The sequence below is a fragment of the Longitalea luteola genome, assembly GCF_017356035.1.
GTDB lineage: Bacteria > Bacteroidota > Bacteroidia > Chitinophagales > Chitinophagaceae > Niastella > Niastella luteola.
In genome coordinates, this window is the sequence record NZ_JAFIQX010000007.1 from 173,015 (window position 1) to 376,745 (window position 203,731).

136 protein-coding genes and 1 riboswitch (1 of these 137 only partly in view) are annotated in these 203,731 nt (G+C 46.1%); of the genes, 75 read left to right on the forward strand and 61 right to left on the reverse strand.

Going from position 1 to position 203,731, the window contains the following annotated elements; genetic code table 11:
* Positions 1-172, reverse strand: the beginning of a protein-coding gene (locus JUB15_RS18035) for a polysaccharide lyase family 20 protein (RefSeq protein ID WP_207513896.1). The gene continues 1,070 nt to the left of window position 1, outside the view; 172 of the gene's 1,242 nt are visible here — the first part of the coding sequence; the start codon lies at positions 170-172; the stop codon falls past the left edge of the window.
* Positions 173-774: 602 nt separating this feature from the next.
* On the opposite strand from JUB15_RS18035, the gene JUB15_RS18040 reads away from it, so the two are divergent.
* Positions 775-1,536 carry an SDR family NAD(P)-dependent oxidoreductase gene (locus JUB15_RS18040; protein WP_207513897.1) on the forward strand — a complete coding sequence of 254 codons (762 nt, stop codon included), beginning with the start codon at positions 775-777 and terminating at the stop codon, positions 1,534-1,536.
* Between the two features lie 189 nt (positions 1,537-1,725).
* Here the strand turns inward: JUB15_RS18040 and ligD are convergent, their stop codons facing one another.
* Positions 1,726-3,801 carry a DNA ligase D gene (gene ligD / locus JUB15_RS18045; RefSeq protein ID WP_207513898.1) on the reverse strand — a complete coding sequence of 692 codons (2,076 nt, stop codon included), beginning with the start codon at positions 3,799-3,801 and terminating at the stop codon, positions 1,726-1,728.
* Between the two features lie 129 nt (positions 3,802-3,930).
* Here ligD and JUB15_RS18050 point away from each other — a divergent pair, with 129 nt between their 5' ends.
* The gene (locus JUB15_RS18050) at positions 3,931-4,749 is read left to right on the forward strand and encodes an ion transporter (protein ID WP_207513899.1); all 819 of its coding nucleotides are present in this window, start codon (positions 3,931-3,933) and stop codon (positions 4,747-4,749) included.
* Between the two features lie 20 nt (positions 4,750-4,769).
* Here JUB15_RS18050 and JUB15_RS18055 read toward each other — a convergent pair whose 3' ends face one another.
* Both JUB15_RS18055 and JUB15_RS18060 read right to left on the reverse strand, forming a co-directional pair.
* Positions 4,770-5,591 carry a universal stress protein gene (locus JUB15_RS18055; protein ID WP_207513900.1) on the reverse strand — a complete coding sequence of 274 codons (822 nt, stop codon included), beginning with the start codon at positions 5,589-5,591 and terminating at the stop codon, positions 4,770-4,772.
* A 226-nt stretch (positions 5,592-5,817) separates the two neighbouring features.
* Positions 5,818-6,051, reverse strand: a complete 234-nt coding sequence (locus JUB15_RS18060) for a hypothetical protein (protein WP_207513901.1) — start codon at positions 6,049-6,051, stop codon at positions 5,818-5,820.
* 151 nt (positions 6,052-6,202) lie between these two features.
* Between JUB15_RS18060 and nhaA the strand changes: the two genes are divergently transcribed.
* The 6 genes from nhaA to JUB15_RS18090 all read left to right on the forward strand — a co-directional run bounded on the left by nhaA (position 6,203) and on the right by JUB15_RS18090 (position 13,287).
* Positions 6,203-7,384, forward strand: a complete 1,182-nt coding sequence (nhaA, locus tag JUB15_RS18065) for a Na+/H+ antiporter NhaA (protein ID WP_242696406.1) — start codon at positions 6,203-6,205, stop codon at positions 7,382-7,384.
* 112 nt (positions 7,385-7,496) lie between these two features.
* Positions 7,497-9,167 carry a pectate lyase family protein gene (locus JUB15_RS18070; RefSeq protein WP_242696407.1) on the forward strand — a complete coding sequence of 557 codons (1,671 nt, stop codon included), beginning with the start codon at positions 7,497-7,499 and terminating at the stop codon, positions 9,165-9,167.
* A gap of 292 nt (positions 9,168-9,459) precedes the next feature.
* A complete protein-coding gene (locus JUB15_RS18075) occupies positions 9,460-10,137 on the forward strand; it encodes a response regulator transcription factor (RefSeq protein ID WP_207513903.1) in 678 nt (225 codons plus the stop codon).
* Entirely contained in the window at positions 10,134-11,414 is a 1,281-nt protein-coding gene (locus JUB15_RS18080; protein ID WP_207513904.1) for a sensor histidine kinase, read from the forward strand. The genes JUB15_RS18075 and JUB15_RS18080 overlap by 4 nt, the downstream gene beginning before the upstream one ends.
* Before the next feature lie 38 nt (positions 11,415-11,452).
* A complete protein-coding gene (locus JUB15_RS18085) occupies positions 11,453-11,902 on the forward strand; it encodes a PepSY-like domain-containing protein (protein WP_207513905.1) in 450 nt (149 codons plus the stop codon).
* 89 nt (positions 11,903-11,991) lie between these two features.
* Positions 11,992-13,287 carry a nucleoside hydrolase-like domain-containing protein gene (locus tag JUB15_RS18090; protein WP_369411555.1) on the forward strand — a complete coding sequence of 432 codons (1,296 nt, stop codon included), beginning with the start codon at positions 11,992-11,994 and terminating at the stop codon, positions 13,285-13,287.
* A gap of 108 nt (positions 13,288-13,395) precedes the next feature.
* Here JUB15_RS18090 and JUB15_RS18095 read toward each other — a convergent pair whose 3' ends face one another.
* The gene (locus JUB15_RS18095; protein WP_207513906.1) at positions 13,396-14,019 is read right to left on the reverse strand and encodes a hypothetical protein; all 624 of its coding nucleotides are present in this window, start codon (positions 14,017-14,019) and stop codon (positions 13,396-13,398) included.
* Positions 14,020-14,404: 385 nt separating this feature from the next.
* Here JUB15_RS18095 and JUB15_RS18100 point away from each other — a divergent pair, with 385 nt between their 5' ends.
* The 9 genes from JUB15_RS18100 (at position 14,405) to JUB15_RS18140 (ending at position 29,694) form a co-directional block, all read left to right on the forward strand.
* Positions 14,405-15,103 (forward strand): response regulator transcription factor, encoded by a 699-nt coding sequence (locus JUB15_RS18100; RefSeq protein WP_207513907.1) that lies wholly within the window; start codon positions 14,405-14,407, stop codon positions 15,101-15,103.
* 71 nt (positions 15,104-15,174) lie between these two features.
* On the forward strand, positions 15,175-16,533 hold the full coding sequence (locus JUB15_RS18105) for a HAMP domain-containing sensor histidine kinase (RefSeq protein ID WP_207513908.1): 1,359 nt from the start codon (positions 15,175-15,177) through the stop codon (positions 16,531-16,533).
* A 197-nt stretch (positions 16,534-16,730) separates the two neighbouring features.
* Positions 16,731-17,324, forward strand: a complete 594-nt coding sequence (locus JUB15_RS18110) for an RNA polymerase sigma factor (RefSeq protein ID WP_207513909.1) — start codon at positions 16,731-16,733, stop codon at positions 17,322-17,324.
* 102 nt (positions 17,325-17,426) lie between these two features.
* Positions 17,427-18,593 (forward strand): FecR domain-containing protein, encoded by a 1,167-nt coding sequence (locus JUB15_RS18115; RefSeq protein ID WP_207513910.1) that lies wholly within the window; start codon positions 17,427-17,429, stop codon positions 18,591-18,593.
* 198 nt (positions 18,594-18,791) lie between these two features.
* Positions 18,792-22,031, forward strand: coding sequence for a TonB-dependent receptor (locus JUB15_RS18120; RefSeq protein ID WP_207513911.1), 3,240 nt, complete (start codon positions 18,792-18,794; stop codon positions 22,029-22,031).
* A 20-nt stretch (positions 22,032-22,051) separates the two neighbouring features.
* On the forward strand, positions 22,052-23,719 hold the full coding sequence (locus JUB15_RS18125; protein WP_207513912.1) for a RagB/SusD family nutrient uptake outer membrane protein: 1,668 nt from the start codon (positions 22,052-22,054) through the stop codon (positions 23,717-23,719).
* 4 nt (positions 23,720-23,723) lie between these two features.
* Positions 23,724-25,430 (forward strand): FAD-dependent oxidoreductase, encoded by a 1,707-nt coding sequence (locus tag JUB15_RS18130; RefSeq protein WP_207513913.1) that lies wholly within the window; start codon positions 23,724-23,726, stop codon positions 25,428-25,430.
* 174 nt (positions 25,431-25,604) lie between these two features.
* Positions 25,605-27,242, forward strand: coding sequence for a beta-N-acetylhexosaminidase (locus JUB15_RS18135; RefSeq protein ID WP_207513914.1), 1,638 nt, complete (start codon positions 25,605-25,607; stop codon positions 27,240-27,242).
* A gap of 610 nt (positions 27,243-27,852) precedes the next feature.
* Positions 27,853-29,694 carry a carbon starvation CstA family protein gene (locus tag JUB15_RS18140; protein ID WP_207513915.1) on the forward strand — a complete coding sequence of 614 codons (1,842 nt, stop codon included), beginning with the start codon at positions 27,853-27,855 and terminating at the stop codon, positions 29,692-29,694.
* Positions 29,695-29,782: 88 nt separating this feature from the next.
* On the opposite strand, the gene JUB15_RS18145 is transcribed toward JUB15_RS18140, so the two are convergent.
* On the reverse strand, positions 29,783-32,740 hold the full coding sequence (locus JUB15_RS18145) for an SBBP repeat-containing protein (RefSeq protein ID WP_207513916.1): 2,958 nt from the start codon (positions 32,738-32,740) through the stop codon (positions 29,783-29,785).
* Positions 32,741-33,177: 437 nt separating this feature from the next.
* Between JUB15_RS18145 and JUB15_RS18150 the strand changes: the two genes are divergently transcribed.
* Positions 33,178-34,536, forward strand: coding sequence for a rhamnogalacturonidase (locus JUB15_RS18150; protein ID WP_207513917.1), 1,359 nt, complete (start codon positions 33,178-33,180; stop codon positions 34,534-34,536).
* Here the strand turns inward: JUB15_RS18150 and JUB15_RS18155 are convergent.
* From JUB15_RS18155 to JUB15_RS18165, 3 genes are all read right to left on the reverse strand, one after another.
* Positions 34,533-35,594, reverse strand: coding sequence for an SO2930 family diheme c-type cytochrome (locus JUB15_RS18155; protein WP_207513918.1), 1,062 nt, complete (start codon positions 35,592-35,594; stop codon positions 34,533-34,535). The two genes, JUB15_RS18150 and JUB15_RS18155, sit on opposite strands and share 4 nt — an antisense overlap.
* Before the next feature lie 23 nt (positions 35,595-35,617).
* Positions 35,618-36,811 carry a parallel beta-helix domain-containing protein gene (locus tag JUB15_RS18160; RefSeq protein ID WP_207513919.1) on the reverse strand — a complete coding sequence of 398 codons (1,194 nt, stop codon included), beginning with the start codon at positions 36,809-36,811 and terminating at the stop codon, positions 35,618-35,620.
* A gap of 195 nt (positions 36,812-37,006) precedes the next feature.
* Positions 37,007-37,537 (reverse strand): YciE/YciF ferroxidase family protein, encoded by a 531-nt coding sequence (locus JUB15_RS18165; RefSeq protein WP_207513920.1) that lies wholly within the window; start codon positions 37,535-37,537, stop codon positions 37,007-37,009.
* Positions 37,538-37,712: 175 nt separating this feature from the next.
* Between JUB15_RS18165 and JUB15_RS18170 the strand changes: the two genes are divergently transcribed.
* A complete protein-coding gene (locus JUB15_RS18170; protein ID WP_242696408.1) occupies positions 37,713-37,970 on the forward strand; it encodes a hypothetical protein in 258 nt (85 codons plus the stop codon).
* Between the two features lie 96 nt (positions 37,971-38,066).
* Here JUB15_RS18170 and glgX read toward each other — a convergent pair whose 3' ends face one another.
* Positions 38,067-40,253, reverse strand: a complete 2,187-nt coding sequence (gene glgX / locus JUB15_RS18175; RefSeq protein ID WP_207513921.1) for a glycogen debranching protein GlgX — start codon at positions 40,251-40,253, stop codon at positions 38,067-38,069.
* Positions 40,254-40,632: 379 nt separating this feature from the next.
* Here glgX and JUB15_RS18180 point away from each other — a divergent pair, with 379 nt between their 5' ends.
* Complete coding sequence (locus tag JUB15_RS18180; RefSeq protein WP_207513922.1) at positions 40,633-41,436, forward strand: OBAP family protein; 804 nt, start codon at positions 40,633-40,635, stop codon at positions 41,434-41,436.
* Positions 41,437-41,523: 87 nt separating this feature from the next.
* Here the strand turns inward: JUB15_RS18180 and JUB15_RS18185 are convergent, their stop codons facing one another.
* Positions 41,524-42,114 carry a YciE/YciF ferroxidase family protein gene (locus JUB15_RS18185; protein ID WP_207513923.1) on the reverse strand — a complete coding sequence of 197 codons (591 nt, stop codon included), beginning with the start codon at positions 42,112-42,114 and terminating at the stop codon, positions 41,524-41,526.
* A gap of 161 nt (positions 42,115-42,275) precedes the next feature.
* Here JUB15_RS18185 and JUB15_RS18190 point away from each other — a divergent pair, with 161 nt between their 5' ends.
* The 6 genes from JUB15_RS18190 (at position 42,276) to JUB15_RS18215 (ending at position 46,578) form a co-directional block, all read left to right on the forward strand.
* On the forward strand, positions 42,276-43,010 hold the full coding sequence (locus tag JUB15_RS18190; protein WP_207513924.1) for a DUF421 domain-containing protein: 735 nt from the start codon (positions 42,276-42,278) through the stop codon (positions 43,008-43,010).
* Between the two features lie 16 nt (positions 43,011-43,026).
* Positions 43,027-43,722, forward strand: coding sequence for a DUF421 domain-containing protein (locus JUB15_RS18195; RefSeq protein ID WP_207513925.1), 696 nt, complete (start codon positions 43,027-43,029; stop codon positions 43,720-43,722).
* Positions 43,723-43,833: 111 nt separating this feature from the next.
* The gene (locus tag JUB15_RS18200) at positions 43,834-44,355 is read left to right on the forward strand and encodes a DUF4142 domain-containing protein (protein ID WP_207513926.1); all 522 of its coding nucleotides are present in this window, start codon (positions 43,834-43,836) and stop codon (positions 44,353-44,355) included.
* A 261-nt stretch (positions 44,356-44,616) separates the two neighbouring features.
* A complete protein-coding gene (locus tag JUB15_RS18205; protein ID WP_207513927.1) occupies positions 44,617-45,591 on the forward strand; it encodes a manganese catalase family protein in 975 nt (324 codons plus the stop codon).
* Positions 45,592-45,595: 4 nt separating this feature from the next.
* Complete coding sequence (locus JUB15_RS18210) at positions 45,596-46,291, forward strand: DsbA family oxidoreductase (RefSeq protein ID WP_207513928.1); 696 nt, start codon at positions 45,596-45,598, stop codon at positions 46,289-46,291.
* A 5-nt stretch (positions 46,292-46,296) separates the two neighbouring features.
* Entirely contained in the window at positions 46,297-46,578 is a 282-nt protein-coding gene (locus tag JUB15_RS18215; protein WP_207513929.1) for a hypothetical protein, read from the forward strand.
* Between the two features lie 107 nt (positions 46,579-46,685).
* Here the strand turns inward: JUB15_RS18215 and otsB are convergent, their stop codons facing one another.
* Entirely contained in the window at positions 46,686-47,459 is a 774-nt protein-coding gene (gene otsB, locus JUB15_RS18220) for a trehalose-phosphatase (RefSeq protein ID WP_207513930.1), read from the reverse strand.
* Between the two features lie 266 nt (positions 47,460-47,725).
* Here otsB and JUB15_RS18225 point away from each other — a divergent pair, with 266 nt between their 5' ends.
* Positions 47,726-49,954, forward strand: a complete 2,229-nt coding sequence (locus tag JUB15_RS18225; RefSeq protein ID WP_207513931.1) for an alpha,alpha-trehalose-phosphate synthase (UDP-forming) — start codon at positions 47,726-47,728, stop codon at positions 49,952-49,954.
* A 103-nt stretch (positions 49,955-50,057) separates the two neighbouring features.
* On the opposite strand, the gene JUB15_RS18230 is transcribed toward JUB15_RS18225, so the two are convergent.
* The 10 genes from JUB15_RS18230 to JUB15_RS18275 all read right to left on the reverse strand — a co-directional run bounded on the left by JUB15_RS18230 (position 50,058) and on the right by JUB15_RS18275 (position 62,295).
* Entirely contained in the window at positions 50,058-51,068 is a 1,011-nt protein-coding gene (locus tag JUB15_RS18230; RefSeq protein WP_207513932.1) for a T9SS type A sorting domain-containing protein, read from the reverse strand.
* Between the two features lie 484 nt (positions 51,069-51,552).
* Entirely contained in the window at positions 51,553-52,143 is a 591-nt protein-coding gene (locus JUB15_RS18235; protein WP_207513933.1) for a cob(I)yrinic acid a,c-diamide adenosyltransferase, read from the reverse strand.
* A gap of 3 nt (positions 52,144-52,146) precedes the next feature.
* Entirely contained in the window at positions 52,147-54,312 is a 2,166-nt protein-coding gene (locus tag JUB15_RS18240; RefSeq protein ID WP_207513934.1) for a TonB-dependent receptor, read from the reverse strand.
* Between the two features lie 117 nt (positions 54,313-54,429).
* Positions 54,430-55,431 (reverse strand): ABC transporter ATP-binding protein, encoded by a 1,002-nt coding sequence (locus JUB15_RS18245; protein WP_207513935.1) that lies wholly within the window; start codon positions 55,429-55,431, stop codon positions 54,430-54,432.
* Positions 55,431-56,507, reverse strand: a complete 1,077-nt coding sequence (locus JUB15_RS18250; protein ID WP_242696409.1) for an iron chelate uptake ABC transporter family permease subunit — start codon at positions 56,505-56,507, stop codon at positions 55,431-55,433. Before JUB15_RS18250 ends, JUB15_RS18245 begins: the two co-directional genes overlap by 1 nt.
* Positions 56,507-57,727, reverse strand: coding sequence for an ABC transporter substrate-binding protein (locus JUB15_RS18255; protein WP_207513936.1), 1,221 nt, complete (start codon positions 57,725-57,727; stop codon positions 56,507-56,509). The genes JUB15_RS18250 and JUB15_RS18255 overlap by 1 nt, the downstream gene beginning before the upstream one ends.
* A gap of 36 nt (positions 57,728-57,763) precedes the next feature.
* A riboswitch (cobalamin riboswitch) is annotated at positions 57,764-58,017 on the reverse strand.
* A gap of 21 nt (positions 58,018-58,038) precedes the next feature.
* Positions 58,039-58,623 carry an AAA family ATPase gene (locus JUB15_RS18260; protein WP_207513937.1) on the reverse strand — a complete coding sequence of 195 codons (585 nt, stop codon included), beginning with the start codon at positions 58,621-58,623 and terminating at the stop codon, positions 58,039-58,041.
* Positions 58,620-59,552, reverse strand: a complete 933-nt coding sequence (cbiB, locus tag JUB15_RS18265) for an adenosylcobinamide-phosphate synthase CbiB (protein ID WP_242696410.1) — start codon at positions 59,550-59,552, stop codon at positions 58,620-58,622. Before cbiB ends, JUB15_RS18260 begins: the two co-directional genes overlap by 4 nt.
* The gene (locus JUB15_RS18270; RefSeq protein WP_207513939.1) at positions 59,543-60,562 is read right to left on the reverse strand and encodes a pyridoxal phosphate-dependent aminotransferase; all 1,020 of its coding nucleotides are present in this window, start codon (positions 60,560-60,562) and stop codon (positions 59,543-59,545) included. The genes cbiB and JUB15_RS18270 overlap by 10 nt, the downstream gene beginning before the upstream one ends.
* Before the next feature lie 248 nt (positions 60,563-60,810).
* The gene (locus JUB15_RS18275) at positions 60,811-62,295 is read right to left on the reverse strand and encodes a cobyric acid synthase (RefSeq protein WP_242696411.1); all 1,485 of its coding nucleotides are present in this window, start codon (positions 62,293-62,295) and stop codon (positions 60,811-60,813) included.
* A 141-nt stretch (positions 62,296-62,436) separates the two neighbouring features.
* Between JUB15_RS18275 and JUB15_RS18280 the strand changes: the two genes are divergently transcribed.
* Positions 62,437-62,823, forward strand: a complete 387-nt coding sequence (locus JUB15_RS18280; RefSeq protein WP_207513940.1) for a winged helix-turn-helix transcriptional regulator — start codon at positions 62,437-62,439, stop codon at positions 62,821-62,823.
* A gap of 41 nt (positions 62,824-62,864) precedes the next feature.
* Here JUB15_RS18280 and JUB15_RS18285 read toward each other — a convergent pair whose 3' ends face one another.
* A complete protein-coding gene (locus JUB15_RS18285; RefSeq protein ID WP_207513941.1) occupies positions 62,865-63,755 on the reverse strand; it encodes an NAD(P)-dependent oxidoreductase in 891 nt (296 codons plus the stop codon).
* 193 nt (positions 63,756-63,948) lie between these two features.
* Here JUB15_RS18285 and JUB15_RS18290 point away from each other — a divergent pair, with 193 nt between their 5' ends.
* Together JUB15_RS18290 and JUB15_RS18295 are read left to right on the forward strand one after the other, a co-directional pair.
* Positions 63,949-64,767, forward strand: coding sequence for a helix-turn-helix domain-containing protein (locus JUB15_RS18290; protein WP_207513942.1), 819 nt, complete (start codon positions 63,949-63,951; stop codon positions 64,765-64,767).
* A 75-nt stretch (positions 64,768-64,842) separates the two neighbouring features.
* A complete protein-coding gene (locus tag JUB15_RS18295; protein ID WP_207513943.1) occupies positions 64,843-65,712 on the forward strand; it encodes an SDR family oxidoreductase in 870 nt (289 codons plus the stop codon).
* Between the two features lie 50 nt (positions 65,713-65,762).
* Here the strand turns inward: JUB15_RS18295 and JUB15_RS18300 are convergent, their stop codons facing one another.
* The 3 genes from JUB15_RS18300 to JUB15_RS18310 form a co-directional block, all read right to left on the reverse strand.
* Positions 65,763-67,484 (reverse strand): IlvD/Edd family dehydratase, encoded by a 1,722-nt coding sequence (locus JUB15_RS18300; RefSeq protein WP_207513944.1) that lies wholly within the window; start codon positions 67,482-67,484, stop codon positions 65,763-65,765.
* Positions 67,485-67,710: 226 nt separating this feature from the next.
* A complete protein-coding gene (locus tag JUB15_RS18305; RefSeq protein ID WP_207513945.1) occupies positions 67,711-69,252 on the reverse strand; it encodes a SusD/RagB family nutrient-binding outer membrane lipoprotein in 1,542 nt (513 codons plus the stop codon).
* 11 nt (positions 69,253-69,263) lie between these two features.
* Positions 69,264-72,440 carry a SusC/RagA family TonB-linked outer membrane protein gene (locus JUB15_RS18310; RefSeq protein WP_207513946.1) on the reverse strand — a complete coding sequence of 1,059 codons (3,177 nt, stop codon included), beginning with the start codon at positions 72,438-72,440 and terminating at the stop codon, positions 69,264-69,266.
* 178 nt (positions 72,441-72,618) lie between these two features.
* Here JUB15_RS18310 and JUB15_RS18315 point away from each other — a divergent pair, with 178 nt between their 5' ends.
* From JUB15_RS18315 to JUB15_RS18375, 13 genes are all read left to right on the forward strand, one after another.
* Positions 72,619-73,506 (forward strand): helix-turn-helix transcriptional regulator, encoded by an 888-nt coding sequence (locus tag JUB15_RS18315; protein WP_207513947.1) that lies wholly within the window; start codon positions 72,619-72,621, stop codon positions 73,504-73,506.
* Between the two features lie 11 nt (positions 73,507-73,517).
* On the forward strand, positions 73,518-75,050 hold the full coding sequence (locus tag JUB15_RS18320; RefSeq protein ID WP_207513948.1) for a gluconokinase: 1,533 nt from the start codon (positions 73,518-73,520) through the stop codon (positions 75,048-75,050).
* A gap of 199 nt (positions 75,051-75,249) precedes the next feature.
* Entirely contained in the window at positions 75,250-76,173 is a 924-nt protein-coding gene (locus tag JUB15_RS18325; protein WP_207513949.1) for an RraA family protein, read from the forward strand.
* Positions 76,174-76,288: 115 nt separating this feature from the next.
* Entirely contained in the window at positions 76,289-77,764 is a 1,476-nt protein-coding gene (locus JUB15_RS18330) for a mandelate racemase/muconate lactonizing enzyme family protein (RefSeq protein WP_207513950.1), read from the forward strand.
* 43 nt (positions 77,765-77,807) lie between these two features.
* Positions 77,808-78,887, forward strand: coding sequence for a bile acid:sodium symporter family protein (locus JUB15_RS18335; RefSeq protein WP_242696412.1), 1,080 nt, complete (start codon positions 77,808-77,810; stop codon positions 78,885-78,887).
* Positions 78,888-79,013: 126 nt separating this feature from the next.
* Positions 79,014-79,952 carry an RraA family protein gene (locus tag JUB15_RS18340; protein ID WP_207513951.1) on the forward strand — a complete coding sequence of 313 codons (939 nt, stop codon included), beginning with the start codon at positions 79,014-79,016 and terminating at the stop codon, positions 79,950-79,952.
* 173 nt (positions 79,953-80,125) lie between these two features.
* Positions 80,126-81,406: a mandelate racemase/muconate lactonizing enzyme family protein gene (locus JUB15_RS18345; RefSeq protein WP_207513952.1), complete on the forward strand. Its 1,281-nt coding sequence runs from the start codon at positions 80,126-80,128 to the stop codon at positions 81,404-81,406.
* A 117-nt stretch (positions 81,407-81,523) separates the two neighbouring features.
* Complete coding sequence (locus JUB15_RS18350; RefSeq protein WP_207513953.1) at positions 81,524-82,414, forward strand: hypothetical protein; 891 nt, start codon at positions 81,524-81,526, stop codon at positions 82,412-82,414.
* A 206-nt stretch (positions 82,415-82,620) separates the two neighbouring features.
* Positions 82,621-83,196, forward strand: a complete 576-nt coding sequence (locus JUB15_RS18355) for an RNA polymerase sigma factor (protein ID WP_207513954.1) — start codon at positions 82,621-82,623, stop codon at positions 83,194-83,196.
* Positions 83,197-83,260: 64 nt separating this feature from the next.
* Entirely contained in the window at positions 83,261-84,481 is a 1,221-nt protein-coding gene (locus tag JUB15_RS18360; protein ID WP_207513955.1) for a FecR family protein, read from the forward strand.
* Between the two features lie 144 nt (positions 84,482-84,625).
* Complete coding sequence (locus JUB15_RS18365; RefSeq protein WP_207513956.1) at positions 84,626-88,159, forward strand: SusC/RagA family TonB-linked outer membrane protein; 3,534 nt, start codon at positions 84,626-84,628, stop codon at positions 88,157-88,159.
* Positions 88,160-88,214: 55 nt separating this feature from the next.
* The gene (locus JUB15_RS18370; RefSeq protein ID WP_207513957.1) at positions 88,215-90,365 is read left to right on the forward strand and encodes a RagB/SusD family nutrient uptake outer membrane protein; all 2,151 of its coding nucleotides are present in this window, start codon (positions 88,215-88,217) and stop codon (positions 90,363-90,365) included.
* Between the two features lie 121 nt (positions 90,366-90,486).
* Complete coding sequence (locus JUB15_RS18375; protein WP_207513958.1) at positions 90,487-92,583, forward strand: rhamnogalacturonan lyase family protein; 2,097 nt, start codon at positions 90,487-90,489, stop codon at positions 92,581-92,583.
* Positions 92,584-92,740: 157 nt separating this feature from the next.
* Here the strand turns inward: JUB15_RS18375 and JUB15_RS18380 are convergent, their stop codons facing one another.
* The 3 genes from JUB15_RS18380 to JUB15_RS18390 all read right to left on the reverse strand — a co-directional run bounded on the left by JUB15_RS18380 (position 92,741) and on the right by JUB15_RS18390 (position 96,363).
* Positions 92,741-93,754: a pectate lyase family protein gene (locus JUB15_RS18380; protein ID WP_207513959.1), complete on the reverse strand. Its 1,014-nt coding sequence runs from the start codon at positions 93,752-93,754 to the stop codon at positions 92,741-92,743.
* 306 nt (positions 93,755-94,060) lie between these two features.
* The gene (locus JUB15_RS18385; RefSeq protein WP_207513960.1) at positions 94,061-95,044 is read right to left on the reverse strand and encodes a GlxA family transcriptional regulator; all 984 of its coding nucleotides are present in this window, start codon (positions 95,042-95,044) and stop codon (positions 94,061-94,063) included.
* Positions 95,045-95,280: 236 nt separating this feature from the next.
* Entirely contained in the window at positions 95,281-96,363 is a 1,083-nt protein-coding gene (locus JUB15_RS18390; protein WP_207513961.1) for a glycoside hydrolase family 43 protein, read from the reverse strand.
* 1,708 nt (positions 96,364-98,071) lie between these two features.
* Between JUB15_RS18390 and JUB15_RS18395 the strand changes: the two genes are divergently transcribed.
* Both JUB15_RS18395 and JUB15_RS18400 read left to right on the forward strand, forming a co-directional pair.
* The gene (locus JUB15_RS18395; protein ID WP_207513962.1) at positions 98,072-99,541 is read left to right on the forward strand and encodes an RICIN domain-containing protein; all 1,470 of its coding nucleotides are present in this window, start codon (positions 98,072-98,074) and stop codon (positions 99,539-99,541) included.
* 110 nt (positions 99,542-99,651) lie between these two features.
* A complete protein-coding gene (locus tag JUB15_RS18400) occupies positions 99,652-100,338 on the forward strand; it encodes a hypothetical protein (RefSeq protein WP_207513963.1) in 687 nt (228 codons plus the stop codon).
* 87 nt (positions 100,339-100,425) lie between these two features.
* Here the strand turns inward: JUB15_RS18400 and bla are convergent, their stop codons facing one another.
* From bla to JUB15_RS18425, 5 genes are all read right to left on the reverse strand, one after another.
* Entirely contained in the window at positions 100,426-101,292 is an 867-nt protein-coding gene (bla, locus tag JUB15_RS18405; RefSeq protein ID WP_439651007.1) for a subclass B3 metallo-beta-lactamase, read from the reverse strand.
* 149 nt (positions 101,293-101,441) lie between these two features.
* A complete protein-coding gene (locus tag JUB15_RS18410) occupies positions 101,442-103,865 on the reverse strand; it encodes a glycoside hydrolase family 2 TIM barrel-domain containing protein (protein WP_207513965.1) in 2,424 nt (807 codons plus the stop codon).
* Positions 103,866-103,880: 15 nt separating this feature from the next.
* The gene (locus JUB15_RS18415; RefSeq protein WP_207513966.1) at positions 103,881-105,575 is read right to left on the reverse strand and encodes a RagB/SusD family nutrient uptake outer membrane protein; all 1,695 of its coding nucleotides are present in this window, start codon (positions 105,573-105,575) and stop codon (positions 103,881-103,883) included.
* A 91-nt stretch (positions 105,576-105,666) separates the two neighbouring features.
* Positions 105,667-108,774: a SusC/RagA family TonB-linked outer membrane protein gene (locus JUB15_RS18420; RefSeq protein WP_207513967.1), complete on the reverse strand. Its 3,108-nt coding sequence runs from the start codon at positions 108,772-108,774 to the stop codon at positions 105,667-105,669.
* A gap of 316 nt (positions 108,775-109,090) precedes the next feature.
* On the reverse strand, positions 109,091-113,164 hold the full coding sequence (locus JUB15_RS18425) for a hybrid sensor histidine kinase/response regulator transcription factor (RefSeq protein WP_207513968.1): 4,074 nt from the start codon (positions 113,162-113,164) through the stop codon (positions 109,091-109,093).
* 121 nt (positions 113,165-113,285) lie between these two features.
* Here JUB15_RS18425 and JUB15_RS28625 point away from each other — a divergent pair, with 121 nt between their 5' ends.
* The 6 genes from JUB15_RS28625 (at position 113,286) to JUB15_RS18450 (ending at position 123,222) form a co-directional block, all read left to right on the forward strand.
* Positions 113,286-113,408, forward strand: a complete 123-nt coding sequence (locus JUB15_RS28625) for a hypothetical protein (protein WP_255539650.1) — start codon at positions 113,286-113,288, stop codon at positions 113,406-113,408.
* Positions 113,409-114,543: 1,135 nt separating this feature from the next.
* Entirely contained in the window at positions 114,544-115,236 is a 693-nt protein-coding gene (locus JUB15_RS18430; protein WP_207513969.1) for a hypothetical protein, read from the forward strand.
* Between the two features lie 321 nt (positions 115,237-115,557).
* Positions 115,558-116,115, forward strand: a complete 558-nt coding sequence (locus JUB15_RS18435; RefSeq protein ID WP_207513970.1) for a hypothetical protein — start codon at positions 115,558-115,560, stop codon at positions 116,113-116,115.
* 392 nt (positions 116,116-116,507) lie between these two features.
* Positions 116,508-119,633, forward strand: a complete 3,126-nt coding sequence (locus JUB15_RS18440; protein ID WP_207513971.1) for a SusC/RagA family TonB-linked outer membrane protein — start codon at positions 116,508-116,510, stop codon at positions 119,631-119,633.
* A gap of 51 nt (positions 119,634-119,684) precedes the next feature.
* A complete protein-coding gene (locus tag JUB15_RS18445) occupies positions 119,685-121,508 on the forward strand; it encodes a RagB/SusD family nutrient uptake outer membrane protein (RefSeq protein WP_207513972.1) in 1,824 nt (607 codons plus the stop codon).
* An 85-nt stretch (positions 121,509-121,593) separates the two neighbouring features.
* Entirely contained in the window at positions 121,594-123,222 is a 1,629-nt protein-coding gene (locus tag JUB15_RS18450; RefSeq protein WP_242696413.1) for a sialidase family protein, read from the forward strand.
* A 52-nt stretch (positions 123,223-123,274) separates the two neighbouring features.
* On the opposite strand, the gene JUB15_RS18455 is transcribed toward JUB15_RS18450, so the two are convergent.
* From JUB15_RS18455 to JUB15_RS18515, 13 genes are all read right to left on the reverse strand, one after another.
* On the reverse strand, positions 123,275-124,618 hold the full coding sequence (locus JUB15_RS18455) for an alkaline phosphatase family protein (protein ID WP_207513974.1): 1,344 nt from the start codon (positions 124,616-124,618) through the stop codon (positions 123,275-123,277).
* A 167-nt stretch (positions 124,619-124,785) separates the two neighbouring features.
* The gene (locus tag JUB15_RS18460; RefSeq protein ID WP_207513975.1) at positions 124,786-125,157 is read right to left on the reverse strand and encodes a DUF4870 domain-containing protein; all 372 of its coding nucleotides are present in this window, start codon (positions 125,155-125,157) and stop codon (positions 124,786-124,788) included.
* Positions 125,158-125,266: 109 nt separating this feature from the next.
* The gene (locus tag JUB15_RS18465) at positions 125,267-126,586 is read right to left on the reverse strand and encodes a RagB/SusD family nutrient uptake outer membrane protein (protein WP_207513976.1); all 1,320 of its coding nucleotides are present in this window, start codon (positions 126,584-126,586) and stop codon (positions 125,267-125,269) included.
* A gap of 24 nt (positions 126,587-126,610) precedes the next feature.
* Positions 126,611-129,562, reverse strand: a complete 2,952-nt coding sequence (locus JUB15_RS18470; protein ID WP_207513977.1) for a SusC/RagA family TonB-linked outer membrane protein — start codon at positions 129,560-129,562, stop codon at positions 126,611-126,613.
* A 500-nt stretch (positions 129,563-130,062) separates the two neighbouring features.
* Positions 130,063-131,430 (reverse strand): AMP-binding protein, encoded by a 1,368-nt coding sequence (locus tag JUB15_RS18475; RefSeq protein ID WP_207513978.1) that lies wholly within the window; start codon positions 131,428-131,430, stop codon positions 130,063-130,065.
* 76 nt (positions 131,431-131,506) lie between these two features.
* Positions 131,507-131,752 carry an acyl carrier protein gene (locus tag JUB15_RS18480; protein ID WP_207513979.1) on the reverse strand — a complete coding sequence of 82 codons (246 nt, stop codon included), beginning with the start codon at positions 131,750-131,752 and terminating at the stop codon, positions 131,507-131,509.
* Between the two features lie 90 nt (positions 131,753-131,842).
* The gene (locus JUB15_RS18485; RefSeq protein ID WP_207513980.1) at positions 131,843-133,270 is read right to left on the reverse strand and encodes an MATE family efflux transporter; all 1,428 of its coding nucleotides are present in this window, start codon (positions 133,268-133,270) and stop codon (positions 131,843-131,845) included.
* Positions 133,257-135,098, reverse strand: coding sequence for an IucA/IucC family protein (locus JUB15_RS18490; protein WP_207513982.1), 1,842 nt, complete (start codon positions 135,096-135,098; stop codon positions 133,257-133,259). The genes JUB15_RS18485 and JUB15_RS18490 overlap by 14 nt, the downstream gene beginning before the upstream one ends.
* A gap of 17 nt (positions 135,099-135,115) precedes the next feature.
* The gene (locus JUB15_RS18495) at positions 135,116-136,435 is read right to left on the reverse strand and encodes a lysine N(6)-hydroxylase/L-ornithine N(5)-oxygenase family protein (protein WP_207513983.1); all 1,320 of its coding nucleotides are present in this window, start codon (positions 136,433-136,435) and stop codon (positions 135,116-135,118) included.
* Positions 136,436-136,506: 71 nt separating this feature from the next.
* A complete protein-coding gene (locus JUB15_RS18500; RefSeq protein WP_207513984.1) occupies positions 136,507-138,930 on the reverse strand; it encodes a GNAT family N-acetyltransferase in 2,424 nt (807 codons plus the stop codon).
* On the reverse strand, positions 138,884-140,434 hold the full coding sequence (locus JUB15_RS18505) for a pyridoxal phosphate-dependent decarboxylase family protein (protein WP_207513985.1): 1,551 nt from the start codon (positions 140,432-140,434) through the stop codon (positions 138,884-138,886). Before JUB15_RS18505 ends, JUB15_RS18500 begins: the two co-directional genes overlap by 47 nt.
* 11 nt (positions 140,435-140,445) lie before the next feature.
* The gene (locus JUB15_RS18510) at positions 140,446-141,603 is read right to left on the reverse strand and encodes a Fe(II)-2OG oxygenase family protein (protein ID WP_242696414.1); all 1,158 of its coding nucleotides are present in this window, start codon (positions 141,601-141,603) and stop codon (positions 140,446-140,448) included.
* A 579-nt stretch (positions 141,604-142,182) separates the two neighbouring features.
* On the reverse strand, positions 142,183-144,624 hold the full coding sequence (locus JUB15_RS18515; RefSeq protein ID WP_242696415.1) for a TonB-dependent receptor: 2,442 nt from the start codon (positions 144,622-144,624) through the stop codon (positions 142,183-142,185).
* 801 nt (positions 144,625-145,425) lie between these two features.
* On the opposite strand from JUB15_RS18515, the gene JUB15_RS18520 reads away from it, so the two are divergent.
* On the forward strand, positions 145,426-146,331 hold the full coding sequence (locus tag JUB15_RS18520) for an NAD(P)/FAD-dependent oxidoreductase (protein ID WP_207513986.1): 906 nt from the start codon (positions 145,426-145,428) through the stop codon (positions 146,329-146,331).
* 71 nt (positions 146,332-146,402) lie between these two features.
* Here JUB15_RS18520 and JUB15_RS18525 read toward each other — a convergent pair whose 3' ends face one another.
* The 5 genes from JUB15_RS18525 to JUB15_RS18545 are packed head-to-tail and all read right to left on the reverse strand — an operon-like array spanning position 146,403 to position 153,179.
* On the reverse strand, positions 146,403-147,002 hold the full coding sequence (locus JUB15_RS18525; protein ID WP_207513987.1) for a chemotaxis protein CheB: 600 nt from the start codon (positions 147,000-147,002) through the stop codon (positions 146,403-146,405).
* A complete protein-coding gene (locus tag JUB15_RS18530) occupies positions 146,984-147,796 on the reverse strand; it encodes a CheR family methyltransferase (RefSeq protein WP_207513988.1) in 813 nt (270 codons plus the stop codon). Before JUB15_RS18530 ends, JUB15_RS18525 begins: the two co-directional genes overlap by 19 nt.
* Positions 147,797-147,836: 40 nt before the next feature.
* Positions 147,837-151,421 carry a response regulator gene (locus JUB15_RS18535; RefSeq protein ID WP_207513989.1) on the reverse strand — a complete coding sequence of 1,195 codons (3,585 nt, stop codon included), beginning with the start codon at positions 151,419-151,421 and terminating at the stop codon, positions 147,837-147,839.
* Between the two features lie 30 nt (positions 151,422-151,451).
* Complete coding sequence (locus tag JUB15_RS18540; protein WP_207513990.1) at positions 151,452-152,699, reverse strand: sensor histidine kinase; 1,248 nt, start codon at positions 152,697-152,699, stop codon at positions 151,452-151,454.
* A gap of 24 nt (positions 152,700-152,723) precedes the next feature.
* Positions 152,724-153,179 (reverse strand): response regulator, encoded by a 456-nt coding sequence (locus JUB15_RS18545; RefSeq protein WP_207513991.1) that lies wholly within the window; start codon positions 153,177-153,179, stop codon positions 152,724-152,726.
* A 310-nt stretch (positions 153,180-153,489) separates the two neighbouring features.
* Here JUB15_RS18545 and JUB15_RS18550 point away from each other — a divergent pair, with 310 nt between their 5' ends.
* The 3 genes from JUB15_RS18550 (at position 153,490) to JUB15_RS18560 (ending at position 161,268) form a co-directional block, all read left to right on the forward strand.
* Positions 153,490-154,140, forward strand: coding sequence for a SanA/YdcF family protein (locus JUB15_RS18550; RefSeq protein ID WP_207513992.1), 651 nt, complete (start codon positions 153,490-153,492; stop codon positions 154,138-154,140).
* Positions 154,141-154,254: 114 nt separating this feature from the next.
* The gene (locus tag JUB15_RS18555) at positions 154,255-158,382 is read left to right on the forward strand and encodes a hybrid sensor histidine kinase/response regulator transcription factor (RefSeq protein ID WP_207513993.1); all 4,128 of its coding nucleotides are present in this window, start codon (positions 154,255-154,257) and stop codon (positions 158,380-158,382) included.
* Between the two features lie 477 nt (positions 158,383-158,859).
* Positions 158,860-161,268, forward strand: coding sequence for a glycoside hydrolase family 95 protein (locus JUB15_RS18560; RefSeq protein WP_207513994.1), 2,409 nt, complete (start codon positions 158,860-158,862; stop codon positions 161,266-161,268).
* 72 nt (positions 161,269-161,340) lie between these two features.
* Here JUB15_RS18560 and JUB15_RS18565 read toward each other — a convergent pair whose 3' ends face one another.
* Complete coding sequence (locus JUB15_RS18565; RefSeq protein WP_207513995.1) at positions 161,341-162,870, reverse strand: RagB/SusD family nutrient uptake outer membrane protein; 1,530 nt, start codon at positions 162,868-162,870, stop codon at positions 161,341-161,343.
* 34 nt (positions 162,871-162,904) lie between these two features.
* The gene (locus JUB15_RS18570) at positions 162,905-165,967 is read right to left on the reverse strand and encodes a SusC/RagA family TonB-linked outer membrane protein (protein ID WP_207513996.1); all 3,063 of its coding nucleotides are present in this window, start codon (positions 165,965-165,967) and stop codon (positions 162,905-162,907) included.
* A 464-nt stretch (positions 165,968-166,431) separates the two neighbouring features.
* Between JUB15_RS18570 and JUB15_RS18575 the strand changes: the two genes are divergently transcribed.
* Genes JUB15_RS18575 through JUB15_RS18600 form a run of 6 tightly spaced genes read left to right on the forward strand, consistent with a single transcriptional unit; the run spans position 166,432 to position 175,321 of the window.
* Positions 166,432-170,475: a response regulator gene (locus JUB15_RS18575; RefSeq protein ID WP_207513997.1), complete on the forward strand. Its 4,044-nt coding sequence runs from the start codon at positions 166,432-166,434 to the stop codon at positions 170,473-170,475.
* Between the two features lie 6 nt (positions 170,476-170,481).
* The gene (locus tag JUB15_RS18580) at positions 170,482-171,294 is read left to right on the forward strand and encodes a CheR family methyltransferase (protein WP_207513998.1); all 813 of its coding nucleotides are present in this window, start codon (positions 170,482-170,484) and stop codon (positions 171,292-171,294) included.
* 15 nt (positions 171,295-171,309) lie between these two features.
* On the forward strand, positions 171,310-171,888 hold the full coding sequence (locus tag JUB15_RS18585) for a chemotaxis protein CheB (protein ID WP_207513999.1): 579 nt from the start codon (positions 171,310-171,312) through the stop codon (positions 171,886-171,888).
* Between the two features lie 2 nt (positions 171,889-171,890).
* Complete coding sequence (locus JUB15_RS18590; protein WP_207514000.1) at positions 171,891-173,390, forward strand: hybrid sensor histidine kinase/response regulator; 1,500 nt, start codon at positions 171,891-171,893, stop codon at positions 173,388-173,390.
* Entirely contained in the window at positions 173,387-173,842 is a 456-nt protein-coding gene (locus tag JUB15_RS18595) for a response regulator (protein ID WP_207514001.1), read from the forward strand. The genes JUB15_RS18590 and JUB15_RS18595 overlap by 4 nt, the downstream gene beginning before the upstream one ends.
* A 3-nt stretch (positions 173,843-173,845) precedes the next feature.
* Positions 173,846-175,321, forward strand: a complete 1,476-nt coding sequence (locus JUB15_RS18600) for a hybrid sensor histidine kinase/response regulator (protein WP_207514002.1) — start codon at positions 173,846-173,848, stop codon at positions 175,319-175,321.
* A 99-nt stretch (positions 175,322-175,420) separates the two neighbouring features.
* On the opposite strand, the gene JUB15_RS18605 is transcribed toward JUB15_RS18600, so the two are convergent.
* On the reverse strand, positions 175,421-176,116 hold the full coding sequence (locus JUB15_RS18605; RefSeq protein ID WP_207514003.1) for an alpha/beta fold hydrolase: 696 nt from the start codon (positions 176,114-176,116) through the stop codon (positions 175,421-175,423).
* Between the two features lie 537 nt (positions 176,117-176,653).
* Here JUB15_RS18605 and JUB15_RS18610 point away from each other — a divergent pair.
* Entirely contained in the window at positions 176,654-176,986 is a 333-nt protein-coding gene (locus JUB15_RS18610; protein WP_207514004.1) for a hypothetical protein, read from the forward strand.
* Positions 176,987-176,996: 10 nt separating this feature from the next.
* On the opposite strand, the gene JUB15_RS18615 is transcribed toward JUB15_RS18610, so the two are convergent.
* From JUB15_RS18615 to JUB15_RS18630, 4 genes are all read right to left on the reverse strand, one after another.
* A complete protein-coding gene (locus JUB15_RS18615; protein WP_207514005.1) occupies positions 176,997-178,430 on the reverse strand; it encodes a RagB/SusD family nutrient uptake outer membrane protein in 1,434 nt (477 codons plus the stop codon).
* Positions 178,431-178,440: 10 nt separating this feature from the next.
* Positions 178,441-181,692 (reverse strand): SusC/RagA family TonB-linked outer membrane protein, encoded by a 3,252-nt coding sequence (locus JUB15_RS18620; protein WP_207514006.1) that lies wholly within the window; start codon positions 181,690-181,692, stop codon positions 178,441-178,443.
* A 523-nt stretch (positions 181,693-182,215) separates the two neighbouring features.
* Positions 182,216-183,454, reverse strand: a complete 1,239-nt coding sequence (locus JUB15_RS18625; protein WP_207514007.1) for a FecR family protein — start codon at positions 183,452-183,454, stop codon at positions 182,216-182,218.
* 142 nt (positions 183,455-183,596) lie between these two features.
* Positions 183,597-184,199, reverse strand: coding sequence for an RNA polymerase sigma factor (locus tag JUB15_RS18630; protein ID WP_207514008.1), 603 nt, complete (start codon positions 184,197-184,199; stop codon positions 183,597-183,599).
* A gap of 297 nt (positions 184,200-184,496) precedes the next feature.
* Here JUB15_RS18630 and JUB15_RS18635 point away from each other — a divergent pair, with 297 nt between their 5' ends.
* Both JUB15_RS18635 and JUB15_RS18640 read left to right on the forward strand, forming a co-directional pair.
* Complete coding sequence (locus JUB15_RS18635) at positions 184,497-185,102, forward strand: GDSL-type esterase/lipase family protein (RefSeq protein ID WP_207514009.1); 606 nt, start codon at positions 184,497-184,499, stop codon at positions 185,100-185,102.
* Between the two features lie 95 nt (positions 185,103-185,197).
* Entirely contained in the window at positions 185,198-185,875 is a 678-nt protein-coding gene (locus JUB15_RS18640; RefSeq protein ID WP_242696416.1) for an esterase family protein, read from the forward strand.
* On the opposite strand, the gene JUB15_RS18645 is transcribed toward JUB15_RS18640, so the two are convergent.
* Together JUB15_RS18645 and JUB15_RS18650 are read right to left on the reverse strand one after the other, a co-directional pair.
* Positions 185,842-187,578, reverse strand: a complete 1,737-nt coding sequence (locus JUB15_RS18645; RefSeq protein ID WP_207514011.1) for an ArnT family glycosyltransferase — start codon at positions 187,576-187,578, stop codon at positions 185,842-185,844. The genes JUB15_RS18640 and JUB15_RS18645 overlap by 34 nt on opposite strands.
* A 15-nt stretch (positions 187,579-187,593) precedes the next feature.
* Entirely contained in the window at positions 187,594-188,205 is a 612-nt protein-coding gene (locus JUB15_RS18650; RefSeq protein ID WP_207514012.1) for a phosphatase PAP2 family protein, read from the reverse strand.
* A gap of 165 nt (positions 188,206-188,370) precedes the next feature.
* On the opposite strand from JUB15_RS18650, the gene JUB15_RS18655 reads away from it, so the two are divergent.
* The 11 genes from JUB15_RS18655 to JUB15_RS18705 all read left to right on the forward strand — a co-directional run bounded on the left by JUB15_RS18655 (position 188,371) and on the right by JUB15_RS18705 (position 203,518).
* Positions 188,371-189,207 carry an endonuclease/exonuclease/phosphatase family protein gene (locus JUB15_RS18655; protein ID WP_207514013.1) on the forward strand — a complete coding sequence of 279 codons (837 nt, stop codon included), beginning with the start codon at positions 188,371-188,373 and terminating at the stop codon, positions 189,205-189,207.
* 151 nt (positions 189,208-189,358) lie between these two features.
* A complete protein-coding gene (locus JUB15_RS18660) occupies positions 189,359-189,820 on the forward strand; it encodes a hypothetical protein (protein WP_207514014.1) in 462 nt (153 codons plus the stop codon).
* A 499-nt stretch (positions 189,821-190,319) separates the two neighbouring features.
* Positions 190,320-190,904, forward strand: coding sequence for an RNA polymerase sigma-70 factor (locus JUB15_RS18665; protein ID WP_207514015.1), 585 nt, complete (start codon positions 190,320-190,322; stop codon positions 190,902-190,904).
* 502 nt (positions 190,905-191,406) lie between these two features.
* Positions 191,407-192,633 carry a FecR family protein gene (locus JUB15_RS18670; protein ID WP_207514016.1) on the forward strand — a complete coding sequence of 409 codons (1,227 nt, stop codon included), beginning with the start codon at positions 191,407-191,409 and terminating at the stop codon, positions 192,631-192,633.
* A 117-nt stretch (positions 192,634-192,750) separates the two neighbouring features.
* Positions 192,751-196,182, forward strand: coding sequence for a TonB-dependent receptor (locus JUB15_RS18675; protein ID WP_207514017.1), 3,432 nt, complete (start codon positions 192,751-192,753; stop codon positions 196,180-196,182).
* Positions 196,183-196,223: 41 nt separating this feature from the next.
* The gene (locus JUB15_RS18680) at positions 196,224-197,654 is read left to right on the forward strand and encodes a RagB/SusD family nutrient uptake outer membrane protein (protein ID WP_207514018.1); all 1,431 of its coding nucleotides are present in this window, start codon (positions 196,224-196,226) and stop codon (positions 197,652-197,654) included.
* Between the two features lie 63 nt (positions 197,655-197,717).
* Entirely contained in the window at positions 197,718-200,243 is a 2,526-nt protein-coding gene (locus JUB15_RS18685) for a metallophosphoesterase (RefSeq protein WP_207514019.1), read from the forward strand.
* Positions 200,244-200,431: 188 nt separating this feature from the next.
* On the forward strand, positions 200,432-200,713 hold the full coding sequence (locus JUB15_RS18690; RefSeq protein ID WP_207514020.1) for a hypothetical protein: 282 nt from the start codon (positions 200,432-200,434) through the stop codon (positions 200,711-200,713).
* A 132-nt stretch (positions 200,714-200,845) separates the two neighbouring features.
* Complete coding sequence (locus JUB15_RS18695) at positions 200,846-202,003, forward strand: DUF4221 family protein (protein ID WP_207514021.1); 1,158 nt, start codon at positions 200,846-200,848, stop codon at positions 202,001-202,003.
* Positions 202,000-202,560 carry a hypothetical protein gene (locus tag JUB15_RS18700; RefSeq protein WP_207514022.1) on the forward strand — a complete coding sequence of 187 codons (561 nt, stop codon included), beginning with the start codon at positions 202,000-202,002 and terminating at the stop codon, positions 202,558-202,560. Before JUB15_RS18695 ends, JUB15_RS18700 begins: the two co-directional genes overlap by 4 nt.
* A gap of 43 nt (positions 202,561-202,603) precedes the next feature.
* Positions 202,604-203,518 (forward strand): metallophosphoesterase, encoded by a 915-nt coding sequence (locus JUB15_RS18705; protein ID WP_207514023.1) that lies wholly within the window; start codon positions 202,604-202,606, stop codon positions 203,516-203,518.
* Positions 203,519-203,731 lie beyond the last annotated feature (213 nt).

Here is a 203,731-nt window from a genome sequence, read left to right on the forward strand (position 1 = left end):
CCCAAAGTAGATTGCTCAGTGATTCAATGGAAGCGGTACGATTCAAGATGTCAGACTGAGGCTCATCGGTCGCATCCGATATTTCTTTGTTGCAGGATACGATAAATGCCATAAACAAGGAGGCGGCCACTAACCCGGTAGTGTTACGGGAGAAATTGTTTTTTTTGTTCATCAGTTTTTCATTTGAGGTTAATAATGGTAAATCTTTCCCTCATCGCATTACAGGAACACTTGTCTGTAATACGTCAGAGTATTTTTGTAAAATGTAAACACTGCACAACACCCCAGGATGCAAACAGATCATGGCAAGACCTGCTTTGCCCGGGCATTATGTAATGGTTTTGCCGAACCGTGGGAAACTCATTAATGATCTCCGGAAAAAGAAATCGAATTGACCGTTTAGCCGTTCATAACTGTTATAGTGAAAATAAAGTCTGTTGGGAGCTGTCGAATAGACGTCCCTTTTACTTTTTCTTACGGTAGCGTGGAGGGGTGGTTGTAGGTTAGTTTGGATTAACTTCCTTTAGCTTAAGTAAAGAATGCGGAAAAGGTAGTATTAAATATAAAAAGGACCAAAAGAAAAGGATGAAAAAGCTTATTCGGGCAAGAAAAGGTCCGTTATGAGGAAACCCACCCTGCCGTTTAACCGGTGCGTTTCAGTGCCGGCGGCGCATCTAAAATCTTAAGCAGTCACCATTTTTACTTATATACTCACCATGACGCCCCAGTCAATTCACGTGATCTTTGCCTTGTAAATCAAAGCAATCGAAACGTATGAACAATACAAACAAAATCGCACTGATCACCGGCGGCAGCCGCGGATTGGGAAAGAACGAAGCAATGACCCTGGCCAGACATGGGCATGATGTAATTATTACATATAATAACCGTAAGGAAGATGCGGATAAAGTGGTAGCCGACATCAATGGACTGGGCCGTAAAGCGGCAGCGCTGCAGTTAAATACCGCAGAAGCGAAAACATTTAACGCATTTAAGGACCAGCTTACCGGTCTGTTACAGGAAAAATGGAATACCAGCCGGTTTCATTTTTTGATCAACAACGCTGGCATCGACTGGGCTGCTCCGTTTGGGCAAAGCACAGAAGAACAGCTGGATACACTTTATAATATTCACTTTAAAGGGGTGTATCTCCTGAGCCAGACCCTGGTGCCTATGATGAATGATGGCGGCCGTATCGTGAACACCTCAACGGGTTTGGCAAGATTTACCACGCCCGGGTATGCGGCCTATGCATCCATGAAAGGCGCTATTGAAACGCTCACCAGGTACATGGCCAAGGAATTGGGCCAGCGCAGGATCAACGTCAATATGGTGGCGCCCGGCATCATAGAGACGGACTTTACGGCTGCTGCCCGGCAACATGAAGGGCTGGTGGAATTTATTTCCAGTCAGACGGCACTGGGCCGTATCGGTCAGCCCGACGATATAGGTGGCGTAGTAGCCTTCCTGTGCTCCGAGGAAGCCCGTTGGGTAACCGCGCAACGCATAGAAGCATCGGGCGGAATGTTCCTGTAAATCGACCATTCACAGATCTGACGGTATGTATAATTTTCAATATTATAAACAGACTATTGTTGATATTATACCGTAGAAGATGTTCCATGGCTTATAAAACTGAAAAGGCTTTCTGATGTTTCGGGGAGCCTTTTTATAGTAGCTAAGAATTACTAACGCCGGGTAACATGCCTGTTGTTGCATTCTTCCTTAGATCTTTTCAAGCCCCTTATTATTCGCAGCAATAATTTTCGCATCCCCGAGCTTCAACCACAGATCGCCTTTTTTTCGCAGTCTTGCCCGGATGGTTTCCATGGTAAAGGAATACCGGTCAAGACCCTTCCTTACCTCTTTCCATTCAAGCGGCGTACTAACCAAAGGTTGATGATAGGGGCGAATGGAGTAGGGGGCCGCTAACGTATCTGCGTAGTCGTTCTGTCCGGCGTCAATATATACTTTATCATCGCGGTTATTGATGGATTCCTGCCGCGTGCTGATGCCAGGCACGAGTGAATGGATCTCATCCGCCAGCCTGTATGCCAGCGCACGCGCCTGCTTAAAGTTGAAATGGCTGCAGGGAATATAAACATGCATTCCGGTTTTGCCGCTGGTCTTTACAAAACCGGTCAGCCGGCGTTTGTCAAGCAGTTCTTTCGTTGCCATGGCTACCTCGATGGTTTGTGCAAATCCCTTTGCTTCTGCTTTCGCCAGTTGTTCGTTTTTTAGATCTTTGTCAATCGTAGGGTCAAGGTCAAGCCATAAATAATCAGGCTCTTCAATATGAGCGGTGCGTGATGCCCATATATTCACATCCACACAGCCCAGGTCAACCAGGTAGATCAGCGTCTCGAGGTTATTACATACCAGGTAATCTATCTGTGTTCGCTTGCCGGCTTTTTTAACCCGGCGTTTGTCGGTAAATACCGCAGCGCAACCCGGCTGCCGGTGCTCCATATCCTTGATGAATGTTCTTGGGCCGCCGGCATGGGTTAGTTTGAGGTTGAGCGACTGCGGACGGTCTTTCAGGTAAGGCAGGATGTAGCCTGATATTTCACTGTAATAGATCAACAGCTTGCCCTTGGGCACGCCTTCCCATAATTCCCGTTCCAGGTTATGTACGGGAATGGTGCAATTCGGCATTTCAAACGGCTGCCAGTGGGCGGCTTCCTGCTCTTTATCTACTTTTTCCCAGCCACTGTCTTCATTGAGATAAATTGGCTTCTTCTTAGCCGGGCTTTTTGTTTTGACAGGCTCTTTCTTTTTTCGCGGTTTGCTTTTGGCGGGTACTGTGTCAGCCATTTTTTCAGCCGCGGTTTCGTTGATGTTTTTGATCAGCGGAATGATCACGTCTTTCGGATCTTTATCTTCCCGGAATCCCTTCCAGGTAGCCGGCTTTCTGATCCTGCCCGATTCGGTCATTTCGGCGTATTCAAAATGGGCTACCAACTCGGGTTTCACCCAGTGAATGACCGCGCCTTTCGTGTCGAGCACCTTGTTCATGAACGGCGTTTTACTGATCTCGCGTGCTTTTAGCTGCTTCAGGATACCGGGCATTTCCTTTTCTTTAAAGCCGCCGCCGCTGCGGCCAAGCCAGATAAGTTTTCCTTTATCATAAGCGCCGAACAGGATCGATCGAAAATGCCTGGCTTTATCGCTTTCTGCCCAGCCGCCGATCACAAATTCATCTATCTGCTTTACCGGAAATTTTAACCAGTTGTAGCTGCGGTCGTCTTGTATATATTCACTTTCCTTTCTTTTCGCAATAACGCCTTCCCATCTTTTTTCTTTCATCAGGTGGAACAGCGCTTCCCCATCATCAAAGGAGTCGCTGAAACGGATGATGTCGTTCCCTGCCGTGAGTTCCTGTAGTATGCTTTTGCGGGTAGTTAAGGGCAGTCTGGTGAGATCATAACCATCGAGATATAGTATGTCGAACACATAATAACTGATGGGTGTATCCTGTCCATTGTACAATTGAACCAGGTTGAATCGCGGATGGCCTGCGGCATCAAAGACCACCACTTCGCCATCAAGTATCATATTCCGGTTCAGGGCCCTGAGGGCGTCTGTTATCAGTGGATACCTGTTCGTGTAGTTCAATCCACCCCGGGAGTCGAGGCGCAGTTTTTTCTTGTTGACAAAGGCGATGATCCGGTAGCCGTCCCACTTAACTTCGTAGAGGTATTGCTCATTATTTGTAATGCCTTCAGAAAGAGTAGCCAGCATAGGCCGCACAGCATCGGGCATGGCCGATCTTTTGCCTTGTTTGTACACTGCAGGTCCCATACCGTATTACCTGCTAAAAACACGCCAGGCAGCAGCTGTTGTTTTGGCGGAATTCTTGCGGCTACATCAAAAAAATGGAGCTATGCCATCAATTTACGAACTTGTCGGTTGTTTTAAACTTTATTATTCATGGAAAAAGCCAACCCTATAACCTGGCGAAACAGGCTTCATAACACAATTTATGAATCGAACACGATGGCAGGTAAGGCCTTCGACGTGGCCCTGCTGGCATTGATAATGTCAAGCATTGTGGTGGTCATGCTCGACAGCATTGATGAGTATCATGACCGGTACGGGCGGGTGTTTTATATCATGGAATGGGCCTTTACAGGTTTGTTTACCCTGGAATACCTGTTGCGTTTAATAAGTATTCAAAGACCCTGGCGATATGTATTTTCTTTTTTTGGCCTTATAGATCTGCTGGCCATCATACCCTCTTACCTGAGCATCTTCCTGGTAGGGGCGCAATCATTGCTGGTGCTTCGCGCCTTGCGGTTATTGCGGGTATTTCGGATTTTCAAGCTGACCCATTTTTTAACGGAAATGGAGTTCCTGAAAATATCCATTGCCACCAGTTTAAAGAAGATCACCATCTTCATGCTGGTCGTGCTGAGCCTGGTCATTATTCTGGGTTCCGTCATGTACCTGGTAGAAAACGGGCAGAACGGATTTACCAGCATTCCCGCCAGCATTTACTGGGCAATTGTTACCATTACTACCGTCGGTTATGGCGATATCACACCCGTGACGACCGTGGGTAAGTTCGTTGCGTCTTTAATGATGTTCATTGGTTATGGCATCATTGCAGTTCCTACCGGCATTATTACCACGGAAATGGCCTTTGCCGCCCGCCGCAGAAAACATGGTCATGAGACCTGTCCGGGCTGCGGGAGAGAAGGGCACGACAATGATGCGGTGTTCTGCAAGTTCTGTGGCACTTTGTTGTGATATGAATGGAATGTGCCACCTTAGTTTTCGCTGATCCTTATTATACTAAGAATGGGAATTTTTGCCTGGTTGATGATGTTTTGCGAAGATGGTCCAATAAAGAATGGCCTTGCCGGCATATCGATGCCCGGCGAAATAACGATAAGGTCAGCGTTCGATTCTTCCGCTCCGGCCAGTACACTGTTGGAGATATTTATGTTATTGCTATAACTCAAAGATATTTCTATATTGTTGTTGCCGTTGTTATTCGTGATCTCCCTGATCTTGGAAGGCAGGGGAAACAGCGTTGTTTCAAACCTGCTCGTGGTTATGCCTAATATTTGAACTTTATAAGGCGTTTCGGTTTCGACCGCTATATTTTCAATGATGCGATACAGCTTATAGGTGAATTTAGAGGGCCTTACCGGGAATAAAATGTTTTTAAAGTCGATGCGTAAGGGTCCTTCGGGGATCAGCATAACGGGGCAGGTGCATCTTTTAACCACGTAGTAGGCGTTGGATCCGATTGCTGGCCCGCCCTGGCCCGGCAATCCATGTGAACCCATAATTACAAGGTCGATCTTGTTTTCTGCCACCGTATTCACAATGGTATGCCCTACAATTCCGTCGGCAAAAATGATTGTCGTTTGAATGCCGTGTTCTATTGACAGTTTTCCCGCCATGGCATCGAAAACTTCTTTTGCCTTTTTCTTTGATTCAAAGATGACTGCCTCGGGTATTACATCTTTTACATGAAGTATGTACAGTGTTGCATTATTACCTGCAGCAATCTTTATGGCTGTTTTCAGTGCATTCAGCGATGCCTCACTATAATCGGTTGGAACCAATATACTCTTTATCATTAAAACGGCTTTATGCAGAATCGGCTGCTCACTTTATAATAATGATATCCACCACTGCAAGTTGGGCAACTTTTAATAGCCAGCACTTAATACGTTATTAGAATGTTGTTAGAATTGACCTTAAAACGCATGTGCGCCTGGGATCACCTGCCATTTTTTGCCTGGAAAGAATAGCTAATGCGTTGGTTAGTAGTACGGTGAGATGGGATTAAGGGAACTGCGGCGTTTATTTTCCAATGCTGTTTTTACCGGAGGGGCGGGAGCTTACATGCGCCCGTTTTTCGTAATTTTCGATTTGATGGTTTAATTCAATGATCACACTTTTGAGCGAATCATTCTGCAGGATCAGTTTCCGGTTGGCCGACCTGTAATCGATCGTTTGCTTTACAAAAAAGCTGCTTCCGACAATTAAGGAAACTGGAATGATAAAATAAAGAATATATACGCGTTTTGCTTTCATGTCAACGATCGCCTATGCAATTTGATCTTTATTTATTGTTTGGTTATTAGATTGAGGTTAAAAAAATATTAGAAGAAACGTTGCACAAGGTATAATATTTTTGCACCTATTTATTAATCAGGGCTTATAAACGCGCTTACAAATGACATCCATGATCACTAAAATGTTTACTGAATTTGTTAACAGCGAAAGATCCGGCGGATTTGTATTACTGATCTGTACAATCTTGTCCCTGATCCTGGCGAATAGTGCTATTGGTGAAGGTTACCTGCATTTCTGGCACCAGGAGATGGGGTTTGAAACATCGGCTATCCGGCTTCGATATTCTATTGAACACTGGGTCAATGATGGCTTGATGGCCATATTCTTTTTACTGGTAGGCCTGGAGATCGAGCGGGAGTTGTACATAGGTGAATTGTCGACGGTAAAGAACGCGCTGCTTCCCGTTTTTGCAGCTATTGGCGGTATGCTCGTGCCGGCTGCCATACATTTCTTACTTAATAAAGATACAGCTACCCAGTCGGGATTTGGCATACCCATGGCTACCGACATTGCGTTCGCCCTCGGCATTTTGTCACTACTGGGCAACAGGGTTCCGGTTAGTTTGAAAATTTTCCTCACAGCATTTGCCATCATCGATGACCTGGGCGCCATCCTGGTTATTGCTATTTTTTACACCAAAGCTTTTTCCTTCTTTTATTTTGGTTTGGCGATGGCCATTTTGGGTTTACTGTTCATTATGAACAGGCTGAAAATTCATAAGATCTATCTGTACATCATTCCGGGAATAGCCATGTGGTATTGCATGATGCAATCCGGCGTTCATGCTACCATCAGTGGCATCCTGCTGGCCTTTGCTTTACCCTTTGGCAATGGTGATGAAACCACCAGCTCATACCGTATGCAACATATTCTACACAAACCGGTTGCATTTATTGTGCTGCCTGTCTTTGCGCTGGCAAACACCGGCGTCAGCATTCATGCCAACTGGTATGAACAGCTCTTTTCACCGAACAGCCTTGGGATACTGCTGGGCCTGATTGTTGGCAAGCCCCTGGGCGTCTTTCTTTTTTCTTATAGTGCTGTAAAGTTCGGAATAGGCAACCTGCCTGCAGATATTAACTGGCGGCACATCATGGGAGTAGCTATTTTGGGCGGTATAGGTTTTACCATGTCTATTTTTATCACTTTGCTTGCTTTTGACAACGGCGATACAACCATCGAATCGAAGATCGCCATATTTCTCTCTTCCTGTATTGCTGGTCTATTAGGGTATTTATACCTGTACTTTCTGGCCAGAAAGATCACGGCCGGGGTCCCCTCTTCCCGGTAGCTGTCTTTTCCCAAATCCTTCCCGATTTGGGTTTTTAATTTGTACCGGATAATCAGACCGCTGTTCCGGCGATACACTGAAAAGAGAAACCATCTTAATTAACAATACAATAATGAAACATTTGATGAACTGGAAAGGTCCCATTGTTCGTAGACCGGGAATATACGGAATAACGCTGGCGGCTGCAGCCGTATTCAGTATAGGATCAGCCAAGGCGCAATACCCGAAAGTACCCCAGGAAATAGGCAGGGCAAGCAATGAAATGATGCAGGCCGCACTGCGGCATTCTGATTCCATGTGGCAGAAAGCATGGCCCGTAATCCAGGAAGATGCCAAAAAAGGAAAACCCTTTATTCCCTGGGCTGCCCGGCCTACTGATCTGCCGCAGGCTGATATCGCTGCATTTCCAGGCGCTGAAGGCGGCGGAAAATACAGTTTTGGCGGCCGCGGCGGTAAGGTGTATGTTGTAACCAATGTCAATGATGATGGCCCTGGAAGTTTACGGTGGGCTTGTGAGCAGGGCGGCGCCCGCATAGTGGTATTCAATGTGGCGGGCATTATCAGGCTGAAAACGCCGCTGATCATCCGGGCGCCTTATATAACCATTGCCGGACAAACCGCTCCCGGCGACGGGGTATGCGTGGCCGGCGAATCTGTATGGATCAATACGCACGACGTGATCATCCGGTTCATGCGTTTCCGGCGCGGTGAGACCAATGTAGGGCGCAGGGACGACGCTATTGGCGGCAATCCCATCGGCAACATCATGATCGATCACGTGTCTGCCAGCTGGGGCCTGGATGAAAATATGTCGATGTACCGGCACATGTACGATGATAGCACCGGATCGCAGGAACAAAAGCTGGGCACGGTGAATATCACTATCCAGAACTCTATTTTTGCCGAATCGCTGGATACCTGGAACCATGCTTTCGGCAGCACGCTGGGCGGTGAAAATGCTACGTTCATGCGCAACCTGTGGGCCAACAATGCCGGCCGTAACCCATCTATCGGCTGGAATGGTATCTTCAATTTTGTCAACAACGTCGTTCACAACTGGGTGCACCGTTCGGTAGACGGCGGTGACTATCGCGCCTCGTATAATATTATCAACAACTATTTCAAACCAGGGCCTGCAACGCCGAAAGATGCGCCTGTAGGCCATCGCATCCTGAATCCGGAATCTGGTCGCAGTAAACTCAAATACAAGGTATTTGGCCGCGCTTATGTAAATGGAAATATCATGGAAGGGTATCCGGAGATAACCCGCGACAACTGGGCCGGCGGCGTACAGGTAGAAGATATGAATGACCGGGATCTGCCAGATGCTGGTCCGTACAAGGAATTCATGAAATGGAACAAGCCATTCCCTATGGCGCCACTGACCATCATGTCAGCTGAGAAGGCTTTTGATTATGTATTGCAGCATGCGGGCGCTACGCTTCCCAAAAGAGATGCGGTTGACCAGCGGATCACCCGGCAGGTGCGCACCGGCAAGGTGAATCCATTGCCCAACGTAAAACTGCCTGAAACGCAGTTCGAGCACCGCAGGCTGCCGATCGATTCCTATAAGATGGGGATCATCACCGATATCAGCCAGGTAGGCGGTTATCCTGAATACAAGGGCACTCCTTATAAAGATGCCGATAGCGATGGTATGCCTGATGAATGGGAAAAGAAGAACGGGTTGAATCCCAACAATGCCGCCGACGCCTCCCAGGACCGCAATAAAGATGGCTATACGAACATTGAGGAATACCTCAATAGCGTAGTGAAAAGCTAAACGCAAAACGCTGAACGCAAAACGCAAAACGCTGAACGCAGAACGCAAAACGCAAAACGCAAAACGCTGAACGCTGAACGCAGAACGCAAAACGCAAAACGCTGAAGGCTGAACGCAGAACGCGGAACGCTTGCTCGCATGTATCTGTCCGCGCCTTCCGTGCGGCACCCTCGCGAAAGTTCGGAAAGCAGGGCTGTAAGCGATTCGAAACCTGGCATTGCGCCTTAAGCCTTTAGCCTTTAGCTTTGAGCCTTGCGCCTTGAACGTTCAGCGTATTCCATATTTTTGCCTTATGAAGATTCTGGTAATTGAAGATGAACCGGCAATGCTTGAAGTGATCCGGCAATCCCTGCAAAAAGAGAACTTTCTTGTAGAGGTTGCCGGAGATTTCAGCAGCGCGCTGCGCAAGATCATTGCCTACAACTATGATTGCATTCTCCTCGATCTCACCTTACCCGATGGCAACGGTTTCGAGCTCCTGCAGGAACTTAAAAAGATGAATAAAACGGATGGTGTTATCATCATTTCTGCAAAAGATTCTGTCGATGACAAGATCCGCGGTCTGAACCTCGGCGCCGATGATTACCTCACCAAACCCTTTCATATCGCAGAGCTCAATGCCCGGATAAAATCAGTGCTACGGCGAAAAGTATTTGATGGAAAGAATACCCTTGAGTTGGGCAATATAATGATCGACCTAAACGACAGAACGGTGACGGTAAAAGCGGAACAGATGACACTGAACCGCAAAGAATTCGACATTCTTACCTATTTTATGGCTAACAAAGGCCGGCTGGTGATAAAGGATGCCCTGGCGGAATATATCTGGGGCGATTACGCCGATCAGGCCAATGACTATGAATTCATCTATTCCCAGATCAGGAACCTTCGTAAGAAACTGAAGGAGCACGATAGCGGCATAGAAATTCGGGCCGTCTATGGAATAGGTTACAAGCTGGTTGTACTATGAAACTGCTTAATCACACCCTGCTGTATCTTTCCGTTTCCTTACTGGCGGTATTGGGATTATGGGCCCTTATTTTCTATTTCAATATGCTGGAAGAAGTGAAGGATAGCATCGACGACGGACTGGCCAATTATAAAATGCTTATTATTTACAAGGCCCAGAAAGATACATCCATGCTCAGCAGTGCCGCCTTCGGCGCCGAAAATTATACCATCAGGGAAATTGCTCCCTCGTATGCCATCCAGGTGAGGGATTCGTATAAAGACAGTTTGCTTTACTCTGAGCGTTTGAACAGTTATGAACCGGTTCGGCTGCTAACAACGGCTTTTGCTGCAGAGGACGGGCGTTTCTACGAACTGAAGATCATTTCAGCGGCAGTAAATAAAGCAGAACTGATCAGGAAACTGCTGCTCTCCTTAACGGTGCTGTATATGCTCATGCTGGCCAGCATTATTGCGATCAACAATTTTGTGCTGAAGCGCATCTGGCGGCCTTTTTACTACCTGCTTAACCAGTTGAAAAAGTTCAGGCTTGCCAATGCCACTTTATTCAGGCCGGCTACAACCACTGTCACAGAGTTCAGGGAACTGAACGATACATTATTGTCTTTGCTGGGCCGTAACCTCGATACCTTTATCAGCCAGAAGCAGTTTATCGAGAATGCATCGCATGAATTACAAACGCCGGTCGCAATCAGCATTAACAAGCTGGAACTGCTGGCGGAGCGCAATACATTGTCGGAAGAGGATGTTCAAACGGTTGCAGCTGTCATTCAAACACTGGAAAGCCTCAAACGAATGAACAGGTCGCTGCTCCTGCTGTCAAAAATAGAGAACCAGCAGTTCGCGGCCGAGGAAAAGGTGAACTTAAATGAGGTGATCAAAAAAATGGTCAGTGATTTTTCGGATCTGTCAGAGTTCAAAGAAGTGCAGCTATTGCTATTGGAAGATGGTCAATTTGACCATGTAATGAATAAAGACCTGGCGGAGATGCTGGTGATGAACCTGCTGAAAAATGCCATCGTTCATAACCGGCCCAACGGTACGGTTACCATCTCCATCTCTCATTCATCCTTTACTATTGAAAATACCGGCGAAGCCGCCCCGCTTGACCCGGTGAAAATGTTTGACAGGTTCTATAAGAAGACCGCCGATAGAACATCCACCGGGCTCGGACTAGCCATCGTAAAAGCGATCACCCATTTCTATGGCTTTTCCATTGAATATCATTTTTCCGGAAATCATGTATTCCGGGTTGGGGTAACAGGGCAGGGTAGTTAAGACAATTAAAAGACATGTTCTTATTTTGTACAATTAAAATGAAACTGTTGAAAAGGGGTTTACTATTGCTGGCATTGCTTTTTTTTGTAATCACCGGTGCTGATGCACAGGCGGTGAAACAAAAGAATGTGCCCTCTATTATCCTGAATGCATTTCAATTGAAATTTCCCAAAGCAGCCGATGTAAAATGGGAACTCGAAAATGGAATGTATAAAGCGGAATTTGAATTGGATAATATCGACCATGAAGTGTGGCTGGATCATAGCGGCAGGTGGAAAAAACATAAACAGGATTTTGAGGAAAAGGATCTGCCCAAAGCGGTGAAAGCGGCTATTCAGGCAACATATAAAGACTTTGAAGTGCATAATGTTGAGCTGATTGAAGAAGGCAGGCGAAAGTTTTACAAAATGAAGCTGGAAAGATCAACTGTAAACCGGAAAGTGATCTTCGATGAGCATGGTAAAATAATTTTTGATAAAGAGAATTAAGAATTGCATGAGGGCTGACTCAACCTTCGTTTAATGGTGGTTTAAACAGGTATTTATTATCTTAGAACAACATTAAAAAATACCTGGACGTGAATAAACTGTTTAGTGTCTCCCTGTTGTTATGCTGGTCGCTTGTCCTCTCAGCACAAAAGCCCGTACCAGTGAAGCCCCGCATTTTGATCAGTACCGACATTGGCGGCACAGATCCCGACGATAATCAGTCGATGATCCATTTCCTGATGTACAGCAACCGTTTCAATACCGAAGGCCTTATCTCTTCACCATCCTATGGCCATGGTACGAAGCAGCACCTGCTCGATATGATCGCGCTGTACGAAAAGGACCTGCCTGCACTTGAAAAGTTTGACAAGGGTTTTCCATCCCCCGATGCGTTACGCGCCATCTGCAAACAGGGCCGGCAGGGAGCAGCTCCTTTCGCAGGTTATACAAAAGCCACTGAAGGTTCCAACTGGATCGTGACATGTGCCCGCCGGAAAAGCCGCCAACCCTTGTGGGTATTGGTGTGGGGTGGCCTCGATGATCTGGCCCAGGCCTTACACGATGCGCCCGATATCCGAAAAAACATTAAAGTGTACTGGATAGGCGGGCCGAACAAAAAATGGAGCACTAACAGCTATGCCTACATTGTGCAGCATTTTCCCGACCTGTGGTTCATTGAAGTGAATTCCTCTTACTACGGTTTCTTTTCCAATAAGGGTATGCCCGACAGCGTAAGCACCACCAATTATTATGATCGCTACATGGCTGGCGCAGGCCACATGGGAAAAGACTTTAAGAATTACTATGGCGGAAATGTAAAAATGGGCGATACGCCATCCCTGTTGTATATGATGGACGGCGACCCCAATGATCCGCAGAGAGAAAGCTGGGGCGGCAGTTTCGAAAAATTCGATCACAGCGCCCGGAATATTTTCAACCGTAATACAACGCTGACCGATACGGTAACTGTCTGTTCCATACTGGAATTTCATATAAAGGGACCACAGCTACCTATTCCGCCCGATTCAGCCTGTTTTACCATGAGCGTTAAGGCCGGTATTGGTGAACAAAAATGGGCCGGCTATTACCGCGGCGAAGGAAACTATGTGGTGCGGTATGCCCCCAAGCAGGCCGAAATAATTTCTTATACAATCACGGCTGATATTCCCGGTTTCCAGGCGCAGTCGGGCCAGTTTGTCGTAGACAATCTATGGCCGGGTAAACGCAGGGAAACAGACTACCCATTAGGAAAAGATTGGTATACCGACCGCAGCGATCCCAGGTTGTATGACGGCCAGATCCAGGGCGGCATTACGGTAAAGAAATGGCGCTACGATGTGCTGATGGATTGGGCAAAGCGCTGGCAATGGTTAAAAACAAAATAAAGACAGTGGAAACAGTGGCCAACCCCGCGTTGCCTGTTTGTAAACAGGCAACGGTACTAATGTCAATGACGGTGGCCGCCATGAACCGGAGTAAGCTAAACTACCGGATCACTGTAACTGTACCTGCTTGGGCGATTGCTTCCTGGTTTTAATGGGCAGGTGGTCGATCTCCGGCAGATTGTCAATCGTGCATACGGCGGTATCGTTGCCAAAAAGTTTTTTCAGGAGCTTAACTTCCTGTTCGTTGGCGGCATGAAAGCTGATGTTCGACTGCAAGCGGAAACGGGCGAATAAGAAAGCAAAATATCGCCTCTTAATGACGTTGAAGCCAACACCATTGTTAAAAAGCGATCCCCTGGCGGCTATGATAATTTTCCCTTTAAATCCGGTCTTGTTCAATACGTAAAACGGCATTAGCGAAAAACGCCATGATAGCATGGTGTTGATATAAACCGCATGAGGGTTTATTTTCCTGATGATCTGCTTTAACGCAGCGGCTGTCATATTTTTTGGAGGAACGTACCTGACCACACTTTTATTGGTGAGGGGGCTCCACTCATTGGTGACAATGCCTTTAAGTGGTGATTTATCGCCCCGGTCCTTGTTGGAGGTCAACACATAAAAGCAATTTTGCGGCGATAATTCATTGACGAGATTACTACAGGGAGTGATGAACTCGTCGGCTTTATGGGCCGGAAAATACCATTGTGTTAATACGAGAATTCGTTTCATAATGTCGGGAAGTGGTGGGGGGTTAACTAATTAAGTTGTACAATCACAGCAATTTTCTTTGTGCTGCCCCGGGTCTTATTCAACCAGGTATGTAATCAAATTACTGCAACACTCCTTAAAAAGGGCTTAAAGAAAAAAAATAAAAGCATTAACTGGGGAAAATGACTTACGCCGCTGCAAGGTTACATGTATGCTTATGTCAAATCCTGATCTTGATCATTTTTTTTAGTGGCTGCCGTTACGTAGTTTGTATACGCAGAACGCCTGCCCGTCCGTCTAGAAATTAATGGAGACCAGTAGGCGCGCAGCGCCTTACGAAAGCAAGCCTTCAGCCTTAAGCGTTGAGCGTTAAGCGTTCGGCGTTAAGCATTAACCGTTGCAAAAGATGGATAATAAGAAATGCATCATTGTCATTGAAGATGAAGCTGCCGTTCAACAGAACCTGGTGGAAAGCCTTATTCGAAATGGCTTTGATGTGTTTGCTTACAAGAACGCAGAGCAGGCGATAGAGTCAGATGTTCTGCAAATTGCCGATGCCGTTATTATAGATATCCGGCTGCCGGGTATAAACGGCTGGCAGGCTACATCTATCATTAAAAAGAACCATTCAGGGTTACCTGTGCTCATGGTAACTGCCTATAGCGATGTGAACTACCGGTTGCAGGGATTTGAAACGGGGGCTGATGATTATATCATCAAGCCTTTTTTTATGGAAGAACTGATCGCCCGGCTTAGAACCATTTTAAAACGTTATGAAATGGCGCCGGGAGGCAAACGATCTTACCAGGTGGGCGATTTGAATATCGACTTGAAAGCAAAGGAAGTTTTCCGCGGCGGTGAAATGATCCGGTTAAGTCAAACGGAATTCAATCTGCTGGCGCTGCTGGCGGAAGGCAACGGGTTGCCCGTATCGAAAGAAGAGATCCTCAAAAAGGTATGGAAAGGCAAGTACAGTGTCGGCGACAATACGATTGAAGTGTATATAAATTTATTGCGCAATAAGATCGATAAGTCATTTCCCCAGAAGTTGATCCACACAAAGCCGGGATTTGGCTATTTTCTTTCTATCAAAGACGATTTCTGATTTCTGATTTCTGAAGTCAAAAAATCTCGAAATCTCAAAATCTCGAAATCTCGAAATCAAAATCTCCGTTTATGAAAAGTTTACGGGTACGGTTCGCCATTGGCTTTTCCCTGCTTTTTACCGTTTTTCTGGCGATAGCGCTGATGATCGTTTATTTTTCATTTGCAGATTTCCGTAAAGATGAATTTTACAGACGATTGAAAGATCGGGCGCTCACGACTTTCCGGTTCCTGATAGAAGTGGAGCAGATTGATAACGACATTTTAAAGGCGATCGATAGAAACACCCTGAACAGCTTATATAACGAAAAGGTGATCATCTTCGAAGACTCCCTGGTAATTTACACAAGCATCGACGATATCAAACTGCAGTATGATGCGGAATTGCTGGCGCAGGCAAAACAACATGGCGAGATCTTTACCACCAAAGGCGTCGACGAGTTTGTAGCCATGTACATTGTACAAAACAATAAAAAATACACCATTTTAGCCGAAGCATTTGATAAGTACGGCCGCAGAAAGATGACATTCCTGAAATGGGTCATGTTCATTGTTTATTTTTCCGGACTGATCATTGGATGGACGGCTACCTATTTCTTTGTTAAACAGCTGATCTCACCGCTTGAATCATTGAAAAGCAACCTGCAGAATATCAACTCAGCCAATCTGGGCATACGTTTACAGGAGCAGGGGCAGGGGGAAGAAGTGAACAGCCTTGCCGCCAATTTCAATCAGATGCTGGAACGGCTGCAACAATCATTCAGTATTCAAAAAGATTTTGTTCATTACGCTTCCCATGAACTTAGAACGCCGCTCACCGCCATGATCGGGATAACCGAAAACGCGCTGGGCCAGTATTTGCAACCCAAACAATATCGCCAGGCCCTGGAGCAGCTCTATTCCCAGCAACAGAATTTAACCGGTATTACCAATTCCCTGTTGTTGTTGTCTGATTATAAAATTCTAACGGAGCGCGATTATCCCAGCCTCAGGCTCGATGAATTATTGTTCAGGTCTGTAGAGATTATCCAGGCATTGTATCCCGACGCATTGATAGAAGTGAACCTGGAAGGTTCCACCGCATCGGAAGAACTGTTAATGGTGAATGCGAATGAGCCATTATTATCCATGGCATTTAATAATCTTTTAAAAAATGCCTTACAATACTCGGTCGATAAACGGGCAATGGTAGTGGTGCGGTTTACAGAGAACGAAAAAGCGGTGATCTTCAGGAATGCCGGTGAACCATTATCACCGGAAGAAGTACGACTCATCTTTACCCCGTTTTTCAGGGCGTCAAATGCATCGATGATCAAAGGAAGCGGCCTCGGCTTACCCCTGGTAAAGCAAATTGCGGAATTGCATAAAGCCACCATCAGCTATGAGTGGGACAATGGCTACTCTGTTTTCCGGTTCTCCTTTTTCGGATGAGCGCATTTAAGATTTCCAAAATATTAAATTTTGTTGAAAATACTTTAATTTACCTTAAAATATGTAAAATTGAGGTAGAATCCTCCTGTGAAAACAGCCAAAGCCTTTTCCGCTGTTTAACGAATTAAACAGAAAACAGAAATTACTACGCGGTGGCCCTGGCAGCCGCACTGCTTGGAACCAGAAAACAGGCGAACATGCACAACTACGATTATGCAGCCTTTACCGATCAGGATCTGCTGCAGCTGCTTAAGAGAGATGATGAAGTAGCGTTCACCCAGGTGTATAAACGGTACTGGAAATTGCTTTATACCACTGCTTTCAATATCATCCGCGAAGAGTCTGTCGTCGAGGATATCGTACAGGAAGTATTTATCAGGATCTGGCATGGCAGACATGAGCTTGACATTCATTCATTAAAGGCTTATCTGCAGCAGTCGGCCCGCTTTGGCGTCTTAAAAATGATACGCGCACAAAAGCATGACAAGGCCTTTTACGATCGACTGGCTGCCGTAAGTATGGATATTCTCGCAGATGATCTGCTGGTATATAAAGAACAAAAGGAACTGTTCGATAAATTATTAAGCGGTCTTCCCGACGCTTGCAAAGAAGCCTTCTGTCTGAGCCGGGAAGAAAACCTCACTTACAAGCAAATTGCGGCCAGACTGAACATCTCCGAAAAGGCAGTCGAAAAGCGAATCTCAAAATCCTTACAATATTTCCGCGATCATCTTAATTATGATCTGTGCATCGCTATCCTGTTAGCAGCAGGATCTGCGAAATGCATTTAACGCACCTGCAAAACTTTTCTTTCCTTTTATTTTCTGCCCTCAAAAAAATCTTCGATTAATGGTAGGGTGGGCGCCCGATTCCGGTTCTTATAAAATGAACACATGGATAGAAATAATTTTCTCGAATTATTGGATAAATACCTCAGGGGTACTGCAAGTCCTGTTGAACAACAGCTGGTAGAGGATTATTATAAACGCCTTAGTGAAAAGGACGAGATACCGTTGCCTGCTGATAAGGAAAGTGCACTTGAAGCCAGGATGTTGCAAAATATCCGGCAGGGCATGCAGCGCGTGCCGGTTTCACCCGCCAGATCGCATGGCATGTTCCGGTGGATGTATGCCGCTGCCGCTTCGGTATTGATTGTATTGGCCGCAAGCCTGTACTTCGCCAAAAAGGATGTGCAGCGACCGGAGCCGGTGGTGAAACAGAACAAGGCACCAGACATTGCGCCCGGCCGGAACGTGGCTTCTCTTACATTAGCTGATGGCTCCCGTATTATTCTGGACCAGGCTGATAATGGCATATTGGCCAATGAAGGCGCTGCAACCGTTTCAAAAGCAAAAGATGGCCAGTTGGTTTACCATGCCGGCAGCGCGGCCGGAAGTGCTGCCGCTACAGCACCAGGATATAATACGATCGCCACACCTTACGGTGGTCAGTACCAGGTGATCTTACCGGATGGCACAAAAGTGTGGCTGAATGCAGGTTCTGCATTGACCTTTCCTACCGTTTTTACAGGCAGTACGCGATCCGTGCAATTAAAAGGGGAAGCATATTTTGAAGTTGCGCATAATGCATCGCTGCCGTTTACTGTAGAAGGCGGCGGCTCCACCGTTCAGGTGTTAGGCACAAAGTTCAATATCATGGCCTACGAAGATGAAAAAAAGGTAAATACGACACTGCTGGAAGGTTCGGTAAAGATCATTAAAGGAAATAAGAGCCGCCTGCTGAGACCCGGCGAACAATCGACGATCAAAGGAGAAGAAATAGCCATCAGCGACGCTGATGTAGACGCGGCTTTGGCATGGAAAGATGGTTACTTCGTGTTTAAGAACGAAGACCTGGCCAGTATCATGCGTAAGATCGCCCGGTGGTACAATGTAACCATCCAATACGAGGGGCATTTCGGTAATAAAACTTTTGGCGGAAGGATCTCCCGTTCCCGGAACGTTTCAGAAGTACTCAAAATGCTCGAATTAACCGGTTCTATACGATTTAAGATGCTGGATATCGAAACAGAAAATGCAAAAAAGATAGTTGTTTATTAATGGTCCTCTTGATTGGAACACCTCCTTCGCCGGCTGACGAAGAGGCCGGGAGGGGACTGCATGATAAAAAATAACCAGGTGCGTTCGCTCCGCCCCTGGTTGTAATCAAAAAAACTAAAACTGACCAAAATTATGAATTTTCCCTTGATCAGGAAATACAGGGGCCAGCCCGCTATTTCTTACAAAATGCTTATGGTTATGAAGCTTGCCATTATTTTTTTAACCGCCTGTTTCCTGCAGGCCAGCGCTGCAGGTTATGCTCAAAAGATCACCCTGTCAAAGAAAAATGCCACCCTCGATCAGATCTTCTGGGAGATCAGCAGACAGAGTAAGTATGAGTTCGTTTATGATGCCGGCATGCTCAGGGAAGCAAAAACGGTTGATATCCAGGTGGTCAATGCGCCTTTGGATAAGGTGTTGAACGAATGTTTTGCCGGTCAGCCATTGACGTATACGGTGCTGCAGAACATGATCATCGTGAAAAGGAAACCCGTACAAACAACCGTTGCACCTCCGCCGCCTCCCATAACAGGCAAAGTGACCAATGAAAAAGGAGAACCCCTGGCAGGAGCTACCGTTCGGGTAAAAGGCACCGATAAGATGATAGTGGCGGATGTTAACGGTCAGTTCAGTTTTGCAGATCTTCCTGAGAATACGGTATTGATCATTTCCTATACGGGATATATACAAAATGAAATAGCGGTGAAAGGGCAAAATTCATTGCATGTCGTGTTGAAGGAAACTGCCGCAGATCTGAATTCCGTTGTGGTGGTAGGTTATGGGACCCAGAAAAAGGTAAACCTCACCGGTTCTGTTGCTACCATAAAAAATGAAGATCTGAAAGTAAGGCCCGTTGGTCAAACCTCTGCCGCTTTGCAGGGATTGGCGCCGGGGGTTACCGTAACGCAACGTTCGGGTCAGCCAGGGGGCGATGCAGGCAATATTCGCATCCGCGGGATTGGTACGCTGGGCGATTCAGATCCCATGGTGCTCATCGATGGAATCGAGGGAACCATGAACAACGTTGATCCCAACACTATAGAATCAATATCGATCCTGAAAGATGCTGCCTCCTCCGCTATTTATGGTTCCAGAGCCGCCAATGGCGTGATTCTGATAACCACTAAAAGAGCGAAAGGCAATCAGCTATCAGTAAATTATGATGCTTACGGCGGCTGGCAAAGGCCCACTAATTTGCCTAAGATGGTAAATGCCATCGATCACATGCTGCTTACCAACGAAGCCTATGTAAATGTAGGCAGGGCGCCCTTGTATTCCGATGACCTCATCGATAAATATCGTACAGAAGGACCCGCCAACCGCGATCTGTACCCCGAAACCGACTGGCAAAAAGAAGTGCTCACCGGTTCTGGTTTTCAGCAAAACCATTTTGTCAGCGTAAACGGCGGCACAGACAAAATAAAGTCTTTCGCTTCTTTCGGTTATTTCAACCAGAAAGGTGTTATTGAAACGACCGATTTCACCCGGTACATGTTCCGCAATAACACCGACTTCAAATTTTCCGATAAGCTGGGCGCCAGATTTGATCTGCAATTTATCAATGCTGTTCAGATGGAGCCTGGCAGGGGCGCCGAAAATGTCTTTCACTGGATGAACCGTATACCTGCGAATCAGGCAGGTTATAATACCGACGGCTCCTGGGGTGAAGGATGGAACGGTGATAACCCGATTGCTTTTTCGCGGGTAGGCGGAACGGCTAAGAACAGTCAGCGCTCGGGGACCCTCAATTTCAGCCTGAACTATCAGCCCTTCAAATGGCTTAGATCCGAATTAACGGTTGCACCTGTAATTGGGGAAACGATCACCAAGACATTCAACCGGGTGGTTCAAACCTATAAACCCGATGGAACGGTTAGTAATTTTCTGTCGCCTGCCAGAAGCGCACTGACAGAAACCAGCAACAAGTCGCTTCGAAATAATGTGCGCGCCACAATTACATTCGAAAAAGATCTTCAATTGCATGAACTGAAATTGTTAGCCGGATTTTCAAGAGAAGATTTTCGCAACGATTATATCTCCGCCTACCGCGATGGATTTATTTTGCCCGATTATCCGGTGCTGGCTGCGGGGGATGCGGTGAATCAAAAATCAAATGGTAACTCAGCGGAATGGGCGCTGCAATCGCTGTTTACGCGGCTCAACTATAATTACAAAGAAAAATACCTGTTCGAGGCAAACCTCCGGTACGACGGATCTTCCAGATTCGCCCCTGGCAACAAATATGGTCTTTTTCCTTCAATGTCTGCAGGCTGGCGGATATCACAGGAGAATTTTATGGAACCGTTGGCGCACATTATAACTGATATGAAGATCAGGGCGTCCTGGGGACAACTGGGCAATCAGAATATCGGAAACTATCCTTTTGCCAGCCAGATCGAATTCGGAGCTTCAACATTGGGCAAACAGATCGTAAATACAGCAGCGTTGAACACAGCGGCCAACGTAGACATTTCCTGGGAGACCACTGAGATGGCAAATATTGCCCTGGACCTTGCCTTATTTTCCAATCTCTCGATAACAGCCGAATACTACGATAAAAAATCAAGAGACATATTATATGTGCTGGATATTCCCCTGATCATGGGATTGAGCGCTCCGCCGCAAAACGTAGGCGTTGTAAGCAATAAGGGCTGGGAATTAGGTGTCAACTACAATGGCGCCATCAGGGATTTTAAATACCATGTTAATGTAAATGTTTCAGATGTAAGGAACAAAGTGATGGATCTGCGTGGCATCAACAGAACAGGCCTTACCGTTAGCCGCGAGGGATATCCCATAGCTTCAATTTATGGGCTCGAGGCCATAGGATATTTTGTCGATGACAAGGATGTGGCCGACCATGCGCAGCAGTTTGGTATCGTAAAGCCGGGCGATCTGAAATATAAGGATCAGAATAATGACAGGATCATCAATGACCTCGACAATGTGGTGATCGGAAGCACTATTCCCCGCTACACCTACGGAATAAACCTGGGCGCCTCTTACAAAGGATTTAACCTGAGCGCCATGATCCAGGGCGTAGGCAAAGCCGACGGCTACCTGTACAGGCAGGGCATTATGCCTTTCTATGAAGGCGGAACGGTGCAGGAACAGCACAAAGACCATTGGACGCCCGATAATCCCCATGCTGCCTTTCCACGACTGGCCTTCAGTGAAGTGAACAATGAAAAGAACTCCAGTTTCTGGATGAAGAATGCAGCGTATATGCGCCTGAAGAATATCCAGATCGGCTACACCTTCCCCGGCGCATGGAGCCGTAAACTGGGCATGAGGAACCTGCGTTTGTATGTAAACGGTTCCAATGTGTTCACCCTTGATAAGTTCTGGAATGGCTATGATGTAGAAAGCCCGGTGGGTATCGGCAACAGCTATCCGCAAGTAAAAGTGTTCAGTTTTGGTTTGAACGCTAATTTTTAAGCTCTTCTAATTTGACTACAATGCGTAAATATATTATTCTGTTTGTTTTATTTTCGACTTTTGCTGCCTGCAAAAAGAATTACCTTGACAAATATCCATTGGATGGTCCTTCCTCCTCTTCATTTATCACCAATGAAAAGGAATTGATCTTGGCCATCAATGGATGTTATGCCTCCCTCACATTTCATCCAAGTGCGCACAACTGTCCCATGCCCGTGATCCTGGATCATGTTACCGATCTGGGGTTCGACCGCAATAACGGAACGTTGCAGGAAGTGGGCAAAGGCAGTCATGATAGTAATAATGGACTTTTTGTGAACATCTGGAGCAGCTCTTATAGTGCCATTGCACGCTGTAATTTTTTATTGGAGAACATAGATAAAGTAAAAGACGTGGTAAACACCCAGTTATTCAACCGGGTTAAAGCAGAAGCCCGTTTTTTAAGGGCCTATAATTACCATTACCTGGTTGAAATGTTTGGCGGCGTGCCATTGGTGACCACCACCCTGAAAATGACCGAAGCGCAGGTGCCCCGCAGCAGCAAGGAAGAGCTGGTGAACTTTATGATGACCGAGCTCGAAGAAGCAGCCACTGATCTTCCCACCAGTTATGCGGCCACGGAAAGCGGCAGGGCAACAAAAGGCGCTGCACTTGCCATCAAGGCAAGGATCGCCTTATACAATGAAAAATGGGAGCTAGCGGCGGATGCAGCAAAAAGAGTAATGGACCTGAACGCTTATGAATTACATGCCGATTTCGGCGAGTTGTTCACCTATAAAGGACAAACATCCAAAGAGATCATCTTTGCGCTGCAATATTTAAAAGGGACCAAAACGCATAACATACCTTCGCAATTCTTCTCCAGGATGGCCTCCGGCTTCAGCGGCCTGGTGCCCGGACAGTCATTGGTTGATTCCTATGAATGTACAGATGGCAGGTCAATAGACGTTTCGCCGCTTTTTGACCCCGCAAAGCCATTTGCGAACCGCGATCCCCGCCTCGGCTATACCATGGCATTGCCGGGAAGTGTTTTCCTGAATTTTTTATTTGAGACGCACAAAGACAGTGTGAGAACCTGGGACTATAATACCACGCCGGCAAGAAGGGTGAATAATACAGATGCTACCAATGCATTTGCCACTTTTACCGGGTATTGCTGGCGTAAATACACCGATCTTACTGACAGGATAGAACGCACCACTTCAGAATTGAACGTGATCAGCGTACGGTATGCAGAAGTTCTGCTCATTTATGCAGAAGCAAAAATAGAAGCCAACCAGATCGACAATACGGTTTACAGCGCTATCAATACGGTAAGACAACGACCCGGCGTGAACATGCCGGCGATCGCCAATGGAAAAACCCGGGAACAGCTACGTTCTATTGTACGCAAGGAACGTAAATATGAATTGGCAGGCGAAGGATTCAGGTTGTTCGACATCCGCCGCTGGAAAATTGCTGATCAGTTGATGAACGGAATTTTCTATGGCCGTATTCCCAAGGGATTGCTGGCAACTGCACCTAAAATAGACGACAACGGAACGCCTGATTACAGTGTAGTTCCGAACCGCGGCGAGATGCGGGTCGTTGAAACGAGGATATTCAAAGCTAACCGCGACTATTTATGGCCTATACCTAATATCGAAATTCTTACCAACACCAGCCTTGAGCAAAATCCAAATTATTAATGTCATGAAGACAACGTTCAAACGTGTATTGTACCTTTTATTTATTTTGATCGTTGGGCAAAGGCCGTCTTTTGCCCATCAGCACCCGCCAGTAGAAGCCGACGTGATCGTTTATGGAGGCACCTCTGCCGGCATAACAGCCGCCATCCAACTTTCGCGGGCAGGTAAATCCGTTATCCTCATCGAACCTTCCAAACGGATCGGGGGATTGACGACAGGCGGATTAGGCGCCACTGATATCGGTAATAAAGCTGCCATTGGCGGCATAGCCAGGGAGTTTTACCGCAACATCCGCAAATACTATGACAACCCCGCCCATTGGAAATGGCAAACCCGCGCCGAATATTTCAAAAAAGAAAAAGAGGAAGACGCCATGTGGACCTTTGAGCCTTCAGCGGCGCTCAAAGTGTACCACGAGATGCTCGCTCCCGAAAAAGTAAAGCTCATATATGGTGAGCGGCTGAACAGGGCTGCCGGCGTGGTAAAGAAGAACCAGGCCATTGTAAGCATTCAAATGGAAAACGGCACTGTGTACAAGGGAAAAATGTTCATCGATGCTACCTATGAAGGCGATCTGATGGCGGCTGCAGGTGTGAGTTATACCTATGGCCGTGAATCGAATCAGCAATATAAGGAAACGCTGAATGGCGTACAGGCAAACAGGTTCAATATAACCCTGAAAGAGCATATCTCGAGAAATGCCCATTATCACAATTTTGTGAACGGCGTGGATCCCTATATTGTTAAAGGCGATAGGTCGAGTGGACTGTTAACTGGCATCAATGCCGGCGGGCCTGGTATTGAAGGCGCTGCAGATAAGAAGATCCAGGCTTACTGCTTCCGGATGACACTCACCGATCATCCCGATAACAGGATCCCTTTCGCCAAACCCGACAATTACAACGAACGCAACTATGAGCTGCTGTTCAGGAACTATGAGGCTGCACCCAATGGCGTTATTGAAGACATGTACAATTACGGCGACAAACTGGTGCCATGGATCAATAGCAAGATGCCGAACCGCAAAACGGATATCAACAACCAGAAAGGATTTTCTACTAATTTCATCGGGCAGAATTATAATTACCCCGAGGGCTCCTACGAGGAAAGGGAAAAGATCATCCAGGCCCATCGACAATACCAGAAAGGTTTGATGTGGACCCTGGCCAATCATCCCCGTATTCCCGAAAAAGTAAGAAAAGTGGTATCCCAATGGGGAACCTGTAAAGATGAGTATGATAATAAAGATGGCTGGCAGGATCAGCTTTATATCCGGGAAGCCAGGCGAATGGTCAGTGATTATGTTATGACGCAATACCATTGCGAAGGCTTAACAGTAGCAGAAGATGCGGTAGGACTGGCTGCCTATACCATGGATTCGCACAATGTGCAGCGATACGTTGATGCCAACGGCTATGTGCAAAATGAGGGCAATGTGGCGGCTCCTGTAGTTGCTCCTTTTCCGATCAGTTACCGGTCGATCATTCCTAAAAAAAATGAATGCAGTAATCTGCTGGTGCCGGTGTGTTTGAGCGCGAGCCATATTGCTTTTGGCAGTATAAGAATGGAGCCTGTGTTTATGGTTTTAGGTCAGTCTGCCGCAATAGCCGCTTCACTGGCTATTGATTATAAGCTAGGTCTTCACGAACTGCCATATGAGCATTTACACAAACTCTTAATAGAAAACCAACAGCGCCTCGGCGAAGAATGATCTCTCGATTTTCGATTTCGAGATTTTGAGATTGCGGGATTTCTCGATTTCGAGATTTTGAGATTTCGAGATTTCTAGATTTCGAGATTTCGAGATTTCTCGGGAAGTTCGATATTGAAGAAATCAGAAATCATAAATCCTAAAATCAGCAATTGTATTAAACGTGTTTTAAATATGAAGAGAAACATTGTTTTATTTTTCCTTGCAATCACCTCACGAATAGGAGTGGCTCAGGACATCAATATCATTCCGCAGCCATCTTCGGTTCAGCAAAAACAGGGACGTTTTATTATCAAAAGAACTACACCCATTGTTGCAAAAAGCCCCGAAGAAATCAGATCGGGTAAATACTTAAATGCCTATCTGAATAAGTATTTTGGTTTTTCACTTCCCATAAAAACATCCGGATCAGCAGGTATTATTATAAAGGCAAACAAAGACGCCGCTGACAGTTATGTCCTGGAGGTAGACCCGAAAAGCATAAAAGTACTGGGCGGTAATGCGACAGGCGCTTTTTATGGTATTCAAACAGTTTTACAGTTGCTGCCGCTTGAAAAGAACGGTGAATTGTCAATCCCGGCTGTATCAATAACCGATACACCGGTTAATAAATATAGGGGATTGATGCTGGACGTTGGCCGTCACTTCTTCCCTGTAGCAGACGTAAAAAGGTATATTGACTTACTTGCCCTGCATAAAATGAATTATTTCCATTGGCACCTTACTGAAGACCAGGGATGGCGCATCGAAATTAAAAAGTATCCGAAATTAACTTCAGTAGGCGCATGGAGGAACGGAACGATCATTGGTAATAATCCAGGCACCGGAAACACGAATACGCGCTACGGCGGATATTATACCCAGGAAGAGGTGAAGGACGTTGTTAAATATGCCGCGGACCGGTATATCACTGTTATTCCCGAGATTGAAATGCCCGGACACAGCAGCGCTGCTATTGCATCTTATCCTTACCTGAGCTGTTTTCCCGACAAACCGACGATTGACTATGTGCATAAAAAAAGCGTTTGGTCGGGCGACAGTACCGGCAAACAGGTCATTCAGGCATGGGGGATCTATAAAGACGTTTTTTGCGCCGGAAAAGAAACGACATTTCAATTTTTGACGGATGTTTTAGACGAGGTGATGTCGCTGTTCCCTGCGAAGATCATCCATATCGGCGGAGATGAATGTCCGAAATCGAATTGGGAGGCTTGTCCCAACTGCCAGAAAAGGATCGCTGAGCTGGGTTTTAAAACCGATAGCAGCCATAAAGCAGAGCACTACCTGCAAAGTTATTTTGTTAAACGCATAGAACAGTATCTGAATGGTAAGGGAAGAAAACTGCTGGGCTGGGACGAGATCCTGGAGGGCGGTCTGGCGCCCAATGCATGGGTAATGAGCTGGCGTGGTGAGAAAGGCGGCATTGAAGCAGCGCGGTCGGCCCATAATGTTGTAATGACACCTAATACCTATGCTTATTTTGATCATCAGCAGGCAGAGAAGGAAGATTCGGTTACAATAACCAAGAACCGCAAGCATTTACCGATCGAAAAAGTGTATGGTTGGAATGTATATCCGGATTCCCTGCAGCAGGAATACAGGAAATATGTGCAGGGTGGACAGGCCAATCTTTGGACTGAGTATGTCACTAATCCCGGCAAAGCCGAATACATGTTATTACCGCGGCTGGCCGCCTTGTGCGAATCGTTATGGACAGCCCCGGCCAAGAAACAGTGGAGTGACTTTAACACAAGATTGCAGGTGCAAAAGAAGCGCTACAGCTTGTGGGGGTATAACTATTATGGGAAATAATAAATTCCAGGAACCAAATCTCAAGAACCAAATAATAAATACCAAAAATCAAACTTTGACATTTGAGTTTTGCAAATTATTTGGTTGTTTTGAGATTTGAGATTTTATTTGGTTCTTGTGATTTGCGATTTGAGATTTATTTGGTTCTTGGATCTTGTGATTTGAGATTTTTATTTGGTTCTTGTGATTTACGATTTGAGATTTATTTGGTTCTTGGATCTTGTAATTTGAGATTTTTATTTGGTTCTTGTGATTTGCGATTTGAGATTTATTTGGTTCTTGGATCTTGTGATTTGAGATTTTTATTTGGTTCTTGTGATTTGCGATTTGAGATTTATTTGGTTCTTGGATCTTGCGATTTGAGATTTATTTGGTTCTTGGATCTTGTAATTTGAGATTTTTATTTGGTTCTTGTGATTTGCGATTTGAGATTTATTTGGTTCTTGGATCTTGCGATTTGAGATTTATTTGGTTCTTGAATCTTGTGATTTGAGATTTTTATTTGGTTCTTGGATCTTGTAATTTGAGATTTTTATTTGGTTCTTGGATCTTGTGATTTGAGATTTTTATTTGGTTCTTGTGATTTGCGATTTTTTGAAAATACATACAAATGGATTTTTTGAACGGAGCCAACGCCCTGACGTTGGTATTTGGTGCCCTGTTGATCTTTGCGATTGCATACCGGTTCTACGGCATCTTTATGGCCAATAAGGTGCTGCGGCTGAATAACAAAAATGTAACCCCCGCCGTAGAATTTGCCGATGGTAAAGACTATGTAGCTACTAACAAAAATGTACTCTTCGGCCATCACTTTGCTGCGATTGCCGCTGCGGGCCCGCTGGTTGGGCCTGTATTAGCCGCACAGTTTGGTTATCTGCCCGGCACATTGTGGATCCTGATCGGCTGCGTGCTGGCCGGCGGCGTTCACGACATGGTGGTCCTTTTTGCCTCTGTACGTCACAAAGGCCAGAGCCTGGCAACTATTGCCGGTAAGGAAATAGGAAAAGGTACAGGCGTGATCGCCGGTTTTGCCGTGCTCTTCATTTTGATCCTTACCCTGGCCGGTCTGTCATTGGCATGCATCAGCGCTATGCATGAAGCCTCCTGGTCGTTGTTTACGGTAATTGCAACGATGCCCATTGCAATTATAATGGGGTTGCTCATGCGTTACCGGAAGAACAGTGTAACATTTGCCAGCATCCTGGGTGGTATCCTGCTTATTGCAAGTATCATCGGAGGTCATGAACTGATGCAGATCAAAGAGATCAATAATATCTTTCACTGGAAAGTTGAGACCATTTCAATTGCCATTACTGCCTACGGATTTTTAGCTTCTATATTACCTGTGTGGTTACTCCTGGTGCCGAGGGACTATTTATCTACCTATCTGAAAATAGGAACGATCATAATGCTGGCCGTTGGCGTAATATTCGTTCATCCGACTATTCAAATGCCTGCCGTTACCAGCTTTGTAAGTGGCGGCGGACCCGTGATAGGAGGTCCTGTATTACCTTTTATCTTTATTGTTATAGCCTGTGGTGCCATCTCCGGCTTTCATGCAGTGATAGCAACAGGTACCACCCCCAAAATGCTGTCGAACGAAAGAGAAATACTTTTTGTAGGTTATGGCGCCATGCTGGTGGAAGGTTTTGTTGCTTTAATGGCTCTGATAGCTGCCTGCACACTGGTTCCCGGCGACTATTTTGCCATCAACACGCCTAAAGAAATGCAGGCTGCTTTCCTAAGCCAGCATCCGGGTTTGCATGCGGTGGACCTGGATTATTTCAGCGAGAAAATAGGCGTAGACCTCAGGGGCAGGACAGGAGGAGCCGTTTCGCTGGCGGTGGGTATGGCGCATATCTTTAATAAAATACCATTTATGAAAGATGTTATGGCCTACTGGTACAATTTTGCCATCATGTTCGAAGCTGTATTCATACTTACGGCAATAGACGCCGGCACCAGGGTGGGCAGATTTTTTTTACAGGAAATGCTGGGCAACGTGATCCCAAAATTCAATGATAAGAACTGGATGCCGGGTATCGTGATCAGCAGTTTGCTGTTTACATTCTCCTGGGGCTACCTGGTATATACCGGCAATGTAAGTAGCATCTGGCCCCTGTTTGGCATCAGCAACCAGCTGCTGGCGGCCTGCGGGCTTATAGTTTGCACCACGATGCTCATCAGGATGAACAGGAAAAAATATGCGTTATATGCGGCAATACCCGGCGTTTTTATGGCCCTGATCACTTTCTGGGCAGGTTATGAACAGATCAGGAATGTATATCTGCCAAAGCAGCAATACCTGCTGGCTACGCTTGCACTGCTGGCGATGCTGCTTATGTTGATCGTATTCATCAATACATTTAAAAGATGGCACCGGTTATTGCATATGAAGGCTGATCAGCTCGACTATTATGGTGATAAAGTAAAAGAGCTGGTGCCCAGGTAACTAATGCTTCATAGCTAATGTAAAAAGGCAAACAAAAAAGGATTGCACACCGCAATCCTTTTTTGTTTGCTTCATCCTGTGAAAATTCCTATCGCCTGATGAGTTTGATCATGAATTTTTCCTTTCCCTGTACAATTTCTGCGTAATAAAGACCCGGCCTGAAATGATGCCCGGTTTGCAGGGTGCCACTGCTGCCGAGGCCCGTTCTCTTTTCTATCAGTCTGCCCATGGCATCTGTGATGGTAATAGTTACCGGCTGACCGCTGCCATGCCATTGCAGGTTAACGAATTCAGTGAACGAGTTCGGGAATGCTTTTGCATGAAGTGTAACAGCACCTCGTTCCGCTACAACCGGTGTTTGCGGTTCAGGACCGGTCGACGATCTGGCTACGACAGTTGTTTGTTTGTATTTGATGGTGGCATAATCGAAATCGGTTCCGTTACCCACGCTGCGTCCTGTTATATACACATTGGCGTTATCGTCCACCGCAATTGCAGTTGCTATATCACGGTCATTACCGGGGCCATTATACCTGATCACCCATTGCTGTACGCCTGTTGCATCGTATTTAACGGTGGCGTAGTCTGCCGAAGTTCCGATGCCTTCGCTTTGCCCGGTAACATAAACATTCCCGGCAGTATCCAGTGTCAGGGCATTGGCTGCATCAATATCGTTAGCCGGGCCGTTGTACCTGGCCGCCCACTGTTGTACGCCGGCTGTATTGTATTTGATCGTGGCATAGTCTGCACCTGTTCCGCTGCCCGCGCTTTGCCCGGTAACATATACGTTGCCCAGGGAATCAACTGCCAGGTCATTGGCAATATCCTCGCCATTGCCCGGGCCATTGTACAGGGCTACCCATTGTTGCAAACCTGCTGTATTGTATTTAATGGTCGTATAATCGTTTGATCCGAAGGCAAAGCTGAAACCGGTAACGTATACATTGCCCAAAGCATCCAGCGCCAGGGCATGGGCTGCATCTATGGAATTACCCGGGCCGTTGAACCTGGCCACCCAAAGTTCGTTCCCATTGGCGTCATACTTAATCGTGATATAGTCACTGTTGCTTCCGGTGCTGTCACTTGCGCCCGTTACATATACATTGCCCAGCTTGTCTACGGCAATGTCAACTGCGATATCATTTCTGTTATTGGGGTTGTTATATCTTGCCACCCACAACATATTTCCATCACAGTCGTACTTGATGGTGGCATAGTCAGAATTGGTTCCCACGCCTATTGATTCGCCAGTTACATATACATTACCTTTTTCATCTACGGCAATTGCCATTGCTCCGTCGTGGCTGTTGGCCGGTCCGTTATACCTTCTCACCCATTGTGTGTTTCCATCCTCATCGTATTTAATCGTGGTGTAGTCGCCAAAACCGTTGCTGGCGGCGCTGGCGCCAGTTATATATACATTGCCTTTGCGGTCCAGTACCAGATCTTCAGCCTGATCGACATCAATATTAAAGATGGTGCGTGGACCAGGACCCGTGAATGTTTTCTTCCAGATCCGGTCACCGAACTTATCGTACTTATAAGTGGTATAATCTATACCGAATCTGATCTTGGTCATGCCGCCTGTTACGTGCACATTACCATCGTCATCCACTGCAATAGCGGTTGGCATATCCGGACCTCCGCCGCCAGGGCCATTATACCGTTGTACCCATTGTTGCACCCCATTGGCATTGTATTTAAGCGTGATGAAGTCTGATCTGAACCTGCTGCTACCTGTAATATACACATTGCCATTTTTATCTACGCCTATGGCTGCCGTAGTGGCAAAAGGCGTTGCCACTTCAGCGCCGTTGTAGAATGCCATCCATTGCTGGATGCCATTCGTATTGTACTTGATGGTGATATAGTTCCTTGCATTGTTGACCATCATTAATCCGGTTATGTACACATTGCCAGCTTTGTCCAATGCGAGGTCGTTGATCTCTACTTCGCCATTGACCTGCGGACTGCTACCGGTTATGGCCCACTGCTGCAAACCTGCTGCATTGTATTTAATGGTAACAAACTCCCAGAAGAAGGTTTCATCCGGAGCACCGCCCTCGCCGGTTACAAATACATTGCCTGAGGAATCCACCGCGATTGCCCTTGCCTGATCAAAAGATTCGCCGTTATAAATGGCTGCCCATTGCTGCACACCAGCTGTGTTGTATTTGATGGTCGCAATGTCGGCCGGGTTACCATCTTCATCTATTACAACAGAAATAAAACCCGTGACATACACATTGCTCGACGCATCTACTGCCAGCGCACTGGCCCTGTCTCTATCATTCACAGGCCCGTTATATCTTTGCACCCACTCTTCATTACCATCGTCGTCGTATTTGATAGTGGTATAATCGTTGTCGGTGCCGCTCCCGGTGCTCCAGCCCGTTACATATACATTGCAATCGTCATCAAGACCAATGGCCGTTGCCTGGTCCACGCCATTACCGGGACCGTTATACCTTCTTATCCATTCAACATCACCGTCATCGTCGTATTTAATAGTGGTATAGTCACGGTTTGTTCCGCTGCCGGTGCTCCATCCGGTTACATATACATTGCCCTTTCGGTCTACGGCAATGGCGGTAGCCTCGTCTGTGCCGTTCCCCGGGCCATTATACCTTTTGACCCATTTTTTATCGCCGTCATCATTGTATTTAACGGTTACAAAATCCCTTCCGGTTCCACTACCAGTGCTCCATCCTGTTACATAAACATTGCATTTGTCATCCACAGTTATGGCAACTGCTGCATCTAAGCTGTTGCCGGGCCCGTTATACCGCCTTTCCCATTTTAAATCGCCATCATCGTTATACTTGACCGTAGTGAAGTCAGCGTTGGTTCCTTTGCCATCGCTTCTTCCTGTTACATACACATTACCCTTCTGATCTACAGCCAGGTCGTTAGGCACATCATCGGCATTAGGTTCTCCATTTTGCCGCTGAACCCATTTTTCGGTAACCTGGGCAAAACAGATCGCCGACATTAAAAGAAGAGAAAGCAACAACAAGAACTTTCCGGAAAGTAGCATGTTCCTCATAATTAATTTTTTAAGATTTAACAATAATGGTAAACATCATGAGCACCGGTTAATTCCGTTTTCATGGGGAACATGTTGAACTACATTACGATTGAGCGGTAACAACTACGGTTCGCTGCGAAACTATAAGCGGATATTGGAAGCAGGGGGAAGCTGTTTTGACAGAAAATGATGACAGCGCAAGAGAAATACAAAATTCGGCTTTTGGCGGAATCAAATTCGATGAGTGTTATCAGCTTTTCAACCATCGCCACTGCGTCTTGTTTACGCAGCTAAAGCCGGCCATAACCGATGTTCGGTATCGGCAATATGCCGCGGGTTTAAATAAAATTAATATAGATGGACACGGTAAGTTCAGGATGCCGTTTCGGTAAACAATCAGTTAATTTGAGCATTATTGGTTAAAAATACATCTAACGATAACATAAAAAGGCTATATGATCCTGCAAAAACTGAAGTTGGTCCTGTTGCTCGCCGTTGCCATTTTGCCATATACGATCGCATTCGCCCAGGAAGAATTTCCTGACGGAACACCCATACCAGACTGGTTCAGGCAAAACAACCCTGTGGATCTGAATAAACTGGGTAAACGTTACCTGATAACAGCTTTTAGCGTGAAAAATGACAGTACAGTCATTCAAACAGAAAAAATTCAGGCGGTCATTAACAAAGCCCATGAGAACGGCGGCGGAGTGATCGTCATCCCCAAAGGCACTTTCCTGAGTGGTTCGCTTTTTTTCAAACAGGGCACCCATTTGTATTTGGAAGACGGCGCCAGGCTCAAAGGCAGCGACGATATCAGCCATTTTCCTATTGTGATGACCCGCATGGAAGGACAAACCCTTAAATATTTTGCAGCTTTGGTGAATGCCGATGGCCTCGATGGGTTTACCATCTCCGGTAAAGGCACCCTGGACGGTAACGGACTTCGTTACTGGAAAGCTTTTTGGCTGCGGCGGGAATTCAATCCGAAATGCACCAATATGGATGAAATGCGGCCCAGACTGGTATATGTTTCCAGAAGTAAGAACGTTCAGCTCTCCGGTTTAACCTGCATGAACTCGCCTTTCTGGACCACCCACTTTTATAAATGTGAGAACGTAAAGCTGCTCAACCTTCACATCTATTCACCAAAAGCGCCCGTTAAAGCACCCAGTACCGATGCCGTTGATATTGACGGCTGCAGGAACTTCCTTATCAAGAACTGTTACATGTCTGTAAACGACGATGCCGTAGCGCTGAAAGGCGGCAAAGGCCCGCTTGCCGACAAAGACGAAAATAACGGAAGCAATCAGAATGTCATTATCGAGGACTGTACTTACGGTTTCTGCCATGGCGTATTGACGCTGGGTAGCGAGTCTATCCATAACCGGAATATCATCCTGCGCCGCATCAAGGTACAAAACGCCGAACGGCTGCTTTGGCTTAAAATGCGCCCCGATACGCCCCAGGATTACGAATACGTATTGGTCGACGGCGTGGAAGGCAGCAACATTGGAAATTTTTTGTACATCCGCCCGTGGACACAGTTCTTCGATCTGAAAGGGGAGAAGGCGTCGAGGAATTCTTATGGCCGCAACATTACCATGCGCAATATTAAACTGGACTGTGATAACTTTTTTAACGTAGGCGTCTCAGAAGATCGCGGCAACGTAAATGCTTTCACCTATAAGTTATCCAACTTCAGTTTTGAGAACCTGCAGATAACAGCGAAGAAAAATCTCACCATCGACACATCGGTGATAGCCAATTTTACGCTGCGGAATGTAACGGTTAACGGAGAAAAGCGCTTTTAACGGTCAGGCGTTTTCATTTTCCTGATCCATTCATTGATGAGTTGCACGCCTTCCCGGTGTATTTGCTCTCTTCCCAATTCAGGCATGGCAATACCGGGATCATTGGTTTGCATGCGGAAGGCAAGAATAGATTTATGTGGTTTGCCGGGAACAATATCAAATCTATTCCTCCCGGCGCCGCGCCCGGCAGCCACCGGGCTTTTCATTATACCCAGTTCAATGGAGGCATCCTGGCCATAATGCAGGAACAAACCGGATGTATTGGCAGGACCCTGCGGATGATGGCAGGTGCCGCAATTTACATCCAGGTAAGCTCTCGCCCTCACCTCCAAAGATTGTGACTGGTCATTCATCGATGGAAATCTATCGATTGTCTGTACATCAGGTAAACCCGTTAACAGTCCTTGTTGTTGCCAATAGCTCAACTGGTTTTGTTTTCCGGTTGTATAGATATAATCGCGGTTGAGCTGCCTGGCGGTAGGGCCGATGGGCTGCATGGTGCCGCCGCGGATATGGCATCCTTTACACTGGTTTTTATTGGGAATGATATAATCGATCCTGATCCGTTTACCGGAACCATTTATATAGGAGACCTTTTTTACGTCGCCTGCTACATCGTAAAACGCTTCTGTTTGTTCATCGTTCCATACATAAGGGTAGGCAGTCCAGCCTTCCGCTTCGTTTACCAGCAACCTGGTTTCTATGACCTTTCTACCCTGCCCGGGCTTGCGAAAATCATTTTCATAATAGAAATTTTTGATGATGACGGTTCCCTGCGGAAAGTGCAGGGCTCCTTTCGCTGTATATCGGGCTTTGCTGCCATTGGGCAGTTTGATAAAACGCATTTTTTGTGCATAATTGGAAAACAGTTCCGAATTGATTTCATAGGGAATAACAGCAGGCGCCGGTTGCAGATCAGCCAGTTTGCCGGTAAAGAAATTATATTCAGACAGCTTTTGTTTCCGCTCAAAAACAGGGCGGCTAACTGTCGGCGTTACGGCAAGGTTAATAACCACCGTACTAATTAAAAGCCATGTTATGATCAGTTTCCTTGGCATTGGCAGGTTATAGCTGTGGTTACTTAATTTTTCTTCGTGACATGTAACTCCACTTCCTTTTGTTTTATCCCTTCGCACGCGAAGGCATTCATGTCTCTCGAAATACCCTTGAACTTATTGGCCGCTTTGATGTTGCCAATACTTTGGTTTTCATTGTTGCGGATACAAATGGCAGGATTTTTTACTTTATCATCAACAATGCCGTCGTAGATTATATGCGGCACGTCTTTTCCAAATCTTACTTTCAACCTGAACATCAGGCCCATTCTTCCTTTCATCGTGGTCCTTTGGTGTTTTCTGGTATAGGTGTTATCGTGTATATAGATGTGATCCGGATATGGATAATAGGAACTATCCTTAATGGGTATTTCTGCAATATAATAGCTGGCGATCGCGGTACCCGCTGTACGGTTGTTAATGATGCGGTTATTGTAGATCTCTACATTGTTGGTGGCCAGTATCATCAACCCTGTTCCTAAAGGCACTTTGCCTACGATGTTTCCCCGGGGCGCAAAATTGGGATAATTGTTGTGATGCACGTGGTTGTTGAATACGCGTACATAGCCACCCTTTTTTTGCACCAGGTTGGGCAGGTCAAAGATCAGGATCCCGCCGGTGTTCTCCGTAGCTTCGTTATTATATACATCAGCATATAAGGTGTTTTCTATTTCAATACCCGCTACATTGTGATAGGCTTTGCTGTTTCGTACAATAACATGTTGCGATTGTCCAACATAAATACCTGCATCAGATGCCCCAATGGCCACACAACTGTCTATCAAAACATTTTTGCATTGCACCGGATACAGGCCATAGGCGCCATTTTTTTTGGATGGCTTACCTGTCCACTCAGCTTTTACATTTTTTACTGTAAGGCCGTCTACCAATTGGGCTTTGATCAGATCGCCTTTTGAATCCTGCACAGTAAGATCCCGTATAGTGATATGAGTGGAATTGGTGATCCTGATCCCTTCGGCGCCGGCAATTTGACCTTTAAACGAGAGAATGGTTTTATTGATCCCTTTGCCGGCGAGGGTGATATTGTTTTTTCCATCCATCCATAAGGCCATATTGAGTTGAAAACGGCCCTCGGGGATCTCGATGACCACGCCATCGGGGGATTCGATGAATTGTGCCTGCAGGCGGCGGCGCAGATCCTGCGATAGAACAGTCAGTGTGCAGCATAAGGTTATGGTCAACAGGCAAAGCGCTTTCATAAAAAGCATTTACCTAATTTACAAAATTAGCCGCAGTCCGGGGCAGGAAATGACCGGCCAATACCGGCTGACCGGTGCCTTTTTTTCTACACTGGTATAAAATAAAGACAGGCAGGTGGCCCGGAGGCTCAACTACCTGTCTTTATTGATCTTTGTCAGGTATAATGTACATCATTCAGGGATGCCTGCCTTTATTTAAAGCTGCGGTACAGGCTCCTTGCTGGCTTCGGTATTGATACCCGATTTTGCAATCGAACTTAAAATGGCATCCGTTTCTTTTTCTTCCTTAAGTATTGGTTCCAGTAACTGAACGATCTCTTTATGCCCTAAGGTGTTTGCGAGCGTCATTAGACTGCCATAAGTAGCTATCTCATAATGTTCCACTTTTTGAGCCGCAATGATCAGGGCAACGTCCCGCTGGGCGCTGCCTTTTGCCGATTCATCAATCACCTGCCAGCCTTCATCGAACAGTCCCTGCAGGCCAACGCATGGTTCCGCCTGTGGGGGAATGCCCAGCAGGGTAAACACTTCCTCCAGGATCTTTGCATGCCTTTCAGTTTGCTCTACGTGCACTTCAAATGCCTTCTTTAATTTAACGGTAGTTGCCTCTTCTGTCATTGTAGCCAATGTATTGCGCATATTGACTTCCGACCAGTACATTTCCTGCAGAGAGGTTACAAAAAATTCCTGCAGGGCTGAGTTCAAAGTGGTTGCATCGGTTTGCATAGTGGATGATTTATTAACAATAATTGAAGTGATACCAACGATCATATCACAGAAAAAACTATTCCACGCTGGCGGCCGGTGTTAATGTTTTGCCGCTGAAACTCAGGCGGATTGCGGTTTGCAGTGGCATGGATTTTACAGCGATTGCTGTATTAAGAACTTTAAAAAACATTATATGGAAACGATGTTTAAAACTCAGGACAAGAGAGAAGGCAAAGTTGCCAAGGCTATTGAAGAACAAACATCTAAATTGCCAAGCGACGTGTTTCTGTGGGCATCGATCGGCGCTATGACAGCCGCTGCGATATTACAGATCGCCCGTCAGAAACACATGAGTTTATTTATCGGCCAGTGGGCAGCTCCTTTCCTGTTATTTGGCCTTTATAATAAGCTGGTTAAACAACGCGGGCACGACAGTATGGATAAAGAGTAGCAATGGTATTGTGAAAACCTGGGCTCGCATCACAAAGCCGGGATCGCTTCATGGCGGTCCTTTTTTATTTTAATGGGAGAAACGCCGTGAGGCTGCTCACGGCGCTGATGGTGCCGGCAATGTATTCGGCTGGTTATTATCAATAAGGTTATGTTCTCCCATTAACAGTATTATACTTCTACCTGTCATCCTGATCTTATCTGCCGGGCCGTAAATGTCTTTGGACTCTGCCAGCAACCCGTCATCTGTTGCGGTATCAAGGATCTTAAACCATTTATTACCAAATTTCGCGGGCGGTAAGCTGAATTCCAGTTCCTCATCATGGGCATTAAAGAGGATGTAAAAATCCTTATCGGTCAACTTTTGCCCCTTTTCATCGAGACAACGTAATCCCATGCCATTCAGGTATACGCCTAACGACTTGGTATAGCCTTCGTTCCATTGCTCGTCCTTCATTTCATTGCCATCCGGCGAAAACCAGGCGATATCCTCCAGGCCGGTGCCTCGTATGGGTTGTTCCTGGAACCAGCGCCGGCGGCTGAAGGCCGGATGCGCTTTACGGAACGCGATAAGTTGTTTCACAAAATCGATTAATTGCCCATCTTTTTCATGCCATTTTAACCACGAGATCTCATTGTCCTGGCAATAGGCATTATTATTCCCGAATTGCGAGTTGCCCATTTCGTCGCCGCTGAACAGCATAGGTACACCCTGTGATAATAACAGGGTGGTAAGGAAATTTTTTTTCTGCCGCTTTCTTATTTCAATGATTTCCGGGTTCCTGGTGGGGCCTTCCTCGCCATAATTGCAGGAGTGATTCGTTGTATCGCCATCATTATTGTTCTCACCATTGGCCTCGTTGTGTTTTTCGTTAAAGCTTACCAGGTCTTCAAGGGTAAAGCCGTCATGCGCGGTAATAAAATTGATGCTGGCGCCCGGTGTGCGGTAATCATTTTTATACAGATCGGCGCTGCCGGTGATGCGCTGGGCAAATTCTGCCAGTCTTCTTTCCGTGCCCCGCCAGTAATCCCGGATGCAATCGCGGTACATACCATTCCATTCTGCCCAACCGCCCGGGAACTTACCTACCTGGTAGCCGCCTTCGCCGATATCCCAGGGTTCTGCTATTAATTTCACCCTTGAAATGATCGGGTCCTGGTGAATGATATCAAAGAATGCTCCCAGTTTGTTCACTTCATGTAACTCACGGGCGAGGGTAGCTGCCAGGTCGAAGCGGAACCCGTCTACATGCATCTCGGTTATCCAGTAACGGAGGCTGTCCATGATAAGCTGCAACACATAAGGCATGCGGGTGTTCAGCGTGTTGCCGGTACCGGTATAATCCATATAATAGCGTTTGTCTTCCGTTAACCGGTAATAAGAAGCATTGTCAATGCCCCGGAAACACAGGGTAGGACCGAGGTGATTTCCCTCCGCCGTATGGTTGTATACCACATCGATGATGACCTCAATGCCTGCTTTATGCAATGCTTTCACCATTGACTTGAATTCGTTCACCTGCTGGCCCAGGAAGCCGCTTGCCGCATAACGCGGGTCGGGGGCAAAAAAACCGATGGTATTGTAGCCCCAGTAATTGGTAAGGCCGTTTTCCTTCAGATGCCTGTCTTCAATAAAGTGATGAATGGGCATCAGTTCAATGGCGGTTATGCCGAGTTCTTTCAGGTAATCGATCATTACGGGGTGCGCCAAAGCGGAATAAGTTCCCCTGATCTCTTCGGGTATGCCAGGATGTAAATAGGTAAGGCCCTTTACATGTGCTTCGTAAATAATACTTTCATGATAAGGGATGTTCAGTTGTTGATCACCTTCCCAGTCGAATTGATCGTTTACGACAACAGATTTAGGCATGTAAGGGGCGCTGTCTGTCGTGTTAAAGCTGAGGTCTTCATCTTTATGGCCTATTTCATACCCGAACAGGGCATCGTGCCAGTGCAGGGTGCCCGAGATCGCTTTTGCGTATGGATCGAGTAATAATTTGTAGGCATTGAACCGGTGGCCTTCTAAAGGTTTATAGGGCCCCGATACCCGGTAGCCGTATAACTGACCAGGTTGTATATCGGGCAGATAAATATGCCAGATATGATGGGTGCGTTCTTTAAGGCGCACTTTAATCGTTTCTCCATCATCCTCTATTGAATTGAATAAACAGAGATCAACTCCCTCTGCATTTTCAGCATAGATCGCAAAGTTCACTCCATTCCCATCCCAGGTCGCTCCTAAAGGATAGGGCTTCCCCATGTAAAACTCTTGTGTCTTCTTCATATTAAAACAGGTCTTTCAGCAACGCATTATCCCCAATGGTTTTGCTGTTTAAAAATTTTCACAATAAACTGTACATATTATTTTCAGCGCTTAGGTCGTAGTGGCAATAAAACTGGAGCAAATAATAACAGAAGTAAAATGCGGAAGATGTATAAACAAACGGTCAGTGGAATTACCGTTAGTGTCGTGAAGTTAATACAACATGCTGAAGTAAAAAAATATTTATGCGCTATCAGTCCCTGTCAGCGAGCATGTTTTGTATTAATTACATTTATTAATAGCAGTGTAGAGCTTTCTCCCCATGAGCGGCATGCTTTTTCCTGTTGTGATAGCAATCATTTCTTTCCTGCCCTCAATACATATCACTAATCGTTCTGTTATGAAGTTTGATAAATACCTGGATCACGCGGCTATTGTAATTTTTTATCTGGTTGCTATAGCAGGCATGTTTTCCTGTGGCGGAAAAAATACATCTTCCAACGTGGAGTCGCCGGGAGGCGACAAGACCGCCAAGGACAGGACACTGGAGGCTGGCGCCGATCTCCTGCAGAATAAATCGCCTTTATCGAAAATAAATGTATACCTCGACGGCTTTCATTTCTACAATGGTAATATTAATGCGCAAATGGAAGCGCATCACTATGTGTCGCAAATTAATGAGGATCTGTACCAGGCGATCATGTACGATGGCAACGGGCCCGATGCCAAGATCATGGGTGTAGAATATATTGTTACTGAAAAGCTGTTTAAAACATTGCCTGAGGAGGAAAAGAAACTATGGCATTCACACCACCATGAGGTAAAATCGGGTACACTGATCGCTCCGGGTATACCCTTGGTGGCAGAACATGAATTGATGGAGAAACTGGTGTCTACCTACGGTAAAATAATTCATACCTGGCATACAGATCAGAACAGAACACTGCCGGTGGGTTCGCCCATGATCATGATGGGATTTACCAGGGATGGTCAACTGAAACAGGAATTGTTGGCCGACAGGGACAAGCGGTTTAATATCTCAACCGCCGAAAAGAAAAAGAACAGGGCCGATATTCCCGTACCGGCAATAGACCCTATGGCCAATGCCTGGGAAAAAGGCGATGTGCGGCAGTTGGTGATCACCGCGAATGCCGATAGTGCGCTTCACAAGCACCAGGGCGTAATGCAAAAAGAACCGCAATAAGGCGAATTGTATGCGGGGCCTTAAAGAGAATAAAAATAAAAAAGGATAGCGCCGCTATCCTTTTTTCTACCATCTATAATTGATACACTATTCTTCTTCTTCTTCCTCTTCGGTTTCCTGTTCTGCTTCCCAGTTGATATTACTTTCAGCAACGCCGGTCAGGATCTGGTCTGTTTCCTTTTCTTCCTGCAGGGTTTGCTCCAGTATGCTGGCTGCATCTTCATAGCCCAGGGTATTGGCAAACTCTACCAGGCTGCCATAGCTGGCGATTTCATAATGTTCTACCTTTTGGCACGACATAATAATTGCCGCGTCGCGGGTCATGCTGCCATCCTCTGTTTCTTCAACGGCAGATTCAGCTTCCCTGATAAGTCCTTCCATCGCTTCGCATTTTTTGCCCTGGGCCCTTTGTCCGACTATTTCAAATACTTCTTCCAGGCGGGAGATCTGTTCTTCCGTTTGGCCTATATGTTCTTCAATAGCTGATCTGAGCTCTTCTGTTGTAGATTTCTTCATCAGTTTAGGCAGCGCCTTCATAAGTGCTTTTTCTGCCCAATAAATATCTTTCAGGGAATGATAGAAAAACTTTTCGAGCTGACTGTTCCCTGCACCGGCTCCTTTTGATGGTGCTGCTTTTTTCTTGGCGCTTCTTGCAGGTTTAGATTTTGTTGTTGGCATGATATCGTTTTTTATTTGATTAAATAGTTATGTAATCCCCGATACAAAGCGCATGCCATGGGTGCTGTGCTTTAAAACGCTGCGGGGCGGTACCATGTATAGCCATATGCATTTAGCATAAAACGGCGCCTGCCTTCAAAGGAATAAATTTTGCATGTCTGATGATCACTTATGCACTGCGAACTCATATTATGGATAAAGAGGATATTCAATTAGACGATATTTACCGTATTTTATTTGGTAACGCTCCTGTATTGTTTTTGGTAGAGATCGTGATCAGGTCGATAATTACATACATTATACTGCTGGCGGTTATTAGGGGACTAGGTAAACGAATGAGTGGGCAACTCAGTTTTACCGAAATGGCGGTCATGCTGATGTTGGGCGCCATTGTATCATCGTCTATGCAAATACCCGAGCGCGGTATTCTTGAAGGTTGCTTCGTTCTTGCCCTGGTGCTGATAATACAACGGCTTATTACCTTGTACATGTTTAAAAACGACAGGCTGGAAGATAAAGTACTGGGACAAATGTACCTGTTGGTAAAGGACGGCATGCTGCAACCCCGGGAGCTGGCGCGCGAATATGTTTCCCGGAACCAGATCTTCGGCATTTTACGGTCAAAAAATGTTACCAACCTGGGCATGGTAAAAAGGTTATACCTTGAAACCAGTGGGGACTTTACCATGTACCTGTATGAGGATGAAAGGCCCGGGCTGTCGTTATTGCCAAGAGAAGACGAAGAACTGTTCAATGCCCAGCAGCTGGTGAATGACCAGAAGGTATGTAATATCTGTGGACAGATCTATGAGATCCGGCAGGTGCCCGATCAGTGTGAGAATTGCCAGAGCCGGGAGTTTGTTCAACCGGTTCAGGGAGATAGTTTAAACAAATAACGCAAGTTTCAGGACCATGGAAAAAGATCAGATCCATCTGGATGACTTTTACCGGATCTTCATAGGACAGGTGCCGCCCGAATTTTATATTGAACTGATCATAAGAACGATTTGTGTATACGCCATCATCATGTTCGGTATGAAGTATATGGGTAAACGCATTGCCGGCGAATTAAGCAGAAGTGAGCTGGCTGCCCTCTCAACACTGGCTGCAGCAACCGGCCTGGTGTTGCTTTCTCCCGAACGGGGGCTCATCTCGCCATTGATCGTGCTGGGTGTAATATACGTCATACGCTTATTGGTGATCAAAAAGAACTATTCCAGTAAACGTTTTGAAGAAGCCACGGAAGGGAAAAGAAGTACCCTCATAATGGATGGAGAAATGCAGTGGCAGGAAATGAAAAAAGCACGCATCAGCAAAGAACAGCTGATGGCGCAGTTACGTGCATTGGGTGTTGTGCACCTGGGTACAGTAAAGCGGTTTTGTATGGAAGCCAACGGCGGCTTTACCTTGACCAAAGAACCGAATCCGCGGCCCGGCCTGGCGGCCATACCCGACTGGGACATCGATTTTTTAAATGAGCTGACTTATGCAAAGGACGCGAAAGTATGCACCGGTTGCGGGCATCGGCAGCGTCAGGAAGAAGCTTATTGCCCGGTTTGCAAGAGTGTGTTATGGACGTGTCCCGTAACTGATAACAACAACGAATAATAACTTCCCCTTCGCTCACCATCGATATACAAACACTGAAAGCAAGCACATATTTTGCTGCAATTTGATAATTCTATCTTTTAATTTATTCATCATTAAAAATCGAGGAGTATGAAAAAGAGTTTTATCGGCAAACTGTGTGTGCTTGTTCTTGTGTTCTTTGCGGCTTGTGACAAAGATGATGATAAGGACAACAACCTGTCGAAGATTGACAGGAACTTTATTACCCAGGCATCTTACGCTAACAATGCGGAGATAGCGGCAGGGGCTGTGGCTGCCGCCAAAGGCAGTGATTCAGCAGTGCGGTCCTATGGGGCCCACATGGTAACGGAGCACACTACTGCTCAGGACGAGCTCAGAAACCTGGCCAGCAAATGGGGCATAGAAACACCGCTTACCCCTGATTCCATGCACATTGCCCTGGTGCAACGGATCAGTACCTTACAGGGGCTTGCATTCGATACCGCATATATGAAAAGCCAGGTGATGGACCACATAGTGGCCATTGAGCTCTTTCAACAGGAAGCAACTAATGGTGAGAACAGAAAGTTAAGAGCATATGCTAACAAATACCTGCCGCATGTGAGAATGCATAAGGTAAGGGCCGACAGTATTCTTGCCAGGCTTCAGTAAAACAAAAGCAACAATAAGGGAAGCGGTTGTTGCAATTGCTTCTCAATTTTGATTTTCAATCCGCGAAAGTTGCAGGCATGATTTTTTCATATTGTGACCATACTTGCTTCTCTCAGTTTTTTTAGCAGTCATACATAGAGGAAAAACAATATTTGGAAACCACCCGTGAAAGCCGGTTTCCAAACGGGTTATGTACAACGCCCAGGACTGCTTTCTTATACATTTATTTTTTTCCATAAAAAATATTAAAACGAATCATGTATGTTCTATCATGTAAAAGAATTACAATTCAATGCGCGGGTGTCTAAACCTGATCCGGCATTTGCTTCCCTGTTACTGGAGCAATTCGGTGGTGCGAATGGTGAGCTGGCAGCAGCTCTCCGCTATTTTGGCCAGGCATTTGGCGCCAGGAAACCTTTTCCTGACAAGTATGATGTATTGATGGATATCGCCACTGAAGAATTCAGTCACCTGGAGATCGTAGGCGCTACTATTCAAATGCTGCTTACCGGTATAAACGGTGATCTGAAAAACGCAGCAGAAAGAGCGGAGATCATGCGTTTGCTGGATGGCAAAGGCGCCAAGGAACAAATGATCCATGAAAGTATGGTGGCGCCACAATTCCTCGTAGGCAGCGCCGGCACACCTGCTTTCACCAATTCACAAGGTGTTCCATGGACAGCAGCCTATATCAATGGCGATTGCACGGGCGACCTTACAGCCGACCTGCGCAGTGATATTGCAGCGGAATCGCGCGCCAAAATGGTGTACGAGTACCTGTTGCAATTCACTGATGATCCTTACGTAAAAGAAACACTCAATTTCTTAATGACCCGGGAAGTCGCGCACTTCCAGATGTTTGAAGCTGCGTTGGAAAGCATTAAACCGAATTTCCCGCCGGGTGTGTTACAGAGCGACCCACGCTACAGCAACCTGTATTTTAATATGTCTACGGGTAATGATTTTTCAGGCCCGTGGAATAGCGGTGAAACAAGTGAGATGCGGGAAACTTATCAATACATTGAAGACCCGATAAGATATGTAATGGAATCACATGGCCTCAGCGGACAGATGCCACAAGGTACACACCGCACCATGGAAACCGTGGAGCAGCTCGATCGTGACATGAGCCAGTTGCGCAGCAGGGAGATCAACATGGCAGCACCGGTAGACCAGGAACAGGAATGGAATACACCTGCAGGTGGAATGACAAGTACAGAAAGAGATACTATATAATACTATGAGAAGTTGTAGCCAGGAAAATACCACTCCGGAAATACAAAGCGGGTCTGTTATAGACATCGTTTACTATACCGATCCGCTTTGTTGCTGGAGCTGGGCATTGGAACCCCAGTTAGAACGATTGGAAAAAGATTGGCCCGGCACCATAAACTGGCGCTATTGTATGGGCGGATTATTGCCGGGATGGCAGCATTATTTTGACCAACAGAACAGCATTCAACGGCCTGCACAAATGGGGCCGCTGTGGATGCATGCGAGTGAAGTGATGGAGGTGCCTATAGCGCACCGTATTTGGGTGGATGACCCGCCGGCATCCTCCTATCCTGCGTGCATAGCCGTTAAATGTGCCGCATTGCAATCAGCAGAAGCAGGCAGGTTGTACCTGTATCATGTACGGAAAGCCGTTATGTTCCATTCATTGAATATTGCACGGCCCGAAGTATTACTGCAGGTGGCCCGCTGTATAGCCGTTATGAATAAACAATTTTCTTTTGAACAATTTGAAGAGGATATGAAAACTGACCGCGGCCTGGAAGCCTTTCGGAAGGATCTTCAGGAGGTAAAATACCGCGGCATCAATCGCTTTCCCACTTTGCTCATTAAACGGCCTGCAGCACCTGGCGGTTTACTCGTGACTGGTTTCAGACCAGCCGAGACGTTGCTACACATTGTCAACGAAGCAAATGGAAAATAATATGTATGGAACAGATAATATCTATTGAATTCAACTTTAAAGAAAAGACCTATTTCGCGCTTGTGCGCATTAAAGAAAAAAACGCTCATAACGAATACCATATCACCATTATGAACGGGGCGCTGGAACAAAAGTTATACGGCAATCATATTTTCATTGAGGAAGGAGGCAGGTTTATCATAGACCCTGTTCCTGAGAAGGAGTGCGGCCGCTTGCGGCTGGCGGTTGGATTGGCCTTGTGTAAACATTTTAATAAACCGTATTATTCAACCGGTAAGATGGTATAAATCGGAACATTTCAGAGAAGGTCGATGGTTTCATGTTATCTGCCGCAATCAATTGGTGAGGGCGGCAGATTTTTATTTGTAACAGGCCGTTCCGCCCGCCAGCGGCGTCAGGGGATATAACTGATCGCCTCCAATAAAGATACTACCATTTGGGGCGTGTACACATTGAACCTGGCGACAGAACTATCGATGCCTACTTTGATCGTATAGGTATTGGCCACGCCTGAAAGCGCCCTGAACATGTCTTCATCTGTGTAATCATCGCCAATGCCCAGGATAAAATCGTAATCGTCTTTATTGAACAATTTAACGATGGCGTTGCCTTTATCGATGCCTTTATGCTTTATTTCAACTATTTTATTGCCCCTGAAGACCTGTAAATTCTTGGTAAGCGCAAAATGGCTCAGGTGCTCATACAGTTTTTCAGCCTGCTGTTTAACCTGTTCACTGGTGGCCTGGCGGTAATGCCATACCATGGAATATTCCTTTTCTTCAATAAAGGTAAACTCAGTGGTAAGCACAAACAGCTGCATAATTTCTTTGGCGCCTTCCTTCCAGCTGCTGTCTGCCTGCGATTCTTTCTTCCATGCCTGCTGCCGTAATTTATAGCAGGCCCCGTGTTCGGCAATAATATTAATATCCAACGCTGCAAACCAGTTCTCGAACCATTGATAATTCCTGCCGCTTACGAGGCAGATATCGTTTTTTGTTGTATTAAGCCGGTTCAGCGTTTCAATTAAATTGTGTCCCGGCGTAGCTTCTGACGGATTTGGGAAAAATGGCACCAGGGTACCATCGTAATCAAGCAGGATCAACCTTCTGTTAGCTGCACTATATTTCTTCAGGAGGTCAAATTTTATATTATAATCAAGAAATTCCACGTACGCCTTTTGGGTAAAAGTAAAATGTTAATGCATGCGAACAATTAAAACTGCATTAGAAATCAATTAAGTGTTTTATATTAGTAGATAATTGTCCGAACTTATTAATCCTGACGCACTTGTATTAGAAGGCCATTAGAAATGGCCCGTGCCCGCTTCCCTTGGTTATTTCAGGTAACTTTGATCTGTTGACTCATCACTGCTTATTGTTGAACATAGTTGGGCCTGGTGACTATGTCATGTATTGTTCAGTCATAAAATAGTGTATGAAAATTAATTTAGCTTTAATTGCCTCGATCATCATCGGTATTGGTTTGGTTGCTTTTATTTTCACTGCCTTTCAAATTTCAAGCGACCGCGAGCAACTGAAAAATGACCTTGAGAACAAAACGGCTCAGGTTGCCGATGACTTCTATAAAACGTATTTTATTGACCTGGATAGCGGCTTTGGCCTGGATACTACAAAAATTACAGACAGCATCCTCGAACAGTACCGGTTTACCGGCATCAAAATTTATTTCAACCGGGATAGTATTATTTCTATCAGGGATTCGGCCGGTCCGTTGCCGGAATCCTCGCTCGATTTCATTGCCCGCGCCATATCTGCGGATTCATCGATGGGCCGGCTCGTAAAAATAAATGGGCACAGGACCTACGAATTCGTCAGGTTGATCAGGAGGATCGATCTGCCTGCCGCCGCAGTAGTTTATTATACAGATGCAGAATACATCGAAAACATCCTGAACAGTATCTGGTTCCGTAATTTCTGGCGCTGGTTCTTCCAGGCGCTGGTCATCTCTGTGGTGACCCTTTTAATTGTACGTTGGGGCATATTATCCCCCATCAACAAGGTTATTGAGTGGGCAAGGGCTGCCCGTTCCGGCAACCTGGAAATGCTGCAGAAACGCCCTGCCGTGCCTTTTCTGGAACCCTTGTATAGAGAGATCACCGGCATTGCAAAAGCCATGCAGGAAGCCAAGGCGGTGGCGCAGGAAGAGGCCAGGCTGCGCACAACGGCCGAATCGGTATGGACACCCGAAAGACTGAATGAAGAAATGAAGGTGTTGTTGCAGAACAAAATGATGGTGGTGGTATCTAACCGGGAGCCATATATGCACATCAGGGTTGGTAAAGAGATCCAATGTATAGTGCCGGCGAGTGGAATGGTTACTGCCATGGAGCCCATTTTAAAAGCCTGTGGTGGTTTATGGATCGCTTCCGGCAGCGGAGATGCCGACCGCGAAACTGTTGATAAATATGATAAGGTGTCTGTTCCGCCTTATGAAAATAAATATACCTTAAGACGGGTATGGTTGACCAAAGAGCAGGAAGACCATTTTTATTATGGTTTTTCCAACGAAGGATTATGGCCGCTTTGCCATATTGCGCATACCCGGCCTGTATTCCGTAAGGTTGACTGGGATTATTATACCGAGGTAAATCAACTGTATGCAAAGGCAGTGCTCGAAGAAATAAAGAACGAAGAAGAACCTTTTATCCTGGTGCAGGATTATCATTTTGCCCTTTTGCCTGCGTTCATAAAAAAAGAGCGGCCCGATGCGAAAGTGGCCATCTTCTGGCATATTCCGTGGCCTAATCCAGAATCATTTGGCATCTGCCCGTGGCAAAAAGAGTTGTTGAATGGAATGCTGGGCGCCGACCTCATCGGTTTCCATACCCAGTATCATTGTAACAATTTCCTGGAAACGGTTAATAATGCGCTTGAATCACGGGTGATCTGGGAAAGTTTTTCTGTTAAGATGGCCAATCATTTCACGATGGTTAAGCCATTTCCCATCAGCATTGCCTTTACCCTGAAAGATTATGAAACAAGATCCACCACGCGACTGACACCTGCAGAGATCCTGAAGCAACATGGTATTAATGGCGAATTCATGTGTATCGGCGTGGAAAGGATCGACTATACAAAGGGCCTGATCGAAAAGTTCCTGGCCATTGAACGATTCCTGGATAAATATCCCCATTACCAGGGAAAATTTACGCTGGTGCAGATAGGGGCGGTGAGCCGTTCGTTGTTAAAGACCTATGCCGATACGGTAAGTGCGGTTGAGAATGAAGTGAACCGGATCAACTGGAAATTCAAGACCAAGAACTGGCAACCCATATTATTCCTGAAACGGCACCACAGCCATGAGGAAATAATGCCGTATTATAAGTCGGCCAATCTTTGTATGGTAACCTCGCTGCACGACGGTATGAACCTGGTGGCCAAGGAATTCATTGCTTCCCGCGATCAAAACGACGGCGTGCTGATCCTGAGCCGGTTTGCAGGCGCTTCCCATGAATTACCCGGGGCATTTATCGTTAATCCGTACGATACAGAACAAACCGCCGATTCCATTAAGCTGGCACTGGAAATGCCTAAAGAGCAGCAGTTGCAAAAAATGAAGCAGATGCGCAGGATGATCATGAATCATAACGTATATGCATGGGCTTCGGGGATCTTAAGAACGATGGCTTCTATTCAGAATTAGCGAGCGGCAAGTGGCTAGTAGCTAGTGGGAAATATACGGGAATAGTAACAATGATAAATCAGACTGTTAGTGATTTGTTGTGAGGTAATGAATCGAAACCCTGCTAGCTTCGTTTCAATATTGGCTGCATATATTTTACTGTATCCTGGCTGATCATGGCTATATACTGACCGGCGGAAATGTGCGCCCAGTTATTGATGGCGATCTGGTTCCTGCCTTCCTGTACATACACCGGTTGCTGCTTTACCAGCCGGCCCGTGTAATCTGCTAATTGTAACAGGGCCATACCGCTGCGGGCTGCATTAAAATGTATGTTTATAGTGTTGTGAAAGATCGATGGGAATACTTTAAAGGCGGGTTGGTTATTCGAATTGTTATTCGTTCTGCCGGAAGGTATTACCCGTGTGCCCAGCACGGAATTGGGGTACGTGAACTTTTTAAAATAGATACTGCGTAACCGTTGATCTGAGGTGCTGTTGTCTTTGTTATCAGCGCCAACGCGTACTACGATGGAGCTGACGCCGGCATTTACTACAGAGAACATACAGTCTTTGGCGATCGTATCAACCCCGTTGTAGGTAACGCCGCCTATATTAGTGCCCACCACCCGGTTGGCGGCGGGAAACGTAAGCGCAATGGCCGAACCCGTCATATTATAATCTACATAGCTGCTGCCGGACAGAAAAATTTCATCAAACTCATAAATATCTCCTGCGATACCGTCGATATCGATCGGTGTAATGGGCACTTCTGTTTGAACCATCGGGATAGTCGTACCGGCCGTAACGAACTGAATATTGAACTCGGCATACCCCCTGGATCTTGCCGGTAAGGTAATGATGGGTTGAAATGCTTCATCGAAACCGGAAGAACTGCCATCGAGGGCATTCAGGATGAGGCCGCCTGTAATGGCTGTGATGGTAACGAGGGCATCCGTGCCGGTTTGAACAGTGGGAAAACGGTACTGCGCGCCTACCTGCCGGTCGGTTCCTGAGATCTTTGATGCATTGCGGAACCTGTACCTGGCTTGTGCGTTAACACTGATGGAAAAAAAGAGGAAAAGCAACTGTAAAAATACAGTGAGCATAATAATGTGGGTACCATTCGTTTTCATAGTTTATGGTTAGGGTTACATAATTAGGTTACGAATGGCGTTCGGGTACTTGATATAATGGTGCATAACAGGAATATTGGAGGTTCTGGGTCTTTCAACCTTGAAAATAGTAACAGCAGTGCAGGGGTAAAAATGAAGTGATCTTAAAGAATGTGTTTTATAAGGAACTACTTATTGTAAGGGGTTAGTTCCATTAACAGATGATTGACTGCCGCCGGCGCAGCTGAATGATTGACGTGGATCAACAGATGAGTAAGCGGTCAAATTTTTTTTGCAGAAAGGATGAATTGTATTAATTTAACATTAATAGGATAAGGTTTAATGGTTAATGGTATTTGATTAGTGGACCTCCCCCCGCGGGGAGGTTTTTTTATGATCAACGCCGAACGCGCAACGCAAAGCGCTCAACGCGCAACGCTTAACGCTTAACGCTTAACGCGAAGCATCCACATCGGATTTGTATTTAGCGTTCGGCGTTTTGCGTTCAGCGTTCAGCGTCTCCCGGTTTTTTAAATCGTTTGTATAAGAACAGCTGCCATTTTTCTTCGGCCACACCAGCTTTATCCATTTCTGCTCTTGCCAGCGTGAAGAACAGGTCAGACAGGCGATTGATATAAGCCGGAATAGCTTCGTGTACTGTATCTTCTTTCAGCAAGCTTACCAGCGTTCTTTCGCCGCGGCGAATTTGCGTGCGCACCACATGGCACAAAGCCGAGATCTCGTTGCCGCCCGGTAATAAAAAATAATCAGAAGGAGAGGTCATCGCATTTTCCAGCGCATCGATCCATGCTTCGCAAAAAGCAGCGCCGTCTTCCGGCATGGGATTCGTGTTGATCTTTTTGGTATCGGAAGGCCGGGCCAGGTGCGACATCATATCCATCATGTCTTTTTGAATTTTGTGCAGGTTGGCCTGCCATTCATGCTCATTGCCGAGTTTCGCCCGCAGCAGTCCGATCGTTGAATTGGCCTCATCCAACGTGCCGATGCATTCTACGCGAATGTCATCTTTATATACCCGTTTACCGCCGAATAAGCCGGTGGTGCCTTTGTCGCCTTTTTTGGTGTAGATCTTCATAAGCTAAAATGTGATGGTGTAACGAATGTTGATATTGCGTCCGGGTAAATTGAACCCGCGTTTTTCATAATAGTTCTCGTCGGTAATGTTATTGACAAACAAGCCAAGCGTATGTTTGTAATTGTAGGTGTAGCCGGCATAAAAGTCAACTACCATGAATTCCGGATAAATAATTTCCGGCGTGCGCGGATCGTTGAAGTCGGTATCCTTGCGGTGGCCGGCATAACGTCCGTTCAATCGCAGGTCGAAGCCTTTGCGGTTGTTATATTCCATGCCGTAGCTGGCTGTAAAGCCGGCAATATTGTAAATGTCTTTTTTCGTTTCTGTGCCATCGGCGGCAATGGTTATTTCTTTCGCCGTAAATGTTTTGGTGGCATTGATGAACGCCCGTAATGCATAGCGGTTGTTTTGCAGGGCGCCAAGATCATAAGAGAGTTCAGCTTCCAGTCCGTTTATTTCCCCTTTGTTGGCATTGATGTAGGTAGTGCGGGTGCTGATGGCATAACCGCTGGCCGTTGTGTCGGGTGTTGCAGGTGTTGTTCTTAACGTAGTAATGCGATCTTTTACGCGGGTGCTGAAATAAGTGAGATCAACCATAAAGCCTGAACCGCTTTGCTGAAAACGGATGCCGGCGTCCCAACTGGTGCTGTTCTCGTTCTTCAGGTTGGGGTTGCCCTGGGTTACACTGGCCTTGTTGCCGTTGATATTTTCTGAGTAGCCCGCCACATTATACGCATCGGGCGTTACATAGGCCCGCCCAATGGTGGCATGCACGGTGAGCGGTTTCAGCAGCGCGTACTGTGCGGCAATGCTTGGACTGAAAAAAGGATTGCTTTCCTTACCCGGTGCGTAGGTATCGAGATAAGGCGTTTTCTTTACATCATACGTGATGATGTCGTAACGAACGCCTGGATTAACGATCAGTTTATCATGCAGGAAATGTAATTGTCCCTGTACGTAAGCGCCCGTAAATACCAGGTCGTAATTGGGCGAAAAAGGCGCTTTTTCCGTACGGTTGGGGTTGTAAGACCTGGAAGTGGTCGCCGACCGGTTATGATCTATACCTACGATCACCGTATGGCTGTTCAGTTTGATCACGTCTTTTAATTGAAGCCCCAGCCAGTCTGCCTGGCTTTCAAAAGAGAGATAGGGGACTATGAGGTTGCCGCCCGACAGCAGCGTGTTGTTGTAGTTGTTTTCACTGGCGGCATATCCTTTGGCGCTCACTTCGTGTTTGTCCAAATTGCCGCTAATGCTGAATTCTCCATTGTACCGTTCCAGGTCTTTCGTGCTGGGTTGTGCATTGCCGAAGAAGAGATCGCTGGGCGATTCTACATTTTTCGCTATAAAGCGGTCGGCTTTTGCATTCAATTTCCAGTTTTTGGTGAGTTGGTAACCTGCGCGAATGCTGCCGGTATTATAGTTCAACCGGGTGTATTCACGGCGTAAACCATCTGAACGTTTATCATCATTCTCTATGGGCCCGTCGGTATAATTAGCAGTGTAGGTGTCTGCATCCAGCAGCTTTCTGAACACATTCCCATCGCCCAGTTTCATATTTTTATTACGATCGAAGGTGGTAAAGGAGAGGTCGTAATCCAGCTTTTTAGTAATGTTACCGCCCGATGTAATGGTGCCTCTGAAAGTTTCGTAAGAGCCGTATTCAGCAGAAACGGAACTGCGGATAGCGCCGGCCGATTGACGGGTGATCACATTTACCACACCGCCCATGGCCTGTGAGCCATATAATGCAGAAGCAGGGCCTTTCAGCACTTCAATACGTTCAATATCTGAAGGGTTGATAGTGGCTATGCTGGTAGTGCCGGCAGGCCGGCCATCGATGAGGATAAGCGCCCGCTGATTCAATCCATTCGATTGCGGGCGGAACCCGCGAATGCCGACACCTGCCAGTAAGCCGGGGTATTGTACAATGTTTACGCTGGCATGTTTTTTCAACAGGTCGGTAAATTCCTGTCCGCTCGTGCGCTCGATATCCTTGCGCCCAATAACGGTAACGCTTTGCGGTGTTTTATTGCGTTGAACTTCGGTGCGGGTGGCTGTTACCACCACCTGACCCAGCGTTTGTTGTTTAGCCGTGTCGGCTGGCGCTTCCTGCGCCATGGCAGTAGCGGCAGCCAGCGTGGTGCTGACCAGTAAAATGTGCTTCATGTTCAATTTGCTTATATCATGTAGTTAGTGAATGCGTGTGCCGCACTTTCCTGAAACGATGTTGACGCAGGTGTGCCGCACTTTTCTATGCTGATGTTGACGTAAGTGTGGCGCACCTTAATAACGGTTGCGCAACGAAGTGAGCAAGCCGGCTATAGTGGTGTAGGATTCATTTCTGTAAAGCCACTGCACCGTATGACCGTTCTCGACGATCTGTACGGCTTCTGCTGCATTGTCGGTTATCGTGAATCCTTCCCGCATCAGGGCTCTTTTGGTCCAGAACAGGGCGGCGCCTTCGCCCGTTAACCGGATCGTTTTTCCATTATTGTGATGAATGGTAAATGTGCCGCTGTTTTTGTCGAATACAAAACCTTCGCGGTGAAACGCCGCTTCAAAGGCGCCATTCAACACAATGTCTTCAGGGGCACCCTGCGTGAATACACCATCATTCCGCAGCAGCCATACCTGGTCGGCCGATTGCAGGGCAAGGTCAAGATCATGGGTAGAAAGCAAAATGCCTTTGCCCGTTGTTTTGGCCAGCTGGTGCAGCAGGTGCATCAGCGATACCCGGTTGGGCAGGTCGAGGTGCGCGGTTGGTTCATCCAGGATGATGAGCGGTGTGTCCTGGGCGAGTGCCCTTGCCAGCATAACTTTCTGCGATTCGCCATCACTCAGCTCGCTTAACTTTCTATTGGCAAATACAGTAGTGCCGGTCATATCCATGGCCCATGCTACTATTTTACGGTCATCGGGTTGCATGGTGCCCAGCCAGTTCGTGTAAGGAAAGCGGCCCAATGAAATAATGGAATACACATTCAGGTTACCCGTGCGCACTTTTTCGGTAAGCACCATACTCAGGCGTTTGGCTCTTTCCAGCGGCTTCAGCCTGTTGATATTTTTTCCGCCGGTATCTACAGTGCCTGATATGGCAGGTTGTAAACCGGCCAGGGTGCGGATGAGCGTTGATTTGCCGGCGCCGTTAGGGCCCAGCAAACAAATGAGCTGACCGGCAAATATTTCCAGGTCAAGCGGTCCGGCAAGGGTTTTTTCTTCTTTGGTTCCCTTGCTATAGCCAATGCATAACCGGCCCGCTTTTAATAAAGGTGCTGTTTTATGCATCAGAAAGAATTTTTTAAATTATTCCGGCTCATAATGATCCAGATGACGACTGGTGACCCCACCAGCGCGGTAATGACATTGATCGGTAAAACGGCATTGCTGCCCGGCAGCTGTGCAATGATATCGCAGAGCAGCATCAACGATGTGCCCATCAAACAACAGGCGGGGATCAGCATGCGATGATCCGAGGTATTGAACAGCGTGCGTGCCAGGTGTGGTACCGCAATGCCTATAAAGGCTATGGGACCGCAAAAGGCGGTAATGCTGCCTGCCAGTAAACTGGTGCTGCCAATGATGAGCAGGCGCGCCCGGTTTACCGTTAAGCCCATGGTGCTGGCATAATGCTCCCCGAGCAATAAGGTATCCAGCATTTTTGACGAAGCAAATGCGATGAGCAGGCCTATTGCTACTACTATGCCCAGCAGGTAGAGCTGACTGCCCGAAACACCGCCCAGCGAACCGAATGTCCATAATAAATAATCCTTCACCTGTTCGGGCGCGCTGAAGTATTGCCAGATGCTGACAACAGCGAGGGTAATATTGCCGATCATAACCCCAACGATGAGCATAACGACATTATCTCTTATGCGGGCCGAAATGGCTATGATGAGGAACATGATGAGCGCGGCGCCCAGCGAGGCTGCCAGCAGAATGAGGGAACTTCCCGAGAAACCCAGTTCCTTAATGGCATACAGGGTGGTAATGCTGCCTGCCGATAACATTACCAGCGCCACACCCAGACTGGCGCCTGCTGTAATGCCGAGGATGGAAGGGCCTGCGAGGGGATTGCGGAAAAGCGTTTGCATTTGTAAACCGCTTACCGGTAATCCGCAACCTACGATCACCGCTGTAACGGCCTTGGGTATCCTGATGTTTTCGATTATATAGATCCAGGCATCATTCTCCGCCTTGCCTGAAAGAACAATATCCAGCACGGCAGGCAGTGGTATCGATACAGAACCAAATGCGATGTCGGTGATAAATGCGATCAGCAGCAACAAGAACAACAGGCTCAGCTTCATGATGGAAGCCGTCCATGAAAATTGCCGGGTAGCAGTATCCATTGCTACGTTCATTATGGTAATTGTTGATAATAATAAAGTTGGTGGTCGGGCAGTATTTCCGGGTGAAAGATCTTCACCAGGTCGGCCAGGATGCGTGCCGGATTTACCGCGCCGGACTCCCAGTAGTCATTGGCGCCAATGTCGTTGGTGCGCTTGTTGTTGTTATACATGGTCCCTTTCTGGTACGCATTGAACTTTGTATAACGGGGGTCAGCGGCGGCGATCTCTGACCTGGAACGGGCAGTGCTCATATTGATCCAGAAATCGGCTTTCAATGCTACCGGCGCTACCGTTTCAAAATTAAGCGCCAGGCTGCCGGTACTTATCACATCTGCCCAATGGTATTGGGCGCCGGCGTCCTTTATGAACTGCGTCATGTAGCTGTCGCCATCCGGAACATGCCAGGTTCCTTTAAAGGGCATGCCCACGACAACGGAAGGATGCTGGCTGGCTTTTGCGCCGAGCGCTTTGAGGCGCTGGTATTCATTTTCCATCGCTTCAAATTTCCGGTTCACTTCTTCTTCTTTATTCAACAGGGCTGCCATGAGCTTTACCCATTCCGAACGGCCGAGCGGATCTTTTTCCAGCCATTCTGCATTCACCATTACCGGAATGCCTGCGCTGGTGAGGGGCTGGTAACGGCTGATAGGCGCTACCGCACTGCCCATGGTCATTACGAGGTCGGGCTGCATGGCAATGATCAGCTCATGGTTCATTTCGCTGCCATTACCTACTTCGGCCACTTTCCCGTTGGCCAGGTTCTTACGCACGGTGGGTGAAGTAACATATTTGGGTTCTGCGAGTCCGGCAATTACATCCGCCGCACCCATGAAATCAGCCATGCCTACGTGCATGGAAGAAGTGACCACTATTTTTTGAACAGGGATCTGTATTACCTGTGCATTTGGGTAACCGGCAGGAGCAGGTTTGCCTCTTTGCACCAGTACATATTGTAATGTGTCGCTTTTGTCGGAGAACCGGTTTATGATCTTCACGAGCTTGAAGTCGTCGAAATAATCTATCGTAAATCCTTTGGAGTGTACCAGTTTGGTTTTAGCAACGGCTGCCGGTTGATCCTTGCCTGCGGGCGAAGGGGATGTAGCCGCCTGTTTACAGGAGCTGCCCGTTAATAACAATAAACCGATACTAAAAATGCCCAGTGAACGTGATCGGGTAATGGGTTGCAGAAAAAATGGTTTTCTGCTCTGAAGAAGGAGCCTGCTATGTTTCATTCTTGCTCTTTGCCTTTCTGCCGAAAGCGGTGAGTAAATATTGATTATTAAAAGGCAGGTCTTCTGACTTGTTCTATGTTAATGCCTTCCCATCCCGGTCAGGCCGGGGCAGTGGCTTATGTGTTTAACAACCGCAAGCCGACAATCGACAGTCAACAATCGGCAGTATGCGATTGTCGATTCATGATTGACGATTCACGAAGAACTTACAGCAGCGGAGACTGTTCCGGACTTACACCGGATTCCCTATTAAAGCAGCAAGTGCTGCTACCTTCGGCGGCGAAAGTAGTGATTATTTTTGATTTATGCATTCAGAGCTGTGCCAGACCTCCAGGGTGTGGTTTATTTGCGTGTTGCTGGTTGATGGTCTCCCTGATAAAGTTCACTCTGTTATGTATGTTTGCGGGTGGTACTTCTACCAGCGTAAAGCCCAGGGCTTTGTAAGTTTCCCTGATGTTTATATACAAATGAACGGCTTCATCAAAGGTTTGCCATCGCTCGGCGTCGTTTACATAAATGGCCTGCCACGGCGGCAATATAAAAACCAGTGGCTGATAGGGGTGATGCTGTAGTGCCGTGTAATAACGGTCGTGAACGGGCAGGGCAGCTGCTTTCAGGTAGGCGATAATATCGGGAATGCCGCGGTCGAAAAAAGTGGTGCCTGTATAAGCCGTGGTTTGTTTGTATGAATCTATCATGCGGTCCAGGACTTTTTCCGCAAAACCCGAAAGGTTGATCCAGGGTAGGCAGTCGGAACCAGTGGCCACCAGTTCTGCGATCAGCCGGCGTGAAGCTTCTTGCGAACAAAAATAACCGGCATCTGCCAGTGCGTGCAGCAGGCTTGTTTTGCCGGCGCCGGGTCCGCCGGTGATGATATACCTTTCAGTGGTGTTCAATGGACGCTTATTAAGTAAAAGATCAAAGATATTATCAGAACGGCACAGCCCGTTACTTTTTGATTGATCCCCGTCGCCGTTTTTATTTCACCGGGTTGTACCATTCTGTCGTTACAACCGATAAAAGGCTTTTCCACCAGTTTACCATGATAGATGTTAGGTCCGCCAAAACGAACATTCATGATACCGGCAAGGGCTGCTTCCGGATAACCGGAATTAGGACTCTTATGCTTATGACCGTACCGGAAAATGAATTGTAAACTGCGCCGGCTGCCACTTACCAGCACCATTAAAAGGGCAGTGATGCGGGCTGGAATAAAATTCGCTGCATCATCGAGACGGGCGGCAAATTTTCCAAACAGTTCATAGCGTTCATTGCGGTAACCGATCATTGAATCAAGGGTATTGATCATTTTATAGGTCATCATACCGGGTACGCCGGCAATGGCATAATAGAAGAGAGGGGCAATTACGCCATCGCTTAGATTTTCTGACAGGGTTTCCAGCACGGCTATGCGGATCTGTTGGGGCGTTAATGCTGAAGTATCGCGGCCTACAATGCGGCTGAGTTGTTTGCGGCCTGCTTCAAGGCCTTCTTCATGCAAAACGAGAAAGACTTTTTTCCCTTCTTTAATCAGGGTTTTATTGGCCAGTCCATAAAATACAAAGATGGTACTAACCACCCCGAATAACGCCGGGTGCAGGCTTAGCAGCCATTGTAATGAATAGCGAAAGCAACAAAATACGGCAATGCATAAAACGACTGACAGCAAGGCTCCTTTTAAAAGCCGGTTAAACCCCTTGTTCAATGCTTTTTCTCCCTTATAAATAAGGTTGCCAAACAAGCGGATAGGATGGGGGAGCCATTCGGGATCACCCAGCAGCAGGTCGAGTAGATAACCTGCCAGCAGCGGCAATATCAGGAGCATTGCTGGATCCATTTTTTAATGGCTTCTATTATTAGTTGGTTCTTTTCATTCGACAGGGTCGCCAGCCGGATATGTTGGTTCGTCAGGCCCCTGAAGTTGGATGCATCCCGGATCAGGATACCGTGTTCGTCGACCAGGTAGGTTTTCAATAGCGGCGCTGTGCCGACAGGCATTTTTGCCAGAAAGAAATGGGTGTGGCTGTGGCCGATCGTGAAGGACAGTTGTTGTAATTGCCCGGTCAATTGTTCTTTGTCGCTGAAGAGCTGCGCCAAAGGAAGCTGGCTCGTCGTGTAATGATCAAAGATAAAATGACCGGCTTCAATGGCCAATGCATTTACCGACCAGGGCATTTTATACCGCATTAATTGCTCTATTACGCTTGCAGCTGCCATGATATAACCCAGGCGCAAACCGGGGATGGCAAAAGCTTTGGTCATCGAACGCAGGATAATGATATTATCACAGGTGTGGATCAGGTTGAGAAGCGAGGGAACGTTTATCGTAAATTCGATGAACGCCTCATCAATTACAAACAGGGTTTGCGGATTGGCTTTCACCAATTCATGGAGCCCGTCAAACACATGACCGGTAGGATTGTTGGGATTGCAAATGAAAAACAATCCTTCCGGTGTTCGAAGGCCGCTATGTATGTTTACCTGTCGCAGGAATGCCAGCTGGTGATTGTACATACGGCAGGCATCTTCATATTCCGAAAAAGCGGGTATGGTAATAGTGGTTTTACTGGTACCGTATGCCTGCGCAATGAGGTAAATACTTTCAGTAGTGCCATTCGTGATGAGCACCTGAGAAGCCGGCAAATGATGATGGCGGCCTATTTTGCGGGCAAGGCTTTCAGCTACGACTTCGGGGTACCTGTTCAGTACCGGCCAACGGTCAACGATATGTTGTTTCAACCCGGCCGGTTCGCCTCCATACCATACATTGGTGCTGAAATCGGCGATTATCGGCCGCTTATAGCGGTATGCGTCATCTCCATGTCCTTGCAGCATAGGTGTAATGTGGGTTGTAGCAAATTCCAAGAACCAAATAAATTGCAAAATACAAAGTTCCAAGATCCTTAAAGTTTTGATAGTGGTTTGTGATTTGAGATTTGTGTTTTATTATTTGGTTCTTGTGATTTGAGATTTGGATTTTGTTATTTGGTTCTTGTGATTTGAGATTTGGATTTATTATTTGGATCTTGTGATTTGAGATTTGGGTTTTGTTATTTGGATCTTGTGATTTGGTTCTTGTGATTTTATATTTTCATGTGTTCGTAAACCAGGTTCATGTCTACATGGGCGCGAATAAGGTTGGCCAGCTTGTCATACTGTTCTTCCTTGTATTGCCGGTAATCGAAAGACGTTGCTGTCGTTTGGGTTTTTGTAGACAGCAGGTCGTTCACCACGACGTCATTATCCAGGATGCCGTGCACATAAGTACCCCAGCAGGTCTTGGAAAGATAACAGCCATCGGTACTGCCATCAGAAAAGGTGAGCACTGGTTCGGGTCCGGAACGGGTAAGGGATGTTTGTCCCATATGGATCTCATAACCGGTACATGCTGCTGCAGATTGGCGATAGGTGAAGCTGCGCTGCAGGGTTGTTTTTTCTTTTCCTATGGTGGTATGCACCGGCAGCAGACCGAGCCCGGCCACCTGGCCCTTGTTGCTTTCGACGGCAAAAGGGTCTTCAATGGTTTCGCCCATCATCTGGTAGCCGCCACAAATGCCAATGACCGTTTTGCCTTTTTTATGGGCTTCGATAATGGCAGCAGCAACCCCGTTATTTTTGAGAACGATCAGGTCTTCAATAGTGTTTTTACTGCCCGGTAAAATGATGATCTCGCTTTTGGCGATCTCTTCCGGATCGATGGTATAAAACAAATTGACAGCAGGGTCTTTATCGAGCCGGTCGAAATCGGTGAAATTGGAGAGGCGGTTGAGCAGGATGACCGCTACATTGATCTTGTTGGTTTCGGTTGCACGTTTTTTTAACCTGAGCTGAACGGAATCTTCTTCTTCAATGAAGATATCCCTGAAATAAGGCAGCACGCCAATGACGGGTACACCACACAACTCCTCGATCATCTTCCGGCCGTCCTCGAACAGGCGGCTGTCGCCCCGGAATTTATTAATGATAATGCCTTTGATGCAGGCTTTCTCTTGGGGTGTAAGCAGGGCTATCGTGCCATAGAGGCTGGCAAAAATACCACCACGGTCTATATCACCGATCAGGTAGGTGGCCGCATTGGCATGTTGAGCCACGCGCATATTGGTAATGTCGCGGTGTTTTAAATTCAGTTCGGAGATGCTGCCGGCGCCTTCTATAACGACCGGTGCATACCGGGCCGCCAGCCTGTCATATGCTTTCAATACTTCTGAGAACAGTTCCTGGCGGTCATTACCCATGAAATACTCCCAGGCCGATTGGGTGCCAATGGGTTTACCGTTCAGGATCACCTGGGCGCTTTTGTCGTTGGTAGGTTTTAGAAGCACCGGGTTCATATCGGTATGACAGGGAATACCGGCCGCTTCGGCTTGAACCGCCTGTGCGCGGCCGATCTCGAATCCTTCCGGCGTGGCATAACTGTTCAGCGACATGTTCTGTCCTTTGAACGGGGCCGGGTGATAACCATCCTGCCTGAATATTCTGCAGAACCCTGCTGTAATGATGCTTTTGCCTACATCCGAGGCCGTGCCCACAAACATTAACGAACGAAGCGGTGTATTCGATAGTGCCATCGGGCGCAAATATAGCGTTCACAGTTTACAGTTTGCTGTTCAGGGTTATCGCTTTCATCAAGCCATAGGGAAAAAATTTTCCCTGCCTGCAGCGATTTGCTTTCATGCGCATTATGATTACATTTGAGCTAAACATTTTTTATGTACGAAAGAAAGATCCCCGAATTGCTGGATTGTGGTCTGGCTGTGTCGATAAAAGTGATTGGCGGTAAATGGAAGGCCTGGATCATCGATTGCATCCGTCGAGGAGTGAGGAGGCCGAGCGCCATACATAAGGAAATGCATGAAGTGGCGCCCCGCATCATCAACATGCACCTGAAAGAGTTGGAAGAATACGGTCTTATCTATAAAAAAGTGTATGCTGAAATACCTGCACGGGTTGAATACTGTTTCACTGAAGTTGGCTACAGCGTTTTGCCGGTGGTAGATATCCTGGAGAAATGGGGCAATGAACACAAGGAATATATTTACCAGCATAAAGAAGGGTACCAGGCGGATAGTTGTCCGTTCGAACGGAAAACGGCTTAAACAAAGGCCGGTGTTGATGCCAGCACCGGCCTTTGTTAATATTAACCATTTCTTCTCAGCACTTTGATAACTGCCGCATGTTCCTCCTGTGCATAACCGGCATCTATAGCCCGTTTGAACAGGTCGGCAGCAAACACGGGCAGTTCACTGTTGATGCCAGCTTCTTTTGCCTGCTGCACCAGCAATTGCAGATCTTCGCCGGTGGTTTTAACGGTGCTTTCCGGATCGCTGAAACGGCCCTGTTGGATCACCTGGCCCATATGCCGCAACTCACCGCCTAAAATACCGGAGATCTGTTCGAGCAGGACGCCCAGGTCTTCCGGGCGAAGTCCTTCATTTTCGCAGATCAGGGCGCCATGGCAGAAGCCTATCCAGCTACCGGCCAGGTAAGCAAGTACGGCATGAAAGAGCGCTCCTGATGCTCCAGGTTCGCTGCCCATATATTGCACATTGCCGGCCAGGGCACGTAACAAACCATCCTGTTGTTTAAAAGTTGATTCGGCGCCTGAAACCGCAATGGTAGCTGCATCGGTGCCCATCTGCCTGGGCCATGCCATAATATCTCCGTTCAGGCAATAAGCGCCCTGTTGTATAACCCATGCATCCAGGTCACGGGCGTCTTTGGGGGTACCCGTGCTCAGCTGGATCAGCGTTTTGCCGCGCAGCGAAGCTGCTACGCCGTTAGTCTCCAGTATACTTCGGCTGGCTTTGTAATCTGATACACAAATGACGATCACATTACTGGCGTTAATGGCCGATGTTATGTCCGGCGCAGCTGATGCGCCCATCTCTACCAGCGGCTGCATTTTTGACTGGTTCCTGTTCCAAACCGTTACGCTGAATTTTTTTTCGATAAATGCACGTGTCAGTGCCGCACCCATTGATCCTGCTCCGATCACAGTGACATTGCGCTCATTTGTTGTTGTTGTCATCTTTTTCGTTTTTAAATAGGCCGGCAAATTAGCGCTGATAAAGGCCGTTGACAATACGGGAAAAAAGATTCCCCTGGGGGAAAATTTATTGAGCGAGCCGCATCGTTCGCTTTAGGTAACAGCAGTTGTTACACAGGGCATTTATTTTTAGTAAGTTTGTTTCAAAGATGTCTCAAGTAAATTATTGGTGTGTATGGGCCAACAGGAAATTAACGGGGGTTACAGAATTCCGGCGCCACCGGCTTTCGAAGAAGTATTTACACATTTTTATGTGGCTGGGAATACGTCGGCAGCCGTTATCAAAAAAACGTTGCTGCCGTCATTTCAGACGATCCTGGTTTTCAGTTTTGGCCAGCCTGTTACCATGATCACGCGGCAGAACAATGAAGTGGAAATAGACAAGTGTATTGTTGTTGGTCCCATCAAACAGGCATTTGATTACAGTTTATCGCCCGGTGCCGAAATACTGGTTGCCAATTTTAAAGAAGACGCTTTTTTCCGGTTCTTCGGGCAGGCGGCTATTGCGGATAAATTTCCGGTACATCCTGACGATCTGGTGAATGAGAATTGTTTTACGGTTTTATGGGAAGCGCTCAGGAAAATAAACGGCACAAGTGAAAAGGTAAACTATATACTTGATTTTTGCCGGCCTTATTTACAACAACGTGATCCCATTGCCCGGCAGATCGTCGATTTTCATGGCGACAACCTGAGCTCTATAAAGGCAATATCAGAAAAGAATGAACTGTCGGAAAGAGCAGTGCAGCTGTACCATAAAAAACACCTGGGTTTTTCAGCAAAAGAGTTGAACCGGTACCAGCGTTTTCTTAAAGCCGTTCAATTGATACAAGACATTGCCGCTAAGCATACTGCTATTGACTGGTTCGAGATCATCAGTGAATGCGGCTATTACGACCAGAGTCAGTTGATACACGACTTTACTCATTTTCTTAATATTAGTCCAACCAAATACCTCCGCTTTCAACAGGATATCTGTTATGCCAGATCCTGAGTTTCGTTTTCTTACAATTTCAGGCGATTGATACCAGCCATCTTTGTGTCATCAAATAACAACAAAAAAAATTGTATGACACAGGCAAAAATCCTGCTTACAGGCGCAACCGGATCAGTAGGTTCCCAACTGGTAAAAAGACTCGCTGCATTACATGTTCCTTTCAAAGCACTGGTACGTCCGGGTAACAAAAGCGACTTTCTGAAAAGCATTCCGCAGGCTACCATTATAACCGGAGACCTGGCAGATCCATCCGGTTTAGATCAGGCATTGCAGGGTATTGAGAAGGTGTTTTTACTTACCGATTCATCAGCACAGGCCGAAGAATTACAATTGAACCTTGTAAACGCAGCGCACCGCGCCGGGGTTTTACACATTGTGAAATTGTCGCAATTTGCGGCTGAAGCTGATTCACCTGTACGCTTCCTGCGGTACCACGCCCATGTAGAAAACCGGATCAAAAACTTGGGCATGGCGTACACTTTTCTTAGGCCTAATTTATTTATGCAGGGACTGATCGCGTTGAAGGACTATATAAAACACGAGGCAAAATTTTATGCAGCCGTGGGGAATGCGGCCATCAGTCTGGTTGATGTGCGGGATATTGCTGTTGTGGCTGCAGTAGTGCTTACCGAACCTGGTCACGAAAACAAAACTTACAATATTACAGGTGGTGAATCCCTTACGCATTATGAAATGGCGGCTATTTTCTCAGCGGAATTGGGTAGAAACATTTCATTTATTGATGTAAGTTCCCAACAAATGGAAGGCGCCTTGCGGGCAGCGGGATTTCCGGAATGGCAGTTGATGGGGTTGATCGAAGACTATGCGCATTATGCGAGAGGTGAGGCTGCAGCGGTGTATGACACAGTGAAGGCCGTTACCGGCAGCCAGCCTGTTTCCTTCCGGCAGTTTGTGCATGATCATCAGGCATTATTCTCATAAATAAATCAACCCCCGCGGTGCCGCCGGGAGTTGTTTCTTATGTCGTTGATTCAATGCAGATCCCTCGTTACCTCGGCGCCAGAACCGCCGCGTAACACATCGAGGTCGGCGCCAAGATGGGCCTGTTGCACATGATCGATATAGAACTTTACATAACCGCGTGTTGCCATTGGAGCAGGCGCCTGCCAGTTAGCTTTACGGGCAGCCAGTTCTTCCGCAGAGATCTCCAAATGCAGTTTCCTGGCGGCTACATCCAGTTCAATGATGTCACCGTTTTGCACAAGGGCCAGCGTGCCGCCGATGGATGATTCAGGCGACACATGTAATACCACCGTTCCGCCGGCCGTACCGCTCATACGGCCATCCGAAATGCGCACCATATCTTTAATGCCTTTTTGCAACAGCTTCATCGGCAGGTCAACATTACCTACTTCAGGCATACCTGGATAACCTACGGGGCCAACCCCTTTTAATACGATCACACAATGTTCATCGATGTCCAATGAGGGATCATCTATACGTGCATGATAATCTTCGATACTTTCAAACACCACGGCGCGGCCCCGGTGTTTTAACAAATGCGGTGAAGCGGCTGAGGGTTTTATGATAGCGCCCTGTTCGGCCAGATTGCCTTTTAGAACGGCCATGCCGGCTTCTTTTTTCAGGGGCTGCTGGAGGGGAGCAATCACATCGGTATTATAGCAGGTAGCCAACGCGCTGTTGGCACTGATGCTTTTTCCGTTCACGGTTATTGCGTTATTATGCAGCCAGGACTCCATTTCCTTGATGATCACCGGTAGGCCGCCGGCATAGTAAAAATCTTCCATCAGGTATTTGCCGGATGGTTTCAGGTTCAATAACAGGGGCACTTTGCTGCCGATGTTATCGAAATCCTGCAGTGTCAGCGGTACGCCTATCCGGCCTGCGATGGCCAGTAAATGTATGATGAAGTTGGATGAACCGCCAATGGCCGAATTAATGACGATGGCGTTCTCAAATGCTTCGCGGGTGAGGATACGGGATAGTTTCAGGTCTTCCTTAACCATGTCTACAATCCGCCGGCCGCTCATTTGGGCCAGTTGTTTTTTGCGGGCGTCAACAGCGGGAATGGCGGCTGCACCGGGCAGGGTGAGGCCAAGGGCTTCCGCCATGCAGGCCATGGAACTGGCAGTGCCCATGGTCATGCAATGGCCCTGGCTGCGGGCAACACCCGTTTCCACCTCGTAAATATCCTGTTCGGTGTAATTGTCTACACCCTGTTTTTCTTTGATCAGCCAGTTAAAGGTGCCGCTGCCGATACACTCACCACGAAAACGTCCGTTCAGCATGGGACCGCCGGGAACTACGATGGTAGGCAGGTCAACGCTGCAGGCGCCCATGATAGTGGAGGGGGTGGTCTTGTCGCAGCCGGTGAGCAGCACTACGCCATCGATGGGATTGGCGCGAATGGTCTCTTCTACATCCATACTGGCCAGATTGCGGAACAGCATGGTCGTGGGCCGCATCACCGTTTCACCGAGTGAGGTAACGGGGAACTCCAATGGAAAACCGCCGGCTTCAATGACGCCGCGTTTAACCACCTCCGCCAGATCGCGCAGGTGATTGTTGCAGGGCGTTAGCTCGCTCCAGGTATTGCAAATGCCGATCACGGGTCTGTTCACAAAATAGTCATCGGGGTAACCCTGGGTACGGAACCATGAGCGGTGCACAAATCCCATCTTGTCTGATCTGCCGAACCAGTCGGCGCTGCGTAGTTTTTTATTGGTAGCCATTCTTATCTAGTTATGTTTTCTTACAGGTAATGCCCGGTGTATTTAGCAAGCGTTACAAGTTGCAGGTTACAGGGAAGTCAAACACAGTTACCTGTCGCCGGTTCCCGGTTACCAGGGGCGCGGCCTCCAAATCAGTCAGGCCCGGCAACTGGTACCTTGCAACGTGTAACCTGTAACAGCCCTTTTTATAACGTGATCATCACATTGGCCATACAACATTGTTACGTTAAGGTTTATCCCACCACACCCTCGTACTCAACCTATCAGGCCCCTGCCGGGAAATGGCCTCATTCACATTCTCGGTATTCACACTTAGTTCTGAAGTAGGATAAGTGAGCCGCCTGATAAATGTTCCATTAGGCACATCCGGATTGTTCGGTTGTCCATAAGGATTCGGCGTGAGCTCCGGATAACCGCTTCTCCTAAAATTAGCAAAAGCTTCGGGGCCATTCAAAAAAGAAGCGATCCAGTACTGGGTATTGATCTGTTTCAGTTCATTGCCGGCAGTGACGGGATTCGCCGTTATATACGCATCGCGGTCTGTGGCGCTAACGGCGGAATTTACGTCATAGAAGGCCATCTGGTCCATATGCGCTTTGATGCCATCTGAAAAGTATTGTGCGACTGTGCCGGTGTTGATCCATCCGCGGAACCGGGCTTCTGCCAGCAGCAGGTTGGTTTGCGCGGCGGTTACCAGGAAAACGGGTGAAGAGATCTTTACCATCCGGCGGCGGTCGAGCTGACTGTAATCATAAAAACTGGCCAGTCCATCGGCGGTAGCGGCAGCGCCAATGGTACCATTGTCTTTTCCTATAGGCATACCGATCTGTTTGGCAGGATCGGTAGAGCCGGCAGCTGCTGTTTGTCCGGCCCCGCTGGTAGCGCCCACATACCTCACGGCAATGGATTGCAGGCGTGGATCATTCGTGCTTTTTAAGTGATCAACGAACGGTTTGGTGAGGTAGAAATTGGCGGCCTCACTGCCGTTGAGGGTGCCGCCGATAGGCTGCGTGAAATTGTCGTCATGGCGGATGTAGGCATTGTCGGTATTGTCGGTGATGACGCCCCCGGCCACCGCTGCCTGCACCGTGCTTTGTGCTTTGGCCGGATCTATCTTGCTTAACCGCATTCCGGCGCGCAGCAGAAGAGAGTAGGCAAATTTTTTCCATTTAGCTACATTGCCTGCGTACAACACGTCGCCACTCTCGATGGTGGCGGTGGGGGTAAGCGCTGCTGCCGCTTCCGTCAGTTCCTGAATGATCTTCGGATAAATATCCTGCTGGCGGTCGTAGGCGGGAAACATGATACGTTCCGCTAATCCTGCTCCGCCCTGGGTATAAGGGATGTCGCCATATTCGTCGGTAAGAATCATAAACACGTACGACTGGTAAATGCGTGCCATATTATACATGTTACTGCGCAGGGGGTTGTCTTTGGCACGGGTCAATGCGTCGTAGGTATTCTTGATCACGCTTTGATAGTATGCCGTCCATAAGGGCTGCGTGGTTACATCCCGGCTGTCCTGGTTGAAATTGGCGCCTGCTAGTACACCACCGTTGGGCGTTACCATTTGTTGAACGATACCCACATCAAATACCAGTGACTTTACGGGAAAGGATGTATTGATGATGGCCTGGTTCAATAATAAAGCCGGATCCAGCGAAGTAGGATTTGTTTCGTTCACATTGAGGTCAGACAGTCCTTTTTCGCAGGAAGCTGTCATAACCAGCAGTACGAACAGGTATAGCTTGTTTACGATCTTTTTCATGATGGAAAGTGTTAGAATTTTATATTCAGGTTCAATCCAAAGCTGCGGGTGGTTGGCAGGCCGGGCGATTCCAGTCCAACCTGGTTATCGGAACCAAAGCCAAATGTTTCCGGGTCAATATTCTCTACCCACTTCTTTAACATCAATACGTTGTTGGCTACCAGGTCGAGCTTCAGACCTTTGACCGGCCATTTTGCCGGGATGTATTTGGTGAGATCGTAACCCAGCGATATCTGGCGCAGTTTCCAGTACCCGCCATTATAAATTACGGGTTCCACGATCTGCTGTGACCGAAGATGTTCCCAATAAGTTTGCACCGGTGCTACGGCGTTATTAGGATTGCCGCTGGCATCAACGCCGTTTCCTTTAACACCGCCTTCGCGGCCTTGCAGCGTCATTTTATGCAAACCATGCCGTACTGCATTGAAGTTAGTGCCCGACAGCATTTTATTACCCAGTTTGTAATCGATGAAAACGGTAAGATTAATCCCTTTATAATTGACGGTATTCAGGAAGCCGCCCACCCATTTAGGTAAAGCACTGCCAAACAACACGAAATCGGCTGTGCGTTGGGGTAAACCGTTCGACTGGAAGATCATTTGTCCTTTTGCATCCTTTGCATAGCCGTAGCCGGCGATCTGTCCCATTTCCTGGCCTACCACATGCCGGGTTTCGCCGTTGAAGACGTGCGTGCCGGTTGTAATGCGTTCACCCGGTTTGTCTGAAATAATGCTGAGTACTTTGGTAATATTATACGACGTATTGGCTGTGAACTCCCAGGTCAGATCCGCCGTTCTTACCGGGGTAAGGTTCAGCATGGCTTCAAAGCCATAGTTGCGGCTTTTGCCGCTGTTGATAGGTGTATTGAGATAACCCGATGCATCGGAGATCTGTACCAGTACGATCTGGTCGCTGGTAATTTTGCGATAGGCCGCCAGGTCAACGATCACGCGATTATTGAACATGCGTAATTCGAGTCCTGCTTCCGTTTCGGCTACCCGGCTGGGTTTCAGGTCGGGATTAGGCAGTGTAGTGCCGGTAACATTATTGCTGATATTGCTGGTGCCAACCGGTACCGGCCGGCCATTGGGGTTATTGATGAAATTGGCATTGGCCGTGTAGAACAATTGATCGGAATAAGGCGGTACATCGCCATCGCTGCCTACTTCGGCATAACCCAGCCGCACCTTGCCGAAATTCAACCAGCTGATGTTTGGTAAATGTTCCGAGAAAACATAACTGCCGGAAACAGATGGATACAGAATACTTCTATTGGCCGGCGCCAGCGTAGAGAACCAGTCATTACGTAAAGTACCGGTAACATAGAATGTCTGCCTCCAGTTCAGTTCGGCTGATCCATACAGGGAGTTCACGCCCTGTTCAATGCGGGTATAAACCGGATCCTTGGCTCTTCCGTTCTGCACGGTATAAATGCCACGCGTGATAAAATCAGTAACTACCACGTTGTTGATGTCAGACCGTTTACGCATGCGGTTGCCACCGGCATTGATATTTATTTCCAGCTCGCTGAACTTTCTATTGGCATTTAACAGGAAATCGAGGTTTGTTTCCCGAAAGCGGCGCGACTCCTGCGTATACACGCCATTTACGAAACCGGGCGGCGCCGCAGTACGCGAGGCCTGGCCGGTAGGGAAATTGTTCACCTCCATATCACGCGACCAGTAGTCCTGCCCAAAACGGCCCTGCAGGCTCAACCAGGAAAGCAGGTTGTATTTCAACGCCACATTGCCGAATATGCGGTCCCGTTTTATATTATTGAATTGTTCTGCGAGCACCCAATAAGGATTGGTGCGGTTGGTAAATCTTGACCAATTGTACTCATTACCGGCTGCATTGTATTTATTCTCATCCAGTACCTGCAGCGGCATGGAGGTAGACAGGGCCATAAGGGTAGTGGGAATGGAGTTGTCCTGGTTGGTTATGTTCGGCGGGTTCTTGTTGATCTCGCGCGAATAGTTCATGTTGCCCGAGATCAGGAACTGCTCTGATAAATTATAGCTGAAACCAAGGTTCATCGATTTCCGGTTAAAGGAATTATTGGGCATGATGCCTTTATTGTCGGTGTTGTTCAATGATAACCGGAGGCCGCCTTTGTCGTTGCTGCTTTCAAAAGCCACGGTATTCGAAAAATTCTGCCCATTGCGGTAGAATTCCTTAATGCGGCTGCCCTGTGCTTCATAGGGAACCGTAAGGTTGTTGAAAAGGATATGTGTCATGCCGGGCGCAAACTTTTCGCCGAAGGACCATTGTCCCGAAGTAGGATTAGGCGTGGTTGGACGAACACCGTTCTCTCCCTGGCCGTATTCCTGCTGATAATCGGTAAAATCGAGTGGCCTGTCGGTCGTATAGTTCATATTATAAGTGACTCCGATGCCCTTTGTTTTACCTTTCGTTTTTGTCGTTATCATGATAACGCCGTCCTTGGCCCGCGAGCCGTACAGCGCCGACGCGGGTGCGCCTTTTAATATGGTCATACTTTCAATATCATCCGGGTTGATGCTCGATAGACCATCACCGCCGTCGGCAAACACCCCGCCGCCTTTTACGGTTATTGTGTTGTCGTTAAAGTTGGTATTGTCTACGGGCACGCCGTTGATAACGATCAGCGGATTGTTCTGTCCGGAAATAGACGACTGGCCGCGGATGCGGATCTTGGAAGTGCCGCCCGGGCCTGTACCCAAAGACGAAATGTTCACGCCCGCTACCTTGCCCTGCAGCGCATTCATCACGTTGCTCGTGCGGTTCACGCTCAGTTCCTCGGGCTTTACATTGGTTGCCGAATACCCTAAACCCCGGGCCTGTTTTTTTATACCCAGCGCTGTTACGATCACTTCCCCCATTTGCTGGTTATCAGCCGGGAGCGAAACGGTCAGCGTGCTGCGGCCATCAATGGCAACTTCAGTACTTTTAAATCCTACGGAAGTAAAGACAAGGGTGGCATTAGCCGGAGCTGCAAGGCTGAATTTGCCATCGTAGTCGGTAGTGGTTCCCTGCGAAGTACCTTTTACGATGACCGACACCCGGGAAAGCTTCTGGCCTTTTTCATCTGAAACAGTGCCAGATACAGTCACAGTTTGTGCGTGGGTAACGGACAGGAATAAATGAAATAAGAGGAGCAGCCATATCACCGCAAAGCGGGCTGGCCTGCCGAGAGCATGCTTTTTCATACCGGCAAGTTGTTTTGGTGAGAAATCGTTGGATGGACAAATTATCCGGTATTAGGGGTAAAAACTTCCAAAATAAAACAGTGTTGAATTTTGTACATACAGGCGGAATAAATTTCCTTATTTTATATAACCGTCCGGAAAGGGTGAGATTGGGTTTTCCATAAGTACATAAAGCCATATGAATCAATTTGTGCTACAACACGGTAAATCGGCCGAACTGCTGCTGTTCCCGCATATCCTGGAAGTGGGCATAAAAAAGAATGGCGCCATCCAGCTCAATGCCTTTCCTGCTACCGTTACACAAAGTTTACGGATCTATTATATAATAGATGGCCGGTTTGAATGGCGCATCGATCGTTTGCCTTATATCATTTATCCCGGCGATGTAGTACTGATCCTGCCCGGTAGCTCCTTTGGCAGCGATAACGGGGTGTTGGAGATCGGCTCTTTTACCTGGATCCATTTAAACATTCAAAAGCTCGATAACGGCCATTTGCAACCTGGAAGCTGGAGTGGTTTGTCGGAAAGTGAAAGCGCAGCCATCGGCAAAATATTATCATTGAATGGCTCGCCGGTAATCTCGAAATGCAGTGAGGTTGGAAAGATCCTCAGGTGTATACATACAGAATTATTTGGTAATGAAGTAGGCTACCAGGCAAGCATCAATCACCAGCTGGATGAACTGCTGATCCAGATCGGCCGTAAAATGACGCGGCAAAGTCATTCCGCCCGTGACTTCCCAAAGTCTTTTATGCATTTGGAGGCGGTATTGCGCCAGGACCTGGCGCATCAATGGACGGTAGAAGAAATGGCCGCCCTGGTTGGGATGGGCACTACCTTGTTCACCGAGCGGGTAAAAAGTTATTCAGGTTTTTCACCCATCAACTACCTGATCAATATCAGGATATCAGAAGCCATCAAACTATTAAAACGGCCGGAGATTTCTGTTACTGACATTGCGCTGGATACAGGCTTTTATTCGTCGCAACATTTTTCAACCACATTTAAAAAGCTAACCGGTTACCGGCCCAGTGAATTCAGAAAAAATCATTTGCGTAATTCATAATGAGAGTAAACATGAAATGCATCATTACAATTGAGTTAGGAACAAATGGGGTAAGGGTCTTTGCCTTCGACCTCAATGGCCGCGTCATCGGTTCGATGAAAGGCTATTTTCCTACATTTCATACCGAGCCCGATCACAGTGAGCAGGACCCTGAGCAGATCTTTATTACCACCCTGTATGTACTGAAGAATTTACTCAACGAATATATACATCCCCGGAAACACCAGGTGGTTTCTATTTGTTTCAGCGCCTCCATGCATAGCGTGCTGCCCGTCGATAAGAGCGGTAACCCGCTGGGCAACGCCATCACCTGGGCCGATAACCGGGCGAAGAAAGAAGCTCAGGAATTGCGCAGCGCAGCCCTTGGCAAAAAATTGTATGCCGCTACCGGCACACCGATCCATCCTATGTCGCCATTGCTGAAAATAACATGGATGAAACACCGCGATACCGAACGTTTCCGGCTGGCCAGTAAATTCCTGTCCATTAAAAGTTATATCATTCACCAGTTGACAGGTGAACTCCTGATGGATTACAGTATTGCTTCCGCCACCGGATTGATGAATATTCATACGCTGCATTGGGAAGCCGATGCATTGAAATATGCCGGCATCACCACTTCGCGGCTGCCGGAACTCGCGCCGGTATTTACGGCTGCAGGTAAACTCAAAAAAGCCTACCTGCAATCGCTGCGGCTGCCGCCGGAAACAAAAGTTCTCATTGGCTCCAGCGATGGCTGCCTGGCTACGCTGGGCGATGGGGTGAAGGGAGAAGGCAAAGCCACGATCACCATTGAAGACAGCGGCGCCGTACGCGTAATGGGCCCAACGGTCCTGAAAGATGAGCAAATGCGCTTTTTCAATTACCTGCTCACGGATAATTGCTACGTTTCCGGCGGACCCACCAATAACGGCGGAAATATCTTTGAATGGTTCAGCCGGCAGTTCGGCGATTTTACCAATCCCTTCGATCTGGAGAGCAGCATGCAGCAGCTGATGGAAGAAGCGTCAAAAGTGCCGCTGGGGTCAGAAGGCCTGTTGTTCCTTCCTTATTTGTTAGGCGAACGGGCGCCCATCTGGAATGCGCATGCACGCGGCGCTTATTTTGGGCTGAACATCAAACATGAAAGAAAACATTTTATCAGGGCCACGATTGAAGGCATCCTGTATGAGATATACAGCATCGGCAAAACGTTGGGCGAACAGCGTGCTATCAAAAGTTTGTCGGTAAACGGCAGTTTCGGTACCATTCCTTTCTGTACGCAGATCATTGCTGATATGTTCAACAAGCCTGTAAAGCTGCGGCCGCAACTGCACAGTGTAAGTTTTGGGGCGTATCTGTTAAGCGCTACTGAAATGGGCATCTACAAATCGCTCGATGAAGCAGCGCAAACGGTGGAGCTGCCAGGCGTGTATAAACCCAGGAAACAGCATCATGCGGTGTATGCTGATTACTATAACATATTTGAAAAACTGAGTGTGAAATTATATGATGAGTTTGAAGCTATAGGTTCACTGCAATCGAAGTATTCACAAACTTCATAGTTCATAATTCACAGTTCAAAGTTCACAGTTTAAAGTTCAAAGTTCATAGTTATTATGTTGAGTTATTCAGTTATTCAGTTATTCAGTTATAAGTTATTAGGTAATCGGAAGTGAGTTTTGAAGTTGAGCGTTTGCCGTTTCACGTTTCACGTTTGCCGTTTAATGTTTGCCGTTTCACGATTAAAACATGCTTTCATATATGAAAAGGACTTATTTAATACTGGCACTTTCATTCCTGTGCATGAAAATGCATTCCCAGCAGGTAACGCTCACCCCGGAACAAATAAAAGCCATTACTTCAGAATGGAAAGGCGAACGGTCTGCAGATGGCCGTCCGCATGTGTCCGATAAATTACTCACGCGGCTGAAAGCGATCCGCCTGGAAGAAGCCTGGGGGGTATTGCGCAACAAAGGATATCTGAACCAGTTTGAAGGCGACTGGATGGTATTGCATCCCGATTCAGCCATGACCGGTCGCGTCGTAACTGCGCAGTACTGGCCCATGCGCCCTGATGTTGACAAACTCATCAAAGATAAAGGCAAGGCCGAAGGCCGGATCGGCGCGCCGAATTCGTGGCCCATCGATGTGCTGCAAAAAGGCGACATCTACATTGCCGATAGTTATGGCAAAGTAGTAGATGGCACGCTGATCGGCGATAACCTGGGAAACGCCATTTACGCCAGATCTGCCCGTGGTGTGATCTTCTATGGTGCCGTTCGTGATATTGAAGGCCTCGGAGAAATTAAGGGATTCAATGCCTGGATAAAAGGATACGATCCTTCTTTCATTCAACAGATGATGCTGGGTGGCATTAATGTGCCTATCCGCATCGGCCGCGCCACTGTATTACCCGGTGATGCCGTGCTGGCAAAAAAAGGCGGTGTGGTGTTCATTCCTGCGCATTTACTCGAAGAAGTGGTATTGAATTCGGAATTCATTGCCTTGCGTGACGCCTTTGGTCATCAACGGTTGCGGGAAGGAAAGTATACGCCCGGACAAATAGACACGCAATGGACAGACGAGATCAAAAAAGATTTTTTGAAATGGCTGGATGCCAATCCGGCTAAGTTACCGATGTCTCGCCAGGAGCTCGATCAGTTTATGAAGGACAGAACGTGGTAATGTGATAATGTGATGATGTGATGATGTGATAATGAAATACAGGTAGTAGACGATTGCCGATTGTCTATTAACGGCGAACCATATACAGGATATTAAAAATATAAACTAAATAACCATGACTCCATCACAACGATTCCTAACAAAATTGGGCTTAAAGGACCCGGTTCCTGAACAGGAAAACAATGTGCACCCCAATACCGATCGCAACAGCCGCCGGTCTTTTTTGAAAAGGACCACGCTCGGCGGGATTGCACTCGGCACTGCCAGTGCTTTGTGGCCGGTGGAAGACCTGATCGCTCAAACCACGCAAAAGGTCAGCCGCTATTCCAACCCATCTGATCTGCGGATCACCGATATGCGGTATTGTATCATCCAGAACGTAGGCCGCACGCCCATCATTCGCATCGATACCAACCAGGGAATTTATGGATTGGGCGAAGTGCGCGATGGCGCCGATGAGCGGTATGCCCTTATGTTAAAAAGCCGCATCCTTAACCAGAATCCCTGCAATGTGGAAATGCTTTTCAAAACGGTGCGGCAATTTGGCGGTCATGCCCGGCAGGGTGGGGGTGTAAGCGCGGTTGAAATGGCTTTGTGGGATCTATGCGGCAAGGCATACAACGTGCCTGTATGGCAACTGCTGGGTGGCCGTTACCGTGATAAAGTGCGGATCTATGCCGACACACCCGAGGCACGCACCTTTGATGAATTCAAGGCAAAAATAAAACACCGCCTCGAAGACCAGGGAATGACCTGGCTGAAGCTGGATATTTCCATTGGCGAAGTGAAGGATATGGAAGGCGCGCTGGTGAACAGCAAATTCTGGGGCAGCAACCTGGCGCAGTGGCGGGGTGGTTATATGGATTATGCGAATATCAAACATCCTTTTACAGCTATCCAGATCACGGAAAAAGGGCTAGATGGTATGGCCCGCATCGTAAGCGATGTACGTTCTGTTGTTGGTTACGAGATCCCTATTTCAAGCGATCATTATGGGCATTTTGATATGAACAACGCTATTCGCTGGGGCAAAAAAGTGGAACCCTTCCGCCTGGCCTGGCTGGAAGATATGGTGCCCTGGGAGTTCACCGATCAATATAAAAAGATGTCCGACGTACTGGAAACACCTGTATTGACCGGCGAAGATATTTACCTGTTGAATGGATTCAAACCACTGATCGATGCGGGCGCAGTGGATATCGTACATCCCGATCTGGCCACCGCCGGCGGCATCCTGGAAACGAAACGCATCGGCGATTATGCAGAAGAAAAAGGGGTAGCCATGGCAATGCATTTTGCGGGCAGTCCGGTTTCATTTATGGCCAATGTGCATTGTGCGGCAGCCACGCAGAATTTCCTGGCGCTGGAACATCACTCGCTTGATAATGCCTGGTGGGAAACGCTGGTGAAAACACTGGATGGAAAAAAGCTGTTCGAGAAAGGCTTTGCCAATGTGCCCAATACGCCCGGACTGGGCATTGAACTGGTGGAAGAAGAGATCAAAAAACATTTGCTGCCGACGAATAAAACGTATTTCGCGCCTACGCCTGAATGGAATGACATACGCTCGCACGACCGGTTATGGAGTTGATGAAAAATAATTAAATACTGCTACAGTGAAAAGCTTTACTATTATGAAGCGATCGACCATTTTTTACGGGGCATCGGTTATCTTTTTGATCCTGTATGGCATCATGGCAATGCAGGCACAACATGCCTGGGGCGGCTGGTTATTGCTGTTGTTCTTTATAAGCCTTGCCCTTGCCTTCAGGCAGCATGTGCGCTTGAAAGGCCTCTCTTTTACTTTAGTGATCATGGCGGTAGTGAGCCTGGCCATGTATCATCCGCAATATTTCAGGTCCATTGGTGATTTCAAGCTCTCTGCCATGATCATCCCATTGTTGCAGATCATTATGTTTGGCATGGGTACTGAATTAAGTTTGAAAGATTTTGCCAATGTGATCCGCATGCCCAAAGGCATTATTGTAGGAGTGGTTTGTCATTACGTGATCATGCCGCTGGTAGGTTTTGCGCTGGCCAGCCTGTTTAACTTTCCCGCAGAGATCGCTGCCGGTATCATTTTGGTAGGTTGCTGTCCGAGCGGACTGGCCTCCAACGTCATGTGTTACCTGGCCAAAGCCAACCTGGCCCTGTCGGTGTCCGTTACTACGATCTCTACCATGCTGGCGCCATTTTTAACACCACTGCTGATGCGATTGCTGGGTGGCAGTTTTGTCGCTATTGACTTCTGGAGTATGGTGTGGGATATCACCAAGATCGTGATCATTCCTGTTATGGCGGGACTTGCTTTTCATTACCTCGTTCACGGCAAATTCAAATGGCTCGATAAAGCCATGCCTTTAGTGTCTATGGCGGGCATTGCGTTGATCATCATTGTTATTACAGCTGCAGGCAGGGACAACCTGTTAAAGGTGGGGGCCCTGCTGCTGGTGGCAACGATCCTTCATAATGTATTGGGCTATTTTTTCGGGTACTGGTCGGCCCGGCTGTTGCGCTTTCATGAACGGGATTGCCGCACGATCGCATTGGAAGTAGGTATGCAGAATGCCGGCCTCGCATCCGGACTGGCGATGGCGATGGGCAAACTGGCCACTGCCGGACTGGCGCCGGCCATTTTCGGACCTGTTATGAATATTACCGGTTCCACACTGGCAAGCTGGTGGCATAATCATCCGCCTGATAAAAGTTCATAGTTTATAGTTTATGGTTTATGGTTATTCAGTTATTCAGTTATCCTATAGCATCTTAATAACGTATGACCTCTATAACTTATGAACTTACGAACTGAATAACTAATAACTGTTTTTAAAAGCTTTAACATGAAAACGAATTGCTTGTTGCTCGTATTAGCATGCCTGTGTTTCCTAACACAGGCCCAACAGATCACCCGCGATCAACTGCTGGCGCTGACGCCCGACTGGAAAGGCGAACGCTTTGCAGATGGAAGGCCTAAAGTGCCCGACAGCCTCCTCGACCGTATGAAGCTGGTCACGCTGGAAGAAGCATGGGCCGTGCTTAGAAACGAAAATTTTAAACATCAGTTCGATGGCGACTGGAAAACCATTAATCCCGACAGTGTACTGGTAGGCCGGGCAGTGACCGCCATCTTCATGCCCGGCCGTCCTGATATCCACCGCGTGATCGATAAATTTGGTGTGCGCGACAAACGGGTGAAATCACAGAACTCCTGGCCCATCGATCTGCTGGTGAAACGCGATGTTTATGTGGTAGACCAGTTTGATGCGTATGAGGACGGACCCACCATCGGCGATAATCTTGGTAATTCCATTTATGCCAAAACCGGCAATGGTATTGTGTACGATGGCGCCATTCGCGATATTAAAGGGTTAAAAGAGATCGGATCATTTACCTCTTTCTTTCGCAGCTATCATCCTTCCCATCATCTCAATAATCCCGATGGCGATCTGAATACCACACTTGTTGGCATCAACCAGCCCACGCGTATCGGCAAGGCTACGGTCATGCCTGGTGATGTAGTGCTGGGCCGCGATGGCGGTGTGATCTTTATTCCGCCCCATTTAGCCGAGAAAGTAGTGAAAACTTCGGAGATCGTGCGGCTGCGGGATATGTTCGGACATCAGCGCTTACGCGAAGGCAAATACACACCCGGACAAATCGATTCGCGCTGGAGCGAAGAAATAGAGAAGGATTTTTCCAAATGGCTGAACGATCATATCAATGAGCTACCCGTTTCAAAGAGTCAGATCCAGGAGTTCCTGAAAGGCAGGACCTGGTAAATACAGTTCAAAGTTCAAAGTTTACAGTTCAAAGTTTACAGTTATTAAGTTATTCAGTTATTGAGTTATTCAGTTGTTAAGTTATAAAGGTTGTAGTGAGTTGTGAAGTAAGGATCCCACTAGCCACTAGCTACTAGCTACTTGCTACCAGCTGACATTAAACCAACAAAAAAATGAAAAACGATAATTCAAGAAGATCTTTTTTGACAAAGGCTGCGATCGCCGCCGCCATGAGCCCGATTGCCTCGCTCGCTTCGTTCGGGCAAACCTACGAACATGCAATTAACCGGACGCCAAAAGCGTCACCGCCGTCGAACCTGAAGATAACCGATGTGAAATGCGGTTATATCAGGGGCAGCCTGTTCGTAAAGATATATACCAATCAGGATCTCTGGGGATGCGGCGAAGGCGTGGATGCAATACCCGGTACCTATCACCTCGTTAAGAATTTTGGTGAGCGCATAAAAGGCAAAAGTCCGCTGAACGTGCATCGCCTGTTTGAAGATATCCGGCGGTCGGGTTTTTTCCAGGGCGCACAGTCAGGCATGTATGTGGCGGTTTTGTCGGCGATAGAAACGGCTTTGTGGGACCTGGCCGGTAAAGCCCTCCAGCTTCCGGTGTACCAGTTGCTGGGTGGTAAGTTCCGCGACAAAATACGGGTCTATTGCGATACGGCTTTGTACCAGCAGAATTTACCGAAGCCTGCTGACTTTGCCGAAGCGGCCAGAAAGTCGAAGCAGATGGGCTTTAATGCCATTAAGTTTGACCTTGACCAGGCGAATGATCCAAATAAATATGACCGGTACAACTGGACAGCCAGTCCGGCCGAACTGCAGCGAATGTACGATCAGCTGGCAGCGGCCCGGGAAGCCGTAGGACCTAACATCGATATCTGTGCCGATATGCATGGCCGATATGATGCAGTCACGGCGCAGACCATTGCGAAAAGGGTGGAATCATTGAACCTGATGTGGCTGGAGGAACCGATCCCGGCCGAGAACGTGGAAGCGTACAAGCTGATCACCGAATCTACCAGTACGCCTATTTGTGCGGGTGAGAACCATTACCTGGCTCATGGGTTCAGGCGATTGCTCGAGATAGGCGCCGTGGATATTGTAATGCCTGACCTGCAAAAATGTGGTGGACTCGGGGAGGGGCAACGCATCGCCAACCTGGCGAATTTATATTACGTACCCTTCGCGCCGCATATGGTGGCCTCTTTCCTGGGCGCTATGGCCTCAGCGCATGTTTGTGCTTCTGTGCCCAACTTTATGATCCTGGAATGGCAGTCCTATTTTCATACCCAGCCGATGTTTAAGGAAATCATTAACTACGAGGGTGAATGGGTGAATAACAGTTTCATAACTGTTTCGGAAAAACCAGGTATCGGGGTAGAGATCAATGAAGCAGGTATGAAAAAGTATGCGATACCAGGTGTGCCGTTCTTTGAGTGAATGATGACGTCAGGCAACGCTATGAAATATATTAAAAAGGCCTCATGTTAATTTATAGGTTTTATATACCAGCTGATAATAGTTACATTTAAGCATAAAAGCATAAAACCTTACAGTATGACCATCACGGTTACGTTACATGGGCCCGTCACGTTGCACTTATTCCTGGTATTATTGTGTTGCCCGTTCATTGGTACTTCCCAGGTAAGAAAATACAAGCCAGGGGACACCTACAAATACAAACTTACCACCGATGTTTACCGGAATGATAAATATGCGGGCAAAACCATATCAGTATCCGAACATCGCGTGGTGCAGGAGGGGGACGTGCCGGGCGAAGAAATTAAATGGCTGAGTAAAATGACTATCAACGGTAAAGACACGATCCGGCTTGACAGTATTGCACAAACCGTAGCCCCTTACCGCATATCTTTATTGCCTGAAGGAAAAGTGCTATTGCCTAAACTGACTATCCCCCAGATGGTAGGAGAAGTAACCGACCTCAATACCTTTTTTGTAGCCATTGCCCCTGCGCTCAATGCTGATAAACTCACTTCAAAAAATCCGGTCATTACAAATGCCGAATGGCGGCAGGGTAATTTTGCTGATAGTATCTTTATACTATATGGTACCGACTGCATCGAGGTAAAACAACGCCTGGTATCAGCCACCAGACAGTACAATCACATTCAAACGCTTTTTTCTCCGCCCGATTCTTTTTGTTTAACCCCATTAATTGATACAGTTGCGCGCAAAACCTATGACTTTCCCAACAATTTTCAGATGATACAAAAAGGTGAGGGCGATAAGGTAAACGTTTTCTGGGGCGTTGAAACATTTGTCATCAATACGAAGATCGATAATCGCAACGGCGCTATTCTTCATGCCACCATGGATAATGTATTGAACCTTCGCATGCGCTACAATTCGACTCCTGACTTAAAATCCTATGCGGTTGAGATGCCTGTTACCATCAAACGGAGTTTGCGGCTTGAGTTATTACGATGAATGGACAATTGATCCGCATGCAATGAATAAAGATCTGGTAACAGGGTAACACAAGCCTTTAAGGGCAGGGGGAATTAAGCTATATATTCCCATTTATTCAATCTCATATTCCATTCATAATAGTACAGGACAGCTCATTTTTCGCGATTGTTTAATTTGGATTTTTTCTATCCCAGCTGTAGCAGGTTGTTATAAATGAGCGATTTTTGTCTTTTGAACTGCCATATGAAGAAAAGGAACTGCTGTCCCTGATTGCCCGGAGTGATGAAAAAGCGTTCCATACCATTTACCAGCAATATTTTGGTAAGGTATATGCCATGGCGTTGAGCTACCTGCCCAATGCACTGATGGCACAGGATATGGTGCAGGAAGTGTTTGTGCGCATCTGGCAGAACCGGGCCGAACTACATACTATCCGTCATTTTGAATCCTGGCTGATCGCCATTACCAGGAACCTGCTCATCAATGAACTTCGAAAGATCTATCCGCCCGGCTGGGAACCGCAGCAAATGACTGCTACCGATCTTCATGAAACATTGAACTACCGCGAACTCGAAAGACTGCTGGCGGCAGCCGTTGAAAAGCTTAGCACCCGGCAGCAACAGGTATACCGCTTAAGCAGGATCGAAGGCTACTCTCACCGCGAAATTGCATTACAATTAGGCATTTCTGTAGATGTGAGCCGTGAGCACCTCAGCAAGGCGCTCCGGAACATCAGGTCATTTCTTATTAATAACTACGGCGTTATGGGCGTTTCTGCCTGCGTTCTCTTCCTGAAATAATTTTTTTCCTGCACACCCCACATCTTCACAGGAACTGGGTCTACTATTCAATACATACGTTGCCATGGACCTGAAACAATTACTGGAAGATTACCGGAACGGTAGATTAACTGCTGAGCAAAAGCAGGCATTTGAGCAGCTGCTGCATAATAAGGAGTCGGAGGAGCTGTTGCAGCAGTTGTTGGATGAGTCCCTCGAAAGAACGGTTGCAGTGGAAGCGGAAGAAACCCAAAAGTTCATTTACCAGCGGATCCGCGATCAGCATATAAAAGAAGATAACCGTAAGAGCGGTTCATTGGTGTCGATATTATCTAAAACCTGGCTGCGTTATGCAGCCGCGATCATCCTCATGCTGGGTGCGGGCGCTTATTTTTTGTTGAATAAAAAGAACGACAAAACCGCCGTAGCAGTTAAAGAACAGCAACCCTCAGAAGATATTGCCCCCGGACATGAGGGCGCTGTACTCACCCTTGCCGATGGCACTATGGTAGACCTTGATACTTTACACAATGGAATTATCGCGCGGCAGAACGGCGCGCAGGTGGTGTTAAAGGACGGACTGGTTACGTATGATCCAGCGGGTTTGTCGAACAGGGAGACCACTTATAATACCATCAGTACGCCCAAGGGAAGGCAGTTCCGGATCGTGTTGCCCGATGGTTCGGGCGTGTGGCTGAATGCTGCCAGCTCTATAAAATATCCTACTGTTTTTACGGGTGATGAGCGCCGGGTAGAGATCGATGGAGAAGCTTATTTCGAGGTAAAAAAGGTAAAACTGCCTTCAGGCAAAAAAATGCCATTCCGCGTGAAAATTGATGATGCCACCGAAGTGGAGGTGTTAGGCACCAGCTTTAACATCAACTCCTATGATGATGAAGGTAGCATCAAAACTACACTGCTGGAAGGTTCAGTTAGGATCGTCCATCGGCAATCGGCAGTCGACAATGTAAATCAACTGATTTTAAAACCTGGTCAACAAGCAATAGCCCATTCACCACTCACCATTGACCATTCACCATTGACCATTCACCACTCACCGGATGTTGATCAGGTAATGGCCTGGAAAAATGGATTGTTCAATTTCAATGGATATGACCTGAAAACGGTGATGCGTGAATTAGGCCGATGGTACGATCTGGATATCGTATATGAAGGCGAACCGGAACCCGTGGAAGTAATGGGCGAGATCCAACGCAATCTTAGCCTGTCGCAGGTAATGAAGATCCTTCAACGAATACATATCAACTACCGGGTAGAAGGTAGAAAATTAATTATTATGAAATAAATCCTTCCATCAAGTAACAATTAAAGGCCACATCGCCAGGTATAACTTATGAAAATTATTGCTTGCAAACGCCTGCCTATCGATACCGTAGCACCCCATGGTAACCGATTTAGACAACGGCGTATGAACCAAACGGTCTTGGTTATGAAATTAACTTTGATTTTACTAACTGCTGCCTTTTGCACTGCTGCCGCAAATGGCGTTTCACAAACAGTTACTTTATCAACCAGTAATGCCACTGTACAGGAGATCATGGCTGCTGTACGAAAGCAAACGGGGTATGTATTTTTCTACCAGAAGAATACCCTCAATGGCGCCAAAAAAGTAACAGTCACTGCCCGGCAACTGCCTGTCAATGATTTTCTCAATGTGGCTTTCAAAGAACAGCCATTCAGCTGGTCAATTGAAAACCAGACGATCATTCTTGAAAGCAAACCCAATGTGCCACCGAAACTATCCAACGAGGAACAGGCCGGCAATCCCTTAACACCTGTTAAAATACAGGTGCTCGATGAAAATGGCAAACTCCTGGCAGAGGCTTCCGTTTCGGTTGATAAGACCAGTAAGATGGCGCTCACCAACAAAGACGGTATTGCCATCCTGGATGTGGCTGTTGGAGACATCGTAACGATTTCCTATGTGGGTTATGAGAACCGGCAGGTGAAGATCACCAACGAAACGATCAATGGTAATCTATTAACGGTAACCCTGAAACTGAAGCAGTCGACCCTCGATGATATCGTAGTGATCGGTTATGGCACGCAGCGCAAAAGCGATGTAACGGGAGCCCTCACCCGGGTCACCGAACAGACTATTAAAGAGCGGCCCGTAATGAATGTGGCCCAGGCGCTGCAAGGTAAGGCTTCGGGGTTGAACGTTGCAACCAATATCAAACCCGGTGAAATGCCGGCTATCCGCATCCGCGGTACCCGTTCTGCCAATGCTTCGAACGATCCATTATATGTGGTCGATGGTATCCCTATCGTATCGCAGTTGGGTGTTTCTTCCTTTTCGGTGAATGACCTGAACCCGAATGATATTGCCTCCGTGGAAATATTGAAAGATGCTTCCGCCACCGCTATCTATGGTTCACGCGGCGCCAATGGCGTGATCCTGATCACTACGAAAAAAGGCGCCAAAGGCAAGGTGACACTTGGTTTCAATTCGAATGTAACGCTCGATAGTTATAAAGACCTGGCCGACCGCCTCTCTGGTGGTGAGTACATCGACCGGTTGCGCTATGCGCTGATGAATGGACGCAGATACCAGGCCGGCAACCCCGGTGACCTGAATGTAGCGCCGGTGCTCTGGTATCCTGATCCGCGGCTGGATAGTGCCAATTTCGCAGCTTCACAGATCACCAACAACTACTCGGAACTGTTAGCCGCCACAATGAAAGGGTATGCGTGGAATCCGGATGGCAGCGTAGCCATGCGGCCGACGACGGACGACGAACGCGCCATGGGCTGGCCTGCTATGGTGCCTGATTATAATGCAGGCCGCATTCCTACGTATGACTGGATCGGCTCCGCCACCCGCACTGGCGTTACCCACAACCACCAATTGTCTATTTCCGCCGGAAATGAGATATCGAAGCTGTATATCTCACTCGGTTATAATAAGCAGTTAGGCGTGCAACGGGACCAGGACTTTACCCGGTTTAACCTGAACCTGAATGGCGAGGTGACCGCCACTAAATGGTTCACGCTTGGTTTGTCAATGCTTGCTTCGCTGGCAAAACAAAACTTTGGTATGAACGAAAACCTGAGCAATACAGGAGCGAAAGACCTGTTTGGCAGGGCTGCCAGTATGTTTCCCTGGGCTTTTCCCACCGACAGTTCCGGCGCTTATATAAGAAACCCGGGTGGTAACCTTAGCAGCTGGAACCCGCTGATCGATATAGGCCAGTCGATCAATGAACGGCGTGCAGCTTCCGCTTTCTCGAACCTGCATGCAGAAATAAAATTTTTTCCCTGGTTGAAATACCGGGTAAATTTCGGCGCCCAGATCCGGAATACCCGCAATGGATCCTGGACGGGTCCTGATGTAACTTCCCATTTGAGCGCAAGGGCCAATACGGCCGGTTATGAAAGGCAGGAGCATTTTTCCTGGATCGTAGAGAACCTGCTGTATTTTGACAAGACATTTGCGAAGGCCCATAAACTGGGTATCACCTTACTGCAATCATCGCAGCATTCGCGCAGCGAAAACACCGGCATCAGTGTTAACGGAACGGTGATCCCATTGAGCAGGTGGTATGATCTGGGCTCCAACACAGCAGGCAATCCGGCGATTGGTACCGGTTTCACCGAGAACAAGCTCAGCTCGTTTATGGGCAGGGTAAACTATGCTTTGCTGGACAAATACCTGCTTACTGCGTCGGGCCGGTTCGACGGTTCGTCGGTTTTGGCGCCTGGCCATAAATGGGCCTTCTTCCCTTCATTTGCCCTGGCGTGGAAAATGCAGGAAGAAGCCTTCCTGCAAAAGATCACCTGGTTGAATGAATTGAAACCGCGGTTAGGGTATGGCGTAACGGGCAATTCTTCCGTTAATCCTTATACCACTTCCGGCCCCTTAGGCCGTAACAACTATGCATTCGGTGCTGTACCTGCCATTGGTTTTCTGCCTGAATCGGTTAAAAATCCAGACCTGGGCTGGGAACAGACGGCACAAACCAATATAGGCATTGATTTTACAATATTGAATAGCCGTATCTCCGGTTCTGTTGAATACTATACGCAACAAACGTCAGACCTCATTTTCGAGCGAAGCCTGCCTGCTGTTTCCGGTTATGTGACCAAGTTCATGAATATCGGTAAATCAAGAAACCGTGGCATTGAAGTAACGCTGAATACAGTGAATATAAAGAAAGGCGATTTTACCTGGAGCACTGAAATGAACTGGAGCCGTAACCGGGAAGAGATCGTTGAGTTGATCAATGGCAAACAGGATATGCTGGCAGCACGGCAGTTTATCGGCCAGCCCTGGCAGGTATTCTATCAGCTGCAAAGTGATGGCATCTGGGGTAGTACCTCCAAAGACCTCGCAGAAATGGCGCAGTTCAAAGCTATAGGCGGTCTTGATTTCAGACCCGGTACAGTGAAAGTAGTAGATCAGAACGGCGACTATAAAATAGCGGCTGAAGATTATGTCATCAGGGGCACACCCCGGCCTAAATGGTATGGCGGCATTACAAACACCTTCAGGTATAAAGGTTTTACGCTGAGTTCGTTTATCTATGCCCGGGTAGGACAAACCTATTTTGGCGGTTACCAGGGTGTGTTCGGCCAGGATTTCGGCAATATGTGGAGCTGGAATAACCAGCGTGGAAAATGGCCGTTGCCGGTATTGGGCGCCAGTGCTATTACCAATATTTCATCTGCAGTACAATACCAGGATGGTTCCTTTGCTATTGTGCGCAATATCTCTTTGATCTACGACGTGCCCGCCAAAATACTGAACCTCGCAAAAATGAAAAGCCTGCAGTTGAATGTGCAGGTATTGAACCCATTCATTATAGGCGGTAAACTGGTAAAGCTGGGCATTAACCCCGATGATGAAACGGAATGGACAGATGAATCTTCGCCCAACTCATTTACTACATCGCCCAATGGTGGTATGAACAACAATAGTATTCTGCCCCGCAGCATTGTATTTGGTTTAAGAGCATCTTTCTAAATAGGTGGGGCACGCCATGAGGTATGCCGCACTTCATAAATAGCGAATAGCATATATGAAAAAATTATTCATCATATCAATTATAGCGATAGCTGCATTATCAGGTTCCTGCAAAAAATTTCTCGATGAAAAGCAGGTATCCAATCTCACGCAGGACTATTACAATACCGAAGAAGGCCTGAACTCACTTATCAATGGCCTGTACATATACGCCCGCATAAAACATGAATGGGATGGCAGCGGCGTTCGCCTCACGCAGGCAGAAACGGATGCGTACATGACAGCCAACAATACGTTTGCCACAATGACAGCCGCACGCTATGGCTCAAATATCAGCACCATAGCCGGCAATACCAATAGTTACATCGGCGCATCCAATAGCACATTTGCGCCCATGGGTGCTTACCCGCATATCAACAATTGTAATATTGCATTGGAAGTGATCGATAATTTAAAACCCGGCAAGTTTGCTTCGGACGAAAACTACAGGAGAACCAGACGGGCGGAGATCCTTTTTTTAAGGGCCTGGGCTTATTATCTAATTTCAAATCAGCTCGGCGATGTGCCCATGTCGCTTACTGCCAAACGGGAGGACAACGGTATTTACCACTATCCGAAGGTGAAGCTGGAAGAGATCTATAAACAGATCATCGCTGATATGCGTGAAGCGTATGCAACGCTGCCCGTCAATGTGCAGGACAGGGGACGGGTTTCGAAGCTCGCTGCAGGGCATTTTCTGGCCAAATTATATTTGAACAGGGCACAGGCCGCGAACTTCAATAACAGCGGTGAGCAACATCTGAAAATGCTGTACAAAGGAAACGTATCTACTGACCTCGACTCCTGTATCATCATTGCTACAGAAGTGATCGATGCAGCCGGTGGGGTGGCAGGCCTGGCGCCTGATTACTGGACGCTGTTCGATCCCAAAGTAGCCGAAACAACGCCGCACAAGGAAGTATTATGGGCTGCGCAATTCGATGTGAATACCTCGTTGCATGCGCGCTTCGGCAATCGCTCTGTGAACTATCATATCGGCAACTATACCGATGCTACCGGCGTAGCCCGTTCCATGGCCTATGGCCGTCCGTTCGGGACTTTCAAAGCAACGGATTTCGGGTATGACATCTTCGCCGATAAAGTAAATGATTCGCGCTATTACAAAACGTTCCAGTACGAATACATTGGTAATGCAAATACGTCGTTTACCTGGAGCCCCGCCGCAGCTGCCTGGTGGAACGCCAATAAACCGGCGGGCGAACCTGCGGTTACTGCAGGCAGCCGCCGCGTAGTTCCCGGCAGGAGAGCGATGATCTACCTGGAGAATCAAATGACCGAAGCGCTGGATTCAACCATGGTTATGAGCCAGCCTTATCAGTTCGTGGTGCGATGGATCCGGTCAGCCGCTACCGGCAGGTTGTATTACCGACTTAATTACAATCAAAACTCTTTGGGGTTGAATACCGGCGCACCCGCGCCTTACCTGTCGGTTAAAAAGTACATAGACCCTTTACGTGGCGGCAGTGCCGAAGAAAGTAATTTTGATAGTGAACAGGGCACCAGAGACGCCATTCTGATGCGATTGGGTGAAACCTATCTGATCCGTGCAGAAGCGTATGGCCGTAAAGGTATGTATGCCGATGCATTGGCTGATATCAATGTGCTTCGCCAACGCGCTGCTTACAAGAATGGAGAGAACCGCCCTTCTGTATTGGTAGAGTGGGAGCCCAAAGCGAATACACTGGCGGCTGCTGAACGGGTGGCGCCTTATCCGGCAGCTGGTACTTCTTACAATGCCATCAGGGCAACAGACAATCATTTTACGCCGGGCACTCCCCAGGCGCTGGCCGAACATTATATCCCCACCGTTAGCAGCAAACAGGACATGTTCATTCATTTTATTTACAATGAAAAGACCCGGGAAATGCTGGCCGAAGGAACTTTATGGGAAGACCTGCACAATGCCGGCATTTTATATGAACGGACTATTTACCTGAACCAGATGGCATCGCCATTGACCGGCCTTTGGCCTGTTGCTTATAATACCGTTAATGGGAATGGTCAGAATGGCAATGGCAAGGGGCAGATGCGAAAAGAGTTCACCTTCCGTCCATGGCCAAGCGATTACCTGCAATTGCTTACAGATGAGGCGGGCAACCCGCTGGATGCAGATGCCATGCAGGCGTACCAGAACCCGGGGTACTAACGCTCCGTGAAGGCCTTATTAGTCACCGGCTTTGCGGCCGTTGTAACAACTTATTTAGATAGCCAAAATAAAGATCTATGTAATCACTATCAATGTCATTCACCATTTAAACGATTGTCATATGAGAAAAACAACATCCCTGATAACAGCCTGCCTGTTATTACTGGCAACGCATGCCGTTGCCCAACGGGTCATGGAACGACTCAATCGCGGCGTGGTAGCGGTAAGAACGGGTAATAGTGTTTTTATCAGCTGGCGTTTATTGGGTTTAGACCCGCAGAACATTGGCTTTAATCTTTATCGCTCCGCCAATGGCGCCACGGCCGTGAAACTCAACACAACGGTATTGACCGGTGGAACGAACTTTACCGACAATTCCGCCAATTTAACCCAGCGCAATGCCTATTATGTGCGGCCGGTTGTGAACGGAACTGAACAGGCACCCAGCCTTTCTTACACCCTTATTGCGAATGCAGCAGACAAACCCTGTTTTACTGTACCGCTGCGTGCCGGCAGCCTCATTCATTTCGTATGGGTGGGCGACCTGGATGGCGACGGCGAATATGATTATGTGGTAGACCGCCTCGACTGGAATGGCGGTGGCTGTAAAATTGAGGCCTACAAACGCGATGGTACTTTCCTGTGGGATGTTGACTATGGTCCCAACAGTGTGAATATGGATAATATTTCACCTGGCTCCGCCGCCATCGATGTAGGCAACTGGGACGGTGTAACCGTATACGACCTTGACCTCGATGGAAAAGCAGAAGTGATCACCAAGATCGCCAATGGCGTACGGTTCGGCGATGGAGGCACCTGGAGCAACAGCAGCAATACCAGGCAATGGCTTGGCATCCTCGACGGACAAACAGGCGCCCTGAAAAGTTACGTGACCATTCCGCAGGACTACAGCAGCGTTGGTTCACTGGCTGCAAGTTTTGGCATTGGTTACCTGGATGGCGTTACACCCAGTGTCATCGGCAAGTTCAAGAACAGGAATGCTGATGGTTCATTTAATCTCATGGTATGTGCTTTCAAATACGCAGGCAACAATACCACGGTACAGTGGAAATGGTTAAGAGGTTCATCAAATGCAGCAGATGGCCATCAGATAAGGATAATAGATGTTGACGGAAACGGCACTGATGAGATCTGTGATATCGGGTATACGCTCAATAGCAATGGCACACTACGGTATTCACTTGGCGGGCAGGGCATAGTTCATGGCGACAGAATGCATATCGGTAAGCTCGATCGCAACCGGGCAGGTATGCAGGGATACGGTGTTCAGCAGAATAATCCCAGCGGATTGCTGGAGTACTATTATGATGCGAATACCGGTTCAGTGCTGTGGAAACATATGGGTGCGGTGAGTGATGTAGGCCGCGGTGCAGCAGGCGATATTGATCCCCGTTATAATGGGTTTGAAGTTTGGTCATTCTCGGGCGTATACAATGCGCCGGGCAATACAAAGTTAACCGATGAACCGGCAAGGCCGTATCCCAACTTCCGGTTATGGTGGGATGCAGATGTGCTCAGCGAAAACCTCAATGATGAAAAGATCGAAAAATGGAATTATACAGCATCCAGTGTTTCCCGCCTGGTTACCATGTGGAACTTTGATGGAGCCGGGGGCAGTGATCGTGGCGCACCCATGTTCTACGGTGATATCCTGGGCGACTGGCGCGAGGAAGTGATCCTGGTTACTGATAATTATTCAAAGCTGGTAGTATTTACCACAAATGTGCCCACCAGTACCAGGTTGTATACGCTGGCGCATAACCCGGCCTACCGCAATTGCATGACGATAAAAGGATATATGCAGTCGCACCACACCGATTATTATTTAGGCAATGGCATGAGTACGCCGCCAACGCCCAATATCAGTTATGCAGGAACAGCCGCCGCCGCTGCACGCATCGCCAGTATGGCTGTAGCAGAGAATGCTTCTGTAGCAAAAGGTTTTGACATCAGTCCGAACCCCGTGCGGGAAGCGCTGTTAAATATACAGTTTCATGTAACCGAAAAAGCGGATTATGTATTTACCATTACCAACGAGCGCGGACAGTTGTTATTTGAAAAGAAACTGGGAGTGATTTCGGCTGGCGATGTGAACACCCGCATCAATATCAGCACAGCGAAACTGCCCCCGGGCAATTATATCGGCAGTATCCGGTCTGCGGCCGGCATTCAGTCAAAGCTATTTGTAAAGCTTTAGGATGAATAAGTGCTGTGATACGTTGCTGTTAGCTTTTAATTGGATTGTGATGTAGGAGCTACGAGGTAAGAAGTATGAAGTAAGAAGTAGGAGGTTTAAAGAATCAGGCTTTTCTTACTTCTTATTTCTTACTTCTTACTTCTTCCGTCAGAGGTGTTTATCGGTTACCTGCTCCGCCGCTTACGGTGCTGGGTACCGTGCTTCCTGTATTCATAGAGTAGGAGTAGGGTGGTGTAAATACACTTGAATTAGGTGCCCACGTAGGGATGCTGGTGCCGGAAAATACGTTGCCGCTGTTCCAGTTTATTCTGCCCTGTGCACTGCTGGAACTGTAATTCGCCCAGGCCCTTGCCTGGTTTTGGAAATAGCAATTCTCTACTTTGATCTGGCTTTCGTTGCCAACGCCAATGCAGTAATTGCTGCCCGATGCGGCATAGTAATTATTGTAACAGTGTACCTGGCCGAAACGTACACGCGGCATTCTTTCCACGCAGCCGGCATCGTACCAGTTGTGGTGCATGGTCACGTGGAGCTTACCGCGGTCGCCGGTGGCATCATCTCCGTTGCCAATGAGATTCACATATTTATGCGAGCTCTGGCTGGCATACCGGAATCGGCACCACGATACGGTAACATTGTCTGAGGCGCGAACAATATCACATTCTCCATCTGAACAATCGGTAAACGTACACTTATGTACGAATACCCGGGTGCTTCCCGAGATCTCGATGCCGTCGCCCGTTCCCGCGCCGGATGGATTGGTGATATTAAGGTTTTGAATAATCACATTACTTACGCCCGAAAGCCGCAAACAACCGATAATGCCTGAGCTGGAATTGGCGCCGATAATGGTTTTATTCGACTTTACATTGACCTGGCTCGATCCAAGGTTCAAATTACCGGAGACTGTAATGAGTTGACTGGTGCTTGACTCAGCGGCCGTTCTGAAAGCGGCTGCTGTAGTAACGGTAATGGGCGTTGTACCACCGGTAGTGCCGGCGGCGAAACCATTCGCAGTGGCCACGGTAAATTCTGATGATGGAGCCCGTTCACCGGCCGAACCTTCATCAGGATTGCTTACTGTATCAGTTTTGTTACAGCCTGCAATTATCAAGCAGGAAAGGGCGGCGCCGGCAATAAGGGCGCCGATTGGCAGCATTGTTTTTTTCATGATGGCAATGGTGTTTTAAAGATGAATGTAACTGGTTATAATAGAGCGCTCTAAGCAATAAGGATCCTTCTGCCCGGTTAGGGGCAGCGATATTCATAAAATAAAAATGAATCGGTTTTTTAAACTTGTTCTGGGGAATGTGAGCAGCTATAGGTGAAAGTTCATCAGGCTTTTTGCGTGTACCCGGCTACGTGTTAATTGTTTTCTGCTGCCTTTCTGTATCTTAAAGTTAACGGCGTTTTTTTCGTTTACGTGATGGTGGTAGTGATTTTATTTACGCAATCGTTCCCGGCTCCGGTGTAACGCCTACACCAGCTTTCCCTCTTTACTGAATTTGGCCTTGTAATCCAACGGCGATAGCCCCGTTATTCGCTTAAACACTTCTCTGAATGCTTTGTCGTCTGAATACCCCACTTCGCTCATGACCTCAAATACCGTTTTGCGGCCGTTTTCCAGTTCGCGTTTGGCGACTTCTACTTTAACGCGCTGCAAATATTCCACCGGTGTATTACCGGTAGCTTTAATAAAGCGCCGGTCAAAATTCCTTCGGCTCACGGCCAGTCTGCTGGCCAGCGCCTCAAAAGAGATCCGCTCGGTCATATTCTCCTCAATAAAGGTCTGTGCCTGCGTCACTACATCGTCGCCATGATTTTTTTGGATCTGAAAAATTAGGAACGGCGATTGGGAAGTTCTTTCTATATCTATCTGAAAGATCTTTGAGCAAAAGATAGCGGTTTGCCGGTTGAAATATTTCTCTACGAGGAAAAGTACCAGGTTCAAAAAAGAGAAGGCGCCACCGTTGGAATAGATACCCGGCTCTTCTGCAATGAGTTTGTCAATGTGCAGATCAATATTGGGGAACAACCTTCTGAAATCGGATGCAACATTCCAGTGTGTTGAGCAGGTCTTGCCATCGAGCAGGCCGGTAGCGGCCAGTAGAAATGCACCGGAACAGATACTAGCTATTTCGGCACCGTTCTTATACTGATCCCTGATCCAGTTGATCATTGCTTTATTATCGGCCAGCAGATTGTCGAAGTTTTCATTGGCTATCGATGGAATGATCACCAGGTCGGCTTTTTTGATTTGCTGCAACGGCGCCGGATGTATTGAAAACAATCCATGCTCCAGTTGTAATTCGGGTTCAAAACCGGCTACCTGAACATTCATCATCGATTTGTTGCCTAACCGCTGCCAATAGGCGTTTGCCCGGGTAAGGATCTCGTAACAACCCGCTACGCTGCTTAAATTCACATACGTACTCGGCACAAGAATGATGACCTGTTTCATGGTATAAGTTTGTTGTAAAGGTACTGGATTACTTTGTCCAATTCAACCCGGCAACTTGTCTATTTTACACCTCTTCAAAGTTCTAAGTTTTGATTTTCTCAATCGAGGGCTATACAGGCAAAGGCATTCATAAAAAAGAGGTGACTAAAAGCCACCCCTCTATTACTTATAACTATGAACTGTAAACCTTGAACTTTTAAACTATAAACTTTGAACTATAAACTTTGAACTGTAAACTATTTTTGCGAATGAACAGTTTGTATGCTTCCATCCGCATTATAAGTAAGCGGCGCCACTTTTACATTGCGTAAATGCGTTTTGCCCGAAAGCTGCACGTCGTGATAGAACAAATACCATTTGCCATCTTTCTCAATGATGCTGTGGTGATTCGTCCAGCCTTCTACCGGTGCGAGTAACACGCCGCGGTAAGTGAATGGGCCGTATGGACTATCGCCGGTTGCATAACAAATGTTATGGGTATCACCGGTGGAATAGGAGAAATAATATTTCCCATTGTATTTGTGCATCCAGGCTGCTTCAAAAAAGCGTTTGTCGTTGTTCTTTTCTTTAAACAGGTTGCCGGCGCTGTCGAGGATCTTTATTTCTTTCACGGGTTCGGCAAAACTTTTCATATCTGCACCCAGTTTGGCTACTCTTGGTAATATGGCCAGTTCATCGCCTTGTTTTAATTTGGCGGCGCTGTCGTATTTGTTCTTATTCCAGCGTTGTAATTGTCCACCCCAGATCCCGCCAAAATACATATAGAACGAACCATCGTCGTCTTTAAACACACAGGGGTCTATGCTGTAGCTGCCTTTGATCGGCTCTTTTTCAGGCGTAAAAGGTCCTTCGGGCGTTTTGGCAGTAGCTACCCCGATCTTAAACACATCTTTTTTATCTTTCAATGGAAAATAGAGGTAGTAAGTGCCGTTGGCAAAAGCGGCATCGGGCGCCCATAACTGGCGGCCGGCCCAGGGAATGTCCTTCACATGCAGGGCAACTCCATGATCGGTCACTTTTCCACCCACTGAATCCATGGAAAGGATATGGTAATCCATCATGTTAAAATGGTCGCCATTGTCGTTTTCCGGCGTGCCGGTGGCGGTATCGTGCGAGGGATAAATGTAAATGCGCCCGTTAAAAACATGCGCCGAAGGGTCGGCCGTATAAATATGCGTTACCAGCGGCTGCGATACATATTTACTGTTTCCGGCTGCAGTGTTGGTTGAATCGGTTGTTGGCGCCTGTGTGTTTTCTGCATCATTACAACTGCAGAAGACTGCCAGTGCGGATGCGAATAAAAAGACGGTTCTTGTCATATGTTTTTAATGTTTGTACTGTTTATATGGTTTTACATATTACCCGGTCCATAAAACGAAAATACAGGGCTGACATCAACTGCATGAATAAATATTTCATAGTAAAATCCAAACCTCAAATCGCAAGATCCAAATAATAAAATCCAAATCACAAATCGCAAGATCCAAATAATAAAACCCAAATCACAAATCGCAAGATCCAAATAATAAAACCCAAACCACAAATCGCAAGATCCAAATAATAAAATCCAAATCACAAATCGAAAGATCCAAATAATAAAATCCAAATCACAAATCGCAAGATCCAAATAATAAAATCCAAATCACAAATTGCAAGTTCCAAATAATAAAACCCAAATCACAAATCGCAAGATCCAAATAATAAAATCCAAATCACAAATTGCAAGTTCCAAATAATAAAACCTAAATCACAAATCGCAAGATCCAAATAATAAAACCCAAATCACAAATTGCAAGTTCCAAATAATAAAACCCAAATCACAAATTGCAAGTTCCAAATAATAAACCCCAAACCTCAAATCGCAAGATCCAAATAATAAAACCCAAATCACAAATCGCAAGTTCCAAATAATAAAACCCAAACCTCAAATCGCAAGATCCCAATGATAAAATCCAAATCACAAATTGCAAGATCCAAATAATAAAACCCAGGTTACAAGTTACAAGAACCAAATAAGGAAACGCAGATCGGGTATGACCACTATCATTTTATGGCGTTGCAAAAAAAATTACCGGTTCAATGGTAACGGAAGAACACAACCGGAGGGTATGGCAATTGACCAGGGCACGCTTATGTTGGGGGCAGCAGGTACAGGAATATAAACTGGCGAAAATGGCTTGGAAAAAGGCCAACGTATTGCTTTTATAATGAAAAAAATAGCAGCAGGTTTCATACAGCAGTTAACTTGATAAGTTTTCAATCGTAGTAATCATAAATGGTTTCAGAGAACGAATGTAGCGCTTTTTTGCAGAAATGTAACCGATTACAATCTACAATTCGTTTATTTCAAAAACAGCAACAGGGAAGGTGCTTTAAAAGTTGTTCATGAACAGTCCTTAAAAAGTTAGATTCGATCAACCGCGTCTTTTGAGCTGGCATGCACTGCGAGCGCACAGGCATTACATTTCGGTGTTTAATAAATTAACTTCCGGCGATTGTTATTAAGACTTCCAGAAAGAAACTAACTCCATATTTATCAGATGTTTGCATAGGAACAATTTGGGTTTTGGCGGATGCCATGCAGAACTGCCGGTTGCCGGTTAAGAATGAAGATGAGATGATACTATTTTCACCAAAATTTATAATAGATTAATCAAAAAGCGGTGTTGGAACTGAAGCAGCAGCTAGTTAACTGTCGCCTGGAATTAAAATGTAACCGATTGCAATGAATGATTTCTATTTGTCAATAGCCAACAGGCAGGGTGAACCCGGTTATTGGTGGATCAACAAGAACGCTGGGTAATCAGTATTTGGAATAAATAACCTGGAGGTACATGCCATAATTCAAACGCCAGGATTACAGGGATCCGCCGTTAGTATATGTTTCATTATCCCATTTGCACATTAGCAAATCAGCACATTTGATTTCCCCCCCTTCTTATAAGATTTTCTCCCCCCTGCACGGTTTCCTTCGGGGTTAATTTTAAGCATCAATCAATTAAACCTTCATCTAAAAAAACGATTGCAATGAAAAAACTTGTGACCTCATTCGGCCTCGTGCTGGCCATGGCCTGCACAAAAATGCAAACTTCCACGTTGAACGAAACGCAGGAAGCGCCGCAAAACGACCGGCACCTGGTGACCGTTAATGCTACCAACAATTTCAAAGGGGTGAACTGGGCCGACCCTGCTGATAATTTCAAGGACGGACTGGTAGTTGTCAGTGGATTGGTTTCAACCGATAACTATGCTGCCGTACAATCAAAATCTGCCAACATTTTAACGGCTTTTCAGCAACTGGGCGCCAATACCGTGCGGTTGCCGGTAAATCCGCCTACTGTTTCCCAATCATGGTGGAACGCCTATACCGGCGCAATTGACCTCGCTGTGAGCCGGGGGATGAATGTTATACTGGCTTATTGGGAAGGCAGCAGTTCCCGCGATGGCGTGATTGACAATACCACACAGTTCTGGAATATGTGGCAAACGATCGTAAATAAGTATGGCGCCAACAGCCGCGTTTATTTTGAACCATTTAACGAACCGCATGGGTACAGTGCAACAGACCTTAACAACCTGTATGCAACCTGGTTAAATAACTATCCGTCGGTTCCGCGTGGCCGCATTGTACTTGACGGCCAGGGATACGCGCAAAATGTAAATGTGGTAGGGGCCGACAGCCGTTTGAGCAGCTGCCTGTTGTCGTACCATAACTATACGTGGTTCGATAATAACAAAACTACCACCGGCGACTGGGTGGCTGCGATCCAATCCATTGCCTACCCTGACCGAACCATTGTAACCGAATTTGGTATTCCCATGACCAACGGAAAGAACTATCTCGGGGCTGCAGGCAGCGATCGCGAGATCGCTTATTTCCAGGGAATGACGCAGGGGATCCTCGCGCGCTCCATGGGCTGTATATACTGGCCGGGCCTGCGCAATGGCGATACATACAGTTTACTTACCTTAAATGGCACCACCTTAACCACTAATAATGCATCGGGATTATCCCGTTTGCAATATGCCTGGGGCAATACATCAATTGCTTTTCCCAATGGCAGTTTTAACATTTCGGCCTGGTACCGCATCGTATGCCGGCAAAGCAACAAGGCGCTGGACGTAAACGCATCTTCCACCGCCAATGGCGGCACTATTGTGCAATGGGATTACTGGGGCGGAAACAACCAGCAATGGAAGATCACCTCTTTGGGAAATGGCTATTTCAGTATCATTAACCGAAACAGCAATAAAGCCCTGGACGTAAATGGCGCTTCTACCACTGCCGGTACCGGCATCATCCAATGGGATTATACCGGCGGCAACAATCAGCAATGGCGTATTGTACATATGGGATTTGGCTATTATGAGATCATCAACCGGAATAGTAACCAGTCACTCGATATAAATGGCGCCTCTACCGCCAATGGTGCATCGGCTATTCAATGGCATTACAATGGCGGCCGCAACCAGCAATGGCAGATCGTACAATTATAATTAATGCGTGCCCGATGGCCGAAGGATTGAAATGCGACAGCCGGAAAAAATAGTTATAGAACAATAAACCAATATGACGAAGAGTACGTTTCTAAGGAAAGTTTAAGCCAATGACCCTGGAACAGATAGTTAGCGACATTAACCGGGAATTGCGGGCTCAGTTGGAAAAATATCATTGTGTGCGCGGGCAGCTTCGTTATCAGGCGCCCTCAATGGTATCGTTGAATGGCACAAGAGGCGATGGTAAACCTGTTTTGATCTGGCAAAACGCCCCCAGGTTGCCATACCTCTTGTCCCTGTATGTAGATCAACTGTCCGGTTGCGGCGGCGTTACCGTTGAGGTAGATCTCTCCACTGACCGGTTTGAATACAAACCATTGTCAATAGCTGTTATCAAACAGGAAGCTAAAGAGCAGGAGGAGCAGGAGAGCGCTGATGAAAAGCGTCGTCAACAGGCATACCGGAGATCGCTTGAACAGCAAACCGAAACATATGGAATGGCACTGGCGTCAGCCGTAGCCGATGCGTTGCTGCATAATTCAATTGGTTATGGCCACCGCGACTATTGCGGCACGGGACTCGAATACCGGGATGGCGTCTATTATTACGGCGAACTGATGGACGGTTTTATGTGGGAGCCGTTTCTACAATGGGCATCGAAGCAGGATTTTATTCAGTGGCTGGCCCGGCAATCTGATGCTTCGCTTGCCAGATTGGAAGCGAAGGAACCATTCTATTGGGGCAATCAAACGATCACCCGCAATCGGCTTACAGAATTGCTGAATGCTAAACGCTAAACGCAAAACGCGCTGAACACCGTACCATCTGTCAATGAGCTGATTCGACAATATGATGATGCGATAGTGCCCAGGTCAACGCTTCCGTTATGGCTGATCCTTTATTTTACTATAATCCGCTTCCCGGGCTGCAATGCTTTTATCATAGGCTTCACGGTCGGCAAATATTTCCGGTTTATAGCCATCGCCTTTTTTTCGCTTTTTATGCAGATCAAACTGGCTGGCGTGGGAAGCTACCCACAGATCAAATTGAACTTTTTTCATGGCATCGAAAGTGTACGCAAAATCCTTGCTGATATCGGGGTAACCGGGCATGCCAGTCATTTTGGTGCCGGGCAGGATCGTTGGTATATTGGCAATTAACACGCGATAACTTTTCTTTTCATCATTCACTGTAACAAGGTAACTGCACGAACCCTGCGTATGGCCGGGATGATGTAACAACTCAAGTTTCGTTCCGCCCAAACTGATGGTATCATGATCCTTCAATAATTTATCTGCTTTTACGGGCAGAAATAACATTCCTTTGCCGCCCATATAATAATCGGAATTACCGCCATCTGCCAGCACTTTCGCGTCTTTTTCATCTACCCACATTTTGGCTTTAATTTGTTTCTTAATGTCGGCCATGCCAGCCACATGATCAAAATGCGCCTGCGTGGTAAGTAGTATTTTTATATCTGAAAATGAAAACCCTAATTGTTCTATGCTTTTCCTGATCAGGGGTACCGACTCTGCCAGCCCGGTATTGATGAGGATATGTCCTTTTGGTGTAGCGATGAGGTAACAGGCCAGGTCATAGGTGCCAACATAATACAGGTTCCCTGCGATGCGGAATGGCTCCGTTGGTTTGTTCCAGGTGGTATCATTGATAGGTAATGGCCTTAATTTTTGTGCAAGGATCGATGAATGGATGATCATTAATACGAACAGAGATATTACAACTTTTCTTATCATTTGATTAGCGTTTAACAGCTTGTAAAGTTGCGACATTTCAAACAAAATTCAGACCATAAACCAAAGCAGGTGTGGCACACTTTGCAGTATACCACACCTGCTTCAGGCAGTGAGCCGTCCATCCACCTTTTTTACGTGCCGTCTTCTTATTTAAATCGGAGCACTACCGGTTCCAATCCCGGCGATTCCAGTTTCACCTCGTACATGCCGCCTTTTGCAGGCGGCTGAACATACACGATCATTTGACCATGTCTTACTTTCCTGGTGCTGGATTTATAGTCACCCACATCATTAGCGTCACTGTTCTCCAACCCCAGCAAGGTCGCTTTGCCGGTAACACTTACGGAAATGGCGTTATCTGCGTCGAACACTTTTTGTCCCTTTTCATCTGTAACAAAAACTTCTAATTGTTGTAAGCCGCTCCGTTCATCGATCAAGGGATCTTTATAGATCTCTGCCTTTATACTTTTAGCAGGACCGGTTGTATGCAGGGCATACTGTGTCACTTCTTTGCCATTTTTATATCCTTTTACGATCAACTCACCCGGACGATATACCGTGTTCCAGAACAGGATGCGGTTTTTTGCGTCGGCCATGGTCTTTTTACCCAATGACTCACCATTCAAAAACAACTCCGCTTCTTCGCAGTTGGTAAAACAGTTTACGCGAATGGAATCGCCATCAGTGCCGTTCCACTTTGGCGCTGCCTGCCGGTGGCTCCAGATGCCATTGTCTTCCGACTTTGGAATGTGCGAAGTGCCCATATAGATCATCGGCTTTTTCGTCCAGATGCTTTGGCGGAAAAAGTATTCAGGCTTGGCAAACCCGCCGAGGTCTAACAGGCCGGCCTGGTTGCTGCGGTTAGGCCAGGCGCCTGCTTCCCCGAGATAATCAACACCCGTCCATAAATACTGACCAGCTACATAACTGTTGTTTTCAACTGCATTCCAGGCACTCAGCCGCATGCCATTCTCGCTGTCGTAAATGACGCGATCAGGATAATTTTTATGGTCTTCAGCAAAACGGTATTCCTGGTAGTTATAGCCTACAATATCCAGGTTGCCCGGATAGCTGGTCGTGTTCGACATCACAACGCCTGCAAGTGCGGCCGTAATGGGCCGGGTGGTATCATATTGTTTCGCTACATGTACCAGGTGTTGCGAGATCTCGCCCAGCCGGGCAGCTGGTGGATGCGTGGGGTCATAGCCTCTGCCATAGATCTGCGGATTGTTTCCGGAGTTTAATATTTCATGCGTGTACGGATCATTGGGATAATCTATCTCATTACCGATGCTCCACATAATGATCGACGGACGGTTGCGGTTGCGCAAGATCATATCGCGCAGGTCCTGGTCGGCCCATTGGGCAAAATCAGCATGGTAGCCGTCCTTGCCGGGTACTCCTTTGTTCCAGCCCTGGATCCATTTGTTCTTGCCCACTTCCCATTCGTCGAATGCTTCATCCATCACCACAAAACCCATTTCATCGCAGAGCCGGTATATATAATCCGCATGCGGATTATGGCTCAGCCTGATCGAATTGCAGCCGGCGGCTTTGAGCGTCCGCAATCTTCTGATCCATACTTCCTGCGGCACCGCCACGCCCAGCACGCCGGCATCATCATGGATGCATACACCCAGTAATTTAGTATTGACCTCATTCAGAAAAAAACCATTGTTGGCATCGTATCGAATAGCTCGAATACCTACTTTGTCTGTCCATTCATCGGTTTTTTGTCCGTTCGTTGAAAGGGTCACTTTTAACGTGTATAAATAAGGGTTCTCAATTGACCATAATACCGGACGGGGTATGGAAAATGCACAATCTGCCGCTGTTGTCGCATTATTGCCAGCCGTTATTTGCTGTTGCGCAGTGGCAACGGGTTTGCCGTTTTTGTCGCTCAGGGTACATAACACCGTCACCGCTTTGCTGGCATTTGTGTTGTTGGTGACTGCCACGATTACCTTTGCATTCGCTTTTGCTGCTGAAACAAGCGGTGTGCTGAATGCCACACCCCATTGGTCAATGTGCACCGGGTTGGTTGCAATGAGATAAACATTGCGATAGATACCCGAGCCGGTATACCATCTAGAATCGGCAAACCTGCTGTGATCTACTTTTACCGCTATAGTGTTTTTTGCCCCGGGTTGAATATACTTTGTAAGTGAATATTGAAAAGGAATAAAGCCGTTCGGCCGTTTACCCAGGTAATGCCCGTTGATCCATACCTCGCTGTTCTTGTATACGCCATCGAAATAAATGTAAAGCTGTTTACCGGTCATTTGCGGCGGTACTGTAAAGGTTTTTCGGTACCAGCCAATACCACCGGGTAAATAACCGGTGCCGCTGGCCCATTCCCTGCTAAATGGCCCTTCAATACTCCAGTCGTGCGGCAACTGCACTGGTCTCCATCCCGCATCATTAAACGCCGATTTTTCAGCCCCGGTTACATCGCCTTTTTGAAATTTCCAGTCTGTGTTGAATAATACCTGCTGTCTGACGCCCTGAGCCGGTAATAATACCGGCATCAGGAGCATCAACAACAAAAAAGAATTATAATTGCATTTCATATCGTCGAATTTTGATTAGTATCCGCTGTTTTGTTGGATCTTATTATTGCTGGCCTGGATCTCTGCGCGGGGTATTGGCAGCCAGTAATGTTTGGTTTCGAATTTACGGCCATCCAGGGCCACTTTGGTCGCATACGTTAATGTGTTGCCATTTTTCGTGATCGTAATCCCGTTGGCCGGTTTGTTCTCTGTAAGCTCAGCAATCTTCCATCTTCTGACGTCATAGAATCGGTGTTCTTCAAAGGCCAGTTCCACCCGCCGTTCATAACGGACAGCCTCACGCATTTGCGCTTGCGACATCCCGGTTGGTAAAGCCGGCATATCGATGCCTGTTCTTTGCCGCACGAGGTTAACAGCCGTGCGGGCCGACAGGGTGGAACCGGAAGGTACTACATCAGCGCCGTATGCTTCATTGGCGGCTTCGGCAAAATTCAATAATACTTCTGCATAGCGGATATAATACCAGGGTTGAAAACCGGCATTACCCCAGGGATTTTGTAATGGGTAAGCATCGTTCATGTACTTCTTCAGGTAATAGCCCGTTTTGGAAGTGTTCCAGTTATCAGGACCATCCTTACTGTCTTTACCACCGGGCAGGAAAGTTTCAATGGTGCTGCCTCGATAGCTGGCGCCATTGTACAATACGGTTGCATAAAAACGTTTGTCGCGGCCAAGATAGGGATTGTTGGGATCGTAGCCGGACGTGGGATCAGTGATCGCTTTGCCATTGTCCATCTGGTAATCGTCGACCAGGTTTTGCAAGGGCAGGTTACCGCCCCAGCCGCCATAACTGTTCGGGCCATTTGCTATCTCCAAATGGGTGTGGCCGGCATTTTTGGTGTACAGGCGCACGAAGATAGATTCGTTATTGTCGCCATTAAGGAACAGGTTGCCATATCCGCCGTCATAAATACTGTATTTGTTCAAACCGATAACAGCCTGCGCGGCTGCAGCGGCTGCCTGCCAGGTGCCGGCAGCGTATAAGGGACTGGCTGCATATAATAACAATCTTGATTTTAACGCAAGGGCAGCGCCTTTGGTAGCCCGGCCCAGGAGCCAGTTGCCGTCGTTGTTCAATGGCAGTAATGCTGCAGCTTCATCGAGTTGCGCTACGGCGTAGTCGATGGATTCTTTCAGCGAAGCCCTTGTGAACAGCGATTCATCCTGCAAATTATCACTCAGGTTGTATACATTGTCGCCCATTAAAATTACACCCCCATAATTCCTGATAAGGTCATGGTAGCGGAATGCCCTGATGAATTTCAATTCGCCCAGGAGCCTGTCCTTATGCGGACTGCTCATCGTCACTTTTTCAATATTATTTATGGCGAAGTTGCAATCACGGATGCCGCGATAGCTGCGTCCCCAGATGGTGCCGGCGATGCCGGTGTTCTCGGGCGCCAGCAAGCCTTTTTGCACCAGCCAGGTGTTGTCATCATTATTGTAGATGGATTCGTCGGTGAGCGAGCTCCACATGGCGTATTCAAAGCCACGGCCAAAACCGGGATTGGTGCCGTCGCCTTCTTTATCCTGCAGGCGGATGCCCACATAGCGGGCATATACGTAATCTTCAAACAATGCAGAATCCGCCAGGATCGCATCTTCCGAAACGCGGTCTGTTGGCTGAACATCCAGGAAATTCTTTTTGCACGAGGTGATCCCTGTTGCCAGCACAACGGTATATAGAATAGTTTTGAATATAGTTTTCATCTGAAATTATTTATTGTTTTTGAGCCAGCCGTCCGGCTGATGATCATGCCGAAAATTTTCCCGGAGGTGCCTCCAACTGGCGATAGAAATTTTAAAATCTCAATCCGAGTCCTATGTTTACGATCCGTTGCTGGGGATAGAACTGGCCGCTGTAATTGTCGCCTTCAGGATCATAGTCTTTCACTTTGGTTATGGTGAATAAATTGAAAGCGCTTACATATAAGCGGAGTGACTGCAGCTTCATTTTTGTCAACAGGGAACTGTTTACATTGTAACCCAACTGGATGTTTTTCAGGCGAAGGAACGCCGCGTTGTTCAGCCAGAACGTGCTTGGATAGCGGCCGCCATTCACCGAGGCGGAAGTTCTGGTATCAACGCGGGGATAGGAACCATTCGGATTATTGGGGCTCCAGCGGTTATCGGCCCAGCTGCTGTAAAAATTGCCAACGGTACCAGCCTCAGGTAATACAAACTGGCTTACATGGGCCTGTCCGGCAAAAACGACAGAAATATCAAAGGCTTTGTAATCGGCAAACAACACGGCGCCATAAGTGATCTCGGGAATATTGCCGTATTTGGTCCTTACCTGGTCATCGGCGGTGATGTGTCCATCATTGTTATAATCCTGCAGTATAAGATCGCCGGGCTGTGCGCCGCTCAGGTGCGGATATTTGGCGATCTCTTCGGTGGTACGGAAGATGCCAAGCGAATTATACAGGAGTTGTGTGCCTAAAGGACGTCCTGTTTGTTTTTGATGACCCAACACGGCTGCCGCTTCATCCATGAACACGATCTTGCTTTTGGCAAAAGTGATATTACCACTGGCGCCGTAATGGAACTTTCCTTTACGATTGTAATAACCAAGGGTCGCTTCCATTCCGTTGCTGTTTACCTTACCAATATTTTCTGAAGGCACTAATGGGTCGGAACCAAACGCATTTACGATGCCCGTCACCGCAGGAATAGAGGCATTGCGGGTAGTAAGAATGTTACTTCGTTGCTGGCGGAACCAGATGAACTCAAAAAAGACATCGTTGAAGAGCACAGCTTCGAGCCCGACGTCTGTTTTACGCGCTACTTCCCAATGAACCTGCCTGTTGGCCAGTTTGGTAAGGTCTATGCCGGGCACAATCGACGAACCCAATACCACCTGGCTGTTGAACGAATAATTATTAAAATACTGGAACGGATTTATATTATCATTTCCGAGGGTACCATAGGAGGCCCGCAGTTTCAGATCGTTTATAAAAGAAACGTCCTGCAGGAACGATTCCCTCGACAGGCGCCAGCCTGCAGAAAAAGAGGGAAAGTAGCCGAATCGTTTATCTGGCGGAAATATCGTTGACCCGTCAATACGCATTTGCACATCGAACAGGTATTTTTCATCGTAGTTGTAAGAGATCTTTCCCAAATAACTTTTACGGGTAAAATGATAGCTGCTGCCAGAGTTATCGCGGTCGGTGGCAGCTGTTCCTCCCTGTGATAATTCCGGTGTTTGCGTAGTTGGAAAGTTTAAACGGGTAGCCCCAAAGGTCTCCCGCCGCAATTCACTTTGTTCATAAGCCACAAATGAGTTCAGGTTGTGTTTGCCAAAGCTCCTCACGTAATTCAACCTAAGGTGCGAGGTGAGCTGGGTATAATTTTCCTGGCCTTCGGTCAGGGAGGCCGCGTTGTTTGAACCGCCTACGATCCTGGAATTGTAGGTATTGGCGTTTTTGTCGTAAGAATACAACAGGTAGGGTGTGGAGAATGTCTTTGAGAAATACCATGATTTGTCTACCGCCAGGAACCCTTCCACGGACACGCCTTTCAGCCCAGCAATATTGTAATTGCCTTTCAGGATCCCATTGAATACCGAGCCTGGATTTTTGTTCAATCCACCAATGCCTGTTGCCATCATAGCGGGGTTATTTCCCTCGATACCACTCGAAGGCAAACCATTGGGATAGAAAGCGGGACTGGTGGGATACGCCCGGTAGATAGAGCGGAAAATATTGCCGGCCGTAGAAGTGGGAAACTGGCGGTCTTCCTGGCGTCCCGATAAATACAGGCTCACTTTAAAGTCTTTTGAAATGGTAGCATCGAGGTTGGAGCGAAAACTGTATTGATGGTATTTGGTAGCGCCGTTCTTATACAAACCATCCTGGCTCAGCAGGCCGGCGCCCACATAATAACGCACCGTTTCTGAACCTCCGGCCAGGGATAGGTTCAGGTTATCCTGGCCTGTTGTCCTTTTCAACGTGGTCTTTGCCCAGTCGGTATTGGGATAATTCAACGGATCTAAACCATCGGCAAATTTTTGAATGTCTGCAGCTGAATATTGTTGGTTCAAGCCACCTGCCGGGTTATTATAATAGGCGATCTCGTTGGCGATGGCTGCATAGGTTGGCGCATCAGCCATTTTCGGCAGCCGCGTAGGGGAGGAGAAGCCATGATCGTAGGTTACCGCAAGCGAAGTTTTTCCTGCCTTGCCACGTTTCGTAGTAACGAGGATAACCCCGTTGGCAGCACGGCTTCCATAGATAGCGGCCGAAGCATCTTTCAATACGGAAATATTATCAATATCCATCGGGTTCAATCTTTCGAGTCCGCCGATCTGTCCGGGTACCCCATCCACGACGATCAATACATCATTGTTACCCATAGTGGCCAGGCCGCGGATCCTTATAGAAGACCCATCGTAACCCGGTTCACCACTGCGGTTATTTAACATGACGCCCGAAAAACGTCCGGCCAGTGAATTGGACACATTCACCTGCGGACTTTTCGTGAGATCGCTGCCTTTTACAACCGAAACCGAACCGGTCAGGGTGGCTTTTTTCTGCGTGTTATACCCTACCACTACTACTTCCGACATATCGATCTGTGAGGTCACCAATGCGATATTCATGTTACCGCTTTTGGCCGCCATTTCCTGGGTAGCATAATTGACATGGGTAAAAACAAGAGTGGCTTTTGCCGGCGCCTGCATTGAGAACCTGCCATCCTCGTCTGTGATCGTACTCGTTTGCGTGCCTTTAATTGTTACGGTTACACCAGGTACTGGCGCATCGCCGGCAGTGACCCGGCCCTGAACCGTTGTTTGCGCAAAAAGCGCATTTCCTGTTAATAATAGAAAAGCAAGAAGGAGAAGCTGGCGGGTGGCCCTGTAGTAAAGCATAGCGGCCGCCCCCATTCTCAAGTGCAGAAATTGTCTCATACAACAAGCTCGTTTGGTTAAAAAATCGAAATACGCAGAAAGCAGGCTTATGCTGAAAGCGCGAGGCAGAACGTTATCGCCTGATCATGTATCGTTCAATAGCGCCGGGTGTTCGGATTGCGCGTTCCGCTTTTTGCGTTTTAGCGTTTGGCCTTTGCCTTTTGCTGTTCTTTCTGCAAAGTAGGCCCCGGGTGAGGGTTGGAGAGGGGGTAAATCGCTAAAATGAGGGGGGTAAATCCAATATGGTAATTTGCTAATGTGCTAATTAGCAACTGGTATACACTTATTTAGGGAACTGAGGTTTGATGGGAAACTTTTATTCAGATGCTTTAATAACGTTGTGGTCCCTATTAAAAGAGTGTCGATACTTTTTAATATACTCGGACGGCGTCATATGGAATAGCTTCACGAACTGTTCCCGGAAATAGCGTACATCGTTGATGCCGACCTGGAAGGCGGCCTGCCTGATGTTCATATTTTCGGTTAATAACAATACCGCTGCCCGTCGTAAGCGGATGGATCTGATAAAAGCGTTCAACGACTGCCCGGAAATACTTTTGACCTTATTATATAGGGCGGAATGGCTCATCCCCATGGCCTTCGAGAATTTTTTAATGGTAAAATCCTCTGTGTCGACATTTTCTTCAATCACGGCTATACATTTCCGCAGGAAGTCCTGGTACTCGGCAGGAACCCTGGCCGTAGTTTCCCGCAAAGTGATGCTGTCAAAAAAGAACCGCTGAAGCAGATTCCGGTTGCGCAAAATAGTTTCCACCTTTGCCTGAAGCAGGGTTTGATCGAAAGGTTTGGTGATGTAATCATCGGCTCCGCCTTCAATTCCTTTCAATTTTATATCAGTGGCGGTAGCCGCCGTTAACAGGATAACAGGGATATGGCCCAGGATGTCGCTCTGCTTAAGTTTTGCACAAAGCTCCAGTCCATCCATACCCTGCATATTGATGTCACTGATGACGAGATCGGGAATGTGCTGCAAGGCCAGTTTGTAGCCGTCTTCGCCATTGTCGGCAGCATACACCAGGTATTGGTTGCCGAAGATCTGTTGCAGGTATTGGGTGATCTCGCGGTTGTCGTCGATCAACAGGATCGACTTCTTTCCCGTAACTACTTCCTCGGCCTGTTTGCCCTCCTGTTTGGCAGGAGGTGCTTCCGGTATTTCTTCGGGTTGCTGGTCTGCTCCCGCGGCCAGTTCCTGCAGTAGTTCGTTTTGTTCATGGCGGTCAGCGGTAACATATTCGTAGTTGGCCGGAAGGTGGGCTGCACCTTTGAATAAGGTAATGGTAAAAGTGGTGCCTTCGTTCAACACGCTCTGGCAGATAACGGTTCCTTTGTGCGATTCAATGTATTGTTTAACGAGGAACAGGCCGATGCCAAAACCTGACTGGCGTTTGCCATGGCCTGCCTGCTGGAATTTATCGAAAATGCGCTGACTGTCGGCCGTCGAAATGCCGCAGCCTGTGTCCCGGACAGACAAAAGCACCGTATTATTTGTTTCTTGTACACTAAAAAGGATGGACCCGTATTCGGGCGTGAACTTAAAGGCATTGGAAAGCAGGTTGAAGAGGGCGATCTCGATTTTTTCGTAATCGGCGTGGATTGTCAGCGACGGCGTAGTGGTCGTAAACCGGTAATCGATGTTCCTGGTTTTGGCCTGGTGCACAAAACACTGGTACACTTCATCGCACAATTGAATGATGTCGATGGAAGAGATAGTGCAGGTATCTGACCCGTTATCGGCTTTGCGGAATAACAATAATTGGTCAACCAGGCTCAACAGGCGGCGGGCATTGCGGTAAGCGATCTTCAGCTCATTGCGTGGTTGAGCATGTAAAGCTTCCCTGACCGGGTTTATAATCAAGGAAAGTGGTGTTCTGAATTCGTGGGAAATATTGGTGAAAAACGTCAACTTTTTTTCCATCAGCTCTTTGTCCTTTTCATTTTCCATGTGGGCAAGCCTGATCTCATATTTTAACCGTTCCTGTGTTCTGGTATAGCGGATATAAATATAAATAGCGCCCGCAAAACAAACACCATATAATATATATGCCCATAGAGTGCGGTACCAGGGCGGCAAGACTATGATCTGGAGCAATTGCCTTTCCTGGCCCCAGCTGCCGTCGGATCTCTTGACCTTCACTTTGAACCCGTATTTTCCTTCCTGCAGCCGGGAATAGTTGGCCGTTCTGATGTGGTTCACATAATTCCAGTCTTTATCCCAGCCCTGTAAGAAATAAGCGTAATTGGTCTTGTCGGCCCCGGCGTAATTCAGCGCCAGGTAATCAAGCGACAAAACCGCCCGGTCATAAGGAATGGTGATCTGGTCAATATTGTCGCCGGTCCTTGCTGTCACGTATCGGTCATTCCCTTCGGTAATGGTATTGTTTATTTTAAGGCCGGTTAAGAAAATGGCAGCTTCTTCTCTTTCCTCCTGCACACTGTCGGGGTAGAAAACATTGAACCCTTTGATGCCGCCAAACAGGAATTCACCCGATGATAATGCCAGTGCCGCATTAAAGCTGAACTGATTGCTTTGTAAACCGTCGGACTGCGAAAAATTACGGCTGGTCTTCGTTACCGGATTGAACCGGCATAAACCATTGTAGGTGCTAAGCCATAAGTTGCCTGTTTTGTCTTCCAGTATGCGGAGGATGGTATTTCCTGGTAATCCATCAGTGGTGGTAAACCGTTTGAACCGGCCGGTCTTACGGTCGAACAACAAGAGGCCGCCTTCCTGGGTGCCAATCCAGAAATTATGGTGGCGATCTTCCAGCAAGCAGCGCAGCGTGTAACCGATGTTGAATGGCTGGTGTTTTTTATGGTCGCGGTCTATGTAATACAGGGTGGCGTAATTGCCGCCCCAGAAACCGCCCTGCCGGTCTTCGGCCAGGCATTGAAGGTTTTTGATATTATTGTCAAACAATTCAAACCGGTCGCTTTCCCTGTTAAACAGGTATAAACTGCCTTCATTGGTAGCGCTGGCCCATAACCTGTTTTGCGCATCCTGGTACAGCAGCCATACATTGTTCTCCTTTTCGCGGGTGAACGGGTTGTAACAATCGTAGCGGGTGAATGAACCGGTAAAGCGGTTGAAGCGGTTGATGGCTCCCAGCCAGGTAGATATCCAGATTTCATTGTGATGATCCTTTACAATGCTGGTGATAAAATTGCTGCTGATGGCATTTTTGTTATTGGCGTTACTGGTGTATTGGGTGAACCGGTTCTTCTTTCTGTCCCAGTAACGTAGCCCCGCGCCATCCGTTCCGATCCACACATTGTTCTTTTCATCTTCACAGAACGACAATATGAAGTTGTTGACGAGATTGTCGTTGCCCGGCGGATTATACGTGATATGCTGAAAAGAGCTGGTCCTGGGTTCAATTACATTGACGCCACCGCGCAGTGTGCCTATCCATTTGCGGCCGTCGGCATCTTCATAGATCGAATACACGGCATTGCTGTTGACCAGGGACTTTCCTGCTGCCGATGTAATGGGCGCAGCAGCAGCGGCGCCGGGAGGTAACTGCAGTAAGCCATTGCCATCGGAGCCGATCCATAATACGTCCTGTTTATCGAAGTACAGGTGTACGATCTTGCTCGGGGAGGGGAGATAACTTTTGGAATACTGCCGCATCACCGGGTCATACTTATACAAACCATTCTCATTGCCCAACCAGCAATTTCCCAGTTTATCAGCCTTTAAACAATTCGCCTGTTTAATGGAGTTGTTCACGAGGCGCAGTTGCTGTTTGCCAGCATCATACTGGCAGAGGCCAACCTGTTGAATAAACACCCATACCGTATTGTTATAAGTATCGGGTTCTATGGCCGTCACGTCATAATTGGCATCAGTTGAGTTGTTGTGCTGCAACGGAATTTGCGTGCCCGGCGACTGTTTATTGTGAAATACCAGTAAGCCGTTTTGCTGGGTGCCAATGAGCATGAGGCCATTGGCGGCTGCCTTGATCGTATGGATGTTATCCTGCAAATATTGCCGGCGGGTAAAATTCCAGCGGGTGTATTGCAAGCGGGAGAAACGGGAAGATACCGGATCAAACACGCAGGCGCCTTTCAATCCGCCCACCCAGATATTGTTTTCGTTATCCCCCTCAATCGTATAGATCGTATTGTTGTTAAGGGAACTGCTGTCGCCAATGACGTTCCGGAAGATCCTGAACCCATAGCCATCATAGCGGTTAAGGCCATCATAGGTGCCAAACCACATAAAACCTTTATAATCCTGATAAATGGTGATAACGACATTATTACTGAGGCCCTGTTCAATGCCCAGGTATTTGACCGGGTAGTTTTCGGCAAGCGAATGTATGGCCAGCAGGAGCAATAGTGTAAATATGCCAATGGCTTTGTGACCCATTTAGATCCCCCCTTTGTGAAATCGTTAGGTCTTAAAAGTAGGGAAAAACATTGATCAGCATCGTTTTCAGCTATGGCGTGGCATAGTTTTTTTACCTATAATTGAACTAAAACGTTAAATTATGGATAATCCTAACAAGAAGAAAGCTGATAGTAAACGTATCAGTAAGCAGTCGCATGAACAGGCTTATCAAAAACGTAAAAAGACAGCTAAAAAATCAAACAGTAAAGCGAAAAGCAAATAATTGTTATTTTAACTGTTAACAGGCCTCCCGGTACCTCGGGAGGCTTTTGTTTTTAATTTGTACACCAAATACCAGGGGCCTGGAAGCAATTGAACAAATTTTGAACGTAAAAGACCAAAATCCTGACCTCCGACCCGCTGGGAGATAATAGGTTTGCAATAATTGCCAGAGCGGCATTTTCTGCCGGACAGGTTCCAGCGGTAAAAATTGAGAGTCCGACAACAACTTCTCTACTTAACCATAACGATTGCTTTATGAATGAGCCAACCACTTTCTTACATCAAATCATTCCTCCCCTGATCAGTAAGATCATTTTCCATCATTTGAAGTGACCGGTCCCAGTCCGGGGGGGATGGATAACGCTGCCCTAATCTCTCATGAATGATCGGGAGATAACAGACGAACGTTAGCCTGTAGCAAAGAGTCAATGCATTAATAGCACAAATATTTAATGTGATCCTGAAAATCGACAATAGCTCTTTTTTTCCGTGCCATTCCGGACGATGTCCCGGAATGGCACTATTTAAAAGTTGCATTTTATTTCGTACAATGATAATCGTTCAGCTGTGAATCTCTATTCCCGGTACAAACGGATTATCTCGAACTCGGGTATTTCCATGCCGGAGTTTTGTATTGTGTTGATCGAATTTAATGTAGTGGCGGCGCTGGTTTCAGTCATTTAAAGCGATTACATTTCGCAGGTAACAATGCCAGTTACATGCAGCGTCTCTGCGTTAAATCTGATCTTATGATAAAAATATTTCGCTTAGGTATTGTTTATATTGATCGATTAGTGTAATTTTGACAATTATAAATACTTGCCATCCCTGATAATCATAATCCCTCCGATTGCAGGAAATAAATCCAGATTGCCACTAGAAATTTAATCTACATCTGCAAAACGCTTGTCATTTCTGTTGCAGGAACGATGAGATGCCTTTTTACTAACACAATGAATGCTTGTTAGTCTAACTGCCGAGAAAAGAAGGCATACAGCCTTTATTAATTACAATTAGCGAAGCTTTAGCCCGGAAGAAAAATGGGAATGGACGCATCCTATGCGGCTGTACAGGCCGGTGTGTGCGCGCCAAACGATAAAACCATGTATTCTGTAAAAACTATAATAAAAAACGCGATGAAGTACAAAATCCTGCTCCCTTTGTTAGTATCTGGTTTATTTCTTTATGCATGTTCTAAAGACGATACAGATACAACCAATAAACCGGGAGAAACTATCCTTGAAACTTATTACCCTGGTTCGTCCATGGAAATTAAAGAACTGTCGATCCGTACCAGTGAAGGAACCATTACTGATCCGGCTTTTATCCAGGATTTCATCAACAGAAATGTTAGTGCAGAGGTAAAAGACAAATTTATTGTTGGCGCAAGTTCGGTACCGGTTAATGGATCAAACCAGATCCTTTACTTCCTCGAAAACAGCCGGGTGAATGTGGGTGGTGTAAACATGCAGATCACTGGATATGGAGACTCAACCATGACCGTAACCGAGTATACATCTACTCCGTTCCCATCAATAAATACGTATTGCGATTCATTATTGAGCAGTGTTCCTGATCAGAACCCATTGTTGGCCTGCCCCGCCGGCGGTTGCACCAGTTATCGCAAATCTTACACCCTGATCACCTCTGGCCCTAACTACTATGCTCCTTTGTTAACTTATGCCGTTGTAACCAAAAACTGCGTAAGAACAGCGTCAGGTACTCCTGTTATTAGCGTTATCAGTCGCGATCTGAACAGCTTGCTGACATTTGGTGACTCCGTGTTGGTTCAATATGCTAAATTGCCATTAGTTAAAGAATCGAAATAATGTTTGAAATAAAATCGAATAAAAGGGCTGCCCGCAAATGGATACCTGCGGCAGCCCTTTCTGTTTATGAACAATTGTAAAGTACCTTCGTATTTTTTGACATGTCATTCGTACATTTACTTGCGCATTACAACGTATTAAGCCTTACGCTTTATAAAAAAGATTGAAACCTACAAGCTGCTTATGTAGTTTTTTTACCTGCTATAATCGTTCTTCCGCATACAAAAACACGACATTCACCCCTTTTACTATAACATACATACTAATTTGGATATATTTGTGCGTTTATTACTAACCACAATTTAACCCAAAATCAGTATCATGAAAATTTTGATCAGGTCTCTTGGTTTAGTAGCCGTTTTAGCCATGAGTACCCTTTTACCCTCTTGTGACAAAGTCAAGGATGCCATTACCATTAACATTGGTACACAAACCGTAACTGCCGACTTTTATATCACCCCTCAGGAGACAGGAACAAAGGAGTTGGCCATTTTTCAATATGGGATCAATATTGATTCGCTAATAAAAATTGAAAGCCCTGACCTGGGCATAGGCAACATCAAGAAAGCAAAGATCCAAAGCGTTAACCTTACTTTCACCAATGCAACTCAGAATGATCATTTCGGCGCTTTCTCTGCCTGCGAATTGGGACTGGCTTCCAGCTCCAAACCGGAGTATACTGTAGTTGCAGCATTGACCTCAAATCCTGAGACCTACAGTACCTCGTTGGATATACCGGTAAATGCTAATGTTGATCTGAAAGATTATTTCAGATCATCTGTTTATTATTTCAAATTCTCTGGTACCACCCGCCGCGCTACCACCACTACGCTGCAGGGTAAAGCTACCATTAAGTTCGACGTTGAAGCCGGCCTGTAATCGCCTGCCTTGTAATTCGAAATTTTAGTTGTTTATAGACAAAGCACCCCGTTCGGGCATGGCCAGAACGGGGTGCTTTTGTTTCATACCTGCCTCATCTTCGTTCTTGCTAAAATAAGACCTACATAATCTTCCCGCCGATGACTGTCGGTTTTGGCGTTTTTACTTTCAAAATGAACACCTTGTGAGTGATATTTAAAGATCAGGCACAATTTTTTTGGAATATCAGAATTTATTTACATTTTTGTTATGTAGAACATAATAGATCGCTAACACTAAAAACGCTTGTCATGAAAACGACCCCCAAACCTGGGTGGAATCCCTTCCATCATTCCTGCAACCATTCATCTTTTTCAACATTCCGATAATTATCAGTACCAAAAACTAACGCTATGACCCTGAAAAAATCGCCATTGCGTGCCCGCACATGGTGTTTGCTTTTGCCATTGCTAACGTTACTGTTCCTGGCCGCCAGTACCGCAGCCCAGGATCGCATTTTAACGGTTACCGGAAAGGTGACTGATGAACTTGATAAACCCCTGACTGGCGTATCCATCAGGATCATGCAAACCACCATTGGAACGGCCACCAACAAGGATGGCATGTACAAGATCAATGTAAACCCGGCGGATTCTCTTGATTTTTCGTACACCGGCTACCGCGTCGAACGTTTAGCGGTAAAAAACCAGGTTGACCTGAATGTAAAATTGACGCCCATTGCAGGCAGTATGAATGAAGTAACCGTGATCGGTTATGGCCAGCAAAAGAAAGTGAGCGTTGTAGGATCACAGGCTACCGTAACGCCTGAAGATCTTAAACTACCGGCCAGGGATATCGCCGGTATGCTGGCCGGACGAATTTCCGGTATAATTACGACTTCACGTGGCGGTGGCCCGGGCGCCGATAATGCCAGTGTGCTCGTGCGCGGCGTATCTACTTTTGGTACCGGTTCGAGAGCACCACTCATCATCATCGATGGTGTGCCCGACAGAACTTTTAATGATATTGATCCGGAAGACATTCAAACGTTCACGGTATTGAAAGACGCAACGTCAACGGCGGTTTATGGTACGAGAGGCGCTAATGGCGTAATTCTCATTAATACCAAACGCGGGGTGGCCGGTAAACCGCAGATCAATGTAGAATTGAACCAGGGCGTCACCCAGTTTGTTCAGCTGCCCAAACTACTCGATGCGCCTACCTGGATGGAATTGTACAATGAAGCCCTGGAAACAAGGGGCCGCGATCCATTTTATTCAGAAGAAAGAATTGCGCTGCACCGCGATGGTGTTGATCCCGACCTGTACCCAAATACAAATTGGTACAAAGAATTGTTTCGGGATCATGGCCTAACCCAACGCGCCAATTTTAATGTGAGCGGCGGGGCCGATAAAGCCAATTACTATATTTCTGGCGGTTACTACAATGAGACCGGTCTGATAAAACCTTACGCCGATGAAAGCTACGATACAAAATCTTATTATCGCCGTTATAATTTTACCGCCAACATAGGCGTGAATATGACCGGAACCACAAAGCTCGATCTGGGTATTGCAGCTATTGTCGATAAACGCAATGGACCTTATGATCCGGTGGTTACCAATGTAGCGAACAACCTGTTTGAACAGGCGCTGCGTGTACCACAACATATAATTCCCGCGAAATATTCCAATGGACAATGGGCCGGTACACCGGATGGCCGAAGCAGTCCCGCCCGCTTCGCCTTTGGTTTTGGTTCTGGTTATACGTATTCTGCGACCATTCGGCCGAACATACGGGTTAAACAGGATCTGGGCATGTTTATAAAAGGGTTATCAATCTCCGGACTGTTTTCTTTCGATGTAAATACAGATGCTACCGTGGCGACGATGCGTGCTGCCCGTATGTATTATGCGGAAGGACGCGATGCTTCTGGCAAGCTCATTACCCGGCAGCTAAATACCACCAACGATCAGCTTTCTTATGCTTCGGCCCGGTCAACCGAACGCCGGATGTATTCAGAAGCATCGTTGAATTACCAGGCCAATTTTGGCAGGAAACATGAAGTAGGGGCATTGCTGTTGTTCAACCAGTCTGAGTTTGTCGATGGTAATGCGACCACCTTTACCACTGCTACGCCCACACGTAACCGTGGTTTGACCGGCCGTGCCACCTATGGCTTTAATAGCCGGTATTTTGTAGAAGGAAACTTTGGTTACACGGGATCTGAGAACTTCAGTCCGGCAAACCGCTATGGGTTTTTCCCTTCTTTTGGTGTAGGCTGGATCGTGTCCAGCGAGCCGTTCTTCAAGCCAATGACCGATGTGCTGTCTTATTTTAAATTGCGCTACAGTTATGGTCTCACGGGGAACGCAGGTTACAATAACAACCGCTTTTTGTACCTCGATATGCTGACCAAAACTTCCTCCGGGGTTTACCAGTTTGGTACGCCTTCGTCCCTTTCGCCAAACTACGGGGGGTATACGCTGTCGCAAATAGCCACTGATGCCAGTTGGGAAACCTCGTACCGGCATAACCTGGGCGTGGAAATGAATTTTCTCAATAATGATCTTAAGTTGATCGCAGAAGTATTCCGGGAGAGAAGAGAAGACATTTTGCGGACCGATCAGACCATACCTGCCATCTCGGGTTTTGACGAAATAAATCCGATTCGCAATATTGGTGTTGTGCTGAACAAAGGCGTTGATATAACGCTTTCCTATAACAGATCATTTGCAAAATCTACCTGGCTTACTTTCACGGGAACCTTTACTTATAACAAGAACACCAACCTGCAGGATGGACTGGCGCCACAACCTTATCCCTGGATGGAATGGAAAGGGAAAGAAGTGGATGCAAAAACATTATACCATGCCGTTGGTCTGTTCGAAAGCCAGGAGGAAATTGATAAATGGGCAAAACAGCCCGGTAATCCAAGAGTGGGTGACATCAAGTATGAAGATATGAACGGTGATGGCGCTATCAACAATTTTGATATTGCCCGCGTGAATGTTTCGGGTACCCCGAAAATGATGTATGGCCTTAATATCGCCTTTGGTTATAAAGGGTTCGATATCGGCGCTTTCATTCAGGGAACCGGCAAGGTGTCCCTGTTGTATGGCAGCGGTGATGGTACATTGCCTTTCAACAATGGCGCAAATAGTCCAAACCTCTATGCAGCAGTTATCGACCGGTGGACGCCCGATAATACCAATCCGCATCCATTTTATCCTCGGTTGAGCACTAACCAGGATCCTACTTCAAATTTTCTGGTGAGCGACTGGTGGTTGCATCCGGCTGATTTTATCCGGTTGAAAAGTGCCGAGTTAGGTTACACTTTACCTGCTGGCATCTTACGCAAACACAAGGTTAAGAACATCCGGTTCTTTTTAAACGGCACCAACCTGATCACCCTTTCCAAGTGGAAATATTGGGATCCTGAATTGAATGATACAGGAACCAGTTCTACCACTGTTACACGGGGCGGATTTTATCCGAATATCAAGGCTTATAATTTTGGTGCAAGGGTTACTTTTTAGGAACTGCCCATTCACGATTCACCATCATCGTTCACAATTGAATCACAAAAAATGAAACATAAACCTATATTGATATTGCTTGTAGCATTGGTAGCTTTCACGGGTTGCAAAAAAGGTTATTTCGATAGCATTCCGCAGGACCTGGTGTCTACCGACGATATTTTTAAAGACAAGATCGAAACCGAGAACTGGCTGGCTTCGGTATACAGCTTTTTGCCCGATCCCTGGTCAACGGCAACCGGTTCCGGCCGTTACTGGGCCGGCTTTACTGAAGAGCTCGAACTGAATACGGCCACGTTGCAGGCAAGCGGGCTGCTCAGTCCGGCCAATACTATTAATATCTGGAATAATAATTACCAGGGCATTCGCATGGCCAACGTATTCATGCAGAATGTTGATAATAGTGAGACGAATCTTTTGAACGAGCCCAATGGCAGGGAACTGATCATGCAATACAAAGGGGAAGCGCGTTTCCTGCGCGCCTATTATTACTGGACCCTGATGAAAGTATATGGCCCTGTAATTTTGCTGGGTGATGAACCGGGCAAGTATAATGATGATTACCAGATCCCACGTAATAGCTGGAGTGAATGTATTGATTATGTGCTCGCAGAAATGGATTCTGCCCAGCAGATGGTGCCTGATAAACATGTCACCTCAACCGGCGCAGAAGATGCCACGCAAACAGGCCGCATAAACAAACTGGTGATCAGTGCCGTTAAGTCACAGATCCTGTTGTTCGATGCAAGTCCATTGTACAATGGCAATCCGGATTATGCCAACTACAAGAACCCGGATGGCAAACAGTTAATGAATACCAATTACGATGCCGGTAAATGGGCCAAAGCGGCTGCGGCAGCTAAAGCCGCCATTGACCATGCGAAAGCCAATGGTAAGAACATTTTTAGAATGAGTAATGCCGATCCATTTTTGGCAGCTTTTAATTCTTATCGCGATCTGTTCCTGACCGGCTGGAGCACAGAGGGTATCTGGACCCGCGCCGTTACAGCTTATTCAAGCTGGGAAAATGATGCGGCGCCAAGGGCGGCTAATGGTAATTCATTCAATGCATCCTTAGCGGTGACACAGGAAATGGTTGATAAATTCAGAATGATCAACGGTAAATCTATCAATGAAGCAGGCAGCAATTACAAAGACACGGGTTTTGTTGCCACTGCGAAATCTGGATTCTATGTGGCCAAAACATCAAACATGTATATAAATCGAGAGCCCCGGTTCTATAATACGGTCACCTTTAATGGCGCTACTGTTCCTTTCGTTGCCAAGTCGGGACAAACCCATGTGCAATTCTGGCCAACCGGTAATTCGGGTAATGCAAACGGCAGTGAACCAAAATTTCCAAAAACAGGTTACCTGGTGCGTAAACATACCAATCCATCGCGTAACTTATCAAATAACGCCGGTAATGTAGTGCGTCCTGCAATGTACATTCGCCTGGCTGAATTGTATTTGAATTATGCGGAAGCTTTGAATGAATCCGATCCGGGACATCCTGATATTCTTGAATATTTGAATGCCATCCGCACGCGGGGCGGTATACCGCCATTGTCTGCACCCTTAAGCCAGGCGGAAATGCGCAAGCAGATCCAGCTGGAAAGATGTATCGAGATGGCTTATGAAGGCTGCCGTTTTTTTGATGTTCGCCGCTGGAAAACTGCGAATACCCCCGAGGACAGACAGGGCGGTGAATTCACTGGCATGAATGTGTATGCCGGCAATGCGTTAACGGATGTGACGTTTTATGCAAGAACGAGGATCTCTACGAGGACCTGGGACAACAAGTATTATATTTTTCCTATACCCCAAAGTGAATTAAACAAGAATTTTGCCATGGTGCAGGCGCCGGGGTATTAAACCCCGGCCCCCTTCAAGGGGATGTCTTAAACATTAAAGATCAGAGATGCGAATTTTACATCTATTCAATTACCTGCTTTGCTTGATGCCAATGTTTGTTCAGGGCAACATACCGCCAGAACAGGAAATTGTCATTTCACAGCAACACTACCACGTACCTGTATTGATAAAAAAGAAAGACAACCCCGTTGTGCGTATCCATGTGCACATAAATGCGGCGAAAGAAAAGATATCCCTTACCGAACTGGCATTCAGTACGGCGGGAAGTACCAACCGGTCGGATATCAAACAGGTGAGGTTATTTTATTCAGGCGCCGATTCCGGCAGGCGAAACCTTGCCAATGTAGACAAGTTAACACTGGTAGGAGCTACCAGCAGCAATGCGGAGAAAGGAGTGATCAAAGGCGGTCTGTCACTATCACCGGGCGATCATTATTTCTGGATGTCCGTCGAGCTGCATGACAACGCGTCGTTGTTGCACCGGATAACCGTAAACGCCGTGAGCGCCGTTTTGAATGGTAAAAGAACCAGCATTGCCGGTGCATCAAAAACGTCACAACGGACTGGTATGGCTTTACGGCAGCATAACCAGGACAATGTGCATACCTATCGCATTCCAGGCCTGGCAACAGCCAACGATGGTTCCTTACTGGCCGTGTACGATGCCCGGCGGGAGAGTGCCCGCGATCTGCAGGGAAATATCGACATTGGTGTAAGCCGCAGCACCGACGGGGGCAATACCTGGCTCCCGATGCAGATCGCCATCGATATGGGACAATGGGGTGGTTTGCCGGAAAAATTCAACGGCGTTTCTGACGCCAATATTCTGGTTGATAAAAACACCGGTACCATTTTTATTGCGGGGCTTTGGATGCATGGGGTACTGGATTCCGTTACAGGCAAATGGATAGAAGGGCTTACAGATACGAGCAGCTACTGGAATCATCAATGGAGAAAGAAGGGATCACAGCCTGGCTTTGATGTGAAGCAAACAGCCCAGTTCCTGATCGTTAAAAGCGATGACAATGGTAAAACCTGGAGTAAGCCGGTAAACATTACCCAACAATGCAAACAGCAGGACTGGTGGCTATTTGCGCCGGCGCCAGGGCAGGGGATCACGTTGCGCGACGGTACGCTCGTGTTTCCTACGCAGGGCCGCGATAGATCAGGAAGATCGTTTTCCAATATAACTTATAGTAAAGATGGGGGCGCTACATGGCGTACCAGCAACCGGGCATCTAAAGAAAACACCACCGAAAATATGGCGGTTGAGCTGTCAGATGGTACTATTATGTTGAATATGCGATGCAGCAAGAATAAAGATACTGGTGACACCAACGGCCGGGTAATTGCCATAACCAGAAACCTGGGAATGGATTGGACTGAACATCCAACCAGCAGTGGTGCTTTACATGAACCGGTTTGTATGGCCAGCATCATCCGGCATGACTATGTAAAGAAAGGCCAAAAGAGATCGGTATTGTTATTTGCAAACCCCGATTCAAAAGCGACCAGGCATCACATGACCATTAAAGTAAGTTATGATGATGGGCGCACCTGGGCTTCTGACAAAAAAATACTGCTGGATGAATGGAAGAGCAGGGGATACTCCTGTTTAACCAGTATCGATGCCGAAACAATAGGAATTCTGTATGAGAGCAGCCAGTGCGACCTAGTCTTTCAGAAAATAAAATTAAAGGAGTTGTTGCCCTGATAAATGCAAATAGGTGTTCCACACGGATGTATGGAACACCTATTAATATCTTTTATTTTAACAAACCTTCCAGCAATACACCATCACCAGCGGGCAGATCGAGTTGTAACAATTTACTGATCAGCGGGGCAATATCAACCAATCCCATTTGGCGTATTACCACTCCTTTTTTAATGCCCTTTCCAAAAGCTACAAAGCCGGTTTGAATTTCTTTGAAGTCAGGAAAAAATCCATGCGTGCCGCCTTTCGCTGCACGAATGAATTCGCCGGTGGCTGCGCCATTGAATGTATATCCGGGTTTGGCGGCCAGGGCAAATGCTGCTGTAGCATCGGCGCCAACGGCATCCAGTTCTTCCCGGGTCTTGATAATGAATGTTTGTTGTTGTGCCGCAGGCAGGCCTTTTAACAACTGCAAGACTTTCTCTTTGGTGTGTTTGTCGTTTTTGTCTTTCAACTGCAAAAATGCCGCACCGCCTGACGGGTGAAAATAGGCTTTCCAGTTTTCCGGCTTTTGCGGATCATACAAACCGGCTTTGGCAAGCAGCGCATTGGGTGTTAAGCTTGCATGAATATCCACGAAGCCATGATCACCCGTAATAATAAAGGTGGTCTTATCGGCAATACCTGCTTTTTGTACGGCCTCCCTGATGCTCTTGATAGCTCTGTCGACGCCGGCAATGGCAGCCCTTACTTTATCACCATCACGGCCCTGTTCGTGCTCAAAATGGTCTACAGTAACCAGGTGCACCGCCAGCAAAGAAGGTTTATACTTGCGAATGAGATAACAGCTCATGCGGGCGAAGTTTTCATCCATACCCAGGTAATCGCCGTTAAAGTCCAGCTCATCCATTTTTCCGGTAGCATATTGTTCCAGTTCTTCATACAGGCCCGGCGGGTTGGCATTTTCCTGCAACGCTTTTCCCATAACGCGTTCCTGTCCTTTTTCTTTGGGCAGATACCAGTATTCGGGAATATTATAGGTTGCTGGTCCGCCAACCGATACAGGCCAGAATACGGAAGCGGTCTTCAATCCTTTTTCTTTTGCCTGGCTAAAAAGGGTAGGCACTTTAATAGTTGAATAGTTCCAAAGCCATTTGCCGGTAACGCCATTCGGTTCGGCGGGTGTGTTATAATATACGCCATGCTTCAATGGTTTTACACCGCTGATCATGGTGGTGTGAGAAGGGTAGGTAACAGTGGGAAAAACGCCGTCAACGCCATCGGCATACGCGCCTGTTTCCATGCCCTGCCTTAAATGCACCATATTCCATGAAGGGTCTTTGTAAAATTCAGGTCGTAAACCATCTATGCTGATAAGGATCACATGCGATTCCTGGGCAAAACCCGATAACCGGCAAGCTAAAAGGGCAGCTGCTGCTAAAATTAGTTTCTTCATATTGAGGGATAAAATAAAAGCGCGAAATTAAATTCAGTGATTTTACGGTAATATGAATTTTGTGTTAGGTTTTTAATGCCTGTCGGCAAATAACCTTACTATAGACTAATGAAGTAGCAGGATGGTACTATTTCAACAATAGTTTTTTGTGTTGCGGTAACGGGAAATTATTTAATAAGTCTCAGGGTAAAAGGATAACGGTACAGTTTGCTTTCACTGGCTTTAATGGTGGCGATAATAACTAACACCAGCACAACAATGCCCACTATCCATAACAGCAGGATGCCGATAATGGTTATGAAGAGAACGATGGCAACGATACTGAAAGTGATCTGGAAATTGAGGGATTCCTTCGCATGGTCTGTAACAAAGGTAGATTCGTTCTTCTTGATCAGGTAAATGATCAGTGGCGGAAATATCCAGAAAAAGATGGTCAGGACATGGCACAGAATGGCCAGTGTTCTCTCATCGCTTGTGGGGGTATACAGAGGCGTTTGCTCTGAACCTGTAAATGAGCCTGAAGGATTGGAGCTTGTCATGGTATTCCGTTTTCATGAAATTATTAAAATAAAAGCAATTAAAATAATTAAGTCGAAGACCCGGCGCAGAAGTTACACCGGGTCTTCGACTCAGCTCATATATTTTAAATTATAATTCAGTCATTGGCCGTGGAAACTGCTGCCATACATCGTCTCCTGGTCTGTCGATAGGAAGTTGGTTCAGCCGGTTATAACGGCGCATATCAACCCACCGGTGGCCTTCACCAAACAATGAATATCGCCGTTGTTTCAGTATTTCGGTAATGAGGCTATTCAGATCAGTTGGCCCTGTATAATCAGGTAATGAAGCCGCATTACGGATCCTGTTGATAGCATCTACTGCATTGGTGGGATTATTCAACTGCGCCTGTACTTCAGCATAGATCAGGATCAACTCTTCATTCCTGATGACGGGCATTGACGCCACATTGGTTGGATAAACATAAAAATCATAATCGCTGTTCAGTCCGTCCTGTGAGGCAGTGGATGTGCGCTTTGGTGCTTTGCTCAGCCTGGTATCGCCGGGCTCAGCATCGGTTATGAAAGTAGGATGCACCACCCGTGCTTCTGCCGGTGGTGAGTTGCGTGGAAAGAACAACGGATTTAACAGGTCGCCGCCACCGGTTGAGAACAGGTAGTAAGCGCCATCCGTCAATGGACCGTTTAGATCAAGGAATGACTCTGCCAGCGCTGTATTGGCCAGGTTCCAGTCCCTGCGGTAAACAGCTACCCTGGCCGCCAGTGCCCGGTTGAATTTTGAGAACTCACTGGCATTTTTACTGAACAGCGTCGTTGAGAACGGGAGATCAACCGTATTTCCCTTCAGATCAATATTGGCTTCATTCAACAAATTTTGAATAGCATTCAATGATTCATCCTTTGAAAGAAAAGGACCCAGATTGTCGGGATCAGCCACGTCGACCCTGATCCCGTTCTCATATTGCATATTCAGCACCATCAGCAGTTCGTGCGCCTGCATGGTCTTTGCATAGGCAATAGCCGCTTTACGTTGCGGATCGCTGATCGTTGCTTTTGTGTTCTGCAATGCTTCAATCAGGATATTCGTATTTTTTACAACCCTGTACCGCGCATTGAAAGGGTTGGTTGTGTAGAACGTATTGTTATCCAGGACAGCGCTTCCTTTTCCCAGCAGTTCAGACGTAAAACGGGGGTCGGAAGTGGAATAGCGGTAGTATTCCCTGCCGATCACACTGATACCATCGTATTGATTATTCAGGTTGTTCCTCATGCCGGCTTCTATGCCTACTACCAGGTTCTGTAATTCACCTATTGTCGCATTTTGCGTAATCCCCGTAATGCTGGGATTATTGGGATCGAGGATAGGGTCTACATTACAGGACGGCAAGCCTGCGGCAATAAAAAGAACTGCCAGGGCTGTAAGCCGGTATAGTTTATTTTGAAATTTCATATTCGATCTTTTAAGCGTGACTGATTAAAAGGTAACTGATACATTAAAATGGAAACTTTTGGAAGAAGGATAGGGCGTTACTTCCACGTTGCTGGAAATAGCATCTATTCCAAAGTTGGATACTTCCGGATCATAACTGTTATAGTCAAACACGTTGATCAGGTTCCTTCCTGAAAAACCAACTCTTACCCGGGCAACATCCCTGAACCATATCTTAGGTAATGTATAGCTTAAACCTAATTCCCGAACCCGGAAGTACGAAGCGTCCTGGATCCATGGCCGCGCTGTAGCGCCCTGGATAGCCAGTCTGTACGGTCCGTCCGTTAATTGACCGGAAGGATCCAGTGTTCTTTTATCGTAATCGGGAGAAGTGCCGAAAATATCGCTCAGCAGGGTACTTAGGTTAATGTTATCGCCGCCTTTCTTCCAATGCATCAATACGTTCAATTCGAAGCCGTTCCAGGTAACGTTATTCGACCATGCCAGATTGAAATCAGGTTCTGTATTACCGAATACGGCCAGATTGGTTTCCGGATCAACTTTATCTGATGCATCACCGACACCTACTAACTGGGTAGGGCTTTTGCCTTTTTCAATGCGATAAGTACCCAGCGAAGCGCCAAAAGCGCCTACATTAAAGGGCGGCACATCCAGCCTGGTAACCCTTGCGGTGTTCTTCCACCAATTCGCCTGGGTATTCCAGCGCCATTCTTTGGTGATCACCGGAACGGCGTTAACACTGATCTCAACCCCTTTATTCTCAATGGCGGCCACGTTCTTCCAGGCCGTAGAAAATCCTCCGGAACCTGTTGTTTGTACTTTCAGGATCAGATCTTCCACGTCCTTCTTATACCAGGTAAATTCAAATCCTACGCGATTGTTAAGAATGCCCGCATCGAGGCCAAGTTCCAGTTCCCGCTGTCTTTCTGGTTCAAGATCACCGGCCCCCCGGGTAACGTCTACTATCGAGCCGGTGGTACCACTAAAATTAACCGGTACAAGCGAGGCGTAAATAGCGCCAAAAGGAGCAAAGTTTCCCGCTTCGCCATAGGCGCCGCGCAATTTTAAAAGGCTGAATGTCTTTAATGAAGTAAGTGGTAAAATATTAAACGCTGCCGATGCTTTGGGATAATAATACAGTTTATCGGCATCGCCGTTGCGGCTCGATTTGTCGCCTCTGAGACCCAGGGTGGCAATGAACATGTCTTTGAAGTTAAATTCTTCCTGAACAAAGAAGCCACGGTCTTTTGAGATGTTCTTGTTCTGTTCTACCTGGATGGAGCCGGCCTGGTCAAGATTTGTTTGTGTGCCGATGAGTTGGGTAGCTGTATTCACAATAGTGTTGAGGTCAACATTAAAACCATTATACCCGGCCTGGGTAGTGAACCGCATATCGTTGTCCAGCGCCAGTTCATATACTGCCAGTGCAGAAAAATTCGTATTGTTGGCAACGGTTGTTCCATAGATCAATGCACCATTGGTGCCATTTCCGTCTTTTTGGAACTGCAGCACGGCCGGAAAAATAGCGGTTGTAGTGAGCGTGTATTTGTCAAGGCCTCCCAATGCGATCACTTTAAGATCGTGCCCTCCTTTGGTGAATACTGTCCAGGTCGCTCTTCCGCCCAATAGAATTCGGTTCACCTTTTCGTTATTGGTGATCAGGTCACGCGTTTGGATAAAATTAGAAGGCGCTAATGGATTATTGGGATAGTTACCGTTGGCATCGGGATACAGGTTAACCCAGGAGGGCGTTGCTACAAACGATACACCCAGGGTAGTGCTGGTGTTATCATTATTGAAAAAGCCGCGATCAGCACTTGATTCAACATAGTTGGCATTCAGGCTCAGGTCAAGGAATTTTGCGACATTCTGGTCGAGATTAAGCCGGAAAGAAGTTTTCCGGTAACCGGTAGTTTTTATAATAGCTTCATCATCGCGGTAAGTTACACCGGCATAATAGGAGGTTTTTTCGTTGCCGCCGCTTACGCTCAGGCGGGTATTGCTCATATATCCTACATTGCCGTATAATTCGTCTTCATAATCGAATGTCCTTCCTTCATTGGCGTTATATACGGCGATGCCGTTTGCGCCAAAAGCGGCCCGTACCTTGGAGGTATCCCAGGAGCGTTGTCCAAGCTTCTTCAACTGCATTTGCCAGCCGATCGATTGGCCGAGTTCTACTCTGGGTTTGCCGGTTCTTCCTTTTTTAGTGGTGATGATCACAACGCCGGCTGCTGCTCTGGCGCCATAAATAGCCGAGGTAGAAGCTCCTTTCAGGATCTCGATACGTTCTATGTCCTCGGGGTCCAGATCAGCTACGCGGTTGGAAGGATTGTCCTGGAAATTGGTACTTCCCTGTCCGGCAGCCTTGGAGATAAAGTTCGTACCACTTTGAATAGAGGAGTTGTCATAATAAACCCCGTCAACGATAAACAGTGGTTGAGAGTTTCCTACCAGCGAAGTAACCCCGCGAAGCTTTATTGAAATACCCCCTCCGGGCGCTCCGGAATTGGCTGATACGATCGCCCCGGGGAATTTGCCATAGAGGGCAGCGTCTACCGTTGCCTGCGGTGTTGTGCCAACCAGTTGTTTGGCCGAAACGGTGCCCACTGCATGGGCAAGGTTACCGCGTTTGGTGGCGGAAGCCAGACCGGTTATAATTACTTCTTCCATGTGGCCTACGTCTTCCTGCATTCTGACAATAAGATCAGAAAGGCTGCCGGTAACAGGAACTGTTTGGGTTTTGTAACCAATAAAGGAAACTTCCAGCGCCCCGCCTGCAGACGGTAAGGTGATCCTGAATTTACCATTGGCATCGGTACTGGTTCCCTGGTTGGAGTTGTGGATCTTTACAGTAGCGAACTGTATGGGATTGTCTTTGCTGTCGACAACAGTACCCGACACGTTTATTTGCGCAAATAGCCATACAGGAGCAAAAAAGCAGAAAAGGCACAGCAATCGTTTTGAGTGTTGCATGCTGATGAATTTGAGGTGAACAATATTAAATCATAATCATAGTCAGGGTACTGATCAAGCAGCGGTCTCATACCAAGTACCTGAAGAATTCTTAACAGGGGAGGATTGAAGAATAAAGCAATATGCTAAGGGGTATTTGCCAGGGATCCAAGCCAGCCAAGTATGCAGTTCGAAAGTTAGCGCTTAAAAATGAGACAATTGGCCGCAAGTAATTGCTGCATTATGGTGACAAATGCCCTTTTAGGGAGGGGTTTCCGGGAATGAAGGTAATATTTGGCGACTGACTTACAAAAAAAGCAGGCGCGCGTTTTTTTATTTAAAGAAATTAATTATGTAGTTGTAACAACGCTAACGCATAACTGTTTTTAGGTGGAAACACAAAAACACCCGGGCCGGTAGTCGACCGGGTGTTTCCAATTTTAAAAGATATTGGCTATTTTTTTCTGAAAAATTAACTACGCCAAAACTAAATAGCGAACCTGGATTTTTGAGTTAATGCATTAAGCGGTGCTGATCGAAGTATAATCTACCTTTCCATTCGGCGTTAACGGCATGGAAGGAATGTATTTTACCTGTACCGCCGTAGGATGAATATTCAGTTTATCTTTTAATGCCTGTTTGATAGTGCTTTCTTCCAGTTGCTCGTTTACATGTGATACCTGCAGCAATTTGTCATTGATGCCGGTGCAAACAACGGTTTGTCCACCCAGTCCGTTTTTCAGGATCAGCTCCACCTCGTCGAGATTCAGGCGGGTTCCAAACAGTTTGATGATGCGTTTAATTCTGCCTGTTATATAATAGTATCCTTCATCGTCCTGGCGGGCTACATCGCCGGTGTACAGTTTGTTGCTTTCCTGCCAGGTGTTCAGGTCTGCCGGACTATTCGCGTATCCTCCAAATACATTAGGCCCATAATAGATAAGTTCACTTGTTTCCGGGTCTATTTCAAACCGGCCGTTCTTAACAGGCCGGCCGATGGAGGCCGCTTTGGTCAACAGATGTTCCTGGGGCAGAAATGCCATTCGGCCGGCCGCTTCTGTTTGTCCGTACTGGGCAATGAATTGTTTATGGTAGGTGTTGCAATAGCGAACGATCTCCTGCCGCAAAGCCTGGTTGAGAATGCCGCCCGTTTGGGTCATATACCGCAGCGACGGATGGTCCTTTTTAAAAAAACCGATGCGGTGCAAAGCTTCATATACATAGGGTACGCCGCCAATGGTACTGCAATTGTATTTGCTGAAATCTGTCCAGAATGCCGGCTGCAAAAGATCTTTGCTGGTGCATACTATAGTGCCTGCCGCCATGCAATTGGTGGTGAAAATGGATAGGCCGTACACAAAAACAACCGGCACATTCAGCGGCACCACATCATCGTTTTTTATGGGCATGTAATCCAGGATCGACCAGGCATTCTGCACCAGGTTGTTGTCGCTTAATTTTACAAATTTCGGTGAGCCGGTAGTGCCCGATGTGCTTAACAGCATTTTGATGTTCGAATGGATTTGATGATCCGGCGGGTTTTTACATTTTAATAGTTTAATGGTAGCAGAAACAGTTACAGTATTGTAGCCATATACTGCCGGGCGGGCCGCATCAAAGATGTAATAAGGCGAATAAAGTTCTTCCAGGTTTTGTTTGAAAGATGGATGCAATTGTGCGCTTAGCATTACAACGGTGAAACGGCTGTTCAGGAAATTCAACAATACTTCTACCGATCCAATTCCGTTGTCGCTATAAATAAACACCAGTCCCTGCCGGTCATCGATGGACAGGGACTGGTGAAATGATCGGATGCCAACTGCGTGTCCTGTTTGTGCATCAATAAAGAACAGGTCACGGTTCTTTTGAATGAGCTCGTATAATGACATGGTTAATGCTAATGTGATAATTTGATAATGTGATAATTTGATAATGGAAGGCAGCGAATTTGCAGGTAATAAATTGCTAACCTGCAGTTGTTACATTGTATTTTTGTAACAGCTCTTTTATTTTGGTTATACTGCCCATGGTGAGCACATCTTCCATTTCGATGGTGATGCTATAAGCGGTTTCCAATTCAGTGACGAGTACCAGGTGCGATACGGAATCCCATTCCGGTATACTTTGGTATTCCAGCTCGTCGGTTATGTCGTTGGCGGTAATGCCAAATGCTTTGGCGATCACTTCCTGCAAATGTTGTTGTGTGTGCATAACGATTTTTTTTTATGGTTTGATACTTATGTCTTGCGCCTTGAGCCTTGAGCCTTGAGTCTTAAGCCTTACGCCTTGCGCTTTGTACCTTTACACTTTTATCTTTTTCCATTTCCCTTTTCTGAAAACGATGATGCAGGCTATTGCCAGCACCAGCTCAGATATGAGAATGGCTATAAAAATGCCTTTAGGGCCGCAATTCAATCCAATACCCAGCAGCCAGGCGAGCGGTAATTGGGTTATATAGAACATGAGAATGTACAGCAGCGATACCTGTTTAATGTCACCGGCGGCATTCAGTGACCGGGAGATCACCATCGTATAACCAAGCAGGATATACGCCATGGAGATGAACCGTATATATAAGATGCTGTAGCTGATCACCTCTGGTACATCGGAGAACAGCGATACTACCGGCCGGGCAGCAAAAAACCAGAAAATGGCTACTGCTACCAGGTAACACATATTTACCGACCCGGCTTTCCATACCGTTTGTACCGCCCGTTCAGGTTGTTTCGCGCCGAGGTTTTGTCCGGTCAATACCCCGGCCGCATTCCCTATGCCCCAGGCAGGCATGGTGGCTACTGATGCCACCCGTTGCGCGATAATATAACCCGCCAAGGCATTGGGGCCGAAATGCGACACGATCTTGATCATGAACATCCAGCTCGATGCGGGTATCATGTATTGCAAGGTGCCGCCAGCGGCCTGTTTCATGATCTTTTGAATAATAACCGGCACCAGCAGCAACTGTGCTTTCCCGATAGTGATAATTGTTTTACCCTTCAACAGGTACCAGGCCTGATATCCTACGCCTGCCATACGCGCAATGGCTGTTGCCAGCGCAGCACCTGTTAAACCCAATGGCGGCACAGGTCCCCAGCCAAGGATCAGCGGGGGACAAAGGAGGATATTGAGGCCATTTGAGATCCAAAGCGTGCGCATGGCCAGGGCCGCATCGCCTGACCCGCGAAAGATGCCATTAACGGCAATGCGCAGGATAATGAACAGTGTGCTGCCAAACATGATGCGGCAGAACAAACTGCCTTCATCGATTAGCGCTTGCTGTAAACCCATCCAGATCAAGATCTCGCGGTAAAACACACAGGAGACGGTACTAATAACCAGTGAAATGGCCAGGCCGGTATAGATCACCTGCATGGCCGTGAGGCCTGCTGTTTTTGGTTTTTTCTCGCCAATACGTCTTGAGATAATGGAGGAAGCGGATACGCTTAATCCGATGGACACGGAATAAGCAAAACTGATCACCGATTCGGTGGTGCCTGCAATGGAAATGGCATGGGCGCCCAGTCTGCTTATAAAGAACAGGTTGGCGCAAACAAACAGCGATTCCATCACAAGTTCCAGTACCATGGGCACAGCCAGCAACAGGATCGACCGGTTAATGCCGCCCGTAGTAAACTGTTTTTCCTTTCCCGATATAGCCAGCTTCATCAGGTGGACGATATTGCCGCTGTAGTTAAAAGCCGCCTTTATTTTTTCTTTATACAATTTCATGATTGTTGTAGGAGGATACTTCAGGTGCCTGCTGTTTGATGGCATATAATGGGTTTTGCAAGGTGCCGCCTTTCCGGGGAATGGCAAAGCTGGTCTTTTCTTGGTACGCATTGCCCAATAATCGTACGCTGTTGATGTAAAACCGCTTGAACTCCGGCACGAACAGATCGTATTTTTCGAATTTCTGCACCAGCGCCGGGTGGGCCGCCTGGTACTCGAGTATTACATCATACACCAGTTGCCAGAATTCGTTTTCATGGTACCCGGCATAGGCATGCAACACATTACCCAGGTACCGGAAAAATGCGTCAAAAACGCCCAGCAGGATAAACAACGGTACATTTTCCTTATTGGAAGAAGCGATCATGCCTTCCGCCAGTTCCCCGGGCAGTTTTTCCCTGGCTTCTTCTGTAAGCACAATATCATCTACAAAATCCTTGATGATGATGCGTACAGGCACATCCTCTTTCAGCACCAGGATGATATTTTCTCCATGAGGAGTTACGCACAATGCATGCTGGTAATAAATCTGTAATAATGGTTTCAAATAGGCGTTGAGGTAAGCGTGCATCCATGCTTCTGTAGTAAGGCCCGACCGTTTTACCAGTTCTCCCACCAGGGAGTTGTTGTTTTCATCGACATATAACAGCGCAGCCATGGTAATGATGCGTTCACCGGGTTGCAGATATTTTGTCGCGCTTTCGCGCCACAACACCCCGAGATATTCTTTATACTGATAAGGCGGATCAACGATCGCATGATAGTAAGGATGTGTATAGCTCACTGTAGCCACTTCGCCCAGTAATACCAGGCCCAGTTGCCGGAGGTAGGCATCCTGTTGCAGCATGTTCAGCACCCAGCTGGTTACGCGGGGCGCAATGGCCATTTGTTTTGGTGAAAGCCCTCTTATATTTCCCGTGCTTAAGATAGAAATGGCGGTTTTGACGTAATGCTTCCGGGGCTGACTGTTATTATAAAAAGTGCGGATGCTTTGCTGCGGTGAGTAGCTGTCGCCGCTCATTCCCAGCGGTATGATCAGGCGGCTGGTTATGTCGGCGGCGTATTGCATCAACAGTTTGTTGTTCCATTGCCAGGGATGTACCGGAATGAATGTATATTCAGCCGGATCAACACCATAACCGGCAATGATGGCGTTGAATTCTGCTATGGTTGCCTCGCCCAGTTCCTGGTCGAAGAAAGATCGTTCCTGAATATGATCCAGGCTGCGGAATGCAGCCCGGCTTCTATGCGCGGCAAGCCAGTTGAGTTGAATGGTCTGGTTTGCCTCTGGTGCATACCGCCTATAATCTTCATAATTAAATCCCAGGCGGCTTTTATTAACGATCACCCAGGGATGACCGTCCATTTGATGTTCAACAGTCTGGTAATCGGCCTGTGCCAGCTGACCGGCTTTTAAGCGGCCTTTTGCCAACAGATAAGCATCGGCATACAGCGTGTGTAACAACTCTTCTACATAATGCGCCAGGGTAAATGAGCTTATGCCAAAAGTGTGTTGCAATTCAACGAAGAAGAGCGGCGCGTCAGTGGCAACGGCTGCTACGTCATTATCATGGCGTAGTATGCTGTCGGCTTCAATATGCCAGTAGTCGAGCTGCCGTTTATACCCTGCAAACGTATAATGAATATGAGCTTGATCGGTCGCTAACTGAAAACAGGTTCGGCCATCTTCATCTGCCGACAAGATCGCGGGTTGAGCTACCTGTTCGTGCATCAGTTCGGCCAGACTTTTCGCCAGCAGCCGGTTGTTCACTTTTTGCCAAACGTCTTTTTGAAGCGGGGCTGTGCCCGCCAATGGTGTAATGATCATAGTTTTTCGTTTATTGGTCAAATCGTATGGCTGTCTACCGGTAACAGTTCTTCTACTTTCTCTGTGCCGAAGGTCTGGAAGGCGATACGCTTTTCAATGTGATATACTTCGCGGCCGGTTACTTTATTAATGATATGTGCATTGCGATAGGCGCCCATGCCCAGGTCGGGCGTTACAAAGCCATGGGTATGCAGTTCAGCATTTTGCACAAATATTTCATCGCCGTTCACATCGATGGTGTAATCGCGCTGTACCTGGAATAAACCATCCGGTTGGCGGTTGATGCGTTCCGTTATGCCTTGCAGAAAAGCCGGTTCGCGGTATTTGTAACCCGTTGCCAGTACAACGTAGCTGGCCTGGCATCGATACGGTTCCTGTTGATCGGTTTCCGTGAAGAACAGCTCATACCTGTTTTTTTCCGCGGCCGTCGTGATCTTTTCCAGCCGCATGTTCGATCTGATGTTCACAGGGAGGGAAACATTGCCCACACTCATTTCGTATAACTGGTCAAATATGTCGTTGATAAGATCATAGTTGATGCCTTTGTATAATGAGTTCTGTTTCGACAATAATTGCTTACGCCTTTCTTCGGGCAGCTTATAGAAATAATCCACGTATTCCGGCGACGTTAATTCGAGTGTAAGCTTTGAATATTCCATTGGGTAAAAGCGGGGCGACCGGGTGAACCAGCTCAGTTGCAAACCCTGCGCCGTGGCCGGCAACAAATCCTGGAAAATTTCAGCAGCGCTTTGTCCGGACCCGATCACGGCCACTGACCCACTTTTCAGCAATTTGTTTTTGAAAGGCAGGTATTGCGAGGTATGAATGACACCGGGCAATTGGCTCCCATCGATGAAGGGCGGCATATATGGTTGCGTACCCGTTCCCAGGGCCAACCGTTCCGCATAAAAGGTTTCAGGACTGCCGGTTTTCGAACGCCGCACTGTTACCTCATACAGATCATTTACAAAATCAATGGCGATCACTTCATGGCCAAAGCGGCAGTTAGTCAATTGGGTGGCCACCCACTGGCAATAACAATTGTATTCTTTACGCAGAATGTTGAAATTCTCGCGAATATAAAAGGGATAGATCCTGCCGGTGTGTTTACAGAAATTCAGGAAGCTGTATTTGTTGGTTGGATCGGCCAGGGTCACCAGGTCGGCCATAAATGGCACCTGCAGGGTAGCGTTGGGCAACATTAATCCCGGATGCCAGTCGAACGATTCAGACTGGTCGAAAAATAAGGCGCTTACACCTGCCACTGGTTCTATCAGGGCTGCCAGTCCCAGGTTGAACGGTCCAATGCCAATACCTATTAGGGAATATATTTTCATTTAGTTTCTCTTTTTAAGGTTAATCTCATCTAAACAAACGCAAAACGCTAAACGCGGAACGCAAACCAGCGTTAAGCATTCGGCTTGTATTGCGGAAATTTTGCCCAGAACCATTCACGGAAACAGAAATTGAGATTGGCTTTTTTGTGCGGCATTTCTATTACTTTTTCTACCCTGAACCCTACATGCAGTTTGTTCATAAGGGAAGCCAGGGAATCAACCGAGCCTTCGCCTACCATTTTTCCTACCTGCGGCTGCGCAAACACGTAATCAACCATACATTGGGTAGAAGGGGAGACGTATTTCTTTTTCGGATCAACCGGCGCAATGTATTGATGTGTGCCATAGTCGGTGGGCAATACATCATAGTATTCGCCTACCAGATCGCGAACGGCCCAGTACACTTCGAAGTAAAAGCTGGGCTCGCCATTGGCTTCCCCGATATAAGCATACAACATATCGCCGGGTAACAGCGTGCGGTAATACGTTTCCATCTTACTGATGGGCCAGTTCATTTGCCAGATCTTAATGGCGTGTTCGCGATGGAACCATTCATGCAGCATTTCCAGGTCGCGATCGAGGTCAATAGGCCGCAGGCTGATGGTTACGTTCTCCTTCGCAAAGTACCGGCTGTAGAAAATGTCTTTTGAAGCGGGCCGGATGAGGGTATCACTAAAGAAATATTTATGCAATGGGTTGTAGTAGGCGCGATAAACAGCCGGATTTGTTCTTGGCGCACTTGCTTCGTCCATATTATTGATGCTGGTAAGCAGGTTTCCTTTGGTGTTCAGTCTAACGCTGGTAAGAAAATGATTCGACAGGCCCGTTGAATCTGTATCGCTTAGGGATGACAATAATTCATAGGTCAAATGCAGCAGGCTGATCTCACTGGCCAGTTGATTCCGCCCAAAGGCGCTTATAATACCGAACAGGTTATTAGAGATGAGGTAATGGTCCCAGTACCTGTACATACGTTCTTCGGGAATGAAAGAGCGGCTGTTTTCGCCAAAATCAGGAATGGCCTGTAACAATTCGTTCACTTTTCCCTCGCGGAAAAAGAATCCCTGGTTGTCGCGGAAATAAATTTTAGCAGGGAAACCATGGTCATCCATTTCCAGCAAAATATTCTGCTGGTGGTATTCGCTGCCTAAACCAAATTCATTAAAAATACCGATCAGCGGTTTAACACAAACCAGCAGGTATTTTTTGAACCAGTCAACTGCTGTTTCGGCAACAGATCGATTGCGGCGTTTCGCTGCTTCCTCCATGATCTGTACGATCCTTGGCGCCTCGGTTGTAACTCCATCCTGGCACAGGGCAGCTACCAGCGACACATTTTTGTTGGCATGTTGCGCTTTGAAGACATTCCGGCGAACACTGGTCGTAAAACCGTCAATAACGGCTCCATTCCAGGTGACCATGATATACGCCGGATCAGTTATAAATTCCACTGTAGGATATTGCTGCTGCAAAGCCTTTCCCCAGCTGGTTTTCATCAACCGGGCGGCATCATATCCGCGGTACAATTCATGCGGGTAATTCACCCGGTAAGAGTTGGTGATCTTTACATGCAGCGACAGCTTATACATCCAGTCGCTTTGTTCGTGGTAAACAGTGCGTACGCTCGATGTAGGCGCATAGGCCATACCGGTTTCTCCTATGCTGTGCAGGAAACCTTTGGCCTGCATTTCGCGTACTGCCGGTTGTTGCAACAGGTAACGCGCTTCCCAGGGATGTGCGGGCACTACTTTGTAATCATAATACTCGCGGATCATTGCCTTTACCGGCTGTGCCAGTTCACCTGCCAGCAATTCCTGTTTCAACCAGTCGCAGGGCAGGGCTGCCTCCGTACTTTTTTCTATTACATAGTCGGGGTGAATTAAAAAATAATATAAAGGAAAACGGGCCTGCGTTTCGGGCGAATACTGCAGCAGATCGTCTGTGGTAAAGCCCTCTCTTGTTTTTGTAAGCGGATGTAAATTATGTCCTGTCAACAGGGATTGTTCTGCTTGAATAAACGATTGTTTTGCCTGATTAATGGGCGGACGATTCGTTTCAAACCTGTCGAGAAATATTTCCAGGTTATTTATACTATTCTGCATCAGCAACGCCGTGCGGCTTGCTTCCGCCTCCGGATAGGAAGTTGTTGCATATTGAGTAACCAGTTCGAGGAAGCGGAATGGACTGATCTCATTGATACAGTTGGTAGCCACGTCTTTTTCTGCCACCGGAAAATAGAATTGGTGATTACCGGTTTCCGAATAATATTTCAACGGGATGAATATTTCTGATCCTATGGAAGTGAAATCGATGCGCACATGCATGGTAAACCCGGTAAAGCGGAACCAGTCAGCCAAACCTTCATCATACCTGGGTATGCCTTCATAGCGGCTCCAGTTGCTGAACTCGCGGCAAAAACTATTGATGAGCGTCGTATAATTGAGCTGCTCAGCTTTTTGCTGCAACGAGGTGGCGTTGCTCATAATCTTTTCCATGCTTCTTTATGATTGTTAAAATGTTTTGAATGTGTTGAATGGTCGTGAGTGGATTCAGGATGGTGAATTTCAAATAGAATCGGCCGTTCACCCGGGTGCTGGCTACGAGCACCTCGCCGTTAAAGAACATCGTTTGTTTGATATGTTGGTTCATGGCGCAGGTGTCGATAGCACTTGCCTGTTGTGGCAGATAACGAAATACGAGGACGCCCAGATCAGAATGGCTTAACAGCTCAAAATGCGCCGATGCTTCTATCATACATGCGGCCTCTTCCGTGGTATCAATGATCCTGTCGGTATACCAGCCCAGCTTTTGTTTGCCAAGGAGCCGTAAGGTGAACCACAGCTTCAATGCATCGAAGCGGCGGGTACTTTGGGTAATGGATTTATTGATCTGCGCCGGCAGTTCATCATAGTCCTGCTCCTTCGGATTCAGGTAATCAGCATGGTGCCTGATGATGTTCAGGTGCAGTTTGTTCTTTACCAGGAAGGCGCTGCTGCTGATGGGTTGAAAGAACGATTTGTGATAATCGATGGTTATAGAGTCGGCCAGTTCAATGCCATTTAACAGGTACCTGTATTTCTCCGATAGCAGTAAACCGCAGCCATAAGCCGCATCAACATGAACCCACAGGTTGAATTGCCCGGCAATCCGGGTTATGTCCTGCAACGGATCGATGTTCCCGAAATCGGTAGTGCCCGCAGTAGCCACGATCGCAATGGGAATATTGCCGTTTTCAATTTCATGATGAATAGCCTGTTCCAGTAAGGTAGCATCCATGCGGAACCGGTCATCAGTAGCTACTTTTACGATGGCCTGCTCGCCGAGCCCCATGAGCGATGCATTTTTCTGGTTGCTGAAATGCGCCTTTTCCGACACGAAGATGCGAAAGCGGTTGGCATTGGCCGGGTGTCCCTGCAATTTGATATTATGATCTAAATAAGTCAAAGCGTAATGATCCCGGGCCAGTAATAAGCCCATCATATTACTTTGGGAACCGCCACCGGTAAATACGCCATCGCACTGGCTGTCATAACCGATCTGTTGGCCTGTCCAGTCGATCAGGCGGCGTTCCATGAAGGTGCCGCCGGCGCTTTGATCGTAAGTGTCCTGCGACGAATTAATAGCGCTGATGATCACTTCGGCGGCCAGTGCAGGTATTACCACCGGGCAATTCAAATGGGCAATGTATTGCGGTAAATGGAAGGCAGTGGCATGTTTGATGTACAGCGCATTCACTTCTTCAAACAGGCTTTTATAATCCGGCAGCGGATCATCAAAACGGATATTATCAAATTCAGCCAGCAAGGCAGCTGGCTTTATTCCACTGAACGGCTTTTTTGTATTCTTTAAAAAGCCCGAAACCTGTTCGGCTGCTGCCCTGATGGCCAGCCGGTATTCCGTTTCTGTTCTTTCATAAAACAGCTCGTTACAGGCGGTATCCTCCATTTCATGTTCGGGCAATTCCGTAGCAACTGCAGAGATCAAGGTTTGTTTTTCCATTGGTGCGTTGATTATTGTTGTGAAGGACCATTGTTAAAAAGTTTGCCGTAGTGTTCTTCCATAATGAAGTAGGGGTCATCGGTTTGGGTGACCGACCTGATGTTGATGAGGCTGGTTTTACTCATCATGCGCAGCATCAACCGGCGTTCACATTTTACCATCTGCCCGTTGTCATTGCGATAACCGGCAATAAAGGAATTCCGGCCATGCGCACATAGATGATTGTTCACAAAAATGAGATCGCCTGACTCGGGAATGAAACTGTTGTTGATCAGCTTCTTTGCTTCTTCCCAGAAGCGCACGAGGTTATGCATGGCTTCGGGCGATTGGCCGGCTTTTTCATTGAAGATCTGTTCAGCCGCATCGAAACGGATAAAAGGTCTTTTCCGGTTGCCATATAATACAGATGTGGTTACATCTTCCGTATTTTCTTCATCACTATAGTTGGCATCTTTCGGACACTTATAAATCGGCTTGAACAGTTCTTCCATGATCTCATTCGTATCGCCATGCGAACGGATGGAATACAACGTAGAGGGTACCCGTTCTTCATTGCGCAGGAACAGAAAGCTGAGGAAGTCGGCCTGGTTAAATAAAAAAGCATCCTCGGTATGTACAAACAGATCGGTCCGGGAGCCGGAACCCGTTTGCGTATAATTCATTTTTTCATCGGGTATAACGGCATGCAGCAGGCCACCGCCTTTGCGTTGTGCATAATATTGTACCGGTTTGGATGGGATAGCACCATGCAGCAGCGAACATATGAAACCATATTTGATCAGCTTGCTATAATCAGTTTCTTTCCAGGAAGGTGGAGTAGGACCCAACGCATCCTGGTCAACATCAGTAAGTCCTCTGAAGACCAGGGCGCCATATTGGTTACGCGAAAAATCGGCGCCAAAGCGGCTCAGTAAACCGGCAATGCGTTCGGGCAACAGTTGGAACGCATTCAGGTGCAGGGAAGAGATATAGTCGGGGTGTTCGTAATGGCCGAATGCTTTTGATAAGATATTCGCCACATTTGAAATAGCTGTTCTTTCTCTCGGGGTAACGTCAATGATCAGTGGACCCATTGGTGGCGGCTGTGCGCCGGGTCCTGTTATCAACTGCCTGTCGGCCTGCGTTGGTATAGCAGCCTGTTGGCGGGCAGATGCGGTAATTGTTTCCATGTTTTCTGATTTTATGTTTAATGGTTTCATAATAAGCTGAACGCTCAACGCCTAACGCCAAATACAAACGCCGACCGCTTAATACAGAATAGGCATACGTGTTCGATCGCTGAAATGTGTGTTGTTTTCAGCGTTTAAATTCAATACGGCTCTACAGGCATAATGATCCCGTTCTCTGAAGGGCACTCTTTCAGAGTTACGCATTATGCAGTTTTAGGCATAGTATTCCCAGGGGAACTTGCGTTCTGCGTAGCGTTTGGCCTTAAGCGAATAAGTATTTTAACAGTGAATCAGGCAAACCCTGTTTGTTATATTATCGGACAAAGCCGTAATATAACAATGGTGATGATAGCATTATAATTGGAAGGAGAAGAAAAATGTCACGCAATTTAAAAACTAAATCAATTATTCGGTTACGCGATGAGGAAATAATTTTCACATTTACACAATGGTTACATTGTGATAACATACATTAGGGGCATTGTATAATAAGGTAGACATAAAAAATAATGGTCCGGGTTATTTACCCAGACCATTCACAATAAAAATAGTACTGTATCGTGTACGGAAGAAAAGAGGCTAGAATTTAATAGTAACGTTAGCGGTGAACGAGCGCGGCATTTGCGGACTTAACACCCCCTGTCCAACAAAGTATTCTTCGTTGGTGGCGTTATCAATCTTGATGCCGAGGCGGTACCAGCGCGCATCATAGAAGACGGTGCCGTTTATTAAGGTATAGGAAGGCAAAGTGAATATGCCCGTAGCAGTCGAATTGGCTGTAAGGTGTTCATCTACATAATTGCCACCAACGCCAATGCCTAATCCTTTTAAAATGCCGGTTGGCAACGTATAGCTGATCCACGCATTGGCCAGGTTACGCGGCCCTGCAAAGGCCGGACGTCTTCCATTAACGGCTGCGGTTGCCCTGGTTAATTTGCTGTCATTATAGCTGTATCCAGCCAGGATGTTCAGGCCATCAACGGGGCTTGCCTGCACTTCAACCTCAAACCCTTTGCTGTATTGAGTGCCATCCTGAACAGTAATATTATAGGTTTTATTCTCTATGACAGTTGGCTCAACCCGCGACATGTTTGTGGCTTTTATGTCATAGTAGCTTGCCGTAACATTCAGCCTGTTGTTAAGCAGTTCGAGCTTAATGCCACCCTCAAACTGATCGGCATGCTGTGGTTTCATAACACCTGAAGGGGTACCCATGGGCGTAATTGGCTGAGAGATAGGTTGCAGGTAAATAAAACCATTCATGTAATTGGTGAACAGCGATACTTTATTTTCAACCAGCTGATATACCAGACCATATTTGTGTGAAAAAGTTGACTGATAGTATTTGGTGTTTGCCTGCGTGGTGTCTGCATAATGATTACGGGTGCCTTTACTGTCGAAGCCGTCTACCCGCAAACTCACCATGGCAATTAAATTATCGAGGATGTTCACTACGTCCGAAACATAAGCACTGTATATTTCAGTTGTGGTGTGGTTGCGGGTGCCCTGATCTGCGGATGCTGCTATCCGCTGATCCACAGCATAGCGGGAGATCTTTCCATAGTTTTTGTCGAGAAGATCAGTGCCATTTACAAAATCGAAAACAATATAGGGCGAATTGTCATTGTTCACCTTCGTTCTCACATAATCAAGCCCTGCCAACAGCCGGTGTTTGATGGCGCCGGTGCTGAAATGTCCGGTAAAGTTCTGTTGTAGATCGAGTGTAGAATTAATGGTATTCTGTAATGATATATTGCGCTCCAGCGAATCATCAGTAGCCTTGCGAATGAACGCATATTGATAATAACCGTCAGATTTGCGGGTATTGTTGCTGAGGATCGTTTGGGAAGTCCAGTTGTTGTTTATTTTATAGGTACCAATGGCCCGCATATTGGTGGTGGGCGTTTTCATGGTGAGGTCATTGGTGGTATATGACCGTTTCCAGTTGAAGCCCAGCTCATCAGGAGTACGGGCTACAAATTGCCGGCTACGGTTGAGAAATATCACGGAAGGACTCGTCATTTCAGCATTATAGAACTCGGCGTTCAGGTTAATTTTGAATTGATTGGTGGCGCGGATCTCCACTGATGGTGCTATGAGCAGGGATTTTCTGAAACCGGCATCCTGCCAGCTCTGCTGGTTCTGATAAGCCGCATTCAGGCGGAATAATACGTTTTTGTCTTTATTGACGGGACCATAGATATCGGCGGTTAAACGATTGAGATTATAACTACCGGTGCTATACGATATCTCACCACCCAATGTATCGATCGGTTTCTTAGTTATAATATTGATAAGGCCACCTAAAGATGTTACGGCGCCGCCATACAAAGTAGTAGAGGGGCCTTTCAACACTTCAATCTTTTCTACATTGGCAGGATCCATTTCGCCATTGGTTTGTCCGGGAACACCGTCGATCATGGAAACCTCGGTACGAAAACCCCGTACGGTATAATAGGTTGCGCCATCTGTATTGATACCACGATTGCCCTGGATCTTATACAGGCCGGGCGTGTTCTTCAAAATATTCCCGAAATCGGTAATAATCTGTTCCCTGATCAGATCCTTCGACAGGGAAGTATATACCTGTGGATTTTCCAGGCGGCTCAATGGCATTTTGGCCACGGTTTCACTGCCGTTGCCGCGGTGTTTGTTCTTAGCGGCAGCGATCACTACTTCCTGCAGGGTCGCATGATCTTCGGTCAATACAAAATCGGTTACGATGATCTCGCCTTCGTTGACAGTGACGGTTTTGTCGATCGGTTTTACCCCTACAGCAGTGATGCGGATGGTGTGATTGCCGGGTTTGATACCGGCTAGTTTGTATTCACCCTGCCGGTTGGTGGCCGTTGCTATTCTTTTATTCGCAAGGCCAACGGTAATCCCTTCTGCCGGTTTGCCGTCTGAAGTAGTTACTTTTCCCTGCAGAACGCCCTGCTGGGCCAGCAAGGCTACAGGCAAACCCGTAATAAAAAATAACATCAGGAAGAGTCTGGTGCTGCGTTTCATTTTGTTTTTCATATAGTGTGCTTGGTGCTATCTTTCGTATAGTTGATTTATATAAAATGAGTGTGTGCAGGGAAGCTTTCAACTGTTAATAATAAAAAAGAACCTGTTTAGGGATACACTGCACTGTGTTTGGTTCTCCTTCCGTTACAGCGCAGGTACGATAAACAGGTAAATAGTTGGAAAAGGTATTAACAGTTTTGTCATACTTATCCTGTCAACCGGCACTGATCATTACTGCCAGGGTAAGTATTGTTGTTAGTCGTAACTGGATACCAATGTGGTATTAATTACGCATTGTTAAGATGGAAGGAGAATGAGATCGTGGTGCAAAGAAAAGCCCTGGCTGCAGAAACCTGCTTACGCAATCGGGAAATCGATTTACGAGATGGGTAACATAACGGATATGCGAAAAAATGTGCAAATGTGAAAATGTGCAAATGAATAGTGCTCGCATTGCGGCCTGCGGCCGGTGTTCGGAAATCAAATTCGAAAATGTGCGAATGGGCATTGAAAGGAATGGAAAAATCGTTCAACAAAAGGTCCGTTTCATTAAAAGGAATTGACCAGGTTGTTCAACAAAAAGCCCTTTTTATTAAGCGAAACAGACAAAACGTTCAACAAAAAATCCTTTTCATTTAATGAAATGGACAATTTATTCATTTGAAAAAAGGTCATACTTATTGAGATCCAATGCATATACTGCCCTGAAATAACCAGGAAAGGAAAAATTTCTAAGCCTTCGTATGCAACATTGTTGCAAAAACAAAAACTTTCCCTACTTTTGCTCCACACTAATAGACGAAATCAAACATTATGAAAGGCGAAACATTTGACGTGATCATTGTCGGCGGCAGCTATGCAGGTTTATCTGCAGCCATGGCATTAGGCAGGAGTTTACGAAAGGTATTGATCATAGATGGGGGAGAACCCTGCAACCGGCAAACTCCACATTCCCATAACTTTATTACGCATGACGGGGCAACGCCGGCCGCTATTGCCGCCAAAGCCAAAGAACAGGTGCTGAAATATGAAACGGTCAAATTCATGCAGGGCTTTGCAGTGAGTGCTACCAAACATGAGCAGGGATTTGATCTGCAAACGGCCGCCGGCGAGCAGTTTTCTGCCCGCAAATTGTTATTTGCCACCGGTATAAAAGACAAGTTTCCACCAATTCCCGGCCTTGCCGAATGCTGGGGCATTACAGTTATCCATTGCCCGTATTGCCATGGATATGAAGTACGGCATGAAAAGACCGGTATCCTGGCGAACGGAGATATCGGTTATGAGTTTACCAAACTCATTAATAACCTTACCAAAGACCTTACCTTATTTACAAATGGTAAGTCAGGTTTAACTGCCGAGCAGTCGGCCAAATTAAGGCAGCGTGATATCCAAATCGTTGAAACGGAGGTGGATTATTTTGAACATACCAATGGCCAACTGAAGCTGGTGCATTTCAAAGATGGATCAACCATGGCCATGAAAGCGGTGTATGCGAAACTACCGTTTGTACAGCATTGTGATATACCGGTGCAATTGGGTTGTGCTTTAACCGAAGCCGGTTATATTTCAGTAGACAACATGTATAAAACCACCGTACCGGGCGTATATGCGGCCGGCGATAATACCATTATGATGCGGGCGGTTTCACAGGCTGTAGCAGCAGGCGGAATGGCAGGAGCAGCCATTAACAAAGAACTGGTAGACGAATCATTTTAATATCGGATACCAGCCAACCTATTACTAGTGGGGCCGGTGCGCGACGGAGGATCACTTACTCATGTAATCTCTTACAAGCTGGATGTTCTGGTGGTAACCAGCTGCACGATCTCTTTGCTGATGTCTTGCGGCTCCACAATTTTGTCAACGATATTGCGGCTGATGGCCTGTTTGGGCATAATATCTATTCCGGCGCTTTCGGGGGTTTGCGCCATGGTATAACCGCCCAGTTGTTTAATGCAGGCCAGTCCCTCGGCACCATCTATATTGGCGCCGCTTAACAAAATGCCTATTACGCGGCTGGTAAAAGTTTCGGCCACCGATTCAAAGGTAACATCGATGCTGGGCCGGCAGAAATGCACTTTTTCAGAAGTATCCAAAGAAAAACAATGCTTGTTTTCGATGAGTAAATGGTAGTCGGGAGGTGCTATATAAATGGTTCCGGGAATGATGGCGTCTTTGTCTTCGACTTCCTTTACCCGGTATTTGGTTTTATGCGCGATCAGCTCTTCGAGAATTGAATCGTTATCGATCTTCCGGTGAACGACAATGATGATGACCACCGTTGGCAGCAACGGTAAATTGTTCGCTATTTCGAGGATCACTTCGAGGCTGCCGGCAGAACCGCCGATAACGACAATGGCGCCTGCGGTTATTTCATCTTTCTCCATATTTTTTCTTTGTGCGCAAGCTGTGTGTATTGTGATGCTATGGATGAAAATCGAAGGTTTTCCTTGGAACCAAGGATCAGAAAACCCAGTTTTTCCAGGCTGTTATCGAACAGGGTGAGTACTTTATCCTGGAGTATTTTATCGAAGTAAATAAGCACATTCCGGCACAGGATGATCTGAAATTCATTGAACGATCTGTCAGATACCAGGTTATGGGTAGCCACCACCATTTTTTCCTTGAACCGGTCATGAAATTTGGCCCATTCATATTTTGCCGTGTAATAGTCAGAGAAATCTTTTTTGCCACCGGAGGCAATGTAATTTTCCGAATATTGTTTCATTTGTGAGAGTGGAAAGAACCCCCGTTTTATATTTTCGATCACCCTTGGATTTAGGTCGGTTGCGTACAACAGCGATTTATGCAATAAATTGGCTTCTTCCAACATGATAGCCATCGAATATACTTCTTCCCCTGTTGAACAGCCGGCATGCCAGATGCGGATGAAGGGATGGGTGGCCAGTCCGGGTAAAATTTGTTCCCGGATGGTTTTAAATAATTGTGGATCCCTGAACATCTCAGTGACGTTCACCGTTAATTCCTGCACTACATGAACCGTGTAACTGGCATCGCTCTTTATCTTGTATAATAATTCTGCAAAACTGGGTAGCCGGTCAATCACCATCAATCTGTTCACTCTTCGTTTTAACGAGGCTTTCGCATAATTGCTGAAATCGTAACCATGTTTTTCGAACAGCTCAGCTACAAGTATATTCAGGTCCTCATCTTTGATCATAGTTGCTTTTTTGCAGCATGGAACAGGTCCATTGCTATATTTACTGATATAACCACACCCGCAACAGGGAGATAAGCTGATCAACATCTACCGGTTTGGTAATATAATCTGAAGCGCCTGCTGCAATACATTTTTCCCGGTCGCCCGTCATGGCTTTGGCAGTAACTGCAATTACAGGTAAGTTACGATATTGCGGCATCTGACGCAAACGTTTGGTGGTTTCATAACCATCCAGCTCGGGCATCATCATGTCCATCAATACCATATCGATCTTTGTATTCGCTTCCAGCTGCCGTAATGCTTCCCTGCCATCTATGGCAGAAATTACATTCATGCCATAGCTCTCCAGCGATTTAGACAGGGAAAAAATGTTCCGCACATCATCATCTACCACCAGCACCGTTCTTCCTTTCAGCACTTCGCCGGTCTCAATTTTACGGCTGCGCCGGTAAGCACGTTTCTCCTGCTGGTTTTCTTCTACCAGGTGCAGGAACAGTGACACTTCGTCCAGAATGCGCTGATAGGAGTGGGCCGTTTTTACAACTATTGAATTGGCATATTGCCTGATCTTCACTTCTTCGCTTTGCGACAGGTTCTTTCCGGTGAAAACAATAATGGGAATGTCTTCGAGCCCCTCTGTTTTCTTCACAACATCAAGGGTGTCGTAGGAATTTTGTGCCGGTATGCCCATGTCCAGGATCACACAATCGACCTCTTTTTTGTTGAGCGATTTAATGCCTTCATCTACTGAATTCGTTATTTCAGAAGCTACATTGTAGTTGCTTAAAAAATAAGCGAGCGCTTTTGCATGCTGGGTGTTCTCTTCAACGATCAACACTTTTTTCGGTTCGCGGTTCAGGGCATTTTCAATTTTTGAGAACATTTCGCCCAGCTTTTCAAAAGCTACCGGTTTGTTGATAAAATCAACCGCACCTTTCGACAGGCTCCTGGTCTTCACCTGGAAGGCCGACATAATGTGCACCGGTATATGACGGGTGCGGTTATCAGCTTTCAATTCATCCATCACCTGCCAGCCGCTCATCACCGGCAGTTGCAGATCGAGCAAAATGCCCAACGGGTTATATTGTTTGGCCAGGCTAATACCTTCATCGCCCCGCACCGCTACAATGCCTTTATATCCTTTCGTACGCGTATAGTCGAGCAGCGAGCGGGCAAATGCAGTATCGTCTTCAATGATCAGGATCACTTTATCGCCTGGCTGAATAACAGGCCGGTCATCTTCTGGGGGAGAAGGAATAACCGGCGACACGAACTGGTGATCCCGCTGGCTGACAGGAGCAGCCACTTTTTCGGTAACTTCTTTATAAACCGGCGCCTCGGGAACGCCTGCCGGTATTTGGATCTTTTTGTCTTTCGCCACTGGCAGCACGAGGATGAATTCGCTGCCTTGTCCGGCTTCACTGTTCAGTAAGATTTCGCCATTCAGCAGTTGGGCCAGTTTGCGGCTGATGCTTAATCCGAGGCCGGTACCGCCGAATTGCCGGCGCGTACTACCGTCTGCCTGTTGAAAGGCTTCAAAAATAAGGGTCTGTTTTTCTTTGGGAATACCAATGCCGGTGTCTTTTACCGAGAACCAGCAATCGTTCTCTTTCTTTTTTATGCTCAGTGTTACAGATCCTTTTTTTGTGAACTTGAGGGCATTTGAAATGAGGTTGCGTAAGATCTGGTTCAACCGCATTTTATCTGTTTCAATGGTGAGCGGCAGATCATCCTCCTGTTCAATAATGAAGTCAATGCCTTTTTCGGAGGCCAGGGGCGAGAACAGGGAATTCAGTTCACTTACTACTTCAGGAATACGTACATCAGTATATTCGAGCTCCATTTTACCCGCTTCAATTTTCGACAGGTCGAGGATCTCATCGATCAGCGTAAGCAATCCCTTGCCGGACGTTTGGATGACATTTGCGTATTCTATCTGGTCGCTGGTTAAATTGCTGCTATGATTGTCGGTTAACAGGCGCGACAAAAGCAAAATGGAATTAAGCGGTGTTCGCAGTTCGTGCGACATATTCGCCAGGAACTCTGATTTATACCGCGTGCTCTGTGCCAGTTCATCGGCCCGCTGTTGTATTTCAAGATTTCTTTCGAGGATCAGTTCATTCTTTTCTTCCAGCAAACGGCTCCGCTCTTCCAGTTCCCGGTTTGCATGCTGCAGCTCTTCCTGCTGTACGCGCAGTTCTTCTTCACTGGTTTGCAGTCTTTCGGCCTGTGCTTCCAGTTCGGCATTGATATTTTCCAGTTCGGTATGTTGTGACTGTAATTCCTCGGACTGCGCCTGCGTCTCGGCCAGCAGTTCCTGCAGGCGCTGATGATCGCGGGCGCTGTGGATGGCCATGCCGATATTATAACCGGCGTCCCGTAAAAAATTGAGCTTGATCTTTGAAAAAGGTTCCAGTGACGCGATCTCTATTACACCTTTCAGCCGGCTTTCAAAAAAGACCGGAAGCGCAAGTATAGCCGATGGTTTTACAGCCCCGCCTGTATAGTTGACCAGGATCTGAGGTTCCGGAATATTTTCCAGCAGTACCTGCCTGCCCGATTGCGCACACTGACCGGCGATACCTTCGCCAAACAGGATCTCTGATCTTTCTGCTTTGCTGATGCCAATGCCGGCTGCCAGTTGCAGGCTGTCTTCATCTTTTCGCAGATAAAAGGCGCCCAGGGCAGCACCGGTATAATTGGTGATGAAATCAATGACATCAAAGGTGAGAATTTCCAGCTCTTTCTTTCCGATCATGATCTCATTCAATTGCGCAATACCGGCCTGCAGCCACTGCTGGTCTTTCAGCTCGGTAAAAGATTGCTCCAGCGCCGCCGTCATTTTATTGAGCGAACCGGCTATACCTGCGAGCGCATCATCTCCTGTATCTTCTACTTTAACAGTATAATTACCTCCGGATACTTCGGTAGCCACCGCATTGATCGTGTTGATCCGCTGTGAGGTCTGCCTGTCTTTTTCCTCTAATGCCTGTTGCAGGGCTTCGCGTTTTTGAAAATCATTCAATGTTCTTATAAATGAAATAATAGTTACCAGCAGGCCCAATGCGCAGGCAATCAGGATGAGGGCAGGGGTGCTGGCTACAAACCGGTTCATGTTCTTTGTTCTCACGTTCAGCAGCGCTTCTTCCCGCTCCTGCATCCGCTTGACGATAGCTCTGATAACATCCATGTGACGTTTGCCTTCGACCAGCAAACTGTCGCTGACTGCTTCACCGTTGCGTTTCTTTTTAATCAACAGTTCCAGGTAATTCAGCCGCTTAAGCGCATGCGTTTGTAAAAGCTCGGCATCTTCCTGTTGCACTATATTGTCAGCGGTAAGCGGCTTAATTTCATTAAGCAGTGTATTCACTCTGCCAAGGGCGCCCTGGTAGTTGTCGAGGAATTCTTTTTTACCCGTTAACAGGTAACCGCGCTGACCCGTTTCGGCATTGAGCAGATCGGTCATCGCCCTTTGTACTTTTTTCCCTACCTCATTGGTGTGACTGACCAGTTTAGCACTGAAGAGTAAGTTGTTGATGCTGATGTAGGACGCTACACCGCTGATGATCAGCAGTAGTAACGAAATGCCATAACCAATGATGAGATTGCGCTTGAAAGCATTCATCTTATTCAGTATGTTTATTGATTATAATCGCTATTGCGTATTGTTTGCTTGTTTTATGGGAAGTACAATGGTAAAGGTAGCGCCTTCCCCTTCACGGCTATTTACCCCGATCAGTCCATTATGGTTTTCAACAATTTTCTTAACAATGGCCAGCCCAATTCCGGTTCCCTCGTATTGCGTTTTGCCATGTAAGCGTTGAAAGATGACAAAGATCTTGTCAATATACGATTCATCGAGCCCGATGCCATTATCACTGATATGAATACGAATGTACCGGCCCTCGTTCCTGGAGCCGGCGTCGAGCGACAGTTCATCCACAAACTCACTGTAGATCTTTATTTCAGGTGGTACGTCTTTCTTGGAGAATTTCAGGGCATTGCTCAGGAAATTCTGGAACAGCTGACGCATTTGTCCGGGTATAGCCTCGATGTCGGGCAGCGTGCAAACGTTTATACTGGCCTGCTTTTCTTTTACGGTTATTTCCAGGTCGGCCACAGCGTCTTTGATGACCTCATTCAGGTTCACCGTGGTAAATAAGGAAGCGGCCGAGAGCCTTGAATAGCTCAGCAGCGCATTGATCAAATTCCGCATTCTTTCTGAAGAGGCGATCACCTTGCTTATTTCCTGTTTCGCCTCGGGAATACCGGCCAGGTATTTTTCTTCAATGATCTTTATAAAGGTAATGATCTTTCGCAGCGGTTCCTGCAGGTCATGCGAGGCCAGGTACGCATATTGCGCCAGTTCCGCATTCCGGTTCTCCAGGTCCTTATTCAGTTGTAACAGGTCTTTTGTCCTTTCTTCTACCTTAAATTCCAGCAGAGAATTGATCTGTTCTATCTCCTGTTGCGACTTTTTCCGCATTTCAATTTCCTTCCTGAGCGCATCCTCCACCATTTTCAACTCCTTTTTTTGCTGGTAAAGCCGGTTAAAGGTCCTCACCTTCAGCAACAGCAGCTCATTGTCGAATGGTTTGGTGATATAGTCTACGCCGCCAGAGTCGTATCCTTTGGCAATAAAACGCTTGTCGATGTTAACGGCCGACAGAAAGATGATCGGAATATCCCTGGTTTTATTCAATCCCGAAATGGCTTCGGCCACTTCGTATCCATCCATATCGGGCATTTGCACGTCGAGAATGATGACCGAATATTCGTTCTTTAGAATTTTTTTCAGGGCTTCTTCACCGGAGGAAGCGGTATCAGTTTCATAAGCGTATAATTGCAGCAAAGATTTTAATGAAAACAGGTTTTCATATTTATCGTCAACGATAAGGATCATACTATCGAATACAAATAAGAGTAACTAACAAACTATAAAACAGCTTATATCTTTTTCCAGTGATTGTAAGGTTGATGGTAATTTGGTAACAGGTGTGTGTGCAATGGCCGATAAAAGTATTTTCAGCTCCTTTACGCCCCATGGCTTGGTGATAAAACACATGGCCCCCAGCATCATGGTTTCTTCAATATCCGAAGATTGGGAGGAAGTGGTATACATCAGCACAGGAATATGTTTGAGTTTCTCATGTTGTTTAATGATCTTCAAACATTCTTTGCCATCCATGCGCGGCATGTTGATGTCGAGAAATATAAGAGAAGGTAATTGATTGATATTTGCAGTAAGAAAGTCAATGGCTGCCTTGCCATTGTTGGCAGAATAAAACTGTATTTTCTCATCTACCTTTTTCAGGCTTTCCTGAAAAATAATAATATCATCGATGTCATCATCGACGAGTAAAAAGCTACGGGGCTGAGTCATAGTATGAGCGATTCCTGTGTTTATAAAGAATATTTATTATTTGTACCTGGATGTGCTATCCCTCACATTATTATTTTTCCCATTAAGTCGTGAATGCAAGCATAGGAAAAATACGTGCAATCTACAGACCACAGTATATCGGGTAAAAAAATCCACAAAAACAAAGGTTTTTCCTGCGGAATTGTTCTCTATATGATTCTTTTTCAAAATCTTTGCAGCATCAGGTAGTGTTATCGAGATCTGCTGTACAGGCATATCCTGAAAAGAAAAACTATATTGAAAAAAAACCCAATAATAGCTCTTATTCCCTATGCGTAAAAACCGTAAACGAATTCTACTGTACAGCCTGCTGGCATTGATTCCCGTTTGCTTAGTTACCATTGTTCTTTGCAACAGAATTATCAGCGACACGGCAAAGGGTAAGTTATATACCGATATAAAAACGATCCCTTTTAATAAAACAGGTTTGCTCTTGGGAACGTCCAAACTCCTGGCGTCGGGTTATCCCAATCTGTACTACAATTACCGCATTGAGGCAGCTGTACAGTTGTTGAGAGCAGGCAAAATCAAATACCTGGTCATCAGCGGCGATAACAGCCGGAAAGAATACAGCGAACCGGAAGATATGCGGGCCGATCTGATCGCACAAGGCATCGATTCAAGTGTTATATTTCTCGATTATGCCGGTTTCCGCACCTTTGATTCTATTGTGCGTTTAAAAGAGATCTTCAGCCAGCAGTCCATAACCGTCATTTCCCAACAGTTCCATAACGAACGCGCCCTGTACATGGCTTCCAGGGAAGGCATCAAAGCCGTTGGCTTTAATGCAACCGATGTAAACGCCCGGCAGGGCATGCGCGTGCAGCTTCGTGAAAAACTTGCCCGCGTAAAAGTGTTTGTTGATTACTGGTTTGGTACAAAGCCGAAGTTCCTGGGCGATAAAGTGAATATTCCTGCCTGACGTAGATATTACAGGTGTGTCAGTTTCAACGAGTGCACAGTGTTGTCATGTTAACAAATATTACCTTTCAAATGCTTTCAATGCAGGTGTTCTTTTATTATAATTGCCACCGGAATGTCGCCCTATCTTAAACCCTTTGTCAAAACCCTGGTTTTGCTGCCTGTATGTTTTTGTATCGCCATGCTGTTGCAGGCACAACATCAGGCTTCCCTTCATTTTGCACACCTCAATATTAACCAGGGACTTTCCAACAACCAGGTCAATTGCATTTATAAAGGCAGAAAAGGTTTCATGTGGGTTGGTACCATGAGCGGGTTGAACCGTTTTGATGGTTATACCTGTAAGACTTTCCGTCACTCCATCCAGGATACTACTTCCATTATTGATGATTGTATTACTAAAATGGTTTCCGGTCCGTTTGATAAACTATGGGTGCTCACGAACCTGGGTTTTAACATTTACGATCCGGCTACAGAGAAATTCGACCGCCGGGTTGACAAAAAATTACAACAGGCTGGACTGCCTGCTTATGGCCTGACGGATATAGTTCCCCTGCGTAAAGGATTTTTGTTTGTGTACCGCGATGAAGGTGTTTTCTATTTTGAAGAGAACAGCCCACTTGTTCCGTTAATTAACAATGGCAACCGGCAAGTGAACACTATTGCCGATGTTAAAACAGATTCGAAAAATAATATCCAGGTACTTTATTGCAATGGGCTGCTGGAGCTGTTCGATGGGGCCACTAAAAGACTGATCAGCCGCAGCCGGCTGCTGCAGCAGAAACTGGGAACCAATAAGTATCTGTATCGCTTGTTCATTGATGCACAGGATGAGTTGTGGGTCTTTGGCTCAGGCATTACCAACGGTATTTACCGCATCAATACAGTCAATAATTCCATTCAGCAGATAGCGCATAATGAAGGTGCAGCTATACTCAGCAGTAATATTATTATGAGTGTGGCGCAGGATAATAAAGGGTTGATGTGGATCGCTACCGACCATGGCGGATTGAATATCCTGAACAAAAGTACGATGAAGGTTCAGGTGATAAAGAATAAACCTGGTGATGCCGGCAGCCTTGCGCAGGATTGCCTTACAGAACTGTACAAAGACGATCTTGGTATTATGTGGGTAGGTACGTTCAAACAGGGGATCAGTTACTATCACGAAGGCATTGTAAAATTTCCTTTATACCAGCATGTAGACAAGAACCCGGCAAGCCTGCCATACAACGATGTGAACGAATTCGCGGAGGATGCGAAAGAAAATCTCTGGATAGGCACCAATGGCGGCGGCCTCGTCTATTTTGATAGAAACAATAATACCTTCCAACAATTCAGGCATGATCCCCACAATGAAAACAGTTTATCAAACGATGTCATTGTAAGCCTGTACCTCGATCATACGAATGTATTATGGATTGGCACGTATTTCGGCGGCCTTGACAGTTATGATGGAAAAAGATTTACGCACCACCGTCATACAGTAAAAGACAGCACCAGCCTGGCCGATGACCGGGTATGGGAAATTTTCGAAGACCGGAACAATAACCTTTGGATAGGCACCCTGGAAGCCGGACTGGAAAAATATGACCGCACCAACAACCGGTTCATTCATTTCAAGCCAATGGCGCCCAACTCGGTGCATACCGGCTATATTTCCTCCATTACAGAAGATAATAGCGGCAATCTTTGGGTAGGAACTTCCTATGGTATCGATGTGCGTGATAAACACACAGGCGCTTTTAAACAGTTACTCGATCGTGATACCCGGCTTAGCAATAACAATATTATTTGTATTTATAACGATAGCCGCGGCCTCACGTGGGTTGGCACGCGCGACGGATTGAATTTGTATGATCCGCACAAAAACAGCTTCCGTGTCTTCAGGAAAGAAGATGGCCTGCCCGACAACGTGATCCTCACCATTCTTGAAGACAATGCACATGATCTGTGGATCAGTACACCCAATGGTATCAGTAAGATCCATTGTTCCGGTACGTTGAGCAGCGGTATCCGCATCAATTGTATCAATTATGACCGGCTCGATGGTTTGCAGGGCGCTGCCTTCAATGAAAACGCCGCCCTGAAAACAAAAAAGGGCGAGCTCATTTTTGGTGGCCCCAATGGCTTCAACCTGTTCGATCCTGCCAGGTTAACCATCAATACCATTGCGCCGCCGGTTGTGTTGACGGGCCTGCAGGTTTTCAATCAGCATATAGGTACGGGCGACCGCTTCAGCAACCAGGTGATCCTACAGAAATCGATTGCCGAAACAGAAGCTATCACGCTGAATTATGATGAAGATATCTTTTCCATTGAATTTGCCGCCCTCGGTTATCTCAATGCGCAGAAAAATAAATATGCCTACCGGCTCGTAGGTTTTAACAATAACTGGTTATATACAGATGGCAGCTCACGCAAGGTGACCTATACCAATCTGGATCCCGGAAAATATACATTCCAGGTAAAAGCCGCGAACGACCAGGGCGTATGGAACGAACAGGGCATAGCAGTGAACATTATTGTACTTCCGCCGTTCTGGTTAACGCCACTGGCCTATCTTTTGTATTCGCTGGCGGCACTGGCTATTTTATTCTTTGCCCGGCGAATAACCATTCAACAGGCAAAAATGCGATTTGCGTTGGAACAGGAACGAAAAGAAGCCAGCCGCATGCAGGAACTGAACATGATGAAGATCCGTTTCTTTACCAATGTGAGCCATGAATTTCGAACACCGCTCAGCCTCATCCTTACGCCGCTCGAACGAATGATGGGAACCGCAGCCACGCCTGCGCAGAGATCGCAATACCAGTTGATACACCGCAATGCCCGGCGGTTGTTGAATCTCGTAAACCAGTTGCTTGATTTCCGGAAGATGGAAGTGCATGAATTAAAATTGAACGCTACTGAGGGAGATATCATAAAATTCCTTGAAGAAACGGCCAGCTCATTTACTGATATTGCCGAGAAAAAGCAGATCCGGTTCTCCTATACGGCAAGCATAAAAAGCCTGTACACGCATTTCGACCACGACAAACTGGAACGGGTCATCTTCAACCTGCTTTCCAATGCATTCAAATTTACGTATGAACAGGGCGCCGTTTCCGTAGAAGTGATGACCTATAAAAATAATGAAGCAACCTGGCTGGAAATAAAAGTAAAGGATACAGGTATTGGCATTCCGCCCGACCGGCATGAAAAGATCTTTGACCGGTTCTTTCAGCACGATGTACCAGGCGCCATGGTGAACCAGGGGAGCGGTATCGGATTGGCCATTACCAAAGAATTTGTGCACCTGCTTAATGGAAGTATCAGGGTAGAAAGTGAGGAATATAAAGGTTCTGCTTTCACGGTATTATTGCCGGTGAAAGAAATTACGCGGACGATAGCAGCGCCGGTTACAATGGCTGCCGTTCATGAGATCGAGGAAAGCAAACCGGAAAAGGAATATGCAGTGGCCACAGAAAAAAAGCAGTTCACCATCCTGCTCGTAGAAGACAATGAAGATTTCCTGTTCTATTTAAAAGATAACCTGCGCGAGTACTACAATATTGCTGTAGCGGTTAACGGGCACGAAGGCTGGCAAAAAACGCTTTCTGTACATCCTGATATTGTGGTAAGCGACGTGAACATGCCCGAAATGAATGGTATTGACCTGTGCCAAAAAATAAAGCAGGACCAGCGCACCAAACATATTCCGGTAATATTATTAACTGCGCTCGCCTGTGAAGAGCAGGAACTGCACGGCATTGAAACGGGGGCAGCCGATTATATGACGAAGCCGTTCAACTTTGAGATCCTGGTAAGCAAAATAAAGAACCTGTTGCAGCAGCAACAGTCCCTGAAGCAAACCTTCACCAAACAAATAGCCGTTAAAACAACTGATGTGCCTACGGCCTGTCCCGATGAAAAATTTGTACAGGAGGCCCTGGCCATTGTAGAGAAAAATATTTCCAATGCCGATTTCTCGGTAGAAGAATTGAGCCGCGCTTTATTGCTGAGCCGGGCAGCCGTATACAAGCGCCTGTTTGTTCTAACAGGTAAAACGCCTATCGAATTTATACGATCAGTGAGATTGCAACGGGCCGCACAGCTGCTGGAAAAAACGAAAAAAACGGTATCGGAAATTGCCTATGAAACCGGGTTCAACAACCCCAAGTACTTTTCAAAGTACTTTAAGGCGGAGTTTGGAAAATTACCATCTGCCTACCAGGCCAACGCCAAAAAGGTCGATAATTGACATATTATACCGTTGCAGTAGACATATTTTAGCCCCTTCGCAACATTTTGATACCCTATTTTAGACGCAAGGATACCCTCACTATAGCGCGAAGCTGCTAATTTCACGCCGTCAAAAATGTCTGTGATCTGATTGGAAAATGATCGCAATGCGGTTTGTACGATCTGTTTTGTGATTTTTCTTCGTGTGGGCATGCTGATAATAGCTGTAAGCCGGCATTCGAAAATTATACATGGGTAGTCCATATATTTTTGGGAGGTACAGGAAACTAAGGATCAAAGTGTTCTGAAAACAGACCGCCTGGTTGCAAACCGTTTTGGATTACGGGGGCGGTTTTGTTTTCGGACGTACGGGAAAAGAAAGAATTAAATGGCGATTTGACATTTACCTGCCTGGTGGTTTTTTACAAGTAGGTATTTGTCAGGGGCCGATTGCCGATTGCCAATTGACATGTATCTTCCATGAAATTTTTTTTACATGAACAGGAGCTTGCCATTATTGATCGGAACTTTCCTGCTGTCTATAAACCTTCATGCACAACAATCTCATTTACGGCTTTGGTACGATGAACCCGCTGGTTTCTGGGAAGCAACGCTGCCCCTGGGCAACGGCCGGCTGGGCGCTATGCCCGATGGCGGGGTGCTAAAGGAGAACATCGTTTTAAATGATATCACTTTATGGTCGGGTGGACCACAGGATGCGGATCTGCCAGGCGCCTATAATTACCTAGATACCATTCAACAATTACTGTTTGCCGGAAAAAATATAGAAGCTCAGGAAGTGATGAGCAAACATTTCGTTTGTAAAGGACCCGGCTCAGGGCATGGAAACGGCGCCAATGTACCGTACGGTTCGTATCAGTTGCTGGGAAACCTGGGTATTCAATACGATTATGGTATCGATACCACGCAATTGAAACCGGTGAATTATGTGCGGGAACTGTCGCTCGACAATGCCATCGCCACCACAAAATTTGAGATCAACAATACCACTTATTACCGCGAGTATTTTACCAGCTTCGACGACGATGTGATTGCCATAAAATTATCAGCCAGCCAGCTGAAGAAAATAAACTGTACGTTCATTCTGGACAGGCCCGAGCGCTTTGCAACCACTGCTACTGGGAATGTAATAGAGATGGTGGGCCAGTTGAACAATGGCACCGATGGCAAGGGCATGTTGTATAAAGTGAAACTGCAGGTGCATGCAGCCGGTGGACAGGTAACTGCCACCAACAACAGCCTGCAGATAAAGAACGCCAATACCGCCACAATCTACATTTCAGCAGGCACCAATTATAAAGATGTGAACTATGCGGCTATGGTAGATCAATGGCTGGCGAAAGCCATGCAGAAGAATTACACACTGCAGAAAACAACACATACCAAAAAGTATCAGCAGTTGTTCAAACGCGCTGCCCTCACCATTGAAGGCAATAACAGGGACGATCTGCCTACCGATCAACGGCTGGTGGCTTTTGCCACAGACCCAACAGACAATGGTTTGCCGGTTTTGTATTTTCAGTACGGACGGTACCTGCTGATCGGCAGTACCCGTCCAGGTTATTTACCGCCTAATTTACAGGGTCTGTGGGCCAATACCATTGCCACACCCTGGAATGGTGATTACCACCTGAACATAAATATCCAGATGAATCACTGGCCGCTGGAAGTCACCAACCTGCCCATGCTGAACGAACCATTTTTTTCATTGGTAGAAGGGTTAGTGAATCCGGGCGAGAAAACAGCCAAAGCTTATTATAATGCCAACGGCTGGGTAGCGCATGTGATCACCAACATCTGGCAGTATACATCACCGGGAGAGCATTATTCCTGGGGTTCATTAAATACCGGGTCGGCCTGGTTATGCCAGATGCTGTGGAATCATTACGAATTCACGCAGGACACAGCCTACCTGCGCAAGCTGTATCCCATCCTGAAAGGATCGGCTGGATTTTACCTGAGCACGCTGGTGAAAGAACCATCGCATGGCTGGCTCGTCACAGCGCCATCCAACTCGCCGGAAAACGCTTTTTTACTGCCTGATGGAAGAAAAGCAAATGTATGCGAAGGCCCCACCATGGATAACCAGATCGTACGGTACCTGTTTACAGTAACTGCAGAAGCTGCAGATAAATTGAAAACCGATGCCGCCTTTAAACAGAATTTACAAAAAACGATCGGTCAGTTACCACCCAGCCAGATCGGCAGCGATGGCCGTTTAATGGAATGGCTGAAGGAATACAAGGATGCGGAACCACATCATCGCCATGTATCGCATTTATGGGGATTGTACCCGGCCAGCGAGATCAATACGAACACAGTGGCGTTGGCCAATGCCGCCAAAGCAACATTGGCCGCAAGAGGCGATGATGGCACAGGCTGGTCGCTTGCCTGGAAAATAAACTTTTGGGCAAGATTACACGATGGCGAACATGCATTTTTGATCCTGCAAAAATTGCTGAAACCGGTGCGTGAAACCAGGATGAGCCTGTCAAAAGGTGGTGGAACTTATGACAACCTTTTCTGTGCGCATCCACCATTCCAGATCGATGGTAATTTCGGAGGCACAGCTGGTATTGCAGAAATGCTGCTGCAAAGTCATGATGGCGTGATCGAATTGTTGCCTGCATTACCGCAGGCATGGAAGTCGGGCCGGTTTGCCGGTTTATGCGTACGGGGTGGGGCAGCCGTATCAGCTGTATGGGCCAATCAACAGGTACAGGAGGTGATTATTACCGCAACTAATAACAACACTTTCGTTATTAAGAAACCGGCAACTGCAAAAAAGGTGATGATCAAAAAAAATGGTAATACTTCAAATACCAGTAACGATACCATTCGCGTTAGTATGAAGAAGGGCGAAACCGTAAAACTGATTTTTTGATATGTATGTAGGTTTATGTGGAAAAAGAGAGGCATCCCGCAACCGCGGGGTGCCTTTTTTCTTGATAACCTGTTATTTCCAGGGATCGCTTTGTACCATCAACGGATTTGCGTTCAATTCCGATTGTGGTATCGGAAAATACTCATGTTTGTTGGGTACAAAGAACTGCCGGCCTACCTTGTCACTGTTCGTAATTTCCTGCTGCAGCAAGCCCCATCTTTTCAGGTCGTAAAATCGTAATCCTTCGCGGGCAAATTCCAGCATTCGCTGGTGCCTGATCTCTGCCATCATTTGCGTGTTGGAGTAACCAGTCGGCAAAGCGCTTAATTGGGCGCGGGCGCGAATGGCATTTACATATGGGTAAGCGCTGGCCGGCTTTTGTTGCATGGTTACCGCTTCTGCAAGCATCAACAGCACATCTGCAAAGCGCAGGGCGCGTTCGTTATTGCTCGATGTATAATTGGCTGCCCCGCTTGCGCCGGTCAGTTCATTATTCTGCCAATAGTTCTGGTATTTTTTAAACATGGATTTATAACCAAACTGCAGCGTGAAGTCTGAAAATGGCTTGTTGTAAAAGGTTGCGCCGGGATAATCCCAGATCAGAGTGGCATACATGCGCGGATCGAAATCATTACTAACGGTCTTTTCCACCTGAAATTCGTTGAATAGTTTATCGGTTGGACTCACTTCAAACCAACCTGCCACTTCTGATGGCGCAAATTCCTGTGCCGTAGTTACACCCAGCGCTTCATTGGCATTTTCGCCGGCCCAGGGATTGGTGCCGCCCACATCGCTCAGCTGGATCTCGAAAACCGACTCCTGGTTGTTTTCTCGGGTTGGAATAAAATTGTCACCATGGTTGGGCATCAGCGCGTAATTGTACGGTGGCAAGGTCAATGACAGCAGGGTGCTCTCTGCATTGGCATAATCCTTTGTGTACAGGTACGCTTTGCCGAGATATGCTACAGCTGCACCTTTTGTTGCGCGGCCAACCCATTCTTTGGGATAGCTATGAGGCAGGGCGGCTGAGGCCTCCTGAAAATCTTTGATCACCTGCTTCCATACTTCTGCTTCCGGCGATTTTGGTACAAAATATTCTTCTGTTGTTTTGGGTACCGTCAAGCGAAGCGGTGCGTCGCCAAAATTAATGGCCAGGATAAAATAGTTCAATCCCCGCAGGAATTTCGCTTCTGCGATGTAGGCATTTTTCGCCTGATCAGAAAGTCCTGACACGGTCTCTATGTTCTCAATGATCTGGTTGGCCCTGAATATACCCCGGAAAGCGATATTCCAGACGTTCGTGGCGGCTGCATTATCTGGCGTATTGGTAAAGGTTGACAATTGATATAGATACGACACGTCGTTCCTGATGAAGAAATCATCACCCCGGCCATTGGACAGCTCCACGCCACGCACGCCCCAGAAACCGCCATCGACGTTCTTCAGCAATCCATAGCTTGCGCCAAGTGCGCTTTGTACATCGGCTTCTGTTTTCCAGTATGTGTCGGATGTAATGCTGTTTGGATTGGTTAGCTCAAGGCTCTTCTTTGAACAGCTGAACAGCAGCTGCAATATGATTATGTTTACAACGATCTTTTTCATCACTTACTTTTTTATTTGAATGAATAGCGCCGGTTTACAATGATAACTGAACACCTAATGATAAGGTGCGGGCGAGGGGATAGGCAACATGCCCATAGTCAACGCCCCTGTCAAGGATAGTGCCCGACCGGCCAATATCCGGATTGTACCCGCTGTAGTTGGTAATCGTGAACAGATTGTCTGCGCTCAGATAAATGCGGGCAGAACTGATCTTCGCTTTCTGCATCAGGAATTCAGGAAATGTATAACCGATCTGCAGCGTACGCATGCGCAGGTAAGAACCATTTTCGAGGAAGCGGGTAGAGGATTGTGTATTGAAATTAGGATCGTTGATAACAGCCCTGGGAATATTGGAATGGTTTTGCGGTGTCCACGCATTAAGGGTGGCTTTGGAATAATTGAACTCCAGGTTCATGCCTTCCATATCCTGCCGCAAACCATTATAGATCTTGTTGCCCGAAGTGCCCTGGATGAACACGCTCAGGTCGAATTGATAGGCTGAAGCATTTACCCTGAACCCATATTCGAAATTTGGAAAGGGACTGCCGGCATGGATGCGGTCTGAATTACTGATGATCCCGTCGCCATTGGCATCGAGGAACTGAATGTCACCAGGCGATGCATTGGGTTGGATCTTATTGCCGTTCTTATCTACATAGGCATCGATCTCCTGTTGGCTATTGAAAATGCGTAATGCTTTGATGAGATAAAAACCGCTGACTTCGCCGCCTGCCTGGGTGAGGGTAGTAGAAGCGCCGTGGTGGGTGGGTTGTCCGCCAAAGATCTGTTGCGTGCCTGTACCCAGCTTTATTACTTTATTCCTTAAAGCGGTGAATGTGCCAAACAGGGAATAAGTTAATTTACCCAGTTCGTTGCTGTAGTTCAGTCCCAGTTCAAGTCCTTTGTTCTGCAAGGTGCCGGCATTTACCACCGGGTTCACGGCCGATCCGGTTGAACCGGGCACCGGTACATTCAACAGCACATCGGTTGTTCTTTTAATGAAATAATCGGCAGTAACGCTAAGCTTGTTATTGAACAGGCCGGCGTCGAACCCGACATTGAAGGTTTCGGTATTTTCCCATTTAATATTGGGTGAGGCAAAAGCGGTTTGTATGGCCCCAAACCATTTATGCTGGTCTTCGCCGGTCACATAATTAATATTCGATGTTACGGCAGCGCTGTATTGGTAATCGCCGATCTCCTGGTTGCCCAGTACGCCAAAACTTCCCCTGAGCTTCAGGGTTGATAATACAGCGGGAAAATTTTTGAAGAAGGATTCGTTCGATACGTTCCAGCCCAGAGCAATGGAAGGAAAATTTCCGTACCGGTTGGCTTTGCCGAAGCGCGATGAACCATCCCTTCTGAAGCTGGCGGTTAACAGGTAGCGGTTGTCATACGAATAAATGACACGGCCCAGCATGGATAACAACACGCTTTCTGTGCGGTTACCATTTACAGTAGCTGTTCCCGAACCGGCATCCAGCACTTCAATTCCATCCGGTAAATTCGTCTTGCTGGCATTCCAGTAATTGTAATTATACCGCTGGTAGGTATAACCGGCCAGCGCCTGCAGCGAGTGTTTGCCGAAATCCTCGTTATAATGCAGGGTGTTTTCGAGCATCACCAGCACCGTACGGTCTTTGTTCTGGCTCAGGTCATTGGTGGGGTGCGAGAAAAGCGTTCCGGTCGTATGGCGCTTGTAATAATCATCGGTATTGCCAAACGAGCTTGTGTAGCCCATGTTAAACCGGTATTTTAAAGAGGGTAGGATCGTAGCTTCAGCATAGGCATTGGCCAGGATAGATGTTAGCTCGTATGTTATCTTTTGCAGGTTCAGTTGTGCAACCGGATTGGCGACATTCACGACAGGCCCATAGGCGCCGCCATAACCGCCAATTGCGGCCGTATCATAGATCTGGAACACCGGGATCATTTTAACGGCAGAACCGACGGGGTTACCGCCCTGGCCACCCCAGCCGCCGGCCATCCTGCGCCATTTTTCACGGGTGATCAAAATCGTTTCGCCGAACCTGAACCGTCCTTTGGTGGTTTCCGACTTGGCGCGCATGCCATACCGTTTGTAATTGGTGAGTTCCACGATGCCTTCCTGATCGTTGTATTCGCCCGACAAACTGTACCGGCTCGATTGGTGACCGCCGCTTATCGATAAATAATATTGTTGCAGGTTGGCGCTTCTGTAAATAGCATCCTGCCAGTCGGTACCAGCACCCAGTTGGGAAGGATTGGCGGCAATAGCCAGCCGGGGCAGGTTAGCCGCATCATGCGCCGCATTGCTTACGTTGGCCCATTCTTCGGCATTCAATACCTCGTATTTTTTGGAGAGTTTTTGCACGCCCTGGTTCATGTTGAATTGAATAACCGGTTTACCGGGTTTGCCGGTCCTGGTAGTTACCAGCACCACGCCATTGGCTGCCCGCGATCCATAGATAGCGGCGGCCGAGGCATCTTTTAATACATCCATCGATTCAATATCACCGGGTGCAATATTATTGATGCCCGAAACCTGCACCCCATCTACCAGGTACAACGGTGATGCATTGCCCAGTGTGCCTACACCCCTGATGAGGATGCGGGTGCCCGAACCCGGATCACCACCCGCCGATTCAATGGTTACGCCTGGCATTTTGCCCTGCAGGGCCCGGCTCACATTGATCATGCCTTCCGGTTTAAGATCACTGCCCTTCAACGAAGTGACAGCACCGGTAAGGTCTTTTTTGCGCACCGTTCCATAACCGATCACCACAACCTCATTCAGGTTGGAGACAGTTTTGTTCATGGTGACGGTAATAGCGTTTTGGTCGCCGACGGTAATTTCAACGGCGTCGTACTCGGTAGAGGAGATCACCAGCCGGTCGCCGGCAGCAGCCACAATGGAGAACGTGCCATTCTCATCGGTAGCCGTGCCCAATGTTTTTCCTTTGATGATAACAGAAGCATTCGCTACCGGCTCATTGGTCTTGGAATCGGTTACTTTGCCGGTAATGGTCTTTTGTGCAGTGACGATCAGCGAAGAAAAAAGCAGGAATAATAGTACTGTTGCCCTACGGCGGATGGGCGGCCGTGAAAGATTTCTCATATGCATTCAGTTTAATGAACAGTAATCGTTAAGTGTATTTACTACAATAACAAATTTACCGGCTTACGTGCTGCACCAGATGGATAATTATTTGCTTTAGATGGATTATTTTATTGACGCCCTCTTACACAGCCTCACCCGGTGAAGCCCGTTTGGCGTTACGTTTTACGGTTACCGCGAGCTATTCACCACTCACGGTTGACCAATTGATTGTAATCAATAAATTATTAATTGATTTAATTCAAATAATTATCGTAATTTCAACCAGCCCAAGAGGTTACAGGGCTTCATCTTTCTAAGATTCTGATAAGTATACGCGATTTTTGAGGATTCCTGATTAAAAAATTGGCTCAGGTCGATGTTTTGTAGGAAATTATCGGCTTGGAAAACTAACAGGTTAGGTCTGTCGTAGCAATTTTTACATCTGCAGCTTACTGGTAGATGCTGCTTAATCGCATATTGCTATGAAATTTATCCGAAATCTGTCAATCAGGAACAAACTGCTTATTGTTTCCCTCGTCCCGCTGGCAGCCCTGCTGTATTTTTTAGGTTCCGATATAATGGATAAGCTCTCCAAACAGAAGAGTATTCGCCGGGTAAATAATGATGTACTGGAAATTGAAAGAATAAGTGATATTATCAACAGCCTGCAGGAAGAACGCGGTTATTCCATCAGTTATATAGCCAGTGGTGGAAAAGTTGAAAAAAATGAAATGCTCAATCAACGGATGCAAACCGATAAAGCGCTGGCTGCATGTGAACAACTGTTCAAGGAACAGAAAAAGAACAAACAGCTGACCATGATGCAGCCCCTGGGTGAGATCCGCAATGCCATTAACCTGCTAACGGTTGATGTAGATACCATGGCCAGAACGTATGCCGTCATGGGCATCCTGTTATTAGATGATGCAAATAGCACTTACCGTAATGCACAGGATCTTGATATCAGGAATGGAATGGAAACCCACCTGTATCTATTAAACACCAAAGGCTATTTAGGTCAGCTGCGCATGCGCCTCCACATTGCCCTTATAGAAAAAGGCTTCCGTAAAAATGAATATGCTGAATTCGCCAGGCTTAAAGGAAAATTTGAAAACAATTTAGACCGCTACTTTAAAATATCTTCGCCCGCCCAGGTAGCTGCGTTTAATGAACGGATGAATATACCTGCGGTTGCCTATACCAGAAAACTGATCGATTCGGTATTTAATGATCCCGAAGTTGCTTCATCCCTGTCGACCGACGCCTGGCGTATCAATGTTACCTCTTTTCTGAATGCGTTAAATGAACTGGAAGATCTGTTGATCGTTGAAACCCGCCACCTCGCTCAGGAAAAACAGGAATATTTAACAAATGCATTGACGCGGGGAATTCTCATTGTAGTCGTGGTGATCGTTGCCATCATTATCCTGTTGTTTCTGATTATCCGGTCTATTTCGAGTTCCCTGTCGGATATCAAGGCTGCCGCGGATCGCATAGCGCTGGGCGAAACCGATCTTACAGTGCCTGTAAATTCAAAAGATGAAATAGGCGATCTGGCTGTCTCATTCAACAAGCTGATTATGGTTTCAAAAGAGTACGCAGGGATCGCCGACAGTATTGCCAGGGGCGATTATTCGTCAGACATCAATATTCGCGGCAAAGACGACCTCCTGGGAAAGTCCCTTGCCAACATGAAAAGCAATCTGGCCAGGTTGTCGCACGAAACAGAGGTGCGCACCTGGATGCTCACCGGCGCCACTAAGCTGAACGATATTTTGCGGGGCGAAAAAGACGTGCTTGACCTTGCCCAGCAGGTGATAAACCTGCTTACCGACTATTTAAAAGCACAGGTGGGTGTCATATATGTGGCCGAAGACGATCAACTTCGACTCGCGGGTAGCTATGCCTTCTATCACCGCAAAGGAAATACTAATAGTATCAAAATAGGGGAGGGACTGGTGGGGCAGGCTGCCCTGGAGAAAAAGCCCATTATATTTTCAAATGTTCCCGATGATTATGTGAGGGTAAATTCGGGCTTGGGACAGGTGTCTCCAAAAAACATCCTGGTGTATCCATTCCTGTATGATGATAATGTTAAAGGTATCATTGAAATAGGCACGGTGCGCGAGATCACCGACCTCGATCTGCAATTGCTTAAAATTGTTGCTGAAAGCATTGGCATTGCCCTTAATTCCTCGCAGGTAAGAGCCAAACAAAAAGAATTGCTGGAAGAAACCCAGCGCCAGGCCGAAGAACTGGTAACCCAGCAGGAAGAATTGAAGCAAACCAATGAAGAATTACAGGAAAAGACCGGTTTGCTTGAAAAGTCGGAAGCCGAGCTGCGGGCGCAGCAGGAAGAACTGCAACAAACCAATGAGGAACTGGAAGAAAAAGCCAACCTGCTGGAAGAACAGAAGGAAAAGCTGGAACTGGCGAAGCTGGATGTAGAATCGAAGGCGCTGGAACTGGAAGCCACCAGCAAATATAAATCGGAGTTCCTGGCCAACATGTCGCATGAATTGCGCACACCGCTCAACAGTATATTGATCCTGGCCCAGTTATTAACAGAGAATAAAAACAAGTCGCTTACTGAGAAAGATATTGAGTATGCGCGGAATATTCACAATTCCGGTTCAGACCTGTTGAACCTTATCAATGAGATCCTCGACCTGTCGAAAGTGGAAGCCGGCAAAATCGAGATTGAGATCGAAGAGGTGCCTGTAAATGAGCTTATCCAGGGGCTGCAGCAAATGTTCACAGAAGTAGCCAGGAATAAGAACATCCATTTTACTATAAACTGCCGGGAAGAAGAATTTGATTCACCCCTGCAAACCGACCGGCAACGGTTGGAACAGATCTTACGCAACCTGCTTTCTAATGCATTCAAATTCACCGATCGCGATGGGCAGATTACAGTTAATATCGAAGTGCAGCGCCCTGATACCAGATTGCGCAACGCCAAATTGCGCAGCCTGCCTGAAGTGGTCGTCTTTTCCGTCTCCGATACCGGTATAGGTATTCCGGAAAGCAAGCAGGGTATCATTTTTGAAGCATTCCAGCAAGCTGATGGATCAACCAAGCGGAAGTTCGGTGGTACCGGCCTCGGTTTATCTATAAGCCGCGAACTGGCCGGCGCCCTGGGTGGTGAAATACACCTGGTTAGCGAAGCAGGCAAAGGCAGCACCTTTTCATTGTATCTGCCATTGAGATTCGATGCCGACAACGTAATAAAGGGAGAAAGAAATATCGAGGTGAGGAAACCTGAGTCTAAAAGGGAGCTGCCGGTCGTACCGCCCCATGTGCCGTCGGCTGAAAAAGAGGCGGAGGACGATCGTTATAACATTAAGGAAAATGATAAGACCATATTGATCATTGAAGATGATGTTGCGTTTTCGCGCGTGTTGCTCGACATTGCCCACGAGAAAGGATACAAAGGCATTATTGCCCACCAGGGCAATACCGGTTTAAGCCTGGCCCGCTACTACCGGCCCGATGCCATTATCCTCGATATGAAGCTGCCGGTGCTGGATGGCTCGGAGGTATTACGGCTGTTGAAAAACGATCCCGACTTGCGGCATATACCGGTGCAGATAATTTCTGGCTACGATCGCCGGAAAGAAGGGCTTGAGCTGGGGGCGTTTGATTTCATCCGTAAACCCATCACGCACGAAGCTGTAAAAGGCGCATTCGATCGCATAGAAGAGTTCATAAACCGGAAGCTGAAAAAGCTGTTGGTGGTAGAAGATAACCCCCAACAGAATAAGGCCATCCGGGAACTCATTGGCAATGGCGATATAAAATCCTTTGCAGCATACACCGGCCAGGAAGCCTACAATATGTTGCAGGACGAACGGTTCGACTGTATCATCATCGATCTGGGGTTGCCCGATATGAGCGGCATCGAGCTGATGGAAAAGATCAAGGAAAGCGATGAGTTGAACCGCATCCCGATCATTGTATATACCGGCCGCGACATGAACAAAGAAGAGGCCCGGCAACTGGAAAAGCTGGCCAACACCGTAGTCCTGAAAACTTCCAATTCGAAAGAACGGCTGCTGGACGAAACAGCGTTGTTCCTGCACCGGGTTGAGTCGAAGTTGCCGAAGGAAAAACAGCAGATCATCCGCAGACTCCACCGCACGGAAGAGATCCTTAAAAATAAAAAAGCGCTTATCGTGGACGACGATATGCGTAATATTTACTCCCTTACCAATGTGCTGGAGGAAGAAGGAATGAAATGTTACGTAGCGGAAAATGGCCGGGTAGCCATCGATATGTTACAAAAGCATTCTGACATCGATATCGTTCTTATGGATGTCATGATGCCTGAAATGGATGGCTATGAAGCCACCGCTGCTATCCGTAAAATGAATGCATTTAATAAACTACCCATCATTGCGCTGACAGCCAAAGCGATGAAAGGTGACCGCGAAAAATGCCTGGAAGCAGGTATGAGCGATTACGTTTCTAAACCGGTCAATATTGACCAGCTGCTGTCGCTGATGCGGGTATGGTTGTATAAATAGTAATCAATGGTTGTGAACGAAGAATACAGACAGTTCCTGGAGTCTGTCCGTTTCGTGTATGGGTACGATTTTACCGAATACGCAGAAGCATCGGTAATAAGGCGGATCCGGAGTTTCATGGAAGCCAATAAGATCGACACCCTGAAGGAGCTGGGCAAAATGGTGATGAAAGATGAAACGGCCTTTGAACATTTTATACAGGAGATCACCGTGAATGTAACGGAGATGTTCCGTGATCCGCTCTTTTACAAAAGCCTTCGGAAAAATGTGATCAGCCGGTTAGCTACTTATCCTTTTATCAAAGTATGGATCGCCGGATGTTCCACCGGCGAGGAAGTGTATTCGATGGCCATCCTGTTTCGCGAAGAAGGTTTGCTGGAAAGAACGGTGATCTATGCCACCGACATCAATCAGGATGCCCTGCAAAAAGCCAAAGAAGGTATTTCTTCCATCAGCAACATGAAGAATTATACCGACAACTATTTGAAAGCCGGTGGAAAGAATTCCTTCAGCGATTATTACAAGGCAAAATACAATTCGGTATTATGGGATAAGTCCCTGCGGCAGAATATCGTTTTCTCGGTGCATAACCTGGCCATGGACAAATCGTTCAACGAATTTCAATTGATCCTGTGTCGCAATGTGCTCATATACTTTAACCAAACCTTACAAAGCAAAGTGATCAGCCTGTTCTATGAAAGTTTATGTCCCTTTGGTTTCCTGGGATTAGGTAATAAAGAATCGTTACTGTTTGCAGAAAAGCAGAAATGCTTTGAGGAGATAGACAGGAAAGAGAAAATATTTATGAAAATCAAATAACCCAGGCAGCCAGACATGCAGTTAAGAAATGCGTATGATGCGATTGTTATCGGCGCTTCAGCAGGTGGATTATATGTCATGATCCGCATCCTGCACGATCTGCCGGCCGGTTTTCCAATACCGATCATAGTAGTGCAGCACCGGTCGAAAGATGAGCGGGCCTTACTGGAGGAAGTACTGCAGCAGAAATGTACGATACGGATCAAACAGGCGGATGAAAAGGAATTGATACAGCCTGGTACCGTATATTTTGCACCGCCTGATTACCATTTGCTGGTTGAACGGGATGAAACTTTTTCCTTAAGCTTCGATGCACCGGTGAATTACAGCCGTCCATCCATCGATGTATTGTTTGAAACGGCGGCAGAAGTGTATAAAGAAGGCTTGCTGGGCATTTTGTTGACCGGCGCCAATAAGGATGGAGCACGTGGAATAAAAAAGATCAGGCTGGCAGGCGGCACAACCATTGCCCAGTCACCCGAAACCGCTGATTACCCGGAAATGCCAAGATCAGCCATAAGCACCGGGTATGTACAACATGTTTTAACACCGGAAAAAATAGAAGAATTTTTGCTTACAGTTGAAAAACGATAATAATGGCGAAAAAGGTGAAAGACCATATTTTGATTGTAGATGACAAGATCAACAATATTTATGCACTGGAACAGATCCTGGGCCAGCCCGGCCGTAATCTCATCAGCGCTACGAATGGCAATGATGCGCTGAAAATAGCGCTCAATCAGGAAATTGACCTCATCTTACTCGACGTGCAGATGCCCGGCATGGATGGCTTTGAAGTGGCTCAGATCCTTAAATCGAACAAACGCACCAGTGAAACGCCCATTATTTTCGTGACGGCCGAAAAGAAAGACCACAAATTTGTTATGAAAGGTTTTGAAGAGGGGGCCATCGATTACCTGTACAAACCCCTGAATCCCGATATTACCCAGGCCAAGGTATCGGTGCTTTTACAATTGCATCGCCAGCAACGCGAGCTTATAGAAAAGAACCAGGCGCTGGAAAATTATGCGCTGCTGATCAACAACTCAGCCGATCTTATTTGCATCATCAATGGGGCGTCGCTGCGGTTTGAAGAAGTGAATGAGGCGGTCTATCCGCTGTTGGGATATACACCGCAGGAAATGAAAGGTTCTTCGCTGCTGAATTATTTGTCAGATGAAGGCCAGGAAAGAATCAAAGAATTGGCCAAAGAATACCAGCCCTCCTTTTCATTCGAGGTACTGATGTTCACAAAGGATGGTGAACACCGTTTTTTCAGCTGGAATATTGTACATAAACATAATTTATGGTTTGCCAGCGGGCGGGACATTACCCGGCAGAAGAAGGCTGATTTCGAAATAAAACAATTGAATGTCACCCTCGAAAGGAATATTGCCCAGTTACAATTGACAAATAAAGAGCTGGAATCGTTTTCCTATTCCGTATCACACGACCTGCGGGCGCCGCTGCGCAGCATTAATGGATATGCCCAAATGATAGAGGAAGACCATGCCCATGAAATTAGCGAAGAGGCCCGGCGCATGTTGAAAGTGATCAGGAACAATGCCAAGAAAATGGGAACGCTCATCGATGACCTGCTGTCCTTTTCAAGAATGGGCCGTAAAGAGATAACCCGGGTCAACATCGATTTTAATAAACTGCTGGAGCCGATCATCACCGACCTGAAGCAAACGGCGCCGCCCGGCACGAAAATTACAATACATGCATTGCATAACACGCAGGGCGATCCTGCGCTTTTGTCGCAGGTGTTCATAAACCTCATATCCAATGCAATAAAGTATTCTTCTAAAAAAGAAACACCGGAAGTTGAAATTGGCTCAAATGAAAAGGAAGACGAAATTGAATTTTATGTAAAGGATAACGGAGCCGGATTTGATATGCAATATGCGCACAAGTTATTTGGGGTATTTCAGCGATTACATAGTAATGATGAATTTGAAGGAACGGGTGTGGGGCTGGCCATTGTGCAGCGGATCGTAGTAAAACACGGGGGAAAAGTATGGGCAGAAGGAAAGCTTGATGAGGGAGCAACTTTCTATTTCTCATTACCAAAAACCAATAACCCTCCTATATGACTGAAAGTATTAACGGTGGCAAAGTTGAAATAGTGCTTTGTGAAGATAATGCTGACGATGCTGAGCTAACGATCCGCGCCCTTTCAAAACAAGGTTTGGCCAATTGCCTTATTCATTTAAAAGATGGCGAGGAATTACTGCATTTCATTTATGCCACCGGCCCATTCAAAGGCAGAAATCCGGCAGTACAACCCAGATTGATCATTCTTGACCTGAAAATGCCCAAAGTAGACGGGCTGGAAGTGGTGCGAAAACTGAAGACAGACAAAAGAACCAGTATGATACCCCTGGTCTTGCTTACCTCATCAAAAGAAGAAAAAGACATAATGGAGAGTTATTCGCTTGGGGTAAACAGCTATATAGTTAAACCGATGGAATTTGAAGGCTATGTAAAGGCAGTTAGTACCATGGGCCTTTACTGGTTAATATTAAATCAACCCTATCAATCGTAAGTTATGTCAAGCGTGAAACCTACCAAATTGCTGATCCTCGAGCACGATGAGAATGACCTGGAATTACTGTTATATGAATTAAAAAAGGGGGCATTGGATTGTATTCCGAGAATTGTTGAGACCAAAGAACAGTTCGGCAAAGCGTTACATGAATTTTGTCCGGATATTATCTTGTCTGACTATTCATTACCCGGCTTCGACGGCGTGTCTGCTTTCAGGATGAAACAGGAAATGTGTCCTGATGTACCATTCATAATTGTATCAGGCACTATTGGCGAAGAAAATGCCGTTGAGCTTATCAAAAACGGGGTAACAGACTATGCCATAAAAGATAAGTTATTTACGGTAATACCCAAGATCAAAAGAGCGTTGAAAGAATCCAACGAACGGCTTGAAAAGGCCTTGGCCGAACAGAATCTGCGAAACAGCCAGCGCCAGTTAGCCGAAGCACAACGTATTTCCAAAATAGGCAGCTGGGAATTAGGGGAGAGGGGAGAGCTCATTGCCTGCTCAGATGAATTATACCGTATTCTGGATATGAACGGCGAAACGCCGTTGTCGTATGAAGATTTTCTAAGCCTGGTACATCCCGAAGATATGAGCATTGTACTGAAGGCACAGGAAAAAACGGTGGAAACAGGTTCCACGGAGCCGGTTCAGTTCCGCATCATCAGTAAGGCTGGCATTGAAAAATATATTGAAGGCAGAGGCTCCCAACGCCGCGATGCCAATGGTATCAGTTTTATCGGCACCTGCCAGGATGTTACCGAAAAAGTAAAAGCCGAGCAGCAACTGGCCATTTATTCAGAGCAGATAGCGCGGGAACGCGAAGAGCATCAGCGCAAACTCGTACGGGCATCTATCGAAAGCCAGGAACGGGAAAGGGCAGAGATCGGCCGTGAATTACACGATAATATCAACCAGATACTGGCGGTTACCAAAGCCTATATCGAGGCCTCGTTACAGGAAAAAGACATGCAGGAAGAGCTGGCGCAGCGCAGTATCAAGAACCTGCAGCTGGCCATCAATGAGATCAGGAAGATCTCAAAATCGCTCGTGCCGCCGGTAATGGATAAGAACGGCCTGATAGATTCGGTGCAGGACCTGATTGAAAATATCCGCCTGGTGAATCCTTTTGCCATCAACTTTATGTATGAAAAAGAGCAGTTGCGGAACATCAGCCCACAGCAGCAACTGGCGCTGTACCGTATCGTGCAGGAACAGTTCAATAATATCATAAAACATGCGCAGGCGCATAATGTATCCATAGAGTTGTTCGAAAAGAACAATTTTATTGACCTCTGGATAAAAGATGACGGCAGGGGCTTTGATCCCAAGGAAAGAAGAAAAGGGGTAGGGTTGAGCAATATCCTCAGCCGGATAGAACTATTCGATGGCAAGCTGGAAGTGATTTCCTCCAAAGGTCATGGCTGTACCATAAAAGTGCATGTGCCAAAGATGAGTAAGGAAGTTGCTTAACGATTGCTGGATTTCGGGATTTTCGATTTTGGGATTTAATAGAACTAAAACCATTTGCCTTACAAGCAAATGGTTTTTTATTGTATGGCAACGTTGAGGTCAGGCTGTTTTGCTGATGAATTCATCGATCAAAAACGCCAATAGCGAAAAATTTACCTGTTCAAAAGCATGGGGAGTACCTGGTAAAATACCGAACCGGGCATTGGGTAATTGCTTATAAACAGCCTGCGATTCTTCGAGGCTTACCATCTTGTCGCGATCGCCTAATAATACTAAAACAGGTGTCGTAATTGTCGCATAATCTTCTGGTTGTAAAGTGTTATTATTGCCGAGGCCGGTAAGCAGTTCTTTGGTTTTATCAAGCAGTGCCAGCCAGTCATTGGGCGCATGCCGTTGCTGTAACTGAGCAGCGAAGGCCGGTACTTTTTCCTGGATGGTTTTTCCATCCAGCATTTTTACCTCCCGGGCAGCTGTTTTTTCATCCCAGTGAAATTTGGTAGCGAGTGTGATCACCTTATTAACCTGCTCAGGGTGGTGTTTTGCCAGGTGCATGGCGGCATAACCGCCCATGCTATAGCCGAAAATATTTGCCTGCTGAATACCGGATTGCCGTAAATATTCAGCTATCTGTTCACTGAAGAGTGAGATGGAGAACGTTTTTTCAGGAAATGGCCGTCCGCCATGGCCACCGAAATTGAAAGTATGGATTTGGTATGAATTGTGCAAGGCAGTGGCCAGCGGTTCCATTTGGTCTTTGCTGCCCAACGCGCCGTGTAGTAAAAGAAGGTGTTGCATGGCAAGTTATTATAAGTTTTAAATATAAAAAATCAATAACAAGTGTAAACACATAGAACTAACATTTGATAAAGAAGTTGATGCAATTCAGAATTATTCATTAAAAATTATTAATCAGGATGTTTTATGTATCAAGTTCTTTTCATGTGGAGTGCTTAATTTGAAAATTCTTTTTGTCAAATTTATTAGTGCGTTGTTTAATATAATAAAGGGGCCTGTTATTTTGTATCGGGGGGAATCATTAGCTAAAGGATCTGATGTCAAATTGAAACAAGTTGTACCGAGTACCAAAGGATTTGTAGCAAGATTGCACTTCCTTCCTGAATACTTCCCTGAATGTAAAATTAAAAATAATCCGCGTTGCCGTATGTAATGCCGGGCCTTTTGCCCTTATGCTGGTCAACAAGGCTTTTCTGCTGCCCATTAGTTTACCTGGATTGCCTGGCGCAATCAAAACAATATTGTAACAGCGTTCATGCAATGCCGTTCAGGATGAAATTGTCAAATTATTTTCACACCATAAAAACCGAATCGATTATGAAAAAGATGATCGTCATCTTCGTACTGGCATGTACGTTTTCTGCAGCCACTGTTAAGGCCAATGTAAATGCATCAGTTGCAGCAACAAATGCATTTGTTCAACCATTCAATCAGTCCTATGCTCTGAGTAACGATTATCTTTGGTTCACCGACGCCGACCTCACCAACCCAACCGGAACTTATTGCGACGTCTGGTATGAAATGGAAAGATTACGTAATTCATTTCCGGGTTATTCATTTTCACATGTCCATTATGCAGGTCTTAAAGCTTTTGAATATGGTTATAGTGCGCCATATTATTATGCCACTATTTTCAGCAATTTGCCCTGATAAAAGCGCCTTAATTGTATCCTTCGTTTTGGGTTAACGCCCGGTTGCTTATTAATTCAGCAGCCGGTATAGGCCAAAGGGCAGCTGTAGTTTTCCAGGTTGCAGGGCGGCATAAGCGCATTACTTCATCAATGCGTTTTTCGCCCGGATGGGTTGCAGTACGGGCCGGCCACCTTTTCAGGTCGAACCAGCGATGGCCCCATTCGGCAAAAAATTCAAAACGCCGTTCCTGTTCTATGGCGATCAATGCCTGGCTTTGCGAAGTAAAATTGGTCAGATCTGGCAACCCCGCCCTGTTTCTTATGGTGTTCAGATCGCTGACAGCCTCCGGCAGTTGATCCAGCCTGGCAAAAGCTTCCGCACGAATACAATATTGTTCTGCCAGCCGCAGTACCATATTGTATTCTTCCCGCGGAGTACTGGTGTTCAATTTGTATTTATAGGGAGAGTTGTATTGTTTACCACCGCTTGTAATGGTTCTGATCCAGGCCCGGCGTTTATCCACCGGATCAATTTTTTTCATCAGGGAATCGCTAAGAATGATGGCAGGTCTTCCATTCGGCGATAATGGTACAAAATAACTTCCTTCTGCCGTGTTAAAGGCAGCGGATACTGGCATAAATTGCAAAATAGCTTCCCTGCTTTTGTACCGGAACGTTTTTGAGAGATCAGTCTCTAACTGGTAAATACCAGATTGAATAACCGCTGTTGCGGCAGTTGCTGCATTGCTCCATTGTTGAAGATATAAATATAACCTTGCCTGAAAGGCTTTCACCGCCAGCCTGTTCACCCGTATGCGGGTATCCGGAAAATCAGGGGTGGTTACATAGGTATCTGTCAACAGGTTTTCCGCCTGCAGCAGGTCATCGATCATTTGATCGTAAACAGCTGCCACGGGTGTTCTGGGCATTTTCGAGCTTTTTGTGTAATCGGTAGTTAACACCAATGGCACATCGCCGAACAGGTTTACCAGGTAAAAATAGTTGTAAGCGCGAAGGAAATAAGCTTCACCCAAAAGCTGGTCTCGTAATGTTGGCGTAATGGAATTTGGCGCTGTAAGGCCTTCTATCAGATCATTACACTGGTATATAAACGAGTACGTATTGTTCCAGGTATCAAATATGGTTCTGTTATCTGCCGGGATGGAATTCGTCAAAAATGGCTGATCCTGTTCTAATGGGCTCCAGCGATCCAATTCGTCGGCAGACAATCCCGGATAGCGGCTCATATATCCATTGAGCGGCCCGAATGCATCCATGATCTTGAAATACACGCCGATCAATGCCGCCTGCGCCAGTGAATCATTGGCATATACCTGCGGACTGACCACCTTGTTGGGTGGAGATCCAGCATCTAACAATTTATTACAACCCGTTAGCAGGAACAACCCTGCAACAAGTTGAAGTGAAACCGCCCACATGTATATTGACCGGATCAAAGGCATAATTGTCAAGTTATAATGTTATTTGCACCCCAACGGTGATTGTCTTTTGCAGAGGCAAACTAAAAGGGACTTGTAGCTCAGGATCGGCGCCTTCAAATGGTGTAACGGTAAACAGGTTTTCGCCACTGGCAAACACACTCGCGCCTTTTATATGTTGCTTTTTGCAAAATTTTTCGGTAAAGCTATAGGTTAGTTGGGCTATTTTTAATCGCAGGTACGATGCATCGGTCAATTGCGCATCAGAATTTAACCAGGCATCTATAGCGTTTTTTACGGGACCCGCATTAAGCGAACTTACCTTTTGCCAGGAAGCTTCATCTCCTGCCTGACGCCAGCGATTTTCAAGTTGACTAGGTTGATTGCTATAAAAATCTTTATTAATCAGCCCAGGAGATAAATGATAGGTATAAACGTAGGTTAAAAAATGCGGTGCTTTTTGTTTACGAAATTCAGAGTGTGTCGTCAATTCCACCTGTTTGAACCGGAATGAATTGTGAAGGCCCCCAAAATAAACCGGGTCCAGTTTTCCTGCCATCCGTTCGTTGGGGTCAGCAACCGTAAACAAGCCTGAGTTAGGGTCAACTCCTGTAAACCGCTGCGTGATCACAATATTCATGGGCTGGCCTATCATCAGATTTTTATTATAGGTTGAATTGTCGAGATCATCAAACCGTACCAGTTTGTTTTGCGGCACCGCCAGGGTTAATTTGCTGCATAATGAAAAATTACCCCATTCTTTTTTAAAGGCAGCATCTACTTCAAGCCCGGTATTTTGAATGATGGCAGGATAGTTTTGTGCTATTTCTCCAAATCCTGTCTGACCGGGCAATAAATAGGTGATCACCTGGTTCCTGCTTCGATTATGATAACCTGCGATCGTGGTGCTAAAGTTATCGTTTATCCGTAGTTCCAGGGCTGCTTCCAGTTTACGGGTAACTTCCCATTGATAATACGGATTAGCCAAACCGGTGGGATAAATACCAATGATGCCCTGGTAGTTCCGGGCGGCTTTATTCCAGGTATTCAGATACGCATAATCACCGATCTGGTCATTTCCGGTTGAACCATAACTGGCCCTGAGTTTCGCATAACTGTTTGAACCTTCTTCTTTCTTTCCTTCCCAGAAGATCCAGCCGGCGCCAACAGCGCCAAAAACGGCATAACGTTGTTCCGGTCCAAACCGCGATGATCCGTCACGGCGGGCTGTTACACTCAAAAAATACCGGTTCTTGTAATTCAACTTGAACCGCGCAAAGGTGGATAGAAATAAATACTTAGATTTTTCCGACGAATATTCCGATGCGGTTGCAGCGGTTGGTATACCCAACAAACCGTCATTGGTATAACCTGTGTAAGACCTGTCCCAGCGGTCGTTTAGTTGCGACGACCAGAAGGCGCCCAGTACGCCCTGTATCTGTATCTTTTGCCAAAGTGAATCGGTGTAGTGCAAACCCGGCTCAACCATCCAGGTGGTAAACAAATTACTGGCCTCATCGTAACGGCCGGTAGGGTCTAACTGCGGATCAGCCGCACTCATCGGGTACCTGGCCTTCTCATGAACATGGATCTGCTGATAACCTACCGAGGTTTCTAATCGTAGTTTGGAAAAAATTTTATACTGAACGTATGTATGCAATAAGGTATTACCGGTTCGTATATGATCGTTCAACCGGAAATAACTTAATGGGTTGCGAAACGAAACACCATTTTCCTGCCAGTTCAAATGGCCGGCGCTATCTGTTAAAGCCGGCGCATTGGGTGCCAATAAAGTGGCATTCATTACGTTTTCGGTCAGCCACTTGTTCTCTGTTGTGGAATAATAAGCAGATATCCCCGTCTTTAATTTCCGGTTCTTCGAGCGGTAATAAAAATCCGACAACAAAGACCATCTTTTACCAAAGATATTCGAAGGCAACACGGCTGACTGACTGCTGTACCCGCCATTCAACAAGAACTGGAAAAGCGAATCGCCCTGAGAAAATGAGAAATGTTGGTTCAGGTTGTTCGACGTGCCATTCAGCAGGAGTTTATTCATATCCAGGTAGCGCGTGCTGTCCCATAAAAAAAGATCAGGCGCATTGGCCGGGGTAGGGGTGATGTTATCGTTCTTGAATGCCTCCTTCCTCATGGCCAGGTATTGCTCTGTGTTCATTAATGGCATAGCAGGCAATGAACGGCCTGCGCCATAAGAAACAGAAACGGTTAACCGCGGCTCTTTTGATGTTCCTTTTTTTGTAGTTATAAGTATAACGCCATTAGCACCGCGTGCGCCATAAATGGCAGTTGCTTCGGCATCTTTCAGCACGGTAATGGTTTCAATATCCAAAGGATTAATAGTGAAGAAAGGATCGAAGCCGGCAGCAGAAATGCCGGGCGCCTGTGGTTCACCCACCATTGTGGTGAGCTGGTTTACCGGCCGCAGCGAAGGCGCCCAGGGCACCCCGTTCACGACAAATAAAGGCGTGTTGGATGGCCGGTAGTTCAATTCAGAAACAGGTCCAATGGAGGTAGGCCCCCTGAACTGAAACTTATGCGTTGCCCCGGCCAATCCGCTCGTCGGCGGCGCAAAAATGCCCGAGACATTCTGCTGAAGGATCTTCAGCACATCATTTTCAGGGATACCGCTCAACCTTAATTGCGCTACGCCCGCTGTATTGCTTTTTTCCTTCGTTGAATACCCTCTCACAACCGCTACTTCGAGGTTGGGATTCTGTAACTCCAAACGAATGACAAGCTGCCTGGCGTTCTTTTTCCAGGGAAAATAAACGGGTTTATAATTTACAAAGCTTATTTCCAGCGTATCATCGATGCTCCATAAAATACTGAATTCACCCTGGCTGCCGGAGGTTATGCCCAGCCGTTTGCCCCGCAATTGTATAGTTGCATCAGGCAGGGGGGCGCCTGTTTCATTGAGAACAAATCCCTGCACCGGAGATTCGAAATGTTCACGGATGTGCCTGATCTCTTCGGGCGTCTTTTTTTCAATGACCAAATGATCGGCAATGAAGCGGAATTTAAGAAAGGGCTGGTCTGCAAATATGCGATGCACCAAACTGTCATCCAATGGTAGCAAAGGTACGTATACCGGGGTAGCCAGTTTCAATAGTTCTTTGTCATACACTGCCTCTTTTATCACACTTTTTGCTTTCAATATTTTTACCACTTTTGCAAGGGAAAGCGCCGGTCCGCCAGGACTTTCATCCTGCCCCTTTGCAATGCTTACACAACATACCATAACCAAATAACCAAGGAGCTTCTTCATACGGTGTGTTATTTCCGGCATTCTGGTTCTGTTAATAATCCAGGGTTATCGCTATTACTATCAGGCAAATACGAAATGTAGTTCATAAAATTCCCCTGATCGTGTTGCATAACTGGTACCTGGTTTGGTAAGATATCAGTTATGAAGTTAAAAAAATGATGGTTTTTAGACCGTTCTTTTTTCTCAAATACCTGGTATTTAGGCCCTATTACACGTTTACACTTACCTGTAATTACCATTGTTCCAAAATTACGATCGCCCGCATCCCCGGTTTCAACTCCGGACGAGCAGGCGATAAGGTTAAAAAATCATTATGTTGGCTGCACAGGGCAGCTTTGGGTGGGGAATCTCTTGAAATGTGTGGTAAAAATAGGAATGCTGAGCAGTTTTAGAAAAAACTACTCAGCTATCGGCGATGCAATGTTCAAAGGAGGTTTAATGGGACCTAATGGTATTCTCTGCGAAGTACAGCCTGTACTATAAGTTCTTATACATCTATATTCGTTCCTATTTAAATGGTTACTTACTTTTTTTCTTTCGCCACTACGGTGTGATCCTGCAGTGTAAATTGAACGCTTATGTTTGTGTTCAACAATTCCAGCACAGTTTCGAGTGGCGTATTTCTTTCAATGGTACCCGTTAAGGTTGTGGTTTCAGGGGTACCTGACTCTATTCTAATTTTAACGTTATACCAGCGCTTTATTTGATCCAGGATAGATTGTACCGATTCGCCATCCAGGTTGATCTTGCCATTCTTCCAGGCAAGGGCCTGCGACATTTCGTCTTTGGTTTTGTTCCTTATCCTGATGCTGTCGCCGGAAGTGATCGCCTGTTGATTCGGTTTTATGCGTTTCAACTGATTGCCACGTTTAACCGATACCCCACCGTTTACTAGGGTAGTGGTCACCAGTTTATCAGTATCGTATGCTTTTACGTTAAACCTGGTGCCGGTCACTTGCACTTCGGTTCCATTGGCTAAAACCCGAAAAGGTTTTGTTTTATCTTCTGCCACCTCAAAAAAGCCTTCGCCATTTATTTCAACTGTGCGGTCATTGCCGGTAAAAGCAGTCGGATAGTTCAATGACGAACCGGCATTTAACCAGACTGTTGAGCCATCGGCTAACGTAACTTTATATTCGCCGCCGTATGGGGTAGTTAGTTGGTTGTTTAAAGCCCTGGTGCCTGTTTTCTGATTGCCTGAAGTACTATATACGATCTGGTTATTTTCCTTTTTGCTGATCTGCATTTGATCCTGTACAGCTATTACACCATCTGGCGTGTTGTCAAGATCGATTTGCCTGTTATCTGCCAGCGTTAGCACAGCTCTTTCTCTGCCTGGTTCAATGGTGTTGTTTACGACAGGTACGTTATTCGGAGCGGGTACATTCTTTTGGTCGTTATTGATAAAATGGTAAAGAGCGAAAACACCTGCAATACCTGTTATTATCGCCGCAGCAAGCATCCGGTTGCGTTTTCCAATCCTGGCTGTAGGCGCTTGCGCTATGGGAATTTCCCGAAAGGGCGCTTGCGTAATGGCATGTGTGGCTTCAATACTTTCCCATACTTCCTCTTTTTTATTTTCCAGCTTATCATAAAGGCCTGCAAATTCCAACATCCGGGGGTCTTCTGCATCTACCTTCATATAATCCGAAGCTTTGCCAGAGGTCCACTCCTCACAAATTTCCTGTTCATCTCGAGTCAACGGCGCATCATCGCTCTTCCCAAATGCAACTTGGGTTATATTGCCAGATATTGCGTTCATTTTTTTCGATTTGTAAGGTGTTTGGTAATAAGGTTTAATGTCATTGTGTGTTGCCCCCGAAAATCTGTGTGAAGTATTCTTCTTTATTATAGAACAACAAACACCTGCAAAACATTAAGAAACAGCCGAAGATTTTTTTATGTTATCCAAAACACAGCTTACAGAGTAATGCCAATAGTATAATTACGACAGGAATGCCATATTTACCACCGTTCTCTTCTATGAACTCACGTAACTGTTTTATTCCTTTTGATTTTTGGGTATATACCTGGTTGGGACTAATATTCAGCGCTTTAGCTATTTCATCGGGTTGCTTGTTCTCCATGGTTAACCTGATCACGGCAGCACATTGCTTTTCCAACCTGCCTAGTCCGGCCTTTACCAGCCTGTGCAAATGATCCATTTCATATTTCTTATTAATAACAGGTTCTTCTGCCAGAGGCATGTTCTCCTGGAGTTGTTTTTTGAAGGGATCTTCTTTTTGCGCAGCTCTTAAATAGTTGAGCGCGCCGTTCCGAACGGATATATATAAATAGGCTTTTAACTGCTCAACTGCATTGAACGTGAGCTTTTTGCCCAATAATTTGGTGATAGCTGAAATGGCAATATCCTCTGACTCATCTTCATTTTCGATCATGCGGTACACAAATACCGTTAGTTCAGCAAAAGTGGCTTTGAATAATTCCGCATGTGCAGAAGGCTCATTATTATTTAATCTAGCAAGAAGATCGTTCGTGATGTGCATTACTACTCATTTTAGGATTTCCCGGAAATAGGGATAACAAATGACAGCCGATAGAGTTGATCTTTCGGAACAGCATCAATTGTCACATGCAGAAGAATTACACGAACTTTTGGGGGAGAATAAGGTTTTGCGACGCAAGATTAAACAATAATTCTTTTTAATGCAAACGATTGTTCGTATAAATTTATTTTTAACATGTTTAAGATTACCGGCCGCTCAACGGTAATTCCTGTAATTTCGATGCGGAACGCCACGCCATTCAACATCACTGTTAAACAGCTATAAGCAAATCACTCAATGATCTGGTACGAAAACGACGTTAAAAGACTGGAAGCATTAAAAGGCACATTACCGTACACACCGGAAACAATCCTCTATGGCAGCTCATCCATCCGGCTTTGGGAAGATATGTATGAGGATCTGCAACCATTCCATCCCGTTAACCTGGGATTTGGCGGTTCAACGCTGGCCGCCTGTGTTTGGTTCTTCGATCGCATTATGGAACCGTATAACCCACGGCATATAGTTTGTTATGCCGGTGAAAACGACCTGGGCGATGGGCGAACGCCTGAGGAAGTGTATATTTTTTTCCGCCAGTTGCAGGCTTGTTTACAAAAGCGATTTGGCGGAGTGCCCGTAACCTACATCTCCATAAAACCGAGTATAGCGCGCTGGAACCTGGAGCAGCAGGTACGGTATACCAATCAGCTCATCGGCAAGGAAATTGAAATAAGCAATGGCCCTTTTTATTTCCTCAACATTTTCGACCGCATGCTCGATGCCGACGGCCGGCCAAACAAAGAGTTGTACGACGCGGATGGTTTGCATTTGACCAGGAAAGGGTATTTGATCTGGAAAGAAGTGTTGCAGCAACACCTCGCATCAGTCTTTAAAATTTCATAACAGCCAGGCAACAGCTTTTTGCCGAACTTGTTTGTCATTTGCATTAAATGAACCGAAAATATTATAAGTGGTATAGTCCTTCCTTAACCAGGTACATGGAACTGCTTGTTTTCGGTCATGCAGGTGCTTCAGTACTTTTTTTCCCAACCCGCACTGCCCGCTTTTACGATTATGAGAACTGGAGAATAGTGGGGGCAATACAGGATAAAATTGAACAGGGACTTTTGCAATTATTTTGTGTTGACAGTGTTGATGCGGAAAGCTTTTATGCACCTGTGCCACCGGCCCGTAAAATAGCACGTCACCTGCAATATGAACATTATATTTTGCAGGAAGTATTACCGCTCATCATGTTCAGAAGCAAATTCACTTCCCTGGTGGCCGCGGGCTGCAGCCTGGGTGGTTACCATGCAGTGAACATAGCGTTTAAATACCCGCAGTATTTTAATAAAGTAGTAGCCATGAGCGCCCGCTACGATCTCACCTTATCGGCGCAATCATTCCCCGACCTGTTCAATGGCTACGTTGACGAGACTATCTATTACAATATGCCCAGCATGTATATGCCCAATCTATCTGACCCGGTTTTGCTGGATAAGATCCGAAAACTGTCTATCAGTCTGGTGGTCGGCAAGGAAGATCCATTCTATGATAACAACAAACACCTAAGCGCCACGCTTACAAAGAAGAGAATCCCGCATGAATTGTATATCTGGGACGATGAAGCGCACCGGCCGCATCACTGGCGTAAAATGGTACGCCTGTACCTGTAGTTTTTCCGGTGCATGGTGTTAGTCAGCAGGCCAGGCTGCACAGTCGCTATCACAAAATGATCGATGGCTTTTTCCCGCGTTGAGTGATAAAGGAACTTGCCCGTAAGCTGGCTGATATGAAAATGGGGGAACTGTTGTATCACCTGTACCTGGTAACCCAGTTGTTCCAAGGAATCGGTTTTTTCTTTCGAGCTATATACCACGATCTCTTTTTGCAGCGTTTCCAGGTGCCGGTTATCGATCTTGTGAATGGGGCCTTTATAATAGAACTGAAAGGCGTATTCCGATGATACATCATTAAACATATATACAGCATCCTGGTGTTGCTCGTTCAGAATGGCAGCAGCGGCATTGCCCGACTGATAGCGGAACAGCACGGGATAGAACAGGATGTTCAAAAACAGGTTAACAACCATTATCACGGCAAAAGACCTCACCAGTATTTGTTGCAGGCCGTTGCCGCGGAACAGCCGGTCTAATACAAACGCCAAAAGCGCCAGTATAACTACCGTCGGAATTTTGAAAGGCAGATCAACCACGAAGGTCAATCCAATACAAGCCGAAAAAAGCAGGTAATAGAGGATATGCTGGCTATAAGTGATGGTTTTCAGCAGTCCCTTATGTGTAAGGCGCACCAGCCAGTTGGCTACGATAATGGCAAAAAAAGGATACAGGATATTCAGGTAATGCGGCAACTGGAAACGTGATAAGGAAAATACCAGGAGTCCCGCCAGCGCAATGCCACCGCAGATATAGTTACTGCTTGCAGTAATAACAGTGCGGAAATTTTTAACCGCTGAACCAACAAGAAGGAACAAAATAATTGACCAGGGCAGAAAGGCCCATAATAAAGTGTGCACATAAAACAACTTATCGCCTTTACCTTTGATGGGACCGGTATTAAAAAAACGGCCGAACTGGCTGTCCCAGAAAAAGAAGCGCACCCCCGAAACGTTATGTTGGCCGAAAATGATCTTTTCCGGATGCCGGTCAAACTGCTGGTATAAACAGATCAGTTCTGGCGTAATGAACAATAACACCAGTACAATACACACCCACCAGCGATAATTGAGGAATTGTTTCCATTGCTTTTTGATGATCCAATCAATGACGAAACCGGCCATCACGATACAGATTATGAATATGCCCTTCGTCATTACCGCAAATGCCAGTAATAAAGAGCCGGCGATATAATGTTTCCATTTATTGTTGCAATAGGCCAGGTAGTAATAATAGGCGGCGCCGATCATCAGGCCTGTCAAATAGGGCTCAGCCCGCACATCATTGTTTGAAAGGATCAGATGTTCTATAGAGATATAGACCAGTACGGCCCATAACGCGGTTTGTTTGTTGTATAATTTATTGGCAAAAGCATAGGTATAATACGCGCCAGCCAACCAGAAGATCAATCCGGGAAATTTATAGGCAAATGAATTGATGCCAAACAGTTTGAAACTTATTGCAGTAACCCAGAAAGGGAAATGAGGTTTATCGAGCCAGTCATTCCCTTCGATCATCATATTTACAAAGTCGCCGGAAAGCACCATGTTTTTGGCGATGGTGGCATACAAAGCGCCATCTGGTTCAAGTATGGGTAAAAACAAACCACTGGCATTGACAATTATACCAATGATGATCAACCACAGAAACCAGGATTCAACGGGATACGGATCGTTTTTAGCAGCCGCGGGTAATAATTTCATATTATACGGTAAAAGCTAGGGCAAACTTAAAGAAGGATTTTTTAAATACTTATTATAATCCCGTTTTATCCATGCTTCAAAGATCTTGAAGATGCACAAACCGGCAATGATGCCCAAAGCAGCACCAGCCACAATATCGAGCGGAAAATGTTTGCCTACGTATACCTGTGCCAGCCCGATCATAAATGCCCATACCCAAAGCCAGTACCACTTTTGACGATTCACAGAGAGGATGGCAAAGAACCAGAAGGTGGTCAGTCCAAAATGATTGGCGGCATGCGAGGAGGGAAATGAATATTTGCCACCGCAGCCAATTAGGCCGCGGATAACGCCAGCCATATCTTCATCATAACAGGGACGTAAGCGTTCAAAATGATATTTGAGAATAGCGGAGCTGGTATAATCTGTAACCGCAAAACAAAGGAGCGTTAAGCTAATGAATTTTAAACCGGTTGGCCTGTCCTGCCGGAATAGCGCCCAGTAGACCATAAAGATATACAATGGTATCCAGGTGTACTGATTGCGCAGGAGCAGCATAATGAGATCGAGCCAGTATGTGCTCATATCCCTGTGTATAAAGGTAAAAGCGATCTTGTCAATCTGATCGAGCCAGTCGAATAAATACATTCCCGGTAAATTTTGATTTTTAAAAATAGGGCCATCATGTGATGACAGTTTTACCGGTGTATTAATTGTGTGTGATCATGTACATGGTCGTGAAAGATCTACCACACTTTCAAATTGTAGCACATCTGCTATAACCTTATCTTCGTAACTAATAACATTCCGTATATGGCAATAAAGAAAATTACCTTACTAACGATTGCGTTTTTTTGCGTGGCATCTGTTTTCAGTCAGTCGATGGTCATTGGAACATATAACATCCGGTACGATAATCCCCGTGATACCGGTAACCTGTGGGTAAACCGCGCGCCCATCGTTGCTTCCCTGATCAGGTTTCATGATTTTGATGTGCTGGGTACCCAGGAAGGATTACGCAACCAGCTCGATGACTTAAAGAATGCCTTACCGGAATACACATATTATGGCGTTGGCCGTGATGATGGCCAGACCAAAGGTGAACATTCGGCTATTTTTTACAAAACAGAAAAATACAAGGTTTTGAAAAGCGGTGATTTCTGGTTGAGCAGCACGCCAGAGAAACCAGGGCCGGGCTGGGATGCCCGCCTGAACCGCATCTGCTCCTGGTTGCAATTGCAGGATAAAAAAACAAAAAAGAAATTTTATTTTTTCAATGTGCACTATGATCACCAGGGTGTGCAGGCGCGCCGTGAGAGCAGCCTGCTTATTTTAAAGAAGATAAAAGAAATTGCAGGGAATGCCCCGGCCATCTTTACCGGCGATCTGAATGGCGGTTATGACAGCGAATGGTATAAAAGCCTTAGTGGATCGGGCTGGTTAAAAGATACCCATAACCAGGTTGCACATCCGTACGCCAATAACGGTTCTTTTAACAGTTTTGGCAACGCCTTGAACCGCTCGGAAATAATTGACCACATTTTTGTTACCGCTCCGTTTACGGCAACAAAATGGGGGATCCTGTCAGACCATTATCATGGCAAATTCCCGTCGGATCATTATCCGGTGCTGGCAGTGATAAAAATGTAATGCTATTCACATGATCATGAGGGCATTCGCATTCCGATCGCAATCGGAGCGAATGCCTTCTTTTTTTAGGGTAAATGGTAACATTCATTTAATACCGGTTAGCCATCGTAATAGCTACCTTGCGGCGGTTTTGGCCGATTAAATTAACCCCATGAAGTGGATCCTGATTGGTAACGGAAATACAGGTAAAAAGGAATATCAGCTTATACAGGATGATCTTGTATTGGTTGTAATGAAGTATAACCCCGAGCATCATTCTCTGCGGATCAATTTTCAGGGCCAACACCAGGTGTACTTTATGGAAACGCTGGGTTATACCAATCGTATCGCTTTGAAAAATGTATACGGCATCGACGTTGGCAAATTTTCCCGTCAGCGTAATCATACCGGCCGGCTCGAGATAAACAGAGAGATCTTCGACTATCACATTGTAGATAATAACCAACCGAAGCTGATCATTCATCAGCACGATCAGCAGCAACCATTGGTAGTGTGCCAGCTGTCGTCCATTCCCGTTCGGGAATGGTCGTCTTATGAAGAGGCAGGCCTGGTATTGAGTTTATGCAGCTATGCTACTATACCGGTAGAGAAACAAAGGCAGCAGCCTCGATAATGATCACTGACTACCCTGACTGACTAATTCACACAGGATCATCTTTCATTGATTATTTTTCAAAACTTTCGCGATTTTAATGGCTGCTCATTAAGCTGTTAATCTGTTTAATAAATATTCTATAACAAAGGGATAGTTATATTGTAAAATGTATATAACTGTTGCATATACTGGATATGCAGCTGCGTTAATAATTATTTAAACACAGCAATATCAAATTTGATTATTTTTACGAAATCAAACCTTACGCCTGCTACATGTCAACTTCTACGATTGAACCTATCCCACTTGCTTGTCAGTTAACCTATTTAACCAGAAGAAAAAGGCTTTCCAGGATATTGGGGGGAATATGTGTGATACCAGGCGGCCGATAATCAATTACCGAATTTGTATATAAACCAATATTCAGGGGAAACAGCACGGTATGAACATTTTTTATTGCGGAAATGATAATTGTGTTATGGGCTTTAATTAATTGCAATTCTTAACGGACTGGTTCATGAAGAATCCGGGACATCACATTATAGCCGGTTTTCAACAGGGAAGCAAAGAAGCGTTTGCGGCCGTATATCATATGCATTATAGCCGGTTATATGGCTTTATAAAAAAGCTTATTGATGACCGGGAAGAAGCACAGGACATCACGGCCGAAACATTCGTTAAGCTGTGGAAGCTGCACGCCAATTTTGCTACACAGGAAAATATAAAAGCCTTTTTATACATCACCGCCCGCAATGCCTGTATGGATTATTTGCGGTACCGGCAACGCCAAACGGCCAACCAGCAGGAATTCGGTTATGTACTGGGACAACTGGAAGAACAAATGCCCACTGCCAATGATGAAATAAAAACAGAAGTGCTGAAACAGATCCACCTGGAAATTGAGCAGCTTCCCACACAATGTAAACGCATATTTAAAATGGCCTGGCTCGAAGGCAAGAAGAATGCCGCCATTGCCATGGAATTAGCCCTTACTGAACAAACCGTACGCAATCAAAAAGCCCGCGCCGTAAAGATATTAAGGGTAGCGCTCGCAAATTATAATATGGAATTGTTTGTGTTGTTTATTCTGTATATGCTGTAATACCTCCTTTCATCCTGCAATGCTAACGGGTAACAAGACTTTCATCATAATGAAATAATACGATCCATATAAAGGTGCCGAAATAAATGGGTGATTGGTCATCAGGCAGGTCACCCATTTTTTATTGTACTAAAGAAAGGTTCCCTGAAAAATATTTTATTGATGAATGTTAAGAAAACAGCATGCCCTTTTGATAATTATCAATCAATCTGCACATAAAAGGACTTCAAATTGAAAACCACTAATAAAGCATCCTACTGACAATCAATTCAATATTACCGAATTGTTATGTAATGCCATATTGTGGCGCACCCGTTGGTACAAATTCACAAACGCACGTTTCTAATGTACATACGCACTGATCGCCTTTTCCAACCTCATCCTTGCAGCGGCCATTACCTTTTCCTGCACAACGATTGCCATTACCATCATTCATCAACATTTAGAAACTGATACGCCTGATCTGTCATTGGGAAGGCAGGCCATTATTTAAACCATAAAAATGAATCTAGTTAAAAGAATTGCATCCCTTATCATTAAACAATGGCGGGGAGAATTGACAGTAGCAGAAACCATAGAGCTGGAGCAATGGGCCAGCCAGGCTGCTGCCAATCGGGAGCTGCTGCAACAATTGACTACAGATGAAACCCTTCGCCAGGAATTGATCACGTATTATGAAAGAGAAGAGGACCGGGAAGCAGTTTGGAAAAAGATTGAGAATGCTACCGATGAAACTACGCCCGTATTTGCCATGCCTGCACAACAAACCAGCAAGTTCAGATACATGGCCGCTGCCGTTACGGTCGCAGCTGTGCTTACAACAGTGGGATATTTCTGGTTGCAGGGCCGGTCAAAACCAGCGAAAACCAAACCGGTTGCGCAGACCACCATTAACGATGTATTGCCCGGTGGCAATAAAGCTGTTCTGAAACTCAGCGATGGCAAGTCCATTGTGCTCGATAATGCACAGAACGGATTATTAGCCCAACAGGGAAATGCCAACATTATAAAACTGAATGACGGGGAACTTATATATAAGGGTGAGGATGGAAGCGGCGGAAAGCCGACCTATAATACATTGGCCACACCGGCAGGCGGGCAATTTCAGCTAAAACTTCCCGACGGAACAAGGGTATGGTTGAACGCATCATCGTCGATCACATATCCAACCGCATTCAATGGTAATGAGCGCAGGGTAACGATTACCGGGGAGGGTTATTTTGAAGTGGCCAAAGATGTGCGGAAGCCATTTAAAGTGACAATTGCGTCGCAAAACGGCACGCAAAAACCGTCAGCAATAGAAGTGTTAGGCACACATTTCAACATCAATGCTTATGATGATGAAGCAGCTGTAAAAGCTACCCTGTTTGAAGGAAAAGTGCGATTCGTGAATAGTGGGGAAAATAACCAGTCAGTCATATTAAAGCCCGGACAACAAGCACAGGTGAATGAAACCGGACACTTACAGGTAAAAAGCAATACAGACCTGGAAGAAGTGGTGGCCTGGAAGAATGGAGAATTTTTGTTTCAGCGTGCAGATATAGCAACATTGATGCGGCAGGTAGCCCGCTGGTACAATATAGAAGTTATTTATCCGAATGGAAAACCAAAAGATAATTTCAGCGGAAAGATCGGCCGGAATGTGAATCTGAGTCAGTTGTTGGAGATCCTGAAGTATTCCGAGGTTAGGTTTGAGCTGAAAGGCCGTACGTTAATCGTGCAAAATTGACCTGTAGCCATAAAAAATGCCGCCTCATGTGCGAGATGGGGCGGCTTGTTTGGTTGGGTCATTTCTAAATAAAACTGTTGAGAACATTTCTATTTATCAAACCTAAAACGCAAATGTATGAAATTACGGACCTGGTGCATCCGTAGCGGTCAGATTTTGACCAAAACTGTATTGGTATGTACAGGATTGCTGTTTTTTTTAACGCTTATTGATCCGGTTACAGCGCAAGCAGAAGATGACCGGGGTGGTATCACGATCAGGCAGCAGAACGTGCCCATTCAGAAAGTCTTCCAGACCATTGAGAAGCAAAGTGGATACCGCTTTTTTTACAACGAAACCCTGCTCCAGGGCGCAGTAAATGTAACCGTCAACCTCCAGAATGTAAGCTTACAGGTGGCCCTGGAGGCCTGTTTCCGCAACCAGCCGCTGAGTTATGCGATAGTCGACAAGACCATTATTGTAAAAAGGAGGCCTGTGCAGCAGTCCACCGCACCAGTAACGGCTGCAGTCACCTTATCCAGGCCTACCAAGATCATCGCCGTCCGCGGCAAAGTCACCAGCAACAATCTGCCTGTAGCCGGCGCCAGCATCATTGTCAAAGGCACCGACAATGGCGCCAGCACCGACAAAGACGGAATATTCACCCTGCCGGAAGTAGAAGAGAATGCTACGCTGGTAATAAGCAGCGTGAGCCATGCATCGAGAGAAGTACGGTTGAATGGGCAAACGTTTATAGCTGTTGATCTCTCAAAGAGAACAGATGACCTGGATGAGGCAGTGGTGGTGGCGTATAATACGACGACCAGGAGAATGAATACAGCTGCGGTAACTGTAATAAAAGGCGAGGAAATTCAGTCTTTGCCTAATAGAAGTATAGATAGGTCTCTCCAGGGAATGGTGCCAGGTTTACTTGTTACCAGTGGAAGTGGTCAGCCTGGCGGAGGAGTTAGCAATTTTGTCTTAAGAGGAATAGCAACAGCTTCAGATCCAAGAAATGGATCAGTGGCAAGAAACCCGTTAATTGTTATCGACGGCATACCTGTAACCCAGGATAACATTCAGCTTGAGGTTTCTTCCCAGGCAACGCTTATTGCAAATCCCCTGGCGCAGTTAAATCCCTCAGATGTAGAAACAGTGTCAGTTTTAAAAGATGCGGCTGCAGTAGCCCTATATGGTTCACGTGCAAGTAATGGAGTTATATTAATTACTACAAAAAAAGGTAAACAGGGTAAAACGGCGTTTAATATTCGTCATCAGACAGATATTTCTTCCAGAATAAAAAACAGAATGGAAGTATTGAATCTCGATGAATACCTGGAGTTACTCTACGAAACATATAAAAATACTCCTAGAAATCCATTACCGTGGACGGACAACTTAATAAAAACTGATTTGATAAACAAGTTTCCGGTAATTGTAAATGGTCCGGGCGATACTGTGTTTTATCCGGAAACGAATTGGCTGGATGAGTTGTTTAACGAAAATGCGGCAACTGTATCTAATGAGCTTTCGATAACAGGCGGAAGTGAAAAATATAATTACTATTTAAATGTAGAATATACCAAACAAGACGGGATTGTCAAAAGAACTGGCTATGACCGAAAATCGTTAAGATTCAATTTTGAGAACCGCCCTTCAAGTTGGTTAAAGTTCGGTCTCAATTCCACTTTCTCTTATAATGTTCAGGAGTATCCAGGTGCTTCCCGAAATGGAGGAGGAATTGATCTTCCATCCTATATTTCTCCATTGAATCCGGTACGTTCAACAGACGGTAACTACATTTTAAATTATTCGTGGGGAACAACCAGTTCTGGACTTCAATCAAATCCGGTAGCCTCAGCTGAATATAATATCAGCCGAAATGCTTCATTCAGGGGACTGAGCAAAATCTATGGAGAACTAAGCTTTCTAAAGTATTTTAAATTGTATTCAAGCCTCGGCGTTGACTTTATGCTCACTGAATCTAAAGAAAAAGACGATCCACGTTTGATTGATCGTTCAGGTGTTGTGGGGGTTGGTAGAATAGAAGAGATGAATATCAGGCGAGCCAATGTTATTAACTCAAATATTTTACGCTTTGATAAAACATTCAGTAATGATCATTCACTTGGGCTTGTGTTAGGTCAGGAAGCTCAGCTACTAAGTCAAAAAAACCTTGCAGTAGCAGTAAATGGCTTAAAGCTCCCTTATTATGATGAAATAAACAGCCCGGGTGTAACAGTATATCAAAAGAGTGGCGGACGAAACAAGGAAACATTGCTGTCTCAGTTTGGACAGGCGAACTACACATTTCGGAATCGATACCTGTTCACGGCCAGCGTCAGGCGGGATGGTTCATCGAGATTTGGAGATGATAACAGATTTGGTACTTATTGGTCAACTGGCATCGGTTGGGTAGCTTCATCTGAGCCGTTTATGAAGAACGTTTCTTCTGTTGTAAACTATCTGAAATTAAGAGGAAGTTTAGGCGCTGCTGGTAATGCATCTGCAATCAATGCATTCACCCGTTACGATCAGTTGGAATATATTTCATATTTAGGTGGAATTGCCGTTTATCCGGTATCTATTCCTGGTAATCCTGATGTGAAATGGGAAAGGACATTTACCTGGGATGCCGGTATAGAAGCCAGGTTATTACATGAAAGAATAGCAATAGGGGCGGATATTTATAGCCGGATTACAAAAGATGTACTGTATCAAATTAATCTGCCACAAAACAGCGGTTATGTAAATGTGCTTGCAAACATTGGTGAAATTGAAAACAAAGGGATTGAATTGTCTCTTTCAGCCGATATAATCCGAAACAGGAATGTTAGATGGAATCTGAATCTCAATTGGAGCACTAATCAAAACAGGCTGGTAAAAGCAAATGTACCATTAGCTTCCTTATTTGACAATACTTTAGGAAACGAGGAAGGCAGAAATTTCAATAGTTTTTATTTACGTCGTTGGGAAGGAGTAAATCCTGATGACGGAAGTCCAATGTGGCTTGATTCTACGGGAAAACCAGGTTCTAACTACAATGCAGCAAAAAGAGAATTTGTAGGTAAACCTCAGCCTGATGGATTCGGTGCCATAACAAATGTAGTATCTTATAAAAACTTTGAAATTTCCGCTCAATTCTATTATCAGTACGGGTTTAAAATATATGATGTTTCCCTCGCAACTTCTTTTTTAAATGACGGAGCAACGCCATATACCAATCAATCAAAGAAGGCTCTTGATCGATGGCAGAAGCCAGGCGATATTGCTGCTAATCCCAAAAGGACTTTAAACAATTCCTCATCTCTTACGCAACCATCAACCCGATTTTTGTTTGATGGTGATTTCATTAGATTGAAAAATGTGATGTTAAGCTATAGTTTTTCCAATAAAATAGTGCAATCGATTCGTTTAAATGCGCTTAAGTTATTCGTGCAGGGAAATAATCTCGCGTTATGGACCAAATTTCCAGGGCAGGATCCTGGTGACGTAAACGTTTTGGGCAACATGCAATACCCATATCCAAGCCAGCAATCATTCTCACTTGGTTTAAATGCAGGGTTCTAAAGAAAAATCTCCGGTATAGTTTAGAAATATAAACTTATTATATGAAGCATTATAAATTCGTTCTTGTTCTTGTAATGTTTATAAACATTTTGGCTTCTTGTAAAAAAGATTTTCTTGATGTGCCTGATAAAACTGTTTTACTTCGCCAGGCGTATGTTGTGGATCTAAAAACAACTGAAAATTTTTTGAACGGTATATATGTGGAAATTGCAAAATTCCATCATGGATATTATCTAATATATCCCGAATTAATAGCGGATAATATAAAACCTGTAGCAGGATCCATACCACTGAATTCTCATTACCTGTGGGCGCAGCAGGCAGATGATTCTAAAAGTGCCTTTGGAAACACTACTTTTAATATGAATCCTGTTTGGCGGGATGGATACAGAATCATCAGAGAATGCAGTTTTATCCTTGAAACCGTTGATCAGTACAGGTCTGAAGACAATGTTAAGGCAGATAATATTAAGGGACAGGCGTATGCGCTAAGGGCACTGATACATTCTTTCCTCGTCAGCACTTTTGCGCAAGCTTACAGTTTTTCATCAGATGCGTCACATCAGGGAATTCCATATATTACTACATCCAACTGGACAACGCCAGTTACCATTCAAACCGTAGCAGAAGTATATGAAAGTTTAATTTCAGATCTGACAAACGCAATTGAGCTGTTGCCTTCTGCTTCAACAAATGCGTTGACTATGAACCGAAATGCAGCCCGTGCTTTTCTTTCAAGGATCTATTTTTTTAAAGGCGATTACCAGTCATCAAAAAATATAGCTAAAGAAGTAAGTAATGAAGTACCGATAATGACCGGCTCGGCTTACCCTTCAAAACTCTTTACACCGCAGGAAACAGAAGCCTTATTTCAGTTACGGCCAGCGTCAGTTACCGTAGGAGATCCCTTCAGTACGTTTTTTGCAGGCAGGTACTTTGCAAGTCCCTCACAACAGTTTCTGGCAACAAACGATATTGCAACCATCTTAACGGAAACCCCGCAGGATGTACGGAAAGCATGGGTAACTCTTCAATCAGGAAATTGGGCTATTTCCAAATATCCTTCCGGTGTTGTGCCCAATTATGGAAATCCTGCATCTGCCTATTTTCAAACGCTGATTCGTTCTTCAGAGATTTACCTAATTGCCGCAGAATCATATGCCAAGTTAAATATAGAAGACAGTGCGAGGTTCTATTTAGATGCCATTCGAAAGAGGGCAAATCCTGCAGCATTTAGCGTCACGGCTTCCGGACAGGCTTTATTGGATTCAATCAACAAAGAACGGAGAAAGGAATTGGCTTTTGAAGGGTTTAGAATGTATGATCTATTAAGACTAAAACAAGGCGTGAAAAGGAACGATGCCTTAAATACTTCCGCTAAAGATCTGCCATATCCTAGTGAGAAGGCCGTTTCTCCAATTCCGTTTTCCGATGCCAATGTATCCGGACTGCCACAAAACCCCGGTTATTAAGTGCAGGCATACAAAATAAATAGCTTTTTTATAAAATAGAATGGCGCACAACAAATCTTCAAAATGAAGCACTCGATCTTGTTTATTTTCCTTATTGGTTCATATTATAACATAATTGCTCAAAGCGCAGCTGCTTTTAATACAGGGCTAGCTGTTGTGCATGCAGATAGTGTAATTATTAATATGGAATTGCCATCAAACGCATCCGAGCTATCGGTTTCTATAGATATAAAACCTTTGGAAAGCATTGGAATAAGTGAATGGCAGCAAATTAAGAAAAAAGCTAAGGAAGGAAACGTAAGTTGGACAGTTCCTGCAGATGAGCCAATATACATATATACGGGCGCGCTCTTTAACAAGCAGACAGCTTATTGGATAGCGGAACCTGGAGACCGGGTAGCTTTATACTATGATGGAGAGCATCTTCTATTTACCGGAAAAGGCCACGAAAAGTTCGATTTATTAAACGAAATTGAGTTGGCTAAGGCCAGGGTAACTAAACCATCAAATATCGATCAATTAAGCGTGCTTTCCCTAAAAGACTATCTTGATTGGGACAAGTATCTTAATGAACAGCTCGATGTCATCATACCGTTAATTGACCAGTATAAAGATAAAATATCATCTTTTGCCTTCAATCATATAAAAGTCAATGCAATCAGTAGAATAGAAAAAGATCGTTTCAATAAGTTTTGGACCTTATATCTTAATGCACACAAATTCAGGTTGACAGGTAGGGATTTATGTGAAATATTCGATTCTACTTTTTACAGACAACCCGCGAACTGGATGCGTAATCTGTCTGATTTTGCGCCTGGCTGGTATGATTTTGTAAAAGCTGAGGTTCACAGAAAGTTTTCCTTCAATGAAAATGACGAGCATTTAAATTCACCTAATCGTAAATTATTATATTATGAACAGGGTAAAAAAACATATAAAGGGCTTGCTCGCGAGAAGTTTTTAATTTATTTAATTGCTTATGAGACTATCGAGGAGTTTGGATTTATACCTGAAACAGAAATTTTACTGGATAAATACTATAAGGAGCCAGGCTATCCGGCTTATAAAAAATGGCTTAGGACATTTGAAATACATAAAAGAAAAGCAACTTTAATAAAAGGCAGGCCGGCACCTGATTTTACAGCAACAGATAAAACGGGGAGGATAATTAAACGATCCGACTTTAATGGTACTGTTAATGTATTATACTTCTGTGGAGCAGACAGCAAAGAAAACAAGGTTAATCTTGATGAATTAAACACTATTTATAATAATTTTCAAAAGGAAAGAGATGTTAGTTTTTCAACGATTGCTTTCGATCCGGAAAACTATGATTTATGTGCCCAAAATAGCCGGCTAAATAATTTATACAGCGAGGGGCATAGTGGTAATATAATCCGGAACAGATACCAGCTTTCGGGAGATCCACAATTAGTGGTAGTTAATCCCAAAGGCATTATTGTTACAATAATACCTTTTACCGCAGGCGAAAATACAAACGCTCGTGGTGCAATAATAGATTTAATAAAACACCAATTAGCGCTTTTAAATGATGGTCCATATGTAATTCACAAAGGCGATTCATTGTTAGTTCATTCAATTTTTAATAATGCACATTCGATTAAACAACTTAAGAGATCAGGTAAGACAATTATTACCGCAAAAACAGATATGCCGGACGAAGCATTTCACTTTCCGTTAAAAACCGTTATGCATGTAGAACCCGCTGTATATCCTGTGCCGCCTAAGCTATTTGTCTTATCAGATATTGAAGGAAACTTTGACATGCTTAAGAAATTGCTTAAATCAAATGGCATTATTGACGATCAATATAATTGGACTTTTGGGGAAGGACATCTGGTATTCAATGGTGATATGTTTGATAGGGGAGAGCAGGTTACAGAATGTTTATGGCTGATTTATTCACTGGAAGAAAAAGCCAAAGCGGCAGGTGGGTATTTGCATTATATCCTGGGAAATCATGAGATCATGAATTTAAGCGGTGATATAAGATATGTAAACCGAAAGTATAAAGAAAATGCAAAAAGACTGGGCCTGGAATATGCAGCACTTTACAATGAATGGAGCGAAATCGGCCGATGGCTACGCACGAAGAATATTATCGAAAAAATTGGCGACATACTATTTACTCATGGTGGCATTAGTAAAGAAATAGCTGATCTTAATCTTGACATTGAGCAGCTGAATAATCAGGCAAGGTTATATTATGCCAATGACACTACAGCTCGTAAGAGTAGTTTATCTTCAGTTTTAACAATATACAATTATAAGACCGCTTTATTCTGGTACAGGGATTACTATAAACATGGCAGCAAAAAGAAACCGACAATCAACCAGATCGATAGTGTTTTAAATAAATTCAATGCCAGGCAGATCATTACAGGCCATACACTTATTTCAGATACAGTCAGCGTGCATTATCAGGGAAAGGTCATTAACGTGGATACTCATCATGCTCAAGGCAAATCGGAGGCATTATTGATTGAGGCGGATCATTATTATCGTGTAAACGCCATTGGCGAAAAGAAGCCCTTATTCAATTTTAGCCAATTCCTCCCAAAAAGGTAGTTTAGTAATCTCCTGTATAACCGGCTAAGTGTTGGCTAATCGACACGCAGCCGGTTTTTTATTTGTAGTTCTTTTAGCCCCTTAAAATTTAATATTAGACTGCAAAATGCCTGCAGTGCCGGCTACTAATTTTAACAATGATTTCTAGCTAGGGTCAAATACTTTTTCTAATTATTAAATTTTATTTTATGACAAAGAATTCAGTAAAAAAACTATCAGTACTGGGACTGGTACTTGTTGCTGCTTCTGCTGTAACAGCTGCCATTGTTCCTTCCAAAGGAAATTCTGACGATGTTAGATTTGATCAGAATGGCACGCTGAAGCAATCTTCAGGTGGTGGTGCAAACAATAAAACCTGCGTGGCAACACAGGGTACCATTGGTGTCGCTTGTAATGTTTCTGCAGTTACTGGTACAACAGCCGCCGAAAATTCTTCCCAAATAGATGGTAACAGCAAAACCACTATCTAATTAAGAAACTGTGTTAAATTAATAGAAACAACTTTCTGGCTGGCAGGCCGGAAAGTTGTTTTCAGGATGTCTGTCAAAAACGGAAAAAATCATTGACTTACGACCATGAGTTTCAATTGCTATAAATGTACTTTGTTATTGTTGTTTTGTATAATTCAATACAAATGCAAAGAAGGCGATCTGAATATTCCTGTTAAGTATGAAAACTACTCCCCAAGATATGACTTGATTCAATTACATGTTGCCAATGATACGCTGCATTTTAAATTGGATGAAAATACTTATAATGAAATCAAATCGTTCAATGTATTTAAACATAATGAAGTTGAGTATATTTCCTTTTATGATCGACGTTCCGAATCAGTCAATATTTATAATTGGGATTCAAAGAATTTAATAAAAAAAGTGTTTTTAAAGGAGTGCTTTCCCGAAGACCAGCTTTATAAAACCTCGGTTTATTGCAAAAGCTTTGATAGTATATATGTAACCAATAAAACAAAGTTGTATTTGTTGGATACAGCCCGGAAAATAAAAAGATCGATAAGCTTTGTGAAAAAACCACGATTTGCATGGGCGGCCTTTGACAATACTACTCCTCCGGTTTTTAAAGGGAACTATTTATACATGGGAGTACGGCCGTATGTTAAAGAAACCTCACTGCAGGCTCTTAAAGAATGGAAGGTGTTGTACAGATTCGATATGATCAACAACAAAAGTGAATTAGTTTACCATTTGCCTGAAATGTATAGATCTGATTATTATGGGTATGATTTTCTGGATTTTAGTTATTGCTCCAATTATGAGGGTAATATCATATTAAGCTTTCCTGCCGACACAAATATCTATGAAACTGATTTGCTTAATAAACATATTGCATATTGTGGTAAAAGCCAATTTCAAAAAGACAGGATCCAGCCAGTGGCTAAAGATGTGCTAAAGAATGGCGATGGTTATAAAAGTTATTTGTTGCGTGACTCCTATGGCGCAATCTATTTTGATCCGTTCACTAAGCGATACCTCAGGGCATCAAAAAGCAAAATAAGTGAACTTGACTATCAAAATAAGCACACTAAAAAGAACCAACACATTCTAATATTTGACCAGCATTTACGGATTATTGGAGAGTCGCCAATAGATAGCGGAATCATACTTAATTCAATATTTTTTTCATCGAATGGAAGCATGTATGCCCGAATTAATGCAAATGATGAATATGGGCTGCATTTTGCGAAGCTGGAGTACAAAAACGACTATGACAAATTATCCATGAATTCAAAAGCTAAAAAATGAAATTGTTATTAATCAAAGAAAGTTATGCAAGTGTTATTTTTATTTTCCTCTTAATGGTTTCATTTGTTATTGGCTGTGGAAAGAAGCGCGGTGAACCTGAAAGCGTGGAATTAATTACCGACACTGTTAAGCAAAGTTCCATGTTCAAAGATCTCTTGAATATTACTAATGAAATCACTCCCCGGGAGATGAGAAAAGATTCTTTGGCTTTTTTGATACTGCCAGTTCAGGCAAGTTGCCCTTCATGTCGAAAGAAAACCATTGACAGTTTAATGTCTCATCAAAACAAGTTAGCTGACCGGCACTTTGTGATTATATCTGCCAATGGAGGCCGTAAAACCATCAATTCGTATTTCAAGGAACAGGATTATGAACTTCCTGTCATTAAAGACAAAATAATTCTTGATAGTATGAATCTTACGTACAAACATGATCTCTGTGATGATAAGCCGACAATATACTATACGTATGATCAAAAAGTTTTTAAAAAAGTAGCATCCATACCGGCGACCGTCCGCAACGATTTACATGATTTCTTTTCAGGAACAGGAAAATGAAAAGATTAGCGGTTTTGGGCGCTACCATAACAATATGTTATCTATGATCAATAAAATTAAAATAAGGTTATGTGAGCCTGGAAATGAGCAGGCCGGTCGATATTTTTCCTTGCGTTTGAAGCAACGATTACATAATGAGCGATCTGAATACAAAAATGTAAGGATGATCTTTGTTGTGTCTGATATTGAAGGCAATTTTCAGGCGTTCCGAAAGTTGCTGGTAAAAAACAAGGTAATTGACAGGAATTGTAAATGGACATTCGGCGAAGGACATTTAGTTATTTTAGGAGATTGCTTTGACCGGGGGGAACAGGTTACCGAATGCCTTTGGCTGATCTATTCCTTAGAAGAACTAGCGCGAAAGGACGGGGGGCACGTACATTTTATTTTAGGCAATCATGAGATCATGAATTTAAATGGTGATTGGCGTTATGTGCATCCAAAGTATGCTGAAAAACAGCCTTTTTCCAGAAACCCTCCGGCTGCACTTTATTATGGGAACGCTGAACTTTGGAAATGGTTGCAAACAAAAAATATTATAGAAAAGATCGATGACATATTATTTGTACATGGAGGTATTGCAAATGAGATGCTGGCGCTTAAATTGTCCGTAACAGAAATAAACGATCTGGCTCGTCCCTATTATCATGCTGCTGAAAAAATATTTTCGGATCCGCCTTTATATTACATATTTAATAGTGAATTATCGCCTTTTTGGTATCGCGGATATTACCAACAAGCCATTAATGAAGAGTTGGTGGATGCCACGTTAGCACATTTCAAAGTTAATACTATTATTACCGGGCATACCGTTGTAGATCATATAACGTCATTTTTTAATGGTAAAGTCATTAATGTTGATACAGACCATAGTGTAGGAAATTCTGAAGCTTTGTTGATCAAGAAAAATGGATATTATAGAGTAGACAATGAAGGCAACAGAACAAAAATAAAATGACCCCAAACGACCATTTCGGCGTTGTCATTAAGGAAATCGCTCACTGTCTTTGCAGGTAGATGATCTTTTTACTTAAAAAAGTAGTTAACTGAAACGCAGCGCAACTCGCGCAGCCTTATATCAAATGAAATAGCTTCAATATGATCTGACAGTTTGGGATTAACTTTAAAGTAACTACACAATTAAGTAATCCCAAAAGCTGTCAAATCATGA

Coding starts and splice junctions, on each gene's coding strand:
- JUB15_RS18685 (WP_207514019.1), top strand. CDS start 197,718: ATGAAGCACTCGATCTTGTTTATTTTCCTTATTGGTTCATATTATAAC.
- JUB15_RS18040 (WP_207513897.1), top strand. CDS start 775: ATGAACAATACAAACAAAATCGCACTGATCACCGGCGGCAGCCGCGGA.
- JUB15_RS18305 (WP_207513945.1), bottom strand. CDS start 69,252: ATGAAAAAGATCGTAAACAAGCTATACCTGTTCGTACTGCTGGTTATG.
- JUB15_RS28625 (WP_255539650.1), top strand. CDS start 113,286: ATGGATAATCCTAACAAGAAGAAAGCTGATAGTAAACGTATCAGTAAG.
- JUB15_RS18430 (WP_207513969.1), top strand. CDS start 114,544: ATGAAGTACAAAATCCTGCTCCCTTTGTTAGTATCTGGTTTATTTCTT.
- JUB15_RS18410 (WP_207513965.1), bottom strand. CDS start 103,865: ATGAAATGCAATTATAATTCTTTTTTGTTGTTGATGCTCCTGATGCCG.
- JUB15_RS18530 (WP_207513988.1), bottom strand. CDS start 147,796: ATGATCAAAGATGAGGACCTGAATATACTTGTAGCTGAGCTGTTCGAA.
- JUB15_RS18460 (WP_207513975.1), bottom strand. CDS start 125,157: ATGACAAGCTCCAATCCTTCAGGCTCATTTACAGGTTCAGAGCAAACG.
- JUB15_RS18240 (WP_207513934.1), bottom strand. CDS start 54,312: ATGAAGCACATTTTACTGGTCAGCACCACGCTGGCTGCCGCTACTGCC.
- JUB15_RS18170 (WP_242696408.1), top strand. CDS start 37,713: ATGGAAACGATGTTTAAAACTCAGGACAAGAGAGAAGGCAAAGTTGCC.
- JUB15_RS18420 (WP_207513967.1), bottom strand. CDS start 108,774: ATGAGACAATTTCTGCACTTGAGAATGGGGGCGGCCGCTATGCTTTAC.
- JUB15_RS18555 (WP_207513993.1), top strand. CDS start 154,255: ATGTCGCCCTATCTTAAACCCTTTGTCAAAACCCTGGTTTTGCTGCCT.
- JUB15_RS18475 (WP_207513978.1), bottom strand. CDS start 131,430: ATGTCATTATACGAGCTCATTCAAAAGAACCGTGACCTGTTCTTTATT.
- JUB15_RS18350 (WP_207513953.1), top strand. CDS start 81,524: ATGACCATCACGGTTACGTTACATGGGCCCGTCACGTTGCACTTATTC.
- JUB15_RS18675 (WP_207514017.1), top strand. CDS start 192,751: ATGAAATTACGGACCTGGTGCATCCGTAGCGGTCAGATTTTGACCAAA.
- JUB15_RS18590 (WP_207514000.1), top strand. CDS start 171,891: ATGGCGAAAAAGGTGAAAGACCATATTTTGATTGTAGATGACAAGATC.
- JUB15_RS18565 (WP_207513995.1), bottom strand. CDS start 162,870: ATGAAAAAGATCGTTGTAAACATAATCATATTGCAGCTGCTGTTCAGC.
- JUB15_RS18610 (WP_207514004.1), top strand. CDS start 176,654: ATGAAAAAGATGATCGTCATCTTCGTACTGGCATGTACGTTTTCTGCA.
- JUB15_RS18105 (WP_207513908.1), top strand. CDS start 15,175: ATGAAAAGTTTACGGGTACGGTTCGCCATTGGCTTTTCCCTGCTTTTT.
- JUB15_RS18690 (WP_207514020.1), top strand. CDS start 200,432: ATGACAAAGAATTCAGTAAAAAAACTATCAGTACTGGGACTGGTACTT.
- JUB15_RS18225 (WP_207513931.1), top strand. CDS start 47,726: ATGAAAATTAATTTAGCTTTAATTGCCTCGATCATCATCGGTATTGGT.
- JUB15_RS18400 (WP_207513963.1), top strand. CDS start 99,652: ATGACCCTGGAACAGATAGTTAGCGACATTAACCGGGAATTGCGGGCT.
- JUB15_RS18120 (WP_207513911.1), top strand. CDS start 18,792: ATGAAGCTTGCCATTATTTTTTTAACCGCCTGTTTCCTGCAGGCCAGC.
- JUB15_RS18660 (WP_207514014.1), top strand. CDS start 189,359: ATGAAGTGGATCCTGATTGGTAACGGAAATACAGGTAAAAAGGAATAT.
- JUB15_RS18670 (WP_207514016.1), top strand. CDS start 191,407: ATGAATCTAGTTAAAAGAATTGCATCCCTTATCATTAAACAATGGCGG.
- JUB15_RS18255 (WP_207513936.1), bottom strand. CDS start 57,727: ATGAAACATAGCAGGCTCCTTCTTCAGAGCAGAAAACCATTTTTTCTG.
- JUB15_RS18330 (WP_207513950.1), top strand. CDS start 76,289: ATGACTCCATCACAACGATTCCTAACAAAATTGGGCTTAAAGGACCCG.
- JUB15_RS18580 (WP_207513998.1), top strand. CDS start 170,482: ATGGTTGTGAACGAAGAATACAGACAGTTCCTGGAGTCTGTCCGTTTC.
- JUB15_RS18575 (WP_207513997.1), top strand. CDS start 166,432: ATGAAATTTATCCGAAATCTGTCAATCAGGAACAAACTGCTTATTGTT.
- JUB15_RS18640 (WP_242696416.1), top strand. CDS start 185,198: ATGGAACTGCTTGTTTTCGGTCATGCAGGTGCTTCAGTACTTTTTTTC.
- JUB15_RS18570 (WP_207513996.1), bottom strand. CDS start 165,967: ATGAGAAATCTTTCACGGCCGCCCATCCGCCGTAGGGCAACAGTACTA.
- JUB15_RS18545 (WP_207513991.1), bottom strand. CDS start 153,179: ATGACTCAGCCCCGTAGCTTTTTACTCGTCGATGATGACATCGATGAT.
- JUB15_RS18395 (WP_207513962.1), top strand. CDS start 98,072: ATGAAAAAACTTGTGACCTCATTCGGCCTCGTGCTGGCCATGGCCTGC.
- JUB15_RS18130 (WP_207513913.1), top strand. CDS start 23,724: ATGAAGACAACGTTCAAACGTGTATTGTACCTTTTATTTATTTTGATC.
- JUB15_RS18595 (WP_207514001.1), top strand. CDS start 173,387: ATGACTGAAAGTATTAACGGTGGCAAAGTTGAAATAGTGCTTTGTGAA.
- JUB15_RS18205 (WP_207513927.1), top strand. CDS start 44,617: ATGTTCTATCATGTAAAAGAATTACAATTCAATGCGCGGGTGTCTAAA.
- JUB15_RS18700 (WP_207514022.1), top strand. CDS start 202,000: ATGAAATTGTTATTAATCAAAGAAAGTTATGCAAGTGTTATTTTTATT.
- JUB15_RS18160 (WP_207513919.1), bottom strand. CDS start 36,811: ATGAAAGCGCTTTGCCTGTTGACCATAACCTTATGCTGCACACTGACT.
- JUB15_RS18080 (WP_207513904.1), top strand. CDS start 10,134: ATGAAACTGCTTAATCACACCCTGCTGTATCTTTCCGTTTCCTTACTG.
- JUB15_RS18390 (WP_207513961.1), bottom strand. CDS start 96,363: ATGACAAGAACCGTCTTTTTATTCGCATCCGCACTGGCAGTCTTCTGC.
- JUB15_RS18525 (WP_207513987.1), bottom strand. CDS start 147,002: ATGGAGAAAGATGAAATAACCGCAGGCGCCATTGTCGTTATCGGCGGT.
- ligD (WP_207513898.1), bottom strand. CDS start 3,801: ATGGGACCTGCAGTGTACAAACAAGGCAAAAGATCGGCCATGCCCGAT.
- JUB15_RS18230 (WP_207513932.1), bottom strand. CDS start 51,068: ATGAAAACGAATGGTACCCACATTATTATGCTCACTGTATTTTTACAG.
- JUB15_RS18275 (WP_242696411.1), bottom strand. CDS start 62,295: ATGGCACTATCGAATACACCGCTTCGTTCGTTAATGTTTGTGGGCACG.
- JUB15_RS18210 (WP_207513928.1), top strand. CDS start 45,596: ATGAGAAGTTGTAGCCAGGAAAATACCACTCCGGAAATACAAAGCGGG.
- JUB15_RS18310 (WP_207513946.1), bottom strand. CDS start 72,440: ATGAAAAAGCATGCTCTCGGCAGGCCAGCCCGCTTTGCGGTGATATGG.
- JUB15_RS18140 (WP_207513915.1), top strand. CDS start 27,853: ATGGATTTTTTGAACGGAGCCAACGCCCTGACGTTGGTATTTGGTGCC.
- JUB15_RS18100 (WP_207513907.1), top strand. CDS start 14,405: ATGGATAATAAGAAATGCATCATTGTCATTGAAGATGAAGCTGCCGTT.
- JUB15_RS18365 (WP_207513956.1), top strand. CDS start 84,626: ATGAAATTAACTTTGATTTTACTAACTGCTGCCTTTTGCACTGCTGCC.
- JUB15_RS18510 (WP_242696414.1), bottom strand. CDS start 141,603: ATGGAAACAATTACCGCATCTGCCCGCCAACAGGCTGCTATACCAACG.
- JUB15_RS18615 (WP_207514005.1), bottom strand. CDS start 178,430: ATGCCTTTGATCCGGTCAATATACATGTGGGCGGTTTCACTTCAACTT.
- JUB15_RS18380 (WP_207513959.1), bottom strand. CDS start 93,754: ATGAAAAAAACAATGCTGCCAATCGGCGCCCTTATTGCCGGCGCCGCC.
- JUB15_RS18625 (WP_207514007.1), bottom strand. CDS start 183,454: ATGAACGCAATATCTGGCAATATAACCCAAGTTGCATTTGGGAAGAGC.
- JUB15_RS18085 (WP_207513905.1), top strand. CDS start 11,453: ATGAAACTGTTGAAAAGGGGTTTACTATTGCTGGCATTGCTTTTTTTT.
- JUB15_RS18295 (WP_207513943.1), top strand. CDS start 64,843: ATGACACAGGCAAAAATCCTGCTTACAGGCGCAACCGGATCAGTAGGT.
- JUB15_RS18490 (WP_207513982.1), bottom strand. CDS start 135,098: ATGATCATTACACCATTGGCGGGCACAGCCCCGCTTCAAAAAGACGTT.
- JUB15_RS18060 (WP_207513901.1), bottom strand. CDS start 6,051: ATGAAAGCAAAACGCGTATATATTCTTTATTTTATCATTCCAGTTTCC.
- JUB15_RS18055 (WP_207513900.1), bottom strand. CDS start 5,591: ATGATAAAGAGTATATTGGTTCCAACCGATTATAGTGAGGCATCGCTG.
- JUB15_RS18280 (WP_207513940.1), top strand. CDS start 62,437: ATGTACGAAAGAAAGATCCCCGAATTGCTGGATTGTGGTCTGGCTGTG.
- JUB15_RS18300 (WP_207513944.1), bottom strand. CDS start 67,484: ATGGCTACCAATAAAAAACTACGCAGCGCCGACTGGTTCGGCAGATCA.
- JUB15_RS18375 (WP_207513958.1), top strand. CDS start 90,487: ATGAGAAAAACAACATCCCTGATAACAGCCTGCCTGTTATTACTGGCA.
- JUB15_RS18315 (WP_207513947.1), top strand. CDS start 72,619: ATGAATCAATTTGTGCTACAACACGGTAAATCGGCCGAACTGCTGCTG.
- JUB15_RS18250 (WP_242696409.1), bottom strand. CDS start 56,507: ATGAACGTAGCAATGGATACTGCTACCCGGCAATTTTCATGGACGGCT.
- JUB15_RS18515 (WP_242696415.1), bottom strand. CDS start 144,624: ATGAAAAACAAAATGAAACGCAGCACCAGACTCTTCCTGATGTTATTT.
- JUB15_RS18370 (WP_207513957.1), top strand. CDS start 88,215: ATGAAAAAATTATTCATCATATCAATTATAGCGATAGCTGCATTATCA.
- JUB15_RS18445 (WP_207513972.1), top strand. CDS start 119,685: ATGAAACATAAACCTATATTGATATTGCTTGTAGCATTGGTAGCTTTC.
- JUB15_RS18585 (WP_207513999.1), top strand. CDS start 171,310: ATGCAGTTAAGAAATGCGTATGATGCGATTGTTATCGGCGCTTCAGCA.
- JUB15_RS18645 (WP_207514011.1), bottom strand. CDS start 187,578: ATGAAATTATTACCCGCGGCTGCTAAAAACGATCCGTATCCCGTTGAA.
- JUB15_RS18455 (WP_207513974.1), bottom strand. CDS start 124,618: ATGAAGAAACTAATTTTAGCAGCAGCTGCCCTTTTAGCTTGCCGGTTA.
- JUB15_RS18200 (WP_207513926.1), top strand. CDS start 43,834: ATGAAAAAGAGTTTTATCGGCAAACTGTGTGTGCTTGTTCTTGTGTTC.
- JUB15_RS18680 (WP_207514018.1), top strand. CDS start 196,224: ATGAAGCATTATAAATTCGTTCTTGTTCTTGTAATGTTTATAAACATT.
- JUB15_RS18155 (WP_207513918.1), bottom strand. CDS start 35,594: ATGCCAAGGAAACTGATCATAACATGGCTTTTAATTAGTACGGTGGTT.
- JUB15_RS18465 (WP_207513976.1), bottom strand. CDS start 126,586: ATGAAATTTCAAAATAAACTATACCGGCTTACAGCCCTGGCAGTTCTT.
- JUB15_RS18705 (WP_207514023.1), top strand. CDS start 202,604: ATGATCAATAAAATTAAAATAAGGTTATGTGAGCCTGGAAATGAGCAG.
- JUB15_RS18535 (WP_207513989.1), bottom strand. CDS start 151,421: ATGAATGCTTTCAAGCGCAATCTCATCATTGGTTATGGCATTTCGTTA.
- JUB15_RS18385 (WP_207513960.1), bottom strand. CDS start 95,044: ATGAAACAGGTCATCATTCTTGTGCCGAGTACGTATGTGAATTTAAGC.
- JUB15_RS18470 (WP_207513977.1), bottom strand. CDS start 129,562: ATGCAACACTCAAAACGATTGCTGTGCCTTTTCTGCTTTTTTGCTCCT.
- JUB15_RS18320 (WP_207513948.1), top strand. CDS start 73,518: ATGAAATGCATCATTACAATTGAGTTAGGAACAAATGGGGTAAGGGTC.
- JUB15_RS18665 (WP_207514015.1), top strand. CDS start 190,320: ATGAAGAATCCGGGACATCACATTATAGCCGGTTTTCAACAGGGAAGC.
- JUB15_RS18125 (WP_207513912.1), top strand. CDS start 22,052: ATGCGTAAATATATTATTCTGTTTGTTTTATTTTCGACTTTTGCTGCC.
- JUB15_RS18655 (WP_207514013.1), top strand. CDS start 188,371: ATGGCAATAAAGAAAATTACCTTACTAACGATTGCGTTTTTTTGCGTG.
- JUB15_RS18630 (WP_207514008.1), bottom strand. CDS start 184,199: ATGCACATCACGAACGATCTTCTTGCTAGATTAAATAATAATGAGCCT.
- glgX (WP_207513921.1), bottom strand. CDS start 40,253: ATGAAGAAGACACAAGAGTTTTACATGGGGAAGCCCTATCCTTTAGGA.
- JUB15_RS18165 (WP_207513920.1), bottom strand. CDS start 37,537: ATGCAAACCGATGCAACCACTTTGAACTCAGCCCTGCAGGAATTTTTT.
- JUB15_RS18145 (WP_207513916.1), bottom strand. CDS start 32,740: ATGAGGAACATGCTACTTTCCGGAAAGTTCTTGTTGTTGCTTTCTCTT.
- JUB15_RS18135 (WP_207513914.1), top strand. CDS start 25,605: ATGAAGAGAAACATTGTTTTATTTTTCCTTGCAATCACCTCACGAATA.
- JUB15_RS18440 (WP_207513971.1), top strand. CDS start 116,508: ATGACCCTGAAAAAATCGCCATTGCGTGCCCGCACATGGTGTTTGCTT.
- JUB15_RS18075 (WP_207513903.1), top strand. CDS start 9,460: ATGAAGATTCTGGTAATTGAAGATGAACCGGCAATGCTTGAAGTGATC.
- JUB15_RS18050 (WP_207513899.1), top strand. CDS start 3,931: ATGGAAAAAGCCAACCCTATAACCTGGCGAAACAGGCTTCATAACACA.
- JUB15_RS18520 (WP_207513986.1), top strand. CDS start 145,426: ATGAAAGGCGAAACATTTGACGTGATCATTGTCGGCGGCAGCTATGCA.
- JUB15_RS18195 (WP_207513925.1), top strand. CDS start 43,027: ATGGAAAAAGATCAGATCCATCTGGATGACTTTTACCGGATCTTCATA.
- JUB15_RS18235 (WP_207513933.1), bottom strand. CDS start 52,143: ATGAAGATCTACACCAAAAAAGGCGACAAAGGCACCACCGGCTTATTC.
- JUB15_RS18605 (WP_207514003.1), bottom strand. CDS start 176,116: ATGCAACACCTTCTTTTACTACACGGCGCGTTGGGCAGCAAAGACCAA.
- JUB15_RS18150 (WP_207513917.1), top strand. CDS start 33,178: ATGATCCTGCAAAAACTGAAGTTGGTCCTGTTGCTCGCCGTTGCCATT.
- JUB15_RS18325 (WP_207513949.1), top strand. CDS start 75,250: ATGAAAAGGACTTATTTAATACTGGCACTTTCATTCCTGTGCATGAAA.
- JUB15_RS18340 (WP_207513951.1), top strand. CDS start 79,014: ATGAAAACGAATTGCTTGTTGCTCGTATTAGCATGCCTGTGTTTCCTA.
- JUB15_RS18185 (WP_207513923.1), bottom strand. CDS start 42,114: ATGCCAACAACAAAATCTAAACCTGCAAGAAGCGCCAAGAAAAAAGCA.
- JUB15_RS18500 (WP_207513984.1), bottom strand. CDS start 138,930: ATGGAAAAGATTATGAGCAACGCCACCTCGTTGCAGCAAAAAGCTGAG.
- JUB15_RS18415 (WP_207513966.1), bottom strand. CDS start 105,575: ATGAAAACTATATTCAAAACTATTCTATATACCGTTGTGCTGGCAACA.
- JUB15_RS18505 (WP_207513985.1), bottom strand. CDS start 140,434: ATGGAAAAACAAACCTTGATCTCTGCAGTTGCTACGGAATTGCCCGAA.
- JUB15_RS18650 (WP_207514012.1), bottom strand. CDS start 188,205: ATGTATTTATTCGACTGGCTCGATCAGATTGACAAGATCGCTTTTACC.
- JUB15_RS18335 (WP_242696412.1), top strand. CDS start 77,808: ATGAAGCGATCGACCATTTTTTACGGGGCATCGGTTATCTTTTTGATC.
- JUB15_RS18345 (WP_207513952.1), top strand. CDS start 80,126: ATGAAAAACGATAATTCAAGAAGATCTTTTTTGACAAAGGCTGCGATC.
- JUB15_RS18245 (WP_207513935.1), bottom strand. CDS start 55,431: ATGCATAAAACAGCACCTTTATTAAAAGCGGGCCGGTTATGCATTGGC.
- JUB15_RS18485 (WP_207513980.1), bottom strand. CDS start 133,270: ATGAAATTGTATAAAGAAAAAATAAAGGCGGCTTTTAACTACAGCGGC.
- JUB15_RS18620 (WP_207514006.1), bottom strand. CDS start 181,692: ATGAAGAAGCTCCTTGGTTATTTGGTTATGGTATGTTGTGTAAGCATT.
- JUB15_RS18480 (WP_207513979.1), bottom strand. CDS start 131,752: ATGCACACACAACAACATTTGCAGGAAGTGATCGCCAAAGCATTTGGC.
- JUB15_RS18540 (WP_207513990.1), bottom strand. CDS start 152,699: ATGATCCTTATCGTTGACGATAAATATGAAAACCTGTTTTCATTAAAA.
- JUB15_RS18360 (WP_207513955.1), top strand. CDS start 83,261: ATGGACCTGAAACAATTACTGGAAGATTACCGGAACGGTAGATTAACT.
- JUB15_RS18215 (WP_207513929.1), top strand. CDS start 46,297: ATGGAACAGATAATATCTATTGAATTCAACTTTAAAGAAAAGACCTAT.
- JUB15_RS18190 (WP_207513924.1), top strand. CDS start 42,276: ATGATCACTTATGCACTGCGAACTCATATTATGGATAAAGAGGATATT.
- JUB15_RS18435 (WP_207513970.1), top strand. CDS start 115,558: ATGAAAATTTTGATCAGGTCTCTTGGTTTAGTAGCCGTTTTAGCCATG.
- JUB15_RS18110 (WP_207513909.1), top strand. CDS start 16,731: ATGCACAACTACGATTATGCAGCCTTTACCGATCAGGATCTGCTGCAG.
- JUB15_RS18635 (WP_207514009.1), top strand. CDS start 184,497: ATGATCTGGTACGAAAACGACGTTAAAAGACTGGAAGCATTAAAAGGC.
- JUB15_RS18285 (WP_207513941.1), bottom strand. CDS start 63,755: ATGACAACAACAACAAATGAGCGCAATGTCACTGTGATCGGAGCAGGA.
- JUB15_RS18270 (WP_207513939.1), bottom strand. CDS start 60,562: ATGCTGCAAGGACATGGAGATGACGCATACCGCTATAAGCGGCCGATA.
- JUB15_RS18495 (WP_207513983.1), bottom strand. CDS start 136,435: ATGAAAATATATTCCCTAATAGGTATTGGCATTGGACCGTTCAACCTG.
- cbiB (WP_242696410.1), bottom strand. CDS start 59,552: ATGCTCCTGATATTGCCGCTGCTGGCAGGTTATCTACTCGACCTGCTG.
- JUB15_RS18550 (WP_207513992.1), top strand. CDS start 153,490: ATGCGTAAAAACCGTAAACGAATTCTACTGTACAGCCTGCTGGCATTG.
- JUB15_RS18095 (WP_207513906.1), bottom strand. CDS start 14,019: ATGAAACGAATTCTCGTATTAACACAATGGTATTTTCCGGCCCATAAA.
- JUB15_RS18600 (WP_207514002.1), top strand. CDS start 173,846: ATGTCAAGCGTGAAACCTACCAAATTGCTGATCCTCGAGCACGATGAG.
- JUB15_RS18560 (WP_207513994.1), top strand. CDS start 158,860: ATGAACAGGAGCTTGCCATTATTGATCGGAACTTTCCTGCTGTCTATA.
- JUB15_RS18290 (WP_207513942.1), top strand. CDS start 63,949: ATGGGCCAACAGGAAATTAACGGGGGTTACAGAATTCCGGCGCCACCG.
- JUB15_RS18425 (WP_207513968.1), bottom strand. CDS start 113,164: ATGGGTCACAAAGCCATTGGCATATTTACACTATTGCTCCTGCTGGCC.
- JUB15_RS18180 (WP_207513922.1), top strand. CDS start 40,633: ATGAAGTTTGATAAATACCTGGATCACGCGGCTATTGTAATTTTTTAT.
- JUB15_RS18115 (WP_207513910.1), top strand. CDS start 17,427: ATGGATAGAAATAATTTTCTCGAATTATTGGATAAATACCTCAGGGGT.
- JUB15_RS18450 (WP_242696413.1), top strand. CDS start 121,594: ATGCCAATGTTTGTTCAGGGCAACATACCGCCAGAACAGGAAATTGTC.
- JUB15_RS18070 (WP_242696407.1), top strand. CDS start 7,497: ATGAAACATTTGATGAACTGGAAAGGTCCCATTGTTCGTAGACCGGGA.
- nhaA (WP_242696406.1), top strand. CDS start 6,203: ATGATCACTAAAATGTTTACTGAATTTGTTAACAGCGAAAGATCCGGC.